Source organism: Ignavibacteria bacterium (assembly GCA_013177855.1).
GTDB lineage: Bacteria > Bacteroidota > Ignavibacteria > Ch128b > Ch128b > Ch128b.
In genome coordinates, this window is sequence record JABLYA010000001.1 from 173,014 (window position 1) to 403,699 (window position 230,686).

Genomic DNA, 230,686 nt, shown 5'->3' on the forward strand with positions numbered 1-230,686 from the left:
AGTAATATCTTAATAAGTCAAAATTTTGACAATCTCCTAATTAACGACTTAATACTTGATAATGAAAAAATTTTTGTTGTAGGAAAAAATTACGACAACTCTCTTCAAGTTGTTAGAACTCAAATAAACGATACAAGTCAACAAACGATTTTTAAAAAAAGTTATCTTTTCCCTGATACAGTTGTTGTTGTAGCAACTAAACCTCTATTATTGGGTGATACTTTAATAGTCCCTTATATACTTAATACAAACACACAAGAAAATTTTATATTGCATTTACATAAAGATGGTACCGTTATCAAAAATAACCGAATGCCATTTCCAATTATGTTGTTTAAATACTTGAATAAACCAATTTTAATCACCTATAATACCGCCTTGAAAATATATAGTTATCCCGAATTAACTCTTTTAAAAAGCCCTGATATAAATGTAGATATAACTACCCTAGATCCTGCTTCTGACATTGAAAAAATAGTAATATACGACGATGGTAAAATAAATTCAAGAATTATTGTGATAAATAATCTTAATGATTCTTTAAAAATTTTTAAATTTAGCAACAAAGATTTTAGATTAAGAGGCTATTATGAAAATGGAAAAATATTTGTAGCTTCTTCAATACTTGGAAATGATGCTGTTTATGTAAATTTATATCTAATTGATTCTACTTTTTCCATATTGAAAAAGAAAGAAAAAATTATGATAGGATTTGTTAGAGCTGTATTAAAGATTAATAATTTATATTACGTTTTAGTAGATGATCCTGTTGTGACTAATTTTAGTTATATTTTAACTCTTAATGAAAATCTCGAAGAAGTAAATAACAGGATTAAAATCGCGGGGGCTGGATATACAATGATTAATGATAATTCATATATTTTTGTTGCGGTGAACGTACCACCAAGTCATTCATTTATTCAAAAAATTCCTTTTTTTACCAATGTAGAAGAAAAAATTGAAAAGATAACTTTCCAACTTTATCAAAATTATCCTAATCCTTTTAACTTATCGACAAGGATTAAATTCACCCTGCCAGAAATGACAAAAGTTACCTTAAAAGTTTATAATATTCTTGGTCAGGAAGTAGCGACAATACTTGAAAATAAAGAATTGCCGGCAGGATATTATGATTATGAATTTAATGCTGGTAATTTGACAAGTGGAACCTATATTTATCGATTAGTTGCTGGCAATTTTGTTCAGACTAAGAAGATGATTTTGATGAAGTAAAGTGATTTGATGAACAACGAAAAAGCCCTCTGATTTTCAGTGGGCTTTTTTGTTTTAAATGGTAATGCAAAATAAACTTGAAGAAGTATTAATTGAATAACAATGAATTCCATTTGAAAAAAGAAAAAGAAAAAAAGAAACCTGTAATGGCTCAATGTGATTAATATACAATTACATTGGGGTAAGGGTAAATTTTTAACAATCCTAAAAATGTCTGAAACGAATAACCAATGAACTCACCAATGGATGTGAATAATAAATTAAAAAATAAAAACCCCGCAGGGGTTTAATGTGAATAGCCCCCAATCGCATTGGGGGTAAATGAGAACCGCAAAACAAAGAACCCCAAAGGGGTTCAATTATAAAAGAAATTGTTTTAAACGATTAAAAATATTCCATTATATCATTCATCAAAAAATAAATTCTCACATTCAACCCCTTCAGGGTTGAAAATTTCTTTTGATAATATTCCTTGAGTGCAACTCGGGGTTAATCATATTCAACTCCTTCGGAGTTGTTGAAAAACATCCGACACAAAACATTGATTTAATTTGCGCTAATTGAAAATTAAATCCAGAATGGATTATATTATTATAGAAAAAACAATCTCTCAAAAAAAACAAAAATCCTGCAGGGATAACATTATCATAAAAACATAAAAATTCATAAAATCTTTGAACTGGGAATACTAAAACCATAGAGTATCAATCCAAATATACAATTAAGTATTGTCAGATTGACAATTAGTCGACATTCTGACATATTTATTTATTGAATTTATGATACCCCACACCTATACAGGTGGGGGTACCCACCTATATAGGTACCCCCTCCCACCTCAAAGTTGAACTAATTCAAGTTAAAGTTGAACTAATTCACCTATGAATTGAACTAATTCAGGTCAAAGATGAACTAATTCAGGTCAGAGATGAACTAATTTAGGTTAAAGGTGAACTTGTTTACCTTAAAGATGAACTAATATACTTCAAAGGTGAACTAATTCAGGTCAAAGTTGAACTTGTTAAGATCAAAGGTGAACTTGTTCATATCAGAGGTGAATTAATTTATGTAAGAGGAGGGACTATTCTTATATTTTATATTTAGGTAAAAATTTTTAATAGATCGCCTCTGTGGAGCTTTGATATTTTTTATTTCTTGTCTTTTCTACAAATAGATTGCTTCTAACGAATCTTTTTCGAGTTAAAAAAAACTAAAAATTACCTACAGACACTTTAAATGAAATCGCATAGCGAAAACCTGTTCGAAGCACAAAATAATTAATTATAAAAATGTGAAGTTGCTTAGCAACGAACTATTTGTAAATGGAAAGTTGAACGGATAAAAATTGAAGTCGCGTAGCGACAACTATTTGTAGAATTTAAAAACCCCAGAGTTCAAGTAGCATAGCCATGACTTATTTGTAAAATCTATAAATCAAAACATTCGTTCAAAATTTTGTTAAGAGAGATTAATCTTATTAAATTTGCATCGGAATTTTGAAATTTTGTTTTGACGGGCGCTTAGCTCAGTTGGTCCAGAGCGCCGCCCTTACAAGGCGGAGGTCAAAGGTTCGAGTCCTTTAGCGCCCACAATTCAATTTAGAGAAGACATAAAAATTGCCGCACAAAATCCATTCATTTAGGCAAAGGAGCCCATTAAATGACCCAACCATCTCAATCCAATCGCTTAATCTCACTTGATGTTTTTCGTGGTCTCACTATCGCAGGAATGATATTAGTTAATAACCCAGGAACTTGGTCTTCAATTTATCCTGCATTAAAACATGCAGAGTGGCATGGATGGACACCAACTGATTTTATTTTTCCATTTTTTCTTTTCATAGTTGGTGTTGCAATGACTTTATCTTTTAGAAAAAGATTAGAAAGAGGCGATGATAAGAATAAGCTTTTCCTTCATGTTTTAAAAAGATCTGCAATAATTTTCGTACTCGGTTTATTTCTTCATCTTTTTCCATACTTTAACTTTTCTACTGTTAGAATTCCTGGAGTATTGCAGAGAATTGCAATTGTCTATTTAATTGCAGGCATAATTTACCTTTACACAGGATTTAGGTTACAAGTTATAATTTCTATTGCTATTTTAATTTTCTACTGGCTTGCGATGACTTTAATTCCAGTTCCAGGTTATGGTGCTGGTAATCTCTCTCCCGAAGGTAATCTTGCTGCTTATATTGATAATGCATTGCTAAAAGGCCATATGTGGAGACCTAATTGGGATCCAGAAGGAATTCTCTCAACATTTCCGGCAGTTGTGACAACTATGATTGGAATTTTTACAGGTATGTGGCTACAGAAATCAAAAGATAAATTTGAAACGACTTCAGGAATGTTTGTCTCAGGTTATGTATTAATTGTTCTTGGAGTTATCTGGGATATGTGGTTTCCGATCAATAAATATATCTGGACGAGTTCCTATGTTCTTTTTATGGGTGGAATGGCTCTTACATTTCTTGCATTTTGTTATTATGTAATTGAGATTAAAAATATTCGATGGTGGACCCAACCATTTTTAGTTTTTGGGATGAATGCAATTGCTTCGTTCTTTTTGTCATCGCTTGTTGCAAAAACAATGAACATTATAAAAGTTACAACTGATACTGGTGAAGCAATTCCATTAAAAGCTTATATATTCAATAATTATTTTGCACCTCTTTTTTCCCAAACTATAAACGCTTCACTTGCATTTGCAATTTGTTATGTGATTTTCTGGTATTTGATAATGCTTATACTTTATAAGAAAAGAATTTTTATCAAGGTTTGATTTAGAATTAATTTCAAATTTGTTTTAAGATTTTTGATAATTAATCCATTGAATTATTCATAAATTTGTCAAAAAGGAAAGTCAGAAGATGCGTTGGTTTCTAAGATCAAAAATTCATAAAGCAAGAGTAACAGAAGCAAATGTTGATTACATTGGAAGCATCACCATAGACGAAGAACTAATTGAGAAAGCAGGATTACTTCCCGGCGAGAAGGTTTTAGTGGTAAGCAACACAAGCGGAGAAAGATTAGAAACTTATGTAATTCCCGGTGAAAGAGGCTCGGGAATGATCTGTATGAATGGCGCAGCTGCTCATGTGATTAAAAAGGGTGAAGAAATTATCATTATGGGTTTTGAACTTTCTGATAAACCCATTGAAGCAAAAAACATTTTAGTCGATGAACAAAATAAATTTGTTCGTTACTTATAAAAATTATGCTAGATAAAATTCATCATTTATTTTTTGATACAAAGAGAGAGATCTTTCCCGACTTTTTACGTGGTTTAGCAGTTCTTTTTATGATACAGATTCATATTATAGAAAATTTATTAATCCAAGATCCAACTTATTATATTTTTGAGAAATGGTCCTATTTTCTTGGTGGAATTCCAGCGGCTCCTATTTTTATGCTGTTAATGGGTTATTATCAGGCAAAATCAAAATCGAGTTTAGTAAATGAAATTAAGCGGGGGATTAATCTTTTTCTTCTGGGTTTAATATTAAACATCCTTCTAAATTTTTCTCTGATTTATAAATATCTGAATAATCAAATCGATGTGGATATTTACTCTTATATTTTGGGCGTTGATATTTTATTTTTAGCTGGATTAAGTTTTATTGCTATTGCGTTTATTAAACGCCTCATTTTAAAAGATTATCAAATATTAATTATAGTTTTGATTGTTCATTTGCTTAATTATTTCTTTTTAGAGATAAATATCGAATCCATTTATTTGAAATATTTCCTATCTTTCTTTATCCGTGTTTCCGATTGGTCCTACTTCCCTTTAATCAGCTGGATTTCCTTCCCTTTATTTGGAGTTTATTTGAGTAGAACGGATTTGCTCGAAAAAATCTTAAATAAAAAATTTTCCAATCTTTTCTGGTTACTATACTTGATAATATTTTTTGCATCACTTGATTACGGCATAAAGAATTCATATGATCTCAATGTTTATTACTCGATGAGATTAGAATTTTTCATTTATTCATTGTTCATCATCTTTGGGTGGATTAAAATTTTGAAAGTGATTTATGATAAATTTAATGATGGTTTAATTACTGGTTATCTTGCATGGATAGGGAGAAACGTAACAATTGTATATTTCTTACAATGGGTTATAATTGGTAATGTTACTACTTATCTTTATAAGTCAGTTTCACTTAACTCTTGTTTAATAATTTTTGGAATAGTGCTCTTTTCGGTTTCAATTTGTACTTATTTATATAACCTCAGTCGGTCTTAGATTTTGCTGCCTGTCTTTTATCTTCTTTTACTTTCCATTCAATTCTTTTGCTGAGATATTTTTTCATTGGATAGTTTTGATTGTAATTTATCAATTGCAAAAAATACTCTATAACTTTTTCATAATTATCTAAATAAAGAGCGCTAGTAGCAAATGTGTAAAAGAATTCTGATAAATCTACTTGATTGATTAATTCTGGATTATTTTTCAAAATGTTTTCGACTTTAAAACAATAATCAATCGCTTTTTGCGGATTACTATTTTTTAAGAAAACCGATGCAAGACTACTATAAAATTTTACATCAGACAGCTTATCACTTTTGTGATTTACCAAAAACATCTTTTCGATTTCAGTTAAATCGCTTATCATCAAAAAATTACTCGAATTTAGTTTTTCAGTAAGAAGCTGATTAGCAAGCATATTTGAAAGTTTAGATGAAGAATTATTTTTTGATGATAATTGTAATAGATCGTTAGTGTTGTATTTTATAATCCTCAATTTTTCCTCTGCTTGAAATTTAAGTTCGGCAATATCAGAATTAGAATTACCTCTGCTTAAAAGATAATTAGCTAAACCATAAGCCAATCTGTAGTTCAAAGATTTATTATAATGATATTGAATTGCATTAATAATATCTTTTTCAGTTATTTTATTTTGAGAGGTAAATTTTTTTACGAGCAGCTCTGATGTTAATGTATCAAACTTTTCATCGTTTTGATAAACAACAATAGATGTGCTTCCTTTAAAGAAAGCAACCGGAGCAAGAAATTCTAAAATTGGTTTTCGTTCATAATTAATATGATTATCATTGGTTAAGATGAAAGTACCTTCAGGAGAAAGTATCTGGGTGCTTAAGAAGGTTAATGTATTATCAATTCCAATTGGGTTAAGATTATTTTTTATTTCAGATTTTTCCATTCTTCTTAAAATTTCTGAAAAGTCTGGTTTGATTTTGTTTTCAGATCCGATCAAAATCAAATCACCGTATGTTCCGCCCCAGATTTGAACGTAAGGGAATACAGAATTGAAGGTTGAAAGAACAAGACTTAACACATCATCATCCATTTCGTAAATATGAAACCACTGGCACATAATTCCATCTTGATTGAGTTTTGATTTACATCTTTCGAAATATTCCTTGGAGAATAAATTTCCAATTCCAGCAATCCAGGGATTTGATGGTTCAGATACAATTACATCAAATTTTTTGTTTATGAGTTTCAAATAAGATTGAGCGTCTTCGTTAATGATTTTTAATCTTTTATCATTAAGACAATTCTCATTTACATCTGAAAAGTTTTTTGAAGCTTCTATAACTTCTTTTGATATTTCTGAGCAAATCACTTCATCTGGATTATGTTTAAGAATTGCATTAACGGTTGAACCACTTCCAAATCCAATAACAAAAACATTCTTCGGATTTTTGTGTAATAGCATTGGTATATGCCCGAGCAAAAGTTGAGTCGGCATATCTGTGAAGGTACTAGCATCTGGCTTACTATTAATCAATAAGATTCTTTGAGGAATTGAATCCTTCGTTTGAACGACAGCAACATTACCACTCAATCCATCTTTATAATAGATAATTTCTCTGGTTTCAAAAATCTTTTTGAAATCTCTGTATGATGGTGGCGGAGGTGTATCAAGTCTTCTGAAAACGCTTGTCAACATTAAATTCTGATTCCAGTCAGGTAAGATGATCATTCCAATTATAATTGCCGAGATTACCGCAGCTGAAGGTAAAATTTTTCTTAAAGTGAATCTGAATTTGTTTGTGATAATCAGTAACAATGAGGAAAGAAGATTAATAGCGATTCCAAGCAAGAAAGAATTTTTAATTCCAATCAGCGGGATGAAAATTAGACCTGCCGAAAATGAGCCTAAAACATTTCCAAATGTATTGATAGAAAATACTTTTCCTACCGAATAGCCAACAAGCTTCAGATGTTTACCAACAATTTCAACAATTAAAGGAAGAGTCATTCCCATAAAAATTGTCGGGATAAACATCAGGAGAAAACAAATAAAAAATTCTATGCTTAAGAAAATTGGGAATGTTGTTTCAGAACGATTAAAGAGGGAAGTGATTTTCCAGAATTGGTAAGGCAAATACGGCAACAGGTAGAGTGACAATAATATAGTTAATGCAATCATTATTTGAGAGATGATTACAAGATTAATTCTATCGTATTTAGAAATGAAGTTTGAAGAGACAATAAAACTTCCAATAGTTATTCCGCTTATGAAAGCGAGTAACATTATTGAGAAAGAGTAAGTTGACGATCCAAAAATGGTAATTAAGACTCTTGTCCATAATACTTCATACATCAATGATGCAAATCCACTTGAGCCAGCAATTAAGGTGATAATTAGTATTAAAGTTTTTGACAGCTGTAAATTCTCTTCAATTTGAGTTGAAATAGGTAAATTATTGTTCCCATTTTTTTCAGAAGCTAAATCTGAATTTAAATTCTTATTTTCTTTATTGATTGAAGCTAAGAAAATACTGATTGAACCAATTAAGATATTAATAAAACCACCAATTCGAATTGTTACATCAAGACCGAAAATTTTGATAAGAACAAAACCGGCAAAGAAAACACCAACAACTGCACCGAAAGAATTTAAGAAATAAAGACTTGCATTTTCTTTTCTGATATTTTCAATTTTTTCGGTAAAGTATTTTGTCAGGATCGGAAGTGTTCCACCCATCAGAATAGTTGGAATAAGTAGAGATAAAATTGAAATCACAAATTTGATCGAAATATAAAAGGCTGGTGAATTATCTAATGTTGTTTCATCAACTAAAAATAGAAATATTTTTTCGTAAAAGTTCGAAAGCAATGGGAAGAAGAGACAATAAATACCTATTAAAAGCTCTATTAGACCATAAATAATTAAATGATTAATAAGCTTCTCTGATTTTTTACCAAAAAGATAATTACCAATTGCAAGTCCACCCAAAAAAGTTGAGAGTACGATCACTTGTGCATAAGTAGTATTTCCGAGAAAGAGAGAAAGATATTTGAACCAGGTAATTTGAAAAATTAATCCCGTCATACCTGAAAGAACGAAGAAAAGATAAATTGTACTTTTCAGATTTTCCTTTTTCATATTGTCTACCAGAATTGGTTATGAAATTCAAAGATAATTTTTATAAATTAATAAAGGAGTCATCCAAAAATAAAAATTGAAAGGCTAATATATGGAAAAAACAAATTACGATATCTTAGTCCGTAAGGATGGAGAAAACAAATATGCTGCATTTTGTCCTCAATTAAATATATTAGTTAGGGGCACTTCTCACGAAGAGGTCGAAATGGAAGTAAGAAAAAAAATCAAAGAATATTTAGACCGGAAAGAAAAAGAGCAAGCAGTCACGGATGGAAATAATAATTTTAGAGCTTAATTGATTTTCTCCTTAGCTTGATTCTTTCAGAGAAAAATCTTAAATAACAATAGAAAAAAATTCGATTCGGTGAGAGAGAATTTGAGTTTATCAGGGCATCGTTAAGATTAGACTTCTAAGTTATAACAAAACAAATAGAATTAGGAGTCACAAAAAAACAAAGGAGAGCTCGTTATGAAAAAAATTTTCAATTTTAAACTCACCAATTTTCTAACAACATTCCTTTTACTAATCCTGGCAACGGCAATGGTTAATGCCCAGGTCACAACTCTTTGGGAAAAATCCAAAGCAAGTGGAAATCTGCCAGGTTACATTAATCCTACAGGGAACAGTGAAAGAGGTTTTGCTTATGGTTATGTGGGAGGTAATCATAGATTATATGTTGTTAAAAATAGTCCAGTGACTGTAATTGTTTTAAATGCATTAACAGGCGATTCAGTGGGGACATTAAATGTCTCTGGAATTTCTGGTGGTACATTCGCCTTAAATGATATTGAAGTCTCCAATGATGGAATTATTTTTGGTTGCAATTTGACTACCAGTGCAACATCTACAGCATTTAAAGTTTATAGATGGGATAATGAAAGTTCGACCCCTGTTCAAGTCATTAATTACACTGGTGCTGCATACCGTTTGGGGGATTTATTTACAGTCGTTGGTTCAGCTTCAGATAATTCGTTAACTATTTATGCTGCTCAATCAGGTGGAGCAAATATTGTCAAATTTACCACAACTGATGGTGGAAATACTTTTACACCAAGTGTAATTACTGTTAGTGGATTTACAAGTTTAGGAACATTACCAAAAGTTTATCCATCAGCCAGTGGTTTTTGGACAAATGGAAATGGTCAAAATTTAAGACAATTAGATAATACTGGTGCTTTGGTTGGTGCGGTTGATCTAAATATTGTCCCTTCTAACAGTAACTCAGTTGCCTACTTTTCTACAGGTTCTAAAGAATATGTTATACAATATCTTTATGGACCAGCTACTTCGGCAACTTCAACCAGTGCTTTCTTCGAAAGAGCTTTCATTCTGGATGTAACTGGAGGATATAATCAAGTTTTAAATGTTGGATATACTTCATTCCTTGGGGATAATTCAAATACAAACGGTACTGGCGATGTTGCTTTTAGAAACAATGGTGATGGAACATTCACAGTTTATGTTTTATCAACAAATAATGGAATAGGTGCTTATACAGTAAATCCATCAGGATTAACTGGAATACTAACACCGCCATCACTCGAAACATTTGCATCTTTCTGGCCTCCCGCAAACTGGATGAGATATTCAGGATTTTTGAATAATTCACCAGTTTTAACTACCACAACCTCAGGCTGGACTCCTGATGACTTTGGTAATGTTACAACACCAGTAAATCGTTCAGCGAAATTAAACATCTATGGTACAACAATTCAAAGATGGTTGGTTTCACCTACAATTGATCTTGGCTCAGGAACCACTTCTTATCAACTGGAATATGACTTAGCTTTAACTAAATTTGGGGCAACGACACAGGATACTTTAGGTGTTGACGACACATTAGCAGTTGTCATTTCAACTGATAATGGTGTGACCTGGTCAACAAGTAATATTTTAAGAGTTTATACATATCAGAATTTTATCCCACCAAATGGAATGCACGAAATAATCAGCTTACAAGGGTATACAGGACAAGTTAAAATTGCTTTCTATGGTTCTTCAACCGTATCAAACAAAGACAATGATGTTTTCATTGATAATTTTGCAATTAATCAATTAGTTACACAACCACAACTTACTGTTAATCCTTCAAACAAGGATTTTGGCGAGGTACAAATAAACACAACATCAGCACCACAAACATTTACTCTGCTTAATTCGGGTGCTGGTACTTTAATTATCAATTCTGTTTCCTTAACTGGAGTCGATGCATCACAATTTGTTTTAACTGATAATAATACATACCCTGTTTCCTTAAATCAGGGTCAATCGATTACAGTTCAAGTTGCTTTTGCACCTACATCAGTATCTACGAAGAATGCTAATTTAACAATTACACATAATGCCGCTGGTTCACCAACGGATGTACCATTAACAGGAACAGGTGTAGATTTTACTATCACATCTTTCCCATATGTTCAGGATTGGGAAGCTACAACATTTCCTCCCGGTGGTTGGTTGAATGTTCAGGTTTTTGGAAGTGGTTTATTTGATCGGGTGACTTCAGGAACAAATCCAACAGTCACACCGAAATCGGGCAGTGCAATGGTCAGATATAATAGTTATAATATTTCATCTGGAAATTCAGCAGCTTTAATATCACCCCCAATTAATTTCCCGCATGCTAATTTTAGACTCAAATTCTGGATGTATAGAGATAATGGCTATTCTTCGAATGCTGATCGAATCTTGATTTACTTTAACGACCAGCCAAATTTAACAAACGCAGTTCTAATCGACTCAATTAATCGTTCTCGTTCATTGTATCCACAGGTAACTTCTGATGGCTGGTATCAGTACTCATTTATGATACCAGAAAATGGAGCTGGAAACGGTAAGTATATTATTTTGAGAGCTATTTCAGCTTATGGTAATAACATGTTCTTAGATAGTCTGGCAATTGAGGCTCTACCAGATATTGGTTGGTGCAACTTGCAATGGCCTCCAAACGCTACAATTACTATAGGTGATTCTACCTGGGTATTTGGTCAAGTCTGGATTGATGGCGTTACCCAAGATAGTGGTGCAACACCTGGTCTGCAAGCCTGGGTTGGTATAAGTAATCAAAATACAAATCCTGCAACATGGACAAATTGGATCCCGGCGTATTTCAATGTTCAAGCTGGAAATAATGATGAGTTTATGGCATATATTGGACAAGGTTTAGCTCCTGGTACTTATTATTATGCATTTAGATATAAATATCTGCAGGGAGAATATAAATATGGTGGTTATAGTTCAGGTGGTGGTGGTTTCTGGGATGGAACTAACTATGTTTCAGGAGTACTAACTGTTAATCCAGCAACTGGTCCACTTTCAGGTGATTACTACATTCCACAAGGTTCACATCTGAAAGGGTTCCCGACTTTAGTAGATGCATTCAAAGCCTTAGATACTTTGGGTGCTTCTGGTAATGTTCGTTTCTTAATCGATGCTGATTTATCTGAAGTTGGTGCTAATCTGGTTCTAAATCGTTCTGACTTAACTCAAAGCACAAGTCTGACTATTAAACCTGCACCTGGCAAAACACCAACCATTACTATTTCTGGTTGTGCAACGGCATCAGGCGCAAATCAATATACCGGACTTACATTAAATAATGCCAGCTATGTAACTATTGATGGTTCGAATACTGAAAATGGAACCACAAGAGATTTAACAATTGCAATGAACGACAGCTTAAACGGTCGAATTGCAATTCAGCTATTTGGAAATACAGATTATGTAACGATTAAAAATACCGTTATTAAATATTTAACCATGAATCCTGCACTTACAACCACAAGAGGTATTTATATAAATGGTCAAGCAAGTGGTGTTGCTTCATTTTTTAGCGTAGATAATTGTAAAATAGGAGATGATATTTATCAACCAGCCTATGCAGTTTCGGTCACGGGTTATAGTACCGGTAACGCATATGCAGATAATATTTACATAAGCAATAATGAGTTATATGGACATATGAGAACAGTTTACTTCTTCTATGGCGGTGGCTTCGTTGAGATTATGAATAATGAGATTAAAGGTACCATTCCTCCACCAAGTGGAAATGTTAGATGGGGAATTTTATTTAATAACTATAATGGAATTATTGAAATTCTCAATAATAAGATTCAAACTCTAAGAATGGCTTCGGCGTCTACAAATGGAATTTATGGAATTGGAACTTTAACCGGCCAACCAGGAACACAGATGATAATCGCAAATAATTTCCTTGGTGGTGATTATACTCATACTGGTACTGGTGTCCCTGCAAGCGTTGATGTAATATCGTTCCAGGATAACATCCCATTAGCTAAAGTTTATCATAATACCATTGTATTGAATGACATTGGTAAGCTCGCTTCCGGTAGAATGACAGCAATCCGTTACGGCGGGACTGCATCAGTTGAAATCAAAAACAATATAATTGTCAATTTAATTAATGCAAGTGTTGCTTATGGAATTTATCATTCAGGTGGAACTGTAACATCAAATAATAATGCTTTCTATATACCGGGTACTAATGCAAACTTTGCATATTATAATGGTAACATTGCATCACTTCAAGTCTGGCAAGATTCAACTGGACAGGATGGAAATTCATTTGTTGAAGCTCCACCATTCGTTGGTGGTTTAGATTTCCACATTGTTCCAGGTTCTATTACTAATCTCGAATCTGGTGGAGTTCCGGTTGGTGTCGGTGCTGATATTGATGGTCAACCAAGAAATCCATCAACACCTGATATTGGTGCAGATGAATTCGAAGGAATTAAACCAGGTGCAGTCCCCGATACAGTAAATGTAGCTTTCAGAAAATACTGGAACATTGTTTCTGTTCCTCTTGAAGCAGCTGATATGACAAAAGGTGGCCTATTCCCAATGGCAACATCCAATGCGTTCTGGTTCGATGGTCAAGAATATGTCGTTAAAGATACCTTAGAAGTAGGTAAAGGATACTGGCTGAAATTTGCAGCTGATAGTTCAATAACTGTAATTGGTCCAAAACGAGACTCACTTGTAATTCCAGTTGTCAATGGATGGAATTTAATCGGAACTCTCAGCGTTGATATACCTACTACGAATGTCTATACTGATCCAGCTGGAATTCTTGCTTCGAATTTCTTCGGATTTATGAATAGATATTATCCAACTAATACACTCAAGAAAGGTGAAGGCTACTGGATCAAAACAAATGCTTCAGGTAGTCTCATATTAAAGAAATCAGCTCTTGCCAAAGGTGGTGATGAAGAATTGTATGTTGAAAATATTGAATCGGTGTGGAGAAGGATTGTTATCACAGATGCCCAAGGAATTTCACAAGAATTGTATCTTGCTGATAAATTTGATGAGGCTAAATACTCATTACCGCCACTTCCACCTTCTTCAATTTTTGATGTAAGATTTAAGACTGATAGATATGTTGAACTTGATAACTATCCACATCAAATTGAATTGCAAGGTGTGAAATATCCAGTAACTCTTACAATAACGAATGCTGAAAAAGGTTACTACAGAGTGAAAGACGGTATCAATGGAACATTGTTGAATGTTGTTTTGAAAAATGGTCAACCGATTACAATTTCTGATCCGAGCATAAATTCAATTATCATTGAAGGTGCAACCATTCCAACAGCATTCGAATTGATGCAGAACTATCCTAACCCATTCAATCCGTCTACAACAATTCGTTATGCTATTGCAGAACCGGTGAGAGTGAAACTTGTTGTTTACAATGCTGTTGGTCAAAAAGTAAAAGAGCTTGTGAATGCTGATCAAGAAGCTGGTTATTATGCAGTAGACTTCAATGCTTCTAACCTTGCAAGTGGTATGTATCTGATTAGACTTGAAACTCCAAAATATACAAAGACAATTAAAGCTCTCTTGATCAAATAAGATTATGATAATGACAAAAGAAAAGGCTGTCATTTGACAGCCTTTTCTTTTTTAAATATTATCAAATTAACAGATGATTTTCCTGATCAATTCTTGAATCGATTAGAAATTATCCTATCAATTTTAGAAAATTCTTGAATTACTTCTTTCCTCATTTTTTCGGAGTGAGGATTAAATTTATTCATATCAATGAAAAGTTGAAATGTATCGTTGTTTGTCCTCTTAACGATATCAAGTAAATCGAAATAACCCTTTGTTCCGATTGATTTATCCGGTAATTTTATGTTTCCGAGAGCCCTTCCAATAAATTGTGTTAAGCAAAGAGTATAAGCCATTAATTTATCATGTTCGTTTGAGGTCATTTGAATTAATTTAAGACCTTTGTTTGTGAGTATATTGATTAGATAGGACAATTTTTCAGATTTGATTGAGTTATCAACAATAATAATCTGATGACCATTCAATGAATTTTTAACTGAATCAGGTCCAAACAACGGATGAATTCCAACTATTTTATTTTGGGGAAAATATCTTCTTAAAATTTTTTGTGGATAAATTTTAACTGAGCACATTTCAACAATTAAAGTATTTCGATTAATGGAATGTTTAATTTCTTTTGAAATTTCTTGAATAGATGAAATTGGAACAGCTAAAAATACGATATCGCTTTCACTTAAATTATATGGACGAATTGTTTTTAATCTAGTTAATTTTCTCAGCTCAGTTTCGCTAATATTTTTATCGTATATGGAAAATTCGAAATCATCTTTAAAAAATTTGTAGAACAATTTTCCAAATCTACCGAAACCAAAAAGAGATGCTTTCATTCAATTATTTCCTTTTGAATTCTTCGGGATTCACTGATTATTAACTCTAAGATTGATTTTACAAATTCTTCACTGAGTCCTAAGATTTTGGATGAACCAATCCAGTCATTGATCAGCTGCTTTTCTCTAAACTCGTCATAAACAGGAATTCCATTTTCTTTTTTTAATTGAGCTACTTTTTTGACAAAATCATTTCTTGCGCTTAATAAGAGGAGTATTTGCTGGTCTACCAAATCAATTCTCTTTCTCAATTCATCCAACTTATTTTCAGTATTTTGAATTTGTTCTTGCATTAAAATATGGTCAATCAAAACGAGAGCAGTCATTGACTCGGCCACTGGTACAATACGAGGACAGATACAGGGATCGTGTCTTCCTTCAATTTGAAATTCGACCTCCTGTCCATTGTAGGTTACACTTCTCTGCTTTTTTGAAATTGATGAAGTGGGTTTAACAGCTATCCTCATTATAATTTCCGCACCGTTGGAAATTCCAGCTTGCACTCCACCGCTGTGATTTGTAATTGTTTCAACTTCGCCTGTTTCTTGATTTATTCTAAACTGATCATTGCATTCACTCCCTTTCATTTCAGCTGATTTGAATCCACTTCCAATCTCAAAACCACGAACTGCACCAATTGACATTAAAGCTTTTGCAAAATCAGCTTCAAGTTTATCGAAAACAGGTTCACCATATCCAGCAGGAAGTCCTTGAACTTTTATTTCTATTACTCCGCCAACTGAATCACCCTCTCTTTTTACTTTTTCAATTAAGTCAATCATTTTTAATGCTGCGTTTTTGTCGGGACAACGAACAGGATTTTTCTCAATTTCATTTTCATCGAAACTTTGAATTGAAATATCTCCTATTTGTTTTGTGTATGCTAAAATTTTGATACCTCTTTTTTTGAGTAATTGCTTTGCGACTGCACCAGCAGCAACTCTTGCTGCTGTTTCTCTACCGGATGTTCTGCCGCCACCACGATAATCATAGATTCCATATTTTTTAAGGAATGTGTAGCCACCATGACCAGGTCTAAATATATTTTTTATATTTTCATAGTCAGAAGTTCTGTAATCTTCGTTTTTAATTATCATACAAATTGGAGTGCCGGTCGTTTTCCCTTCAAAGATTCCAGAAACAACTTGGACTGTATCTGATTCTTTTCTTTGTGTTGTAACAGAACTTTGACCTGGTCTTCTTCGGTCCAATTCTCTTTGAATTTCGGAGATATCAATTTCGAGATTAGGTTTTAATCCATCAATTACCACACCAATCATTTTACCATGACTTTCGCCGAAAGTCATTATCCTAAAAAAGTTACCAAATGAATTTCCAGCCATAATTAACTCCACGCTTTCATTAGTTGTTCAAGCGATTTAATTTTTTTCATTAGCTCTTCAAACTGTTTAGGTGAGATAGTTTGGTCAGCATCCGAAATTGATTTGTTTGGATCTGGGTGCATTTCAACGATAATTCCATCGGCACCGGCCGCAATTGCAGCAAGTGAAAGGGGAATTACATAATCCCTTTTCCCAGTTCCATGACTTGGATCAACAACAATCGGCAGGTGAGATAATTTTTTGACAGCAGGTATTATGTTTAAGTCAAGAGTATTTCGAGTGTAATCGACGAATGTTCTGATTCCTCTTTCGCATAAAATTACATTATAATTTCCCTCAGATAAAATGTATTCAGCACTCATTAAAAATTCTTGCAAAGTTGCAGACATTCCTCTTTTAAGCAGAACCGGTTTATTAATTTTTCCAACAGCTTTTAGTAGACGATAGTTTTGCATATTTCTTGTTCCAATTTGCAAAACATCAGCATACTCGGCAACAATTTCCACTTCACTAACTTCCATTACTTCTGTCACAATTGGAAGTCCGGTAACTTCTTTTGCTTTCTGTAATAGTTTTAATCCTTCAATCCCAAGTCCTTGAAAAGAATAGGGACTGGTTCTCGGTTTGTAAGCACCACCGCGAAGTAAATTAGCTCCGCATTTTTTTGCAATTGTTGCACTTTGAATGATTTGTTCTTCACTTTCAACAGAGCAAGGTCCGGCAATTACAACACGATGACCATTGCCAATTAGTACATTATCAACTTTTACAATTGTGGATTCTTTTTTGAATTCGCGGCTTACCAATTTATAAGGTTTTAGAATTGGAATTACATTTTCAACGCCAGGCAGAGATTTAAAGATTGCATCGGAAATTTGCCTCTCATCTCCAATTACGCCTATTATAGTTTTCTCTTCTCCATATGATATGTGAGGTCTAAACCCATGTTTTTTTATAGTTTCAAGAACATTTTCGATTTGTTCATGGGTTGAATTCGATTCCATAATTATAATCATTTATTCCTCCGAATTTTATTGAACTATTTAAACTAAAAAACCCCTTGCCAGTAGTTACCAGCAAGGGGTGTAAAATACTGATAACTACTGGCTACGAGTAGCTGTCAAAGTAAAAATAAAAGTAAAAGCTAAAACTTCTGTTGAATGTTGAGTTGATGTTCATATTTTAATTATATTTCATTTGTTAAATTTCATATTTAATTTAATGATGAAAAAAAACTTAATCAAGCAATGAGCAAAATAAATTTTTATTTTCAAGGTGAAAGAGGTGCTTTCTCAGAAGAAGCTGGATTCAAATTCTTTGGTAATAACTCTTCCGGGATACCCTGTGAGAATTTTGAAGATGTTGTTAAAAGTGTTTTAAAAAAGAAAAATTCTTATGGAATTCTTCCAATTGAAAATTCAAGTATTGGGAGTATACATTCAAATTATGATTTGTTATTGAAATATCCAGTATACATTATCGGGGAAATAAATTTGGTTGTAAGACAACATTTGATTGGACTAAGAAACGCAAGTCTTGGTGGATTCAAAAAAATTATTTCTCATCCAGCTGCGCTTCAGCAATGTCAAAAATTTTTGAATTCATTAAAAAACATAAAAGTTGATTTGAGTTACGATACAGCTGGAAGTGTAAAATTGATTAAAGAAAACAATTTGTTAGATACGGCAGCAATATCTTCCGAAATTTCAGCTAAAATTTATGGTATGAAAATCTTTAAAAGAAATATTCAAGATAATGATAGAAACATAACTCGATTTATAGTTATTTCATCTAAACTTAAATGTCCACGCAAAAATCCTAAGACTTCAGTTGTGTTCACATTAAAAAATGTTCCAGGCGCTTTGTTTAGAGCTTTGAGCGTGTTTGCACTTCGAGATATTGATCTTACAAAAATCGAATCACGACCAATTCCAGAAAAGCCTTTTGAGTATTATTTCTACTTAGATTTTAGAGGTTCAATCAATCAAACAGTTTCAAAAAATGCATTAAATAATTTAAAAGAGATTTCTTCTTTTCTAAAAATTCTTGGTTCTTATGAAGAATCGGTGATAAAGAAAGAATAAATGGAGGTATAAGTGAAGAAAGTAATTTTACTTTTTCTTGCACTTACAACTATGAGTTATTCTCAAAATTTGTTTATTAATGAATTTATGGCTCTTAATAATTCAACCATAAAAGATAATTTTGATAGATATGAAGATTGGATTGAAATTTATAATGCCGGCAATCTTCCAGTAGATTTAAATGGGTTTGGCTTAACTGATGACAAAGCGCAACCTTACAAATGGGTTTTTAATGGCAATGTTGAAATTCCGGCGAAAGGTTATCTTTTAATTTGGGCATCGAACAGAGATACAATAATTGGTGATTTTATTCATACAAATTTTGCCTTAAGCGGCTCAGGTGAATTTATTGGATTGAGTTCACCCACACAGATTTTTATTGATTCAATCACATTTGGTCCTCAAACTGCTGATAGAAGTTTTGGCAGAAAACCGGATGGAAGTACAAACTGGATGATTTTTGTATCACCAACTCCGGGAATTTCAAATGACAGTCTCTCAGTTCTTCCACTTTCAACACCGACATTTTCTCATTCTTCTGGAATTTATTCTTCACCGTTTACATTAACTTTATCTCACCCAGTGACAAATGCCCAAATTTTTTATACAATAGATGGATCTCATCCAACGACAAGTTCCAATCTTTATACATCTCCAATTTTAATAGATTCAAATAGAGTCATAAGAGCTATAGCTTATTTACCCGGAAGACCGCAAAGTAAAATTGCAACAAGATCATTTTTTATTTCACCTGAAGGAAATCTTCCAATTTTATCTATAGTAACAGATCCACAAAATTTATTTAATCCCGATTCTGGAATTTATATTCATTACGATTCAACAGGAGACAATTGGGAGCGATATTCTACCCTTGAATTTTTTGAGCGAGATGGTGTAAATAAGTTTTCAATTGATTGTGGTTTAAGAATTCATGGAGGTTTTACACGAGCAAAAGAAAAAAAATCATTTCGGGTAAATTTCAGAAAAATTTACGGCAATTCGGTTCTAAACTATAAGCTATTTAAAGATTTAAATGCAGATATTTTTGATGAAGTTGTGATTAAAGCTGGCTCAAATGATATGGTTAGATTGTCTTCAAGATGGACGCTAATACGGGATCAATTAATTTCAAATCTCTGGATGCGGTATAAGGGTTTGGTATCTTCGGGTTTTTATGCACGAGTATATTTAAATGGTCAACCTTTTGGAATTTACAATATCCGCGAACACATTGATTCGTTGTATTTAAAGTATCATCTTGGGATAAAATATCCTGAACTTCGAGAAAACTGGACACAAAAACTTGGAAGTTCTGCTCATTGGGATTCTATCTGGAGTTTTATTTACAACAAACCTCAACTCGATTCTATTCAATTTAAGTTTGTTGAAGACAGAGTTGATATAAAAAATTACATTGATTATTTCGCATTTCAAGTTTATGCGGGAAATTTTGATTGGCCCCATAACAATTTATTCTTTGGTAGAGATGCTCTTGGAGGCAAGTGGAATTGGATAATGTGGGATGCTGACCAAACTTTCGCTGTTTACAATTTTGGACCTTATAATACTTTAGAGTGGGCATTAAGGGATACAGTTAGAACGGATTTACTTTATTATGATTTCCCTGATCTTGTTGAAGGTACAAGATTTCCAAGGAGACTCTTTTCAAATACAAAATTTAAAGAAAAATTTATTTCACGATTTACAGATTTACTAAATACAGCATTTCAACCTCAAAATGTTTTACCAATTGTAGATTCATTAAAAAACCATTTAATTAATGATATATCTTTCGAAATTCAAAAATGGGGTAGCTCTTATACTACATGGAGTAGAAACATTGATAGTCTTAGAACATTTATACAATATCGTGTTGATAGCTTAAGACAATATACAATACAAAAGTTTGGATTTGGTGGATTGAATAATATTTCAGTGAATATTGATCCAACAAAGGGGAAATTGTTTATCAACGAACTTGAAATAAACTCTTCGTCCTTTACAGGTAAATATTTCTCTGGTATGAAAATATTTGTCTCCGCTGAGCCAGCTATTGGTTTTAGATTTTCTCACTGGAGTGATTCAACTCTACCGCAGACAAAAACTTTTACAACTACAGTAGACAGGGATTTTGTCTTTGAGCCAGTCTTTGTTCCCGACATATCGCCAGTGAACATTGCAGCGAATGATGTAATAATAAACGAGTATTGGTTAAATGATAATGGAACGAGATATCCATCGTTAAATTACAGACCAATTTATGGTGATTGGATAGAATTGTTAGTTACCAAAGACAATGGAGTGGATTTAAGGAATTGGAGGTTAACTAATAATTCAACCAAAACAAAACTGGATTCGCTTGATTTGAACGAAGGCTCGATTTTCTTTAAGAATATTCCACAGCTTAGTTCAGTTCCAAAAGGGACGCACATTCTCTTAATTACTAAAAAACATCCTTCAAATGATTACTATTTTTCAACCGATGACCTTGATTACAGCGACAGCACAATGATTTTTTACATCGGGAATAGAAATTTAGATGGAAGTTTTGATCCGGGATTTGGCGTAAGAACATCAAATGATCGATTAGTCTTATTACACCCAAATAAACTTTTAAATTATACAGATGACATTGGAGTTGATTTTATTTCTGAAGGAAGTGATGTGACTCCTCAATCATTTGGTGTTTCTAATGATGGAGTAAATTTTATAAATCCATTTGTGGGAATAGGTGATGATGACGGAGCAATTTTTGCATTTTCGACTTTAAATAATTTCAACAACGACAATGGAATTGACGAAACTCCCGGCGATGATAAACCAGGCAGCGGTGGCTGGATTGTTGATCCATCAAAAGAATTTACGGGTGACGATCCGACAAACCCCGGTCAAAGAAATATTTTAACACCTGGAAAGAAAAATTACTCAGGTACAACAGATGTTGTTGATCTAACAATTCCAGATAAATATATTCTTTATCAGAATTATCCGAATCCTTTTAACTCACAAACTAAATTGAAATTTGCATTACCGAAAAGAGAGAAAGTCTCTATAAAAGTTTATGATATCTTAGGAAGACAAATATCTGAATTAATTAATGATGAGAAGATGGCTGGATTCTACGAATTAACATTTGACGCTTCAAAGTATAATCTCGCATCCGGTGTATATTTTGTAAGATTTGAGACAAAAGATTTTTCTCAAGCTATTAAACTTGTTTATATTAAATAAGAGCTATGAGAATTTCTTATGTAATTTGATTCAAATTTTGCATCTTTAATCAAACCCATTTTAATTTCTTATTAGAGTTACAAAAGTTTTAGTGGAGGAATAATGAATTACATATTTTTATCACCGCATTTCCCAGTCAACTACTATAATTTCATTCCAAGATTAAGGGAATTTGGAGTAAATGTTTTTGGAATCGCTGATGAGAATTTTGAAAACCTCCGGTACGAGTTAAAATATAGCTTAAATGAATATTACAAAGTAAATGATCTTCATAACTATGATGAACTTCTAAGGGCAGTTGCTTTCTTTACATTTAAATATGGTAAGATAGATCGGCTTGAATCTTTTAATGAATATTGGCTTGAAACAGATGCAAGGCTTAGAACTGATTTTAATATTCCGGGAATTAAGCTGGACCAAATTGAATTTTATAAAAATAAATCTCGAATGAAGGAATTATTTCAGAAAGCAAGAATAAATGTCGCAAAGGGTAAAGTTGTAAAAGAAAAGACTGAAGCTGAAATTTTTATTAAAGAAGTTGGTTATCCAATTGTTGCAAAACCCGACAAAGGTGTTGGTGCTGCACAAACTTATAAAATTGAAAATGATGATGAGTTAAATTCTTTTTTCAATTCAAAACCGCCAATAGATTACATCCTTGAGGAATTTATTGAAGGAGATATTTATTCATTTGATGGGTTGACAGATCAGAATGGTGAAATTGTGTTTTTCACATCTCATAAGTATCAAAGAGGAATTATGGAAACTGTTAATAATGATCTACACATTTATTATCATTCTTTGATTGATGTTCCTCAGGATCTATATGAAGCTGGAAAACGAATAGTTGAAACTTTTGAAGTCAAAGAAAGATTTTTTCACTTTGAATTTTTTCGAAGGTATAGAGATGGAAAATTATATGCACTTGAGGTAAATATGCGTCCGCCCGGTGGATTTACATTGGATATGTTTAATTATGCCTGTGATTTTGATGTCTATCGTGAATATGCAAGTATTGTAGTTACAAACAAATTAACAGCAGAATATGAAAGAAAATATCATGTTTGTTACATCGGAAGAAAATTCAATAAAAATTATGTCCACACTCACGAAGAAATTTTAAAAAAGTTTAATGAGATTTTAGTGATGTACTCTCCAATAAGCCCGGTTTTAAGCGATGCTCTTGGAAATTATTGTTATATAGTTCGATCAAAAGATTTTTCTCAAATTGAAGAAGCAATTGAATTCATTCACAAAATGTGGGATTAAAAATGAATGTTGAATATCACAAATGGTACAGTCCAAATTTAGAAAAGGAAATGGAATTAAAAGTTTATGGTCACTTTGGTAAACCATTGGTCATTTTTCCCTGTCAGGATGGAAGATTTTATGATGCGGAAAATTTTGGAATGATAGACTCAATTGCACATTTAATCGAAAGTGGAAAGATTAAAGTTTTTACCGTTGACGGAATTGATTGGGAATCGTGGACAAATCAAAATATTCACCCATCACAAAGAGGATATAGATATGAGCAGTATAATAAATACATTGTAAATGAGGTTGGTTCCTTTATACGAAATCACTGCAAAGATCAAACAATAAAATGCATTTCGACTGGTGCGAGTATGGGTGCATATCACGCGGCTAATTTCTTTTTCAAACATCCTTATTTGTTTGATGGAGTTATCGCTCTAAGTGGAATTTACCATTTGCGAATGTTTATCGGTGATTATTATGACAATTATGTTTATTTCAATTCGCCATTGCACTTTTTACCAAATCTTAATGATCCTTGGATTCTTGAACTTTACAAACAGAGTAAAATCGTAATTTGCTGCGGTCAAGGCGCTTGGGAAGAAGAAATGCTGCAAGATACTTTAGCTCTTAAAAGAATTCTTGAAGTGAAAAAGATACCCGCATGGATTGACATCTGGGGTTATGATGTGAATCATGATTGGCCCTGGTGGAATAATCAATTACCTTACTTCCTTGAAAAAATTTTGGCTGAATGAATTTGAAAATTAAATGAGATTTAATCTCTAACTAATCTTTTCGCGCTGTGTATTTTATCACTTCAGCTTTTTCAATTGTTACGAGACCACCACATTCAGCTTTTTCAAAGATTTCGTCAAGAATTGGAAGAAATTGATCAATTTTTTCCTTCTCATCAACAATTTCAATTACCATTGGAAGGTCTTCGGATAATCTGAGAATCTTTGCTGTATGAAGTCTGCTTGTTTGGCCAAATCCCATAAAACCTTTAAAGACCGTCGCTCCAGCCAGTCCAACTTTTTTAGCCTTTAAAACAATTTGTTCGTAAACTGGGATTCCTGAAATTTTGTCAGAGTCACCGACAAATATTCTTAAAAGTTTTGCGTCGCTTTTGATTTCCATTTAAAAACCTCTTAAAATTTTATGAGATATTATAAATGCAAGCAGAATACCTGTGAATGAAAAAAGAAGGTTTAAAACAATATTAAGAATTGTAAAAAGATATTCTGAGTTTTGAATTAAGCTGAATGTTTCATAACTGAAAGTTGAAAATGTAGTTAATCCGCCACAGAAGCCAACGGTAAGAAATATTCTCATTTCTGAACTTATTAATTCATTTGCATCAAGATAAAAAAGAAATATGCCTATTAAAAAACTTCCTAAGGCGTTAACAACCAAAGTTCCATAGGGGAATACGGGGCTTAAAAATTTGTAAACAAAATTCGAGAGAAAAAATCTTACCATCCCACCAATTGCGGAACCAATTCCAACTATTATATAATTTTTCATTTAGAACCTCTAATTCATTATTATCTATGTTTCAAAACAGAACTAAAATTTTCTTAATTTAACAATGTTTGATTAAAAAAATAATGAGGAACAAAATGAAGAGACTGATTTCTTTCTTCTTAATACTTACAGTTTCATTCTCATTTGCTCAAAAACGAGCTTTTGAAATTGAAGACCTTTACAGGCTTAAATCTATCGCTGACCCTCAACTATCTCCAGATCAAAACTACATTGCATATTCTTTGACTTCATATAAGCTAAAAGAAGGAAAATCAAATTCTGATGTTTATCTCTTTGATGTGAAGACTAAACAATCAAAACAATTAACATACTTTGAAGGTGCAGATTTTCAACCGAGATTTTCTGCTGATGGGAAAAATTTGTTTTTTATTTCAACCCGAACAAAAGAAACACAAATTTTCAAACTTCCACTTGATGGCGGTGAACCTGTTAAGCTAACAAATATCTCGACAGGTATAAGTGATCTTGTTGTTTCAACTGATGGAAGATACATAGCTTTTACCACAAAGGTTTTTCCAGAATGTGGAGATAATGATGAATGCAATAAAAGAATCAACGACAAAATGGAAAATGGACCAATTCAAGCACATCTTGCTGATGAACTCTTATTCCGTCATTGGGATGAATATTCAGATGGCAGAAGATCCCATATTTTTATTCTTGATTTACAAACTAATAAAGTGAAAGATGTAACTCCCGGTGATTTCGAAAGCCCAATCTTCTCTCTTGGTGGTCCAATTAATTATGATTTTTCTCCAGATGGTAAAGAATTATGCTTTGCCTCAAATCGAGATAAATCGACAACTGTTTCACAAGCAACTACGACAAATTCAGATTTATGGATTGTCAATCTTGAGACTGGCGAGACTGTTAACATCACTCAAAATAATTTAGCCTGGGATGGTTCACCAAAATATTCACCCGATGGAAAATACATCGCTTACAGAAGACAATCCAAACCAGGGTATGAGTCTGACCTCTTTCAATTATCTCTTTACAACCGATCAACAAAAACTTCTGAAATAATCTCAGGGACATTTGATAACTGGATTAATGAATTTGAATGGAGTTCAGATTCAAAAACTATTTATTTTACTGCTGAGGAAAAAGGCGGAACTCCCATTTATAAGATTGATATTGCAACAAAAAAAATCTCAAAGGTTTTAGAAGCAAATGCCATTGATGCTTTTGTTGTTTCAAAAGATCAAAAGAAAATTTATTTAATTCGCCGTTCGACTGGTGAACCATCGGCACTATATGAATATGATGTTTCAAATAAAAAATTAACTCGTCTCACTTTTGATAACAAACAAATTGAAGATGAAGTCGATATTCGTCCTGCCGAAAGTTACTGGGCGACTTCAAAAGATGGGACAAAGATTCATTATTTCATGGTCAAGCCGCATAATTTCGATCCAAATAAAAAATATCCTGTAATTCTTAATGTTCACGGCGGACCGCAATCTCAATGGATGGATGCATTTCGCGGTGATTGGCAGGTGTATCCTGGTAAAGGTTACATTGTTGTATTTCCAAATCCAAGAGGTTCAACAGGCTATGGACAGAAATTCACAGAAGAAATTTCAAAAGATTGGGGTGGAAAAGTATTCGAAGATTTAATGGCAGTTGTTGATGAAGTTGAAAAATTCCCTTTCGTTGATAAAGATCGAATTGGTGCAATGGGCTGGTCTTATGGCGGTTATATGATGAATTGGTTTCAAGCAAAAACTGATCGTTTCAAGTGCCTTGTTTCGATGATGGGAGTCTACGATCTAAGATCAATGTACAGCACAACTGAAGAACTCTGGTTCCCCGAATGGGATTTAGGTGGTGCTCCGTGGGAATCCAAAGATATTTATGAAAAGTTTTCTCCTTCCAACTATGTTGAAAACTTTAAAACTCCAACCTTGATCATAACAGGTGAAAAAGATTATCGTGTCTCTTATAATCAGAGTTTGATGTATTTTACAGATTTACAAAAGAGGGGAATTCCATCACGACTAATCATATTTAAGAATGATGGACATTGGCCTAACTCTGTTCGCTCTATGCCTTTGTATTATAATGCTCATCTCGAATGGTTTCATAAATATTTAGGTGGTGAGCCTGCACCCTGGGATTCAAAGAAAATGGTTAGAAATCTTCATTACGAAGAATAAATTGAAAAATTAACGGAGCAATGAGTTTATGAAAATTTATTCAAAAGCTGAATTAAACGAGTTCTTTTATTCATTAACCTACGATGATATTTCTCTTGTCCCCACATCAATTTCCGAAATTCGCTCTCGAAGTTTAATCGAATTGCGAGATGATTTTCTAGGACTTGATTTGACTATTCCAATTATTTCAAGTCCTATGGATACTGTTACTGGACTTGAAATGTGCCGTGAGCTCAACAATCTTGGCGCACTCGGAATCTTAAACCGTTTTGATTCATCATTGGAAAAAGTATTAAATAATGGAAATGAACTCGAAGGATTAAAAGCAGTTTCCATTGGACTTGATACTCCTGAAGATGTGATAGAAAAACTTGCTGAGAAAAATTTTATTATTTGTATTGATACTGCAAATGCGAATAATGTTTTTGTACTTAAAAAGACTGAGGAAATTAAGAAAAAATATAATCTTAAAATCATCATAGGAAATACGGCGACAGGTGCAACTCTCGAAACACTCGAAAATGCTGGTGCTGATGCAGTTCGTGTTGGCATTGGTGGTGGAAGTGTTTGCACGACTTCAATTCAAACCGGAATTGGAATTGGACAGGTTTCTGCTATACTTGATACTGTTATGACAAAGAAAGAGAAGAAATTAAAAATTGAAATTATCGCGGATGGAGGAATTAAACACGCAGGAGATATTGCAAAAGCTATTGCACTTGGTGCAGATGCAGTGATGCTGGGAAGAATGCTTGCAGGAACGAAAGAAACACCAGGCGAAGTAATTAAATACAATGGAATGCTCTGGAAAAAATATCGTGGAAGTGCAAGTTTCGGTGTGAAAATGAAAAATGTTTTTGTTGAGGGTGAAGAAACTATGGTTCCATACAAAGGAACAGTCAAGAATGTTATCGATTCGATTATGGATGGATTGAGGAGCTGTATGAGTTATATGAATTGTAAATCACTTGATGAACTAAGGCAGTGTGAATCGTTCTCAGTTTTAAGCAATAGTTCCTATCTCGAAAGATTGCCAAAGGTTTAGTTAAGAATGAGTTAAAATCGAATTACGTCTTTAAGAAGATATAAAACACGATTTATAAAAAATTAAAAAATCTGTTTTCATAAGTCAGTCTGAATTATTAAAAGACTGACTTATTTTTTTCCGAATGTTTAATTCGATGATTTAAAATTTCTTATCTAAAGGCCCTCAAATTATAAGTAAAAGTCAGGATAAAAAATCTCTCTAACAACTGCGTGTATCGATCTTCAAAGTAATCTTCACGAATCATTCGAATTAATTGCTTCCTTTGATTTAAGACATCAATAACTTCGAGTTTTATTTCGGCTCTTCTATCACTTAAGAATCTATAACCAGTTCCAATATTCCAGAAAATACTCGACTTCTGATCGCTGCTTGCAGCTCGTGGATTGTAGAAATAGTTTAGTTGAGTTGAGAGGAATAATTCATCGTAGAGATTACCTCTGAAATTAAGTCCAATTCTGTGTGTCAGATATTTCGAAATATTTTTATTTAATGAATTATAGGAATACGTAAATCCAGGTGAGTAATTAACTCTGTAATCGAACTTACTTTGATTACTGCTTAACGAAATGTTCTCAGCAGCAAAAAATTGCTGAGTAATGTTTTCTTTTCCATTGATTAAGTTTGGTGTTCGTGAATAAGTCAAATCTGTTGAGATTGCAAAGTTCGACGAAAGCGTTTCAATCTTAAAACTGTAAAGAAAACCTGTATTTATTGAAAAAGCATTCCCAACATTTACAGGATAACTAAACTGCGTTCCACGATTAACTAAAACATTACCCTGCAAAATTGTATCTCGAGTTATTACGATCACATTATTGCCAATATTATCAATCGAATAATTAAGATTTATTGTGTAAGCATTAAATGATCCTTTTTGTGGATCGGTTATAAAATACCTTGCTCTGAGTTCGTTAACTAGAACTTTATTTAGATTTGGATTTCCGGTTTTTAGAAATTGTGGATTTGAAAAATCAATTGTGTTCTGAAGTTGTGAAATTGAAGGTATTTGAGCTCGTGTAGAAAAATCAACCCTCAATTGTTTTTCATCTGAAAATCTGTAATTGATTTCAAAGGAAGGTAAAATTGCATTAAATCTATTAATGCTTTCAAAACTTACGGGGAATTTTTGAATTCCCTTCCTTATGTGGTGTTGAAACATTAGATCAAATTCTAATCTTAAATTTTCGTCAAAGTATCTATATGAAAAAGATCCTCTCCAGGAAAGATTTTGATTTTGAAATGAATTAGAGATTAAACTATCATATTCTAAAGTCTTGTTTGCAAAATCAGAAATTTCATAGTTGTCCCTTGATCTTTGTTCATTAAAATAAAATGGATTAAATCGAATTCTTATATAACTATTCGTTCCAACTGGTTCTGTATAAGATATATTTACAGATCCATTGAATCTTTTGTTAATGTAATTTGAAATTTGGTTAAGTGAGTCAGATGTCAGGATCAAACTGTCAAGCTTTTCGGTGATAGAGAATAAATCATAATCAGAATTTTGTTGGATAATAGAAGTACTTAATCCAAAAGAAATCGTTCTTCCTTGAAGTGCAAATCTGTGGCTGTAAGTTAAATCATTGGATAAATTAAAGTTTTTGATATCATTCGCTCTTTCGTATGAATTTGAATTTAAGAATACATTATTAATCAAATAATTTTCCGAGAACGATGATGTTTTAACAGAGTTGGTCGTAATTTGTAAATCCGGACGAAGCCTTATAATATTTAATGTATCAAGCCGGTAATCAATAAACAGACTAAATCTATGATCATAATTATTGCCCGTTGAAGAAATAATTTCACTCATATTATCAAGCCCTGAAAGATCACTTGTATATTGCCTTAATGTCCGGGAATTATTCAGGTTCTTAACTTGATTAAAGAAATAACTTCCAGAAAGTTCAAGTTTATTTTGAAAAACATTTGAATAATTAATTCCTGCAGCATAAATATCGTTATTACCGGATCCAGTATTTATTGGCATATTTAAGAGTGGATTTGATTGCTGTCCTCCACGACCTCGAAAACCTCTTCCTCTTTGCGGGCCACTAAATTGTTCTGATGAAGTTAAATCAAAAACAGAAAAACTGCTTAAGTTTATATTGTTTGCCATTCCAAGAAATGAAATCTTTTCTTCGTTGTTAAATGAATTCAGATTTACACCTGAATTAAATCTATCATTAGTCCCATATCCGCCGAATAATCTTCCAAAATATCCTTTTCGTTTATCCACTCGTGTAATTACATTAAAAGCTTTCTCTGTTTGATCGTCTTGAAAACCAGTCAATTCAGCTTGCTCGCTTTTTTTATCAAATAACTGAACCTGATCGACAATCTCTGCTGGTAAATTTTTGAGAGCGATGTTTGGGTCATCACCAAAAAATCTTCTACCATCAACAAGTACCCGTTTGACTTCTTCGCCTTGAACTTTGATTACATTTTCATCTTTTTCTACACCGGGAAATTTTAATACAAGATCTTCAAGTGTAGAATTAGGAGCAGTTTTAAAAGCTGATGCGTTAAAAACTAGTGTATCTCCTTTCTGTTCAACTTGAGGAACCCGTTCACTGACAACAATTTCTTTCAGGCTAACGAATGATTGCTTTAAATAAATCGTATCTAAATTTTTTCCGCCCCAATTAACCTGAATTGTATCAACATATTTTTCGAAACCAAGGAAGGTGATTTCTAAAATATATTTGCCGGGATTAATTCTTCTGAATTCAAAATATCCTTTATCGTTGGTTGTTGTATAAAATGGAAAATCATTAAGCGGAATTGGTGTTAGAGTTACATGGGCGTATGCTAAAGGTGACTTTGAAGTTGAGTCATACACAAAACCGCGTATACCTCGCCCTTGCGGATATAGTGAGGTTACTAGATAAAATGTAATTAAAACGGCATATACAAACTTTTTCATAGCAGATTTAATTTTCTTAGTCAATTTTAAGACAATTCTTATTTAATTTAAGTTTAATCCTAAAATGATAAAATTTTCTGAAATTAATTTGATAATTAGCACTTAAATAAAAGAAAATCTCTTTAATAAATTCACAGCCTTTATTAATTTTCTTTTGGAAAGAGGAGGAAACATAAATGTTAGTCAGCGGGGCTTACGAAAAGGCAAAACTCTACATCGAAACTCACTCCAGAGAAAAGGAAGAACTTCAGAAGAAAAAAATAAAAATTGAGGCGGGACCATGTATAACAATCTCGCGGCAAACTGGTGCAGCTGCCGGTGAAATCTCAGAGCTACTGATTGATTTGTTAAAACCGCATTCAAAAAATCCCCAACTTGAATGGGCAGTATTTGATAAAAACTTAATCGAAAAAGTGATTGAAGATCATAAACTTCCAGAGAAACTTTCTGAATATCTTACTGAAGAAAAACACTCATTCTTAAATTCAATGATGAACGAACTCTTTGGAATTCATCCTTCGCCATTAAGACTAGTTTACAAAACAACAAAAACAATTTTACAACTCGCCCAGATGGGAAATTGCATCATTGTTGGAAGGGCAGCAAACATTATTACAAGGAATTTAGAAAATACATATCATATCAGAATCATTGCACCTTTGAAAAAAAGAATTGAACAGGTGCAATTATATTTTAATTATTCAGAAGATGAAGCAAAAAAATTTATAGAGAAGGAAGAAGAAAAAAGACGGGACTATGTGAAACACTATTTCCATAAAGATATCGATGACCCGTCTTTGTATGATTTAATAATCAACACTGAAAGACATTCACTTGACGAAGTAGCTCAGATAATTGCCTGTGCCGTAATGAAAAAACTTAAAAAATATTTCAAATAATTAGTAAGGATAGAAAATATAAAACAACACGGAAAAGATAAATAAAATCCACATACCAGATTTTATTTCTCTGACCTTTCCATCAAAAATTTTCAATAACGGATAAATTACAAAACCTGCAGTCATTCCAATTCCAATATTAAAAGAAAAACTCATCAAGAAAATCACGGTCATTGCAGGAATGAATTCGCTCGCATCGTCAAAGTTTATTCTGCCAACGGGAGACATCATTAAGATTCCAACTACTATCAAAGCAGGTCCATAAGCATAAGGCGGTACAATTTCAATTAGAGGAACAAGAAAAATTGATAAGAGAAATAAAAGAGCTACAATAACAGCAGTAAATCCAGATCTGCCTCCAGCTTGAATTCCAGCTGCTGACTCAATGTAAATACCTGCAGTAGTAGTTCCAAGCAGTGCAGCAATACATGTTGAAATTGCATCACATAACATTGGCTTTTCTATTTCAGGGAAATCACCTTCTTTGTCAATTAAATCAGCTTTGTAACCAAGTCCAATTAATGTTCCCAAAGTATCTAAAAAGTCTAAAATGAAAATTGTCAAAATCACTGAGAAAAATCCCCAGCTCAATGCACCGACAATATCGAGCTTGAATAATGTAGGTTCAAGTGACGGTGGTAAAGTGAAAATTTTTTCTGGGATCTGAATCAGTCCTGAGATAACCGAGATAAATGTAACAACGATTATTCCAATTAAAATTGACCCATTGATTTTTTTCATCATCAAAATTGTGATTAGTAAAAATCCCAAAATTGAAAGAATGACTTCAAAACTTCTCACATTACCGATTCTGACAGGTGCACCTGGAGTTCCGAGCTGAATAATACCGCTTTCATTCAAACCGATAAAAATTAAAAACAATCCAATCCCAACAGCAAAACTAATTTTTAAACTTTCTGGAATAGCTTTAGCGAGCCATACTCTAACTTTTGTTAAAGTTAAGATGATAAATAAAATTCCCGAAATAAAAATTGCTCCAAGAGCGGTTTGCCAGCTGTAGCCTAAAATTTTCACCACGGTGTAAGCGATAAATGCATTTTCGCCCATATAAGGAGCAATAGCAAATGGCCTTTTTGCATAAATTCCGATTAATAGTGTTCCAATGGCTGCGGTTAATGCAGTTGCAACAAGAGAAGGACCAAAAGGAATTCCAGCGGCTTCTAATATTTTAGGATTGACCACAATGATATAAGCCATTGTGATAAAGGTTGTAATGCCAGCAATAATTTCTTGTTTATAATTTGTATTTAATTCATCGAAGTGAAAAAATTTTTTCATCGAAGCCTCCTTAAATTGAAAGAGTTTTAATCAAAAACATTGCTGAGAATCACCAAAGCAAAATAAAAAATCCCCGATAAAGTTTTGTAGCTTTACCGGGGATTAAAAAAGTTCTTAAACTTCAATTAAAAAGTGAATCTCAATCCAATTGTATATGAATCATAAGTGAGAGGGGAGACGGTCTTGAAGGGCCAATTCATTCTTTCTTTTTTCAATTCATAGAAAAGATATGAAAGGCTCGAACGCAGAATAAAATTAATCACTGGTCCAGTTGCAGGTCTCATTGAAAAAACTTTTTCAAGATATTCATCTAACAGGCTTCGTACAGCTTCTTCAATAACAAAACTGCCAAGATGTTTCCAGAACATATGTCTGGGGAAAATTATTCCATTTTTGTAATTAAAATTAAGACCGACAAAGTCAAAAAATTGTAATGTAACATTTGATTGATAAGCTTCACCAAATCTAATTGCATCTCGGTAGTGATTGAGTATGAGAGTGTCTGGACTTATTTGCATCCAGTCAAAAGTTGTTTCAGTTTTTGTCCAGTTGAAATCTCTCCCTGTTCCAAAAGAAAATTTTGACACGCCAGCTTTATAACCAAAACTTTCACTTTCTCCAATTGAGATTTGATAACCTGAAAGTTTAATTGGATTTGGTACAGCTGGTTCATAATAGTTTTTATTATTCAAAGAAACTGAAACGAAGCGATCTTTAATACCAATTAAATAGCTTCGATTTTTTGTAAATGTTCGAGTGTAGCCCAACTGAAAATCTATTGTTCCAATATCTTGAAAATTTTGAACTGCCTGTTTATGTGCGAAACGAGTGAAACCATAATTTATTCTTAGGTAAGGATGCGATTCTTTCCTGAAACGAAAACGAAATTCTTTGAAATCAAAAAGATCTTCGTCAGATGAGTCCTGTAACTCTTCATCAATATTAATTTCGTAATCGTGATCGATATAAATTGTTGTATCTTTTTTGGTCTCATCCTGAGCTAAAAGAAATGATGGAAAGGTTATAAACAGGTTTAATACTAAAAAAGTAGTTAGAATTCTCATCTTACTCTCCATTTTTTTGAAATTTATTCGAACAACATTGTTTAATGTTTCATTTGATAAAATTCTGATCTCAGAATCGCCATTAAATGAAAATCACAATAACGATTATGATGATACATCGCTTCTCTTAAAGTTCCTTCGATTTTAAAACCACATTTCTCATAAGCTCGGATTGCATTTTTATTTTCAACTGCTACATGAAGTTGAATTCGATTCAAGTTTAAGATATCAAAACCATATTCGACCATAAGTTTTGTTGCCTCAGTTCCAAAACCTTTTGACCAATGTGCAGGATTCCAGATCGCAAGGAAGAAAGTTGCCATTCTGCTTACATAATCAATTCTAACGAATGAAGTTAATCCAACAGGTTCGTCTTTTTCTTTTTCAACAATTGTAAAAAGTAAATTTTCTCTTGTACTTGTTTGTGAATTAATTTCAGCTCTAACCTGTTCGTAAGTCATTGGATAGAATAAGAAAAGAGTTTCTCTCACTTGAGGATTATTTTTGCCAAAGTAGAAAAGCTGTAAATCGTTCTCTTCCACTGGACGGAGATAAACTTTTTCGCCTTCAATGAATTTGACTTTAAGGTTCATTTTAATCCTCATTTAATTCTTCTGAGACTGGCAATTTAGGTTTAACCATTATGACTTTTTCTCTTTGTAATTGAACAGTTCCTGGCGGCATTCCTTTTCTTTTTATAACATATTTTTTCTCCGTGTAAGCGACCGGTACAAGCTTAGAATGTTTTGCTTTACTATAGTAAGCCGCAATTGAGGCAGCTTGCTGAATTATATTTTTTGGAATCTCTTCGTTTTTATTTTGCCTTCTAATTATCACATGAGAACCACTTGCTCCTCGAGCATGAAACCATAAATCATCACTTCGAGCAAATTGAGTCGTAAGTAGATCATTTGATTTGCTATCCTTGCCAGCATAAACATCGTATTTATTTTCGAGCTTGAAATGTCTGAAATGTTTTTCTATCGAGTCTTTTGCTGATTGATTTTTTTGTTCATCCATAAATTTTTTTAATTCCTTTATATCCGTTGAATTTTCAATTTCATCAATTTGATCTTTTATCCTTGTGAGTTCTTTTTCTGTTTTGTTGATTAATTTTTGAAGTGCTTCCAGACGCGATTTTTCTTCCCGAGCTTTCTGAAAATATTGTTCAGCATTTTCAAAGACAGATAAAGTCGGATCAAGTTTGATTGTGTATCTTTTCCCTTCAAATTCTACTTGAAATAATTTTGAACCCTTTTTGATTTCACCTGCATAACTCAGAAGCAAATTGCCTTTTTGTCTGAACTCTTCGGAATGATCAATAAAATTCTCTGGAATTTTTAATTCCTGTAATTTTTTGAAATAGTGCTCGTAATCAGCTTTAAGTTTCTTAAGTAATTTTTCTTTGATCGAATTTAAATTTTCATCCTTCTGAATTGAGAAATAGGAACGAGAAAGTTCGGTAAAAATATTTTCTGATTTTCGAAAAGATTGGCCTTTAGATTTTAATTCACAGAAAGAACAGGTTCCATCTTCATAAATAAGCAGGGGAGAATTATAAATTTCAGAAAGCAATTCATTAAAGATCTGAAAGTAGCTTTTATCACTTTGATTTTTTCTAAACTTTAATTCTTCAACCAGAACATTTCCGAGTATTCTCAGATACTTTTTGTTATCTGAATTACTTTCTACAAAAAGTGAGTTGAAGCTTTCTTCACTCTTAAAATAAGAAATATCAAGTTCTGACCTGGGATAAACATCTTCAAACTTTAGATTAATTAATTCTTCTCTCCTCTTGAAACTATCTAAAATCAAATTAGAGTTCGCATCGACTAATACTGTATTTGAATGGTGACCGCGAAAAAGAAATATGAGATTCAAATTTTCGAAATCGAACCTTATGTTCCTTTCAAATTCGTCAATTGTAACTTCCTTCAGTATTTTATCTTGAAGTGGCTTAAAAAAATCAACGAAATTTTTTTTAGCGAATTGAAAATTATTTCGCAGATAAATAAAAGGCGGTAGTTTTTGAAATGTAAAAACTAAAAATTGTTCTTCATTTTCAGAAAAAAAGCCAGTCACAAGTTCATTCTTTGACTGGCTTACTGATCTAAAGAATTCAAAACCTTTTAAGCTATTTTCTAATTCTTTTGCAATTCTTCGCAGAAAAAAATAATTATCAAACATTTTTTAATGATCTTTTAACCCACAAATGATATAAATACATCAAAGCAGTTGCAATCATTCCAATTCCGAATAAAATCAAAAAGAGCGTTGAATGTGTTTCATCAACTTTTCCAAAAGTTTTATAAAGCCAACCTCCAAAAGTGCCTCCGACTAACCAGCCAATTGAAATCGGCAGAAATGCGAATCCCTGAAAAAGTGCTTCCTGACCTTTGGGAGCGAGATCGGCAATGTATTCATAATATCTTGGAGCCTGCGTCATCTCACCAATTGAGAACACAACAATTCCTGCGATGAATGTGGGAATTGAAGGATAAATTAACATCACAATCCACGAGAAACTTGAAAAGAAAAATCCTGAAATTATTGCTTGAATGGTTGGAATATTTTTAGTTAAACGATTGACAATCAATTGCAAGAAAATAATTGACCAGGCACCCATTGATTCAATTATCTCAAACGGTGCATTTTTATCTATATGATCAACAATGAAATAAGGAACAATAACAAAAATCTGCCAGAACATTATCCAGAAAAGTGAGAAGATCAGAAGGAAAATCATAAATCTCAAATTCCTTAAAACAAGCAAAAGATTTTTAATTATCTGAACCAAGCTCGGTGCTTTTTCGGCTAATTTTTTTTCAGGTTCACGATAAAAGATTTGAGTTGAAATGAACATTAGAAGACAACTTGCCGCAGATACAACATAAACAAACTCAATTCCAAATTTATCTCTAACTAAAAAAGCAATAGCTGGTCCCAGAGCGGCACCAATATTTACAAGCCAGTAATAAATTGCATAACCAAGCGATTTCGTTTCTTCTGACGAAGTTAAAGCAATTGTTCCGAGAACACTCGGTTTAATAAATGAACCACCAATAGCAGTGAAAATTAAAATCAACATCAATAACCAGAATTTATCAACATCGGAATAAATTGAATTAAATGCCGTCATTCCAGTTGAGCCAATCAAAAAATAACCAATAGCTAAGACAGAAAAAGCAATTGAGAATGATTTTCTGAAACCAAATTTATCTGCAAGCGCTCCAGCAAAAATTGGAAGGAAGTAAATCAATCCTCCAAAGGTTGAAGAAAGCGTTCCTGCAGTTACTTCATCAAATTTCATATGATCACGAAGAAAAACACTTAAAATGGTTGCCTGACCGTAATAAGCAACTCTTTCAAAAAGTTCCATTATATTGGCAACCCAGAAAGAATGCTGGAAGCCGTTTATAGTTTTCAGAATTTTTTGTTTTAGTTCCACTGTTTACCTCAAATTTATTTCAGATGAGAACTAAATCTGTTTGAATTTCACCAGTTACTTCTGCGGTATAATTTTTATGAATGAAGACATTGACTTCTGTTCTTACAGCCATCTCACCTGGCAAATAAATTCCTGGTTCAATCGAAAACAGACATCCCGGCATCAATTCTCTTTCATCTTTCGTTTCGAGATTGTCAATGTTTGGTCCATTCCCGTGAGTTTCTTCTCCAATTGAGTGTCCTGTTCTGTGGATAAAATATTTTCCTAAACCTGCTTTTTTAATAACATTTCGACAAACATCATCAACCTGCCAGCCATAAATTTTTTTCTTTTTACTCAGACTTTCCTGAATAAATTTAATTGCAGCATCCCGTGCATTCTTTGCAACTTCAAAAATTCTTACATACTTTTCTGGTGGATTTTGTCCCACATATCCAACCCAGGTTATGTCATAATAAATTCCACCTTCTACATTTTTCTTTGCCCAGAGATCTATTAAAACTGTATCACCCTCTTTGAAGTAATATCCATCAGGCTTTGGTTCAAAGTGAGGATCAGCTGGATGATCATTTATTCCTACGATAGGTTCCGCATTAGTATAAAGATTTTTTTCTCTAAATTTTTCCATAATGAATTGTTGAAGTTCATATTCAGTAAGTTTCTGCCCTGAGTTGATTGCTTCTCTAATTTTCTGAAAAGCAAGTTTTCTGATTTCATCAATATCTCGTTGAGCTTCTTTGTGAAGCCTGTAACCATTATCATCAATTAAAGCTTCGAATATTGAAATCAGATCAGCAGAAGAAACTACTTTAATTCCAAAACTTTTTATCAATTCAATTGTGCCTGCATCAACAAGTGAAACATAGGGGATATTATTTTTAGGAGAATATTGCATTGCAATTTTTTTTGATGAACCTAAAATTTTCTTCAGAAGCTTATGTTGTTCTTCATAAGGTAGGTAGACAAACTTTTTGCCGGGTAATGAATCAAGTTTTGTTGATTCGACAGCAGAAACTAATTTTTTTGGTTCACCTTTGGCAGGAATAAAATAGAACCACCTGCGAGTGGTGTGTTTATTTTCAAGTCCTAAGATTTTATAAGCAAGCGGGTCACGATTATGGAAATCATAAAATAACCAACCATCAAGATTTGCCTTTCTGAGCTCCTGTTGAATTGCTTTGAGGTTCATCATTTTCTCCTTCATTTTACTCTTGTTAATTTTTTCAAAGTTAGTCAAATGAGCGAAATTGAGAAATAGAATTAGATCGTTTTTACTAAAGTTTAATGGCTACTTTTTATAAAATTCAGAAAGAATTCATAGAACGAAAGTAAATTCGAAATGCAATAAAAATTTTTCTTAATATCCTCCTGTAACTAAATTTTTTGAAACTTATTCAATCAACAGCCTATAATAAAGCAGGATTTGAAATATATCAAGTGACGATCAATTTGCTTTATTGAAATCTTCAAAGCACCTTGTTTTATGTTAGATTTGAATAAAGAAATATTTAAAAGGTATATTGCTAACTCATTAGATTATAGATTTTTATTGTCATAAAAATATTTGCATCTACTTCTAACATTTCAATAATTAATTTACCTTCTTTATTTTTGTGTGAATTTTATTAACAAAGAGATGAATATCAAAAAACTGATTATTTATTTTCTACTTTTTCTTGGAATAATTCTTCTGTTCGATAAAGTAATTATGCCCTTCTATGTTAAGGGTGATGAGGTGTCAGTTCCAAATGTTGTTGGATTGACATTCGAAGCTGCGCAAGAAATTTTAAAAAATGCCGGTCTTGAACCAGTCAATGGCGGAGAAAGATTTGATACAAAATTTCCAAAGGGAACAGTAATCCTGCAAAGACCAACCGCTAAAAAAACAGTTAAATTGGGCAGAAGAATTTATTTAATTGTAAGCGGTGGAAATATTAAGGTCACAGTCCCTGATGTAAGACACAAAGGAGTAGAAGAAGCTACTATTCTCTTAAATAGAGCAGGATTAACAATCGGTGAAATTCTTGAAGATACTTTGACAGAAATTCCAAAAGGTCTGATTTCGGCTCAATCAATTCCGCCAAACGAAGAAGTTGAAAAAGGGACAGCGATTGACCTATGGGTCAGTAGCGTCAGCAGCATTGGAGATATCGAAGTTCCACTTTTAGTAGGTAGAAGTCTGACTGAAGCAAAGCAGATCATTGAATCTAAAAATTTGAAAGTCGGCAAGATTGTTTATCAACCTTCATTAGATTATCTGCCGAATACAGTAATTTATCAATATCCATCAAGCGGTTCTTTTGTAGAGGCAGGTACTCAAATTGATTTAATAGTTGTTCGAGAGAAATTGACAGGAAAGGAGATTATTGAATAAATGGCTTTACTTTCTCCTTCTATTCTTTCAAGTGATTTTACAGATTTGAAATCTACTATTCGTGTTCTTGAAATGGGTAAAGCTGATTGGGTTCATCTCGACATAATGGATGGTAATTTTGTTCCAAACTTGACATTTGGGCCGATTATTACAGAAGCAATTAATAGATTAACCTCTTTGCCGCTCGATACACATTTGATGATTTACAATCCAGACAATTATATTGAAAAATTTGTAGAAGCTGGCTCGGACATTCTGACTGTTCATCAGGAAGCAGTTGTGCATTTACATAGAACAATTATGAAAATTAAAAGCACTGGAATTAAAGCAGGGGTTTCAATTAATCCAGCTACACCAGTTCAATCAATTGAGAATGTATTAGATGAGGTTGAGCTGGTTCTTGTAATGTCTGTTAATCCCGGTTTTGGTGGACAAACTTTTATAAAAAATTCATTAAAAAAGATTAATGCTTTACGTGAAATCAAAGAGAAAAATAATTTTAATTTTTTAATTGAAGTTGACGGTGGAATTGATATTGATAATGTTGAGCAAGTCCTTGATGCTGGTGCAGATGTGATAGTTGCTGGGGCAGCAATTTTTAAAGATCCTGATCCTATTCAAAAAACATTAAAACTTAAACATCTTATCGCAAAAAATTAATGGAAAAGGAGTTTGAAATGAAAATAGCTTTTGCTGGAGCAAAAGTAGTCACACCATTTAGATGTATTGAACCTGCATCGATTGTTATTGAAGGAAAAAAAATTTATGAGCTGGGCAAATCGGAAGATGTCGATATTCCGGCAGGAACCAAACTAATAGATGCTTCTGAATTAATAATTACACCAGGATTTGTCGATCTACTCTGTCACGGCGGAGCTGGAAAAGGTTTTGCCGACGAAGATGAAGAGGCAATTGAAGTGATAAGTAATTTTCATTTTCAGCATGGAACTACAACTTTACTTGCTGGATTATACAGCAAGCCCTTTAATCAATTAATTAACGATATGAGACGAATTGCTCATTATATCGAGAATAATGATGAAACAAACATCTTCGGCATTCATATGGAAGGACCTTACATCAATCCGAAATTAAAGGGCGCAATGAATGAGGAATATCTCTGGAAACCTGAACTTAATAGTTGGTTTAGTTTAAGAGATGCTGCTCGTGGTTACATTAAAATTATGACCATCGCACCCGAGCTTCCAGGTGCAATTGAAATTATGCGTCACGCCGCTCAGGATAGAATTGTTCTATCGATAGGTCATTCTGAAGCTGATTATGATGTAATTGAAGTCGCTATTGATAATGGTGCTTCGCACGTAACTCATATCTTTAATGCAATGAAACCATTACATCATCGTGAACCTGGAGTTGTAACAGGAGCTTTTCTAAGAGATGAATTAAAAATTGAATTGATCGCAGATGGTATTCATGTGCATCCAGTGGTAATGAAATTAATTTATAAATTAAAAGGTGCACGCGGAATTATTTTGATTACAGATGCAATACGTGCTGCTGGTATGCCCGATGGTGAATATGAATTTGCTGATCAAAAAGTCTATATGAAAGATAAAAAAGCTTATCTTGAAGATGGTACTTTAGCCGGAAGTACTTTGACAATGGAAGAAGCTGTTAAAGTAATGTATGAAAAAGTTCAAATTCCATTAACAGATGCGGTAAGAATGGCTTCTCTAAATGGTGCAAAAGTTCTTGGTATTCAGAGACAAAAAGGAATTCTTGCTGCAGGAATGGATGCTGATATTGTTGTAATGGATAAAAATTTCAATGTATTGGTAACAATCAAAGAAGGAAAGATAAAATATTCGAAATTAAGCGAACTTGAAGTTGATTAATTATGGAAGTTAGAATAAGGTATTTTATTAATTATAACTCATTTAAGAGAATTTTCGGCGAGAATAAACTCGCCGAAAATTTTTTGTATCCAATTTTTGCTCTGACATTTATTAAAAAAGAGAATCAGAAACTCTTCGACAAAGTCCATTATTTCTTCAAAAATACTTTATTCGAAAAAGTTTCTATCATTTTAAATGATAAGCTGATCCTTCTTGGCGATCTGAATTTTATTAAAACTTTCGCAGATGAATTAAAAATTGTTGAAGAACCAGTTGCTAATTACGTCTTAAAGCTTTTAAGTAATTATCAAAACACTGAGCGGTTTGAATATAGAATTGGAGAAAGAGTTTTTAATTCTAAGAACAAATATGTAATGGGTATCTTAAATGTAACCGAAGACTCATTTTTTGATGGCGGAAAATATTTTTCACTTTCACATATCAAAGAAAGAATTGATCAGCTTTGTGATTTGCAGGTGGATATCATTGATATTGGCGGGGAGTCAACTCGTCCTGGTTCCGAGCCAATAGATGTTAATGAAGAATTAAAAAGGGTATTACCCGCAGTTGAATATGCTCTTTCAAAAGGAATGATTGTGTCAGTCGATACATATAAAAGTTTAGTTGCTGAAGAATGTTTGAAAGCCGGAGTTCAAATAATAAATGATATCAGCGGTTTTAAGTTTGACGAACATCTTCCCGATGTTTGTGCAAAATACAATTCATCTGTTGTTTTAATGCATATTCGTGGGACGCCAAAAACGATGCAGGAAAATCCTTTTTATTACGATACAACTGCCGAAATTTTTGATGAATTAAGTCAATCAATTAAGAAAGCAGAAGCATCAGGCATCAAAAAGATTTTTATTGATCCCGGCATTGGCTTTGGTAAAAGATTGTATGATAATTATGAAATTCTTAATCGGCTTGAAGAATTTAAATTTTTAGGTTATCCAATTCTGGTTGGTTTAAGCAGAAAATCTTTTATTGGCAAATACTTAAATCAAAAACCTGAAGAGCGTTTAACAGGAACAATTGCATCCAATTCAGTTTCTTTAATAAAAGCTGCAAACATCATACGAGTTCACGATGTCAAAGAAGCAATCGAAACAAAAAAAATAATTGAAGCAATCATTAGTCCTGAAGTTACATTACAATGATAGATATATTAAAACTTGATTTTATCCATTTAACTTTGTTCGACTTATTGGATATTCTTTTAGTAGCCTATATTTTCTACATCATATATAAGAATATGAGAGGCACAATTGCTTCTCAGATTTTTCTTGGTCTTGTGATTTTGCTTTTACTCTCATTTACAGCTAAAGCTCTCAATCTAAAATTAATGAGTTACTTACTAAAATTAGTAACAGATATTTGGGTAATAATTTTTGTTATTTTATTTCAGCCTGAGTTAAGAAGGTTACTTTTACTCTTAAGCCGTTATAAAATATTTGGTTACTTCTTCCAGAAAGAAACTGATCAAATAATTAAAGAGATTGTTGATACATTATATGAATTATCAGATAAACAATGGGGAGCTTTAATTGTGATCAGTAGAACAACTGGTTTAAGAGGTGTAATTGAAACAGGAATTCCCATTGGTGCAAAACTTTCTAAACCTCTTTTAATCTCAATCTTTAATCCAAGATCTCCTTTACACGATGGTGCTGTGATAGTTAGAAATAATATAATTGAGGCAGCTCGATGTACATTGCCACTTAGTTCACAAAATATTATTGATGGATTTCAACTGGGTATGAGACATAAAGCTGGAATTGGTATTACTGAACAAGCCGATGTGATTAGTTTAATTGTTTCCGAAGAAAGTGGTTCTGTTTCGCTCGCAGAAGATGGAAAATTATTTCGTTCTCTTTCTAAATCTGAATTGACAGATAAATTAATTAAAGAATTCACCAAGAAGGCAAATAAATATCAGCTCTTTAAATTGAAAACTCTTGACAGGGAATAAGAAAGGTTTATAAAATTCTAAATCAAATTCTATATTTGTAAAAAAAACGAGGGAGGAGATTATGCCTAAACTAACTTACTTTGGACATTCAGCTTTTTTAATTGAGCACAAAAACAATAAAATTTTAATCGATCCATTTATTACTGGAAATCCTCTCGCACCAGTTAAAGCTGAAGATTTATCAGCAGATTTCATTGTTCTTTCGCATGCACACGGAGACCATTTCGGCGATACACTTGAAATTGCGAAAAGATGTAATTCAGTTGTGATTGCAGTAAATGAATTAGCTAATTATGTTGCTTCAAAAGGTGTAAAGGCTCATAATATGCACATTGGTGGTTCGTATGAATTCCCATTTGGTAGAGTAAAATTTACAATTGCTCATCATGGTTCATCTTCAAACGAAGGTGAGTATATGGGAGAGCCTGCAGGAATACTTCTATTCCTCGATGATAAAGTTTTATATCATGCTGGTGATACTGGACTATTCTCAGATATGAAATTAATCGGCGATCTTCATAAAATAAGTATTGCACTTTTACCTATTGGTGATAATTTTACAATGGGAATGAGTGATGCCGTTAAAGCTGTTGAATTATTAAATCCTGAATTAACTATCCCAATGCACTATAATACATTCCCAGTAATTCAAGCTGATCCTGATAAATTTGTAGATATGGTTAAAAGTCTCGGTAAAAGCGCAAAGAAATTACAATTTGGAGAGACATTTGAATTTTAGGAGATAAAACAAATAATGGGTAAAATAATCGCTATAGCAAATCAGAAAGGTGGAGTTGGTAAAACGACTACAGCTATCAATCTGGCTGCAAGTCTTGCTGTAAACGAGAAAAAAGTTTTGCTTATTGATCTTGATCCACAAGCCAACTCCACTTCTGGTTTAGGTTTTGAAAAAAATAATCGAGGAGTATACGATTTACTAATCAATAATTCTTTGCCAGAAGATTTAATATTAAAAACTCAAATTGATTATCTCGATTTGATCCCATCGAACATTGATCTTGTGGGAGCAGAAGTCGAGTTAGTTAATGTTCAAAACAGAGAAAAAATTCTTGCTCTGAATATTAGAAATTTAAAACCCAGATATGATTTCATCATTATCGATTGTCCTCCATCGTTAGGATTATTGACTTTGAATGGATTAACAGCTGCAGATTCAGTTATTATTCCTGTTCAATGTGAGTATTTTGCTTTAGAAGGATTAGGACAACTACTTAATACAATTAACATTGTAAAGAAACACTTCAATCCGCATCTCGAAATTGAAGGAGTTTTATTGACAATGTTTGATACACGATTAAGATTGTCACATCAGGTAGCTGAAGAAGTTAGAAAATACTTTGGCGATCGAGTATATAAAACAGTTATAACAAGAAATGTCAAATTATCTGAAGCACCAAGTCATGGTAGGCCCGTTATTTTATACGATGCTCAAGCGCTTGGTTCACAAAATTACTTGCAGCTTGCGTCTGAAATTTTGAATAAAAATAATAACAAGGAAGAAAAAGAATGAAATCAAGGCAGGTATTAGGCAAAGGACTTGGAGCATTAATACCAGGTGCAGTTGAAGAAGACAAATCAAAAGTAAAAAGTGATGAAGTATTAAAAGATGGTGTAATATCTAAAATCCCTGTTGATAAGATTGATCCAAATCCATATCAACCGAGACTTGAATTTGATATTCAAGCATTAGAAGAACTTGCTCAGTCAATCAAACAAAATGGAGTTATTCAGCCCATTACGGTTCATCGTAAAAATGGTGAACGATTTGAATTAATATCTGGTGAAAGAAGATTAAGAGCCTCAATTTTAGCCGGTCTCGATTTAATTCCAGCTTATATTATTGAAATCAATACTAAAGAAGAACTTATTGAATTTTCTCTAATAGAGAATATACAACGTGAAACATTAAATCCGATAGAGATTGCACTCGGATTTAAGAGATTAATGGAGGAATGTAACTTAACACTTGAGGATATTTCTAAGAAAACTGGTAAAGATAAATCTACAATCTCAAACTTTATCAGACTTTTAAAATTACCAGAAGAGATTCAACGAAGTCTTATAAAGAATGAAATTACACCTGGTCATGCAAGAGCTTTAATAAACATTGACGATAGAGAAGAGCAGCTTAACCTCTGGAAAAAAATAATTGCAGAAAAGTTTTCAGTCAGGGAAGTTGAAAAAATTGCGAAACAGAAAAAAAAGAAAAATAATAATCAACCAACAATTACCCATAATCTTCAAAGAGATCCAAATCTTGAAGCAATTTTATCAAATCTCCGAATTAAATTTGGAACTAATGTTAAAATACAAATTAAAGCCGATGGAAGTGGTGAATTCCAAATCCAATTTTACTCAAGAGATGAAATGGAAAGAATTCTGGAAATTTTGAATAATGTTCAAGAAAATTCTCCTAATTAACTTATTCATAATTACTTCATCAATTTTCCCTCAAGAAGTTGATACACTAAATTTAAAATCGAAATCACCATGGGGCGCTGTTGCTCGCTCAGCAATTTTACCAGGTTTGGGTCAATTCTATAATGAAGCTTATTGGAAAGTACCTGTTATCTGGGGACTATTGGGCTGGTTTGGATATAACTGGTGGCAGAATAATAAAAATTATAATGAATATAAAACACTTTATTACGAGAGTGTCGTAAATGGAAATGAAAATTATCTCTACAAACGAATTCGTGAATTTTATCGTGATCAAAGAGACTTATTTGCAGTTTATCTTGGACTAACATACTTCCTTAACCTTGTTGATGCTTATGTTGATGCTCAACTATTTAATTTTGAGATTTTAACAAAAAATAATGATGTCAAATTTTCTATTAAGATTAGACTTTAATATGTCTAATTTAAAATCTTTAATCTTAATATTTATAATCTTCTCTAAACAGATAATTCTTGCCCAATCCGAACTTGGAATTCTTGAAACTGGTGAATTCAGTGTACACAAATATTTCTATGATTTATATAAATCTTACAGATACGATGATGCAATCGAAGATGAAAAAACATTTTTAAATGATACCCGAGTTATTGATAAAGAACAATTGAGATATAAAGTATTTGGGTATTTACCTTATTGGTTTTTAAGCAGATGGAATACAATTAGTTACGATTTATTATATCTCATCGCCTTTCATAGTGCTGAAATAGATTCACTTGGAAATATTGTAAATGATCATGGATGGTTAACAAATCAAAATGTAACAAATTTCATTAATGCTGCTAAATCTAAAAATGTAAAAATCCTTTTGTCAGCAACCTTATTTTCAGGCTCAGCAATTACTTATTTACTAAACAACAATCAATCAAGAATTAATTTTATTCGAAACATTATTCAACTTGTAAAAGCAAGAAATGTTAATGGTGTCGATATAAATTTTGAAGGTATTCAATCAGGGCAGAGAGATAATCTTACTTCATTTATGCGTCAATTAAAAGATTCGCTGAAAGCAAATGATTCAACTTACATTTTAACTTGTGCACCAACTGATTTTGATTTTCGTCAGGGAGATTGGGACTTAGCTCAAATTACTCAAATTTGTGATTTAACATTTCTTCAATGTTACGGTTATGCTTATTCAACAGGAAGTCAAGCAGGTCCAGTTGGAAGATTACAAGGCTGGTCATCAACTAACGCATCAAGTTATGTGAATAGTGCTTTAGCAAGTGGTGCAATAGCTTCAAAAACGATTTATGGTATGCCGCACTATGGATATGATTGGCCCACAAGTAGTCCGAATAAAAAAGCTTCAACAATTGGAGCAGGATCAGTTATTTACTATCCTGATGCAAAACAAAATGTTATTGAATATTCCAGACTCTGGGATACAGAGTCACTTAATGCATGGTACAGATATCAAACCGTCGAAGGTACCTGGCATCAAGCATGGTATGAAGATCCTGAAAGTGCTTTTTATAAATATCAATTCATAAAATCGAAAAATCTTGCTGGAGTAGGCATCTGGGCTCTTGGAATGGACAATACGAATAAAGATATCTGGAATGTTCTGGAAGAATTTGTTAAAGATACAAATCTTGTTTTTACACCTGATCCACCAATTATTCAATTTGTAAAAGGAAGAAAAAATAATTTTAATGGCGAACTCGAAATTAGATGGTCCCATTTATTCCCAAACGAAATAACTGGTTTCAGATTGTATCTATCGAAAGACTCGATTAATTTCTCGAACCAGCCTTTTCTTAATGAAATATATCTCACAAAAGATTCGTTATCGATTACAATAAGTAACTTAGAAGTTGATAAGATTTATTTTATTAAACTTACAGCAATTAACTCAGTCGGAATGGAATCAATTTCAAGTGATGTTTATTCCGCGTCAACAGGAAATGGAAAAAGATATCTTGTAGTAGATGGATTTGATAGAACCAGTGGGAGTTATTCACAACCTTACCATATTTTTAATGAATTTTATGCTTCGGGTATTTTTAATTTTAATCGTGATGTAGATGCAGCAGCTAACGAAGCAGTGATTTCAAATCTTATCAATTTAAATGATTACGATGGGGTTTTCTGGTTTCTTGGTGATGAATCAACTGCCAATAAAACATTCAATGGAAGTGAACAACTTATTGTTATGAATTACTTAAAGAACGGGGGCAAATTATTTGTAACAGGTTCAGAGGTCGCTTATGAACTTTCTACAAGTTCCCCAAGCTTTCTAAATAATTTTCTAAAGGCAAAATTCATTGCAGATAATTCAGGTTCTCTTCAAGTTTTTTCAAATGCATCAATAATTAGAAGTTTACCATCAGATATAAATTTAGGGGCAGTATATCCCGAGGATTGGCCCGATGCAATTGAACCAATCAATGGTTCTCAAACATGCCTTTTTTATCGCAATCAAAAAATAGCTGGGGTTTATTTTAATGGAAATTTCCCGAATGGAACTCTGGCAGGTAAACTTATTTATCTTTCTTTTGCTCTCGAAACGACTAATAACAAAATTTCAAAAAATATTTTAATTGAAGATGCAATCAGATTTTTTGAAGGAACAACGGATGTACCATTCAATTTAATTTCAGATATTTCTTTTTATGTAAGCGATCCGTTTCCTAATCCATTTAATTCCACAACAAAGATTATAATTAATCTTCCGGAAAATCATTTTATTAAAATGCAGGTATTTAATATTTTAGGTGAAAAAGTAATGGACCTGAGTAATTTTCTAAATAAAGGTTTCAATGAGATCGAACTTAACTTTGAAAATTTGAATTCTGGAGTTTATTTACTTAAAATAGATTACGGAAGTAACTTTAAAACCTTAAAATTAAATTTAATTAAATAGGAGATACAATAATGGCTCAATCACTCAATAAGATTATGCTTATAGGATATGTAGGACGAGATGCCGAGGTAAAATATACTAATTCCGGTTTAGCTGTAATGAGATTCAGTCTGGCGACTGATCAGAATCAGAAAGACCAAAATGGAAATTGGCAGCGTGCAACTACCTGGCATGATATTATTTGCTTCGACAAATTAGCTGAGAATATGAAAGAATTTGTCAAAAAGGGCAGAAGAGTTTATGTGGAAGGTAGATTATCTAAAAGAGATTATGTGGATAAACAAAATATCAAAAGGTATGTAGTTGAAGTAATTGCTGAAAATTTGATACTTCTCGATAGACCTGGTGCATCTTTTGATGATAGTTCTTCTGTTGAATCCGAAACAGATTCTCAGATTTCTGAACCTCCAGCTGAAGATATAAATAGCGACAGCAATTCAGAAGAAGATTTACCTTTTTAAATGATCAAGAACTAATTAGGAGAAGTTAGATTTGGATACTGACTCGTTTGTGCAATTATTGATTGTGTTTGGTTTATTCATTGTTTCAGCTTTTTTTTCGGCTTCTGAAGTCGCTCTTTTTTCTATTGATGAGAAGAAACTTAATTTCATTTCAAAAGCAAAACCGTTAGCTGCACGATATATTCATAGACTACTTGAGTTTCCACGAAAAACTTTAATAACTATTTTAATCGGTAATAATATTGCTAATGTGGGAATTTCAATTTTACTTGCATTTCTTACTGTAAAACTTGCAAATCAACTAAATGTTAATCGTGACTGGTTAATAACAATTGAAATCATTCTTCTTACTGTTGTCCTTCTGCTGATTGGTGAGATCATACCAAAGATAATAGCTAATCGTTTCCCGGTTGAATATGCAGTCCTGGTTTGTTATCCAATACACTGGCTTTATACTTTATTCGCACCAATTACATTTTTATTCAACCAGGTTTCAAAAATTTTTCAGAGAAATTTTTTTATTGATAAATCGAAAACTGCCATAAAAGTAGAAGAGATCAAAACTTTAGCAGATTTGAGTGAAGAATATGGAGCAATTGAGAAAGATGAACAAAGTTTAATCCACGGAATAATTGAATTTGGTGAGACGACCGTAAAAGAAGTAATGACAAATCGAACCGAAATGGTTGCTGCTGAAATTAATGAGAGCTTTGATTCGCTATTAAATAAATTTTTAACCTCAAAACATTCACGATTGCCCATTTATAAGGGGAATATAGATAACATTGAAGGGTTCGTTTACATCAAAGATTTATTGCCGATTTATATTCAAAGGCAGAAATCGGATGTTCAAAATCTCGAAGAGTTTAACATATCAAAAATTTTGAGACCAGCGATCTTTGTTCCTGAAAGTAAAAAAATTGATGAGATGTTTAGAGAATTTCAAACGAAAAATATACACATTGCAATTGTTGTTGATGAATTCGGTGGAACTGCCGGTTTAATTACAATGGAAGATATATTAGCTGAAGTAATGAGCAGATTCTCGTATTCTGAAGACACTCAAGACTTTTATAAACAAATTGATCAAGATACATATCTGGTTGACGCTAAAATTCCAATTGATTTCTTAGAAAAACTTCTTGATAAACAATTAAAATCAGATGAAGATGATTATGATACTCTTGGTGGATTTCTTTTAAGCAAATTTGAAGATTTACCAGAACCCGATACTTCGATTGATTATGAAGATTATAAATTCATAATCAAAGAAGCCTCTGAGAAGAGAATCGAAAAGGTCTTAATTAAAAAAATTAAAAATGAAAAAGTATAAGTTTTATATTATTCTTCTTATCTCAACAATAACAATTGGACTAATCTTTTTTCATTTTTCTGATTATTCACGAAGGATTAAGACTATCTATTCTTTAATGAAAGAAAAAGACAAAGAAAAGATTATCAATGGGTTGGTTGAAAAGGTTGAGGCAGATACTTTAAAAGATAAATTCAAATCAGTTTTGATCGTTTTTGGTAATAGAATTGAAAATGATGAGTATTCTGATGAACATCTGAAGGAATTATTAGATAAATTTGAAAAAATTGTAGATAAGGATAAGATATCTTCGAATGAAATTGAAGAATTCGCAAAAAAAGTAAATCAGGATTTTTGAGATGAAGGAAAATAGAAAGACAAATATTAAAGTCGGAATTACTGTATTAATTGGAATATTTATTTTTCTTTTCATTTTAGGTTGGGCAAAAAGAATTACAATCGCAGGTGACTACAATGTGCTTAAAATGAGATTTAATAGTGTCTCTGGACTTGAGTTGGGTGATCACATTACGATTAATGGCGTCAAAATGGGAAAAGTTCACAATATCATAATTGACGGTAACTCAGTAATCGTCGAAGGTTACATTCCCAAAAATGTAATTCTTAAACAGGATGCAAAAGCTACGGTTGAAATGATGGATTTAATGGGCGGAAAAAAAATTGAAATAAAACCCGGCGAAAGCAATGTACCATTTGATTTTAATAACATTCTTGAAGGAAAACTTTCGACGGATATTCCAGGTGCACTTGCAATGGTTGGAAATGTAGAACAAGATTTGAAATTAATAATATTAGACACGAAGATTCTGCTTGAAAAAATCAATGACCATCTTTCAGATGAAAATACAATGAACTCATTAAAAACTTCAGTCAAAAATTTAGAAGAAATAACTACTAACCTTAATAATTTTTTAGTTAAAAATAATTCGAAAATTGAGAAGACCATTGAAAATATATCCAATCTCACAGAAAAGTCTGACAGGTTCTTATCCGAAAATGCCGATACATTGATTGAAACATTTAAAGAAACAAGAGAATTAATTGCAAATCTCAACAATGTTGTAAATTCTTTAGAGGTTATCATGAAGCAAACTCAATCCAGGGAAAACAACATTGGTAAAATTTTATACGACGAAGAGCTGTATGATAAATTAAAACAAAGTATTATTAAACTGGATACAATTAGTAATCTACTTTTAGAACAACTTGAAGCTAAAGGAATTAAAGTGGACGCAAAAATTAGATTATTCAAATGAAGATATTATTAAAAATACTTCTGGTCTTTATCTTATTTAATTCAATCTTATTTGCTCAGCTTGCAAGATCAAGAAATGGAATGGTATCATCTGCAAGTGACCTTGCAACAAAGGTTGGTGTAGAAATTTTGCAAAAAGGCGGTAATGCTGTAGATGCTGCAGTGGCTGTTGGATTTGCATTAGCAGTTACTTATCCGGCAGCTGGAAATTTAGGCGGCGGTGGTTTTATTGTTTATTACAGAAATGATGGATTTACAACTACTATTGATTTTCGTGAAAAAGCCCCATCCAATGCGCATCGTGATATGTATCTTGATTCATTGGGCAACCCATTGACAATTCTTTCTCAACAAGGAGCAACTTCAGTTGGTGTACCCGGAAGCGTGGATGGATTAATTTACGCACATCAGAAATATGGTAAATTAAAATTTAGCGAAGTAATTGATCCTGCTATCAAACTTGCAAAGAATGGTTTTCGCTTAAGTTATGATCTGGCAAGATCAATTAACTCAAATTATCATAATTTCATTAAATATGAATCATCAAAGAAAATCTTTACAAAGAATGGAGAAAAATTTCAGGAAGGAGATTTGTTTGTTCAAAAAGATTTAGCTAAAACCTTAGAGTTGATAAAAAAATATGGAAGAAAAGGTTTTTATGAGGGCAAAACAGCTGAATTGATTGTAAAACAAATTCAAGAACTTGGTGGTTTTATAACGCTTGAAGACTTAAAAAATTACCGATGCATTGAAAGACAACCCGTAAGAGGCACATATCGAGGTTATGAAGTGATTTCGATGGGACCACCAAGCTCAGGCGGCGTAGCTGTTATTGAAGCATTAAACATCTTAGAAAATTTAAACCTGGATAAAGACGATTATAATTCATCCAGATATATTCATTATTTAATCGAAACTCTGAAAAGAATTTATTTTGACAGAGCGGAATATCTTGGTGACTCCGATTTTGTATATGTCCCTGTTCAAAAATTAATTTCTAAAGAATATGCAAAAAGATTATTTGGACAGATCAATCGCGATAAAGCCACTGAATTGGAAGATGTGAACACTAAAAACGCATTTGATTATGAGTCACCCGAAACAACACATTATTCAGTTATTGATAAGGATGGTAATGCTGTTAGTGTAACCACAACAATTAATTCCTCTTACGGTTCAAGTATAGTTGTTGATGGTGCAGGATTTTTGCTCAACAATGAAATGGATGATTTCTCCATTAAACCTGGAATACAAAATCAATTTGGACTGATTGGAAAAGAAGCGAATGCAATTGCACCTAATAAAAGAATGTTAAGCTCAATGACTCCGACAATTATTTTAAAGGATAAAAAACCATTTTTGATTGTAGGTTCTCCCGGTGGTTCGATGATAATTACATCCGTTTTACAGGTAATCTTAAATATAATTGATTTTAAGATGGATTTATTCCGTGCTGTTTCATTTCCAAGAATTCATCACCAGATGATACCAGATGAAGTATACTATGAAGATTATGCTCTAAGCGAAGATGTAATTAAAAAACTTGAAAGTTACGGTCATAAATTTAAGAAGCGAAATTACATCGGTTGGATAAACGCTATTCTTGTCGATGATGAACATAAATTTTATTACGGAATGACTGATCCAAGAGGTTTTGGTTTAGCAATGGGGTTTTAAATGAAATCAATTGGTGTTGATATAATCGAAATCGATAGAGTTGAAAAAATTATTTCTGAGTTTGGAGATAATTTTCTTAAAAAAGTCTATACGGACGAAGAAATTAAATACTGTAAATCTAAAGCAAAACCCTCACAACATTTTGCTGCTAGATTCGCTGCAAAAGAAGCTGTCGCAAAAGCAATGGGAACAGGTTTTGGAAAAGATTTAATGTTAAAAGATGTTGAGGTAAGAAATGATATTAACGGCAAACCAATTGTATATTATAAAGGCATTAGAAACGATAAAGTATTAATTTCAATTTCACATTGTGATCATTATGTAGTTGCATTTGCAGCACTAAAAGATTAATCATTTCGCTTCGTTTTCCAGACCCTTTTAAGTTCTTCTAAAAGTTCATTGTTTCTAATATCTTTGTCCGAATTCTGATCTCTGTTGAGCACAATTCCTTTTTCGTAATTGTATTCATCAAATTTTCTTCCGTCCGTTTCTCCCCATTCACTTTTCCAAACATAAAAAGCAAAATGAAAACCAAACTTTAAAAATATTTCATGAAGATCCTTTAGATAATTTAAAATTCCTTTTTTATAACGAATCCCACCATATTCATTTACAAAGATTGGAACATTATAGTTATTCTTAAAATCAATTACTGGTTTAAGAAATTTTTCAAGATAAATTGAGTCAACAAAAACTAATGTATCTCTATCAAAATAAAAACCTGGATAAGATGAATCGTTTTTTTCATTTGTAAAAGAGTGGGGGAAATACATATCAAAACTATACACTATCTTTTCATCATCAAACTTTTTAAGCGAAGTAAATTTATCAGGATATGCCCATCCCTGAGGCTGAACAATGATCGGAATTCGACAATTTACCTTGCGAATCTCTCTAATCAACTTCTCAACAAAATTGAAATAGATTGAATCTTTTATTGGTTCAAGATTTACAGGATCATCTCCGTGCGGTTCAAGGAGAAAATTAATTCCAACTAGGTGTTTTTTCTTGCTGTACCTTTCTGAAATAAACCTGCACATTTCAATATATTTTTCTTGAGCGAGTGAATCATAAAATAAAAATTCATCTTCACGATATTGATCAAAAAAAGAATAGAGAGATCTGCCAGGTCCGCTCCTTAACGAAATAACAAGAAATAAATTCAATTTTTCTGTTAGATTAACGATGTTATCAAGGTTTGCTAAACTTAGTGAATCGATCTGGTAAGGCGGAAAATAAGTAAAAACCCCAGGATAATTTGCTACAACTAAATTCGCACCGAGTTTTTTTAATTCTATCAGGTCTTTCTCTGTGATCGGATTTCGCATTGAGAACGGAGAGAAATGCATGTAGGGATGAATATTTGCACCTCTGAAGAACGAATCAATTTTCCAAAGATTAATAATATCAGCTTCAGAGTTCTTCTGTGAAAAAATGTTTAATTTTTCACAAAGATTTGATAATGTTTGAATTAGAGAAATCGTTGTATCGGTATCTTTATTAAAAGAAAGCGAAAATGTTGTATTTTTTGTAATCGAAAGAAAAACTATTATTGCTAAAAATAATTTCATAAATAATTCAGGTTAAAGTTATGAGAAAATTTATTTTAGTTTATTTAACAATAATATCGATAGGTTTTAATTCCTGTCAAGCTCAAGAAAAAATTTACGTTGCTTTCTGGAATTTAGAAAATCTTTTTGATACAATTGATGATCCATCAAATCCTGGGGATGATGAGTATTTACCAACCTCAAAGTCACAATGGGACGAAGTCAAATTTGATAAGAAATTAAGTAATCTTTCAAAAATCATTCGAAGTATGAATGATGGAAATGGCCCAGATATTTTAGGAGTTTGTGAAGTTGAAAATAGATATGTACTCGAAGAACTATCAAAAAGATTTCTTAAAGATATGAACTTTGAAATTGTTCATTTTGATTCTAAGGATCCGAGAGGTATTGATGTAGGATTACTTTTTAAGAAAAATAAATTTCAAGTTATTCACTCAGAAAAGATTCAAGTTCCACTTCAAGGTAATACAAGAGATATACTTTACACTACCTTAAAATTTAAAGACGACACATTAAATATTTTTGTCAATCACTGGCCATCAAGAAGAGGAGGTGAATTGGAATCTGAGCCACGAAGAATAAAAGCCGCAACTGCATTAAGAAATAAGGTCGATTCACTTTTAGGCAAAAATATATCCGCTAATATTGTTATTATGGGTGATTTCAATGATATGCCTGATAATAAATCTATCCTGATGACATTGCAAGCTATTCCATTCGATTGTGATAACTTGGCTCCGGAATACACCTATAATCTTTATAACACAGCATACAAGAAATATTCTCAGGGATTGGGTTCTTATTTTCATCAGGGTAATTTCAATATGCTTGATCAAATTATTATATCAAAAGCTTTGTTAGATAAAAAGAAATTAGATTATGAGTGTGACTCATTTTCAATAATTAGTAATGAATTAAATACCACACGTTCTGGCAGATATAAAGGGGCACCTTATCCAACTTTTGGTTCTGGAAGATATTTAAGTGGTTATAGCGATCATTTCCCTGTCGGTGCAAGCTTTATTTATATAGGTAAAAAATGAAACACCTATTAATTACTGGTGCATCAGGCAATCTTGGGAGAGAACTTATAAAGTATCTTAATTTTGATAAATATGAAAAGATATATCTGGTCGTAAATTTAGAAAAACTAAATCAAATTGATATAGAAAAAAGTAAATTCAAAATTTTTTCTGATTTTGACCTTGCATCCGAAGATTCAGTAAAACAGATTTTTAATCAAATTAATGTTCTAGAACACGATGAACTTTTTGTTATTCACTTAGTCGGTGGTTACACTGGTGGGAAATTATTCTGGGAATTTGATGCAGCGGATTTGAAATTAATGATCAATAAAAATTTGATTTCATCATTCTTGATTTCAAAATACACAGCAAAAAAGCTGCTTAATGGCTCAGGTGGGAGTATCTTTTTTATATCAGCAAGACTATCAATTCATTATGAACCAAAAAGATCAGTTTACGCCATTTCTAAATCGGCCTTAAATTTTCTTTTAAAAGTCATTGAAATTGAAGGTAATGATTTAAATCTAACTGTAAATGCAGCTGCACCGAAGGTAATTTTAACTGAAGAAAATAAGAAGTGGATAGCCGAAAATGAATACCACAAACATATTTCACCGCAGCAGTTAGCTAAACAAATTGAGTTTGTATTTCAAGATTATCAAAGATACAATGGAAATATTTTTTTGGTTAATGATTAATTGACTTTAGATTAACAAAATCTTAAAATTGTATCGATTTTTATATAAATTGAAATAACTAATAAAAAATCAAAAAACTTCGGAGGTAATATAAAAATGGAATTATCCGCAATCTTAGGAATAATAAATGCATTAATTGCTCAAGCACAGGATGCAGGAATTTTAAATTTTCTCCAAGAAAAATATAATGCAGGTGGGTTCTTTATGCACCCAATCCTTGCAAGCTTAATAATTGGTTTAGCTTTCTCAATTGAAAGATTTTACACTTTAACAAGAGCAAACATCAATACAAAAAAATTCCTTGTTGAAGTTAAAAAAGCTCTTGAAGAAGGCGGAGTAGAAAAAGCAAAAGAACTTTGCGCCAATACTCGTGGACCAGTTGCAAGTGTTTTCCATGCTGGATTGTTAAGAGTTGATGAAGGAATTGAAGCTGCTGAAAAAGCAATTATTGCTTACGGCGCCATTGAAATGTCATTCTTAGAAAGAGGATTAATCTGGATTTCAACCTTCATAACTCTTGCCCCAATGTTAGGATTTACCGGAACAGTGCAAGGTATGATCCAGGCATTCGACGCTATTAAAGAAGCAAACCAAATTTCACCAAGTATCGTTGCAGGTGGTATCGCCGTTGCATTGTTGACCACATTGTTCGGTCTTGTAGTTGCTATGATTTTGCAAGTTTTCTACAATTACTTTGTCTCTAGAATTGATAAAATCGTTGTTGATATGGAAGAAAGCTCTGTTGAATTAATTGATGCATTATTCACATTAAAGAAAAATCAGAAATAATTTCAAGAGAGGACTTTAAGAAATGCCTCAGATCAGAAAGAAAAAAATTAGAGAAGCAGAAATACCAACGGCATCTCAGGCAGACTTAGCATTTCTCCTCTTGTTGTTCTTTCTTGTTTCAACAACGATTGATGTTGATACAGGTATTGGATTAACATTGCCTGAGTATGTTCCACCAGAAGAACAAGTAAAAGTTGAGGTCTCTAAAGAAAGAATTGCTAATTTGTTGATAAATGAAGCTGGTGAAATCCTGCTTGATAATCAAATTGTTTCAGTTAATCAAATACTTCCACGAATTAAACCAAGAATAGTTGAAAAGATTGAGCTTCCTGCTAATAAAAAGTTAATTGTATCAGTTAAAACTGATGCGAACACAAGTTATAATCTTTATATTCAAGCACTTGATCAGGTAAAGGAAGCTTATTTTGAAGTAAGAGATGAATATGCATTGAAAAAATGGGGGAAGAAAGTTATTGATCTAAATGAAGAACAAATGAACGAAGTTAAAGATAAAATCCCCATCATCATCTCAATTGCAGAACCTGAAGTTGTCAAAAAATAGATTATAAGGTTTAATGATATGAAATTTCAGAAAAAATTAGCTAAAGCACAACAGGGTATTCCAACCACATCAATGCCAGATATTGTTTTTATGTTGCTTCTGTTCTTTATGGTTACGACAACCTTGCGTGAACATGATGTTAAAGTGGTTTTCAATTTGCCAGAAGCAAAAGCAATTGAAAAAATTGAGAATAAGAGAGTAGTTTCTTATATCTGGGTTGGTAAAGATGGAAGGATACAAATTGATGATAACATTGTTAAAGTTGACCAGATTCAGAAAATCATGTATGCTAAAAGACAGGAATTACCGAGTATCATAGTTTCGTTGCGAATTGATAAAAATACTCGTATGGGACTTGTTACTGATATTCAGCAAGAATTAAGGAAAGCTTACTGTTTAAGAATTAACTATTCATCTCTGTATAAGTCCTCCTGAAGTTTTTAGTTTTAATTACTAGAGGCAGGATAATTTCCTGCCTTTTTTGTTTCAAAGAAAGGAGTTGCATATGCTTAAAGAAAAAATCAATGAATTAATGAAAGAGGCAATGAAATCAGGTGATAAGGTAAAACTTGAAACACTTAGATCTATCAGAGCAGCATTTATTGAATTTGATAAAAGTGGTTCTGGGAAGGAATTAACAGAAGAAGAAGAAATAAAAATTATAAATTCACTGGTAAAGAAGAGAAAGGAGTCAATTGAGATTTTTGAAAAAGCAAATAGGACTGATCTCGCCGAAAAGGAAAAGCAAGAACTTGAAATTTTGATGTCATTTCTTCCAGCGCAATTAAGCGAAGAAGAAATTTCTAAAAAATTAGATGAAATAATTCAACAACTTGGTGCCAAAGATCCTAAAGATTTTGGAAAAGTTATGGGCGTCGCAATGAAAGAATTTAAAGGTAGAGCCGATGGTAAATTAGTTCAATCATTACTTAAGGCAAAATTAGAAAGTAATGCCTGAAATTTTAGATTATATCATTCTTGGTTTTGTAATTTTAGGTTTCATTCTGGGCTTTAAAGATGGTTTCATAAAAAAGATTTTCTCTTTAGCTGGTTTTGTTCTGGCAATTATAGCTGCATTAACTTTTTCTCCAAGAGCTCGAGCTTTTTTAGTCAATTCCTTTGATCTCAATCCTTCTACTGCTGTTGTAATTAGTTTCTTGCTTGTTTTTCTTATTGTCATCTTCATCTCGAAAATTATTATAAAATTAATCCGCCCGAAAAAATCAGTGCTTGGTTTTATAGATAGAATACTTGGCGGATTAACTGGAATGTTTCAAATGGGACTTTTCTTGAGTGGATTATTAATAATTTTATCCTTTTTTAACTTTCCTCCGAAAGAGCAAAAATCCAATTTGAAATATTATAATTTCACTTATAATTTATTACCGAATACATTTAGTTTTGTCAAAAATATTTATCCCGAATCTGAGGTAGTTTTTGATTTAATTAAAGATCTTAAAGTAAAAATGCAAAAGAAAAATGGATGAGATTTTTGATAAACTCGATTTAAAAAAAATAATCGAGAGAACTGCCAACTACTCAATTACAGAAGCTGGAAGAAATAAGTTATTATCAGAAAAACCTACTGACGATATTTTTGAAGCTAATTACTTTCTTTCAATAACAAGTGAATTGAAAAATTTAATTGAAGAATATGGCGATTTAAATTATTTATATTTCCCCGACCTAAAAGAAGTTATTTATAAATCTAGAATTGAAAATTTTATTCTCAATCCTAAAGACATTATTCAAGTTGGGAAGCTGCTTTATAATTCAAGGATCATAAAAAATTCAATTTCCAGACATAAGAACAGATTTGAAACATTGTGGAAACTGGTAGAAAAACTTGTAGAGAATATATTTTTAGAAAAAAAGATTAACGAAATTTTTGATGATTATGGTGAGATAAGAGACACAGCGAGTGAAGATTTAAGAAAAATAAGGGAAGAAATAAAATCTCTTCAATTTCAAATTCAAAAGATTAATGAAAAAATTCTAAAAAGTTTAAGTAAAGATGGGATAGTTCAGGATGAATTAATTACTCTCCGTGATGGAAGAATGGTCATACCTGTTCGATCTGAGTTTAAAAGAAAAGTTCGAGGTTTTATTCATTCGGAGTCGGCAACAGGACAAACCACTTACATTGAACCTGCTGAAACGCTTGAATTAAATAATGAATTGCTATCTTTATTTTTTGAAGAGAAAAGAGAAATACAACGAATTTTAAGTTTGCTCACAAAAGATATTGCCAAATTCTCTGAAGAATTACTTAGTAATCTCAATATTATTTCAAGATTTGACGCTCATTATGCAAAAGCTAAATATGCAATTGAGATCCGTGCTAATAAAATTCAATTTTCAGAAGATAAAAGCTTTGATTTATTGGATTGTCGACATCCTTTGTTAATTCAATCTCTCGGTTTTAACAAAACAGTTCCTTTCAATTTAAAATTGGATAATTCAATTAAAGGATTAGTTATTTCTGGTCCAAATGCAGGTGGAAAAACTGTCTTAATGAAAGCAATCGGGACATTTGCAATTCTTTTGAGAATGGGTTACTTAATTAGTGCAAGTCCAGATTCTAAGTTTCCATTCATTAAAAAAGTTTTCATCGATATTGGTGATGAACAGTCAATTGATAATGACATAAGTACCTTTGGTTCGCACATTAAAAATCTTCGACATATTTATGAAAATGCGGATGAGGATACATTGATTTTACTAGATGAATTGGGCACAGGAACAGATCCAGTTCAAGGCGCTGCTCTTGCTGCATCGTACATCGATGAATTAATTAAAAAGAATTCTTTCCTGATTGTAACTACTCACCATTCACTCTTAAAATTCTTTGCAGCAAATCATCCTGAATTAATCAACGCTTCAATGGAATTCAATTCAGAAACTCTTGAACCAACCTACCGTTTTATCCAAGGTGTGCCCGGCTCAAGTTATACATTTGAAATTGCAAGACGAATGAGACTGGATAGTAAGATCATTTCAGGCGCAAAAAAATATTTAAAAAGAAGTGACCTTGAAATTGAGAACTACATTTCTCAATTACAGCAAAAAGTTCAATATTATTATAAACTTGTAAATGAATTAAGAAAAGAAAGAGAAGAAATTCAGAAACTTAAAACCGAATTACAATCGAAATTAAACAACATTAAAAAAGAAACTAAAGAAATAAAAAAGAAAGCCTTACTTGAAGCTGAACAAATTGTGAACACTGCTAATAAAATAATTGAAAATACAATCCGTGAAATAAGGGAACAAAAAGCGAATACACAATCAATTAAGTTGGCCAAAGAGAAGCTTGCACTCGAAAAATCAACTTTAAAACAATTAATTAAAAATCATCTTAATGAAACAATTGTGCAGGATGAGGAAATTAAAATTGGTGATCTTGTCAAATTCAAAGATCAGGACACGGTAGGTAGAGTCATAGCGATTGATCCGAAAAAGAATCAAGCTCAGGTTCAAGTGGATCAATTTAAGGTATCAATTTCATTAGATAAGATTCAAAAGTATCAGCAAACCAAAAAAACACAAGAAGATCTTTCAGAGGAAAAACCTCAAATTCAAGTAGAAACTAAATCAATTCCTTTCCGGCTTGACATTAGAGGTAAGAGAGCTTCAGAAGCTGAAGAACTAATTTATAAATATTTGGATGATGCAGTAATGTATGGTTTATTTAATGTTGAAATCTTGCATGGGAAAGGCGATGGTGTCTTAAAATCCATTACTCATAAAGTTCTTCAAAGTCATCCATTTGTTGAATCTTTTCATTTTGCACCTGTCGACCAAGGTGGAGAGGGCATCACAATAGTAAAATTGAAAGATTGATATGTTTAGAAAAATTTTAATCGCCAATCGAGGTGAAATTGCTGTTCGGATTATTCGAGCCTGTCGAGAACTTGGAATTAAAACAGTTGCTGTCTATCCAGATATAGACGAAAAAGCACTTCATACTCGGTTTGCAGATGAAGCAATACCATTAAAAGGTAATACAGCAAAAGAAACCTATCTCGATTTTGAAAAAATCTTAGATGCTGCCAAAGAGACAAAGTCAGAAGCAATTCATCCAGGTTATGGTTTTCTTTCAGAAAATCCGGATTTCATAAAATTCGTTAATGATTCAGGATTGAAATTCATTGGACCATCCGACAAATCTGTTAGGCTAATGGGGAATAAAGTAGCAGCTCGTGAGTTGATGAAAAAACACAATATCCCGATCGTTGAAGGAACCCTTGAACCAATAGATGATGAGAAAAAATTAATAGAAGTTGCAGAGAAAATTGGTTTCCCTGTATTGATAAAAGCTGCGGCTGGTGGTGGCGGAAAGGGGATGAGAATTGTCAATTCAAAAGATGAATTGATTAAAAGTTTTGAATTAGCTCAAAGTGAAGCTGAAAAATCTTTTAAAGATAAATCAGTGTTTATCGAAAAATACATCTTAAACCCAAAACACATAGAAGTACAGATAATTGCTGATGAATTTGGAAATTATCGTCATCTATTTGAAAGAGAATGTTCACTTCAAAGACGTTATCAGAAAATAATCGAAGAGGCCCCATCAATTTCGATAACAGAAGAACAAAGAGAAAAATTGCTTGACGCAGCATTAAATGCTGCAAAAGCCTGTGGTTATTACAATGCAGGTACAATTGAATTTCTTTTTGACGGACAAAATTTTTATTTCCTTGAAATGAATACTCGGGTTCAGGTGGAGCATCCTGTTACAGAAATGATTACGGGAGTTGATATTATTAAAGAACAAATTAAAATTGCTTCAGGTGAAAAAATTTCTTTCACTCAGGATCAAATTAAAATTAATGGACATGCAATTGAAGCTCGAATTTATGCGGAAAATCCGTTTGAAAACTTTATGCCTTCGTTCGGAAAAATAAGAGAATTTCGTCAACCATCAGGTTTCGGAATTCGATTTGACTCAGGAGTTGATCAATATTCAGAAGTACCAATTTATTATGATCCAATTTTAGCTAAGTTAATTGCATGGGGAAGAAACAGAGAAGAAGCAAGGATTCGTTTAGTTAACGCATTAAAGGAAACAATCTTAGCTGGAATTATAACAAATATTCCTTTCAATCTTTGGTTATTGGAAAATGAAGACTTTATAAAAAATAAATTTGATACTCAATATATCAATCGATTAAATCTTGAAAGCAATGGCTCAAATTGGCTTAATTATTCTGAAAAAGAATTATTAGAGCTAAGTAAAATTATCCCGAACTTAAAGTTTTCAACAGTTGAAAAAACAACGAAATCTAATAATCAATCTACAAAAAGCTTATGGATTAGACGAAGGTTAATTGAATGATTACAAAAGTTGAAATTCAAAATTTTCTGAAAGAATTTCTTTTAAGAAAGGAAGAGCTGAAAGATTTTGCCAGTTCCTTATATATTCAGCAATTATCAAAAAATTATTTTATATGTAAAAAAGATAATAAAGTGTTCGAATTTGTTTTAGATAAAGATGAGACAGGTAATATCATTCTTTATTATAAAGGTCAAATTTTTTTAATGAATATTACAACTCTTCTTTCTGAAAATAACTCACAGTTTAAACGAGAAATACAAAAGGAGGTATTGATCAAATCACCGATGCCTGGTTTAATTTCAAAAATAAATGTAGAAGTTGGTACATCAATTAAGAAGGGCACTGGTTTGTTAAAAATTGAAGCTATGAAGATGGAGAATGAAATTAAGTCGCCAGTAGATGGAATTGTTGAAGCCCTTAATGTTCAACCCGGCGTAGTTGTAGAAAAGAATACTGTACTTTTAATTATAAAATCTCATTAACAATATGAATAAGCTAAGTTGTCCTATCTGCAACTCAGAGAATTTCATTCTAAATTTAAGATGCTTTAATTGTGGTAGTTTGATTCGAGAGAATTTTAGAACGATTAATTTGGGCGAAGTATTAAAGGATTTAGTTTTTAATTTAAATTTCGGAATTAAGCGAATTCTCTATTCTGAAAGGAAAAATTATGTTTCTCTTTTATTAGTGTTGTTGAGTATAAAACTGACTTTGTTTACTTTTTACAGTAGTTCAATTCTTGATCAATCTTTAGAAATATCAATTAATAATCTACTTTTAATTGTTATTTCGTTTTGGATTGCAGTAATTCTTTTTATCAGCTTGGTCTTCAAAATAATAATTGGAAAAATTATTGGACAAAAATTTTCATACAAAAATTTCATATCAATTATTGCTTACTCATTCTTATATTATTCTATCTTTGGATTCTTTCTATTTCTCCTTGAGATAATGTTATTTGGATCATATTTTTTTTCGAACAATCCTTCAATTTTTCAGATCAATTTTTATAAAGCGCTCGCTGTAATTAGTTTGGAGCTGATTTTAATTTTATACTCAATTTATCTGCTTATTAATTTTTTGATTTTTATATTGCAGTCAAAAATTTTATCGATTCTTTTTACTGCCGCATTTTTATTCTTAATTTATTTTGGCAACAAAACATTACTAAAAATTATAGGGATTTAATTAAAAATGGTTGCAAAAATTAAAGTTATAGTTGCAGGTTTAGGGGAAATAGGTCTTCAAACCTGCGAGTTAATTTTACAAAAAAAATCACTTGAACTTCTTGCTGCCGTAGACATCGATCCCGTAAAATCCAACAAAGATTTGGGTAAAATTTTGAAGAAAAAAAATATTAACATTAAAGTGTACAATGATTTAAAAACGGCAGTATCGGAATTAAAACCAGAAGTAACGATTCTAACATCCAAAAGTCAATTAAATGAAATCGCTAACGATATTTTTATATGCATTGAACATCATTCAAGTGTCATATCGAGCTGTGAGGAGTTATTGTTTCCTTTTGAAAAACATAAAAAACTAAGCGAAGAGATTGATATTAAAGCAAAAGAAAACTTTGTCCATGTTTTAGGAACAGGCGTTAACCCAGGTTTTGTAATGGATACTCTACCGGTATTTTTAACAAGTGTATGTAAAGACATTCAATCCATAAAAATCACAAGGGTGGTTGATTTAAACAAAAGAAGAAAAAATCTTCAGACAAAAGTCGGATTGGGATTAACTAAAAGTGAATTCAATAAATTAGTTAGACTTCAAAAACTTGGTCATATCGGATTAATGGAGTCAGCTCAATTTTTGAACTACTTTTTAAAGTTAGGAGCCAAAAAATTTACCGAAAAAGTTGAGCCTATTTTAGCGGACCGCAAAATCAAAACAAAATATTTTGAAATAAATAAAGGTGACGTTGTTGGTTTGAACCATTCAATTATCGGGAAATCAGCGACAAAGAAATTAATCGAATTACAATTAATTTTTAGAGCTGATACTAAAGAAGATTTTGACGAAATTTTAATTGATGGAACTCCGCCCATTAATCTAAAAATTGAAAATGGCATTTCAGGGGATTTAGCTACTGTCGCAATGATGGTCAATTCAATCCCGAATTTATTGCATGCCAGATATGGCTTAATTACGATGAAGGATATTATCATTCCATCAATCTTGAATGTTTAATTATTAGCGAGTTTAATCATGTTAAAAGTTATTTCGGAAAGTTATTCCAGATTCAAAAGTTCATTACATTCATTAAAAGAATGGGTAGAAAGCTTTGCTCATAAACCTTCTGCTGGAATTGCTTTATTTATTTTTGCGTTTATTGAATCATCATTCTTCCCAATTCCACCTGATGCGTTGTTAATAATCCTTGCTATAAGCTATCCTAAAAAAAGTTTTAAGTATGCGTTAATTTGTACATTAGGTTCTGTTTTAGGTGCGTACTTAGGTTATTTAATAGGATATGTTTTTTATGATACTATTGGCATTAAAATTATAAAATTTTATGGAGTTGAACATCAAATAAATTATGTTCTTCAGAAATATCAAGAAAATGGATTTATTGCTATTGTAACGGCAGGATTTACTCCAATACCTTACAAAGTTTTTACAATTCTTGCAGGATTTAACAAAACAATCGATTTATTCACTTTGACTATAGCTTCTTTAATTGGACGTGCCGGGAGATTCTTCTTAGTGGGAGGTTTAATTTACTTCATCGGACCTGGTGTAAAAACATTTATAGATAAATATCTTGATAAATTGACAATTGCTTTTATGTTCTTACTTGTTATTAGTTTTTTTGTCTTAAAATATCTTGTTTGATCGATGAGAATTAAAACAGATGTTCTTGTCATAGGAAGCGGAATCGCAGGTTTAAGATTTGCAATTGAAGTTTCCAAGTTTGCAGAAGTTTATATCGTTACAAAAAAAGATAAAGCAGAATCAAATACTAATTATGCTCAAGGTGGAATTGCCTCTGTATTCTCTCCCGACGATTCATTTGAGCTGCATATTCAAGATACACTTAAAACAGGCGATGGCCTCTGTAATCGTGAAGCTGTAGAACTCATCGTTAGAGAAGGTCCCGTTGAAATACAAAAACTTATAGAATTAGGAACCAAGTTTTCTACAAGAGATAATGGTTCACTTGATCTTGCAAGAGAGGGTGGACATTCTAAAAATAGAATAGTACATGCTAAAGATCTGACTGGTCGAGAAATTGAAAAAGCTTTATTAAACCGAATTAGTCAAATAGAAAATATTCACTTACTCGAAAATCACTTTGCGATTGATTTAATTACTGAACATCATTTGCCAAATAAAAAAACTCACGATAAAATTCATTGCTGGGGTGCCTATGTCTATGATGTGCAAAAAGAAGAAGTTCATACTTTTTTAGCTAAGGTTACTTTACTAGCTACAGGTGGTTTAGGTCAAGCATATTTGCATACCACCAATCCATCAATTGCAACTGGTGATGGTTTTGCAATGGCTTACAGAGCTGGTGCATTAATGGCGAATATGGAATTTATTCAATTTCATCCCACTGCACTTTATGAAGGAAATTTGCTTGAACGCTCGGCTAGTCCTGCTTTTCTGATAAGTGAAGCGGTTAGGGGTTTTGGAGCAAAACTTCGTTTGAAAAACGGTGAAGAATTTATGCATAAATATGATCCACGCGGCGAACTTGCTCCGCGTGATATTGTCGCAAGAGCCATTGACAACGAACTTAAAAAACGAGGGGAAGATTTTGTCTACTTAGATCTTACTCACAAAAATCCAGATGAGATAAAAGAAAGATTTCCAAATATCTATCAAAAGTGTCTTGAAAAGAAAATAGATATTACAAAAGATTTCATTCCCGTAATTCCTGCTGCTCATTATGCTTGTGGTGGTGTTGTTACAGATCTTAATGGTCAAACGTCCATCATTAATTTATTTGCAACTGGTGAAGTTGCAATGACTGGTGTTCATGGAGCTAATAGACTTGCCAGTAATTCATTACTGGAAGCCCTTGTATTTTCAAAATATGCAGCTTTAAGTTGCAAAAAAATTTTAAGGGAAAATGTAATTTCTTTACCCGAAGAAATACCGGATTGGATCGATACAAGTCAATTGTCGCAGGAAGAAAAAATTTTAATTGCTCAAACAAGACATGAAATTCGAGAAATATTATGGGATTATGTTGGAATTGTAAGATCAAATGAAAGATTATCCCGAGCATTAAAAAGATGTAATTTAATTAATGAAGAAGTTAAAATGATGTATAATGTTTCAAAAATATCTGAAGAAATTCTGGAATTAAGAAATCTTTCGATTGTAGCTTTTCTAATTACATATTCTGCAAGTCTTAGAAAAGAATCGAGAGGATTACATTATAATATTGATCACCCAAACAAAGATGATATTAATTTTCTTAAACCAACATTTGTCCAGAATCCATCTCCATAATTCATTTCTTCCAAAATAATCATTCCATATCTAATTCCACGAGTAGATACATAGAGTCCCTTTATACTAAATTTATCCATGATAAATTTTAGTAAAATAGTTCCAGGTAAAATTACATCTTCTCTGCCTTTAACTACAGAAGGAAATTTGCTTGATATTTGATCAGGAGATAATTGATAGAATTCATTAATTAAATGATTTAGATAGGTTGACATTAAATAAGTTTTATCAACTGCTTTTTCTTCAAAGACTTTTTGTTTAAGAAAAATTGATGCAATGGTTGTTGGTGTTCCTGCAACTGAAATCGTAACAGAATTTTTAGTTCTTAATTCATCCGTGAAAATGTAATCAAGATAATTATAAATTTCCTCAATCTTAGTTTGGTATCGATACGAATTAAAAAATCGATCTTTTAAGGTAACTGCTCCAATATTATAGCTCTTAAGAAATTCTATCGTATTCAAATTACCTTTGGTGATTTCCGTACTTCCTCCACCAATATCAATAACTATAAAATCTTTATCATAATATTCGTTGAAGTTACTAATTCCTCCAAGGAATGTTAAAACTGCTTCTTGTTCCGAACTTAAAACATTAATCAAAATTCCAGTTTCTTTTAGTACTTTTTTTATAACCTCATTAGAGTTTTTCGCCTTTCTAAATACCGCCGTCCCTCCACAAATTATTTTTTCTACGTTATAAATTTGAGCAATTTGTTTATACTCATTTAAAATTTGTATTAATTGCAGCTGTGAATCTTCTTCAATCATTTGAGTGGACGATATTGATTTTCCTAGTCTTGGTATTCTAAATTCTTCTCTTAAGGGAATTATTTGATCATCTTTAATCTCGCCGACTAATAGCAAAATGGTATTAGTACCTATATCTATTGAGGCAATACGCATTCTTATTTCCTTTCTTGATTAGTAAACTTACTCATATTAATTTGCACTTCAAATGGAAATGAATAAAATATCAACTAAATTATATCTTTTTATTCTGATACTAGCAGTCATTTTTTGGATCGGTGGTTCTATTTATAGAGCTATAGTTGCATATACTTTATTTGAGCCGTTTTCTTTAATCGTAAAAAGCGAAATTACTTATGATATCTTACGACAGACTTTAAAATTAATTGGAAATATTAATGTATATCTTTTAATTAGTTATCCTATTGTTTTAATCTTTTTTATTCTATTTCTGAAAAGCTCAAAAGCAAAATTAAGAAAACAAGGCTGGTTATTTATGACTGCTGCAATTTTGTTTTTATTCTTTCCGATCGAAGTTTATTTAAGTTATCTCGATATTAATTATACCTTCTTAGTTCTGTTTACAAATTTTGATACTAATATCGCATTAAGCCTATTAATTCAAAGAATTGCAGCATTAGGTGGACTTCCAGCAATTGGGTTTCTTAGTTATATAACATCAATATGGTTAGCTATATTTCAACCACTAAAAAAATCGAGCGTAAATGAAAACCAGTGAAAAAGAGTATCAACAACTTTTAGATGAATTAAAAGAAATTGCTTTGCAGAAAGGGATTAAGGTCAGATTTGAAAAAGGTGATTTTAATGGTGGATATTGTATCTTAAAATCTGAAAAAGTAATTGTGATAAATAAACTTGCACAGACACAACGAAAGTTATCGATCCTTGTAGAAGCTCTCAAAGAAATTGGAGTTGAAGATATTTATATCAACCCCAAAATTAGAAATATAATAGAGAACACTTTGTTATGATTAAAGCAATTGTTTTCGACCTAGATAATACACTTGTTGATTTTATGCTTATGAAACGGCGGGCAATCGAAGCCGCTATTCCAGCAATGATCGATGCTGGATTGAAATTACCTCCTCAGGACATAAAAGCATTAATCGATGAAATCTATCAAGAAAAAGGAATTGAATATCAGAAAGTTTTTGATGAACTCTTAAAAAAGGCTATCGGCAAAGTTGATCATAAAATCTTGTCGGCTGCTATTGTAGCATATAGAAAAGCAAGAGAAGCTTCACTTGTTCCTTATCCAAATGTTTATCCAACTTTAATACAATTAATTAAACTTGGCTTAAAACTTGGAATAGTTTCAGATGCACCAGCTCTTGAAGCCTGGCTTCGACTTTCAAGTTTAAATTTTCAATATCTTTTTGATGCAATCATAACTTTTGATGATACACAAGCACGAAAACCCAGTCCAATACCATTTATCAAAATTCTTGAAGCTTTGGATGTAAAACCTCAAGACGCAATTATGGTCGGTGATTGGGCAGAGCGAGATATAGTAGGTGCAGCTCAGGTTGGAATGAAAACAGCTTTTGCCAGATATGGCGATACATTTAATACTCAATTCCCAAATGCTGATTATGAATTAAATGATATTTCTGAATTGATTGATATCGTTAAAAAAGAAAATAACTTAGTTTGATATCTTAATAGTTTACTTTAGATGTCTTTATTATATCCTTCATATTTTTTATATTTGAATAGAAGTTGATTAAAACAAGATGAAAGATCTTTCAATTAAAAAACTATATTATTCGATTAGTGAAGTCAGTAAAATTACTGGTCTGGAGCAATATGTTTTAAGATACTGGGAAAATGAATTTGAACAGTTAAAACCGCAGAAGAATCGAGCAGGAAATCGTATTTATACGAATAAAGATATCCAGCTAATTTTATTCCTTAAAAAGTTATTGCGCGAAGAAAAATATACAATTGACGGAGCTAAGAAAGTTCTTCAAAATTATAACCCCAATGAGGAACTTAATTTAGAGAACTTAACAAAGGAAGAAGTATCTACTAATAAAAAAGAAGAGAGTGAAACAAAACCGAAGATTGATAATCAGACCTTATTAAAAGATTTGCATGATATTAAAGAACTTCTTCAAGACATTTACATTAAACTTTGAAAATGTTCGGAACGTGGCGCAGCCCGGCTAGCGCACCACTTTGGGGTAGTGGGGGTCGCGGGTTCAAATCCCGCCGTTCCGACAAATTTTTTAACTCACTTTTACCTCAATGAACAATCCAAATATCGATAAACCCGAAAGTAATTGCGGAATTTTTGGAATAGCAGGAACTCCTTCAGCTTCGCTTTTAACTTACTACGGATTAATTGCACAACAGCACCGCGGTCAAGAGGCTGCAGGAATAGTCAGCAATTCTCGTTCGAATGGGAAAACAATCTTTAAGCTAAAGAAAGGTAAAGGACTAGTTTCTGAAATTTTCAATGATGAAAAAATTTTTAATGAAGAACTCTGCGGAATTGCTGCAATTGGTCATAATAGATATTCGACATCAGGTTCCAATAGCTTAATTAATGTTCAGCCATTTATTGTAAAATATCGACAGGGTAATCTTGCAATTTCACATAATGGAAACTTAACGAATGCTCACATCCTGCGAAAACAATTGATCGATGAAGGAGCAATCTTTCAAACTACAAGTGATACTGAAATCATTCTTCATTTAATTTCAAGAAGCAGACGGGAAGAGCAAATTGATCAGATAATTGAAGCGTTGCAAAAAGTTTCAGGAGCTTTTTCTTTAGTGATTTTAACTGATGAGTTTCTGTATGCTTGCAGGGATACTTATGGTGTTAGACCGCTTAATCTTGGTATTGTTGGTAATTCTTTTGTCGTGGCTTCGGAAACTTGTGCGTTTGATTTAATTGATGCTAAATATATTCGTGAAATTGAAAGGGGAGAGGTACTTGCAATTAAAATCTACGATGATCATTCAGAAATTTTTGAAAGAAAATTTTTAGATAATATTCCAGAATACCCAAAGAAATGTATTTTTGAATTTATTTACTTTGCAAGACCTGACAGTGTAATTTTTAATGAAAATGTAGATAAAATTCGTCGAAACCTTGGTAAAAAATTAGCCGAAGAAAGTCCGGTCTTATCAACCAATGATAAAAAATTAGCGGTTTTAAGTGTACCAGATTCATCTAATACAATTGCAATTGGTTATAATAATCAACTTAGAAAGATGAATATTGAAAGCAAATTCGAAATAGGCTTAATTCGAAGCCATTATATTGGCAGAACATTTATCCAACCAGAAATTGATAAAAGAAAATTAGCTGCAAAGATGAAGTTTAATACTGTTAAGGGTGTTTTGCAAAATCGAAATATTGTTGTGGTGGATGACTCAATTGTAAGAGGTACAACCTCAAAGCAATTAATAAACTTGATAAAAGAAGCAAATCCTGCTCAAGTTCATTTTAGAGTTGCTTCACCGCCTATTACTCATCCATGTTTTTATGGAATGGATTTTCCAACAAAAGAAGAGTTAATTGCAAATCGGATGAATAACGATATCACCCAAATACAAAATGAACTGGGAGTTGATTCTTTGAAGTATCTTTCTTATGAAGGTTTAATTAATTGCACTCCTGAAAAAGACGATAGATTTTATTGCACTGCTTGTTTTACAGGTAGTTATCCAATACCGGTTGACCAGAATTTATCTAAAGAAATATATGAAGTGTGATGGAAAAAATTAATATCGAAGATTGGAAAAAATTACCAAACTTAATTAGTCTTTTCAGAATTATATTTATACCAATTATTATTATATTTTTCGAAAATTACACTGCATATCGATGGTACATTGTTTTCTGTCTAATCTTTTTTTCATTACTTGATAATCTTGACGGTTTTGTTGCCCGGAAATTAAATCAGATAACAGAATTAGGTAAAGTAATTGATCCGTTAGTTGACAAACTTTTTATGATTATCATAGCTTTAATGATGTTTAAAGTAAAATTGGTGCCGGATTGGTTTTTAATTTTAGTAATAGCTAGAGATTTAATCATAATGATTGCTGGTCTATTTTTCATAAAAAATTTAAGAAAAGTTCCACCATCAGATTTTATGGGAAAACTTACAGCAGGTGCAATTGGCTTTGTATTCCTAATAAGTTTATTAAATTTTCAAAAATTAAAACTTGTTTATGAAAGTATTCTTGGTATTAGTATTTTATTAATTATTTTAAGTTTAACTAACTACGGTATTAAACAATTCAAAAGAGCACAATGAAAAAATTATTTGAATCATTTGAAAAACTAAAACAGGGACTTGTCAAAACTAAAAACAATATTTTAAACAAATTCAATGATTTAATCGCAAGTAATAAACCACTCAACGAGGAAACACTTGAAAACTTACGTGAAATACTACTTTTATCTGATGTCGGATATGATGTGACGGAAATGTTAATAAATAATTTAAAAGAAAAAACAAAACGAAATCAAATACAAAATACATCCGAAATTTTTGAAATTGTCAAATCAAATTTAATAGATATTTTTAATAAAGCTAAAAATAGACAGAATTCCATTAACTATGAAGAATTTCTGCTTGAAGATCAAATTAGGCCTAAAACAATCATTGTAGTTGGCGTAAACGGAACAGGTAAGACAACCTCAATTGGTAAGATTGCCTATAACTTTAGACAAAATAATTATAAAGTTTTGATAGCTGCTGCCGATACATTTCGAGCAGCTGCAAATGAACAACTTTCTATCTGGGCAAATCGTGCATCGGTCGAGATAATTGAAAATAAAAACACACGAGATCCTGGTGCAATCGTTTATGAAGCATTAGATAAAGCATTAAAAAACAATATAGATCTTTTACTTATTGATACTGCTGGAAGATTACATACTAAAACGGATTTAATGAATGAACTGAATAAAATAATTCGTGTAATTCAAAAAAAATTAAATCGAGATGTTGATGAGGTTTTACTTGTTATTGACGCAACAATGGGTCAAAATGTAGTAGCTCAAATCGAGAACTTTTTGAAATATGTTCCAGTTACTGGATTAATCTTAACTAAATTGGATGGAACTGCAAAAGGGGGAGTTATATTTCAAATTGTAAATAAATTCAAAATACCAGTAAAATTTGTTGGTGTTGGTGAGGGTATAGAAGATCTGCAACCTTTCAACAGCACTAATTTTGTTAACGCAATTTTCGAAAATTAATCAGGAACTAAATAATGAAATATTTATTTGTTGCTAATCCAATGGCCGGAAAAGGTAGAACAAGAAAATTGATTGAAAAAATTAAAAGATTTCTGATCTCTAAAAATATTGATTTTGAACTACTTGAAACTACAGGTCCAAATTCTATCAACGAAATTATAAAAAACACTACCCAAAACTTTGATCGTGTGATCGTTATTGGTGGTGACGGTACAATTCACGAATTAGTTAATTCAGAACAAATATTTAATAAAGTTCTTGGCGTGCTCCCAACTGGATCGGGAAATGATTTTGCTTTAACTCTAGGTTTAAGAAAAAACCTTTATCGAAATCTTGAAATAATTCTTGATGAAAAAACGTTAGAAATAGATATCGGTTACGCTGAGATTACTGAATTCTCCGGTAATAAATTTTCTTTCCTTTTTGCAAATAGCCTTGGGATTGGTTTTGATGCTGAAGTAGCTGCTCGTGCCAAAGAAATTAAATTTGTTAGAGGACTTATTTTATACTTGATAAGTGTTTTTATAACTTTAGTTAAATATAAATTTAGAAATTTAATAGTTCAATCCAATTCACTTAAATTATCTGAACCAATTTTTATGATTTCGATTGGAAATGGAAAAACTGCAGGTGGTGGATTTAAGTTAACTCCATCAGCTAGTCCTGTTGATGGTGAGTTAGATATTTGTGTTGTAAAAAAAATAAGCAAGCTAAAAGTTTTAAGAATTCTTCCATTAGCGATTTTTGGTAAACATATTACAAATCCTTCTGTTTACTATTTTAGGTCAAAAGAAATTTCTATAACTTCTGATTTACCCATTTATGTTCATGCAGATGGTGAAATTCGATCTAATGATATGAAGTCAATAAAAATAGTGTTGTTAAATAGACAAGCTAAATTTTTAAGAGATGGAATAAGTTATGTTAATGAAACGACCTGAACATAAGCGTTTTGACTACATTCCAAGATATTATGAGCCCGAAAAAGATAAATCTCAAAAATTAAAAGATCGTATTGAGATAGCAAGAAAGTCTTATCTTTATAAAAAGAAGAATAATCGTCTAATTATTTATTTTTTAATAATAATTCTAATTATTTATCTAGCAATTAAGTTTGGTTTGTTATAAAAAAAGAGTAAAATTAGTTTACATAATAGATATTATTTGACATTTATATTTTCAAATTATTAAATAAAAATGTCCTTTGTAATCTCTTGTTCGTGAGTACTAAGAAATACAAGTAAGTTTTCTACTTTTATTATTCCCAATAATTTATTACCTGTCAAACTGACAACCGGCAATTCATCCAATTTGTTTTCAATCATTAAAATGAACGCATCATAAAGAGTTTTATCAACCGTAATCTTAAACTTCACTTCTTTAAAGATATCTTTAGCTAATAAAATATTACTTAATAATTTATCCTCTCTGATTGCTATACGAATATCTTTCTCATTAATTTTGCCTTTCAAGCTATTATGATCAGAAACAACATAAATTTGATCAGCATCAGTCTCTAAAAATTTTTCAATTACCTTATTTATTTTTTCAGTCTCAACTATTGTAATTGGATCTTCCAGCTTAATATTGCTTAAAGTGTAATTCATTAAAATATTTAAAGATTTAGATTTATCAATTTTAATTCCTTGTGATTTTAAATGGTAAATATTAATCGAAGTTTTATAATAAATCTGCACCAAAATATTACTTGTTATAACTGCTAGCATCAAGGGTAAAATCATTGTATAATCACGAGAAATTTCAAAAATCAAAAGCATTGCTGTAATTGGTATAGAATGTATTCCTGCAAGAAAAGCCCCCATAGATGACAGTACAACCGCTGAATATGCAGACTGAATTTCAAGTATTGGATTAATTATATGAAAAATAAAAGAACCCATAAAAGCCCCTAAAAATAAAGCTGGCGCAAATAGACCACCAAATGCTCCAGAATTATAAATAATTCCTATGAAAATGAATTTTAATAAAAATACAATAATTAAGTAAATAGCTGTAAATTGAGAAATAAACAATTTATTGATCGAATTATATCCAATTCCAAAAATCTCTGGAAAATACAGTGAAGTAAATCCAAAAATTAATCCAATTATTCCCATTATTAAATACTTTTGATTTGAGAATCTTAGGAATAATCTGTTGAAAAGCACTTTCAAAACTTCTTGGTATTTTAAAAAAACAATTGAGAATAATCCACTTATAATTCCAATTAATATAAAAATATATAAAGAAGCATAATTTGCAAATTTTATAGCGGGAATTATTAATATCGGAAGATCTCCAAGAAAAGCTCTCGTTATTGCAGTTGAACTCACCGATGCAACAATGATCACAGACAAATATGTTGTATAAATGTCATTTAGTAAAATCAATTCAATACTGAAAAAGACACCTGCTAAAGGTGCATTGAATATTGAAGAAATCGCAGCCGATGCTCCAGCAACTGTAAAAATTTTTACTTTTTCATCGTGTATTTTTATTAATCTAGCTAAATTACTGGAAATGCCACTTCCAATTTGTGCTGCAGGTCCTTCCGGTCCTAAGGTCAATCCAGTAGATAAACTTAGACCAGAACCTAAAAAATTTATTAAAGTATCTTTGAGTTTTATATTCCCCTTTTGATATAATATAGAAACAATAATATCCGTTACACTTCGACGTTTAAAATCTTTAGGGAAAAATTTATATAATAATCCCTGAAGAAGCATTCCTAAAAACGGAACAAAAACTATTAACGGTAGAAATGAGAAAAAAGAACTAATGCTAAAAATTAAAGTATTTAATCGCTCAATGAAATAATGAAAAGAAATCGATACAAAACCAACTACAATTCCAATTACAGCTGCACTGACCAATAAAAACGAATAATTAGTCAATGCAGCTGATCTAAATTTAGCTAATTTATCTTTAATATTTTGTCGAATACTTTCAATACTTGAAGAATCCTTCACCAGTTTTTCGACCTAGTTTATTTGCTGCAACCATCTTCTTTAATAATGGACAAGGTCTATACTTAGGATCATTAAATCCTTCATACAAAACTTCCATAATGGCTAAGCAAACATCAAGACCAATAAAATCAGCCAGAGTAAGAGGTCCCATTGGATGATTCATCCCTAATTTCATTACTGTATCTATATTCTCTGGTGTAGCTACACCTTCATAAACACAATATATAGCTTCATTTATCATTGGCATTAAAACTCGATTTGAAACAAATCCAGGATAATCATTTACTTCTGCCGGTACCTTTTCAATCTTCAAGGTAAGATCTTTAATAGTTTCAAAAGTTTCATTTGAAGTCAGATACCCTCGAATAATTTCAACTAATTTCATAACAGGCACTGGATTCATAAAGTGCATACCGATAAATTTACCAGGTCTATTTGTTAGATTTGCCAATTTTGTTATTGGAATAGATGAAGTGTTTGATGCTAATATTGTATGTTCACTTAATTTAGATTCTATTGCTTGAAACACCTTCTTTTTAATTTCAAAATTTTCATTTACAGCTTCTACAACTAAATCAATCTGATGATTAAGATTCTCAACTCCAATAATTGGTTGGATATTGTTTAAAGTCAATTGTTTTGCATCCTCTGTGATGGTTCCTTTCTTAATCATACGATCAAGATTATTCGCAATTGTTGAAAGGGCTTTATCTAAAAGTTCTTTTGAGATATCAATTAAAAAAACTTTAAAGCCATATTGAGCAAAAACATGAGCAATACCATTGCCCATTGTTCCAGAACCAATAACTGCAATATTTTTAATTTCCATTTTGACTTCCTCCTTTTAATTGATATTTTCAACAATAAGGGAAACAGCTTCACCTCCACCAATACACAAAGAAACTAAACCATATCTGGAATTTCTTCGCTTCATTTCATAGATCAAGGTTGTTAATAATCTGGCACCTGATGCACCGATGGGATGTCCAAGCGCTACTGCTCCACCATTAACATTTACTTTCTCATGTGGAATACCTAATTCTTTCATAACTGCTATTGTAACCATAGAAAACGCTTCGTTAATTTCAAACAAATCAATATCTGTTATGGTTAACTTTGCTTTTTCCAAAGATTTTTTTATAGCTCCGATGGGGGCTAAAGCAAATTTTTGTGGATTCATTGCAAAAGCTGCTTGTGAAATTATTTTTACCAATGGTTTAAGATTATATCTTTTTATTGTGTCTTCGTCAGCAACTAATGTAATTGCTGCTCCATCATTCAGTTTTGAAGCATTAGCAGCTGTTATTGTTCCATCCTTCTCAAATACAGGTTTCAATGAAGGAATCTTTTCAAATTTTACTTTTTTCGGTTCTTCATCTTCAGAAACTATTTTATCTTTTACTGAGATGGGTAAAATTTCATCATTAAATAATCCTTTTTCTTGAGCTGCAAGAGCGCGCTTATAACTTTCGATTGCAAAACTATCCTGTTCCTCTCTTGTGATATTCTTTTCTTTTGCAACTTGCTCGGAACAATTACCCATATGAAGATTACTATAAACATCAATTAATCCATCGTAAAGCATTGAATCATACAAACTTTGGTTACCAAATTTAATTCCCTCTCTAATTCCTTTTAGAAGAAACGGTGCATTAGACATGCTTTCCATTCCACCAGCAAGAATTAACGATGCATCACCACATTTAATTGCTTGCTCAGCAAGCATTACAGCTTTTAATCCAGAACCACATACTTTATTAATAGTCATACACTCTACAGATTCTGGTAATTCACCAAATAAAGCTGCCTGACGCGCTGGAGCTTGTCCAATACCAGCACTCAAAACATTTCCTATGATTACTTCATTAATTTCCTCTCCTTTTAATCCATTTCTTTCAACTACTTTTTTAATTAACTCAGCTGCTAATTTGGGAGCTGGAATTGATGATAGAGTACCGAGAAAAGAACCTATTGGTGTTCTCAAGGCATCACAAATAAATACTTCCTTCATTTTTGACCTCTTATTTTTTTTGAAATGAGTTTTTTATGAGAAGAATTAATCTGATAAAAATTAAAGTGGAATTAATATAATTCTCTAAATAATTCTGAGCCAATGTCAAGAACTCAATAACTTTCTTGAAGTTACTGTCATCTATTACATTAGCTAATTTGATGAGGTTTTGATCTCTATTTTCTTCAGAAATCTTTGTTTTAAGAACCAGATAACAGAAACGCAATAATTTCTGTGTAAATTGAATACTTTCTTTTCGATCTGAAATTATATTAAATTCATCAAGGTAATTTAGTGCTTTATAGTAATTTGATAGGTATATCATTCTAAAGAAATCAATAAAACTAAATTGTTTATCTTCAGAGAAATTCTCTGATATTTCGTTGAAATCTGAAGTACTTAATTCAGATAATTCCTCAATAATTTCTGCTAAATTCTCGCCATCAAATTTAGAAATAGCATAGTCTATAATTTTTTCAGAAAGTTTGTCTCCAAACTTTTTCACCAAATAATCATTAACATCGTTATCCTGTAGAGGAACAAAATTAACTATCCAGCATCGAGATTTTATAGTTGGAAGAATGGGTTCAAGAGTATGAGTTTCAAGAATAAATAAAATATCCTGGCGTGGTTCTTCGAGGAGTTTTAATAAAGCATTTTGTGATTCTATATTTAATTTTTCTGCTTCTGAAATTATTACAACTCTCTTATTTATCTCAGGTGTGGAAATGGCAAGAGCTTCCTTTAAATCCCGAATTTGATCAATAGTAATTTCGTTAGCTTTTGGAAATCTTAATTTTAGGTAAGGATTAACTTTTTTTTTTCTAAGAATGAGTTGACTTTATTTAAGGCTTTACTTTTTTCAGTCTGAGAAGTTGGCAAAGAAAAAATCAAATAGACATCAGGAGATAAAAAATTGTAAATACTTTTGCATCTCTCACATTCGCCACAAGGGTCAAATTTATTTTTTTTACAATTTATTGATTGTGCGAAAGCAAAAGCATGAGCTTCTTTACCAATGCCTTTTTGACCAAAAAAAATTATGGCTGGAGGGTAATGTTTACGTGAAAATATTTTTTGAAGTGCCTGTCTGGCCCTCTCCTGAATAATTAAATTTTCCCATAAATTATAAGACATTTTTAATATTCTTCTTCTTCTTCATCTGAGTAGAAGAAATCTTCATTTGTTGGGAAGTCGGGCCAGATATCCTCTATCCCTTCGTACATCTCATCTGAATCTTCAAGTTCTTCTAAATTTTCTATAACTTCTCTTGGAGCTCCGATACGATTAGCATAGTCAATAAGTTCAGCTTTAGTTGCTGGCCATGGAGCGTCCAACAGATAAGATGCTAATTCGAGTGTCCAAATCATATTACTTAACCCCCATCTTTATTTGACTTATTTCAAGAAATAGTAAACAGGATTCTGTTTTTCTCCATTAAAAGAAACTTCGTAATGTAAATGAGGACCTGTTGATAAACCCGTACTTCCACATTCTCCAATTTTTTGAAATCTTACAACTTTTTGACCTTCTCGAACATTTGCTTTTGATAAATGTCCATAAGTAGTCTCATATCCAAATCCGTGGTCTATTACTACGCACAAACCTAATCCTCCGTTCCAGCCTACGAATTTAACCACACCTGCGCCTGTTGCATAAACCGGGGTTCCGTATAATCCATTAATATCAAGTCCTTCATGCATTTTCCATCTTTTTAAAATTGGATGTATTCGCATTCCAAATCCATGATCGGAAAAAACTCCATCCATAGGTACAATAGCAGGAATACGTTTAGCTAAATCTTCCTTTTCACTAAATGTTTGAACAAGTTTTTCAAATTTTTCCTGCTGGAATTTAATCTTTTGAAGAAGCTGGTCTGTTTCAAATTTTAATGTGCCTAAATTATTTAAATTTCCATTAATACGATTTTTAAGATCATTGTTTTCTGAGCCACCAATTCCGTATTCAAAATCTAAATCTAACCCTGATGCAAGTAAAAGCTTTCTTTCAGTTTCATTAATTTTAGCTAAAGTGCCTTGAATCTCATTTAATTTAGCTGTTAATTCCGTAATGGTATTTTTTAATTTTCTATTTTCATTGATTATGGAAGATGAAGAATTATGAATTAAAAGACTTAAAATGGTTGCAATTAACCCTACGACTAATATAATTAGCCCCGCAATAAAAGTAGTAACCTGAGCTTTATTAAACTCTCTTATTTTTGAGGATTTATTAAAATGAATTATAATTCTCATTTGTGCCGCAAAAATAAAGAAACACTTTCAGATTGTCAATTATTCAAAGTCATGTTCGAAATAATCGATTATTCTCTCAGATTTATTTTTAATTCCTTGCTCTAATCTATTTTTCATATCTACAGCAGCGTCATAACCATAATGTTTCAATAAATAGTTTAATGCAATTATCTCTGCAATTACTGTTACATTTTTTCCAGGGAAAATTGGAAGTATAACAGTTGGTATATTGACACCAAGAATATTTGTTGTTATTTGATCTAAACCTGTACGTGTATATTCCTTTGAAGAATCCCATTCTTCCAGGACCACTAAAACTTCAATTCGTTTTTGATATCTAATTGCTCTGACACCGAAAATCTTTTCAACATTGATTAAACCAAGCCCCCGAATCTCCATAAAATGTTTCATTAATTTTGAGCCTGTACCCATTAATACTCCTTCACCTTTCCGGGTTGCAAAAACAACGTCGTCGGCTACAAGTCGGTGACCTCTTTCAACAAGATCTAGAGCAATTTCGCTCTTTCCAATTCCAGATCTTCCTACGAAAAGAAGTCCTATCCCATAGACATCTACAAATGATCCGTGAATTGTGACTTGGGGCGCAAATTGATCATCCAAAAAATCACTTAAGAAATAGACAACTTTAGTCGTTGGTAAATTTGAATTGAAAACAGAAATTTTTTTCTCTTTAGCAAGATTTAGAAATAATTCATCTGGTACATGGTTATTTGAAAAAACAATGCAAGGTATATCATATTCAAAAAATTTTCTTAATGCTTCTTCTCTTTTTTTATCACTAAGAGAATGCAGAAATCTAATTTCAGTGTTTCCAAAAATCTGAACACGCGTGTAACTGAATAATTCAAGAAACCCAGCTAAAGCTAATCCAGGTCGATGAATGCTTCTATCCCTTATTTTTTTAGAGAAGCCATCGTTTTCGGCAATTAAATTTAAGCCGAATAAACGATGGCAGTTCTCATAGAAAAAACCTACATCAATGGATTCTTTTTGATACTCGACTAAATTTTTTAGATAGTTCATTTCTTCGATCTTACTGCCCTCTTCTTTTCTATGACTTTGGTTTTGAGTTTGGTAAGCTGACGTTCAAGTTTATTTACAGCAAGATCAATTGATTTTTTAAAATCATCAGTTGATTCTTTGGCTAGGATACTATTGCCATTTAAATGAAGAACAACCTCCGCTGTTTTTACACTATCATGAGCTCGTTGATAACTTAAGATTACATCTGCTTTATGGATATTGTCGTTAAACTTTTCAAGTCTTTTTACCTCTTTAATGGCATAATCTTTAAGTGATTCATGAGCTTTAAATCTTCTTGCTGTAACTTGAACGTTCATGGTTTCCTCCATAATTAAGATTTTGGATGTGTTTTTTTATAAATGTTTTTGAGATGTTCAATGCTAACATGAGCATAGATGGAAGTCGTTTCAAGGCTTTCATGTCCCAGCAACTCTTTGATTGTTCTAATATCCGCTCCCCTGTTAAGGAGGTGAGTTGCAAAAGTATGACGAATTAGATGTGGATAAACTTTCCCATCTTCTGAAATTTCAGAAAGATATTTTTTTACCACTCTTTCAATGTATTTCGGATATAATTTTCCTCCCTTTTTTGTTTGAAATAAATAATCTTTATTATCTCGGTTGAGTCCAATTTCATAAAAGATGTTTTTCAAATTTTCTGTAAGTGGAATTAATCTGACTTTATTTCCTTTGCCTTTTACTTTTATAAAATTGTTTTCAAAATCAATGTCTGACTTTTTGAGATTACAAATTTCGCTAACACGCATTCCGGTTGAATAAAGTGTCTCAATTATTACATAATCCTGGAAAACTTCTTCATTGTTTTGTAGAACATTTAATGTAAAGTTCAGGTTATCTTCATCAAGATATTTAACAGTATATTTTCCAAATTTTGGATTTTGGATACCTTCCATTGGATTAAAATCAACTAAATCATTGAATAAGAGGAAATTATAAAATGATCTCACAGCGCTAAGGTGTCGGCTTACTGAACGAGGGCTCAAATTCTTTTCAGAGAGATAAATCATAAATCTTTGTATTGTTCTCTTTGATATATTGTTGATTTCGAAGATCTTATTTTCAAACAAAAATGAAAGAAAATTATTTAAGTCTTTCTGATATGAAACTAATGTATTTTCTGAAAATTTTCTATAGCTTCTAGAATATTCGATAAATTTTTTTATGTATTTTTCTACTTCGTTCAATTTGAATTCTCTAATTCTTCGGTATAATCACAAGAATTACATTTTAATTTTTCTTTTTTACCAGTTTTTACAATTACAAGTAAATCATTATTGCAGTTCGGACAAATTTTATCTGTTGGCTTATTCCAGCTTACATAATCGCAATCAGGATATCTTGAGCAACCGTAAAATATTCTTCGTTTTTTGGTGAATCGTGGAGTGATTTCACCTTCTTTACATTTAGGGCACTTGATACCGAGTGTTATTGGTCTTGTATAATCACAATCTGGATATTTTGAACAACCAATGAATTTACCATACCTTGAGTTTCTATAAACGAGAGGATTTCCACATTTCGGACATTTTTCATCAAGATGTTCCAGAGTTTCAGATTTATCGTCTTTAGAAAAATCCTTTAATGATTTAACATTTTTACAGGTAGGATAATTAGTGCAAGCAAGAAATCTTCCAAAACGTCCAACTTTAATTTCCATATCTGCACCGCACAAGTCACACTTTGGCTTTTCAATCTTTTTTTCTACTTCGTCGAGTATATTCTTGAATGGAACATAGAAATCAGTCAGAACATTTTCGTATTTGTTAGTTCCCTCTGCAATTTCATCGAGTTCTTCTTCCATTTGAGCAGTGAAGTTTACATTAAAAATATGGTCAAAGTTTTGTACCAAAAGTTGATTAACTTTTTTACCTAATTCAGTTGGTATCAATTTTCTGTCTTCTTGCACTACATATTCTCTATCATACAGAGTACTAATTATACTTGCGTAAGTACTTGGTCTTCCAATTCCGAGGTTATCAAGTTCTTTGACAAGTGAGCTTTCAGTATATCTTGCAGGCGGTTTTGTAAAATGTTGATTTTTCTTTAATTCAATTACATTCATTAATTGACCTTCAGCTAAACCCTGAGGAATTCGATTTTCATTCTCATTAATATCTTCATCAATTTGATTCTCTTCTCCATTTTCGTCATAAACAGCAAGGTAACCTTTGAATAACATTGTTGACCCCGTAGAACGAAATACGAAATCACCGCCTGTGATATCTAAAGAGACTTGCTCGAATTGAGCTGGTTTCATCTGAGACGCAATAAATCTATTCCAGATTAGTTCATAAAGTTTGTACAACTCTTTTGGTAAATATTTCTTCACATATTCAGGAGTATACTTCAAATTCGTTGGTCGGATTGCTTCGTGTGCATCCTGAACATTTTGTTTCTTACTTTGATAAATTCTTGGTGATTCTGGCAAGTAATCATTTCCATAAGTTTTGGCGATAAATTCTCGAGCAGAGGCAATTGCTTCCTCACTCACTCTGACGGAGTCAGTTCTCATATAAGTAATTAATCCAACAATTTCATCTTTCCCTAATTCAACGCCTTCATAAAGTTTCTGAGCATATTGCATTGTTTGTCTTGGTCTGAAATATAATTTTCTTGATGCCTCTTGCTGTAATGTACTGGTTGTGAATGGTGGAGCTGGATTTCTGTTAACAATTTTCTTTTCAATTCTCGTGATCTTGAAATTTTCGTTTTTACATCTTTCAATTAACTCCGAAGCTGACTGTTCATTTGGTATATAAAAGTATTTTTCGAAAAATTCCTTTTTCGCTTCTTCATCCTGGAATTTTTCTTCTGGTATTTTATAAGTTTTGCCTTCAAAAGAAAATAATTTGCTCTGTAATTTTGCCCCACTTTCAGTCTGGAAGATACCTACAATAGACCAGTATTCAAGAGGGACAAAATTTTGTATCTCTTCTTCTCTTTCACAGATCAATCTGAGTGCGACAGATTGTACTCTTCCTGCTGAAAGTGCACTGTCTCCTGAAGACTCAATTAAGTGAAGTGTATTCCATAGAATGGGGCTGATTTTGTAACCAATAATTCTATCCATCACTCTTCTTGCTCTTTGAGAGGCAACAAGATTATAATCAATCGATCTTGGATTTTGCATTCCTTCTTTCACACCTTTTTCGGTGATTTCGTGAAAGAGAACACGGTAAACTTCTTTATCACCATTCTTAATCGACTCATAAATATCTTGAGCTATTGCCTCCCCTTCACGATCGGGATCAGTTGCGATGAAAATCTTTTCAGATTCTTTTGCGAGCGATTTTATTTTTTTGAGAATGTCTGTTTTACCTTTGATGCTTATAATTTTTGGTTTGAAACCATTTTCAATATCTACACCTAAAGAGGATTTTGGTAAATCTTTAATGTGACCAACTGTTGCTTCTACAATGTAGTCTTTTCCAAGATACTTTTTTATTGTCTTTGCTTTAGAAGGAGACTCAACAAGCACTACATATTTTGCCATTTATCATTCACCTTAAATTTTTTTATAAACTGCAGCTTTTCGATAGAATTTAAAATATGATTTTCTGCTTTCCTCATTTTAATTTTTTCTGATCTGGAATAATCATTCAATCCAATTGAATGTAAAATTCCGTGAGAAATCAGCCTTAAAATTTCATCTTCAAAAGTTGAATTATATTTTTTCGAATTTTCAAAAGCTCGTTCAAATGAAATATAAATTTCCGTTGAAATTGGATCGTCAGAAAATTTAAAGGTTAAAATGTCAGTATAATAATTATGATTTAGATGTCTTTTGTTCATCTCGAGTAATTGTTCATCATTTACAAAATTGATAGCTACTTGCTCAAATTTATTACTAACGAGATTCAAAACTTGATTAATCACTTTCTTTAAATTTTTTTTATCGATTAAAAAATTTTTATCAGAAAAAATTTCAATCTTTGGTTTTCTCATTCTGATTTTCTTTTAAGATATCTTCCGCAAGTGATAAAGCAATACTTGAAAGCATTACTTCAGGACCGAGCTTAGTGAAATCTCCAGATAAAATGCTTCGATCGACATTTGCATATAATGAGCATCCGCCTTCTTTTTCAATTGTCAATCCCGAAACTTTTCCATCAAATTCAGAAATGAATGTAACTTCTTCGAGCAAATCGCTAATCACATAACCTGTGCAAAAATGCAATTGAAGATGTGTAATTGGTCCATAGACAGAAATCAATGAACCTTTATTCTTGCCCATTTCGAGTTCAGGATAAATTTCAACAAATAAAGAAAGTTTTCTCTCTTCGTTCTTTACTTCAAGCCTGAAGTGATTTTGATATTCTTTGAATTCAGCACCGAGTGCTTTAGAAATTTTTTCAATCTCTTGTTTAGTGAATTTAAATGAGTTCATAATGTTTCTTTGCTCAATGAATTTTTCATCTGATTAGCATACTCAACATAATTTAAAGCTGACTGATGTATTTGAGAGATCTCATTATCAGTAAGCTGTCGAATAATCTTAGCTGGAACTCCTGCCACCAAAGAGCCAGACGGAATTTTTGAGTTTGGAGTTACAACTGCACCAGCGGCAACAATACAATTCTCAGAAATCTCCGCACCGTCAAGAACAACCGAATTCATTCCAATTAATACATTATCTTTAATCGTACAGGCATGAATAACAGCATTATGACCGATTGTTACATAATTTCCAATTATTGCAGGAAGCTCTTTTGTTACATGAACAAGACATAAATCCTGAATGTTGGTATATTCACCTACTTCGATAAAATTTATATCTCCTCGTAAAACTGAATTGAACCAAACATTGGAATAAGCTTTCAATCTTACATCGCCAATCAATTTAACTCCTGGAGCTACAAAAACATTTTCACCCAATTTTGGTAATTTCCCATTAAAATTGTAATGGATTAAATTCTCAAGATCTTTTTGGAGGTTTCCAGCCATCTCTTTTCCAACTTTTTAGTTCAACATTAATATTCCCAATTATGACTTTTAGAGATGCTTTTACAGGTATACAAGCATCATCATTTGTGAAATAACCTTCATAATTTCCAGTTAATCCAAAAATTCCTGTGTAACCTAAAACACCATCGAGCCTTACACAATCGATTTCATAATCTACCGCATCAATTTTGACTGGATAAGTTTCTTTGTAAAAATTAATTCTGGTTGTAGTAAGATTTTCTCTGAAAAAAGTCAAAATATTATACGAACCTTGTTGACGCGCAAATCCACGAGCGTAATAATAAATTGACAGACCATCTTGAGTAGGACCAGGAATTTTAATTGTATCATGAAAATGTACCTGCCATCCTTCACGAAAACCTCTTTGAGCGACAACATAACCTTTCCTATAATCGAAGTCATATTTTGTAAACGTCCAGCCGTATGAATGTTTATCAAGGGCAAAGAAAAATTCAGAATAAAATTTATCAGTTACATGGCTCGTATAAACACTATGTAAATCTACAAAAGGAAGTCCTTCATAAGAATCAATATTAGCTCGTGTTTCGTAAATTGTTCTTCCATCTTTATTATACTTCCTCAAAATTTTCAGTTTTATCTCACCAATTGGGATAAAAGTGTATCTTACAACATAAGTCAATTCTTCTCCAACTTGAAGAGCTGAAGGATTAATTGGATCAGTATTTTTAACTTTATCACCTATTTGTGCAAAGATATAGATTGAAGTAAAAACAAAGATTAAAACTAAAAGTTTCTTCATGTAAATCACTTTGCTTTTGCAAATTTTTCTGCTTCTGGAAATAGCGTAATTGCTTTTTTGAATTGTGGATCCACTTCTAACAATACAGGATACCAGCCTTCATTTCTCCAATAATTTCTTGCAATCTGAGCTTTCAAACGAGCTTTGATGTAATCTTTATCTTTATCAAAATCTTCTTTATTAAATTCAACTCCCTGACTTTTTGCATAATTTATAAATCCATTTAGCAGATTATCATCAATCTGGTATTCGTTCTTAAATGATTTGAATGACTTAAACTTAGATTGAATTGCTTTGCCATTCTTATCAAGATAAGAGAGAATGTATTGATAGAATAAATTTTTTCTTAAAAGCGATGAAGTATATTTTGTCAAAGGAGGAGATTTAACAATATAATCTGGTGTAATTCCACCACCTCCGTATACTTTTCGACCTTTTGGTGTAATGTAAACTGGTTTAGATGTATCCTGTTCTAATGTATGTTCAATATTTTCACCTTCAGTTGTATCTGTATCAATCGATTCACGGTAATAATCGATCTTATCTTTCTTTGTATAATCTCTTTGAATCAATCTGCCTACTGGAGTATAGTATCTGGAAATAGTCAATCTTAAAGCTGAATTATCATTCAATGTGAATTGTCTTTGAACGAGTCCTTTTCCGAATGTTCTTTCACCTACAATTAAACCGCGATCCCAATCTTGAATTGCACCCGAGACAATTTCACTTGCAGAAGCTGAACCATTGTTGACGAGAATTATAACTGGTAATTTTTCATACTTAAACGGTCTAACTGCTCGATACTCTTCAACAAACTCAGGAATTCTTGATTTTGTATAAACAATCATTTTTCCTTGATCAAGGAATAAATCAGAGATTTTCACTGCTTCGCTCATATATCCGCCTGAATTATTTCTTAAATCCAGAATCAGGCGCCTCATTCCTTTTTTATCGAGACTGTCCATTGCTGCTTTTACTTCATCGAAAGTCGTCTGTGCAAATCTGGAGAGACTGATGTAACCAGTTTCATCATCAACCATAAAGTAAGCATCAACAGAATACAAAGGTATTTTATCCCTGACAATTGTGAAATCAAGGAATTCACGTATAGATGGACGATAAATTGTTACATCGACTTTTGTTCCTTTTGGTCCACGAAGTTTTTTGCGAACATCTTCGTTTGTAATTTTCTTATAAGGCTCACCATTAATCTTTACAATTCGATCTCCTGCAGTAATTCCAAGAGCTTCACTTGGTCCACCGGGAATTGCCGAAACAACAACAATAGTATCATTAATTATCTGAAATTCAATTCCAATTCCCTCAAAGTTTCCCCTAAATTCTTCTTCTACTTGTTCAAGTTGTTTTGGCGGAATGTAAACAGAGTGAGGATCTAATTCGCCGAGCATTCCATTAATTGCTGCCTCAACAAGTTTTTGAGAATCCACATCATCTACATAATATTTTCTTGTAAGGCTCAAAACATCACTAAATTTCCTTAATTGCTCTTGAAAATTATCTGTCGAAATTGCTTTTTGAATTTGTATTCCAGTAAGTATTCCAAAAATCAATATTGTCAAACCAAAGAAATAAACAAATCTATTTTTCATTTTTAACCCTTTTAATTGTTATTCTACAAAAAAGATATTAAACCGATTGATAAAATCAAAGATGATGATTGAGAACTCAATTTTGCGTAATTAAACATTGCTGAAAGTTTTATGTTTCTTACAATTTCATAATAAGTCAAAATTTTGAAACTGTTGACAGTTTCGATTTTACCATCTAGGAATGAAACATAGTCGGAGTCTTCAGTTCTTTTTCCTACTTGAATATCCCCACCGACATTTATCAAATCATTATTAACAAAATAATTTTTTCCCCATTTTGTAAAAGAATAAATCGCAATGAGGTCTAATTTGGGATCTGGAGTTATATTAATTCCATAATCAATCTTATAAGAATTTGGCGGTTGTTCTGTTGAAAGTGAATAACCATAATTTGTATAATTTCTTTCGGGAAGGTAGTGTGTAAAAGTATAAGGTTCGATACGAGAATATTCGAACAAAAAATGTAATGGAAAATCTGGAATTACTTTGTAAAAGTTTGCTCCGATATTAAAAGCTGTCTTATTCCCATACCATCTTGTTCCGATTTTTGAAAAATCAATATCATCGATTAAAAAAGTTGAATATAATCTTAAATTTTTGATGGGAATTGCTTCAACATCGAAAAACATTAAAGCATTGTCCTTATCACCGAGCTGATGTTCGATTGATTTATAAAAATTCAAAGGATTGAGATAATCAAGCTGCGGTGATGTTCTTAAATAAATCACAGATTCTCCAATACCAAACCTTAGATTTTTTACGGGTGAAAAAGAAATTCTATGTAATGCTAAATATTTTTTTTCGTAAGGAGCGGGTGAAGTTGGTTGTTGTTGTAATTGAGGATTTTCTGAAGCAAACTTCAACCATCCATGTAAATATTCAAATGAAAAACTTTTGTAATGTATATTGAAATTAATCGCCTCAAAGTCTGGCGGATAATCTGATAAGATTAATTTATTATAACCATAACCGATTAATTTTCTATCTCTTCCGATTTTGAAATCAATGTAAGGTGTCTCAATTGAGATATAACCATATGCTCGATCGAAGAATTTTGATTCAGGCTTTTCGTTCAATTTAAAGTTATAAGATAGGTCATGAATTTTTAATGCACTTGCTTTCTGTCCAATTATTATTCCATTTTTAGCATCTAATTCAAATCCAAGAAATTTTGAAATGCTTCCATAAAATCTTCCACCACCTTCAAGAAAGTTCGATGGCAAATCATTTTTGGAAAGATAAGTGCCTAAGTTTAAATGTGCTTTTACAAATAATGATAAGTTAGAAGGCTCATAGTAAGCATATATAAATTTTTCTCTACTGCTAAAAGGATTATAACTTTTATCACTTAGAAGAATATCATATTTATCCAAACTTCCTGATATATCCGAATAAAATTCCTCTAAATAATAATTCAAGAAATTTTTTTCTGTGGAATTGAGCTGAAATCGTTTATTAAAAATTTCTAAAAGATAATTTACAATAACCGATCTAAGCAGCGGTTTAGTTTCGTTCTGATAATTTTCGATAATTCCTGCAGCTTCCATTCTCTCTAAAAAACTATAAACAGAATGATCTGCTGGAATATATAATCCCTGACTTCTAAGTGATAAAGAAAATAAAAAGTAGACAATTATTAAAAACTTTATCTGACTTCTTTCCATTCTTCAACCTGAGTTTTAATAATTTTAAAAACTCTTAATGAATTTCTGAACCACATCAGAAGAATTCTTAAATATCCAAATTTCCGATATCTTCTTGGGGATTCAAAAATTTTAATTTTAAAGTTCACATCAATCTTTCCAAGCTTTCTTATTCGAGTGTATAAATCATAATCTTCACCAGCAGTTAGTTCCTCGTTATAACCGCCGATTAATTCAAAAATTTCTCTTTTAATGACCTGACATTCTCCCCTACCCATCCCATTACCAAAGAAGTTAAGCAGCTTTACTAACCAATTAAAAAATGTATGAAATAAAAAATCACTCCAAATTTTTTCTTCAGGAAAAACATCGAACCAGAATGTTGCTGCAAGATATTTTGATTTTTCGAAATTTAATATGTAATCAAAAAACATCTCTGGGTTTTCTATTCTGCAATCAGCACAAATAAAAACAAGCGGATCGCCTGACGAAATTTTGTAACCTGCATTCTTTCCTTCAGAAATCTTTTGTCGTCTTGTCGCTTTATGAACTACAATTTTATCCGTATAATTTTTTGCAATTTCAAGCGTCCGATCTTTGCTTCCACCATCCGAGATAATAATCTCATAATTATATTTTGCCTTCAGTTTCTGATCATTTAATTGATCGAGAAGTTTTGGTAAAAGTTTTTCTTCATTCAGAGTGGGTATAATTATGCTAATCAATTTAGTATGTAATTGTTAGATAGATTTTTTTCTTTGAAAATTTTATTCCTGGTGCAGGAAAATGAATCAGATTAAATGTATTTTTTAGAAACTGCCAGAATTGTCCATATAATGGAATTTGCTCGAAATCATAGTCAAGTGTTAAGTAATAATTTTGATCTGCAACAGCGTAGCCATTCCAGTTTCTCATCTGATAACCAATTGCAAGACACAAAAAATCGGGCCAATATTTTTCTAAATTTTCTGGAAGCATATTATTGATCTTAAAACTCAAATAAAAACTTTGTCCTTCGTAATCATCTATCACAAATTTATTTCTATAAAGTTCATCATTTGGATCTTTCTTCAATAATCTTTTAGATGGATAATAACTCAATTTAAGATTAACATTTTTTAGTGGTGGAATATAATATTGAAGCAGTGGATAAAAAGCACCACCAAAATCAAACATTGCATCACCTGGACTAAATCCCCAGTCTTTAGCATAACCATCATAAGTTTCAACATATAATTGGTAAGTCAAAGCTAATATTGAACCAAGCCACATCGATGTTTCATCAGAAAAATTCGACCAACTTAAGGATGAAGAAAACAAATGCTGAATAGCTGTTGCACCCCACCAGTGACCTAATTTATCAATCCATAGAGCGTACTCCCAGTCGTTTTGGAAATGAAATTTTGTTCTTGTCCCCTGCCACCAAGCTTTAGATTGATGGTGATGAACAACAGCAACCGATGCCGAAGTGAGAGCAGTTACAAGTAATAAACGATCGAAGTAAATTTTTGTTTTTAAATTGTAATTGACAGGTTGAATTGATTGAAGTTCTTTATACTTGAAAATGTAATACACATCGTTTGATTTAATTGTATCGTTTGGTTGATGCAGAACAAAGTCTTGCGCCATTCCAAATTCATTAACAGGCGTCACCCTGAGCCTGTCGAAGGATGACTTTTCACTTTCTGCCAAAACTAATTCGTCAGGATTCGGCAAACTCAGCCTGACATCACGAATTGAAAAAACATTGTCAGGCTTCGATAAACTCAGCCTGACATTTGAGTTTTTAATTGAAGTCTTTTTATGCTCATCAAGTGATGTCACCCTGAGCTTGTCGAAGGGCGTCACCCTGAGCCTGTCGAAGGGTGACTTTTCACTTTCCGTCAAAACTAATCCGTCAGGATTCGTCAAGCTCAGCCTGACATTTGAGTTTTTAATTGAAGTCATTTTATGATCATCAAGCGATGTCACCCTGAGCTTGCCGAAGGGCGTCACCCTGAGCTTGTCGAAGGGTGACTTTTCACTTTCTGCCAAAACTAATTGGTCAGGATTCGTCAAGCTCCGCCTGACATTTGGGGAGACTTTATTGATTTTTGAAAAAGAAAAAACGTTTGAATTAATAAATAAAACTCCAATCAGACTAACCCAAACAATGAATGTTTTCATTTTATTTTTCAGGTCTCATTGTTGGGAAAAGAATCACATCACGGATTGAATGTTGATTTGTCAAAAGCATAACAAGTCTATCGATACCAATTCCAAGTCCAGCTGTTGGAGGCATTCCATATTCAAGAGCACGAACGAAGTCTTCATCAAACATATGTGCTTCTTCGTCGCCTGCTTTTCTCATTTTCATTTGTTCTTCAAATCTTAATCTTTGATCAATTGGATCATTCAATTCACTAAAAGCATTGCATAGTTCTCTACCCATTACAAATCCCTCAAATCTTTCAACCACATCTGGTCGAGATCGGTGTCTCTTTGCAAGCGGTGAAAGTTCAAGTGGATAATCATAAATAAATGTAGGTTGAATTAAATCAGGCTGAACGAGTTCACTAAAAATTTCATCAATCAATTTTCCACGAGTGATATTTTTATCAACATCAAGTTCTCTTGATTTTGCAAAAGAGAAGAGAGAGTCATAATCATCGTTAAGTATATCTATACCCAGTTTTTCTTTTGTAAGTTCAGCCATCGAATATCTTTTCCAGGGAGGAGTAAAATCAATTTCATTACCTTCAATTAAAATTTTTTGAGTTCCGTGTAACTTTTGCACGATGTGAGAAATTAGTTTTTCAACAAATTCCATCATCCAGAAATAGTCTTTATAAGCAACATAAAGCTCGAGCATCGTAAATTCAGGATTATGCTCTCTATCCATTCCTTCATTCCTAAAATCCTTGGCGATTTCATAAACACCTTCAAAGCCTCCGACAATCAATCTCTTTAGATAAAGTTCGTCAGCAATTCTTAAGTACAAATCCATATCAAGAGCATTGTGATGAGTGATAAATGGTCTTGCTGCGGCACCTCCATAAATCGGTTGGAGAACAGGTGTTTCAACTTCAAAATAACCACAAGAATCAAGATACTCTCTTAAGTAACGAATTATTTTTGTTCGTTTGACAAAAACATCAAGCACTTCTCGGTTTACGATTAAATCAACATATCGCTGACGATAGCGTAATTCTTTATCTGCGAATTGATCGTAAATAATTTTATTTCCATTTTCATCAATAACTTCTTTTGCAATTGGTATGGGTCTGATTGATTTGCATAAAACAGTTAATTCTTTTACGTGGATAGTGGTCTCACCTGTTTTTGTTTTAAATACAAACCCTTTTACGCCAATTATATCTCCTATGTCAAGCAGTTTAAAAATATCGTAAGCATCACCGAGATCATCTTTTTTAAGATAGATTTGAATCTTACCTTCAAAATCCATTATGTGAGCAAATGATGCTTTGCCCATTCTTCTGAGAGACATTATCCTCCCTGCAACTGAAACATCCTTCCCTTCAAGCTCTGAATAATTTTCTAAAATTTCTTTTGAACGATGAGTTACATCGTAATTGTAAGGATAAGGATTGATTCCCCTTTTCTTAAGTTCCTCTAATTCTTCAAGTCTTCTTTTAATTAAAACATTTATATCTTCAAAATGTAAATTTTGATGTTCGTTGTTCATTTTAAATTCCCTCTTGAAAAGTTTGACAATAAAATACAAACTAAATCCTGAATGTTTTCTGCGAGTTTTAATGGTACAAGAAAGTTGTTCGCAATCATAACAAATGTGAGCATCTCGCCATCAGTTGTTGTAACATAGCCTGAAAGAGATCGAACTGCATTTATATATCCAGTTTTGGCTCGTACATTATTCATCGCTCTTGTGTTTTTCATTCGATTAGCAATTGTACCATCCACTCCTGCAATTGGCAGAGATTCATAAAACTCATTGAAATATTTTGAACGATACATAAATCTCAGCACTGAATTTAGTTGGGCAGGAGTAATTAAATTTAATCTCGATAATCCTGAACCATCAACAATCTGGATATTCTCAGGATCAATTCCCATTTGTTTTAAGAGATTTTCTGATGCCTTTAATCCATTTTCAAAAGATCCAAATTTCAATTTTTCATAACCAATAGTTTTCATTAATTGTTCAGCATAAAGATTATGACTTACTTTATTTACAACTTTTACAATTTCTTTCAATGGTGGAGAAATTTGAGTGAATAATGGTGTGAGTTTCTGATAATCTCTAACAATTCCTAGTTCATCATTATCAAGTGCCTGTCCTTTAACTTTAATGCCTTTACTTTCGATAACTTCTTTTAAGACTTGAGCTGTGAACTTTGTTGGATTATTGATTGAAACTGATTCTTTTATCTCTATCTCTGATTTTCTGATTGTTCCAAAAACTTGAATAATGTTTGTGTTTCTCTCTCTATAGAAATCAATGTTGGTAATTGAATCATCCGAAACTGTTACAACATCGTTCAAGATGGTTACATATTTAGTTTTAGGATAAATATCAATAATAGCTTTACGCCCGACTTTTTCTCCAGGAATTATTTTTATATCAATACAATTATCATTAAAACAAACTCCGCCTGGTATTGCTGAATAATAATAAGTTTCATCATCCCAGGACCAGCCGTTACCAAGCGCCTCTTCTTCAAATGCATCATCATCGGCAATGATATTTCCAGTTATAACTTCAATGCCCATATTCAAAAGACTATCTGCCCAGGCATTAAAAACAGTCAATGCATCTCCATTGTAAAATCTGGAAGTAATTGTTGGATCTCCAACTCCTCTCAGAATCAAATCACCTTTAATTTCTTCATTTCTAATTTTTCCATTGAGAAAGAGAGAAGTTTTATAAGTGTAATCAGGTCCCAGCTGCAAGAGCGCAAGAGCTGTGGTGAAAAGCTTCATATTTGAAGCAGGCATAAAATTTTTATGTTCATTCCGACGATAAAAATATTCCCCAGTTGAAAGAGATTGAATTACAACTCCCCAATGAGCATTTGAAAATGCAGGATCATTAAAAATATCATCTAAAACTTTTGAGAATTCTTTGAGGTCAGAATACTTAACTTTTGGTAATGTATCTTGTTCTGGTTTCTGCAAAACCTGTGAAAATGAGACATTAATTAAGATAACAATGCAAAAAAGAATTGATTTAATTTTCATCATATTTGGTATAAATCCTCTTTATTTCCGAAGGTGAGATTTTAATTAATTTACCTACAGGAACCTTATCCACACGAAAACCTGCATAACTTGATCGATGCAAAGCTTTCACTGAATATCCAAATTTCCCAAATATTCTTTTCACTACACGATTTCTTCCTTCTCTTAATATAAGTTTAAGTTTTCTTCTTGTTGAATCAATAAATTCAACAGAGTCGACATTGACAATACCATCTTCAAGATGAACTTTTTTCAATTTAGTCAGAGGCTCCTCAAAAGGTTTATCAAGAGTGGCGATGTATTCTCTGGGAATTTTATTCTTCGGATGCATTAAAAAATTTGCGAAGTCACCATCATTAGTTAAAATCAATACACCAGTTGTGTCTCTATCCAATCTTCCGACAGGGAAAACTCTTTCTTTAACTTTAATAATGTCAAAAATTGTTTTGCGACCTTTCTCGTCTTTCAAAGATGTTATGTATCCAGCTGGTTTATGAAAAAGATAATAAACAAAATTTTTCAACTTGACAGGTTCACCATCAAAAGTTACCTCATCGTTCTCTGGATCTATTTTCAATCCAAGTTGAGTTACAACTTTTCCATTAACTTCAATTCTGCCTTCAAGGATTAGCTCGTCAGCTTTTCTTCTTGAAGCAACTCCCGCTTCCGATAAAAATTTATTCAATCTCATCTTTTCCATTATTGCCTCCTTGATCACCATTATTATTCTCACCCTCACCAAAATCTAACTCTGGTTGATCTTCTTCAATTAAATTCATTAGAAGTCTTTTTTTCTGTTCAAGAAAAGCCTCATCACTTAGAATTTCTTCAATCTCTCTTGGCTTTGGTAAATCGCTTATATCGCTTATACCAAAATATTTCAGAAATTCATCAGTCGTTCCATACAAAAGCGGTCTTCCAACAGTTTCAGCTCTTCCTTTAATACATATTAAATTTTTTTCTAAAAGAGTTGAGAGAATATAATCAGCATTCACGCCACGGATTCTTTCAATTTCTGGTTTTGTGATTGGCTGCTTATAAGCGATTATAGCTAAAGTCTCGAGCGCTGCTTGAGAGAGTCGTTTCTGCCTTCTCTCTGTATTCATAAATCCAACGTATCGAGAAAACTCAGGTCTTGTTGCGAACTGATAACCTTTCGCAATTTTAATTATTCTAAATGCAACTCCGTTTTGTTCGTAGAATTGATTTAATTCTTCAATTGCATTTTCGACAAGTGAATAAAGCTCGAGTTCTTCTTCTTTATCAACCGATTTAATGATGTTTACAATTGTTTGTGTATCAATTGGTTCATCGGATGCAAAAATTAAAGCTTCGACAATATGTTTTAATTCTCTTTTCATAGTTTCTTGATTACAAAATTATTAAAATCTTCCCCACCGATAATCGTTATCACTCGATTTTTTATTAATTCGAGAATTACAATAAATGTAACTATGATCCTCAGCTTCTCAGTCATGCCTGAAACAAGTTCTTTAAAATCAACTTCACCTTTTTCCTCAAGTTTATTGATTACATATTCAAGTTGTTCTTCTGTACTGACTGGAGGTTTAACGATTGTATGTTCAGTTACTTTTGGTAATGATTCAATTACTCTTTTGAATGCTTTTGCAAGATCATAAAGAGTAATATTTTTAAGAAGGACATCAAAATCGTGTGGTGGCGTTGCTTCATCGTGTTTGAAATATTTTCGAAATGTAATTTTTCTTCTCTGTGCTTCAAGTTCAGATAATTGAGTTGTCATTTCTTTGTAACGCATATACTCTACAAGTCTATTAACCAATTCCTCTCTCGGATCAATCTCCTCACCTTTTTCATTTACTTCTCTTGGTAAGAGCATTCTTGCTTTGATATGCATTAGAGTACTTGCCATCATAATGAATTCACCTGCGACTTCAAGATCAAGTTCTTCAATAAAGTGCAAGTACTCCATAAATTCTTTTAAAATCTTAGAGATCGGAATGTCGTAAATATCAAGTTCATCTCTTTTAATAAAAAACAAAAGAAGGTCGAGCGGACCTTCGAAATCTTTTAATGAAACTTTGTAAGTTGTATTAGGCATCAACCAAACTTCATTTTTTCGTGAACTTCATTCATTGTGGCTTGAGCAACCTTACGTGCCTTAGATTCACATTCGATTAAAATTTCTTTAATTCTTTCAGGTTTAGTCTCCAATTCTTTTCTTTTGTTTCTGACTGGTTCGAAGAAATTGGCAATTCTTTCAGAGCATTTTAACTTACATTCAACGCATCCGAGCGATCCACTTCGGCAACCTGCTTCAATCTCAGTAACTTCATCAGGATTAAATTTTTTATGATAAGTAAAGACAAGACAAATCTCTGGTCTACCTGGATCATTCTTTCTTATTTTTTGCGGATCTGTAACTGCTTTTCGAAGTTTTTGTTTAATTGTTTCTGGTTCATCGGAAATCAAAATTGCATTATTCAACGATTTACTCATCTTGGCATTTCCATCGAGACCTGGTAATCTTGCAAATTGACTGAGTAACGGTTCGGGCTCAGGAAAAACTTCTCCCCAGGTTTGATTGAATTTTCTTGCAATTTCTCGTGTGATTTCAATATGAGGCACCTGGTCCTCACCAACAGGGACATAATTTCCTTTGTATAAAAGAATATCAGCAGCTTGAAGAACTGGGTAACCGAGATGTCCATAAGTTATGTTTTCAATTTTTAAATCACGAACCTGCTCTTTAACTGTAGGATTTCGTTCCAATCTGGCAGTTGTAATAAGCATTGAAAAAATTAAGTGGAGTTCTGTGTGCTCTTTGATTTGTGATTGTCTGAAGATTGGACTTTTTTCGGGATCAATTCCTGCGGCAATCCAGTCAATTGCCATTTCAATAGAGTCATTTTCAATATTAGATGTATCTAAAGAAGTTGTTAAAACATGATAATCTGCAATTAAATGGTAATTCTGGAAATCGTTTTGAAGTTTAATCCAGTTTTCGAGAGCACCTACAAAATGACCGATATGCAATCGTCCAGTAGGTCTCATTCCGCTCAAAATTATCTTTTTCATTTTGCCTCTTTATGTTAAATAAAGGAATGGTTTCCACCGTTCATCGACCTGCCCGACAAAGTTTTTCAAAAACATAATGTGACTTGGTCTGAACGGTTTTCTGATTAAATGCATATTTGCTTCTTCTAAAGTTCTATCACCTTTCTTATTGTTGCACTTGATACATGCTGTTACAAGATTTTCCCAGGTATCTTGCCCACCTTTAGATTTTGGGATAATATGATCGATTGTTAATGGAAGATCTGATCTTCCACAATATTGACATTTGTGATTATCTCTTCTTAAGATATTTTTCCTTGAGAGCATAACTTTTTTATAATGAACATTAACATAATTAGACAAACGAATTATACTTGGAAACGGCAAACTTATAGATGGGGACCTCAATACAAGTCCATCTTTCTTAGCAATTATCTCGGCTTTATTAGTTAATAATAAAACAACTGCTTTTTTTGTTGAACAAATGGTAAGTGCTTCATAATTCTGGTTAAGAACCAGAACCTTGGCGTTTAGTCTGCCGTTTGTATGTCTTACTTTCGCCGCGAACTTTAAACCTCACTTCTTTTTATTTAATAAATTATAAATTCTATTACCTAAACGCAAAATTAATACAATTGATGCAAAAAAAATTGCCAGGTAAGCGTAATCCATTGGAAATTGATGGGTCCACATCAAAAAAATAATTATTACCATCAAAAACATCGTAATGTAACTTATTGTATCAATTAGTTTTTGATTCCACTTCATTTGTTAAGTCCTTTAATATTATACCGCCAACTAATAAAAATCCTTCATCATTATATAAAACTGCACTTTGACCTGGTGTGACAGCTCTTTTTTCATCTATTAAGTCTACAATAATCAAATCATCATCAACCAAATGAATTTTTGCTTTTCCTGGTTTATCGGAGTAACGAACTTTTACAAAGACTTCATCACCAGGTTTGATTTCAGGAACCGATACATAATTTATTTTATTCATACTGAATCTTTTACAGATCAATTCTACCGCATCCCCCAATTCAATTACATTATCTCCAATAGAAATTGATTTCACATAAACTGGTTTACCTAATGCAACCTCAATACCTCTTCTCTGCCCAATTGTATAAAATGGAATTCCCTTATGCTCTCCGACTTTCTTTCCATGATAAACAAAATCACCTTTCTTTATTTCAATTTTTCTCTCTTCAAATTTTTCCTGTAAGAATCTTCCATAATCATCATCAACAACAAAACATATCTCTTGACTTTCTGGTTTATTTGCAGGTCTTATTTTAAATTCTCTTGCCAGCTCTCTGACTTCCTCTTTTGTCATATCTTCGAGCGGGAAAATCGTTCGAGCCAAAAATTCCTGCGGTAATCCCCACAAAGCATAAGCCTGATCTTTACGATTCATAAAATCTGATTTAAGTTTATATCGATTAGAATTTTTATCGTAAACAAGCTTTGCGTAATGTCCTGTGGCTATATAATAAGCACCAAGTTTTTCGGCTTCCTTAATTAAATCGCCCCATTTAACTTCTCTGTTGCAAACAATACAGGGATTTGGGGTTCTACCATGTAAATATTCATCAATAAAATTTTCAATCACGGCTTCTTTGAAATTTTCAGTAAAATCAACAGTAAAATGCGGGAAATTATATTGCACGGCTACACTTTTTGCATCGAATATTGCATCAAGTGAACAGCATCCGCTCTCATGTTTTGGGGCACCTCCGACTTCCATAAAGCCCCAGGTTTTCATTGTAATTCCAATAACATCAAATCCTGCTAATTTAAGCAATACTGCCGCAACGGATGAATCAACTCCACCCGACATTGCAACTACGACAGGTCTTGATTTGTCATATTTATTAAATTTTTCTAATATTTTCATATCTCAAGTTAAGAATAATGTTAGTGATATTCTAAAACCAATTATTTACCAAACAAAAAAGAATAAAAAAAGTTTCAAGTCATTCCTAAATTGTTCAAAAAAAAATAAAGTCTAAATTCGAATTGACACTGAAATTAATCTTCTGATTAATTTAATAATGAATACACAAAAGTCAATTTGATCAAATTCTCAAAATCTTAAAATAAAAATCTAATTAATTGAGCTTCGTATCATTACAAGCCTTCAAAACCTTAGCTTTTTTTGTTCACTTAAATGACTAAAGCAAAAATTAATCTTTCAATTTGCAAATGATTAAAACTAAGAAATTGAAATTAGAACTAAGATTAAAGAAAAATTTAATGTCTGTCCTAAAAATCAGTTCAATAAAACAAAAAGTTAATTCAATTATCCATTATCAATCAATTTATATGTAATAACCTTTATAAAACAAAAAGTTTTTTTTATTTTAGAGAGAGAAAGTTGATTGAGGCAATTGATCGAATGTTTTGTAACTGTGTTAAGTTTCAAAAAACATTTAAAACTTCAGGGAGGAAAAAATGGAATTTTCAGCATCTGTAATCTTAAGAAATACAATCACAATGATATTAGCAGGGGGACAAGGAGAAAGGCTTTATCCATTAACTGCTGTAAGAAGCAAACCCGCTGTTCCTTTCGGAGGTAAATACAGAATAATTGATTTTACTCTTTCAAATTGTTTAAACTCGGGGCTGCGAAAAATTTATGTATTAACTCAATATAAATCAGACTCTTTGAATCAACATTTGTATGAGGGATGGAATATTTTTCAAGCTGAGCTCGGGGAATTTATTTACTCTATTCCGCCTCAATTGAAGCTTTCTGGTGATTGGTATCTTGGAACTGCAAATGCAATTTATCAGAATAAAAATTTGATTTATCCTGATAAAGCAAAGCGGATCTTGATTTTAAGCGGTGATCATATTTATAAAATGGATTACTTCAAATTAATTCAATATCACATACAAAAAGATGCAGAACTAACTATTGCAACAATTAAGTATGATGTTGATCAAGCAAGAAGGTTTGGTGTATTGGCAACCGATGAAAATCAACAAATCGTGGATTTTCAAGAAAAACCAAGAGTTCCAATTGAAATTCCAAACGAACCTGGTTATTGTTATGTGAATATGGGAATATACGTTTTCAATACCGACGCATTGATCGATGTTCTGGAAACCGACGATAAAAATCCTAACTCAAGCCATGATTTCGGAAAAGATGTAATTCCTGCTATGATTAATCAAAAAAGAAAAATATATGCCTGGCATTTTATAGATGAAAATAAATCACCAAAACCATATTGGAGAGACATTGGGACAATTGATAGTTATTACGCTGCAAGTATGGATCTAATAAGTGTAACTCCTGAATTCAACATCTACGATAAAGAATGGCCCATACGTACTTTTCAAGCTCAATATCCTCCAATGAAAACTATTTCTCATGAAGGCGAAAGAGTTGGGCGAGCACTGAGCTCCTTAGTTTGTGATGGAACAATAATAAGCGGTGGACTTGTAGAAAGGTCAATTTTAGGTCATGGCGTACGTGTGAATAGTTATTCTTATATAACAGACTCAATAATATTTGATAATGTTGTGATCGGGCGCAGAGCAAAAATCCGAAGGGCAATAATCGACAAGAATGTTATTATCCCCGAAGATTATGAAATTGGTTTTGATCCCGAAAAAGATAAACAAAAATTTACAATATCTGAGACAGGTATCGTTGTTATTCCCAAAAATACTGTGCTTAAATAATTACAGTTCAATTTTCTACTTTTCCAAAAATCTATGAACTCAAGTGAATTACAAAAGAAAATTGAAAATCTACCAAAACTTCCGGGCGTCTATTTATTTAAAAACAAAAACGATAAAATAATTTATATCGGTAAAGCTAAGTCTTTATACAATCGAGTTAAAAGCTACTTCGCACCAAATATAAATTCCGTTAAAACAGAAGCTCTTGTCTCTAAAATTTTCGATATAGATGTGATAGTAACTGACAACGAAGTCGAAGCTCTCATCCTTGAAGCTAATCTTATAAAACAATACAAACCTCGCTATAATGTTAACTTAAAAGATGATAAATCATATCCTTATATTGTTATAACAAACGAAGATTTCCCCCAGGTTTATCCAACTCGTCATGTTGTGATGGATGGATCTAAATATTTTGGTCCTTATACAGAAGTAAAAGTAGTGAAACATGCTTTGAAAGTGCTCCGCGATGTTTTTAAAATTAGAAGTTGCAAATACAATCTTACCGAAGAGACTATTCAAAAAGGTAAATATAAGGTTTGTCTGGATTATCACATCAAAAAATGCGATGGTCCATGTGAAGGTCTAATCTCAAAAGAAGAATACAATAAAATGATATCTGAAGTTGAACTTGTATTAAAAGGAAATATCGATGGCCTTATTAATTCATTGACCGAGGAAATGAATAAACTTAGCTCTGAATTGAAATTTGAAAAAGCAGCAGAAATAAGAAATAAACTTGAGTCATTAAAAGTTTATGCAAATACTCAAAGAGTTGTAAGTCAGGAATTAACCGATAGAGATATTATCACCTTTGCAGCTGATGTCCCTGATGGTGTTGCAGCTATCTTTAATATTCGAAAAGGTAAATTAGTTGGAAGAAAAAAGTTTACTTTTAATTATAATCTTGATCTGCCCGATTCAGTTGTTCTTTCAGACCTTATAAGAAATATTTATTCTAACCTTGTTGAAATCCCCGATCAAATTATAGTTTCCGATTTACCAGATGAAAAAGAAATAATTGAAAATTGGTTAAAAGAAAAGTCCGGTAAAAAGGTAAAAATTCTCACACCTAAATCTGATCAGGATTTAAATTCTCTCTTAAATCTTTGCAAGCAAAATGCAGTTTATGATCTAAACGAAATAAAACTACAAAGAATGAAAAAAGAAGGAACTATCCCTTATGTTTTAAAGTCACTCCAGAGAGATTTGTATCTATCCAAACCGCCAATTAGAATTGAATGCTTTGACATCTCAACTCTGCAGGGAGCAGATACTGTTGCTTCACTGGTGGTTTTTGAAAATGGAAAACCTAAGAAAAGTGATTATAGAAAATTTATCATTAAATCAGTTAAAGGACCTGATGATTTTGCAAGTATGTCAGAAGTAATCGAAAGACACTATAAACGTGTACTTGAAGAAAATAAACCACTACCAGATTTAATTATGGTGGATGGAGGCAAAGGCCAGTTGAATGCTGCTTTAAAGGTTTTGAAAAAATTGGGTATATCTAATATTAATATAATAGGCTTAGCGAAAAGACTTGAAGAAATTTTTATGCCTGATAAAAAGGAATCCATCCAGATACCAAAAACTTCTTCCAGCTTAAAATTACTTCAACAAATTAGAGATGAAGCTCATCGTTTTGCAATAACATTTCATCGAGAAAAGAGAGAAAAGCGAATTATTAGAACAGAGCTCGAAAACATCTCGGGAATTGGTCCTAAGACTATTCAAACATTACTAACAAAATTCGGGAGCGTTGAACAAATTAAACAATTAAGTTTGGATAAGCTCACCGAAACAATTGGAAAATCAAAAGCTCAAATAGTTTATAACTATTTTCACAAGTCATTTGATGGTAAGACTACAACCGAGGACAAATGAAAAACTTCTATTTTCCATTACTCTTTTATCTAATATTTTCATTTTCGTTTCTCAATGGGCAGTCTTTAATTAATAGAAATTTAAATTCATATCAGAAATATTTGAATGCGAAAGATACACTCTACACTCTGTCAGATCACATAATTGAAGTCTATTTACCAGAACAAAAAATTTTTTTGCATTTCAGAAATGGAAAAACACTCGAGTTTAAATGTTCCACTGGAGATTCAAGACTTGAAAAAGGTGTTGAGACACCGGAAGGAATTTTTGTTATAAAAAATAAAGCTCGTAAAGTTTACTCTGCTCAATTTGACAGTACTTTGATGCTAAACTGGATGGGATTTAATTTCAATATTGGTTTTCATGCGCTCGAAGGAAAATCATATTATAGACATCTGGGTAAAAGAGATTCGAGTCATGGTTGCATCAGAATCAGCAGAGAAGACAGCGAATATCTATATAGCAACATTGAGATTGGAACGCCAGTTTTTATTCATTCTGGAAAGAGTGCGAGAGTTATATCATTCGCAAATAAAGATGAAAATTATAAATTATACGAAGGCAAAAAATTGAGTTCTTTGCTTCAACAAAATTTAAGGTATTTACGCTCTGGATTATATCTTAAAAAAAGAACACCAATATTCATATCAAACAAAAATCTATCTCATAAAGGAATCGAACTCGGTAATGAAGATTTAATTTCACCTCAATTGCCCCCAATCCAATCACATCTACCTTTTGAAGTACAAAGAAATCTATTTGATGTCGTCCGAAAAAATAAGTGAATTAACAACGAACAAAATTTCCAGCAGACAGATCTTTGATGTAATTTTTAGTTTATCAGACGGATATAAACGATCTTAAAATTCAGTAATAAATTTTAGTTAGAAATAAAAAAGTCAGGAGACACTCACCCAGGAAATTTGCTTACCGTTGCTTCCTTTCGGACCTGGCGGGGTTGGGCAAACTCCTGCCGAGTGTTCCTGACAAGTGGAGCTGAAGGGAGTCGAACCCTCGACCTCTAGAGTGCGATTCTAGCGCTCTCCCAACTGAGCTACAGCCCCATAATTTCAAATAACCAGTGCAAAAATAAGAAATCCATTGAAAATATCTTAACCTTAAAGGTCTTGAGAGATGCTTATTTAATCGAAAAGTAAATCAAATCATTATAGTATTTCATCAAAGAATTTATGCAAATTCATGTAATTAGTCTTTAATCAGAATTTAAATCTTCTTCTTTTTCATTAGTTATGAAATAAATTGCACCCATATATTCTTTGACATTTCTAATTTCAATCTCTGGAAATTTAACCTCGAAATTTTTTATGAATTTATTTTTTCCTAAAGGTGGAAAATTTTCAAAAAGCTTCTGCAGGAAATTTAGAATTGTTTTGTTTTCTGAATAAACCATCACAAATGGCAGAATTATATTAAAGAACATTTCTTTTTTTCTCTGTTCACCTATTCCATCAAAATTCATAATCCTGGTTACAACCTTAGTGAAATCAACTTGCTGGATGACCTTTTGAATATTCTGAATAAAATAATTTACAATTCCATTATCTAAACTATCAACCAACAAATTTATAATTCCCTTTAATCTTTTTTCTGGAAAGTTTGCCGGTCTTATGCCCCGATATTTCCAGACACTCTTATCCAATCTTAAAGATAGATCAAAAAATTCGGGAAGCATTTTTCTATCATCACTAAAACCCGCCCGGTAAAGAAATGCCTTTTCAATAATTTGTTTATCCTTTAATCTTTTAATTTCAGAATATGGTAAAATAAGAGCAAGCTCAAGAAAATTTACCTTATTGATTGGATAACCAAGAGAAACCATTATTTCTCGATAAAGAGCCTCATCAGGATTGGTAATTTTAAGAAGATTTTTCATCCTTTGTTTTTTGCGTTCCAGCCATTTTTCACCAAGGTGATTTAGATCGATTTTGTTCATTGTAAAATTATTCTTTCGAAATATTCTTGAATATTTTTGTAATCCGTCTTTTTTACAGGGTTTTCAAAATCCAGGGACCATTTTAATGGGTTGTTTATTATGTATTTGCGAATTCTGTTTAATTCTTCTTCATTTCGAATAATATGTTCATAATAATTGCGTTGCCATATTTGCAGGGGTGGATTATTATTCACCCCTGCATTTTGCCGACACAATTTTGTTACACCAATTTTATAACCACGAATTATTGATCCAATTGTTCGTGATGGTGATCGGAATGATTTGGTTTGTTGTATTTGTTGTGGGGGCGAATTATCATTCGCCCCTCCATTATCATTAATGATGATAATTCCATGAATATGGTTCGGCATAATCACAAATTCATCCAATGTAACATTTGGAAAATGGTTCGGAATTTCCAACCAACATTGTTTGGCAATTTCGCCCACCTCGTTCAAAAACATTGTTCCATCATTAATTTTTCCAAATAAACATTGGCGATTATGGGTGCATATCGTAACGAAATACGCACCTGCCTGTGAATAATCATAACCTTTTAATCTAATTGATCTGCGATGATGTTTTGAAGGATCATATTTCATTTTTATTTCATACATTCTTAGATCTGGTATCATTTTCCTGAATAATTTTTATCTAATTCCCATTTTAATGGATTGGTGATTATGTATTTGCGAATTCTGTTTAATTCTTCTTCATTTCTAATAATATGTTCATAATAATTGCGTTGCCATAATTTACCATTGAATGGTTTCCAACCCATGTTTTTAACATTAAATATATATTCATTTGTTGTCATTGTTTTAAACCATTGCACCACCCGCGGCAGGGGCGAACCCTTGTGTTCGCCCCTATCAATGTGTTCCCCCGAATGTATGTGTTCATCAATTTTATCGGGGTTGATACGTTGGTCTGAATTATTGGGGTTGACGCGTTGGTCTGAATTATCGGGGCAGACACGATGGTCTGAATTATCGGGGTTGACACGTTGGTCCGAATTACCGGGGCAGACACGATGGTCTGCCCCTACGTTTATAATGATGAAATGGATATGGTTTGGCATAATAATGTATTCGTCGCAACGTATGTCAGGAAATTTATTTGGTAATTTAAAATACCATTTTTCAATCATCTTCCCCGCATCGTTCAATACCATTTTACCATTCTCAATGGTCCCAAATAAACATTCCCTGTTTTTTGTGCATATCGTAACGAAATACGCACCTGCCTGAGAATAATCATAACCTTTTAATCTAATTGATCTGCGATGATGTTTTGAAGGATCATATTTCATTTTATTTACACACTCCTTGCTTTTTCTAATCTTGTTTTGACTAGTTCGGCAACAGCCCAATAGACTTCTTTGCGTTCTTCTTCGGTTAAGCCAAGAGCATTAAAGACAATATCATCAAGGGCTTTTCTGTCGGGTAGTGGATTTGGCTCCTGCTCACGAATAGGCTTTTTCGGGTCAAAACCAAGTTCGGTGAAAATGGAGTCAAACTTTTTGTTAAACACCATCGATGGGTCTTGTGAATGGGAAAAAATTCGAGGTTCTATAATCGGAATCCTTTTTACATTTTCAACTGACAATTCTCCTAATGTATATGCTCCTGTATATTCTTTAGCTTCTATTTCTAGAACCAAGCGTTGGATTGTAGAATTTATTGAGATGAGTAATGCCACTAAATCACATCTTAAATTAAATAATGGATATAATTTTTGATCAGCATAACATTGGTCCTCAGTAAACAAACAAGCAAATCTTTCTCCAAATCTTTTTTGCCAAAAAATATTAGATAAAGGAATTGAAGGAATAAAACTGTACCAGAATTTCCTTCCTTTAAGTGATGAAATTAAAGGTAATGGAATTCCTGCAGCCTGTTTTTGTTTTCCTTTAGATGTCATTTTTTCTCCATATTTAATGTAATCTTTAGCTTTAAAATCAACTTTTTTGTAATTTATTTCAGGAAATATAAGGATTAAACTATCAGGATAACCTGAAATAAACGTCCAATCTTCATACTCAGTTATCACCGGCTTCAAAAACCTTGCTTCAATTTCTCCTTCCCAGCCAGCTCCGTTCTTAACCCTTATCAAGGCATCAGGATTTTTCTCGGCAATTTCTACAACCTCTTTAACTGTCTTACCTACTGGTTTTAAATAGAAAAATTCATTTGCTCCTGTTGTAAATCCACGCCGAACCTCTGCAATATCTCCCAACCTAACTAATTTTCCTTTCCCTTTTTCTAAAATCTTAAAGTAAATCTCTGGAGCTCTTAGATATTTCCCACCCCATTTATTGCCAATATATGGAAGATATTCAGGGTCATGTTCCATCAATCCATCATCTTCTGGAATTTCAACCCCTTCCTGCAGAAGTTCTTTTTTAGTTTTTGGATAAATTCTGAAATTACTATCATCAAAAACTGGCTGGTTTGTGCTTTCAATCTTCTTAATTACATCAATATTCAATACTTCTTCGAAAGGTTTTTTGAATGCAACAAACTTGATTGAATAGTCATCGACTTTTTCTTCTGGTCTCTGGATTAAGACAATAACTGTGTTTACATCAGCTTGCTTGAACGATCGCTTTGCGATATTATCAAAAATGTAAAGCGGCCTCATCTCTTTTAATAAAAATCCTTGAAGTCCTGTACCATATCCCACATCAAGCCAGGAATTAGAGTTAATAAAACAGAAAATTCCACCAGGACGAAGAAGAGATAATCCCTGATAATAGAAATAAACATAAAGATCGCTTTTTTTGTCAATAATTGTATCCTCGTTCCAATTTAATTTGACAGATTGTATCAATTTCTCTTTATAAGCTCTTTTTAGCTCTCTCCATTTTTCATCATCAGTGTAAGCATTCCTATTTTCAAGTGGCGGTGCTATAAGTTCCTGTCGTACATAAGGTGGATTACCAATAACAATATCAAATCCACCCTTCTGTGAAAAAACTTCAATAAAATCAATTTCCCATAAGAAGTAATCTTTTTTTGTTTTATTACCTATTACCTGAAGTATTGATATTAATTTTTCCAGTTTATCTTTTTCTGCTTCTATTTCTTTTTCAATTTTTTTGATTTCTTCCTTTTCGCTCTTTGTCTTTTCAAGATCAAAAATCATTTTTTCCATAACTTTTAATTGAAGACGGTGCTTGTTTACCCCTACCTTAGTATTTATTTTATCAATCTTTTCCTGAATAATTTCTTTGAATATTTTCTGCTCTTGCTCTTCAATTTTTCTCAGCTCATTTAAATCTGCACTAATTAAACCAGTGAAGAATTTTCTTTTACTTTCCACTAATTGCTCTATTCTGCCTAATGTTGTATTGCCAGATTTAGATGGATCACTCTTAAAATTAATTGGAATTCCGGCAATTTCCTGAATAAGAGAATCACCCTGCTTTAATTTAAAAGAAAGATTTGGCAATAGAGGTCTGGTGTAAATGTCCATATATTTTTCATCTGTTTCTATGATTAAGGAAAGCCACAATCTCAATTCACCAACCATTAGAGCCCAATCCTTAACATCTACACCATAAAGATTTTCGAGAATAATTTTTTGTTTTAAGGCAAATAGATTTTCTTCTCTATTCTCAAGGGTTCTCGAAATTTCCTGATGAAGTTCAACAAGTATATTCATCATTCCCACAAGAAACGAAGCAGAGCCAACTGCAGGATCAACAATTTTAACTTCTTCGAGTTTCTTTTTTATTTGCAGCAGATCACTTATTTCAATCTCTTTAACTTTTTGATGTGGATCAAAGATGAACTCAATTATTTTATCTTTTGGTGCTTTCGTTTCACTTGCCAGATAATTGACAAGAGACATCCTGCACATAAAATCAATTTCAATTCTAGGAGTATAGAAAATGCCTGCTTCGCCTCTTTCTTCTTCTGCAATTAAAGATTCGTAAACCTTTCCCAACATTTCCGGATCGACTGCAACTTCAACATCAACCGGCAACGCTTCATCAATTGTAAAATTAAATATCTCAAGAAAGCCTTTCTTTAAGTCTGAAGAATCTGGTTCGAATAGCCATTCAAAAACTTCATCGGAAAAATCAAAATTCAATTCATCTAATTCTGTTTGTGAGAATAAACCTCCGTTTAGAAAAGGCATAATGCTAAAAGATTCCTTAATCTCGTCTGGTAAATTTTCATTGAAAAGATGTGTCTTTTTATTAAACGCACCAAAGAATAAACTCTTCAGCCATTGTGAATAAAAGACATCCTTATTGTTTGTTTGCTCACGCCATTTTTTATACTTTTCCCAAAGATTTTTTACATAGTTTTTATCCTGAACATAATCTTTCCACTTAAACCAGCCTTTTCTTTGAAGGAAATAAAGAAACATTATTCTTGATAAAAGCAGCTGTGCAAAAGAATGTTTTTTCTCGTAAGTTTCATCATATTTTGAGAGAGCTTTAACCAAAACGTCTTTCAATGCAAATCGATAGGCTTCGAAAAATTCCTCAGTTACAACTTCAACAGCAAATATTTCTTCCAAATTTTTAACTGATGCTAACCAATTATCATTAAGAATGGCGGATTTGAAATTTTTTTGTGCTGTATGACTTTTCTCATTTTTACCAACGAGAAATGAATATCTTTTGGCGGGGGTTAATTCGTCTCTAATTCTGTTTTTATTTGCATCAAATTTCCATTCAACTTTTACAAACGAAAATCGCCAATCTTCATTATCATTTGAATAAAAGGCAACGAGCGCAGCATCCTTTAAACTACTGGAACCAAAATTCCCTAACAAATAGTCACGAACAAAATTTCTTTGCCTGCTTCTTGCTCTTTCGACTGACATTCCTCGATTGAGCTCAACAATAAGGACATCAATTCTTTCATGCTCAAATTCATACTTCAAAAATATTTTATATGATTGCACAAAGTCCTGATATTTTTCTGGAATAAGATTTCCGCTAAAATGTTTATTAACTGGTTCATAGTGCTGTTTAAATAGTTCGACGATTAATTTTTTAAAGTTTTCTTCGTTGAATTGATTTTCAAAAGTATTTTTAACTAAGGAGTTGATTTGGTTTTCGTTCATTGTTAATCTGCCTTCAGATATAGTGAAAGGATAATTTCTCTTTTTTGATTTGATTGCAATTTTAATTCTGATAGATGTTCTTTGAGAAATTCATCTGGAATTGATCTTTTGATTGCGTAAAAAACTTCAAGTGGATTAAACCCATTTATGGTCATTTTCTTTATTCCTTTGTTGGCATTTCTAATTATCTGTTTTGGCAGGGCACCAGCTTTAATTCTTTCCATTAAATTTTCAATGTAGTTTTCCTGTTCATCAGTAAATTGTTGAGAAAGTTTTTCTAATGCCTTAAGATTTGCCATCAGTTCTTTTGATGGATCTCTGCCTCCTCTGGAATCTTTAAATTCTTCATCTTCAATTAAAACATTATTAAAAGCTGTTTTATTATTAGTTAAAAATTCGTAGAACTTCTCTAAACTGAATTTTTCTGAGAGAGTATTTTCATCAGTTTCAAAAATTTTTGCTGCAGTTAAAAAATCAAGTTCATAAGTTGAATTATCATCGGATAAATAAAACTTCACCAATTTCCCTTTTCGGAAAAATGTTATAACTGAATCTTTACCATAAGTTTGACTTATTAAATTTTGCATTAATTCGGGCTGTTTTTTTGATGAACGAGCTTTTTTGGGCAGCTTTTTTATTCTGGAGAATAAATCAGGATTATTATCTCTTATGTCTTCAATTATTCTTAAATATTTTAGTTCACTTTCTTCTGATTCGTCATCTTCAATTAGAGATTTCACTGAAATCAATTTGTCGAAAAGTTCATGAGAACTTACAGGTTCATTTTCAGTGAGAATAGCCGAATCACCTCCGAGTAAATTTAAGAATGCTTCGATCTTTGCTCGTGCAATGTTTGTTAAATCTATCTCTTTATCAGCCTGTTTACTTGGAAAGAAATTGTATGTATAGATTTTATCAAATTTAGTATCCACACGGTTAATGCGTCCGACTCTTTGCATTAATCTTGTTGGATTCCAGGGAATATCGTAATTCAAAACAACATTTGAACGGTGGAGATTAACTCCTTCCGAAAGCACCTCAGTGGATATAAGGATATCATAGTCATCTTTTTTCTCTTTTGCGCGGGCATCAAAATTTGCCGTTACTTCTTTTCTTTCTTTTTCAGTCGAACCGCCATGATAGACTAAAGGTTTTCTACTGGTTCTGTTTTTTATCTGCTTTCCGATGTACTCTGCTGTCTCTTTTGATTCAGTGAAGATTATAACTTTGTTTTGTAAGATAGGATCATTTTTTAGTTGTTCAATTAATTTATCGACCTTGGGATCTCGTGTAATTCTTTTCCACTGTGATCGAATGTATTTTAATAATTCATAATCATTTTTCAGATTATGGATTAACTCTTCCTTAAATTCATCGGCACTGTATTCTTCGGCTTTTCCTTCATCAATTAACTTTTGAATTTCTAAATCGTTATCATTTTCAAGATATTCAAAAATTTTTGACATATATCTATCACTTAAATAAACTTTTCCATTTTCATAGGCATAAATAAAATGTCTATGTGATTCAATAAACCTATCAAGAGTTTTTCGGAATGCATCGAAACTGCTTTCCAGTCTTTTCACAAGCAAAACCTTCATAAATCCGCCGAGATTTTCCTGAGACTGCCTTGTTAATTGATCAATTTTAAATTCATCTTTGAAATATAACAGAGGTTTATATCTAGCATAAGTAAATCTTTTTGTTATTAATCTAACAGTCTCCATAAAAATATTATCTTCTTCATCATTCAATTGATAAAATAAAGGTCTGGGCGGTTTAACTTCGGGGAATTTAATATTATTCTTTGCAAGATCGTGAGCAAAATATTTTTCAATTTCTGAACGAGTTCGTCTAACCATAATATATTTAAGGCATTTTTCTCTAATCTCTTTTGAATTTTCTTTTACAATTTTTAGATATTTTTCATAATCATTATTTCTATCTACTCCATTAAACCTTTTTTCAAGTCCTTTAAAAAATCCCTCAAGATTCTTTATTCCAGGAATTGTGCTGGCTCTTTTATTTTGAAAAAGAGAGATTTGAGATAATAAATCTTCAGGTTTATTGTTATATGGAGTGGCTGTGACAAGAATGACTCTTTTGCCTCTACAGATTTGTGCAAGCTTTGTGTAAGAAATTGTCTCAGTATTTCTAAATCGGTGAGCTTCATCAATAATTATATTATCATAATTTCGCCTATTAATCTCATCAAGTGCATCGTCAAGCTTACCAATTGAGATTGGTGTGAGAGATAAATTGAAATCATAAAAAACATTAATCCAGGAACCTGGTGTATTTCTATCGAGAAGTTTTGGTGGAGCAATGACCATTGTTCTCCCGCCCAATTCTCTGATCAATCTTGCAGCAACATAGGTTTTACCTAAACCAACAACATCAGATATAAAACAGCCGCCGTATGCTTCAATTATTTTCTTTGCATTTAAGATTGCTTGAGTTTGATAATCAAATTCGATAAATCCTTCTGGCAGATATTTTTCACTTAAATATTGTTCAGCATTTAAATCATCTACAAAATATTCGTATAGAAATTTCAAATAGAGTTCGTAGGGAGTTATATCTCCTTTGAGCCAGGTTTCTTCATTTATAAATTTTGGAATGGTTGTGGTGATATCAATTCCATCTTTCCACAATTCTTCAAATTTCTCAAGAGCAAATTTGTAATCAGATGGATTTTTTAATTCGACATTAAATTCAAGATTATCAACAAGTCCTGCATAAGTTAAATTGCTCGATCCAGTAATTACTCTTCCAACATCCCGGTCACCTTCTTTAAAAGTTAGAATATAGACTTTAGCGTGTAATTTCCTTTCGGGATAAATTCTTATTTGTAATTTATTTGAATTAATCATCTCTATAAATTTCAAAATCCCTAATTCGACATCTGGTTTATCTTCAGAGTTTTCAAATTCTTCTTTCACATTCTTAAGATACTTCTCTATAATTTTTTTTGAAGATAAAAATCCGAGATCATCTTCAGCTTCATCTTTTTCTGAGAATGCTCTGTAAACATCTTCAGAGATACCAAGCCCAACGAGGATTCTAATCTTATCAACATTTTCAAGAGCATCTTGAATTAAATAAAATCCGCTTAGATAGAAGTATCCAACGAGGCAATCAAATTTTCTTGCATCTCTAATCAGCTGTATAAATCTATCTTTTAATTTTTGATTAGGTTGGTTTGTAATAAAACTGAGATCCAGATTTTCCATTTTTGCCTCAAGTAAATTATTATTATAAAAACATACGAAAAATAAATAAAGAAAAGATTTAATTCTATATAAGGACGCTCAAAGTAGCATTCAAAAAATTGTGTAAGGTTAATAAATAAAAGAGGCATTTACCCCTAAAATTTGAAGAAAAAAATGAGTATAAATGTCAGTGCAAATAAAATAAAAGCGAAAATTAAGCGAAACTAAAAATCATTTAAAAGAAAGATACTTTGACCAATATTTATTTCGTGCGAGAGATGATGATGGTGGAGATGGTTAATAGCTCTTAAGCTCAAAGTTAGATAAATTATTCCAAGTAGAATTAGAATGCTCGTAGCGATTATTCCAACTATAAACGAAAAGGATTCAGATATTTTATAACCAAGAAATCCTACTATTATTCCTATAATATTTGTGCTTAGCGTCTGTGCGAAACCTGCAATTGCTGTGATGCCAAGAGTTAATTTCTCATTCCACCTATCTGCTTTTGAGAGTGCAACTAATGGTATTTAGTGATTAGGCATTGATGCGTGAATTATGCTGAGTAAAAATGAACCTATAAATATTTGTGATAAGCCGTTCATATCTTTTTTATTTCCTTTCTTTTTTCAGACCATAAATAAATTGTCGGTAAAACAAATAAAGTTAAAAGAGTAGAAGTTATTAAACCTCCAATAACAACAGTTGCAAGAGGTTTTTGCACTTCAGCTCCGGCGCCGGTTGATAAAGCCATTGGAATAAATCCAAGGGAAGCAACTAACGCAGTCATTAACACTGGTCTTAGTCTGGTTGTAGCTCCTTCAATTACAGCATTTTCCAAAGACATTCCTTCTTGTCGTAATTTATTTATAAATGAAACCATCACAACCCCGTTCAACACAGCAACACCGAACAGCGCAATGAATCCGACTCCCGCAGAAATACTGAAGTGCATTCCGCGCAGTAGTAATGCAAACACACCACCAACAATTGCAAAAGGAATTCCAGTATAAATTAATAAAGCATTTCTGATTGAACCGAACGAAATGAACAGAAGAATGAAAATAAGGAATAAAGCCAAAGGGACTACGATCATTAATCTCTCACGAGCGTTTTGAAGGTTTTCAAATGTTCCACCCCATTCTAAATAGTAACCGGTTGGTAGTTTAACTTGCGCATAAATTTTCTTTTCAGCTTCTTCGACAAAGCTTCCAATATCCCGCCCTCTGACATTTACTTCAACAACAATTCTTCTTTGGTTGTGTTCTCTGCTTATCTGTGCCGGACCTTCTTCAACAAAAACATCTGCAACTTGACTAAGCGGTATTGTTGAGCCGTTTGGTGATGGAACAAGAATGTTTTTGATTGTTTCTACATCACTTCTTGCTTCTGGTGCAAACCTTACGACTAAATCAAATCGTTTGTCACCTTCAAATACTTTACCTGCTTCTTTACCTCCGATAGCTGTTTCAATTATTTGATTTACATCAGCCACATTAATTCCGTAGCGTGCAATTTTATTTCGGTCAATTTTTATTTGAAGCTGTGGTAATCCAGTTATCTGTTCAGCTTTTACATCTTTAGCTCCTTCAATCTGACTAACAACCTTTACTATTTCATTTGCTTTCTCTTTTAAGATATTTAAATCTTCTCCAAAGAGTTTAATTGCAACATCTGATTTAACACCGGATATCAACTCTGCAACTCTTAATTGAATTGGTTGTGAGAAGCTATAAGCAATTCCCGGTATTTTTTTAAGTTCATTTTCCATAGCTTCAATTAATTCTGTTTTTGTTCTTCCAGTAGTCCAATCTTCTTTAGGTTTAAGATTGATAAGAATATCGCTCATCTCGACTCCCATTGGATCGGTTCCTATTTCTGCTCTTCCAGTTTTGGATACAACGCTTTCAACTTCCGGAAATTTTAGTATTTCCTTCTCAATCATTGTAGATGTTTCAATTGCGGTTGTAAGCGAAGCACTGGGTAATCTAAAAGCTTGAATTGCAATTGCTCCTTCGTCTAATTGCGGTATAAATTCACTTCCTAAAAAAGGAAAAATGATAAAGCTGATTATAACAAGAATTCCCGCAGCGCTTACAACTAAAATTCTTTTATTTAAGACTTTTCTTAGCAGAGGGACATAATATTTCTTTGCATAAGTGATAATTGGACTCTCCCTTTCTTTAATTTTTTTCTTGAACATAATTGCAGACATTACGGGAACATAAGTTAAACTCAATATCAACGAACCAATAAGAGCATAAGCAACTGTAAATGCCATAGGCTTGAACATCTTTCCTTCAAGACCTGTCAAGGTCATTATAGGCAAATAAACAATAATGATTATACCGACGGCAAATACAACTGGTCTACCTACTTCTAAGGCAGATTCAAGTACGGTTTCGCTTATGCTAATACCATTTTTTCTTTCGTGAAGTTTTCTGATTGCATTTTCAACCATTACTACAGCACCGTCAACAATTAATCCAAAGTCAATTGCGCCGAGAGACATCAAGTTGCCTGATACTCCGGTTGCTACCATCATTATGACAGCGAAGAGCATTGATAGAGGAATAACAGAAGCCACAATAAAACCGCCGCGTAGATTGAATAAAAGTAAAACAAGTATTCCTATAACTAATATTCCGCCTTCCAATAAATTTTTTGCAACAGTCCAAATTGTTTTATTCACAAGTTCGGTTCTATCATAAAATGGAACCATTTCAACATCTTGCGGCAAAGTTTTTTTAATACTCTCAACTTTATTTTTTACATTCTCAACGACTGTGCGGCTGTTTGCACCTTTAAGCATCATTACAATACCGGCTGCAACTTCACCTTCTCCGTTCATTGTTACTGCGCCTTGCCGTAATGCTGGTCCCAATTTTACATCAGCAACATTACGGATATAAATTGGCGTTCCATTGTCATCAGTCTTTACAATAATATTTTTTATATCATCAATACTTTGAACCAAACCGCTTCCACGAATTAAGTACTGCTCGTTACTATGTTCAATGTAAGCGCCTCCGGCATTCGAATTATTCTCCGACACTGCCTCGTAAACATCACGCAAGGTAATTCCATAGCTAATAAGTTTCTGGGGATCAACTAAAACCTGATATTGCTTTTCAAATCCACCGAATGAATTTACTTCATTAACTCCTGGCACGGTTAGCAATTGTCTTTTGGCAACCCAATCCTGGAGCGTTCTCATTTCCATCAACTCAGTCGAATCTTGCTTAGTTTTTCCTTTTGGTCTGATGACATATTGATAAATTTCACCTAATCCAGTGCTGGTTGGTCCCAAAACCGGTTTTCCAAGTTCTGCTGGTATTTCGCTGGCAGCATTCTGCAGTCTCTCAAATACTAACTGTCTGGCAAAGTAAATATCAACATTTTCTTTGAAGACAACAGTAACTAATGATAATCCAAATTTAGAGACTGAACGGATCTCCTCAACATCTGGTAAACCATTCATTGCAACTTCAATTGGGAAAGTGATTGTTCGTTCGACCTCAACCGGTGCAAGTGTTGGAGAGGAAGTGAGAATTTGAACTTGTATGTTAGTTACATCCGGCACAGCATCAATGGGCAATTGTTTGAATGCGGCAATACCGGCAGCTATTAGAATTATAACAGCAAAAATTATCAGTAATTTTTGTTTAAGAGAGAAGTGGATTATTTTTTCTATCATATTATTCTTCCTCTCCTAAAGATTCTTTCATCATTTCTGATTTTAGAAAGAACGCACCTTTTGTTACAACTTTATCACCAGGTTTTAATCCTTTAATTACTTCTACCATTTGATTTAACTCAACGCCTATTTGCACAATTTGCTTTCTGAATGTGGAATCGTTTTCAACAACAAAAACATAACTTTCATTATTATCTTTAATTACACTTTCTGATGGTATAACAATTCCTTTTGCTTCAGATGAAATAGGGATTAACATTTCACCAAACATATTGGGTTTAAGTTTGGAGGCGGTATTTTGAATTTCAGCTCTGATTTTAATTGTTCGGGTATGCTCGTCAACAACTTGCCCGATATATATTACTTTTCCTTTGAATGTTTGATTTGGAATTGATGAGGAAAAGAATTCAATAGTTGGTTTGCCAGAAATTTTAAGAATATCTTTTTCATAAATCTGACCATCAGCCCAAACACTGTTAGTGTTAATTATTCTGAAAGCATTTGTATTTGTTTCCACAAACTGCCCAATCACAACATTCCTTTCAACAATAATTCCATCTATTGGTGATTTGATTGTTAGTAATCCAGATGTATGCTCATTCCCATTTATGTTCTCAATATCCTCGTGAGATAAACCAACTGAATGAATTTTTTTATCTTCAGCATTGAATTCTGCTAAAGCTTTTTCGTATTCTGCCTTTGCGGTTAGATAGTTTTTTTGAGAACCAACATTTTGTTCAAACAAAGTTTTTTGTCTTTTATATTCTTGTTCAGCAAAATCAAGATTTGCTTTTGCTTTAAGATAATTACCTTTCAGTTGACCTATTTCAAGCCCTTCAATTTGCATCAACACTTGTCCGGTTTTTACGTAATCACCAACATTTACAAATACTTTGTGAACTCGTCCTTGAATTAAAGATCCGACCAGTGCTTCATTGTTTTGGTTTGTAATTATTACAGCAGGAACTTTTATAAATCCATTTAGTGGTTTTATTTCAGCGGTAACATATTTCAAATTAATTTTTTCAATTGCTTCTTTACTTAAAACTATAGTCCTTTCCTTATATTCATTTTGCTTTTCATTATCTGCTTTGTTTTCATTTTCACTGCAGCCAATAAACAAGGCTGATATAAGTATTATTGCCAGTAAATATCTTTTGAATTCCATCATTTTATCTCCAATTTTATTTTAATAAACTTTGTCCAACAGTTTCTTCAAGAGTAAACAATGATAAGTAATACTTAAGAAGTGCTTTGATATAATTGTTCTTTGAAGTTATCAATGTTTGTTTCGCTTGAAGGTATTCTAGATATGTAATTTCACCGGCATCATAACTCTTTGCTGCAACACGAAAGATTTCCTCTGATTGTGGTAATATATCATTCAAATAAAGTTTTACCTGTTTAAGGTCATTTTCATAGTCATTAAATGCACTTTTTAATCTAAGGTAAACTTCATTCTTTACTAATTGCAGTTCCGATTCAGCAATGTTTACATTTGCCGATGCTTCTTGGATTTGTCCTCGTTGTTGGAACATAAACCACAATGGAACAGAAATTCCAAATGATGCGCCGTAATAGCCCCTGTCGCCATCCCGTGCTTGCTTGAAGTAGGAAAGATTGAAGCTCGGCAGAACTGAAGACCACGCAAGCTTTTTATCAATAGAAGATGAACTTAAATTTAGTTCTGCAATTTTTATTTTTGGATTAGCATAAGAAGATAAGCTGAATAATTCATCTAAAGAAAAGTTATATTCTTTAAAAACTAAACTATCTTTTAGCGTAAAAATTTCTTCTGATTGTCTCCCATATCCTAAGGCAAAATTTAATTCTGCAATTGCAGTTTTAAGCTCATTGCGCACAACTTCTAAATTATTTTTTGCCTCTGTGAATTGAACTTTTGCAGTCAATCTTTCAAGATTAGTTCCTTCACCAACATTGTATCTTATCTCGGCTTTTTTAAAAAAGTCATCTGCAATCGATAGATTTTCTTCTGCAATCTTTAATTGTTCCTCCTTTGCAAGCACATTATAATAAGTAGATTTTATTTGCGATGTGATTATAAGCTCCGTCTGCTTAAATCTATAATAAGCAATCTCTTCCTCGTTACTTAATTTGCTCCCTTTTAAAAAATAGTTCGTCGGAAATTCAAAAGATTGGTTAACCTGTTGAGTTCTCTCGCTAAAACTTTTTAGGCTTTTATCTTTTGGTGTCCATTCATAACTCACAGATATTTCTGGTGATGGAAGGGATATCCCGCTCCAAAATCTTCCTTTAGCTGCCAATATTTTTTCTTGTGCTGACTTTATTTCCGGATTATTTTTTAATCCAATTTCAATAGCCTCTTTCAAGCTAATTTTTTTAACTTCTGTTTGCCCGTAAATGCAATGCGGAAACAATATAGTTACGAATAAAACAAAAATTTTATTTACGAGTAATTGGGTTTTCACAAGATTTAACATTTTTTCTCCAAATATTTCTTAATAGACTAATACGCAGTTAGCGGAAATACAATTATTCCGCAAATGAAATGTTTGTCTATATCCGGCGGTAGAAATGAAAATAGATTAGTTAAATCAGAAAAGTACTGTTAAATAGATAGGTGTGTGTGGAATGACTTAAAATTGTAGGCTGATATGTTTTGTTATAAATAAAACTTTGGACAGATGTTTCTTCAATTTGAAGACAACGAGTGCATAAAATTTTTGTAAGCCCAAGTTTTGGTAATTCATCTTTTATTGTTTTTGTACGGCTGCTAATATTTTTTACAATTTCACAGAAATCATGTGCACCGTGATTATCACCATCAAAATCAAAAAAACCTAACTCTGAGTGTAAAAATGTGAAAGCGATTGTTCCAAGCAAAGCAAGAGCAACCAATTTAACCCCAATTTTATGCGATATTTTTATACTGTATTCCATATTTTAACATTACAATATACATAGATTTAATAAAACATTAAATGAGTTTTTTAAGTAGCGTTTAAAAACTTTGTAAAGGTAAAAAATAAAAGAGGCATTTATCCTCCTTAAATTTGAAGAAAAAATGGAGGATAAATGCCTTGTTAATTAAATGCCAACGAAAGTTGGACGAAATTAAAAACTATTTCAAAGAAAACAAAAGCTTAGTTTCATTAAGTAGCGTTTAAAAAATCGTATAAAGGTAAAAAATAAAAGAGGCATTTACCCTCCTTAAATTTGAAGAAAAAATGGAGGATAAATGCCTTGTTAATCTAATGCCAACGAATGTTGGACGAAATTAAAAACTATTTCAAAGAAAACAAAAGCTTAGGTTCATTACTAAAGCCAATGGTTAAAGATTTTGTTAAACACTTAATTGAAACAATTCTTGAGACAAAGATTGAGTATGAAAGGAGTAAAGCGGCGATCAAAAAGAATTGGTATCGGAATGGTTATTATCAAAGACATTTGCTTACAACCTTTGGATTAATTGAGAACCTAAAAGTACCAAGACTTAGAAATAGGGTCTATGAAAATGGGATTCCCCAAAAATGGCAATGAAGACTTGATGATTTTGATTGATTTATGATCAAAATATTCACACAAGAAGTTTAGTATGTAAGTATTTTGATGTAAATGTAGAAGCAGTAGCTATATTTTTAGATGATGGATTGATTAAAACAAAATCCTCAATCGAATTAAGATTTCATCACTTGTTCAACACAACAAATCTAATTGAAAGATTTATCAGAGAAATTAGAAGAAGAACTAATGCAATAGGACATTTTGAAAATCTTAGTAGTGCTGATAAAAATTTGTTCTTAGTAGTTAGTCATATTAACATAGATTTAATGTGTAATGCCTCTTCAAGTAATTTTAACATTTACACAATTTTTGGGACTTAATCATTATAAACAACATCAACGAGATTGAAATTTTCTTTTTGATTGTCCTCCCCCTTTTTATAAAAATTTGCTTTTTAAGATAAAAGGTAAATTGCACTCACGGACAAATTTGACATAAACTAATTTTTTTAGACTTTGAGCAATGGTTTGTCAGCATCGTTACTTTATTACTTGTCTGGTGATGTTCTATTCATATCTTCTTCACCTCCTCCCCATTAATATTACTGCTTCTGATGCTAATGAAATCTGATTACCTCCAACAGCAACAACCAAATTATCCTTTATAGCTACTTTAGTATATGCCCCATTATATAAATATGGTTCTTGATATTGCTTCCAACTTAATCCGTTGAAATGTAGAAAATCACCAAAAGCACCTACGCCTATTACATCGTTTATGTCATTACCCCTGATTGATGTGGTGGCAAAAGTTGTTAATCCTTCTGCTATGTCTTTCCATTCTATCTTATCTTTGAACCAATGTTTATAGTATATCCCTTGTCCTGCGAGATAATATGATTTATCTGATTTAAACCAAACTGATACTAAAGGCCAGACTCTGGGCTCTAATTCTATTTTTCTTACCACCAAATTTTCTATCTTTAGAAGTTCCCTATCATTTAAAGACTGGCGGTTAGAGGCTACAGCCAAAATTTCCCACTCATTAGTTTTAGGGTTATAATCGCCCCAAATATCGTTTATGTTTAAGGTTGTGTGGCTCTCTATTCTGCGCCAGCTAGTCCCATTATAGAAAATAATACTACCAACATTTCCAATTCCATATATTGATTTATTTGAATTTCCCCATAACTTTTCAATGGTAGCATTTGGGTCGGGTAAATTTAACCGGGAATAAACAAGTTTAACTGAGGATGAAACACCATCCCAACGAAATACACTTCCCGCTGCTAGATAAATTTCATTTGGACTTAACACAAGAATACCTCTAATCGGTGCTACAATTAAATTATTATTATAAAAGAGTTTTTTTAGTGTCCAGTTTTTTCCATCCCATTTTACAATACTGTAAGGTTGAAAATCAGGATTGCCAAGCGAATCTTTCATAAAAATGCTTCCAACAGCAATAATATTGTTTTCGTTAATAATGACAACATCATAAAGAACACTGCCTCCTATCTCTCCGCCAAATGTAAACATCTCAAATGTAAACTCGTGACTTGTTGTGTCCATTGTCTCAAAGTTTATTTTTGTGCTCGTGTATTCCTTACCATCTGAACCTTTTACTTTTACATATACTTCATACTTCTGCTTTGGAAGTAAATTCTCTATGTAAAACAAAGTATCATTTGTGGTGAATATTGTAAAAGATTTAGTAAGATAACTTTCTCTATAAACATCAACTCTTACAGGTTTGGGGAGATTATTTAATTTCAAATTAAACCAAGCTTCAGTGCAGCTTGCATCTTCAAAATCTAACCATAACATTTCAAATTCATTTGGCTCAACAGGTGATCTCTTGCAGGTGAGGGTTGTAAAGAAAAAGAAGAATAAAAGTAAGAGAAAAAATATTTGTCTTATAATCTTAGGCATAAGAAACCCTCTTTACTAAGTTTCTGTAGTTTTTTAATAAACTCATTATTTGTTTGCTTGTAGAGATGGAAAGTGAAAAGAAGGATATAAAAATTATTTAATTCAATTAGACGCATTTGAATGTCCACATTTCCATATGAACTTTAAGAAATAAAAAATAAATTGTCAATATGTTTTGTCTTTAGTTAATAAGAACTCAAAAGCAATTGAATTAAATCAAACAAAAATCAATATCGAAAAAAGTATGAAGAGAATACACAATTATGAAAAACTTAAACTTTTGGAAAATGCTTTAATTGGATATGTTAAAGGAACTAAAACTATGGTAGCTTAAACATAAGAGGAACTCTTCGACTTCAACTAAATTTGCATAATTAACTTTAGAGATCTTAAAATCTTTTAATTGCTGATTAAAATTTGTTCTTTATACTAAGTGACATTGACATAAACTTATTAGGTAATAACTATTAAGTTATTTTTATTTAACACAATTTTAAAACTAAATCAAATTAATCCCCTAAACTCTATAAATAACAATTTATTTCATCTGGTATTATGATTTTTTTCAATTTAGTATTCAAATAACTTAATCTACTTTTTGAATTACTATCACAATCGTTCAAAAAATTAACTAATGTTTACAATCAATGCTTCACTTTATGAGAATAACTAAAAATTGGGTTCAAATATGATCAACATCTATTTTAGATACGCTTCAGATACGCTCCAGATACGCTTTAAATACGCTATAAATCCACTTAAATTACTCTCAAAATTTACTTATATTTGGTAAAAATTAATTAACTATGGCTGATGTAAATAAGAAAATAATTGGGACATTGAAAGGCAAACTTGGCGATGTTGTATTTCGTGAAAGAAATGGCAAACTCATCGCTTATTCAAAACCAAAAAAATACAAGAAAACAAAATCAGTTAAGCTCAAAAAAGAAAGAAGTAAATTCGCAACAGTAGTTCAACTGGCTAATATTATCAAAAGTATCCCAGATTTATATCTTATTTGGAAAAATTCTGATTTACCTGGTTCAAATGCGTATCAACGAATTATTAAAAATAACTTAAAATTAACTAACGGAGTTGATCTATCAACTAATAATCTTTTGTTACCCCCCGGTCTGGATTTAAACATTAATATTGCTGATATTCTAAAATCAAGGAATAGAATTAATGAAATTAATATTGAAATAAATTTTGATAATCATTCCAATGAAATATTTAAAGAATCAACATTGTTGGCACTTTTTTATAAAACTAATAGTTTGCAAGACATTAATATTCAAGAAAAATTTTTTACCTCTCAAACTGAGATTCAAATAGATTTTAACTTTAATAAAATAAATTTAACACTCCCTGTTAATCTTAAATTTGCTAATGGTGATTCAGTAATAGTTTTATTTGGCTTAATCTCCCAAAATAAAAGTGATGATATTTTTTGGACTTCATCTAAAGGATTTAAACTAATTTAATTCATCTTTTTTTAATTTGACTAATTATCGTTGTTTAGAAACTCAGTTACTAGTTTAATATCATTGATAAACCAAATTTATTCAAGAAGTTTTAATTATATTTATCCTTTAACCATTCTTTCATCTTTACCATCAAAAAAATAAAATTCTCAGCTTCTGAGATAAAACCAGTTACTTGATTTAAATCTCTCTATTTATTATTTTAGCACTCGCTATTGGAGAGTGCTAATACAAGGTTTAAACAATCAAAAACAAAATAAGGAGAAAAAATATGGCAGGATTTAGCTTAAAACCATTAGCAGATAGAGTTATTATCAAACCAGCCCCTGCAGAAGAAGTCACAAAGGGCGGAATTTATTTGCCAGATACAGCTCAAGAAAAACCACAAAGAGGTGAAGTTGTTGCCGTTGGTCCAGGCAAAATTTCCGAAGAAACTGGCAAACATATTCCTATGACCGTTAAAGTCGGTGATAAAGTTCTTTATGGTAAATACTCTGGCACCGAAGTTAAGATTGACGGTGAAGAGTATTTAATTATGCGTGAATCAGACATTTTTGCAATTATTCAATAAGTCGAACAAATGAAAGGAGACTGAATTATGTCAGCAAAATTAATTGAATTCAATCTTGAGGCTCGAAGCAAACTTAAAAAAGGTGTCGACCAATTAGCCGATGCTGTTAAAGTCACACTTGGTCCAAAAGGACGTAATGTAGTGATTGACAAAAAATTTGGCGCACCTACAGTTACTAAAGACGGTGTAACTGTTGCAAAAGAAATCGAGCTTGAAGATCCAATTGAAAATATGGGAGCTCAAATGGTTCGTGAAGTTGCTTCCAAAACCAGTGATGTTGCTGGTGATGGAACAACTACAGCGACAGTATTAGCCCAAGCAATCTTTGCAGAAGGATTGAAGAATGTTACTGCTGGTGCTAACCCAATGGATCTTAAGAGAGGAATTGATTTAGCCGTTGAAGCAGTTGTTCAAAATTTAAAAAAGTTAAGCAAACCCGTAGAAACCTCTCAAGAGATTGAGCAAGTTGGTGCAATTTCAGCAAATAACGACCATTCAATCGGAAAGATAATTGCAGAAGCAATGGATAAAGTAGGAAAAGATGGTGTAATCACTGTCGAGGAAGCAAAAGGTACTGAAACTACCTTAGAAGTAGTAGAAGGAATGCAATTCGACCGTGGTTATCTTTCACCTTATTTCGTCACAAATGCCGATACGATGGAAGCTGTTCTTGAGGATCCATACATTTTAATTCACGATAAGAAAATTTCTGCAATGAAAGATCTTTTACCAATTCTTGAGAAAGTAGCTCAAAGTGGTCGCGCTCTTTTGATCATTGCCGAAGAAGTTGAAGGTGAAGCTTTAGCTACTTTGGTTGTAAACAAATTAAGAGGAACATTAAGAGTCTGTGCAGTAAAAGCTCCTGGCTTTGGTGATAGAAGAAAAGCAATGCTTGAAGATATTGCAATTCTAACTGGTGGTACCGTAATCTCTGAAGAAAAAGGATTTAAACTCGAAAACGCACAGCTCTCCTACTTGGGTCAAGCTGCTCGTGTTGTGGTTGATAAAGATAATACAACAATTGTTGAAGGTAAAGGTAAGAAAGAAGAAATCAAAAAGAGAATTAATGAAATTAAAGTTCAAATTGAAAAGACCACCAGTGACTACGATAGAGAAAAATTACAAGAGAGAATGGCAAAACTTTCTGGCGGTGTCGCTGTTCTGAAAGTTGGAGCTGCTACCGAAGTCGAGATGAAAGAGAAGAAAGCTCGTGTTGAAGATGCGTTACACGCTACCAGAGCAGCAGTTGAGGAAGGTATAGTTCCAGGTGGTGGTGTTGCTTACCTAAGAGCAATGGAAAATCTTGAAGTAAAAGTTGAAAACGAGGATCAGAGAACTGGTGTTGAAATTGTAAAGAAAGCACTTGAAGCTCCAATTCGACATATTGTAGAGAACGCTGGATGGGAAGGTTCAGTTGTTGTTCAGAAAGTAAAAGAAGGTAAAGATGATTTTGGGTTCAATGCTAATACAGAGAAATTCGAAAATTTAATGAAGAGCGGTGTTATTGATCCAACTAAAGTTGCAAGAATCGCATTACAAAATGCTGCATCAGTTGCTTCGATGTTAATCACAACTGAGGCTGTAATTGTAGAGAAACCTAAGAAAGAACAACCAATGCCACCAATGCCTCCAGGTGGTGGATATGATTATTAATAGATAAAGCCCTCCTATTGTAATGTCTCATAAGTCCTCCTGGTGAGCCCGTCCATCTCGGACGGGCTTATTATTTTTAGATTAACAGAACATATCATTTTTACTCTTACAAAATCTTTAGATAGTCTTTCAATAGATGTATTTCGAAGAGCAAACAACTTAATAAATTACTTTCTAATAATCCCTTGGGAATGTTAATTGACTTAATCCAATAGAGCTATATTTCAATTATTTTCGGCAAAAATTCAACTAAAAATTTTAACCCATTCATAAAATTTCTATACTTTCAGCTTAAAAGATTTATCTGTATAAAAAATCAGCTTTGTGATTAAAACAAAAATAACTTTTAAAATAAAAAAGGCGGTCAGTTGACCGCCCTTTGCCTTAAACCCCCTTAGCGATTAATTAATTGAGATCACCTTTGGCTTAATGCTCTCGTGCTTTGGTAAGACAATGCTTAATAATCCGTTCTCAAGTTTAGCTTCAATTCTTGTCGTATCAATTTTATCAGACAGATTTAGTTGTCTGAAGTAATGACCATAACTCTTTTCTCTTAAGAGAAATCTTTCATCCTCAACATGATTTAAGTCAACTTTACCAAATATAGTGAGAACATTGTCTTCAAGTTTTAGAAAGATATTTTCTTTACTTACACCAGGCATATAAACCTTTACAATGAAGTCATCATCGTTTTCAATGATATCAATCACTGGTTTTACCAATGGTTCAGTTTCAATTAATCTTTCCCAGTCTTGTTGATTTTTGATGTTTTCAACAGTATTCATAAAATTCCTCCTTTGTTTAAATTTTATTTTTTATCATCATCAATTATTTCATAAGAAGCGTCTTCTACATCTTTATCTTTCTTCTCACCAGATGTAGAACCCGTTGAGCTACTTTGAGCACCTGAAGAACTTCCAGCGCTTTGATACATCTGAGTTGCAGCTTCATTCCATACACTATTCAATGCATCCATTTTGGCTTTGATCTCGGATATTACACCTGATTTATGGGCATCTTTTAATTGATCAAGAGCAGCCTGAATTTTAGCTTTCATATCGGGTGATAATTTATCACCATATTCTTTTAATTGTTTCTCAGTTGTGAAGATTAGATTATCAGCCTGATTTTTCAATTCAGCTTCTTCACGTTTTCGTTTATCTTCAGCTGCATGTTCTTGAGCATCTCGTTTCATCCGCTCAATTTCTTCTTTAGTTAAACCACTGGATGCTGTAATTCTGATACTTTGTTCTTTACCAGTTGCTTTATCTTTAGCCGAGACATGCAGGATACCATTAGCATCAATATCGAATGTAACTTCAATTTGTGGAACACCTCTCGGTGCAGGTGGAATTCCATCGAGTATGAAACGACCAAGTGTTCTATTATCTATTGCCATCGGTCGTTCACCCTGCAAGACATGAATCTCAACTGAAGTCTGATTATCAGCCGCCGTTGAGAATATTTCACTTTTTCGAGTTGGAATTGTTGTATTTGCAGGGATCAAAACTGTCATTACTCCACCGAGAGTTTCAATACCGAGTGACAGAGGCGTGACATCTAACAAGAGAACATCTTTTATTTCGCCACTAAGAACAGCACCTTGAATAGCAGCACCAACTGCAACAACTTCATCTGGGTTTACACCTTTATGAGGTTCTTTGCCAAATAATTCACGAACAACCTGCTGAACTTTTGGAATTCTTGTTGAACCACCAACAAGAATTACTTCATCAATCTGATTTGGAGTTAAGCCAGCGGCTTCGAGTGCTTTCTTGCATGGTTCAATAGTTCTTTGGATTAAATCATCAACGAGTTGTTCGAATTTTGCTCGTGTAATTGTCATTTGTAAATGTTTTGGACCATCAGCGGTTGCAGTAATGTATGGCAAATTGACTTCCGTCTGTAATTGCCCAGAAAGTTCAATCTTAGCTTTCTCAGCTGCTTCTTTCAATCTTTGCAATGCCATCGGATCTTTGCGTAAATCAATCCCCTCCTGTTTCATAAATTCATCAGCAATGTAATCAATTAATCGTTGATCAAAATCATCACCGCCTAAGTGACCATCACCATTTGTAGCTTTAACTTCAAAAACACCATCACCTAATTCAAGAATTGAAATATCAAAAGTACCACCACCCAAATCATAAACGGCAACTTTCAAATCTTTATTTTTCTTATCGAGACCGTAAGCCAATGCAGCAGCAGTTGGTTCGTTTATAATTCTTCTAACATTTAGACCAGCAATTTCACCCGCATCCTTTGTAGCCTGTCTTTGAGCATCGTTAAAGTAAGCTGGAACAGTTATTACTGCATCAGTGACTGGTTCGCCAAGATAATCTTCCGCAGTCTTTTTCATCTTTTGCAAAATCATCGCAGAAATTTCTTGAGGTGAATATACTCGATCCCCAATTCTTACTCTTGCCAGACCTCCTTCATTTACTACTTCATACGGAACGAGTTTAATTTCGTGTTGAACTTCGTCATACCTCCTACCCATAAATCTTTTAATTGAAAAGATTGTATTCTTCGGATTAGTAATAGCTTGACGTTTTGCAGCAGCACCAACAATTCTTTCCCCTGTTTTAGTAAATGCAACAACAGATGGGGTTGTTCTACCGCCCTCTGAATTAGGAATAACAACAGGTTCGTTATTAATCATTACAGCAACGCAAGAGTTCGTTGTTCCTAAATCAATACCAATAATTTTTCCCATAGTTTTATCTCCTTTCTTTCAAAATTTTTTATAAAAAAAAAATTTAAGGTGAGCCTCAAGCTCACCTTTACGAAATCATTATTTAATTTCAATTAATTTCTTATTAGCTGGAGTTGGTTCTTTCTTCGCAGCTTCAATCATTAACATACCATTCTCGAATTTAGCCTTGACCTTATCAGGATCTACCTCAGCAGGTAAGGCGAAGCTGCGGCAGAAGGAACCATAAGTTCTTTCAATTCTGTAATAGTTCTTTTTCTCGTCTTTAACTTCAGATTTTTTCTCGCCCTCAATTGTGAGGACATTGTCCTGCAAAGTAACTTTTACATCTTTTTTATCAACACCTGGCAACTCAGCAGTTACATAAACATTGTTCTCATCCTCCGAGATATCTACTCTCGGATAGAATGTTGAGGTGAAATCCCAATTGAATGCTGTTGGTAAATCATCAAACAAACTTCTCATTCTTTCGCTCAAGGTTTCAAGTTCTTTGAATGGATTGAATTTTACTAATGTCATATTCATTCACCTCCTTTCTTTTTTGTTTTTTATTTATTTCGCTTAAGTAATCTCAATCACTGTGCCAGATAAATTCCTGTATTTTTTTTCAAAAAATTGATGTTTTTTAGTATTATCCTTTTGACAATTTGGCACTATTTTGCAAAGCTCATGACAAAAATTCTATTTCTTGACAAACTGATGACAGCTAAAATTATTAAAAATTCAAAAATTGAAAATACCTTGTTAATAAACGAAGCCTTTTATAATATTGAAGTATGAGATTTAATATTGATTTAATGAAATCCCAGCTCACTTCAAACCTTACTAACCTGGAAATCGAATATTTTGAAGAAATTGATTCCACTAATACTTACTTACTTAAAAGAAAAAATTTCTCCAATAAAATTCTAGTTATCGCTGATTATCAAACTGCAGGAAGGGGTAGGTTTAATCGTAAGTGGTTATCTGATCCATCGAAAAATTTAATGTTTTCGATTGGATTAAAAAATGTAGATCATTCAGACTTACAAAAATTTAGCTTTTTTACTCCCCTCTCAATACAGGAAGCTGTTGAAGATTTTATGAATTTTAAGTTGAAAATTAAATGGCCAAATGACCTAATATTTGAAAACAAAAAAGTTTGCGGAATTTTAATAGAGTCACAGATTGAAAATAACGAAAAAGCAAAAGTTGTAGTTGGAATTGGAATTAATGTAAATCAGACAGAATTCACACCAGAACTGGAAGATAAAGCGAGTTCCCTGAAAATTATTAAAGGCGAAGAAATTAATCGTGAAATTTTATTAGCCAGAATATTGACAAAATTTTTCTATTACCTTGAGAATTTAAAAAATAATTTTGATGAAGTTTATCAAAGCTACAGAGAAAAATGTGTTGGAATAGGTCAGAATATTACTGTTCTCTTTGATCGAGAAATTTACTCAGGTATATTGCTCGACATAAATAGAAATGGCGAACTTGAACTATTAGTTGAAGACAAAAAATTTTCATTTAAATCCGGTGAAATAACTTTACTTAAGGAGTGAATATGCTTTTAGCAATTGATACAGGAAATACTCATACAACTTTTGGAATATATCAAGATGATCAATTAAAGTTTACTTTTAGATTGTCAACCAAAGCTGTGCATGATAAAGAAGTATTTTCAGATTTTTTAAAGTGCACTTTGCAATCGCTCAATGTTTCATTGCTGGATATTACTGATTGCGGCATTTCTTCCGTTGTTCCATCAGTTGATAAAAATTTAGAATTAGTTGTTCAAAATTTATTTAAGATCGAACCTTTCTTTATCACACCTTCAATTCAACTCCCCTTCAATTTACTGGTCGATAATCCCACTGAAGTTGGTTCAGATAGAATTTGTAATGTTGCTGGTGGTTTTACGAAATACGGAGGTCCACTCGCAATAGTAAGCTTTGGTACAGCAACTGTGTATGATATTGTATCAAAGAATGGTGATTTTTTAGGTGGAATTATTGCACCAGGAATTCAAACTTCAGCAAGAGCTTTATATCAAGCTGCTGAGAAACTTCCAGAAGTAGAATTAATTTTCCCCGAAAAAGTAATTGGTACCAATACTATAACAAATATGCAGTCAGGCATTATGTTCGGCGCACTTGATGCTTTTGAGGGAATGATTAATCGGATAAAGGAAGAATTGAATTCAGATGTTAAGATTGTTATAACTGGAGGTTTCTCAAAATTGATTTATGGGAAAACAAAATTAAAAGTAAATCTCGAATTTGATTTGGTTCTTGAAGGTATCAAAATCTTAATTGAAAGACAGAAAAAAAATGACTAAATATCGAGATGTTTATTTAGATTACGCTGCTACTACGCCGCTCCATCCTGAAGTTCTTGATGCTATGCTTCCATACCTCAAAGATAAATTTGGCAACCCATCATCGATACATAAATTTGGACAGGAAACTCGTGCAGCAATTGAAATTGCACGAGATGATCTTGCAAAACTACTCAATGCCAAACAAAGCGAAATATATTTCACAAGCGGCGGAACAGAAGCAATTAATTTTGCTTTAATTGGAACTGCAAAAGCATTAAAAAAAGATTATGGAAAAGATGAAATAATCACATCACTAATTGAACATCACGCTGTATTAGAAACCTGCAAATTCCTCGAAACTGAAGGATTTAAGGTTACTTACTTAAAACCTGATAAAATGGGAAGAATTAACCACAAACAAATTGAACAATCAATTACTGATAAAACAGGATTGGTCTCATTAATTCATATAAACAATGAAATTGGTTCAATAAATGATATCTATTCAATTTCTGAGATAACTAGCAAGAATAAAATTATTTTTCATATCGATGCAGTCCAGAGTTTTGGAAAATTCAAATTTGATTTAGCGAAATTAAAAGTTGACTTATTATCAGCTTCAGCTCATAAAATAAACGGACCAAAAGGAGCAGGCTTCTTATATATTAGAACTGGAACCCCTATCTCACCAATCATTTTTGGGGGTGCGCAGGAGAGAAATCGGAGAGGTGGAACTGAAAATGTAGCAGGTATTATTGGCTTAGCCACCGCAGCCAAAATTTCACATTCAAAATTAGAAGAGAATCACTCTATAGTTCTTCAAATAAAAAATTATATGATTGAAAAGCTTCGTGAATTTAATGATAAAATTCTCTTTAATTCCCCACTAGAAAACTGCACACCGTATATCCTAAACATTTCTTTTAATCCAGATTACTATAATATCGATGAGAATACATTAATTATGAATTTTGCCATTAGAGGAGTTGCTGTTTCAAGCGGCTCAGCATGTACAAGCGGTGTATTGGAACCATCACATGTTTTAATTGGACTTGGATATGACAAAAGTAGAGCCTCTAGTGCTGTTAGATTCTCGTTCAGTCCTCAAACAACTATCGAAGAAATTGATTATACTATTCTTGTTATGAAAGAAATTATTGAACTTCTCAAAAAGAGTTAATAAAATGAATGAAGCTATTTCAAAATTTGATAAAATAAGAAGTTTATTAGGATTTATTACTGGTCCTGTTTTATTCATAATTATTCTGATTTTGCCGACTCCACAGAACTTTATTGATTACCTTCAATCAAACTTTTCAAGTTTATCAGCTTCAGAAATTTCACAGCTTTCATACAGTATGAAAATTGTACTGGCTTTGCTACTGATGATGGTGATTTTATGGATAACAGAGGCAATTCCAATCCCAGCAACTGCAATTCTGCCAGCAGTCATTCTTCCATTATTCAAAGTTAGTGGAGTTGCTGGAAAGGAAATCTATTTTTTTAATGGGAAGAATGTGCTTGCTAATTATGCTAATCCAATAATTTATCTTTTTCTAAGTGGATTTTTGATTGCAAGGGCTATGCAAAAATGGAATCTGGATAAGCGTTTAACTTATTCAATATTAAGCGTTAAAGATCTTGCTAATAAACCGAAGTCAATAGTTTTGGCGATGATATTTATTTCAGCTTTACTCTCAATGTGGATTTCAAATACTGCAACGACAGCAATGTTGCTTCCACTCGTCATTGGAATTGTTAGAATTACAAAAACAACTAACAACAATTTTGCAAAAGCCCTGTCTTTATCTATTGCTTATGGTGCATCAATTGGAGGAGTTGCAACCTTGATCGGAACACCTCCAAATGGAATTTGCGTTTCGATTTTACGCACATCTGGTATGGGAGAGATTAACTTTCTTGAGTGGATGAAATTAGGTCTTCCCATAACTTTTATTAGTATTCCAATAGTTTGGATTTTGCTCATAAATGTTTTTTCAATCAATCAAGTTGAAATTCAAAATGGTAAAGATTTTATATATGGCTTAAAAGAAAATTTAGGTTCTATTTCTAAGGGTGAGAAATTAACCCTATTAAGTTTTATTATTCTATTAATCTTATGGATAAGTAATCCATTCTGGGAACATCTGCTTCCTGAGAAAATTCTAAATCAACTCACTTATTTCGATGAAAACATAATTGCTCTATCAGTTGCAATCTTAATGTTCTTTATCCCTGTTGATTGGAAGAACCGAAAATTTGTTCTCGATTGGGAAGACTCAAAATTTATTGATTGGGGGACTTTATTACTTTTTGGCGGTGGTATTGCTTTATCAGATGCAATGTTTAAGACTGGACTCGCTGGCTGGATTGCAAAAAGTTCAATTAACCTGATCGGTAATGCAAATATTTTATTAGTTTTAGTTATAGTGATTATCCTGATGGAATTACTAACAGAAGTAACTTCGAATACAGCTGTGACTTCGATGATGATACCAATTCTCCTTTCAATTTCTAATGGGTTAAATATAGATGGTAAATTACTCGCACTTGCAGCAACATTTGCAGCTTCAATGGCTTTTATGCTGCCAGTTGCAACACCACCCAATGCAATAGTTTATAGTACGGGGCAATTAAAAATTACTGACATGCTCAAGGCTGGAATTTTTCTCGATTTATGTACATGGCTGATAATAATTCTAGTTCTTTACATATTCGGGCATTTAATTTTTAGAATGGTTAACTTTTAATTAGCTTTATGTAATCGAAACATTCTTGCATTTAAGTCGTCAAAGAAAAAAATCTGGAGAATAAAATGAATAAAAAGCTTTATAGATCTCGACAAAATAAAATAATTGGTGGTGTGTGTGGAGGAATTGGAAAATATTTCGATATTGATCCAGTTCTGATCCGTCTTTTATTTGTTTTAATAACTCTCTTAAATGGTGCTGGACTAATATTATATATAATTCTTTTGATTATATTACCTCTAGAGCCCTTTAATCCCGATGAAATTGAAATAAAAGATTTTACAGAAATTCCTGACGAAAAACTCGTTAATACGGCATCTGACTTCACTGATCGGAAGGAAAAAACTAAGAAGATTTTTGGAATAATTTTACTAATAATTGGAACTCTTCTTTTTCTGGAAAATTTCATAGACATACTTGATTTTGAGATTTTTGCTCCTCTAATAATGATATTGATAGGTTTATATCTCATTTATGACAGCATAAAAAAACAGGGAATAAAAAATGAAAACTAATCATTTCTTTTGGGGAATATTTTTAACAGTTCTTGGTTTACTCTTTTTAATTGATAATTTTTTTGCAGTAAACGTGGAACTGGATTTTATTCTAAAACTCTGGCCAGTAATTTTAATTTTGATTGGTTTGCGATTGATACTCAAAAATAAAATCGCATTAAATCTCTTAGTATTTGTTACTGCTGTTCTGTTATCTTTTATTGTTTATGCTTTTATTTTTAATCCATTCCATTGTGGGAATGTTCGTCTTTATCGAGATATGAAGAAAGAGAAATCAGAAACGATAAGTCATTTTTACTCTCCACAAATAAAGAATGCAAAACTGAATGTTGAGTTTAATTACGGAATGATGAAGATTAATTCATCCACTAAAAATTTAATTGATGGTGAAGTTCAATACAAAACTGGTGAATACAAATTTGATGGAGATCTCTCCGACACCTCAGCATTTTTTTTTCTTAATTCAGAAGTTTCAAAAAAAGGATTTGATATTATTCTACCTTCGAAGAAAAATCAAAATCAGTTAGATTTAAGACTTCATCAAAACCCCGAATGGGATATTAAAATTCTTACAAACATATCTGATTTCAATCTTGACTTCACTGAAATCAAAGCAAAGGATATAAAAATTGAGAGTAACTTTTCGTCAGGCAAAATAAAATTAGGTCAACCAGCAGGTCAGTCAACCATTTACGTTGATGTTAATTTTTCAAGTATTGATATAGATTTACCAGATAATGCTGCAATTGAAATTATTACGGACAAAAATTTCTCGAGTGTAGATATAAATGGTTTAGAAAAGATTGAAAAAAATATTTATCGTTCAAGGAATTTTGATAAGTCAAAAGATCATTTTGTGATTGAGCTTTCAAGTAATTTTTCATCAGTAACTTTTCATTAACTTATTTTATCTAAAATTCAAATCTTTTTTACCTACCTTCAAAATCATTTCTCAGATATTCAATCGCTGTTTATATTGCATTAAAAGATTATTTAATTAATTGTTAATGTCTGTGCTTATAGGTATCGAATTTCTAATTTTTATGTTATCCAGAATAAACTGAATTTTTAAAACCAAAAAAAATCAAATTCAAATCTTAGAGGCAGAAAAATGAGAAAAATTTTATTGGCAATGCTTTTAATCATAGTTCTTTTTAAGTCAACAATTGCTCAACATATTTATCCTAAAAGGGAATTTCGTGGTGCATGGGTTGCAACTGTTGCGAATATAGATTGGCCTGGAAATCGTAATGCAACATCAGGGCAGAAAATTTCCGAGCTTGTGCAAATCTTTGACAAATTAAAAGAAGCAAACATGAATGCTGTTTTCTTTCAAGTAAGGACTGAATGTGATGCATTGTATAAATCTAATTTTGAGCCGTGGTCATATTGGTTAACAAATGAACAAGGTAAAGAACCAGAGCCTTATTTTGATCCGCTTGAGTTTGCAATTTCAGAAGCGCACTCACGGGGGATGGAATTGCATGCCTGGTTCAATCCTTATCGAGCTGTGAAAGATACTGGTGATTATCAAATTTTTTATAAACATATTTCACAAACTAATCCTGATTGGATTTTATCGTTTGGTAATTACAAAATGCTTGATCCCGGAAATCCTGAAGTTCAAAACTATATTTTAAATGTCATAGCAGATGTCCTGACCAGATATGATGTCGATGGAATTCACTTTGACGATTATTTTTATCCTTATTCTCCAAAAGTCTCAAAAGAAGATTCAATCACATTTTCGAAATTCAATCGTGGTTTCACAAATATTGATGACTGGCGACGAGATAACATTAATTCATTAATGAAAAGAATATATGAATTAATTAAATCTTACAAACCGTATGTAAAATTTGGTATCAGTCCTTTTGGAATAGTTGAAAATAAATATGCTGGAACAGATGGGTTTAATTCATATTCAATTATTTACTGCGATCCGTTAAGCTGGATTAGAGGGAAATATATCGATTACATAATTCCTCAACTCTATTGGGAGATGGATCATCCAAAGGCACCTTACCGTAAGCTTTTGCCCTGGTGGGCTTCTGTTGTTGAAGATAGGCATTTATATATTGGACATTTTTCAAGTCGATTTCAAGCTAAAAATTACCTTGAAAAAGGTTTTGAAATTGGTGAACAAATTAAAATGAATAGAGACAATAAGAATGTGCTTGGTTCGGTATTTTTTAGTGCGAAATCAATCTACCAAAATCAAGGCGGACTATTAGATAGTCTAAAAAACAAGATTTATAAGTATCCTGCCCTGCTTCCAACAATGAATTGGATTGATTCAATTCCACCGAATAAAATTAGAAACTTAAGTTTTCAAAAAATGAGTGATAAAATAATTCTTGAATGGGACGAACCTGAAATAAATTCTCAGGGTGAAAAAGCCTATGGTTATGTTGTTTATAGATTTGTAAATAAAAATAAAGTTGATTTAGAAAACCCAGAAAACATTTTAAGTATTTTAATTCCCAAAAAAGAAAAATTTGTAGATAAAATTGATGATAAATTACAGGGTGAGATTACTTATATAATTACCGCACTGGATCGTCATCAAAATGAAAGCGAAGGTGAAAGTATAAGAATTGTAATCAAATAAAGATGAGAATAAGCAACTAATATCAAAGCCCTTTGTGGTTTTAATATTCTTGATTACCATTTTACACCCAATACAAATGAAGGATAATCAAGTTAAATCCTTTCAGGATTTGGTTTTTTATGCAGCACATAATTCGTTCTACAAATAGGTCGTCGTTATGCAACTTTAATTTGGCTGGATGTAAAAAAAATCTCTCTACAAATAGGTCGTTGCTACGCAACTTTAATTTTGATGTTGTTCAATATTTTTTCTACAAGTAGGTCATCGCTCTGCGATTTCTATTAAAATGTCTGTAGGTAATTTTTGTTTTTATCGAACTTAAAAAAGCTTCGTAGAAGCGACCTATTTGTAGAAAAGACAAGAAACAAAAAATATCAAAGCTCCATAGGAGCGACCTATTCGTAGAATTAACCACGAAGTGGTGAAATTATCATAGAATGAAATTCAAACAAACACAAAATTAAAACTCAGAAGGAGTGACATTATCAAATCAATCACAAACTTCAGAGTTTTGAATTTTTGGCCTGAAAATTTTTTTATAATGTCATCCTTTCAGGATTTTTTTATTTCTTGTCCCTGTAATTTTATCTATAATAATTTCATCCTTTCGGGATTTGATTTTTTATGCAGCACATAATTCGTTCTACAAATAGGTCGTCGTTATGCAACTTTAATTTGGCTGGATGTAAAAAAAATCTCTCTACAAATAGGTCGTTGCTACGCAACTTTAATTTTGATGTTGTTCAATATTTTTTCTACAAGTAGGTCATCGCTCTGCGATTTCTATTAAAATGTCTGTAGGTAATTTTTGTTTTTATCGAACTTAAAAAAGCTTCGTTAGAAGCGACCTATTTGTAGAAAAGACAAGAAACAAAAAATATTAAAGCTCCATAGGAGCGACCTATTTGTAGTAAAATTAACCACGAAGTGGTGAAATTATTAAAGAATGAAATTCACACAAACACAAAATTAAAACTCCGAAGTAGTGTCATTATTAAATCAATCACAAACTTCAGCGTTTTGAATTTTTGGCCTGAAAATTTTTTTCATAATGTCATTCTTTTAGGATTTTTTGATCTTGTGCCTGCAATTTTATCTATAATAATTTCATCCATTCGGGATTTTTTATGTGAAATTGATTTTTCTATAATAATTTCGTCCAATCTGGATTTAATTTTCAATTTGCTGAATTTAAATCAATCTCTTTTTTGGGAGAATTTTCTCAACTCCTAAGGAGTTGAATTTGATTAGCCCCGAATTGCATTCGGGGAATTTGTTCAAAAGAATAATCCAACCCTGAAAGGGTTGAATGTGATGTTCAAAATTTTTTTGTTTGATCTATAATTGATTTTTTAAGATCGTTTAGAACAATTTCTGTTATAATTGAACCCCTTCAGGGCTCTTTTTTTCTTCCCATTAACCCCCAATGCGATTGGGGGCTATTCACATTAAATCACTGCGGGGTTTTTATATTTTTTGTTTTTTTATGTGTAATTGTTTTTTCTATAAAAATTTCATCCATTCTGGATTTGATTTTTTATGCGGTATATCCTGCGATTATGAAATTCTTTTAATCTATCGAATACTTTATTGGTTATTCCACTAATAGTTGATAAACTCATCATGGGTTCATTAAAGAAATATTTAACTATTCTTTTTATATCTCTGTAACTTTCACCTTGTGTGAAGACTTTTGTTATAAAGTCATTTACATCACTAAGGCGTCTTTCCCATTTATTAAAAATATTATTTTGATATACCATATATCTTAATCTCGGAACTCGAATATTTTCAATTAGTCCGAACTTTGTAATTAGATGTCTTGTGTAATAACCATTACGGTACCAATTCCTTTTTATCAAAGCTTTACTCCTCTCATATTCAACTTTTGCTTCAAGTAAAGTTTCAATTAAATATTTCAGAAATCTTAATACAATTGAATTAATAAAATAAACTAGATTTTTGTTTCCTTTGAAATATTCAATATTTTCGCTTAGGTCTTTATTGAATGTTATTTTCATGGGCATTTATCCTCCATTTTTTTTCAAATTTAGTGAGGGTAAATACCTCTTTCATTTTTATCCTTTTAAACAATTTTTAAACGCTATTCTTTATTTATTAAAATACTCTTATATCTGCCCTAATACAGATGTCCTGTCTTATCATACCTTCGTTTGTAATAGCTCGTATATGTGATATTAAAATGCCTCATGAATTCCCCAAGATTACCCTGAGGTGTCTCAATAAGCAGATGGAAGTGGCTCTTCATCAATATACAGCTGAATACTTTGATATTATAAATTTTCGCTGACTGGCTTAATATCTTACAAAATGTTTTTCTGTCTGTATCATAATCAAATATCCCTTTCCTTTCATTGCCACGACAGGTAAATGAGATAAACTGCTCCAGTATAATGTATCCTTAATGGCCTCGCCATAGGTTTTTATACCATTTTTACTCTCTTTTGTCAATTGTAAAGAATTGACCTCTTTTTCCTATCATATCATCCATTTTCGCAAGAACTGTAGCAATTTGCGAGTTACTGTCAACGGAGCGAACAGGAGCCTCACGATGAAACGAACCAGATCCGCTGCCAGGCTTCCAATCATCGCATCCGCCACTCTTGTTCCAATGAACAGCGCCGTAAAACCTTGCAGAAAAATCAAGGCTAAGAGAGCCATAAATAATAGTCGTCCCCATGAAGGAAGAAAAGGAGCGAGCAGAGTGAACAGGAACATTCCAAAACAGACAGCTGCGTCGTCAGACTCTGCTGCCTAACATATAAAGTAACACAACAAAAAGCCAACCAATCAGAACGGCAAACTCGTATGGTACGATATCCGGGAACTCCATAGCTATCCCTCCATCTCAGATCCGCTATGCTTATTCATTGTTCTGCAAATGTGGATAACAATAGCCGATACATTATCTTGTCCACCTCGTTTCAAGGCTGACACTACCAGCTCTTTTGCAGGGTCCTGTGCAGTATTTAGAATTGCTTCAATTTCATCGTCTGTTATCATATCCGTTAATCCATCACTGCATAAGAGTAACACGTCGCTATCTAATAATTTGAGGTGTGCACAGTCCACGAAAACTGTCTTCCCCCCACCAAAGGAATTTAAAAGCATATGCGATGGAACACCTGTGACTGCCTTTACCGAGTGATCCTGCGATATTTGAACGAGACATCCGTCTCGCAGCCGATATAGCCGGCTATCTCCTGCATTGAAATAGTAAGCAAGTCCGCCATAAAGCAACAGAGCCACCAACGTCGTTCCCATCCCTGCCAAGTCGGGATTACGCTGTGATTCTTCTAAAACCTGTGCATGAACCTTCTGTGCCCATGAGCGAATCTGCTCTAATAATGTGGATTCTGAAAGTCCTGAAGGAACACTATGAACTTCCCGGGCCATCAATTTTAGAACCATCTCTGCTGCTACCTCTCCGGCATTATATCCTCCCATACCATCCGCCAGAGCAATGAGATAGCAGGCATCCCCATCCAGTAGAATCGACAGATCCTTCCGTCCCTCTGCTAGGATTTCCTCCCCAAGCAGAATCCTATCCTCATTCCTTTCCCTCCGGCCGGTATTGGTTAAAGCCGTAATGCGCAGTTCCATGATTTCACACCCGCTCAGTCTTGTCTTGCTTGTGATCTTTTATTTCAATGTAGAACTCAATGTTGCCGATTACAAGAAAGGATTTATCCTTCAACACCTGGGGTTTGTGTGGCTCAAGCACCTGATTATTATATTTGGTTCCGTTTGTTGAACCGAGATCTGTTACCATCCAACCCACCTGAGGGTCGAAGGTGAACTTGCAATGTTGACGGGATATTTTCTTAAAGGGTGAAAACACATCCGCAAAACGCCCTTCCGTTCTCCCGATCACATCGCCTTTTTGGATGACTATGTCAAGGTTAAGATTTCGATTAATGAGATGAAGCCCGACGGTTGGTGAATCCACCTGAAGGATTGGTCCTTTCGCCTGTGTTGTTCGAATGCTTGCCTGCTCAGGGGGAGGTACCGATGCAACAGGAGCGCCGTCCTTAAACAGGTTTGAAGCCTTAACAAGTTCTTTGCTATCAAAAGTACAAAATCGGCCCCGGCCGGGTCTGCGACACTGAGGGCAGAACTGCAACTCCTGTCCGCACTGGTCACAGAACCAGGAGTCGTCATCAATTTTTGACTTACAGTTGGGGCAAATCAGCATGTGGTTTTCCACCCGTTTTACTCAAGGTATCTACGTTTCATGTTTGTAATAATCATAAAACAGTTGGCAAAAGCTTCTTCATATTTCCTTGCGCTGATAAGTTCAACCGTCTTTAATACCAGTTGCTTGTAGAGTTGTGCGTAAATCTCGTGCGCGTTTGCTTCTCCCTCAATGGCTTTCACAATACGAGGCGCGATAGAGTAATATTCCAGGATGAGAGCGTCCCCATCAGAGAGGTTTCGCACATAAGTATCCCGGAAAGCCCGTAACACTTTCAGTTCAATGCAATCATCAGGCAGGTGCATTGCTTTAGCGCATGCAGTTGCGATGAGACAGGGGCCATCTTTTACAACCCTTCCAGACTCTTTTTCAACACGGACGCCCGTGTCATGGTCGGTGAACCAGCCCATTTTCTTTATCTTCCCAGTTTCCTTGTCAATCCGGTATCCTGTATACGACTCGGTAAACCAGCCCACTTTCTTTATCTCCCCAGTATCCTTGTCAATCCGGTATCCTGTATACGATTCGGTGAACCATCCAACTTTCTTTATCTCCCCAGTCACTGGATCGATACGGTAGGAACCATCCGTGTCCTCAATACCCATTTTTCTTAAGAGTTCTTTCAATTCTTTGTCATCCATTTTACTGCCACCTTCCTAGATTATAACTTTCATAACCATTTTATCTTCTTAATTACCTATCTGCTGCCGGCATATACAAGCACGTAACTGGTTCTTGATCAAGATGCGCATAATCTCGTTCATCCGTGTATATTTATTTGGAGAAACCGCCGGCCAAAAAGCCGGGGAAGAAAAGGCAAACCCGCCGACTTCCAAGAAGTCTGCCGTCGCTCCTTCTAAGAACTCTGGTGCTAATCATTTTGCCACCTCCTCTATATCGTCCACAGTGATTGTAATGAGGTCTTCTTGTTGGGTAGTACCTTCGGCCAGCAGACGCTGGATTCTTTCCGCTTGACACACAAGCACCTGCTCAAAGATGTTCCTGACTGTTCTACCGTTGGCGAAATTCTTGTCCCGACGGCGGTAAAGATCCTCCATAAGCGTAAGAACCTTCTCTTCTGCATCAGGTCCCAAGCGCATGGCCTTTGCCGACACCATCGAAATAAATATCGCTTTCAATTCTTCGGGCATATAGTCCTCAAAGTCGACGTAGCGGGTAAAGCGTGAGGCCAGTCCCGGGTTAGTGTCCAAAAACCTCTGCATTTCATTGGGGTAGCCCGCCACAATAACCCCAAACTTGCCCCTATCGTCTTCCATACGCTTGAGAAGCGTATCAATTGCTTCACGGCCAAAAGAGTCGTATGCCAGGGTATAGGCTTCGTCAATAAACAGGATTCCTCCCATAGCCCTGTTGATAACAGCATTTGTCTTGGGTGCCGTCTGCCCCACATACTCTGCTACGAGGTCTTTCCGGTCGACCTCCACGATGTGCCCTCGCCGCAGAAGTCCAAGAGCCTGGAAAATCTCCCCCAGAATACGAGCTACCGTCGTCTTACCGGTGCCCGGATTCCCACGAAATACAAAATGTAAATTCAAAGGCGTCTGCCCAACTCCTGTCGCTGCCCGTACTCGCTCCACCTCCAGGTAAGCCGCCAGTTTCCTTAACTCTTCTTTGATCCGTTGTAAACCAACCAATCCATCGAGCTTTGCCAGAACCTCCTGCAAGGAAAGACGTCTCTCCTCGCCGTGATAAGCTTTTCGGACATCATCAGGCAAAATCAACGACCATTCCTCTGGATCCTCTGGAGGCTCTGCCGTAACTCGCCTGCTTTGGACTTTGATACATTCCTCAACAAAATTTCTGACCTCTCGAGCGTTGGCGAAATTCCTATCGCGTCTCTCCCACATCTCCCATAAAACTCTCTTGGCTTCCTCGTCCGCACATTGTCCCAGTTTGTATCCGTAACCCCTCACCATACCTTCAAAAATCAAGAAAAGCTCCTCTGGCTTATAATCAGGTAGGTGGAAAAACCGTGTGAACCGAGACCGAAGTCCAGGATTTGAGTCCAGAAATCTCTGCATTTCCTGCTGATAACCTGCTGCAATCACAACCAATCTCCCCCGGTCATCCTCCATTCGTTTAAGGAGTGTATCAATTGCTTCCTGCCCAAATGTATCATTATCCCCCTGCTTCATGGTATAGGCTTCATCAATGAAGAGGACACCCCCTAAAGCCTCATCTATCTTCGCGTTTGTCAAGGGTGCCGTTTGTCCCACATACCCAGCTACAAGGTTCTTACGATCAACTTCCACCACATGTCCTCGGTCCAATAAACCTATGGCTGCCAGGACCTCACCTAACTTTCTTGCGATCGTAGTCTTGCCCGTGCCAGGATTCCCGGTAAGCACCATATGAAGATTAGGAAGGAACGGGCGACCTGACAGATCCGCACGCTTCTTCTGGACTTCGAGCATTTTGATCAAATCGCCAATTTCTTTCTTGACCTCATCCATCCCTACAAGCTCGTTCAGTTCACGCATAATCTCCTCAGCCGGCTTCACCTCTGTTACTGGCCCCTTTATATCCTCTGGAAAGATAAGTCCATCGTCCCCCTTGCGGAGTAGATATCTTTTTCTGATGCCGTCTGCCTCGCTCTGGGCCACATGTCCATTCCCATAGGACTCATCTGCGTGTCGGTAGAGCCACAGGAAACGCTTTCTTAGCATTTCACGAGCCTGGTCTGTAAGATACAATCCCCAGGCGTTCAACTTCTTCTCAGCAATGGTCAACAATTGATCATGATTCAGTCTCGTGAGCCTCAGGGTATAAGCGAAAAGCCCCTTAACATTCGGGTTGTTCTTCAAGTACTCCTCAAAGCCCTTGTACAAACCTGCCAGAATTACGATGGGGTCGTCTAACGACTTCTTTATCTCCACAAGCAGTTTGTCGAGGGGATCTACAGTGCTGGAGTAACCTGCGGGTACGAGCTTTTGCACATCATTGATAAAGAGCAAATTACCTTTTGCCTTTTGAAAGTTCTGCGCTAAGTCCTTATTAAATTGCTGATAATCTGCAGCCTCAACGGTCACCGCATCCTTGATAAGACCGCAGCGTATGAAGGTTGCAGTCAAGAAGTCAACAATTGTGTTCTTACCTGTTCCCGCCTCCCCTATGATGATAGTATTGAAGTTAGGCCGCCCCACCGATTGCCCTTGTTGTCTTTCTGCAAGTTGCACAATCTCCAAGAGCTCCGCTTTTACCTGCTCCGAGACGACGAGATCGTCAATAGCTAGACTTGTTGTGAGGTTCGCAAGGCGTTCCCCACAGCGCTTGCAGTACTTTGCGCTATCCCGGTTGTTGGTAGCGCACTTCAAGCACGTGTTGGACATGCCAACAATGCCTCCTTCTACAATATGCTAAAACTCATCCCGGGATGACCTTTTAACTACCAGGCCACAAGGTCTCTCAAGCTTATGCGCTGGCTTGCCGACGAAAGACCAGCATGTTATAAGTATAGGCACTTTCCCGTCGTCCTAGTAATGAACCAAGACAACCGGGTCGTTCCACAATCGTGCACTCGTCTGCACGATAAAATTCCCAACCCTGTTGAGCCATATCATTGATGATCTTCTCCACGTAGCCTGCGGTTATGTCCTCCGGTAACCTAGCTTCGAAAAGCTTTCGCATAATTGTAACATTGCGTGGGAGAGGAATAACCTTGTAAACCCACTGATTAGCCATTTCTTCATTCCTCCTGTTTGGTTTTAGATGTTTTCGTGACAAGAATTGCCGCAACCACTATTTCACCAATTCTCATCCTCCGCATCGCTCGATAGTATTCCTCGATCCTATCGAGAGACAACTGTCTAGCACTTGCCTCTTCCGACGTTAACCCAGCAGCCTCGAGTAATTTATTTCTATAAGTCCTCCAATAGTACACCGTTACACCGGCTCCAATCAAAGATAAAACCGGAGCAGAGTAAATAACTAAATATATAATCAAAACGCTTAATAAAAAACCAAAAATTGCACCTAACCACCCTGCTAATTCTACTGCTAATTCTATTACCTTTGGCATCATTATCAATATCCATGGCAACTCTATCAAAACAACAACAAAAAAAGCCTCCGGATGTTTGTCGAACCCAGACTGCTCAGGCCACCCGTAAATTTTAGCCATGATCGAAACAAAAATAAAATAAATAGTAAAAGCAAAGCTCAACATCGATTTATTTCGCAATTCTTTATTCTGTTTCTTTACTTCTTTACGCTTTTCTTTAATCATCTGATCGTATGCCTTCTCGACCTCCGCTCTTTTCTGCTCCCGTTCTTGATCTATCTGTTGCTCCACTTCAAGAGCCTTAGACCTAATTGCTTTTTCTTCCTCTGCCACCTTCTCCATCCACGGACCACCATTCTCTACCGACCGAACTATGGCGAGAACCCCTTGATAAAGTTCTCCAAATTCTGCAACCCCGTCATTACTTGCGACCAACCGGGCTAAGGGAACGAAGGTCGTCGAAGGGATGGTAGACATCACGCGCTGCCACATCTGACTGTGTTTATCGTAGGTAGCCCTAAGAACCCTCAGAAATTCCCGCAAATAGCCAATGACGGCATCGACGTTTCCGCTTCCTTCAATACGCTTAGCATATTCTGTAAGCATCAACGCCACCTGTTCTGCAAATCCTGCCATGAAGCTCTGATCCTCCCATAATTTCTTTGTGTCTACTATCGTCAGTATGCGCTCCAGAGATGCAAACGGGTCTAATCTAATGTCATCAAAGTTGTGGAGCACACCTGTTGCCAAAGCCAACACGGCTTCACTGTTCGTGCCCTGCCCCTCCGCTACTTCTAACAGCCGCTCATTCAAAGAGGTGTCCGCATAATAGCGGAGCCAGTAATTTAGCTCTTTTACGTCCTGCTGCAAAAGCCTATGGGCGTTTTCACGAAGCAGCTGCTCTAAATCGCCAGCATCCTTGAGGATTAGGTACTCCGCCATAGAAATCCTCCCTTTATAGCATAACGGAATGTGGTGATATCAAAGCGTTTAAGCGAACGCCATTTTTCGATGCTATCCTTTAACTCAGGGAACTGCTGAAGCCACAGTGAGAGCTTAGAATAAGGATCACGAAGGTCGTCCACCAGATGTTGCTTTACTGCCTCATCGACTTCCAAAAGCTCTTCTGGCCTTTGAAAGCGATACGAGCCTATTCTGAGTATATCACCCCCTTCCAGAGAGAGGATCAGAGTATTGAGAGCCAATTTTGTTGAGTCCGGTACAGCAAAGAGCTTCCGGAACTTGTCAGCTTCTTGCTTATACCCTCTCGCTTCTAGGTAAAGGTACAGGGCGGCCGTCGGCTGCTTGAGCTCTTTCTTATAGTGGAGAAAATGTTCCTCTAAGTGGGATGCAATCTCTTCCGGCGTCCCATACTGACCGCCATCTACCCCTCGGAATGGGCGATTCGGGTCCAGGATATAAATAGCTTTGACCAACCCTGCCTCCTGATCACGCGGATACTCCTCCTCTACGATGGTCTCTATAGCGGAATAAAGGAACTGGTTGACGGGTTCGAGCCATTTTGAAATGGCCTTCCTGTAAAGGTGACGTTTCCCAAGCTCGGGATCTCGTTCCATCAAATCAGCCAGGCTTGCGGGATCTATCGCTACAATCTCTTGTCCCCCTTTCATCGAGAAGACGAACGGTGGATACTCTTTATGGACTTCGGAGTAGACCGGAACCTCTTCGCCGCGAAGCCAGCGTTGAACATCATCATATCCCCAGCGGTGCGCCGGATTGACGGTGATGAGTCCTTTGATGAGCGTCTGAAACTCCCGCGGGAGGTCCTCAGGTATCTCCACCCGACCCTCCATTTTCATGCGCATAGTCCCATACTCACCTAACCCCTCAAACGGCTCACGACCCGTCCATAGGTGGATGAGAGTTATGCCAAGGGCATAGTAGTCTACAGATCTGTCAACAACCGTCTTTCCTCGAATACTTTGAAACACCTCTGGTGGCGCATATACAAGGGTACGGGCCTGACCAGTCAGCTTCTTCGAAAAACCCTCCTCCAACACTGAAGAGATCCCGAAATCGCCCACGACGATATCCCGACGTTCACGATCCCTAAAAAAGATGTTTGACGGTTTAATATCCCGATGAATGACACCTCTTTCATGACAGAAATGGAGGGCATTGACGACCTCGCGCACAATTTCCCTCAGCCTCTGAGGATCCCGGATGGGAAGCACCTCAGAAAGAGTTCCACCGGCAGCGTATTCCATGACCTCATAGAACCGGCCCTGATACCATCCACAGTCAATCAGGGCAACGATATCCGGATGCCGAATCCCTTGAATATACTCGGCAATTTCGTGCTTCGGCTGAAATGCTGGATAATAAATCTTCAGGACAAAGCGATCGCCAGCATGTTCTACCAGGAAGGTTTCGGCCTCACCGGATGCAGCGAGCCTATCTATCAGCCTATAGCGCTTTCCCTTGAGTACCACTTCACTTTCCGCTAGCGTAACTCCAGAGGAAATAACACCGCCCGCTTCACGCTCTGTAGCCTCTTGCATCCCCGAAGAAATAATCCCTTCCTCTTCCGAATGGATCGTCTTTTCTTCACTCATATCTGAACCTCCTCAAGAGTAGATATTGTTTCGGTTTCAAAAATCCACTCCCCGCCTGGAGCTGGGTCCGCACAACCTTGCGGACCCTCCGGATGCAAACAATCGTAGGCCTTACAAAGCCACCCAATTGGTTTTCTGGTAATCTTAATCGTCGGCAAAATCACCTTTAAAGCTCCAAAAAAACGTCTGGCCTCCTGGTTGTTCTTAAAGTTGCGTTGCTGAAGCTTCTCCAAAGCATCGGATTGGATCGATGGAGTTTGCTGGCTTTGTATCTCTTTGGCTTGGTCAATGAGCTTATCCGCCCGCCCCTTATGAAAAAGGGGCTCAGCGGACTTCTTCTGCTGCCATTTCTCAACCTTGTTCTGGTATTCTTTCATCTTTATTAACTCTATCCTTTCCTCGGAAGGTCGGGAGAGTGTAGCTGTTTGCTCGGTTGGTACTAAAAGACCTTGCGCTTCGATTGTTCGCTTGAGATCCTCAATGGATTGACGGGCCTGAGGTGTTAGCGGAATTCCACAATGCTTACAGAAATCAAAATAGCTCATGTTACCACATTGGGGACACGGTATGCCATCAGCGGGATTGCCACATTCCGCGCAAAACTTCGCCCCTTCCTCCAGAGGTGCATAGCAGAACTTGCACTGGCCTTCCAGAAGCCATGCCCCGCACGCTTCACAAATATCGGCACCCGGCAGAATTAGAGCATCACACTGCGGACACTTTCGCGCCGGCGAAAGGGCTACACCACAATTAGCGCAAAAGGATGACTCCTCTTCATTCTCCGTCCCACATTCTGAGCAAACAACTCTTGGTTCCTCCATCCGCTCGGAGGAGGTTACCAAATTTCCTTTGGCCTGCTTAGAAGACTTGGACTTTTCCATCAATACACCTCCTCGTATTCTATGTTGTATATGTTGTAATAGTTTAGTTTTTCCAAAAATTCTGGAATATTAAACTGAATCATGCGTGAAAATCTCATATTTTAGCTTCTCTATTTGTTTAAGTGCATACCCTATTTTATCTTTATACCAAAAATTAGCTGGGAATTTTAATAGTGTCTCGTTATCAGTTCTTACCAATTCTCCAGGAACAAAAAGTAATCGTGTTCTTAGTGTCCTGAGCACCATGTTCTGGAACTCCTGTTGAATACAGAGATGCTTGAACCAATTTATAAAATTATAGGCAACCAAAAGAAGATGAAAATATACCTCGTTAGTTGCAAAGTGTTTTGTCGGAATCTTCGCTAATGGATAATCTCCCCTTAGTTCTTTGATGATAAGCTCTATTGCGACCCTTCCATCGTAAAACTTCCAAACATTCAGTGGCTTGAGATTTAGGTTTGTGACTATAACATGATAATTATATTTGCCCATTGTAAAATTAATTAACTGGTCTAAATTCTCCTCTGCAATAGATCGCCTTATAACCACAAAATGATATTGCTTTTTCCATCCATTAAGTTGATACATGAACTCTGAAACCTTTAATCCAGATGTATATCTCCTAACAGACAGGGATGCAAGCCTTGTCTTTAAAGGTTTTATAATCTTTGCAACTATAGCAAATAGATACTTTTTTGATTCCAAATATTCTATAGTTTTGTGGTCGTAAAAACCTTTATCCGCTCTGATGATTTTTACTTTTACAGATGATGTAAGTTTTGCAAAACAGATCTCCAATAGCTCTAAAACTCCTGTAAAGCTATGAGCATCTCCTGGTCTTAATTCAACATACCAAAAATCTTTGGTTATACCATTGAAACAAAGCAGAGGATGATAAGAAGGTCTGCTTTTCTTTATATGATTGTATCCTTTTTTTGCAAACTCCAGTCTACCATAAAGGACAAGAACTGTAAAGTTTAAATCGAAATTAACCCTTATCAGTGAGTAGGGTTTTTGATTCATTATCATAAATATCTTGTCGTGGGGCTTTCTTAATTTGCTGAGTACTAGGGGAACTATACGCAAAAGGAAACGCCTTAATGTTGTAGGATTAGGATAAGCTGGCAATCCTGTGAGGTATTGGAATACCACATTTTGTTTAATGAGATGGAAAGTTTCTATTCTTCCAAGTCCGAGTATTATGGGATAAAGAAGGGCTAATAACTCCTCTGCTATGCTGTAGCGATTGTTCCTTTGAGGAAATCGAAAATAATGAGATAAAAAGAATAGAAGGTTAAGTTTCTGAATTAATTTTCGTAAAAGGTGTAGACCTCCAAAGTGTGATAAGTTCCTACCCGTAAACGATATTTGAAGATTTTTTGGACTGTATTTCATAAGCTCCAGAAACCTAATTAAAAAGTAGGTTTTTAGAATAACCCTTAAATAGTGTTCATTATACCAAAAAACTATATGTTTCGTGGCATTTTTTGGATTTTGGGTTATCATATCCTAAGCAATAACTCAAGTTTCAGGTTTAAAATTTGACAAAATCTCTAATAGTCCAAGATTTTGACAAAAATAAAATTTAAGAATGAATGTTTTAATAACGACGTCAACATAATCTTTGTTTATGTTAATCATTACAAACTTAGGATTTAGTTGTTTAGCTATAAAACCAGTTGTTCCAGTTCCAGCCATAGAGTCGAAATAATATCTCCTTATTTCTTAAAACTTAAAATTACTAATTTTAATAATTCCTCGGCTTTTTGCGTTGAATGTATTTTTTCTCCCATTTCATATATTAATCTTTCTTGTCCTAAACAAAGTGGTATTTGCCAAACATTTATTCCTAATTTACCACCATAAAAACTTCCCGCAATTTCTTTATTAATAGTATATTTTTAACCTTATTTTCTTTTACTGCCCAAAGTAATGTTTTTATAACATTTGTGAACCTAACACCCAGTAATTTAGGCATTGGATTAGTTTTAAACCATATAACATCATTCAAAATCCAAAATCTCAAATCTAATATTATTTTCCCAATTCTATAAATATTATGATAGGCCCATATTATTATCCAAATTGTAGTATTTGGTTTAATTAATTTTTTAATTTCTGTCAAATAATTTTTCGTGAAATTATCTTGATCGTCTAAATACTTAAACATATACCATTGATCATTCATGCCATTCAAAACGCTTCCCGTCCATCTTAACAATTTCTTAGGTGGAAGCTGTAAAAAATACGGGGGGTCAATAAAAGCACGATCAACAAACTCAGACGACAATTTTTTCATTACCTTTAAATAATCACCAATAATTACTTTATCTAAAATTTTATCTAAAAAATAGTTGGTTTTTTGTTCCTCGACTTTTAAAGCAAAAGATGTCTGATTTTCTTTAATCACTGTTTCTTGAATATTTGAATTTAATTTTGTAATTCTATTAGTCATAACCTTATTTTATCAAATTATCAACGCTAATACCCAATGCTTTGGCGATTTTTTTAACTGTCTCAATTCTTGGATTAGGTGTTGCCCCGAATTCAATCTTTGTAATTGTGTGTAAAGTAACGCCAGCAAGTTTTGATAACTTATCTTGTGAAATGCCTTTATTTTCTCTATACTTTTTAATGTTTTTAAAGATTATTGAAATTTTTTTTGACATTGTAGTAAAATTTTACTACTCATTTTAAACAGTAATAAAATTGCATACATTTGTAGGATATAAAATTTTTAATTTAAAGTCAAACAATAAATTAAAATCTTCACATCGATTCTGCCCGCGATGTGGACATTGTGAATAGACAAAAAGAAAAGGGGGTCTGGAGAAAATGAATTTTTACCTGACTGCAGTCCTGCTAATCGTGACTGAAGGAGTAACGCATTTCCGTGATTCGGTCATATAAGAATGACAAAGCAGAAAAATTTTATTTTCTTTAAATGAAAATATTTTTTTGGTGCGCAATTAAATAAATATTTGAAAAATTTTTCTGTTTTACTTAGCGTAATCGAAGCAGGCGCCAAGCTTATACACTGGGCAGATTTGTCACCCAGAGGGCGACAATTATTAAATAAAGGAATTTATAAAAATTGTCGGCTGGAACTTTAATTGTTAATGCAAAAATTCAACTTTCTACTTAAAATAGGTTATCGTGTTATCGCCTATAGCGAGCCAAACTTTTTAATCACCAACCTTGCGGAGAGGGTGGGATTCGAACCCACGGTACCGGTTTTACGGTACACACGCTCTCCAGGCGTGCCAGTTAAGCCACTCCTGCACCTCTCCTAACATTTAAATCAATTCAATTCAAACAACAAATGCGTTGCAAAAATAAAACATCGACTAAGGTTTTACAAGATTTTAAATAAATCTTTAAAAGCTTCTCTCTGAGCATCGAGAGTTTTATTTATATCATCTTCAGTATGAGCTGTTGATACAAAGAAAGCTTCAAACTGTGCCGGAGGTAAATAAACTCCTCGCCTCAACATTTGATGAAAATATTCAGCAAACAATTTCGTGTCAGAACTTACCGCATCATCATAATATTTAACTTCTCGTTCAGTAAAAAACAGTGTCATCATCGAACCAGCACGATTAATAGTAAAATTCTTCCCTATCTCTTGAAGATTTTTTTTCATTCCCTCTTCAAGTTTTTTAGACTTTATTTCAAGATCATCATAAACTTCAGGATGATTTTTAATGTAATTTAATGCAGCAAAACCTGCTGACATCGCAAGAGGATTTCCACTCAATGTTCCTGCTTGATATACTGGACCGGACGGTGCAACCAACGACATTATTTCTTCTTTACCACCATAAGCACCAACTGGCAATCCACCACCAATTATTTTTCCAAATGTTGTCAAATCCGGATTAATATTATACAACTCCTGCGCACCACCTTTCGCAACTCGAAAACCTGTCATCACTTCATCAAAAATCAAAACAATTTTTTCTTCATCACAGATTTGTCTGAGTTCTTCTAAAAAAGTTTTCTCCGCTGGAACTACTCCCATATTACCAACTATTGGTTCAATAATTATTGCAGCAATCTCATTTTTATTTTTTGAGATTAGATTTTTAACTGACTCAATTTTATTAAAATCAGCGACAAGAGTATCTTTTGCATTTCCTTCGGTTACACCTGGACTTGTTGGTACTCCAAAAGTTAATGCACCAGACCCAGCCTTGATAAGAAAGAAATCAGCATGTCCGTGGTAACAGCCTTCGAATTTAATTATCTTAGCTCGCTTTGTGTATCCTCTTGCGACACGAACAGCACTCATTGTCGCTTCACTTCCACTATTTACAAATCGAATCATTTCAATCGAAGGAACAAGTTCTCTAACTAATTCAGCAATTTTTATTTCAAGCTCAGTTGGAATACCAAAGCTTGTTCCTTTTTCAAGAGCATCTTTAATAGCTTCTTTAATAAATGGCGGATTATGTCCAAAAAGATGTGGTCCCCAACTGCCTATGTAATCAATGTACTCATTACCATCAACATCATAAATCTTTGAGCCTTCCCCTCTCTCAATAAAAACGGGTGTTCCACCAACTGATTTAAAAGCACGAACTGGTGAATTAACACCACCCGGCAAAATCTTTTTTGCTCTTTCGAATAACAATTTGCTTCTTTCAATATTCATATCATCCACATTATTGATTTGTTTATCATATTAGTTTGTCTGTTCAATACGCAGTCTATAATTAAAGATTCAGCTGTTTTGTATTTATCCTATCTGCAAAACATTTGAGATCACCACTTTCTCAATTTTTCAATTCATCAAATCCATAAAACAAAATTTATTAATGTCGAATGGTCTTGCTGCGCAAGTTTTCTCATTGATAAGATTGAAAATCTGCAAAGACATCTTGAATAAATTTAAATTCCTCGTCAGTCAAAGGTTTATCCATTGCAGAAAGATTAATCATTACCTGTTTTAAATTTCTGAAACCTGGAATAACAGCTGCCACTGTCGAATGATAAAGAACATATTGAAGCGCAGCTCTTGCAAGAGATTCGAGATCTGAACCAAATTTAGACTTTAACATTTCAATTTTTGGCTCAACCTTTGCTAAATAATCTGGTTTAAATCTTGGAGAATTTGCTCTGTGATCACCAGGCTGAAACTGTGGAGGATTATCTTTACTATATTTTCCGAGTAAAATTCCCTGCCCTAATGGACCAAACGCAATAAACGAAATCTGATTTTCTTTACATAACTTTTGTGTTGGTGTTCCTTCTCTGATAAATCTATCGTCAAGAGCACTTGCAAAACTTTGAATTACATCAGGCTTGACCTTGGGTATTAATTTAACAAAATCTTCATGCTTGTAAGCTGATTGTCCGATCAATCGAATTTTTCCTTCATCTCTTAAACGATACATCATATCAATTGCATCATCTAAATATTCATCATTATCACCAAAATGTCCATGATGGAAATAATAGAGATCAATGTAATCTCTTTTCAAATTAATTAATGATTGTTCACACTGATGTCGAATGTGCTGCGGTTCATAAGCGTGTTCTGCAGTTCCTTTGAACCAACCAACTTTTGTAGCGATAATTACATCTTTATTTCTTGGACCTAAAATTCTTGCTAACATTCTTTCGGCTCTTCCATTACCATAAACATCAGCATTATCAAAATGATTAACACCATGATCGAGTGCATAATAAATTGCTTCTCTAACTTCGTTTTCATCAACATCTGCCCATCCATTTGGTACACCATCAACCCAGTTTAATCCGCCCATTGTCCAGCAGCCTAAACTAATTTCAGAGACTTCAACATTTGTTTTACCTAATTTTCTGTATTTCATAAATCCTCCCTTGTTTTATTTCTTTAAGATTTTAGCTGCTTCTTTTGCAAAATAAGTTAAAATTAAATCAGCGCCTGCTCTTTTAATTGAAGTCAAAGACTCCATCATAACTCTTTCGCCATCAATCCAGTTATTTAATGCTGCTGCTTTAATCATTGAATACTCACCGCTTACCTGATATGCTGCGGTTGGCATTCCAAATTTTTCTTTCACGCGATAAATTACATCTAAATAAGGACCTGCAGGTTTTACCATAACAATATCTGCACCTTCTTGAATATCAAGTTCGACTTCCCATAAAGCTTCAAGGACATTAGCTGGATTCATCTGGTGTGATCGTCGATCACCAAATTTGGGAGTTGATTCTGCTGCTTCACGAAATGGTCCATAAAATCCTGAAGCGTATTTTGCGGCATAAGACATAATTGGAATATTTTGAAAACCATTCTCGTCTAAAATTTTTCGGATGGCTGTAACTCTGCCATCCATCATATCGGATGGAGCGACAATATCAGCTCCAGCTTTTGCATGAGTTAATGCTTCTTTTGCAAGCAATTCGTTTGTCTCATCATTTAAAATTTCATCGCCCCTTAATACACCACAGTGTCCATGTGAAGTATATTCACACATACAAACATCAGTAATTACAACGAGATCTTTCACTTCCTTTTTAATTTGCCGCACTGCTCTTTGAATTATTCCTTCTTCATCATAAGCTTCGCTTCCTACTTCATCTTTGTGCGAAGGAATCCCAAACAAAATCACAGCTGGAATCCCAAGATCAACTACTTCTTTACATTCTTCTACCAAAACATCAATCGACATTTGATAAACTTCAGGCATTGAGCCAACAGGTTTTTTTATTTTTTCGCCAGGGCAAACAAACAACGGATAAATAAAATCCTTCACACTTAATTCAGTTTCTTGAACCATATCTCGAATTAAAGGATTATATCTCAATCTTCTTAATCTTGTTTGAGGAAATTGTCTCATATTAAACCTCTTAGTTAATTTCTCTTTCAAACTCAGTGAATAAATTATTTCTTACAAAGTTAGAAATTCTTTCAAAATGAATTTTTGAATTTTTAATACAATCGCCGACTGAAATTCCACCACGATAATTTCCACCTAAAAATATGCCTTTATATTTTCTTTCGAATTCATTAATTGCATTCTCCTTTTCAATGTATCCGATTGAATATTGTGGAATTGCTCTTTCCCAGAATCGATAAACAAAGCTTTCTGGTTTGCTTTTAATTTTCATTATCTCTTCAAACTCAGAAAGAACTTTTTCTATCACATTTTCAATTCCAATTTCAAAAATTTTATACTGACGAGAACCTCCAATGAAAATAGTAAATGATGCAAATTTTTCATCTCCTCTATTGGGGAAAATGACGCTGTTCCAGATTGCACCAAGAAATGATTTCTTTTCCTTTTCAGGAATTAAAAATCCAAATCCATCAAGCGGTTGCCCTATTTTTGATTTTTCATAAATCACATTTAACACAAGAACTGGCGGGTAATAAATGGTTGAGAGTTGATTGAAAAGATAACCATCAAAATTTTTCAAAAGCTCTGCAGTTGTGTAAGCAGGGATAGTAAATAAAATACTTTTAGTTTGAAATGTTTTTTTCTCACCTTCGTTCTCAACAAAAATTAAATAATCATCTCCATCTTTCTGAATTTCTTTAACAGAATGTTTCAAAAAAATTTCATCCTTCAGGTATTCAGCTAATTTTTGGGGAAGGACTGACATTCCATTTCTGAAAGAAAACATTGCTGCACTTTGTTTAGACTTTTCAGCTCTTTTCTTTCTCTCTTTTGCTCCTTTGATCATACCTTTGAAAAGTCCGCCGTAAACTTCTTCCAATCTGAAAAGTTTTGGAAATGCAGATTTAACACTTAGATTTTCTGGGTCACCAGCAAAGACTCCAGATACAAATGGATTTATCGCATAATCCAGAAATTCCTGACCCAATCTTCTTCTAACAAATTCAGCTAAACTTTGATAGTAACCATCTTTTGATTTCCCAATAAAAGGTTCAAGCATTACTCTCAACTTTGCTTTAGTTGAAAATAATTTTGTACTTAAGAAATCTTTTGGATTCATTGGGAGTGGATGAAGAATATTATTTCGCAAAATGTATCTTTTATTTGCTGATTTGTCTGCGTAAACAAACTGATCTTGTAGATTTAATTCTTGAACAAGCTGCGAAATTAATGGAGTAGTTTCTAATCCTGAATTTGGTCCAGTATCAAAGATAAAATCTCTATGTCTGATTGTTTTGATATTTCCGCCGACTTCATCATTTGCTTCGAGTACTTTTACTTTGAAACCTTCTTTCTTTAACCAGTATGCTGTTGTAAGTCCAGTAATACCTGCACCAATAATTACAATCTCTTCCATATTTCCTCCTTTAGTGCTTCAATAAATAAAGCTGAATCATTTAATCCATTTGAAACAATGTATTTTTCAACTCCATTTTCTTCCGCAACTTTTCTGTATTCAATATCGAGTTCGTAAAGGGTTTCAATATGATCAGAAACGAAGGCAATCGGAATGATTAGTAAATTTTTGTAACCCGATTTGATCAATCTTTCAATTTCTTTTTCTGTTGAAGGCTCAAGCCATTTCATCGGACCAACTTTGCTTTGATAGGCAAGCGAATAAGGTAAATTAAACTCCCCCTGTTTAATTACGAGTTCAACCGTTTCTTCAATTTGCTTTTGATAAGGATCTCCTTTTTTAATATAACTTACTGGAACACCGTGAGCACTGAATAAAAGATAAACTTTCGATTTGTCTTCAAAATTTTCAAGAGCTTGATTGATCCTTTCAATTACAGCATTTAAATAATTTTTATTTGTATGATAATTTTCTATGTAAATCACTTTTCGATCTTTATCATTAAAATGTCTCTTCCACTCGTTGAAAGAAGATCCTGTTGTTGATATTGAATACTGCGGATAAAGGGGAAGAAGAAAAATTTTTTCATAGTTATTTTTTGAAATTCTTTCGGCAACTTCTTTTGTAAAAGGTTTCCAGTATCTCATTGCTACAAACACATCGAAAAGATCTTCTTTCGAGTTTAATTTTTCTTCAAGCATTATTCTCTGAATTTCGGTCCAGTAACCGATAGGAGATTTTCCTCCAATTAATTTATATTCTTCAATAACTTTTGGTGCTCTCTTGCTGGCAATCAACTTTGCAAGTGGTTTCTGTATAAGAGGAATTTTAAAAATATCCGGATCACTGAATAAATTTTGAAGAAAAGGCTGAACTGCATCGAGCGAGTCTGGTCCGCCTAAATTCAATAGTACAACAGCGAATTTTTTGTTCATTAAATAGTCCTCGAGTATTTCATTTTATCCTGCTGTCTTTCGATAAATCCATCGAACTTCATAGCGATGTTTCTGATTAATAGCCTTCCCATCTCGGTAATTTTAATTTCGTTGTTATTCATTATTACAAGACCTTCATCCGACATTTCTTTTAATTGAGAAAGTGATTTTTCAAAATATTCTTTAAAGTTAATCTTAAATTCATTCTCAATCTCATCAAAGTTCAATTCAAAATTGCACATCAAATTCATAATTACTTTTCTTCTGATTTGATCATCTTCCGTCAAACGATAACCTTTGAATACTGGTAATCTTTCATTATCAATAGAGGCAAAGTATTCTTTTTCAGTTTTATAATTCTGCGCATAAACATCTTTTAATTGGCTGATTGATGTAATTCCAAAGGCAAACAAATCACAACCAGCGTGAGTCGAATAACCCTGAAAATTTCTATAGAGTTGTTTACTCTTTAAAGCCTTTGCAAGCTCGTCTTCTGGCTTTGCGAAATGATCCATTCCAATGAAGACATATCCATTGCAAGTTAGTTTTTCAATTGTCATTTTAAGAATGTTTAACTTTTCTTGAGGTGTTGGCAAATCTTCTTCATGAATAAGAGCTTGATGCTTTTTCATCCACGGAACATGAGCATAGTTAAAAACAGCGAGTCTATCCGGTGATAATTCCAGAACTTTGTCGATTGTCTTTTCAAAAGTTTCAATCGTTTGAAATGGCAGACCATACATCAAATCAATATTAATGCTCTGGAATCCAAGCTCTCTAACCCAATTTACAACCTGTCTTGTCATTTCCTCTGGTTGAATTCTATTCACATACTTTTGGACCTTTTCATTAAAGTCCTGCACTCCCATGCTAATTCGATTAAATCCACCTTCTCTTAAAGCAATCAAATGTTCTTTGGTTAAACCTCTCGGATCTATTTCACAGCCAAGCTCTGCATTTTCTGTGAAATCAAATGATTGTCGTATGTAACTTATAAGAGAATTAATTTCGTCAGGATTTAAAGAAGTTGGTGTTCCTCCACCCCAGTGAAGTTGAGCAACTTTTCGATCTGGATTAAGATATTGCCTGAGCAGATCAATTTCATTCTTCAAATATTTAATGTATTCTTTCATTCTGTCATGATTACGAGTTACAATCATATTGCAGCCGCAGAAGTAACAAAGAGTATCGCAATATGGAATATGGAAATAAAGTGAAAGATCGGGGAGATTTTCTCCGTAGTTTGTTTTGATAATTTCTTTCACAAAATCATCGGCAGTAAAGCTTTCATTGAAATGTGGAGCTGGCGGATAACTTGTATATCGCGGTCCAGGAACATCATATTTTTTTAATAAATCAAGATTGACATTCATTTTAAAACCTCTTTTTCACTTCGCTCAAAAGATTTTTCTTTTATGTAGCTGACAAGAAATTTTAATTTCTCTGGATCAATATCCGGATAAATACCATGACCAAGATTAAAGATCAAACCGATATTATCAGAGAAGGCATTTAAAATTTTATCTGCTTCACTGGAAATTAACTGTTGATTGCCATACAGGACTGCGGGATCCATATTGCCCTGAATAGTAACCAGGCTGCCAATTCTTTCCTTTGCAAATTTTATATCAATTGTCCAATCCAAACCGACAACATCACAACCAGAGTAAGCTAATTTCTCAATTGAGTGATTCGCACCTTTAGCAAAAAGAATTATTGGTACATCATATTTCGGTTTAATTTCTTCAACAATCTTTGATAAATAGTAGAATGAAAATTCTTCAAAATGATGTGGAGCTAAAACTCCAGCCCACGAATCAAATATCTGAATCAAATCTGCACCTGCCTTAATTTGAGCGAACAAGTAATCGACCACACAATCTGTTATAAGATTTAGAGCATGATGTGCAAGTTCACGATTGTTGAAAATAAAACTTTTTACCTTGCTGAAATTTTTACTCGTCTTGCCTTCAACCATATAAGTTAAAAGTGTCCAGGGTGCACCACTAAATCCAATCAATGGAACACGATTTTTCAATTCTTTTTTTGTCAGTTTAATTGCATCCAGCACATACTTAAGTTCAACTTCGGGATCAAAGTGTCTTAGTTTATTTATTGAGTCTAAATCTGAAATAGGATCGTGAATAATTGGACCTTTACCTTCATCAATTGAGAGTTTCATACCCATCGCTTCAGGTACAACAAGAATGTCTGAGAAAATTATTGCGGCATCAACGCCAATTATATCAACAGGTTGGATTGTAACTTCGGCAGCAAGTTCAGGTGTTTTACATAATTCAAGAAAAGAAACTTTTTCTCTTACTTTTCTATATTCTGGAAGATATCTTCCAGCCTGACGCATTATCCAGATTGGCACTCTTTCTACTTTCTGTCTCTTTGCTGCTCTCAAAATTAAATCGTTTTGTAAATGATTCATTTTGTCTCAAAATATTTTATGATAGACTTCAATAATTCTTCAAAAGTGGATACTTCAGGTTCAATGTGAACGGTAAGTCCAAATTTTTCAATATGTTTCCTTGTAGTTGGACCAATAACAGCAATTATCTTATTTCTAAAAAATTGTAAAGGTGAATCGATTTTTAAAAGTTTTAATAGATTATCAAATGTTGAGGGACTTGTAAATACAAAGAGATCAACTTCTCTTTTATTCAATAGCTCTATTTGTTCGGAGACATCTTCAAGCTCTGGAATATCAACATTATAAACTGCAACTCTGTCGATAACTATACCGATTTTTTCCAGTTCACTTTTTATGAAATCATTCCCAATTTCTGATTGAGGAAGAAGAACTTTATCTCCAGATTTTAAAACATTCTTTAATTCTTCAACAAGTCCTTCGCTAGAAAATTTTTTTGGTTTAAAGAATACATTCAAGCCATTTTCTAAAAGTTTTTCCTCTGTTTTACTTCCAATTACGATAATTTTTTTGTTATTCAAGCTATTAACTTCATCATGAATTTCCAGTCTTTTCAAAAACCAATCAACAGTATTTTTACTTGTGAAGATAACATAATCGTATTCGTTAATTTTTTTAATTGCATTATCACAATCAATCCAGGAGGTCGGAGGGACAATTTTAAGTGTAGGCAAAAATATAACCTCAGCACCTAGTTCTTTCAATTTGCCTGCGTCTTCATCGGATTGTCCCAGCGACCTTGTAATGAGGATGGTTTTACCATCCAGAGGATTTGATGAGATATTTGCTATGACAGACTCTTTGATAAATTCATAAAGTTTTTCTCTCTCATTAATTACCTGTTCATCATGAATATCTCGATTAAGATTTCTCAGAACCGCCGAATAAATTATTCCCAAAATTAAATCAGCAGTAAAACAAATATCCAGATCCTTAAACACTTTCTTTTCACAGCCTTCTTTTAAAATGTTAGAAAGCATTTCTTTCAGTCTAGCGATATTTGCTTCAAGTGTTCTGGATTTTATAGGTTGTTTTTTTAATCGAGTTCGCTGAAAGATTAAAAAGAAATCTTTGTATTTGAGCAAGAACATAAATAGATGAATTGTAAACCCTTTAAGATCATCAAGAACCGAAATTTGTTCTTTAAATTTTCTCTCAAGCTCGGTAATTAATTTTGTCAGTCTTGATTCATTTATCGCAAAGTAAAGTTCTTCCTTCGATTTGAAATAATTATAAATGGTGCCCTTCGCAATACCAGCTTTTCTTGCAACTAATTCCATATTAACTTCATGAAAACCATACTCACTGAAAAGCTGAGCTGCAGTATCAATTATCAAATCACGCTTCTCAATTTTTAAATTTGAATTGATCGAACTTTTCATCTCTTATAAATTTCACTTATTATTTCGTGGGCACCTGCTTTTAATAGTTTTTTTGCAAGTGTTTCACCGAGTTTCTCTGGATTTTTGATACTTCCAGAAATCTTGTGATGAAAACATAAAGAACCATCAAGACTTAAAATCTTTCCTTCTATCGTCAATAAATCCTTTTGAATTTTTGCAAAACAAGCAATTGGAACCTGACAACCTCCTTCCAAAGTTCTCAGGAATGATCTTTCAGCTCGAGTTTCAATTTCTGTCTTTTGATGATTAATTCTTGACAGCAATCTCAAAATTTCTAGATCATCTTTTCTGCATTCAACTGCAAGAGCTCCCTGGCCAACAGCAGGAAGAATTAAATTCTTTGGTATAATTGACGAGATATAATTCTGAAGTCCGAGTCTTTCAACTCCAGCTCTGGCAAGAATTATAGCATCCCAATCAGAATCAAGAAATTTTTGAATCCTAGTTGGAACATTCCCTCTTAAATCAAAGATCTGAAAATTTGGATTGAGATGAAGAAGCTGAGCTTTTCGTCTTAATGAGCCCGTCCCAATTTTTGCATCAGGTTTTAAATTTTTCAATGAAAGATTTTTATTCTTTGCAATTAGGACATCGTTAACATTATGCCGCTTTGTAACTGCTCCAATCGTCAGTCTTTTATCAATCTCTGTTTCCAAATCTTTAAGACTATGAACAGCAATATCGATTTCACCTTCAATTAATTTAAGTTCAAGTTCCTTGGTGAAAAGGCCCTTATCACCAATTTTGGAAAGTGGTACATCTAAAATTTTGTCGCCTTTGGTTTTTACAATTTTTATCTCAATTTCAAGTTGGGGGAAAAACTTTTGCAACAAATCCCTTACAAAGTTGGTCTGCCAGAGAGCAAGTTCACTTCCCCGAGTTCCAATAATTATTTTATTCATCATTGTTTTTGATTTGATTTTGGATGTTGAACATCTCTTTAATTATTTCAAGCCGCAAGTTTAAGTCACCTTGAGTATCAAGAGTATCAGCAGATTTTCTCAAATAAACTGTGGGATTGTGAAGTAGTTTATTAATAATTCTTTTTGTTAAAAGCTCAAGATTTTGTTGCTGCTCAGGTAAAAATTTGTTCTTGAAAAATTCAAATTCCTGTGATCTAATCTGTTCAAATTGTTCTCGTAAAGCTCGAATGATTGGTGAAATCTGAAGTGAATTGTACCAGGAGAAGAGCTCTATCAACTCTTCCATTATTATTTTTTTAATCTTTGGAATTTGAGATTGTCGTCTTTCAAGATTCTGATTAACAATTACTTGAAGCGCATCAATATCATTGTAAAAAACATTTTCAATATCTTTAACAGCAGGATCAAAATCTCTTGGAATTGCAATATCTAAAATACATAAAGGTTGATTTTTCCTTTTAGACATAACAGAAATTATTTCAGGTTTTGAAACAAGAGGTTCAGGTGAACTTGTTGCCGAAATTATGATGTCAAATTCATGAAGCACATCTTTAAACTCAATAAAAGGAATGACCGCAACATTAAATTCATTAGCCAAACTTTCCGCTCTCGATAATGTTCTATTTGTAATTGTAATATTCTTTACATCTTTCTGCTTCAAATTTTGAATTGTTAATCTGCTCGTTTCCCCTGCACCAATAATCAAAACTTTTTTCTTCTTTAAATCTGAAAAAATTTTCGCAGCAAGTTGAACTGCAGCGGCACTTATAGAAGAAGGACCTTCAAATAAATCAGTTTCAGTTTTGACTCTTTTCCCAACTTTCAAAGCTGATTGAAAAACCTTTTGAAGATAAGTCCCAATTGAATTTTCTTCGGCAGCAATTGTGAAAGCATCTTTAACCTGTCCTAAAATTTGTTGGTCACCAATTACAAGCGAGTCTATTCCCGCTGCAATATGAAAAAGATGATTAACAGCACCGCAGCTAAAATAATTTCTGAAATTTGATGGCGAAATATTTTGAACTGATTTTTTCTGCAATAAGAAATTCTGAATTTCCTTGTAGGTCAGATCTAAAGAATTTGGAATGCAGTAAATTTCAGTTCGATTACAGGTTGAAAGTATACAAATCTCTCTCGTAAGATGAGATTGAAATTCTCTTATGAAATCACGGATTTCATTATTCTGAAGATATAAAGCTTCTCTTAATTCAATTGGTGCAGTATGATGATTTATTGCAACCGCTATTATATTCATTAATTCATCCTAAAAGAATTTATGAAATCCTGTAAACACAAGATTTAAGATTGACATTGAAAATAACGAGATCACAAAACCTGTAATTGATAGATAGACTATTTTTCTTCCTGACCACTTAAAAAACCATTTTCCTGAAATTCCAAATGCATAAAACAACCAAACGATAATCGTCGCAACTAGCTTCGGATCAAAATATGAAGGTTCGGTAAAAGCCTGCGGTAACCAGATGAATCCAATAACAATTGCTATTGTCAACATAACAAAACCAACAAGTGCCGAAACCATACTAAGATATTCAAGCATTTCAAGACTTGGCATTCGATTAAAAATTAAACCAAACTTTTGAGTTTTTATTTGTTTATAGAGCAAAAGATAAAGTAAGCCGTAGATTGCTGAAAAAGTAATTCCTGCATAACCACTCAAAGCTGTAAAAACATGAAAACCAAGATATGGACTTCTTAAGATATCTTTTACCTCAAGTAAATCTTTTATGTTAAATGAAGAGATAGTTTGAAAAATCAGAGGTAAGAAGAGAATAAATGTTCCAGTATTTCTAACATCAGTAACCAACTCGATTATATAGTATGATATCGTAATAGCAAAAGCTAGAAGAGTCATTATTTCAAAAACTGTTGTAATTGGCGTGTGTTTGAATTCGAGTGTTCTTATTAATAAATAAAAGAAATGGAAGAACAAGGTAATAAAAAGCGAAAGCCTTTTCCATAAGGAAAGTCCCCTTTTCTCATAAAAGAAATTTAAGAGATAAAGGAGGAAAGTAATTCCATAAAACAGAGGAAGTAAACTATTTAATGAATGTATTAAGTTTATCATAATTCTGACTGACTGGTCAGTTCAATATTATAAAAATTATCAATAATTAGCAATGTATTTAATGAGTTGAAGTAATATCTAAAATTAATTGAAGCTTTATGAAAGATAAATGAGAATGCGGGTTAGAAGTATAAACACGATGGTCATTAATTTAGATGAAATATTAATTATTATTTTGTTTCTGTAAATGCAGAGAAAGAGAAAAACAAGGGTAAAAATATCAAAGCCCTATCTGAGCGGCCTATTTATAGAAAAGAAATGAAATAAAAAATATGAAAGCTCCATCGTAGCGACCTATTTTTAGAATTAACCACGAAGTGGTGAAATTATTATAGAATGAAATTCACACATACACCAATCATTAAACTCTAAAGGAGTGACATTATCAAATCAATCAAAAAATTCCAGCATGTGAAGTTTTGCCCTCTTCATTTGATATTTACAATGTAATCTCTTAGGGATTTTATTTTTTGGGTGTATTCTCGTTTCCTAAAATATTGTGCACATAAAATTGTAATGAAACCTTCCAGGTTTCTTTTTTAATTTTTGTAAGTTTAAAATTTAATGTTAGTTGTCATCCATTCTGCTCTTTTAATTAGTTTGATTAAAATTATCGATTAGTAAGAGACAACCACGAATTGGTGAAATTATTATAGAATTCAATTTGTGTATACGAAAATCAAAACTCCGAAGGAGTGACATTTTAAGAACAGTAATAAAAAAAAATCAATCAAATATTTGAATCGTTTTTTGTTTTATTACAATGTCATCCCTTCAGGATTTTGTCTTTTGTTGTGCCTTCAATTTTATCTATAATAATTTCATCCCTTCTGGATTTAATTTTCATTTTGCTGAATTTAAATCAATCTCTTTTGGGGGATAATTTTCTTAACTCCGAAGGAGTTGAATTTGATTAGCACCGAGTTGCACTCGAGGAGATAATGTCATCACAAAAATTCAAACCTGAAGGGGTTGAATGTGAGGTTCATAATTTTTTTAATGTATTATCTGTAATTGAATTTTTAAGATCGTTTAGGACAATTTCTGTTATAATTGAACCCATTCAGGGTTCTTTGTTTTTTTGTTTCTCTACCCCCAATCCGATTGGGGGCTATTCACATTAAACCCCTGCGGGGTTTTTATATTTTTTGTGTTTTTATGTGTAATTGTTTTTTCTATAACAATCTCATCCATTCTTGATTTGATTTATTTGTGCGTTATCTAATTCGTTCTACAAATAGGTCGTCGCTACGCGACTTTTATTTTTGGCTCTTCAACGTTTTTTCTACAAATAGGTCGTTGCTATGCAACTTTATTTTTGATGTTGTTCAATATTTTTTCTACAAATAGCTCTTCGCTTTGCGATTTCTTTTGAAATGTCTTTTTTTATTGAACTTTATAAAGCTTCCTTAGAGGCGACCTATTTGTAGAAAAGACAAGAAACAAAAAAACCAAAGCTCCATCGGAGCGACCTATTTTTAGAATTAACCACTAAGCGGTAAAATTATTATAGAATGAAATTCACACAAGCAAAAAAATTAAAACTACGAAGGATTGACATTATCAAATCAATCTCTTTTTGGGAATAATTTTCTCAACTCCGAAGGAGTTAAATTTGATTAGTACCGAGTTGCACTCGGGGACTATCGTCAAAAGAAAATTCCAACCCTGAAGGGGTTGAATGTGGATTTCAAAATTTTTTTAATGTTTGATCTGTAATCGAATTTTTAAAATCGTCTAGAACAATTTATGTTATAATTGAACCCCTTCAGGGTTCTTTGTTTTTTTGTTCTCATTTACCCCCAATGCGATTGGGGGCTATTCACATTAAACCCCTGCGGGGTTTTTATATTTTTTGTGTTTTTATGTGTAATTGTTTTTTCTATAACAATCTCATCCATTCTTGATTTGATTTATTTGTGCGTTATCTAATTCGTTCTACAAATAGGTCGTCGCTACGCGACTTTATTCTTGGGGGTTGTCAAAAATTCTCTCTCCATCTTTGCTTACAATCCCTTCTCGACTATCATCTGTTACTACTAATTCCTCAGGGATTATATCTCCATACATCGCTCTATAATTAATCGGATATGGCAACTGTGATGTATTTATCACAAATGCATACATATCCTCTGGAACTATACCATTTGTAATATGAACATCCACGCCTCTTAAATTACCAAGCCGGTATGTTACCCTTATATCTCTCGAATCCACATATTGTACTGGAAGATTATTCCCCCTCGTCCAGGCAAATGTCCATCTCGTATTACAACGATTTATACTTACACTTTGTACATCATCTCCAAAAGAATAAAATACACCATTAAAAGGTATCATTGTCAATACTGCTTTCGTTTCTTCTGGTGTTAAATTCTCTTCTTCAAATCTTTTTAACCCAACAAATCCAATTAATGCATTATTCTCGCCCATCTCTACTATCGTAGGTTTTGTCGTTAATTCATACCCCATTCCATCGGTAACTACTCTATAATTTTCAAATTCATTCCAATTAACATAATCTCTTATCATCGCTATCCTTATGTAATGTATCTTTGAACTCCTCAAACTATTTCTCTCTTCCCAAACTAAGTGTGTATATACTTTTGAACAATTATCACTCTTAACCAAACTTAATGATGGATTTATCGATCTACCTGTTGTATTCGGTATCTCAATTATATTCGAACGCTCCCAATTACTTCCTGTCCATCTGAACCTGATCAACTTCAATGGTGTATTATTATCACTCTTCCAAACAAATAATATATTTCCATAGTTAGCACCCACTAATGGCATCGCATCTACTGATTGATCATCTAAATTTATTGTACATCTATAACTATCAGGGAAATTACTTACATTCCCATTCTCATCTATCTCATATAGCCTTAAAATTGATGAGTTATCCTCACCACGCAGCTGTGAAATTATGTACAACCTATTACCTACATAATCTACTGAAAAACTGCTTACTCTTACCTCATCACCTAAATCATCTATCTTCCGAGGTGCATAAAATGTTGTCCCATTGTTTACACTCTTTTCATACCACAACCGACCCATACTTATATAAAACAAATGCAAATGTCCATTGGATGTTCTTATTACTTTCCTCTGTGATGTATTTGAAAGAGCATTTGCCTGATTACTCAATAAACTGCCTTTATAATTTGCACTAACCACTACCCCTTCTTGCCTGAATACAACTCCTGTCTCAAGAGCGTTTGCATTTTGAAATTCTGCACTGCCTTGCGGACTTGCACTCCAGTTCTGAAAATAAAATTTATGTGTCCTGCCGTTGTGTTGTAGTTGTATATTCTGAACTGCATCTGCTTTTAAGGAGTAATAGGGTGGTGTCCAAGTATTATTTATAGGATTGTAACCTTGATTTAAGAAGACACCTTTTTCCTGTGCCCCTTCTTTTCCATTAGGTTCATATTCAGATATAAAATTTATCCAGTAATTACCCGGCTGTGAACCATTCGAAAAAACATACCAGGGATCCTTAAATTGACCCACACCTTTATTTGTTATTATATCACCCTCCAGCAAAACTTTTATTTTGCTATACGCTAACTCCTCAAACCATGCCCACTGATTCTGTGTTGTATCTATTGGAACTTGTCGACTCATTAAATAATCACTATTTATCCTATTCCAATTGTTATGCTTATATGTTTTCCCGCTATTCCTATAATTAGAAAATCTCTCATTATTTGTCCTTATTGTATAAGTATCTGGCCTTAATGCTACCCTTGTCCCTGAAGGATATGTGTTCTCATTTACACTCAATGTCCCCCCTGCATTCTCTCCTTTTATTACATTCATTAAATAAACCAAAGGATAGGTTAACTCTTTCCGAAACATCATTAATGTCTCATTCATCCTGTTCTTCTGTCCCTCTGTAAATGTCGTCCTGCATTGCTTTACTTCAGTTATCATCATATTATTCGTCAATGGATTATAATTTGTCTGACCACAACCATCTGCCGGCAATGGCCTAACTGGTGACCAATTACAAAAATTATCAATCGTAGAAAATCTTACTCTTCCTGATGGATCGGCCGGCGTATCACAAAGTAAATCCCCTGCATCCTCACAATTACGACAACTGCCATCACGGGCAATGTTCTCATAAATTAATGAACCCCCAGGTTGTTCTTCCCAGATTTGATAAGTATGAAATAAATCAAAATAATGTCCCATCTCATGTGGCAAAGTTGTCTCAGGTGCTGTGTTCTTTACTATTATCCCCTGCGGCCCCCTGTCAAATCTTGGACTAAAGCTGGATAATCCATAGTAATCCATTAATCTATAAACAAAATATATATTTATACAACCAGGTATATTATTAATCATCCTTAATTGATCTGCTTCCTGTCTATTGTCTATTGTATAATAAATATCACTATCTATTGTATCAATTGAATAAATATAAAATCTGAACAATGCCTGAGAAAAATAATAATTTAATTTCGAAATCTTATAATTTAGCTCATCGCCTGATATCCCATACTGTCCCTGAGAATTTCTTACTATATGAATAGCTAATCTTAAAGGAGGTGTCATTTCATTTCTCTTATATAAGGAAAGATTACCTGACTTTGCCTGTTCTATGGTAACACCCTGAGGAATTTCTGTAAGACATTCAACCTCTTCTTGTGAATAAAGTAAAGAGGTCAATATCAAAGAAAAAATCACTATAATTTTTGCTCTTAATCTCATATTTATCTTCCTCCTTATTTAATAAAATTTTATTTTAAGAGCAGACATAGTATTTTTGTATGTAAGTAAAATTAAATCCTGAGCTGGTCAGGCTGGATTTTTTTATGTTTTACTTACAATACACACTCCAATCTGTGCTGCCCTCACAGATTGGAGTTCTTTATTTTTTTTAACCATCTGTCCCCTCATCTTCTTTTTCCTACAACAAGTAATGCTTTTGAATGTGTAGGATCTACATATATTAATCCCACTCCAACTACTATATCGCCCTTCACATTACCACCATAAAAAGCATGTAGTATTAAATGATTCCCATATATCTTTCTTAAATTATATCCATTATAATGATATATCTCATTTTGATCTGAAAATGTAAAAACATCATTTACATCATTACCCCTCATCGCATATACCCAATCTGGTGCATAGTCCAGTACCTTCTTCGGATATGTCCCCAATCTTACATTCTCTCTAAAAAATCCTTTTGAGCCTACTGTAAACAAATAATCACCAGAGGTAAAAATATTGTGTATCGTTCCCCCATATGGTGGATCGTATGTCATTACATTTGTCTTATACCACTTTACTCTAACGTTCTTATCCTTTATCTCAAGTAATGTGGCTTTATATTCATTGACTGTGTTATAACCACATATAAATATCTTACCATCACTTGTCTGTCCATGTATGTCAATGAAATTTACATCCACTCCGCTCTCTATCTTCGTCCATCTATTACCATCCCAGTGCGCTATGTTGTCATTGTAACCTACTGCATATAAATCAGAACTGCTGCTGCCCCACATTTTATTAACTTGCCAACCATCTCCATTTGGCATTAATGGCCAGCCATTCATATGCACTTTATATTTTGAACCATCCCAATGAATATTTCCTTCAAACCAAATATCATTTGCTGAAAATGCAAAAACTGTATGGCAAGCCCAACCACCTACTCTACCTATTTTCTTCAACTCCCAATTACTTCCATCCCAATGGACCGCGTTGTAAGTTGTGTAACCATTTATACTTGTATCTGCAATTCTTATTTCACCCACAGCCCATATATCATTTTCATCTATTATTGCTACATCATGTAATGCACTAAGTCCTATATCGCCAAATTCAAATACCTGCCAGGTAAAATTTCGGCTTGTTGTGTCAAGTGTTATAAATCTTGATAAATTGCTCCTGTAATAATTTATTCCATCCCCTGTACCTTTTACATATATATCATAACTCCTCTTCGGTTGTAAATTTTCTACTATCAAAATTGTATCTATTGACCTCAACTCACCTATCGAACTAACTAAACTATCATTACAATATACCTCCAACCTTATAGGCAATGCAAGATCTCTCACATTTAACCTTAAATATACTTCAGTGCATAATATACTCTCAAGACTTAAGTTTAACCTTTGTACCTCCTCAGGTTCCACTGGCGTCTTCTTACAAACATTATTTGTAAATATCAAAAACAATATTATACCTAAAAATATAAATTTATACCTCATTGGATATTTACTCCTCCCATATTTACATTTATTTCTACAATATTATTATTAATGAGGGTGATAAAGAAATGATATATTTTTTGTATCTGATTCATTGTTACAGCCAATATTTCTGTGTCAAATTAAATAATTTTTTTTTGTCAACAATTTTTATAAACGTTTGTTTGAATATTTGACAAGCTCTGCCTTAATTGAGCTTTTAGAAATTAATCGTTGTCATACTTCGATGATTTCAGTATAACAAGGAAGGGGATGTCATACTGAACACCGACGAAGATAATGTCAGCCCTTCAGGATTTTGATTTTTCTTGTGTCTTCAATTTTTTCTATAATAATTTCATCCATTTTGTATTAGATTTTTTTTGCGCGGCACATAATTCTTTCTACAAATAGGTCGTCGCTACGCGACTTTTATTTTTGGCTCTTCAACATTTTTTCTACAAATAGGTCGTTGCTATGCAACTTAATTTTTAATGTTGTTCAATATTTTTTTTACAAATAGGTCATCGCTTTGCGATTTCTCTTGAAATGTCTTTTTTTATTGAACTTTATAAAGCTTCGTAGGAGCGACCTATTTGTAGAAAAGACAAAAAACAAAAAAAAACAAAGCTCCATAGATGTGACCTATTTTTAGAATTAACCACGAAGTGGTGAAATTATTATAGAATGAAATTCACACAAGCAAAAAAATTAAAACTCCGAAGGAGTGACATTTTATGATCAATGATAGAAATCAATCATATATTTCAATCGAATTTTAGTTTTGATATAATGTCATCCCTTCGGGATTTTGTCTTTTGTTGTGCCTTCAATTTTATCTATAATAATTTCATCCCTTTGGGATTTTTTCTCTTTGAAATTGATTTTTCTTATAACAATTTCATCCCTTTGGGATTTAATTTTCATTTGCGGAATTAAAATCAATCTCTTTTTTGAAATAATTTTCTCAACTCCGAAGGAGTTGAATTTGATTAGCCCCGAGTTACACTCGGAGAATATTATCAAAAGAAAATTCCAACCCTGAAGGGGTTGAATGTGGATTTCAAAATTTTTTTAATGTTTGATCTGTAATCGAATTTTTAAAATCGTCTAGAACAATTTATGTTATAATTGAACCCATTTAGGGTTCTTTGTTTTTTTGTTTCTCTACCCCCAATCCGATTGGGGGCTATTCACATTAAACCCCTGCGGGGTTTTTATATTTTTTGTTTTTTTATGTGTAATTGTCATTTTCAATAATAATTTCATCCATTTTGTATTAGATTTTTTTTGTGCGGCACATAATTCTTTCTACAAATAGGTCGTCGCTACGCGACTATAATTTTGGGGTTTTTAAAAATTCTCTCTACAAATAGGACGTTGCTACGCAACTTTAATTTTTCTGTGTCTAACAAATCCTTGGTAACTGTTCCCCTGAAATCATATCAACTATTCTGGTGCTGCCGATTAATGTTTTCATTGTGACAAGCGATAAACCTTCTTCAATAACTTTCCCTATTATTCGAGATTCTTTCCCATGAGGATTTTTCTTCATCGCATCAAGGACTTTTTCTGCATCACTCTCATCTACAAAAACTAAGATTTTACCTTCATTGGCAATGTATAGCGGGTCGAGACCCAAAATTTCACAAGCACCCATCACTTCCTCTGATACTGGAATTTCTTTTTCATAAATCTCAATCTTTACATTTGCCGATGAAGCAATTTCATTTAATGCACTTGCCAGCCCGCCACGAGTTGGATCCCGCATTACACTTATCTTATTTGAAACTTTCAGAATATCTTCAACTAATCCATTTAATGGTGCAGTATCACTTTTAATTTTAGTCTCGAATTCAAGACCTTCTCTCTCTGACATAATTGCAATACCATGCTCTGCAATTCTCCCATTTATAATAATGACATCTCCTGATTTCACTTTTTTTGGTGAGATTTCCAATCCTTCGTAAACTAATCCAATTCCGGAAGTATTAATAAAAATTTTATCACCTTTACCTTTTTCTACTACTTTAGTATCACCAGTAACAATCATTACACCTGCTTCGTCTGCTGCTTTCTTCATACTTAAAACTATCTGCCATAATTCTTCAATTTCTAATCCCTCCTCTATAATAAATCCAGCTGAAATAAATAAAGGTTTTGCACCACAAACAGCTAAATCGTTTACAGTTCCATTTATTGCAAGTTCACCAATATTTCCGCCAGGAAAGAAAATCGGATTTACTACATAAGAATCAGTTGTAAAAGCAAACTTGTTTCCACTGATCTCAAAAATTGCTCCATCGTGAAGTTCATTTAAATATTCATTTCCAAATTGATTAAGAAACATCTTTGAAATTAATTGATGCGTTAATGTTCCTCCACCGCCGTGGGCGAGTAAAACTTTTTCATATTCTGATTTTGGAATCGGACAGCTTAATTGAAATTCCATTTTTCAACTCAGTTTATTTTGACTTTCTTATAATGAAAATAAGCAGCACAGGCTCCCTCTGATGAAACCATTGGTGCACCGAGTGGATTTTCTGGTGTACATTCTTTTCCAAAAGCTGGACATTCAATTGGCAGCTTTAATCCCTGCAAAACTTCTCCGGCAATACAAACTTCAGGTTCATCCACTTGTAAATTTTTAATATCAAAAATCTTTTCAGCATCAAAATCTGAAAACTCATCTTTTAATTTTAAACCGCTTTTTGGAATTAATCCTATTCCTCTCCATTTTCTATCAGTTATTTCAAAAACTTTTTTTATAACTTCTTTTGCAGCAAGATTTCCTTCTTTTCTCACAACTCTCGAATATTGATTTTCAACAATATTCTTTCCCTCTTCAAGCAGAGTTACACATTTCAAAATTCCTTGAAGGATATCAATAGGTTCAAATCCAGTTACAACGATTGGTATTTTGTATTTTTCAGCTAATGGTAAATATTCTTCATAACCCATAACTGTGCAGACATGACCAGCTGCGAGAAATCCATTTATACTCGAATTAAATCCGCTCATCAAAGCTTCAATTGCTGGCGGAACCAAAACATGTGAACAAAGAATTGAATAATTTTTTAATCCAAGTTCTTTTGCTCTTAATACAGACATTCCATTTGCCGGTGCAGTAGTTTCAAATCCAACAGCGAAGAAAACAACTTTCTTATCCGGATTCGATTGAGCGATTTTAACAGCATCCAGTGGTGAATAAACCATTCTGACATCACCACCATTTGCTTTAACTGAGAGTAAATCTAATTTAGAACCGGGAACTCTTAACATATCTCCAAATGAAGTAAAAATAACATCTGGTTGTGATGCAATCTCAATAGCTTTGTCAATCATCTCGAGAGATGTCACACAAACCGGGCAGCCAGGACCATGAATTAGTCTAATTTTATCTGGCAGTAATTCATCAATGTTGTATTTTAAAATTGAATGAGTTTGACCTCCGCAAACTTCCATTATTGTCCAGTTTCGTTTCGTCACCTCTTTTATCTTTAAAGCTAAATTTTGAGCTGCTTCGGGATTTCTGAATTCACTTAAGTATTTCATTGCTCGCTCTCATTGGATTGATCCAGTTCATTCAATTCACCCATTTCTTTCAAGATGCGAAGTGTTTCCATTGCCTCTTTTTCATCAATTTTATTAAGAGCAAATCCAACATGCACTAAAACATAATCACCAACCTGTAAATCCGGAATCCAGGCGACGCATACATCTTTTTTGACGCCGCCGAAATTTACTTTTGCCATTTTAATTAAATCTGTCCCTTCATAAATTTCCTCAACTTTCCCAGGAACTGCCAGACACATAATTAACCTCCTTCTTTAATTTTGAAATCTTTTACTAAAAATATTGTTTTTAAGAATTATTTTCTCTGTATTAAAACAACTCTTTTCTTTTTCTCTGCAAAACATTAATCATCATTCTCATCAATCTTTTTTATTTTTAAGATGGTAAGCTGCAATTTGACCAAAAGAAATTCCACCATCATTGGTTGGAATTCTTTGATGCCAGTAAACCTGAAAATTTTCATCTTTCAATCTTTTGATCGTTCTTTCAAGCAAATAAACATTTTGAAAGCAGCCACCGCTTAGAAGAACTTTCTGCATATTGAAATGTTTTGCCACTTGAACAATTATTTCGCATAGTGTATTGTGAAATTTCGCTGAGATCATTCCTTTGCTGATTTCTTTTTCAACATCATTAATTATTCCTTCAATGATTTTTTTCCAATCAATAATTAAAATTTCATTAGATTGAAATTCAAATTCATAGAAATCATCGATTCCATTTTCTATTGCAAATTCAAGTTTCATTGCAGCCTGACCTTCAAAATTTGAATAATCAGTTATTCCAATTAATGAAGATACAGCATCAAAAAGCCTTCCCGCACTTACACACTCGGGGGAATTAATCTTCTTTCCAATTTGATTGACTAATAATTTTAATTCAACTTCACCAAACTTTGATTTTAAAATTGGCATATTGATAATATCACTACCATAAATTTCATAAAGAACTCCTGCAAGAGTTCTTTTCGGTTCACGAATTGCTTTTTCACCTGATGGTAAATGAAATTTTCGAAATTGACCTAAGTGTTGAAAAGTTTCATTATCAATGAAAAAGAATTCGCTGCCCCAGATTTTTCCATCAAAGCCGTAACCTGTTCCATCCCAGGAAACTCCAAGTGCTTCACCTTTGACCTGATTTTCGAGCTTGCATGCAGCAATATGTGCAAGATGATGTTGAATTAACTTGTAATCTTTTTTTTGTTCTCTTAAGAACTTTGTCGATAAATATTCAGGATGCAGATCACCTGCAAATTTTAATCTATCAACTTCATAAAGAGTTTGAAAATCAGTTATCGTCCGCTGAAAAGCATTGAATGATTCAAAAGTCGAAAGATCTCCGATGTGTTGACTTATAAAAACCTGCTCTCTTTTTTTAAGCGAAATCGTATTTTTAAGATGACCTCCAACAGCGATTAAATTTTCTTCAATCATATTTTCAATTAAATAAGGTAAAGGTGCATAACCTCTGGCTCTCCTGATTATAAATTCACGATTATTAATTATCCTTGCAATAGAATCATCACAATGTCGGAGTATAGGTCTATTATGGACAAGGAAATAATCTGCTATTCCATTAAGTCTCTTTAATGCTTCATATTCATCAATACAAATTGGTTCTTCTGACAGGTTCCCACTGGTTGCGACTATTGGTTTTTGTAAAAATTTCATCATAATATGATGCAAAGGAGTATAAGGGAGCATTATACCAAGATAAGGATTTTCAGGAGCAATTAATTCAGATATTTTTATTTCATTAGCAGCCTTTTTCTTTTTAAGTAATACAATGGGAGATTCTGGAGAGAGTAATAATCTTTCCTCAAGCTCATTAACTTCACAAACTTTTTTTACCGAACTAATATCTGGGAACATCAAAGCAAATGGTTTTTCTTCTCTATGTTTTTTGCTTCTTAAATTTCTGACTGCATTATTATCGGCTGCATTTACTATTAAATGAAATCCACCAAGTCCTTTAATAGCAAGAATTTTACCTTGATTAATTAGATCAATACTTTGGTAAATTGCATCTGTTTTTTCTGCGATTTTCTCACCCCTTGAATTCCACAATTCAACTTGAGGACCGCAAACTGGACACGCAATCGGCTGAGCATGAAATCTTCTATCTTCTGGATTACGATATTCTCTTTCACAGTCACTGCACATTTTAAAACTTTTCATCGTGGTTTTCTGTCTGTCATACGGGAGCATCTCTATTATTGTGAATCGGGGACCACAATTTGTGCAATTAATAAATGGATAAAGATATCTTCGATCTGAAGGATCAAAAAGTTCTCTCAAACAGTCTTTGCATACTGCAATATCTGGCAATATTAAAGCTGATATTTCCTCCTCTTTCTCGCTCTTTCTGATTTCGAAATGAGTATAACCGATTGGATCTAAAAAAGAATATTCAAACGACTGTATAATTGAAATAGAAGGTTTTTCTTTTTCAATTCTAATTATAAATTCTTTTAATCTATTAAGTTCACCTTCGGCTTCAATAAAGACTCCTTTTGAAGAGTTATTCACATAACCATTGAGATTTAATTCCTTGGCTAGTCTAAAAATAAATGGTCGAAAACCAACTCCCTGCACAGCACCTCGAATTATGATTTTAACTCTTTCAATCATATGAAGTAAAGTATTTTAAGTTCTTTGAAAAAATATTTTCTCACCACTAATGTCGCTCTGAACTCGTTTCAGGGCTGAACTTGTTTCAACGTCACCCTGAGCTTGTTTCAAAGTCACTCTGAACTTGTTTCAAAGTCACCCTGAACTTGTTTCAGGGTCTTTCTCTGTTAAAAAATACAATTCATTGATTTCATTGTCACCCTGAACTCGTTTCAGGGTCTTTTTCTGTTAAAAAAATACAATTCATCAATTTCAACGTCACCCTGAACTTGTTTCAGGGTCTCTCACTGTCAAAACTTTAGATGCTGAAACAAGTTCAGCATGACAAATAATGGTTTTCAAAAAAATACAATTAGTGAATTTCATTGTCACTCTGAACTTGTTTCAGAGTCTCCTCTGTTAAAAATTAGATGCCGAAACAAGTTCGGCATGAAAAGTAAGGGTTTTCAAAAAAATACAATTCATCAATTTCAATGTCACCCTGAACTTGTTTCAGGGTCTTTCTATAATAAAAAAATAGAGCCGAAACAAATTCGGTTTGACAGTTTTCAGACAGAAGTTGAGATTTTAAAATCAATACTCTGTCATATCAGAAACTATTGCTTTAGATACTGTAAACACTGATCAGTAATGTAAAAATAAATTTTACATAATACTCAAACAACATTACAATTAGCCTCAGCTCAACATTTTTAAATTATTCTGATATTTTAATCTAAAAATTTTGAAGACAAATCTTCCCAATCTTTATTGACTGATTCTATTAAATTTATTTTCCATTCCCTATGCCAGTTCTTCAATTGTTTTTCTCTTCTGATTGCATCATTAATATTATTGAATACCTCAAAATAGACGAGTTTGGTTAGATTATATCTTTTAGTGAAACCATTAATTAGTTTATTCTTATGTTCATAAACTCTTCTTGCTAAATTATTAGTAACACCAATGTATAATACTTTTGAATTGTTTGTCATTATATAGACATAATAATTTTTCAAGATTTAATACCTTAATTTTTTTAACATCATTAAAGATTTTTAATCAACATAATTAAGAAAGTCTTATTATTGTCACTCTGAACTTGTTTCAGAGTTTCTCTCTGTAAAAAAATACAATTCATCAATTCCAATGTCACCCTGAACTTGTTTCAAAGTCACCCCGAACTTGTTTCAGGGTCTCTCTCTGTTAAAAAAATACAATTCATCATTACAATGTCACCCTGAACTTGGTTCAGGGTCTATTTCTATTAAAAAACAAGATGCCAAAAACAAGTTCAGCATGACAGTTAAGGTTTTCAAAGAATACAATTCATCATTTCAACGTCACCCTGAACTTGTTTCAGGGTCTTTCTCTGTTAAAAAAATTAGATGCCGAAACAAGTTCAGCATGACAGTTAAGGTTTTCAAAAAATACAATTCATCATTTCAACGTCACCCTGAACTTGTTTCAGGGTCTCTCTCTGTTAAAAAAATACAATTCATCATTACAATGTCACCCTGAACTTGTTTCAGGGTCTTCTCTGTCAAAAATTTAGATGCCGAAACAAGTTCGGCATGACAAGTAAGGGTTTTCAAAAAAATACAATTCATCAATTTCAAAGTCACCCTGAACTTGATTCAGGGTCTTTTTCTGTTAAAAAAATTAGATGCTGAAACAAGTTCAGCATGACAGCTAAGACTTATCAACATTCTTTTTTATCCAATTTATCCAATCACTTAATCCTTCCCCTGTTTTGCAAGATATTTCAAAGATTTTAAGGTTTGGATTTATAGAAAGTGCATTCTTTTTCATTTCTTCAAGATTACAATTCACATAAGGGACTAAATCAATTTTATTTATAATTAAAACAGATGAATTACGAAACATTGCAGGATACTTGAGAGGTTTATCATCACCTTCTGTAGTGCTTAGAATTACTACTTTAATGTCTTCTCCAAGATCATAATTTGATGGACAGACTAAATTTCCCACATTTTCAATAATTAAAACTTCTATATCTGCATTCTCAATATTTTGATAAGCATCTCGAACAAGGTTAGCCTCAAGATGACATCCGCCATTTGTAACTATTTGAACTACTGGAACATTAAATTTACTTACTCTTTCTGCATCAAGGCTGGTTTGGACATCTCCTTCAATTACACCGATTTTAATTTTCCCTGATGAATGTTCAATTGTCTTTTCGATTATTGAAGTTTTGCCTGAACCAGGTGAACTGACAAAGTTCATTACAAATAAATTTTTTGATTTAAATTTCTCTCTGTTTTTTTGTGCAATTTGATCGTTCTTTTCAAGAACTTTTCGTTCGACTGTAATAATGCTCATATTTCCTCCTTGTGATCTTCAATTTCAATTTCTAAAATTTCTAATTCTCTGCCTTCGAGCAGTTGAACATTAAAAGAATTACACTCAGGACATAAAAATATTGGTTCTGGCAATATGCTCTCTTTAAAACATTCATTGCATCTGATTTTTATCGGGACTTCAATCACTTCCAAATTTACATTTTCAAATTCTGTCTGAGCTGTAATAGCTTCAAAGCTGAACTTTAGTGAGTCAACTAAAACTCCAGAGAGATGTCCAATTTTCACTTTTATTGAAATAACTTTTGCGTCCGGTGATGGAAGACTTGCTTTTGTAATTGATAAAATTTCCTGAGCAATTGAAAGTTCGTGCATATAATTCTGAAATTTTTTACAAAATATTAAATGAAATGTGAATAAAGAAAATTAGAATTTAATTGATGTCTATGGAATTCTTGTCGAATTTGTGATTAAAGAAAACGCAAAAAACATAGACACACAGATCTTAAAACAAATTTATTCTAAAAAAGACAATACTAATTTTTTCAATTTTTCTTTGCGAATACTTTGTGTTTTTTGCGCCTCTGCGATTTAAAGACCGAAAGCAAAAATGCTTAGATATACAGAGCTCAAAACAATTTTATGCTTATAAAGGCAATAATATTTTTTCAATTTTTCTTTGCAATGCCTTTGCGTTATTTGCGCCTCTGCGTTTAAGAAACCAAACTTAAAATCTCAAAGTCAAGAGTTTCCAGGAGGTAAATCTCGAATAAACAATTACTTTTTTACTAAACGATTAATTTTGTAAGAATGATTTTTTTCAATTAATATTTATGACAAGTCTAATTAAATATAGAATTAAAAAAATGCGAAAACTTACACACTCAGAAATTCAATCAAAACGATTAAGTATCGAGACGCTTAATCAAGCAAAAAAATTTCCTCTTTATGTTTTGCTTGATAACATCCGAAGTATGTATAATGTCGGATCCATATTTCGTACTTCCGATTCAATAATGATACAAAAATTATTTCTGACCGGCTACACTCCAACTCCAGAAAAGAAAGAAGTAAAAAAGACCGCTTTAGGTTCAACAGAAAGTGTTGAATGGGAATATCACAAAGATCCAATTGAATTGATCAAAAAATTAAAATCCGATGGGATCAAAATCGTTGCATTGGAAATCACAGACAAAAGTGTTCCTTATACCTCAATTACAAAACAGGACTTTCCTATGTGTCTAATTGTAGGAAATGAAATCACAGGCATTCAAAATCAAATACTAGAATTGTGCGATCTTGCAATAGAATTACCAATGTATGGAATTAAACATTCATTAAATGTCGCCGTCGCCTACGGTGTAGCTGTTTATGAATTAAGAAGAAAATGGGAAGAGTAATTTTTAATAGCGTTTAAAAAATTTTGTAAAACGATCGAAATAAAAGAGGCATTTACCCTCACTAAATTTGAAAAAATGGAGGCTAAATGCCCATCAAAATAACATTCAATAAAGACCTAAGCGAAATTATTGAGTATTTCAAAGAAAACAAAAATCTAGTTTCTTTTATTAACTCAATTGTATCAAGATTTCTGAAATATTTAATTGAGACTTTACTTGAAGCAAAAGTTGAATATGAGAGAATAAAGTTTAAATAAATTGTAACTTAATAAGTCCCAATGGGGATTTGAAATTTATTGAATAAAATATTTAACTACAACCACTATTGTTAAAAAATTAAGCTCAGAAAAAATTCATCTGGTTACTTTGATTGAATATTGAATAACAATGTTTCGTTGATTATGTTTTTTTATTTTGTTTTAATTGTTCATCTGAAAATTCTACATTTCGTTGATCCGTTGGTGCTAATAGTTCTGCATAAAAGAAGTTAGGTCGCAGATGGAATTTGGTTGAGTGTCATAAGAAACAAATCTTTTATGCTTGGTTAATTTCAGTCACCATCTCATTTTTATCTTAAAAGTGCGATTAGTCCAACAATGACGGCTGTTATTGAACTTGCAAGTGTTATTATAATTATTATCTTCAGCTTATTAATTGCATTCAATTGATTATTAAATTCTTCATTCATCTTACTTTCTAATTTTCCAATACTACCCAGAATATTAGGCCCACTTATTTCCTTCAAAATCTTGATAACCTCACAGATATCATTTGCAACCTTCTGTATTGACTCAATTAGATTTAAAAATCGCTGACTAATATTAACAAGTTCTTGCGTTGCATTATTATATGAAGTTGCCGCAGTGTGAAGCTCTTTTAAGGTTTCAACAAGCTTCTCAGCGATTTCTTCAGCCTTCAGAAATTTTTCTGCTTCTTTTTCCATTTTAACCTCCATTTTTTAAAATTAAAGTTCTGCATTCTTTTTCTAACCTTGCCAGAAGGAACCATGCTGGTATATCTGTTAATTCGATAGGCAATTTTTCAATAAGTGTTCTGGCAAGTGAACGATTTGGATACTTTGTAATATGTTCGGAAATCAACTCCTTAGCTATTTTTTTATCCCGTTCTGCAATCTTTGAAACTGCCCAAGCAGCAAAATCAAAAACAATATCATTATTTAGTTTATATTTCTCTAGAGCATTCGATATTGAGGCAGTAAAGTTTTGCTTTACCACTTCAGTGTTTTTATCTTTTGAAAAAATCTCAGATAGAGAACGCAACATAAGTAGAGAAGGTTGGTCGGGATAGCTTTCAAGATAGCGTGACACTTGCCCTCGAAGCTCAGCAGCGTCATTGGGCGAACACACTTTGCTAAAGACATCCCTGCATTTTATTATGCCAGCATTCTCATCATTAATAATTTCTTCTAATACCTCTGAATATTCAGTTGCTTCCAGGTATCGCAAGATTCGTTGCCGTATAGTTTCATCATTAGGAGAGCCGCTGCAGGCAAGCAACATTTCATAAAAAGCACGTCTTCTACCACCTTCAATTACATCATAGATGAAGTGAAGCAAAAGATTAATAATTCCCAAAATGAACTCAGAATAAGAAAGATAAAGTAACTGTGAGGCTTTTTCCATTTCATGTTGTCTTCTACTATAAAGATAACTTGCAACATATTTCCCATAGGCTTCGATAATTTCTTCTTTACTACTGCCTGATAATTTGACAGTAAATTCGTTACGAGAATAATCTATTGTATAATCGGAGACTATCCCAATGAGTAAAAGCCGATAAAGTGCCTTTTCGACAATTTCCCTAGCTTGTCTTGAAATATCTTCTTTCCTCTCTTTATTTAGCCTTTCCTTAATCTTATCTGGTATTGTCAGAATTTTTGTTCCTTTTTTAGATGTGTCACCCAAGTGTTTAAGAACTTCCTCAATATTTTGTTTTTCATGGGTAATTCCACGAAATGCATTAGTATGAAAATAAAGAACCCTTGTTATGTCGTCATTTTCTTCCCAAGGGATATTTTTAATAATTTTATCTATTTCTTCAACTTTTGTGTTGGGATCTAGCAATTTCTTCGACCTTGCAGGGTCATCATTTGAAACGATTATACAGCAATAAGCGGTTTTTTTATCTCTTCCAGCACGGCCAGCTTCTTGATAAAAGGACTCTATAGAAGGTGGAATACCAAAATGAATAGTATATCGAATGTTCGGCTTGTCTATACCCATCCCAAAAGCCTTGGTGCACACCAGAAGTGGTATTTTATTCCGTTTAAATTCTTTTGTTACAAATTGTTTGTAAGACCGGTATTGGTCAGGATGCCAATACTCGGGTTCCTTTCCGCTATAAATTTCAGCAGAAATACCTAAATCATTTCTGATTTCTTCCGCTACTCTTTTTACACCAAATTCACCACCAACGTGAGGACAAAAAATTAAGCCAGAATAAGTATTCTTCCCCTTTGGTTGATAGAATGTAGAGGTTGAAGTATTAAAAAGATTAGGTAACTTCTGTCCAAGATAACCCTTCAATCTAGCAGCTTTTTCCTGGGAATTAGAATAAATAATATCGAACTTTAATTCTTTTCTGTCAAAAGATTTTGGAGTTATAATAGCGTCGAAATCTTCTATTTGTAACTCCCGTTGAATATCTTTTAAAACCGCTCTTGACGCAGTTCCTGTTAAAGCAACCAATGGTGGAACATAGTTATCTGATTTACAATACTCCCGTGATGTTCTCCCAATGTTAAGATATGCAGTCCGAAAATCATGTCCCCATTCGGAAACACAATGAGCCTCATCTACTACAATTAACGAAATTGGCGTATGAACGGTAAGTGTTCGTAGTGATTCTCGAAATTCAATAGTTTGGAGTCGTTCAGGAGCAATAAAAGCAAAAAGATACTCTCCTAGTCCAAATAATTGAATTGCTCGCATTCTATCTTGAGTATCTGCAATTTGGCTTGTAATGGCAACACATCGGTCAATTCCTATCATCGCGAGATTATCAATTTGGTCCTCCATTAACGAGATAATTGGATCAATAACCACTGTTCTACCAGGTAGAAGCAAAGAAGCAAGTTGATATACTAAAGATTTCCCTGCTCCTGTCGGAAGTAGTAGCAGTACGTCTTTACCTTGCAGTGCCCGAGTTATTCCATCGTATTGACCTTCCCAGAAAAACGACTTACGGAACAGATATTGTAGAAAGTATTCTAAATCTTTTTCGTCTGGTTTTTCTAAACCTTCAATTACTGGTGTTGCTGAAAAAGATGAATTTGCTATATGGAATGGAATATAGATGTTTTGAACATAGAATGTTGGTAGATCAGTTGTAATTTTATCTGAAAAAGAGATACAAATTGCATTTGTAGATTCACTTGTGGTGTAATCAGATATAAGATTACAAACAGGTTCTTCAATGTTTAGTTCAAAAGAATAAAGTTTGCTAACTTTCTCTAATAATTCTACAAAGTCCAATACAGATTTCTTTAATATTGAAAGGGCTTCCTTTTTATTAAATATACCAATCTCGTCTAAATCGGCAACAATATGCCATAAAACCTTATCTTCTAAATTAAGAAAACCTGCTTGAATCGCTTGTAGTAGAGCAATCTGGATTTGGTGAACAATCTTAATTGAGTGGATAAACTTAATATTTTCTTCGGCAGGTAAGAATGAACTCTTTTTTAGACCATTCATTTATTGCAGAAAGCACTGACTTCAAAACTAATAATCGTTGACCATTTTCTTTTTGTATTTCGTTAGCTGGAATGCGTATAACCGTGTATCCATGCTTTTGTAAGATTTCATCTCGTTCTTTATCTGAATCAATATGTCGATTGTGTTGTTCGCCATCAATTTCAACTATGATTTTTTCTTTAGATTTAGGATGAAATATAGCAAAATCAACCCGTTGATGTCCTGTATTATCCATATTTAGATTCGGTGGAAGAAGACTTGAAATTTCAACTTGAGGCAGAACAAATTGTTTATAATTTTCCCCCAAAAATTTTGGGAGAAAATCTTCATAGAAAATATTTTCCTCTTTACTATCTAACCATATACTCTTTTGAGTTTTTTTATACCCTCTAATTACTAAAGATTCTATAAGCGTTAAAGAAGATTCGATTTTTGGTGATTTAAACATCTCCTTAAATTCTTTTTCAATTTTAGGAGATGAAAGAGTAATTCGTCCTCTGGTTAAAATCTTTTCCAAGACCGAAATTATCTGGCGTTGCTTTTGAGTTAGTGTAGGTTTAGATTCTCCAGCGGGAAAGTCAATTCTCCACTGAGAAAAAGCCTTTGAAATTTCTTCCTCTATATCCTCAGAATTAATACTTTCCAGCAAATCTTCAGGAACTGCTACAGATTCAAAAAACCGAACTTGGTAATCTTGAAATCTTGTTCTGGCTTTAAGAGTCCGGGGAAAGAAAGTTTCTGTTAAAGACTGTTTTTCTTTCTCAGGTTCTAATAGCTTAGTATCTTCAGGTTCAAATGGAACAGTTTCTTTACAATTGGGATAACGAGAGCACCCATAGAATTTCCCACCAGCATTTGGCCCTCTTTTTGCTGTGCGTAAAACCATTAAAGAACCACATTTTGGACATCTAACTTCTGTCATTATTTAACTCCGTTCTTTTTAGTTGGCAATTGCAATTAAGGTTTCGCGGCTTGTAGCAGTAGGGAGATTTATGACATTGCTGTTCAACTTGGCATAATAGTCTAATATAGAAATACTAAGGCTTAAAACATCTACTTCTGGTCTCTATTGCTACAAACCATTGTAATCAGCTGCCACTAAATGTTTTTAATGTCCAGTAAGCTTTTAAGTATTTATTTAATCGTTTTAAATCTCTATCGTTTAACTCTTTTAGTCTAGTGATGTCCAGATTGTCAAGCAAATCATTTATTTTTACTTTTACTGCAATTGGATTTTGTTTAACTCTCTCTATAAATTTATCATAATCTTCATTTTCTGATTCCTTAGTAAGTAATTTCAGAACTGAAATTACCTCTTCGGAGAATCCTTCATTTCTTAGGTCTTCAAATGTCAAATTACTATCTTCTATAACGTCATGTAATATTCCACAAATTTTTTCTATTTCTGTTTCACCTCTTAACATTACACGAATTGGATGTAAAATGTATTCCATGCCTGCCTTATCTTTCTGTCCTTTATGTGCATTTATGGCTATTTCTAGAGCTTTTTCTAAAGTTGCCATATTTTTTTATCTCCTTTAAAAAGTTTTTAAATATTTCTTTTTGTCTATTCTCTTCCATTAAAAGATACAATTCACATTATATATGGGCCGTCATCAAACATGAAATACATATAAAAATATTCTGGAGGTGATTTTCTAACTTCGTATTGGATTGACGCTTCGATAATTTCTTTACAAAGACTGATTGCTTCTTGAGGCGTATAAAAATCCCCAACTTGATATCTTTCTTTTTCATCCATTTAATGAAAGTTATCATCGACCATTACAAATATATTTTTTTCCCCATAACATTGCTTATAGATAAAATTTAATAATAGCGTTTAAAAAATTGTGTAAAAGGATAAAAATAAAAGAGGCATTTACCCTCACTAAATTTGAAAAAAAATGGAGGATAAATGCCCATGGAAATATCATACAAACAACACCTAAGCGAAATTATTGAATATTTCAAAGAAAACAAAAATCTAGTTTCTTTTATTAACTCAATTGTATCAAGATTTCTGAAATATTTAATTGAGACTTTACTTGAAGCAAAAGTTGAATATGAGAGGACTAAAGCTTTGATAAGAAGGAATTGGTATAATATAAGGATCAGAAAGAAGAACTTGAGATATATAACTTTTGTGTTTTGATTGCTTTGGGACTTAACGGAGAGACCAATAAAAAGGAAATAATTGATTTTCTTTTGGTTGGTAAAGAGACCAAGAGAAATTACAAGAGATTTATAAACTCACTAATTGATCGTGGGCTTAATGTTAATGAATTAGAATTATTTGTTCACGATGGTGATTTTGCCATTGTTAGTGCAATAAATGAGATATTTGGTGATATAGTTAAACAACAGAATTGTATCTTTCATAAACTGAAAAATCTTAGTAATGCAATCAAAAACAAAGATTTGAAAGAAGAAATCTTAGGTGAAGCATCACAAGTCTATAAATCAAAAAGTTATTTTGAATAAATCGAAAAAAAGAAAGAGTTTATTAAGAGATATTCCAAAATTGAACCTGAAGCCGTTGCAATTTTTTCAAGTGACGAGTTGATTAAGACAAAGTATTCAATGGATTTAAGACTTCACCATTTAATTCATACAACCAATCCAATTGAAAGGACAATAAGAGAGATAAGAAGAAGAACAAATGCGATTGGGTGTTTTGAAAATCTATCTAGTGCAGATAAAATTTTGTATTTGTACTTAATCGTTGGTTTTATAAATCGTTAATTGTTTGGTAATGCCTCTTTCAACTATTTTAACCTTTACACAAATTTTGGAACTTAATAAATAGATATTTCAATAAATTATACCTTTCCTAGCCGTGGTAAGCCATAAATACAAAAGTTGATGAAAAGTAGAATGTTCAATTAACAACATCACGCACCATTACGCTGGACGCTTACTGGCAGCTAGCATTTTGTTTTCTTGTTCATTATCACTTAGATTAATGTCTCTAATAATTACAACTCCGTCAGAGCTTAGTGTCATAATTCTACTCTCGTCTTCGGAAAATGCTACGAAGGTCACTTTCTTAGTTTTGTCATATTTGATATTATCACCGTGCCCTGTGAATGAATTAATTATCTTCCCATTAACTGTCTTTGCAATATGAACAACATTAGATTCTTGATGTCCATAACCTCCTAAAGTCAAAGGTTCATAACCTTGTTCAGATAATGCTAAATACTCACCTGTCGGACTGAAACAAAGAAAATTTTTCCCCTTTATTTCATTCCACTTATTATAAGTGTGGTAAATATTTGTTTTTGATTTATAAATATTTTGTCTCAACTTAACTTCTGTCGGTTTGCTGTCAAAAAGTTTATCATCAACAAAAAGGATGTATGTATCTGGTGTGCTATCATAAGTTGCGAAATAACCCGTTTTGGAAAATCCACAAACCCAAGATGCATATGTTGGATATCTACTTAAATATTCATCAAGTATTTCTAATGTACTTTTCTTTTCATCAAAATGAAGTTTTATTAAATGTATACCACCACCAGTTTCCAATCGATAAACTATACCCAAATACCTATTGTCATAACTGAATGATGCATAATTATAAAATTGGGTATCTTTAGGAAAAATAATCTCTTTGACTACACTGGTTCCAGTAATCCCAATTTCGGTATACTTTTTGACACCAACTACAGAATGAGAATTGATTTTAGTATAATCTTCAATTCCTAATGCTTGAAATTGCTCTTTGTAGGAATTAAAGATTTGTAGACGATTTTTATCAACCTTTATTTTTGCTTGTTCTTTCTCTTTTTCTTGTAGATAAAAACTAGGGTCATCTAAATCCTGTCTAAACTTTGAAACTTCTTCTACTTTTAATTCTTTACCATTTAGTTTATGGAAATACCTTACTTTGGATGACACTTGTGCATAAAGTTTTCCATCTGGACTCATAAACCTATAATGGTGGTAGTTAGGGGGAGTAATATCTTGAAATGTTATGGGGTCAATTATTTTCGCTGCTCTTCTGATATTTTGCTCAACAATTAAACTACCGTCATTTCTAAACGCTAAAAAGCTGCTGGAGATGAAGTTTATAGTTTCACCCTTTTCGATGTCATAAAGGAAATATTTATTGCTTTCATCTTGAAGAACTAAAAATTGACCGTTTGGGGAAAGATATGATTCCTTGTATTTGTTGTAATCGATTAATATTTCACGTAACTCATACTTTGCAGTTTGAGGATTAAATTTGGAAAGGTAGATTTCGTTTTTTCGATGTGATACAATTTTGTTTAGTTGCTTAGAGCAAAATTCAATGTTGCCAATAACTGCATCTTTTATCTCAAGAGTTTGGGGGTTAAAAACTATTTGATTAGACGATAAAGCGTATTTCTCAAAAAACTTAAAGTCCAAAGCGTCTTTAAAAAGTGAGTGATGCACTTTTCGCTCATCAAAATGTATTCTTGTGCAATTTTTCAAATCGAAGGCATTCAAAGATTTTGTGTTTGAAATATTTTTTTCTTTATCACGAAACCAGATAATTTGATGTTTTTTGAACAGGTCAGGATTTAGAATTTCTATTTGCTCTAAAATGGCATTATTTGGATTAGTTGAAAGGTAAAGTGAATACCTTTCTTTTGATTTTATTAAAAAATAGGGTATTTCGTTTATGGTGAATAGTTCTACCGAATCTTCATCGTTGAGCGTAACTTTATTCCTTCCTGCTAATAATATTTTTGTGCTTTGAAGACTTACGACAAGAGTATCATTATGATATTTGTTAACTTCCAGGTTAGGAGTTGCATCGATTAAAATATCTGCCTTCCCCGAATTAAAAAATAAAAGAGATTTTTCAGTATTTTCTATTGTGTATGGTTTGTCAGTACAGTTGTTTTGGTACTTTCTGATTATTTTCTTTTGAATAATAAAAACACCATTTTTAGTAGGGTAAATTTCGTGGGTTGTATATGTTTCTATTATTTTTTGAGATTGAGAAAGTTCATGAAAATGATCTGTTTTATCATCTGGAAGTGAAGAAATAACTTCTTCTTTAATTTCTTCAGTTTTTCTATTTAGGTCGGTTAGTTCATTTACACACTTTAGATACTTCCCGATATGAATTAAATTTTCGTTTTTGTTTTCCAAATTAACTTTAAAATTAAGATTGATCGTTTCAGAGTAGGTTGTATGTATATTTGTACAGTTAAGCGTATTGTTTTCAAGTGTGAATACATTACCTAATTTGTCTATTGCGTTATTTTCCTTTTTTGGTATTTCGAAGTACTCATCAAGATTGTACAAACTTGAAACTTTCAATACTTCATTATAAATGATATAAATATTTAAGTTGGCTTCATCTATTAAGTAATAATTAAAATTTTCAAATGATTTTAATTCTGTTAAGTATTTATTAGTATGGTGTACTAATTCGTAACAATGAATTGTTTTGGATTTTATATTATAAAGCCAAGCTTTATTGTTGTCAACAAGTATCTTAATTTCACGGTAATCGTTTAATAATTCTCCTACCAATGAGAAAGTTTCTGTGTTATAAACTCCAAGGTTAGTTATTCCGCTTGCAGTATTTCCTACTTTAGTTACAAATAAAAAATTAGTTTCATTAATCTTGTGAATCTCTGTTGGGCTATAATGGTTTTCAGTTAGCAATATTTGCTTTTTCTCATCATAAAGCAATAGTCTGTCCTTCATCAGAAAGAAGGAATATTCTGTGTCGTCAAAAACAAAAGCCTTTTTAAACTCACTTGACCCAAGTCTAAAGGCTTCTTTTATCTCTAATTCTTGCTGAAAAACGGTATTATTAAAATTGCATTTTGCAATCAATTTGCCTGTTGCATTCAGAGTTGTCAGTATAGTAGGATTTTTTGAATTAGCATTAATAGACGTAATTATTTTATCTTGGGCGTAAATATCAATTTTCAAATTGTCAACCAATGAAACAATTTGAAATTGGCTATTTTTATATCCAATACTCGGAAATATTTTAAATGGTCTTTTAATCTGTGTCATTTGTCTTTATGCTTGCTGCAAAAATTTTTGAGCTTTACGTTCGGGCGGAAGACCTGACGGAGTCATTGTCGTCCGAGAAGAAAACTCTATCTAAAGTAATAAAAAAGTAAATATTAGTCAAAAATAGCATTTAAAAAATTGTGTAAAATGATAAAAATATAAGAGGCATTTACCCTCACTAAATTTGAAAAAAATGGAGGATAAATGCCCATGGAAATAACATTCAAACAACACCTAAGCTAAATTATTAAATATTTCAAAGAAAACAAAAATCTAGTTTCTTTTATTAACTCAATTGTATTAAGATTTCTTAAATATTTAATTGAGACTTTACTTGAAGCAAAAGTTGAATATGAGCGGAATAAAGCTTTGTTAAAAAGGAATTGGTATCGGAATGGTTATTACACAAGACATTTAATTACTAAGATCGGACTAATTGAGAATATTCGAGTTCCGAGCTTAAGATATATAGTATATCAAAATAATATTTTTGATAAATGGGAAATACGCCTTAGTGATGTAGATTACTCAAATTCTCAAAAACTCTTTGGAAATGATATCCGTAAATCGAAAAAGTGATCATAAGTGGAAGCAACTTTGGTTTTCTAAACAACGACCAGAAAAATAATCTCCAGAAATGAATTCGTGCTTTACTCTTAATTCCTATAATTACAATTGATTTCATTAGAGCTGCAAGGTACTCACTGTTTTTCAAATAATTAGAAATACTGAAATTAATTTTGTATTGTGGTTTAAATTCCTTCAAGAATTTTTTAACTCTCTCATAATAATATTTCGGTGAATATATTTCCGACACAACTCTTTTGTAACCATCAATTAATTTATCAAGTCCAAGTTTTGGAATAAGATTTGTCGAGACATCTGTATTATTACCGGAAAAGTTTTTTACGATACGATTTTCATTCACAAGCCGTTCGTATAATTTTGTTCCTTTTGGTGCATTCAAAAGACCAACCATTGCTGTTACAATTCCACTTTGCTGAATAAAATCTACCATTCGATCAAAAATATTTGGTGGATCGTTATCAAATCCAAGTATGAACCCTGCCTGAACTTCCATTCCAGCCTTCTGAATTTTCTTAACATTATGTAAAATTTCTCTTCTTTGATTTTGAGTTTTTTTACATTCTTTTAGACTTTCCTCATTTGTGGTTTCAATCCCCACAAACACAGCATTAAATCCTGCATCAACCATTAGTTGTAATAATTCATCATCGTCAGAAAGATTTATTGAAGCCTGAGTATTGAATGTGAAAGGATATTTCATTGCTTTCTGCCACTCAATTATTTCGGGAAGAACTTCCAGTTTTAATTTTTTCTTGTTGCCGATAAAATTATCATCGACAAAAAATACATTTCCTCTCCAGCCGCGTTTATACAGTGCATTTAATTCCTCAATGATTTTAGATGTACTTTTTGTTCTGAATTTTCTTCCGAAAAGATTGGTCACATCGCAGAAGTCGCAATTATAAGGACAACCTCTTGAAAATTGAACACTCATTGAAGAATAATCTTTTAATCTTATCAAGTTCCATGATGGAATTGGCGTTGAATTGAGATCAGCAAATTCTGCTGTTGAGTAAATATGTTTTGGATTGCCCGTTTCCAGATCGTTTAGAAATTGGGGCAATGTAATTTCAGCTTCATTCAATACCAGATAATCAATTTCATTATGATCAATATAACCAGCTGTGAAAAATGGACCGCCTGCAACAATTCTAATTTTATGTTCTTTACATCTTTTAATTACACTTATCACCGATTTACTTTGAACTGACATCGCACTCAAAAACACAAAATCGATTCCGGCAAAATCAGTATCTCTAAGAGGACGGACATTCAGGTCGATCAATTTTTTATTCCATTCTTCTGGAAGCATTGATGCAATTGTTAATAATCCAAGAGGAGGATGAGTTGCTTTTTTTGATATAAATTTCAAAGCATGCTTGAAACTCCAGAAAGTATCTGGAAATTCAGGATAGACTAATAAAATTTTCATTTTAAATTCCTTTGTTTAGATAATTAAATTCTAAATGAAGTTAAGTAAAGTTTTGATTGGAAAAAACTGGCGGATTAGAATAAAATTTTATCTTTTGTATTCAACTCTCGTTACTGAAAAAAATATACTTAATGAATGGTGAAATGATTAAAATAAAGAAATTCTTTTCTGTAATATTCGATTTTATGGGAAGCAAAATATTTTATTGACTAAATTAATTCGCAAGAGAATTTGCCAATATTTGAAAATCTATGCTTTTTTAAACTCAGGATATTCATTCCATACTTTACCATGGAAAATTCTTCCATTTGCTTTTTTATTTCGTTTGACTTCATCAGCTCCCCAGGTGCCCCATTGCTTGAAGAAGAATGCGACATTCTGCTTTTTGCATTGATAGAATATTTCTTCTACCCATTCTTTTTTCATTGGTCTTGCATTTTTACCTGATTCACCACCAACAATTGCCCAATGAATTTCTGTTAAATCCAAATTACCGACTGCACCAATCAATGGCTCAAATGAAATAAACCTGATTCGAGCATTTATTTTTCTTAGTGTATCAATTCTTTTTTTAAACGCAGCACTTTCAACACTAACACCAAGCCAGACATTTGGTGGGACATCTTTATTTGAAAAATATTTTTCTATTTGATTGCGGTTAAAACCGATTTTTTTCTATTATTTTTTTTCTTTAGCCACGAGTTGAAACTCGTGGCTTTTTTTAACTATCTCTCTCTACTGCTCTTCTAGCTTGCGAATCAGCTCGATTTCTTCTAGAATTAGATTAATATATTTTTGAAAATTTATTATTGCTCCGAGCTCTGGTTTTTTAAATTATTTATTTGCATTGCCACGAGCTTTAGCTCGTGGCATAATTGAATATCAAATAATTTGAGCTCTAGCCAAAATATTTTCCCTCTGAGATCGATTAAAGCCGATTTTTTCTATTATATTTTTTCTCTCTCGCCAAGAGTTGAAACTCGTGGCTGGCTATTTTTTTTTAATTATTTCTCACGGCTGCTCTTCCAGATTCTGAACAATTTCTAGTTATTCAAGAATTAGATTAATATTTTTTGGGAAATTTATTATTAACCCGAGCTTTGATTTTTTATTATTTAACTTATTCGCCTCGAGCTCTAGCCAAAATATTTTTTTCCTCTTTGAATTCGGTTAAAACCGATTTTTTCTGTCAAAAAATTTTTTTTGTTAAAAAAAAATATATATATTTGAGTAATCCAGTTTATCTGGAGGTGGAAGGTCCTAAGAGCCTTTGCCCCGAGCAATCGGGGTTTTTCTTTTTATGGCAATCGTTTTATACCATATCCTTCAATTCCTGTTTTACCTTTATAATATTTATTCTCAATCACTTCAATAATTTTGTCACCGAAAGTATATTCTTTACCCTCATTTATCCCATATTTCTTAAACATAAATCTTCTTGATGGATGAGCAATTAAATCTGCTAATTGTAAGCAGGCAATGTTAAGCATTTTTTGTTTTACTTTTAATTCTTTACTTGTTAATCTTTTTTGCAGTCTATGAGCCTCTATGAATTGAGTCCCATTTGCATAAATTTTTTTATATGATTCTTTTAAACGTATATCTTCGTTACCACCTCGTGATTCAATCATGATATCTCCACAGGAATTTACGCTTTCTAAAAAGAAATAATATCTTTCAACTATGATTTCTAAACAGTAATGGTAAGGATCATATTTCCATGTTTGATATTTTATATTATGTTCCAATTTGTCGATTAAAACTGACACTACTACATAATCAAGTTCATTTAGAAGATTTAGAAAATCTGAATTAAATTGTTCTTCAATCTCTGGATTTTTTAAAGCATTGAATGGATATTTTTTATTTACAAGTTCTTTTCGATGAAGTATTATTGGCTCGTCTGGATGATAAGGAAAATATTTCTGTTTTAATTTTTCTAATGAAGGGGTTACTACTTCCTTTACATAATTTAATTCAAAAATTAAACCCGTTAAGCTCAGATAACGATGATTTGGATTTTCAGAACTTTTAAGATCATTGTTACCCACTTCATCAATGTATACTCTATATTTATTCATTTATCAAGAATATTTATTCCTCGTTAAATTTTTTAAGGCTTCAGCAATTTTCTTAAGGGTTTCGTTAATACTTTTTAGTTGCTTTTCAATATATGTTTCACCATCAGGATTAATACGATAAAAAAATTGATCAATTGTAAGGTTAAATGTTTTTGAAAATTGTTTTACTCCTTCAATATCTGTGTAGCCTAAATCAACTTTATAATTTGAAGGTATTTTATGTTCTTTGTAAAGTGGAGAGGCTATTGTTGTATAACCAACTGTTATAACATATTTAGATCTTGGAGGGATATTAATTCCATTTTTATTTACAGCATTTTTCGAAAAATATTTATTAAATACTGGGTCTCCCAAATCAAGCTCAGGATTTATATTAATTCGAACACTTTTTGCCAAACCACCACCTTCGTTACTTAGAACTAATACGATAGAATAAAAATTAGATCCATTATCAAAATATGCTATTACATTTGGTTCATTCTTTTGTTTTTCTAATTCAAAACTCTTTTTTAATATTTCTAAAGTCTTATCGTTTGATTGTCGCAATTTTCTTGTTTCATAAGAATACCAAATTATAACAGTCAAAGTAATTAGTAATACTAATGCATTGATTGTTTCATAGTTTTGAGTGAAAAATTCCCAGAGAGAATATAAAATATTCGCGTTAACAAAATTCATATCTTAAAACCCTCATAATATTCTAAAATTTTTTCCAACATTTAATCTGTCTCACTCTATTATTTCAATTTCTTCAGGAGTAAAATTAATATTTAGTTGAAAATTTTCTATTTGCCACGAGCTTTAGCTCGAGGCATAATTGAATATCAAATATTTCGAGCTCTAGCCAAAATATTTTCCCTCTGAGATCGATTAAAACCGATTTTTTCAATTTTATTTTTTATCTCTAGCCACGAGTTGAAACTCGTGGCTGGCTATTTTTTTAATTATTTCTCTCGGCTATTAGTTATTTCAAAACTCTCGAAAAATTTTTTGAATTTGTTTCTCTCGCCCGCTTTCAATCCCCTCCTTCTATTATTTCTATTTCTTCCGGAGTTAATTCGTAGAGCTGGTAAACTAAATGGTCTATTTCTTTTTCCCATGCACTTGTATCTGATTGCGGATTTTCTTTTTTCGCAGAAATTATTTTATCTACCAGTGTTTCTATTTTCTCTACAATGGACTGGTTGTTTGAAGTGATGGTTGGAAATGGAAGATCTTCAATAAATGCTTTTTTATACCTATAACCCTCTTCACCTAATCCTCCTCCAGCATACCATTTCTTAAAAAAGAATGTAATTGGATTAGAATTTAGCAATCCACATATGTATTTTAAGTTTTTACCTGTCATTAAAAATGATGTTGCTTCAACATAAAAATTGTCAATGTCAAAATAAAATTGAGGGTTTCTAACAATTTCAGAATAAATCACCTTCTCCTTCTCAAACTCGGGGTAGTAGGCGATTTGGTCTTGTGTTTCAAACCATTTGTTGCCAGTTTTTTTGCGTGCATTAAAGCCTAAATGTGGATATTTCTTACCAGATTGTTCGAGCTGTCGGATATCGAAATTATCCAGAAAGTATTTCTTAAGAGCTGGAAACTTCTCGATATTTAAATGTAATGCTGGAAAAGTTCCAATCACCCATAAACCTGCCCATTCATAATAATATCTTTTAATATCTCGCCCACGAAGGATTGGTTTTATTATAGCTTCGGTTCGTTTCCTCTCTTCTTCGTCCTTACAATTTTTAAGTATTTCATTTCGCTTTTCTGTTGTGATTATAAAAGCTTCATTTAAACCTGTTAATATTCCACGATAAATTTTCACATTCCAATATTTCAGCGGCTTACCAATATTTTCAATCTTTTCTTTAAGTTTTTGTTCAGCACTGTTACCAATAAACCAAGCATTGTAATTTAATCTAGAAATATATACACCTTTTTCGTTCAACGCACTTGAAATATTATTGCGGTCGTTTTTATCTAAGGTTAATGCTTTAAGATTATTACGATTTTTTGCTTTCTGAATAAGTAGAATGCTTGTATCTACAGTTGCATTTTCAAATACGCCAGGTCCAAGATCAATTAGTATGAGAGGATTAAATTTTGAAAAATAATCTCTTAACTTTTTACCATAACCTGCCCTCATCCATTTATTTGATGTAATATAACAGAGATACCCATTTATTTTAAGCAGGTTCATTCCTTTTTCATAAAATAGACAATAAATATCGCCAGTCCGGTCAAATGTTTTATAATCCTGATCTTTATAAAGGTCGGCATATTTTAAATTGCTTTTTTCACTTAAAGATTTTTGCAATTGAATATATGGTGGATTTCCAATCACAATATCAAAACCATCCCTCACACCAAACATCCATTCCGGGTCAAACCATTCTGCGTGAGTATTCTGATCAAATGGATCCCAGTTTGTAATTTTTTCTGCAACATCACTCGAAAACCCATTCTTCTTTAATTCATATTTTAATTTTTCTCTTAATTCTTTTTCTTTTCTTTGTAAATCTAATTTCTCTTTTCTGCTGTTTGTGTAAAATATTTCTTCTCTAATATTAAATAACTGCTTTTCAAGTACTTCAACTTCGGGAGAAATTAACTTTAATTGTTCAGATTGTTCAAATTGTTCAATCTTGGTTAAAGTATTTTCTGCATTAAATTGTTTAGGTCGTTTTAATTCAATTAAAGTATTTGCTGCGACAAATTTAGTTTCGAGATTTGGCAGAGCTCGAATATCACGATTTGGTTTTGTATCATCGATTTCCTGTTCAACAAGAAGCGAAATAAAAAATCTCAATTTGCTTATTTGAATTGCTATTTCCTGTATATCAACACCGTAAATACAATTCTCAATCAATCCTAATTTTCTTATGTAATCAATGGACTTATTTTGTAAAGATTGTTCAGTTTCACTGCGAATTTCAGCCGGCACTCTGTTTAATACTCTTTGTTTCCAAATTTTATTTTCCGGATCAAGTTTATGCAGAGCAAGCACAAGTTTATGCAGAACTCCCATTGGGAAAGCACCGCTACCACAAGCAGGATCCAGAATTTTTATCTTTTCAATTGCATCAATGAGTTTCAAAGTAGTTTCTTCATCGAAAGGATTTTCGTCGGTCGAATAGTCAAAAAGTTTTCTCAAAAGTGTATCTATATCCTCTCGACTTCTTACTCCATCCTCTCGTAGCTCTTCGTTTACTATTTTCCACGAGCAGCATATATCCGGCAATTTTACATTTGCCTTAATCGGATTTGACCTGATATAATTTTTGATAGCCAAAAATGAATTTTCATTTCTAACAATATGGTCATAAGATTCGTGCATCCACACGCTTTCTTTTCTATTGAGTACTTTATTTATTCTATGCGCCGAATAAGATTTAATTGAATGCAAAATATCTGAAAGAGTATAATCATTTCTGGGTCTTATGAGTAAATGAACATGATTTGGCATAATCACCCAATCGTCTAAATCATATCTCTCACCATTAAAATGAAGTAAAGTATCAGCAACAATTCTTGCAATTTTTTCATCTTTCAAAATACAAGAACCGTAACCATTATTTAACCATTCTTCAACTCGTTCTGAAAATAGTTTGTAATATTCCTGTTTCTCCTCTTCTGTTAATTCAGTTTTATCCTTTTTATGAACTTTTAACCATTGTTCACGCTCTTTTTCTAATTGTTCAATTTTTTCTTTCGGTAATGCATCAGCTAATCTGAATGTAACAAAATACCAGACACTTCCCTGATGCATATGTGGTAATTTGCCTCGCTTACCATAGAATAGATGAACTTCTTTATCAGGATTATAAAATGTAGTTGAACCCTCCTGGGTTCTACTAATGTTATTAATATCCAATGTAGTTGAACCCTCCTGGGTTCTGCTAAAGTTATTAATATCCAAAGTAGTTGAACCCTCCTCGGTTCTGCTAATGTTATTAATATCCAATGTAGTTGAACCCTCCTGGGTTCTGCTAATGTTGCTTATATTTTTCGAATCCTGGAGGATTCGATTACTTTGATTTTCCAAATCCGGAACGATTTGATTACTATGATTTTCCGAATTCGGGAGAATTCGATTACTTTGGTTTTCCGAATCCAGGAGGATTCGATTACTACTTTGGTTTTCTGAATCCAGGAGGATTGGATTACTTTGATTTTGCGAATTCTGGAGAGTTTCAATACTTTTCTTTAAATATGCTATCAATGATTCATTAACCATATAATCCACAATTTCTCTTGGAGTATAGTAGCTTCCTGTTGCTTTGCGGGCAGTGGTAGCAGTTTCGGGATTGTAAGATGCCAGAAGATTTTCAAATACTTTACCAAGTAATTCCGGATCAAGAGCAACATCCTGATCAATCGGTGTGTTTTCATCAATGGTGAAATTGTATCGTTTTAGAATTGTGAGAAGTCCGGTTACTTTTTTGTTCTTTCCTTTTTCAAGATATTTTGATAAATCTACCTCTTTTTCTTGTTCAAGGAAAAATAGTTCGTCAGGGACTTTTAATCTTGTTTCGTTTATGGGTTTGTTAGAAAAACAATCAATTCTAATTTCCTTACCATTCACTCTCTTATCAAGACATTCAAATAATCCACCGTTTAAGAAAGGGACATTTTCAAATTGAGCTAAGAATAATTCTTTATCTTTAATAAATCTACTATAACGGTAATATCCTTGCTGCAAATATCCATCATTCAAATATCCTTTGCTTTCGGCTTCTTCGATAAATATTCTGCTTTTTTTATCATCTTTTTTCATTGGTGTGTTCAATGTTGCAAAGAACAAATTTTGAAGAATTGCTTTATAATATGTGCTTCCAGTTTTATCCCGATAGTTTATAATTTTATCAACAAATGATTTTTCAAATAAAGCAGCCGGTACTAAATTTTTTTCTTTCATAAACCATATAAAGATCATTCGTGTAATCAGGCGGATAAGATTTTTCGCATTTCGATTTTCTCTATCTTTTTCTTCATCATCGGGAAACTCTACCTTATCCATTGCCCAGAAATACCAGTTTGCAATTTCCTGATAAAATTGTTTGGTAACCTTTTCAACACTGAATGCTTCAATAATTTTTTCGAGTGATGAAAAATCTGCTTCATCAATTTGTCGAATAAAGGTTTTGTTTGTCTGGCTTTTACTTACAAAGTAGGTGTATCTTCTAAAATTACTCCAATCTAATTTGCCTGAAGAAAGCGGAATATTGTAAATCAAAGAAAATCTGAAATCCCCTTTATCATCATAAAAAATGAAAAAGCCGGCTGAATATTTTGGAAAACTTTTTAAGAATTTTTTACCAATAAGATATTGTGCTTTCTTTCCAGATTTTTCAGATAAAGATTTCTTAACTTTAGTTGTAACTATAGAAATTTGTTCTTGATCTTCAAGTAAAATTTCTCCAATTAATTTAAAATCGTCGAAATTTTCATCATTAAAATTTTCTAACTGACTCCCCTCACTTAGCGGATCAATAACTCTAAAATTTCTGGATTTGCTCCGAAATAGATCAATTAAATATTTATAATTAAATCCATTAGCAAGGTTTTCAAGAATTTGTTTTGTGTCCATTTTCTACTCTATTTTTCTTTTTAAGAAATTATTTAGTTTACATTAAATCCAGTTTACCCGACTCAGGCAGAATATTTCTAACCGCTATAATAATTTCTCTTTCCTGTATTTTTAATCTTTCTTTTTCTTTATCCAAATAATCTTCACCAAGTTCTTTTTTGATCTCAGTTAATTCTTCAATTACATCATTTGGTTCTCCTTTTTCAAATTTTTCAGTTTTAAGATTTGCTATCCTTCGTAATGTATAATCAGGTAAAGTTCCGTAATCAATTATATCTTCCTTTAAAGTTCTTAAAAAGTTTTTAAGTGAATTTATATCATCTTTATCAATCTTTATTAGAAAATTTAATTTGTTTAACGCTGACTGCTCAAGACTCTTATTTTTAGGAGATTCTCTATACTCGGCTTTTGACATTTTTACTTTTTCATACATGTCCCAGAAAGTTTCATCAATTTCAAGTCCTTTAGTATTGTAATCGCATCTTATTTTTTCAAGTACATCTTCAAGGGAAGATTCTTCAATTTGTAATTTGCTGTTTGAATAATATGCTCTTTTTACATAAAGTTTATTTTTCTTATAAAAGACTATCATCTCGTTTTCATTGAATTCTTTGGAGACCTTAATTCGCTTAGGTATATCTTTTAATTTTTCAATTGTTTGAGGATAATTCTCTTTGATTTCATTGAAAAGTGAGTAAACTTTCGTGTAGAAACTTTCTTCATCAATTTTTTCAGGATTGGTCATTAATTTACTATAAAGATTGGCGGGTGATGGTTCTTCGTCTATATCAAAAACCTTTGAATCTTCTCCAAGTGTATTATGAATCATAAACATTTTTGTTTGGGCAATTTCACGGGACTTTATTAAATCAGCTCCTTGTTCAGTCGGGAAAAAATTGACAATGTAGATTTCATCAAAAACTTTTTTACTAATTCTATTAATACGACCAAGCCTTTGAATTACTCTAACGGGATTCCATGGTATGTCATAATTGATAATCATTCCTGCACGATTAAGATTAAATCCTTCACTTAACTTGTCAGTAGTAAGTAGTAAATCATAATCATCTTTTTGCTCTTTATAGGATGCATCAAAATTTTCTAGAATTTCTTTCCACTTTGTATCTGGAAGATTTCCTGATACAACTAGAGTTCTTCTAGAAATTTCTGGATTAATTTTGCTTAACCTATCCTGTAAGTATTTTATTGTATCCGCATATTCTGAAAAAATCACAATTTTTCTGATTGGTTCGTTATGATTTTTTTGATTGAAAACATCTACAATTTTTTCGAAAACGCATTTCGACTTTGGGTCATTTTCAACAAGCTGAAGTTTAGATAGCTTATCAAGAATTTCATCGAATAGCTTAATATCTGACTTAATATCGTTAATAAATTTTTCTTTATATCTAAAGTCTTTAATCTTATATCTTTTATGTTTTTTAGGTAGAACACCCGCATTTATTTTTTGTTCATATTCAATTAATGCTTTTTCAATTTCTTCATCGCCTTTTTCAACAATTCTTTCGAGTAGATCTCTGTCTAAAATATATTCTCCTTCAAATAAATTACCGCCACCGGTTTTTTTAATAAAACTTAATACCTTTTCTGTAACAGATTTAAAGTTGTTCATACTCTGTTGAAAAGCTCCAAATGAACTTTCAAATCTCTTAACAAGCAGCCTTCTCATAATATCGAACAGGTTTCGCTGTTGGATGTATTCACGATTTTCTTCTTCTGTAAGTTCTGTTTTATCTCTTAGAAATCCTTTTTCATATTCAAATGGGCGATAAATTGCCCCAGAAAATCTTCCTCCCATATCAGGATCTTCAAAATAATTTAGAATAACTTCATCATAAAAATTTAATTGTGCAGGAGTGAGTTCATACCACCATTCAATGGGATCCTGAACTTTTGAAAAATCTTTTACTTCATTTTTATAAACTGGATGTTTTAATAAGTCAAGTCTGTTTCTTCTTATGGTTACTGGTTCAATAACTTCCCGAATTTCCTTAGCAAGTCTTCGAGTGCTCGTTTTAACTTTTCTAAGATCAATTGAATTTTCATTAAAAATACTCCTAAATATTTTTAATGCTCTTCTTTTTTTATCATTGTCTTTCGAATCATGATAACGAGAGATGTAAGCCAATCCATCAAACAAATTCCCAAGGATTCGGAAAGTAGTTAGTAAATCATTATCGAGTGTAATTGTTGACTTTTTGGGTGTGATGAATAATTTAAGCAACGATAAAACATCAGATGGTTTATTATTAAAAGGAGTTGCAGTTAAGAGAATTACAATTTTGTTCCTGCAAATATTTTTAAGCAATTCATAACCTTGAGTGTCTTCATTTCTAAAACGGTGAGCTTCATCAATAATAATGACTTCTATATCATCGTGCTTGTTAACATATTCCAGAATATTTTCAAGTTCTCCCAATGACCTTGCTTCCCAATCATATAGTTCAAAATCATCTAAATACTTGACCCATCCACCATTTTTATTTCTGTCTCCAATCAAACCAGGCGGGCATATAACTATGCCTCTTTTCTTCAAACTTTTAGCCACTGCACAAGCTATAATTGATTTGCCAAGTCCGACCACATCAGCAATTAAAACGCCGTTATGATTTTCAATTATTGCAAGTGCCTGTTTAATTGCATCGAGTTGATATTGATAAACTTTGTAATTACTTTTTTCCAGAAGTCTTATAATAACCGAACTGATGTCTTTAGATTCATAAGTTTCGAGGTAACTTTTTAGAATTAAAGCATAAGCCTCAAAAGGAGATATTTCTCTAATATGTGTTTGATTTTTGATTAGATTAATTAATCGTTCTTTATTTTCAAGATCTTCAGTAATAATTAGAGATGAATCCCATAATTGATCAAAATATCTTTCAGCATCTTCAAATCCGTAATCAGATATTTCAACATTAAATTCGTTTTGTATTCGAATGCCGCTCTTTGTAAGATTAGAACTTCCAGTTATAAATATTCTGTTTCTTCCTGTTTCGTTTAAATAAAATAAATAAAGCTTTGAATGATTGGGCTCTCTTGTTTTTCTAATAAATAACTTATCTTCTTCAATCTTCTTAATAAAAAATTTTACCTGTTCGTAAAAATCACGATTATCAAATAGATCTGTGTTAATTGAAGCTTTAAGTGAATTTAAATACTCGACTAATTTTTCATTATCTGTTTTTGATTCATGAAGGTCAGCAAATTCAATTAGACCTTTATTTGTTTTATCGACATTTAATCCCACTAAAACTTTAAGTATTGTTTCAGGATTGTTTTTTAATCCTTCGTAAAGCTCCTTCAAACCCGAAAAGTAAAAAAAACCGACCAGGAATTTCAGTTCATAACTTTTTGAGATCAATTCAATTAATCTCTTGTGCAAATTTTTTGTTTGATTGTTTGTGATGAAGTTACTCATTCTTCGCCCTTTAATCTTTTGGAAAATTTATTGTTAATTTGAAAGTCCTCATTTATTACTAAAATTATAAATTCTAATTCAATAGTAAAGTTATAAACATTCTTTTCCTCTACTTAAGTAGAACTCAGTAGAGTTCTACTACTATAATATTCTCTCAATTTCAATTTTTTGCCATTCCTCATTTTCTCTCAGAGAGAATTCTCGAAGCATCTGGTCTACAAAGTCGTAGCAATCGGTCTTCATCCAGTCTATTTTCGGTCTCCAACCAGTCTACAACCAGTCTACAACCAGTCTCCAATCGGTCTATTTCCAGTCTTCAACCAGTCTACAACCAGTCTCCAATCAGTCTATTTCCAGTCTCTATCCAGTCTATTTCCAGTCTTGAGGAATCTTATAAGTTCCTGAGGAGTTTCTATTTTTTAATGGAAAAATTATAAGACAAATTCAAGTAGTGAATTAAATTATTTTTGAAATATTCACTTTAAATCATCTTTCAATAAAAATTAAGACTTTTCGTTTGACATACATTTAAAACATTAATTATCTTTGCAACAAAATTTTATGGAAATGATAACAGAGTTTGGTAAAATTCTAGTCTTCTTAATTCTCGCGATTCTATTCGTAGCGCTCGCCTTCATAGTCAATCGAATCATCAGACCCGCCAGACCAACAAGAGAAAAATTATTAACGTACGAATGCGGTGAAAATCCAATCGGAACTCCATGGATTAAATTCAATGTACGATTTTATGTTGTCGCTTTGATCTTCCTCCTTTTTGATGTTGAAATAACTTTGCTAATTCCTTGGGCGCTTGTGTATAAAGAATTTGGATGGTATGGTTTTATCGTTGGATTTATTTTCTTATTTATCCTTATGCTCGGTATGTTGTATGAATGGAGAAAAGGAGATCTGGATTGGGTCAAACCCGAAGTCAAACCAAAAGATTTAAAAACTGTTTTAGAAGAATTTGAAAAAGAATACGGGAAAATCTGATGGGAATTTTAGATAAAGAATTTACAGAATCGAATATAGTTATTACCAAGTTTGATGATTTGATGAACTGGGCTCGACTTTCTTCTTTATGGCAAATGACATTTGGACTTGCCTGCTGTGCAATCGAAATGATGGCTACATCAGCATCTCATTATGATTTCGATAGATTCGGAGTAATTCCTCGACCAAGTCCAAGACAGGCTGATATCATTATCATTTCTGGAACCGTGACTCTCAAAATGGCTCTTCGAATAAAAAGACTTTATGAACAAATGCCAGAGCCAAAGTACATAATTTCAATGGGAAGCTGTGCAAATTGTGGAGGCCCTTACTGGAATCATGGTTATCATGTTTTGAAAGGTGTCGATAGAATTATTCCCGTTGATGTTTATGTCCCTGGCTGCCCTCCAAGACCAGAAGCTTTGCTCGAAGGTTTACTTAAACTACAGGAAAAAATCAGGAATCAATCTCTCGTAAAGAAAACGGTTTAATATGACTGCACAAGAAATTTTAGAAATCATAAAAGCAAAATTTCCAGAAGAACAATTCGAATTAAAAGAAAATATCGGCGGTGAAATTCTAATCGTACCAGCCAAGATTTTAAAAGATTTATGTTTCTTCCTTCGTGATGATGAAAGACTTTCTTTTGATGTGCTTATGAATTTATCAGGTTTAGATCTTGCAGATGGCGAAAAGAAAAAACTGGAAGATGGAACAATTGAAATAGTCGGCGGACATTTAGCAACTGTCTATCATCTTCATTCAATGAAATACAATCACAAATTGACTTTAAAAGTTTTACTTCCGAGAGAAAATCCTGTTGTCCCTTCCGTTGAACGCGTATGGCGAGCTGCTGACTGGCATGAAAGAGAAGCTTATGATTTATTTGGAATTATTTTCGAAGGTCACCACGATTTAAGAAGAATCTTATTACCTGAAGATTGGGAAGGTCATCCTCTTCGAAAAGATTACAAAGTCCAAGAATTTTATCAAGGAATGAAGGTTCCATACTAATGGCAGAATTAAAAACTGATCAAATCGTTCTTAATATGGGTCCTCAGCATCCATCAACTCATGGAGTGCTGAGACTTGAAGTCGTTCTCGATGGTGAAGTAGTTGTTGATGTTAAACCACACATTGGTTATCTCCACAGATGTTTTGAAAAACACGCTGAAGCAATGACTTATCCTCAGGTCATTCCTTACACTGATCGAATGGACTATCTCGCATCGATGTATATGAATTTTGGTTATGTTGAGGCTGTCGAAAGATTAATGAATATAGAAGTGCCTGAAAGAGTAAAATATATTCGTGTAATTATGGGTGAGCTTCAGCGAATTGCCTCACATCTCGTTGCTGTTGGAACATTTGGTATTGATATTGGTGCTTTTACACCTTTCCTCTATTGCTTCAGAGATCGTGAAAGAATTTTAGATTTATTTGAGATGACCTGTGGTGCTCGTTTACTTTACAATTATATGTGGATTGGCGGAGTATCGCACGATCTACCTCCTGAATTTATTCCAAAATTAAAATCATTCTTAAAAGACTTTAAGAAAAGCTTAAAAGAATTAAACGATCTTTTGAGCTACAATAAAATTTTCATAGATAGAACAGCAAATATTGGTGTTCTGCCAGCTGATACAGCAATTAATTATGGCTGCAGCGGACCTGTTCTAAGAGGTTCTGGTGTTAACTGGGATTTAAGAAAGAACGATCCTTATTCAATCTATGACAGATTTGATTTTGAAGTTTGTATCGGGAAAGGAGAAATGGGAACTGTTGGAGACTGCTGGGATCGTTATATGGTCCGCGTAAGAGAAATGGAACAATCCTGCCGAATTTTAGAACAGGCAATTGAACAAATTCCTGATGGTGATGTAACTTCAGCAATACCAAAAAGAGTAAAACCTCCAGTTGGTGAAATTTATTTTAGAGTTGAAAGTCCTAAAGGTGAACTTGGATACCATATCGTTAGTGATGGTTCATTAAATCCGTTTAGAGTGAAAGTTAGAGCACCATCCTTTGTTAACTTACAAATTCTTCCAATTATCAGTCGCGGTCATTTGGTGGCTGATATTATCGCTAACTTAGGAAGTTTAGATATAGTCTTAGGGGAGATTGACAGGTGATAAGCGATTACTTAGCAGAACTCATTGGAAATAAATTTCTTGGTTATTTAATCTCTGCAGCTTTACCATTATTCTTATGGATTTTGCCTTACGCACTTTATGCAGTTTACGCTGAAAGAAAAGTTAGTGCATTTATGCAGGATAGAATTGGACCAAATCGAGTTGGTCCAAAAGGATTATTACAGACAATTGCAGATATTTTGAAACTCATACAAAAAGAAGACATTGTACCTTCATCAGCAGATAAACCGCTTTTTGTAACAGCACCATATGTAATCTTTGCTGGAACATTTATGGCATTTGCAGCCCTCCCCTTCTCAAGTGTTTATATTGGTAGTAATATTGATCTCGGTGTCTTTTACATTATGGCAGTTTCTTCATTTTCTGTAATTGGTATCTTGATGGCTGGATGGGCAGGGAATAATAAATACTCACTTTACGGTGCAATGAGATCAGTTGCTCAAATTGTTAGTTACGAAGTTCCAGCTTTACTTGCAATTGTAACAGCTGTAATGGTTATCGGTTCTCTTAATTTGAATGAAATATCTGAAATGCAAACTGCCAGATTCTGGAATTGGTGGATTTTTGGCGGACCTGTTCTGGGCATTCAAAAGTTTCTTCTGATAATTCCAATGGTTGTTGCATTTGTAATTTTCTTCATTGCCTCACTTGCTGAAGTAAACAGAACTCCATTCGATATCCCCGAAGCTGAATCAGAATTGGTTGCAGGTTTCCATACAGAATACACAGGAATGAAGTTCGCAATGTTCTTCTTAGCTGAATATGGAAATATGTTTGTGGTTTCTGCAATCTCTGTCTCAATTTTCTTCGGCGGATGGCAATCTCCTTTTGGTTACTTAGGAAATACACTTGGAATTAACTGGTTAGTACCAATTGAACAGGTTTTCTGGTTTTTATTTAAAGGTACTTTACTTGTTCTGGTTCAAATGTGGCTGCGCTGGACACTTCCAAGATTACGAGTTGATCAATTAATGTCCCTATGCTGGAAGTATTTAACACCGTACGCATTTATTAATCTAGTATTGGTTGGAATAATAACTTTAATTAAATAATATGAAAGAATATCTCAAAAACACCTGGCTTGGAATTTATACAGTTTTGGTTGGAATGAAGGTGACTTTAACTCACCTGTTCAAACCAAAAGTTACTATTCAATATCCAGAAGTAAGATTACAATTACCTGAAAGAGCAAGAAATAGATTATATGTAAACATTGATGATTGTATAGGTTGTGATCAATGCTCTCGTGCCTGCCCTGTTGATTGCATTGAAATTGAAACAGTTAAAGCAGTTCCTGGTGAAGATTTAGGAACCACATCGAACGGAAAAAGGAAAGCTCTTTGGGTTACAAAGTTTGATATCGACATTGCAAAATGTTGTTATTGTGGCTTGTGTGTTTATCCCTGCCCTACTGAATGCATCTGGATGACCGATGTTTATGAATTTTCAGAATATAAAAGAGAAAATTTGATTTATCATTTTTCAAACCTTACTCCTGAAGAAGCGGAACAAAAGAAATTAAATTATCAGAAATTCGAAGAAGAAAAAGCTCGTCAAAAGGCTGCACAAACTGCATCTACAAATCCACAGTCACAGACAAAACAAGATATCGGGAAACAGAACTGATGACTACTTACGATTTTATCTTCTATGTCTTTGCAGCAATTATAGTAGTAAGTGCGTTCATAGTTGTTGCTGCAAGGAATATAATTTATTCAGCATTTTCATTACTCTTCACATTTTTTGGTGTAGCTGGAATTTATGTGCTGCTTAATGCGGATTTTATTGCAGTAGTTCAGGTAATAATTTATGTAGGCGGAATTTTGGTCTTAATAATATTTGGTGTAATGTTAACAAATAAAATTACTGATGTCGAAATTAAAACTGAAAGCATTCATATCGTACCAGCTACAATTATCACAGGATTAATTGGCGGTACTTTAATCGCTGTTTTAACAAAAACAAACTGGAAAATTGCTGAACCTCAAAATGTTAATCAGACTGTAATGGAAATAGGAAGATTCGTTGTTGTTCACTATATGATTTTATTTGAACTCGCTGGTATAATTCTGCTTGTTGCATTAATTGGTTCCGTGATGATTGCTCGTAGAGAAAAAGTTCAAACTGATGAGGTACAAAAATGAGTGTAGGATTGAATCATTTTCTTGTGTTAAGTGTAATTTTGTTTTCACTTGGAATTTATGCAGTCCTTACAAGGAAAAATGCAATTCAGGTTTTGATGGGAATTGAATTAATTCTGAATTCAGCAAACATTAATTTTATTGCTTTTGCGCGTTTTGGAAATTTTGGTTTTACTGGTCAAGTAATTTCTCTATTTGTAATAATTTTAGCAGCTGCCGAAGCAGCAATTGCTCTTGCAATTGTTCTGAATATTTACAAACACTTTAGTACAGTAAATGTAGACGAAATAGATGGATTGAAAGAATAATGAACGATAATTTATTACTCCAGCTTTCAATATTAAATATTGTCTTACCTCTATTTGGATTTACTCTTCTGATCTTTTTTGGAAAAAGGATTCCAAAAAGTCACCTCTTTGAAATAACTACAATTTTTATTGGTCTTGTTATATCTGCTGTTGTTGCATTTTTCAAACTCAGCTATTACGAGACTAATACATTAGTTTTTCAATTTCAGTGGATTGATTTTGGTGATATTCCGTTCTTTGGTAAGCTGGGAATAAATTTAGGTATTCAGCTTGATAATGTTTCTGCTATAATGCAATTGACTGTCTTTATTGTAAGTTTTGTTGTTCATCTCTTCTCAATTAAATACATGGAAGGAGATCCAAGATATTCGAGATACTTTGCATATCTTGGATTATTCACCTTCTCAATGCTTGGTATTGTATTAACCCACAATTTTCTGATGATGTATATATTCTGGGAACTTGTTGGTTTAAGCTCATATCTATTGATTGGTTTCTGGTTTGAAAAGAAATCTGCATCAGATGCTGCCAAGAAAGCTTTTATTGTAAATCGAATTGGTGATGTTGGATTCTTTCTTGGAATATTAATTCTTTATGCTAATTATCATACATTTACCTTTAGTGAAATTTTTGACCAAATTTCTCGTGGCAATCTTCCATTTAATAGTGGTGCCTGGCTAACTGCTGCAGGTATTTTAATCTTTTGCGGTGCAATAGGCAAATCTGCTCAATTCCCGCTTCATGTCTGGCTTCCCGATGCAATGGAAGGCCCAACACCTGTCAGTGCGTTAATTCACGCTGCTACAATGGTTGCTGCCGGTGTCTACCTTGTCGCAAGAATTTTCGTGATGCTTACTGCCGATGCAATGCTTGTTATTGCATCAATTGGTGCAATCACTGCATTTATTTCAGCAACGATCGCAATCACTCAAACAGATATTAAAAGAGTTCTTGCTTATTCGACAGTCAGTCAGCTTGGATATATGATTATGTCACTTGGAGTTGGTGCTTATTTCTTTGCATTTCTTCATTTGATCACACACGCATTCTTCAAAGCTGGATTATTCTTAGGTTCTGGTTCTGTTATTCATGCGATGCATCATGAGCAGGATATTAGATTTATGGGTGGATTAAGGAAGAAATTACCAGTTACTTATTACACATTTTTGATTTACACCCTTGCAATTTCTGGAATTCCATTAACTTCAGGATTTCTCAGCAAAGATGGAATTTTAGGTGGAACATTGGCTTTCGCATCTTTAACTGGATATTGGATTTTCCCAATTATTGGTTTCTTTGTTGCGATGCTGACAGCATTCTATATGTTTAGACTCGTCATATTAACATTTCACGGTGAACCCAGAGATATTCATAAATTTGAACATGCTCACGAATCACCCACAACAATGTTAATTCCATTGATCACTTTAGCTATCCTTTCGATCTTTATTTTCTTCTCACCTAATCCATTTAATATCGAAGCTGGTTGGTTCTACAAATGGGTTCAAACTCCAAAAACAATAGTTCCAGAAGAACTTGCTTTTTCTTTTATGAAGCCTGGAAATGATCAATTAACTCCTGAGGTCGTTCATTCCGAAAAATATATGGAAGCCTTGCATCATGCTCATTCTGATGCAATGATGATTTCTTTAATAATGGCAGGATTAGGAATCTTATTAGCTTTTGTTATTTATCAATGGAGAATTATTAGTGCTGATAATCTTGCTTTACGCTTAAGGCCACTTTATAATTTTTCATATAACAAATGGTATTTTGATGAATTGTATCAAAAGACTGCTGTAGCATTTACTCTTGGACTTTCAAATCTCTTAGCCTGGTTTGATCAAAAAGTGATTGATGGAATTGTAAATGGTACAGCTACAATTACCCGAGAAACTTCTTTCGTAAGCGGCAAATTCGACAATGTTGTTGTTGATGGTCTGGTAAATCTTACTGCTGCTGTGACTGGATTTTTTGGTTTGATATTCAGAAAACTTCAAACTGGAAAAGTTCAAACTTATTTAGTTATGGTTTTAACTGGAATAATAATTTTATTTTTCATTTTTAAGTCTTTATAAGAAATTCGGAGGCTGATAGTTGATGTCTGGAATACCATATCTTACACTGGTTACTTTTCTCCCTGTCTTAGGGATGATTATTGTTTTATTAATTAATTCTGAAAAAACAAAACTTATCAAATACACTGCATTAGTTGTAACCTTTTTGCAAGTAGTCTTAGCAGGATTAATGTGGTCTCAATTTAACTTTTCTGCTGCTGGAATAAATGATCCATCTTCTTTCCAGTTTGTTGAAAAAGCAAGATGGATCGAAATTCGAAATGCGGCAGATTGGATCGGAACAATTAAAATAGATTATTTCTTGGGTGTCGATGGCTTATCAATGCCTATGGTTTTATTGACCGCATTAATCAGTTTCCTTGGTGTACTTGCATCGTGGAATATTCCTAAAGCAATTAAAGGTTATTTTGTTCTTTATCTCCTTCTCGATACAGGAATGATGGGTTCTTTTGTTGCACTGGATTTCTTCCTCTTCTATGTTTTCTGGGAATTGATGCTGCTGCCAATGTATTTCTTAATTGGTATATGGGGTGGTCCACGTAAAGAATATGCTGCCATTAAGTTCTTTATCTATACTTTATTTGGTTCCGTATTTATGCTATTGGTGATGCTCGGTCTTTATTTCAGCACTTTTGAAGTTTTACCAGATGGGACAAAAGTTTATACCTTTAACATGCTTCAAATGATGAATCCCGAAAATTATTCAAAGGAAGGATTGCTTTCTCCATTTAATCCGAATAATTTAAGATTTATCGCTTATATCTTTTTATTTATTGGATTTGCCATCAAAGTCCCAATGTTTCCTTTCCACACATGGTTACCTGATGCACATGTGGAAGCTCCAACTCCTATAAGTGTTATTCTTGCTGGAATTTTGTTGAAGCTTGGAACTTACGGAATGATGAGAATAAGCTTTCCAATCTTTCCTGAAGTAACCAATCAACTTGCTTACTGGATTGCTGTGTTTGGAATGATTAACATTGTTTATGGTGCACTCTGTGCAATGGCTCAAAAAGATTTCAAGAGTTTAATTGCTTACTCAAGTATAAGCCATATGGGTTATGTTTTGCTTGGTATGGCTTCACTTACATCTCAAGGAATGATGGGCGCTTTGTTCCAGATGTTTAATCATGGTACTATTACTGCAATGCTCTTTATGATTGTTGGTGTTATTTACGATAGAGCTCATACAAGAGGTGTTAATGATTTCGGTGGTCTTGCACTTCAAATGCCAGTTTATACTGGAATTACTACGGTTGCATTCTTTGCTTCACTTGGACTTCCAGGATTAAGCGGTTTTATTTCAGAAGCTTTTGTATTTCTTGGTGCATTCAGCAACGAAACAATAAGAATTCTTGCGGTAATCTCAACTCTCGGTATTTTGTTAACAGCAGCATATATGCTCTGGACAATGCAAAGAATTTATTTCGGTAAGTTAAATCCAAAATGGGAAAACTTACCGGATGTCAATAAACTCGAAATTGCTGCTCTCTCGCCTCTTGCTGTAATTGTGATATTCTTTGGAATTTATCCTTCTCCAATGTTGAACTTGATGAAAACATCAGTCAATAAATTAGTCGAAGTTGTAAATAATGGTCAGGCAATCTTCTCAAACTTAAGTTCATTAATTAAATAGCAATGATTATGAACAGCATTGAAAATATACTTGCATCATTAAAATATTTTTATCCTGAACTCGCATTAACCATCACTTTCTTCGTTTTATTGCTTGCAGATTTATTTTCAAAAGGATGGAAATATCTTCTCCCAGCAATTAGTTTAGCTGGTTTTTTAATAACCGGGTTTCTTTTGATCTATACACCTGATTCTCCGGGATTTCTTTTTACAACTGGTATGGCTAATGTAGGACTATATGTAGTTGATCCATTTGCTTTCTTCTTCAAAGTCTTAATTCTGCTTTCGATTGTTTACACAGTCTTATTTTCACTATCATCTAAAGAGATTCTTGAATCAAAAGAAAATCGCGGCGAGTATTATGTCCTCTTAAGTTCCTTCGCACTCGGAACATTCTTACTTACTTCAACCATTGATTTATTGATGATGTATTTAAGTTTCGAATTGGTAAGTTTATCTTCTTATGTGCTTGCTGGATTTACAAGAAAGGTTCCTCGTTCATCTGAAGCTTCTCTTAAATATATTATTTTCGGTGCAATTGCTTCAGGTGCAATGCTTTTCGGTATTTCAATTATTTATGGTTTAACAGGGACAACAAATATTTATCTAATAAATTTCTATTTAACAAACCAGAATGTATCAGGTTTAGCATTAATAATCGCTGGAATTTTACTCATAGGTGGAATTGGCTTTAAAATATCGATGGCGCCATTTCATTTCTGGACACCTGATGTCTATGAAGGCGCTCCAATAACAATCACTGCTGTATTATCAGTTGCAAGTAAAGCCGCCGGATTTGCAGTTCTCATTCGTTTCTTAAAAGTGATGTTCATTGATTTTTCTATGACTAATTTACAATCATCCGTCTGGGCAATACTGCCTCAATTTAAATGGAACGAAATTATAGCGGGTCTGGCAGTTTTAACAATGACACTTGGAAATCTTGTGGCTCTATGGCAATCAAATATGAAAAGAATGTTAGCTTACTCAAGTATTGCTCATGCGGGTTACATGTTATCAGGATTTGTTATCTTAGATAATCAAGGGATTATGGCAATTTTGATTTACTTCTTCATCTATTTATTTATGAATCTCGGTGCTTTCTTTGTGGTTATGTTAATTTCCGATAAACTTGGCTCTGAAGAGATGGACGATTATACTGGTTTAGGATACAAAGCTCCTTTCTTAACAGTCGCACTCACGATATTTCTTGTTTCATTAACTGGTATTCCACCAACGGCAGGATTTATCGCAAAATTGTATTTATTTGGAGCACTTGTTAAAGCTAACTGGATATGGCTGGCAGTTATTGGTGTGTTGAACAGCGTAATTTCTCTTTATTACTACTTAAAAGTTGTGAAAAATATGTTTTTGAGAGAATCACAAGAATTGCAGTTTAATTATAAACTTGATACAGGTAATATTATTCTCTCCTTGACCTTGATTATACCAACATTATTATTTGGTATATATTTCAAACCTATTGTTGAATTTGCCGAACAATCAATTAAAATTTTTGGATTCTAATTAGTCTTCGATATTCAAAAAGAGTCTATCAAACTTTTATTGATAGACTCTTTTTGTATTAAATATCTTTTTAGTTCTTAGTACTGCCTCCACCACCAATCATAAATCTTAGATAAAATCCTGATATTCCAATTTTAGGTCCCCCTGAAATTTCATTTTCAAACAATGTCCAATCCCCTAACTTTAGAAAATAAGTATAACCTGCTGAAAGACCTATCAGAAGTCCTCCGGTATTTTCATTATCATTCAGATTTAATGTAAAACTTCCGTTTACACCTAAATTAAACATCAAACCACCCAAAGATAAAGAAGAACCTCTTTTAGGATTATTCATTACATCAGAAAAATCCAGATTTGATTTCTCATATATCGTCAGATCAATCCCGCCAGCTCCAAATCCAACTATAGGGAATAGTTTTAATCCATTTTGATTATAAATAACATAACCCACATTAAACATTCCATAACCAGCAGATAAGTTTAGTTTATAATTTTGATTGCTCACCTCATTTCCAATTAATCCAAAACCTTCACCGCCAATTACATAGTTATTTACAAAACCATAACCACCGCCTCCGATCGCAGTGTAATACTTATCTAAGGTTGGATAATTATGTACCTGTAAAATGGAATTTAAATCTTTTATATCCATCATTTGAATTCCAACCATAAAATAACCCTCTCCGCCAGAAGTTTTTGTTTGACTAATCAATTGATTGGAAAAGAAACTTAGAAAGATTATTGATAAAAAGATTCGGAAGGTAATTGATTTTTGCATGCTTAACCTCTTTTTCGTAAATATATGATGTTCTCTTAATAATTTCACTTAGCATTTAGCAATATTTTATTTAATACTTGCTGGAACTTTAATTAAAGTTATGCTTGTTTTTGAAGTGAAAATTTTCGTTAGTTCTTTTTAATTTTGTAACGCTCTGTATTGAATTAAATATAAAACAAATTATTAGGGAGATTTAATGTTAAATAAAATTTCACATTATCTAAAAATTTTAATTCATGAAGAAAGGACTGTATTAAACTATCTTAAAGCGAGATACCCGCTGTTTCATAAATCAAATGTTTTCTTTCGAGACATTCAATTTGGAATAAAGCATTATCTTGAAAACAGAGAAATTAAATTAACATACACTGAGAGTGAAATTTTAGCTCAAGAATTTATTAAATATCTTGAATCAAAGGGAATTTTAAGAAGAATAAATGACCAGATCTTTTTATTAAATTATCCTGAGTTCGCAGCTCAGAGCAAATCAACAACAAAAGTATAAGGAGTTAATATGCCAGAGATTACAACTGATATAAGCGAAATCACAATTACCGAAAAAGCATTGAGTGAAATCAAGAAAATATTGGATGACAACAAGTTAGATCCAAATGAATATTTTCTTAGAATTGGTGTTAAAGGTGGTGGTTGCTCAGGGTTTGTTTATTCTCTTGCTTTTGATAATAAATTAAGAGATGAAGATCGAATTATTTATTCAAAAGACTTTAGAGTTGTTGTTGACCCCAAAAGCTTATTTTACCTCCATGGTACTGTGCTCGATTTTTCTGATGGTTTAATGGGACGAGGTTTCGTCTTCAATAATCCTAATGCAACTAAAACTTGCGGTTGTGGTTCTTCATTTGCAGTATAATTATGAAACGAAGAAAATTTATTTATTCAATCTCTTTAATTTCTCTTGTTGGTCTATTAAAACCAATTAAAATTTTTAGTAAATCAAGTAAAATATCAATTAATGAAAGGAGTATTAATCCTATGGCAAAATTTGAGTTACCTCCATTGCCCTATTCGTATGATGCGCTCGAACCATATATAGATGCAATGACAATGGAAATCCATTGGAGTAAACATCACGGTGCTTATGTTAATAATTTAAATAATGCAATTGCAAATACTGAGATGGAAAAATTGTCTCTTGAAGACTTATTAACTAATGTTTCAAAATATCCAGTTGCTGTTAGAAATAATGGCGGTGGACATTATAATCATTCTATGTTCTGGCAGATTATGACTAAAAATGGCGGTGGCGAACCTAAAGGTGAACTTAAAGCAGCAATTGAAAAAACTTTTGGAAATTATGATAATTTCAAAGCTAAACTTTCTGAAGCTGCAATGACAAGATTCGGTTCTGGATGGGCCTGGCTGGTTTACAATAAAGGGAACCTGCTGATTGGCTCAACACCTAATCAAGATAATCCACTTATGGATGTATCCGAACTTAAAGGTTATCCAATCCTGGGTATTGATGTTTGGGAACATGCTTATTATCTTAAATACCAGAATAGAAGAAATGAATATGTTTCCAATTGGTTCAATGTAATCAATTGGGATGCTGTAACCGAAAGATATCTTGAAGCATTGAAAATGTAATTTCATTTTGACCTCCCTATAAGGCTTGTCATATCTAAAACGTTTTAGTGGAGGGTATGGCAAGCCTCTATTTTTTTATTTTTTCCTAAATCCCTTCAATTTATTTAATGAATTCTGATTACTAATTTTTATCTTTGTGAAAAAATTGAGGAAAAATGAACGAAATAAGAACCAGATTTGCCCCGTCACCTACAGGATACTTACATGTTGGAGGTTTAAGAACCGCCCTTTATAATTTTCTATTTGCAAAGAAAAATAATGGTAAATTCATATTACGAATTGAAGATACAGATCGCTCGAGATATGTTGAAGGTGCAGTTGAAAATTTGATCAATACTTTAAAATGGTGTGATCTAAATTACGACGAGGGACCTGATGTTGGTGGACCATTTGGTCCTTATATCCAATCACAGAGACTTGATATTTATAAGAAACATGCTGAAGAATTAGTCAAAAAAGGTCATGCATATTATTGTTTTTGCTCACCTGAAAGGTTAGCTCAGCTTAGAGAAGAACAGTTAAAACAAAAAGTCCCTCAGGTAAAATACGATAAACATTGTTTAAGACTCTCACCATCTGAAATCCAGGAAAAGCTTGAGAAAGGTGTTCCGTTTGTAATTCGCTTAAATGTTCCGGAAAATCAAGTTGTTAAATTTTATGATATTATTCGCGAAGATGTAGAGTTTGAAACGAATAACATTGATGATCAAGTATTAATTAAAAGTGACGGATATCCTACTTACCATCTTGCAAATGTAGTTGATGATCATTTAATGAAAATAAGTCATGTAATTCGCGGTGAAGAATGGCTGCCATCGACACCAAAACATATTCTTCTTTATGATTTCTTCGGCTGGGAAAAACCACAATTCGCTCATCTTCCGCTCTTACTAAATCCAGATCGTTCAAAATTGAGCAAGCGTCAAGGCGATGTAGCAGTTGAAGAATATCGAGCGAAAGGATATTTGAAAGAAGCTTTAATAAACTTTGTCGCACTTTTAGGTTGGAACGCGGGCGATGATCAGGAATTCTATTACTTAAATGAATTGATAGAAAAATTTTCGCTCGAAAGAGTTAACAAATCTGGTGCTGTTTTTGATCTAAATAAACTTTTATGGCTGAATGGTGAGCATATTAGAAAAAAATCAGTTGATGAATTGCTTGATATACTGAAAGAAGAACTTAAGAAATCTAAATATGCAACTAATAATTTTAGTGATGAATATTTAAAACTTGTCATTAAAGCGATGCAGGAAAGAATAGATTTCGTCCATGAAATACTTACTAAAAGTTATTACTTCTTTGAGCGTCCAACATCTTATGAAGAAAAAGCAATTCAAAAAAACTGGAAGCCTGAAACTGTTGAACACTTAAAAATTTTAATTAATGAGTTTGAAAAGATTGAGAGTCCATCTAAAGAAAAATTCGAAGAGGTTCTAAATAACACCGCTGAAAAGTTGGGAATCGGTAAAGGTAAATTAATTCACCCGCTAAGGCTTGCATTATCTGGAACCAGTGCGGGACCTGGTATTTATGATTTAATTTACATTCTTGGCAAAGATGAAGTAAAGGAACGCGTGATGATTGCAATCGAAAAGATTAAAGTTACGACAAGTTAAATGCCGAGTAATTAAAAATCTATGATAATTGTTGAACTTTTTTAGCCCAGGTGTCTTTTAAAGTTACAGTCCGATTAAAGACCAATTTCTCATTCGTTGAGTATTTAGGGTCAACACAAAAATATCCCAGACGTTCAAATTGGAATTTATCAAGTGGTTTTGCCGATCTTAAGTAAGGCTCCAACTTGGCATTCGGAATAATTTCAAGTGAGTTTGGATTTATTGTATCAAGCCAGTTTTCAAGTTCACCAGGATTTTCAACATTAAATAATCTATCATAAAGTCGAACTTCCGCATCAAAACAATGTTTAGCCGAAACCCAATGAATTACACCTTTCACTTTCTTATTGCTCTTTCCTGAACCACTTTTTGTATCTGGATCATAAGTACATCTAAGTTCAACTATTTCACCTTTCTCATTTTTAATTACCTCTTCACATTTAATAATATAAGCATATCTCAATCTTACCTCTCCACCAGGCATTAATCGATGATATCCCTTTGGCGGATTTTCCATAAAGTCAGTTTCTTCAATGTAGATTTCCTTTGAGAAAGGAACTTTTCGTGTGCCGGATTCTGGATCTTCCGGATTATTGATTGCTTCTACTTCTTCTTCGCCCTCATAATTAGTTATTACAACCTTGATGGGTTTTAGAACAGCCATTGCACGCTGTGCAGTTTTATTCAAATCCTCACGGATTGCGTACTCAAGTAAAGCTACATCGGTTAAAGCATCGCGCTTTGCAACTCCAATCATCTCAGTAAATTTCCAGATAGCCTCTGGAGTATAACCTCTTCTTCTTAAACCTGATATGGTCGGCATTCGAGGATCATCCCAACCATCCACTATTCCTCTTTGGACTAATTCAAGTAATTTTCTTTTACTCATTACTGTGTAACTGAGATTCAGACGAGCAAACTCAATTTGCTGTGGATGATAGATTCCAAGTTCATCAAGGAACCAATCATATAATGGTCTGTGATTTTCAAATTCAAGTGTACAGATTGAATGAGTTATTCCCTCAATTGAATCTTCTAATCCATGTGCCCAATCATAAGTTGGATAAATACACCACTTATCTCCCTGGCGGTGATGAGGCATATGGATAATTCTATACATCACAGGATCGCGAAGATTTAAATTTGGAGAAGCCATATCAATTTTAGCTCGCAGTGTCTTAGAACCATTTGGGAATTCTCCCTTACGCATTCTTTCAAATAAATCTAAATTCTCTTCTATAGTTCTATTCCGGTAGGGACTTTCTTTGCCAGGTTCGGTTAAGGTGCCTCGATATTCTCTAATCTCATCAGCGGTTAAATCACAGACATAAGCTTTACCCTTTTTAATCAATTCAACAGCCCACTGATACATTTGCTCAAAATAATCGGAGGCAAAAAAGATACGGTCTTCAAAATCAGCGCCGAGCCATTTTACATCTTCGATTATAGAATCTACATACTCCTGCTCTTCTTTACTTGGATTTGTATCATCAAAACGAAGATTAAATTTTCCATTATATTTTTTAGCTAATCCATAATTCAAACAAATAGCTTTTGCATGTCCGATGTGTAAATAGCCATTAGGTTCAGGAGGGAAACGAGTATGAACTCTTCCACCGTATTTTCCAGTACGAATATCTTCTTCAATAATTTCTTCAATAAAATTTTTTGGTTTTGAGTTTTCTTCAATTTTCATAATTGGATTGATAGTTAGTGAGAGCAATTAAAGGAAAGTTAGTACCGAAGGCCGGAGTCGAACCGGCACGGGGTTTTGAGCCCCACTGGATTTTGAGTCCAGCGCGTCTGCCAATTCCGCCACTTCGGCATCAGGCAAATCAAAATTTAAAGAGCAAAATTGCAATGCAAATTTAGATTAAGTGAACTGAAAATTCAAGGATTCGAAAAAATTTTTTGCGAAAGAATTATGTAATAAGTGAGTTTTTTAATTGAGGTGAATAAATTTTTGGTGGAGGTGGCGGGAGTCGAACCCGCGTCCGGTATTAAGCCCCATTAAACCTCTACATACTTAGTCCGTTTTTTAATTCTCGTCGAAAAGTCTCCAACGGACAGGATCCTTTTCGACCAACCAGCTGATTTATTTAATCCCTCCCCCGCTGGTGAGGTTTGGGACGAGCCTGCTTAAATCGACATTCCATAATTCCCCAGCAGGCAAGGGAAAAATGGAATGTAGCCGCCGTTAATTAGGCAGCTAAAGCGTAGTTATAGTTGTCGTTTCTTTTTTCCCGACTTCTTTAACGTGCACATCGGGAAGCACGGTATGCAGTTTAATGTCGCTTTAATACCGTCGAAACCACATCACCCCCGAAATTCGGGTCAATGCAAAATTTTAAAGAACTCTATTTTTTCCACTCAACTTCATCAAAGCCAGCAAAATGATTTTCATATCTGGCAATGACAAATAGAAAATCAGATAACCTGTTAAAAAACTTAATATAAATTTTATCAGCCTCTTCTTTCAATGCAAATTTAACAATTTTTCTCTCACATCGTCTGCACACAGTTCGAGCAAAATGAAGAAAACCCGCACTTTTAGTTCCACCCGGTAAAATAAAATTTTTTAATTCTGGCAATTTCTCATCATAATAATCAATTCGTTTTTCAATATAAACAACATCTTCATCTGAAATATTTTTTAAATATTGAAGCTTAGTTCTATCCTCAACGGGAGTTGCCAGAAATGCACCAATATTGAATAATTGATTCTGAATTAATTTCAGGTCATTCTTAACATCATTTGAAAGAACGAAACTTAATGCCAAACCGATCAACGAATTTAATTCATCTATTTCGCCGTATGTTTCAACTCTGTCATCATCTTTCAAGACCCTCTTACCGCCAAAAAGTCCAGTTGTTCCGTCATCACCTGTTTTTGTATAAATTTTCATAAATCAATCATTGGTAATTTAATTTTTTCAACTTTTATTAACTCTGAATTCTCTTTCATGAACAGTTGATCCAAATCTTCGGATGACAATTTTTTTAAAAGAATTCCAAGTCCAACCGGAGAATCTAATTTAAGCGAGAAAGTTTTCGAAGTTAACTCACCTGCTGGACTTCCATCTTTCTTATAGATTATCTTATCCTCGAAGTTATAATCTCTTTCAAGTTTAAATCCAGTAAATTCATACTTGACTTTCTCATAAGTATCAAGGCGAGCAATAACTTCCTGCCCGATATAACAGCCTTTAGTAAAACTGACGTATTTAATTAAATTAATTTCATACGGATTGAAAGCATCATTAATCTCATTAGGATATATCGGTTCACCATATTCAATTCTAATCTTTTCGAAAGCTTCGCTGCCGATAAAATGAACATTAAATATATCGAGATTTGAATGAATGTATCTCAAAAGTTTTTCTTGATTAATCTCATCACATAAAACTTCATAACCATAGTGTTGAGGAAGAATTTCATCTTTAATAACCCAACATTGAAAATCCTGCCCAATATATTTATAAATTTTTCTTTCTTCCAAATTTTTCAATTGATCACCGAAAAGTAAAGTAAAGAAGATCTCGTTTTTCCTTCCTATTATTTTTAAGTACAAATAATTTTCAACGGTCTTTTTAACTTTAATATCATCCATCACAGCATATCTTTCAATCCAGCGATAAATTTTTTCTGCGTTATCAGGACTTCCTACTAACAATAAATGATCTGGAAACTTAAATAACTTTAATCTATCGATTAGCCTGCCTTTTTCATTTAGAAATAAAGTTTGAATTGTAGAATAATCTGAAAGATTTAATAAATCATTTGTTGAGATACGATGTAAAAATTCTAATGCATCATTACCAGTTACATAAAAGATGCTTGAATGGGATGCATCAAAGACAGAAGCAGAGTTATAAAATGAATTGTATTCCTCTTCAATCGAGGAATAGTTGAGAATTTTTTGATTATGATTAAAGCTCAGATTTGTGTACAATTCCTTATAAATATCGATTCTATTTTTAATCATAACTATCTGTGTTTAATGATAAGTTAACTTTAAATTTCTCTCGTTTGTTAAAACGGGTGAACTGTGATGATAAAACAATTTTAAACCATCTTCTGTTTCTTTAAATAAATTCGTGGTAGCAACAAAGGTTTGAGAAATAGTGTCCTGCGATGAAACAAAAATTTCTTCAATGCAACTTACAATTCCAATATTATTCAAAATGATCGTGTTAGTATTTCTCAGCGTAAATTTTAAATAGGCATCGTCCATAAAAATTTTTGACCATCCCTCACGAACTTTTTCCCATCCCACTAGTATGTCCCATCCGGGATGAATACAGACAACATCGTCTGTATTCGCCCAGATCTGAGACATTAATTGCAAATCAAAATTTTCGAAAGCCTTGTAATAATTTTTATTTATTTCCAGCAAAATATCCCTTGTGATCATTTAGCACTGCTGAATTCGTTTAAGAAATAGGCTGAACACAAAATTCCTTTTTGATAATTATTCAGATCAAAATGTTCATTCGGAGAATGCAAATTTTCAGTAGACAGACCAAAACCCATTAAAACGACTGGGGCCTTTAAAGTTCTACAAAAATCAACAACAATAGGAATTGAACCACCTTCTCTGATAAATACAGGCTCTTTTCCGAATGCTTTTTTCATTGCCTGAGCAGCAATTTGAATTGCTTTATTATCAATTGGAGTAATAGCAGGCTCTCCGCCATGTAATGTTTCAAGTTTATATGTTACAGATTTTGGAACTGCTTTTTTCAAATAATCCTTCAGTAATTTTTCAACTTTTTGTGGAGTCTGATTTGGAACAAGCCTCATACTAATTTTCGCATAAGCTTTTGAAGGTAAAACAGTCTTTGCTCCTGCACCAGTATAACCACCCCAAATGCCATTAATTTCCAGTGTTGGTCGAGCCCAGGTTCTTTCAAGAGTTGTGTAACCTTTTTCACCAAATAATTCCTTCACACCAAGTTCTTTCATATATGCTTTTTCGTTGAATTTTAATTTTTTAAATCCTTCCCTTTCCTTTTTAGTTAAAGGTAAAACATCATCATAAAAACCTGGGATCGTAATACGGCCATTTTTGTCTTTCATACCAGATAATAAATCGCATAATGCTTGAATTGGATTCATCACAGCACCACCGAAAGTACCGCTGTGTAAATCTCGATTTGGTCCTGTAATTTCAATCTGGAAATACGCTAATCCACGCAATGAGTAAGTAATTGATGGTGTTTTTTCATCATACATTGAAGTATCTGAAATTAAAACTGCATCACACTTGAGCAAATTTTTATTTTCTTTCAAAACTTTAGGTAGTGATGGACTTCCAATTTCTTCTTCACCTTCGATGATAAATTTTACATTAACTGGCAATTCATTCCCCGTTTTAATATATGCTTCAACACTTTTTAAATGAGTATAAAGTTGTCCTTTATCATCAGTAGCTCCTCTTGCCCAAATTTTTCCATCTCTAACTTCAGGTTCAAATGGTGGTGATTTCCATAGATCTATTGGATCAACAGGTTGAACATCATAATGACCATAAATTAAAACTGTTGGTTTCTTCGGATCAACAATCTTTTCAGCATAGACAACAGGATGACCTTCTTCAGGATTTAATATTTTAATATTATCAAAACCCATTTCTGAAAATTTTGTCATTAAAAATTCCGCAGCTCTTTGCATTTCCGATTTTTTTTCGGGATCAGAACTAATGCTTTGAATTCTTAAGAAATCTTTGAGCTCTTCGATGTAATTTTCTCTATTTGAATTAATAAATTGAATTACATTCTCCATATGACACCTCTTAGTTTAGTTTATATTTAAATAACAAGGGAATAAATTTTTTAAAATTCTCTTGATCTTCATCTCTCAATTGACTTAAAACATCACGCGGAGGAACATAAAATTTTTTCCATGGATCATCAACTACATAAACATTACGCTCGTCGTCAACGGTTATACTCTCAATTGCAGCGACATATTTAAATTTTTTATTTCCCGGCACAGGTAACTCAAGTTTGACCAAATCGCATTTTATAACATTATAATCTCTATCAAACACAATTTCAAAAAAGTGTTGTTGATTTCTATCGATTCCATAGAGATGATAATCATCAATTGCATATAATCCGCAAATGGTATGAATACCAAGTTCTTTAGTCGAGATTTCTCTAACTAATTTTTTAGAATTTTTATCAACAACATATAACATAGTAGAATCCAAAAAGATTTGACCAAACTGAAATCCCTCAAATCCAAGAAACAATTTATTTTCAGAAATTCCTAAACCTTCGAAACCAATATTTTGATCTGTATATTTTGAAATTTTTGCCCAATCCGAAAATTCAATTTTGGTAATATCAATTATTTCATCACTAAATACATCATCGTTCTTAAATCTAACTTGATAAATACCTACTTCGTTTTTGTAATTTAGACCATTACCCTCAATTGATATATAAACTCGATTAGTGAATTTATCATAAACAATTTCCTCAAAATCTTTCTTTTCGAATTTGTCTAAAAAATTTTCAACAGATTTTGAGAATTTAATTGTTTCGATATACAGCTTATTATTTTTGAGTTTTATTCTGTGAATTTTTCCAATGTCGTCACAAATCAAAAAGTACTTTGCATTATTTTTAGTCCCAATAAAAGTAATTCCAGAAGTCTGATCCGAATGTTTTTCGTTATCTTTTAACCAGATTGGATAATTTTCATCCAGAATAAGTTTTTCTGGACTTTGTGTAATGATTTGAAATAATAAAAGTATTAAAAAAATTCTCATATCGAAACTAATTTACAAAGAAAGGGTTTTGTATCCAATATAAATTCTAATGTCTTGATCTAAACGTAAATAGGTAAATCAATCATTAAGCATTTTAAGTTTTAAACCTTTCACTCCTTCTAAATTAATTAAAAATATTTCTCCCCCTTTTTTATAATAATGATAATTTGAAGAATAAATTTGAGCCTTAAAGAAACTCTGACAATCCAGTATAATTAAAAGCAAAGCCAAATCCGAGTTAAGAAAACCAAATTTTTAAGAATATATTACTTCCAATTGCTTCTTACATTTTAATTTCAATATAATTGCAGCAATCATTAAAAGAATTCGAGGAATTTAATGGCAACACTTATAAAAAGCATTTCAGGTATTCGTGGAATTGTGGGAGATGGAATTGATCCGCAAAACCTTGTTAGATTTTCAGCGGCATTTGCTAAGTTTTGTAATTTCGGAAAAATCGTTGTCGGGCGAGATTCCAGAATTAGCGGAGAAGCTTTCTCAAGAATTGTTACTGGAACTTTGATGGCTTCTGGTTGCGATGTCATTGATATCGGCATTGTCCCTACTCCAACTGTTCAGATTTATGTCGAAGAATTAAAAGCATCTGGCGGAATTGTTCTATCCGCAAGTCACAATCCAAATGAATGGAATGCATTAAAGTTACTAAACTCTGAAGGGACATTTTTAAATCCTGGTCAAGCAAAAAAATTTCTTGAGATTGAGGAAAGTTACAATCCAGAATTCAAAAAATGGGATAAGTTTGGTAAGTATTACTTCATTGAGAAAGCTTATCAATTACATATCGAGAAGATTTTAAATCTTGATATAATTAATGTTGATTTAATCAGGTCAAAAAAATTTAAAGTGTTAGTCGATTGTGTAAATGGTGCAGGTGTTAAAGTAGTTCCTGAATTGCTTGAACAGCTTGGTTGTGAGGTTACAAAAATTAATTGTGAAGAGACTGGAATTTTTCCGAGAAATCCAGAACCAGTTCCAGAGAATTTAATCGAAACAATTAAAGCAGCTAAAGCAGGGAATTTTGATTTGACAATTATAGTCGATCCCGATGTGGATAGACTTGTTCTGCTTCAAGAAAATGGAGAACCATTTATCGAAGAGTATACGGTCGTACTTGCAACAGATTTTGTTCTAAATAAGAATAAAGGAAATGTTTGCGTAAATCTTTCTACCACAAAGGCAGTCGAGGATGTTGCAAAGAAATATGATTGCAATGTTTATCGAACACCTGTTGGTGAGATTAATGTTGTTGAGGGAATGAAAAAATATAATGCTGTAATAGGTGGTGAAGGCAGTGGTGGAGTAATCTATCCAGCTTTTCATTATGGCCGCGATGCTTTGGTCGGGATTGTTTTTACACTTCAATATCTGGCAGAAAAGAACAAAAAACTTTCTGAAGTAAAAAACGAGCTTCCATCATATTTCATTTTAAAAGATAAATTCCAAACCGAAGGAATTGCATCAGAAAATTTAATTGAAAAATTCAAAGCTCATTTTGCGAAAAATAAAATAAATGAAGCCGATGGATTGAGAATAGATTTTGAAGATCACTGGATTCATTTAAGAAAGTCGAATACCGAACCTATCATTCGTTTAATTGTTGAAGCGAGAAGTCAGAAGCTTGCAAAGGAATTAATGGATAATTATAAAAATTTACTTAGAACATTTATAAATCAATGAAGTCTTTTTCGTTTTTTAAGAAAAGCAAGCAATGCTTTGTCGAAAGGTTCATTTGTAATGATTAGATTATGATCGATTTGATGATTAAGTAGTCTTCTCTTTAATGAATTAATAAATTCTTTAACCAGTTCGTTGTATGAGGCTTTGATCTGGAAAGGTTGAGTAAGAAGTTCTTCTTGAGATTCAAGATCTTTAAAAATTGCATCTCGACTGAAAGCGAAATTGATCTCCTGCTCATCAAGTATTTGAAAAGAGACAACTTCATTTTGCTTAAAGCGAAATTTTTTCATTGCTGATTCAATTTTATTAAGATCATCAAGGAAGTCAGAAATAACTACTATCAAACCTCTTTTTTTAATTTTCTCTGCCACCTGCCCCAAACATCCAGCTGTTTCCGTCTTACCTTCAGTGCTAGCGTTTATAAGAGATTTATAAATTTCGAATAAATTTATTTTAGAAGCGCGTGGTTCAATTATCTTTTGAATTTTATCAGAATAAAGCACAAGACCAACTGCATCTTTCTGGTCAAAGAGTAAATATGAAATTGCTGCAGCAAGTGTAATTGCATATTGAAATTTTGTAATCCCTTTACTTGTGAATTCCATCGATTTACTGCAGTCAACAAGAACATAACATTTTAGATTTGTTTCTTCTTCATATTGTTTGATGAAAAAACGATCTGTTTTACCATAGACTTTCCAATCGATTCTTGAGATTTCATCTCCTGGCAAATAAGGTCTATGCTCTGAAAATTCAACACTAAAACCATGATAAGGACTTCGATGCAACCCGATTAAAAATCCTTCTACAATATATCTGGCTCGTAAATCAAGACTTGAAATTTTTGTAATAATTTTAGGATCAAGTAATTGACGATAGTCAGTTCGATATTTCATTTAGATTTGCCTTTATCTCCTAAATCGACACCTTTTTCTTTCAAAATTTCTTCAGGTGATTTGCCAAGATTATCAAGCTCTACCTTCACTGACGATGCAAGTTCGTGATCGGGATAAGCTTTTAGAAATTTTTTATAGTAATATTCTGCCCTTTTATAATCTTTCAGATTCTCAGCACAAATGAATCCAGCCATAAAAATAGCTTCGGGGGTCTTTTGATTGTTGGGGAATTTTTCAATTAATTCATTGTAATATGCAAGTGCCTGTTCATAATTTTTTATTTTTTGAATTGAGTCACCTTCAAGTGTTTGGTATAGTGAAGCGAGCGTAAAGAAAGCATCGGGCGCAAATTCTGAATAGGGATTTTTTGTA

197 protein-coding genes, 5 tRNA genes, 2 other RNA genes and 1 pseudogene (1 of these 205 cut by a window edge) are annotated in these 230,686 nt (G+C 32.9%); 90 read left to right on the plus strand and 115 right to left on the minus strand.

Features of this window, described 5'->3' with window-relative positions; all coding sequences use genetic code 11:
- Positions 1–702 precede the first annotated feature (702 nt).
- The 5 genes from HPY57_00765 (at position 703) to HPY57_00785 (ending at position 5,481) form a co-directional block, all read left to right on the plus strand.
- On the plus strand, positions 703–1,233 hold the full coding sequence (locus HPY57_00765) for a T9SS type A sorting domain-containing protein (protein ID NPV10311.1): 531 nt from the start codon (positions 703–705) through the stop codon (positions 1,231–1,233).
- Positions 1,234–2,747: 1,514 nt separating this feature from the next.
- Positions 2,748–2,822: transfer RNA gene (locus tag HPY57_00770), tRNA-Val, on the plus strand.
- Positions 2,823–2,892: 70 nt separating this feature from the next.
- Positions 2,893–4,014, plus strand: a complete 1,122-nt coding sequence (locus HPY57_00775) for a DUF5009 domain-containing protein (protein ID NPV10312.1) — start codon at positions 2,893–2,895, stop codon at positions 4,012–4,014.
- Positions 4,015–4,102: 88 nt separating this feature from the next.
- Positions 4,103–4,444: an aspartate 1-decarboxylase gene (locus tag HPY57_00780; GenBank protein ID NPV10313.1), complete on the plus strand. Its 342-nt coding sequence runs from the start codon at positions 4,103–4,105 to the stop codon at positions 4,442–4,444.
- Between the two features lie 89 nt (positions 4,445–4,533).
- Complete coding sequence (locus HPY57_00785; protein NPV10314.1) at positions 4,534–5,481, plus strand: hypothetical protein; 948 nt, start codon at positions 4,534–4,536, stop codon at positions 5,479–5,481.
- On the opposite strand, the gene HPY57_00790 is transcribed toward HPY57_00785, so the two are convergent.
- Positions 5,468–8,596, minus strand: a complete 3,129-nt coding sequence (locus tag HPY57_00790) for a fused MFS/spermidine synthase (GenBank protein NPV10315.1) — start codon at positions 8,594–8,596, stop codon at positions 5,468–5,470. The genes HPY57_00785 and HPY57_00790 overlap by 14 nt on opposite strands.
- 91 nt (positions 8,597–8,687) lie before the next feature.
- Here HPY57_00790 and HPY57_00795 point away from each other — a divergent pair, with 91 nt between their 5' ends.
- Both HPY57_00795 and HPY57_00800 read left to right on the plus strand, forming a co-directional pair.
- A complete protein-coding gene (locus HPY57_00795) occupies positions 8,688–8,891 on the plus strand; it encodes a hypothetical protein (protein ID NPV10316.1) in 204 nt (67 codons plus the stop codon).
- A gap of 174 nt (positions 8,892–9,065) precedes the next feature.
- Positions 9,066–14,471 (plus strand): choice-of-anchor D domain-containing protein, encoded by a 5,406-nt coding sequence (locus HPY57_00800; protein NPV10317.1) that lies wholly within the window; start codon positions 9,066–9,068, stop codon positions 14,469–14,471.
- A gap of 86 nt (positions 14,472–14,557) precedes the next feature.
- On the opposite strand, the gene HPY57_00805 is transcribed toward HPY57_00800, so the two are convergent.
- From HPY57_00805 to aroF, 3 genes are read right to left on the minus strand one after another with little or no spacing between them, the layout of a single operon-like run.
- Positions 14,558–15,298 (minus strand): prephenate dehydrogenase/arogenate dehydrogenase family protein, encoded by a 741-nt coding sequence (locus tag HPY57_00805; GenBank protein ID NPV10318.1) that lies wholly within the window; start codon positions 15,296–15,298, stop codon positions 14,558–14,560.
- Positions 15,295–16,641, minus strand: a complete 1,347-nt coding sequence (gene aroC, locus HPY57_00810; GenBank protein NPV10319.1) for a chorismate synthase — start codon at positions 16,639–16,641, stop codon at positions 15,295–15,297. The genes HPY57_00805 and aroC overlap by 4 nt, the downstream gene beginning before the upstream one ends.
- Before the next feature lie 2 nt (positions 16,642–16,643).
- Complete coding sequence (gene aroF, locus HPY57_00815) at positions 16,644–17,657, minus strand: 3-deoxy-7-phosphoheptulonate synthase (protein ID NPV10320.1); 1,014 nt, start codon at positions 17,655–17,657, stop codon at positions 16,644–16,646.
- Positions 17,658–17,897: 240 nt separating this feature from the next.
- Here aroF and pheA point away from each other — a divergent pair, with 240 nt between their 5' ends.
- The 4 genes from pheA to HPY57_00835 all read left to right on the plus strand — a co-directional run bounded on the left by pheA (position 17,898) and on the right by HPY57_00835 (position 23,971).
- Entirely contained in the window at positions 17,898–18,725 is an 828-nt protein-coding gene (gene pheA, locus HPY57_00820; GenBank protein NPV10321.1) for a prephenate dehydratase, read from the plus strand.
- A gap of 12 nt (positions 18,726–18,737) precedes the next feature.
- Positions 18,738–21,956 carry a T9SS type A sorting domain-containing protein gene (locus HPY57_00825; GenBank protein ID NPV10322.1) on the plus strand — a complete coding sequence of 1,073 codons (3,219 nt, stop codon included), beginning with the start codon at positions 18,738–18,740 and terminating at the stop codon, positions 21,954–21,956.
- 102 nt (positions 21,957–22,058) lie between these two features.
- The gene (locus tag HPY57_00830; protein ID NPV10323.1) at positions 22,059–23,225 is read left to right on the plus strand and encodes an ATP-grasp domain-containing protein; all 1,167 of its coding nucleotides are present in this window, start codon (positions 22,059–22,061) and stop codon (positions 23,223–23,225) included.
- Between the two features lie 2 nt (positions 23,226–23,227).
- Positions 23,228–23,971, plus strand: coding sequence for an esterase family protein (locus tag HPY57_00835; protein NPV10324.1), 744 nt, complete (start codon positions 23,228–23,230; stop codon positions 23,969–23,971).
- Positions 23,972–24,002: 31 nt separating this feature from the next.
- Here the strand turns inward: HPY57_00835 and HPY57_00840 are convergent, their stop codons facing one another.
- Complete coding sequence (locus tag HPY57_00840) at positions 24,003–24,353, minus strand: DUF190 domain-containing protein (GenBank protein ID NPV10325.1); 351 nt, start codon at positions 24,351–24,353, stop codon at positions 24,003–24,005.
- Complete coding sequence (gene crcB, locus HPY57_00845; protein ID NPV10326.1) at positions 24,354–24,740, minus strand: fluoride efflux transporter CrcB; 387 nt, start codon at positions 24,738–24,740, stop codon at positions 24,354–24,356. It abuts the gene before it with no gap.
- Between the two features lie 95 nt (positions 24,741–24,835).
- Between crcB and HPY57_00850 the strand changes: the two genes are divergently transcribed.
- Positions 24,836–26,920 carry a S9 family peptidase gene (locus HPY57_00850; protein NPV10327.1) on the plus strand — a complete coding sequence of 695 codons (2,085 nt, stop codon included), beginning with the start codon at positions 24,836–24,838 and terminating at the stop codon, positions 26,918–26,920.
- Positions 26,921–26,948: 28 nt separating this feature from the next.
- Complete coding sequence (locus HPY57_00855) at positions 26,949–27,965, plus strand: guanosine monophosphate reductase (protein ID NPV10328.1); 1,017 nt, start codon at positions 26,949–26,951, stop codon at positions 27,963–27,965.
- A gap of 151 nt (positions 27,966–28,116) precedes the next feature.
- Here the strand turns inward: HPY57_00855 and HPY57_00860 are convergent, their stop codons facing one another.
- Positions 28,117–30,897, minus strand: a complete 2,781-nt coding sequence (locus HPY57_00860) for a TonB-dependent receptor (protein ID NPV10329.1) — start codon at positions 30,895–30,897, stop codon at positions 28,117–28,119.
- A gap of 176 nt (positions 30,898–31,073) precedes the next feature.
- Between HPY57_00860 and HPY57_00865 the strand changes: the two genes are divergently transcribed.
- Positions 31,074–31,796 carry a cytidylate kinase-like family protein gene (locus HPY57_00865; protein NPV10330.1) on the plus strand — a complete coding sequence of 241 codons (723 nt, stop codon included), beginning with the start codon at positions 31,074–31,076 and terminating at the stop codon, positions 31,794–31,796.
- Here HPY57_00865 and HPY57_00870 read toward each other — a convergent pair whose 3' ends face one another.
- The 6 genes from HPY57_00870 to HPY57_00895 all read right to left on the minus strand — a co-directional run bounded on the left by HPY57_00870 (position 31,797) and on the right by HPY57_00895 (position 38,796).
- On the minus strand, positions 31,797–33,095 hold the full coding sequence (locus tag HPY57_00870) for an NCS2 family permease (protein ID NPV10331.1): 1,299 nt from the start codon (positions 33,093–33,095) through the stop codon (positions 31,797–31,799).
- A 125-nt stretch (positions 33,096–33,220) separates the two neighbouring features.
- A complete protein-coding gene (locus tag HPY57_00875) occupies positions 33,221–34,159 on the minus strand; it encodes a hypothetical protein (GenBank protein ID NPV10332.1) in 939 nt (312 codons plus the stop codon).
- 41 nt (positions 34,160–34,200) lie between these two features.
- Positions 34,201–34,752 carry a GNAT family N-acetyltransferase gene (locus HPY57_00880; GenBank protein NPV10333.1) on the minus strand — a complete coding sequence of 184 codons (552 nt, stop codon included), beginning with the start codon at positions 34,750–34,752 and terminating at the stop codon, positions 34,201–34,203.
- A 1-nt stretch (position 34,753) separates the two neighbouring features.
- On the minus strand, positions 34,754–36,346 hold the full coding sequence (locus HPY57_00885; GenBank protein ID NPV10334.1) for a DUF814 domain-containing protein: 1,593 nt from the start codon (positions 36,344–36,346) through the stop codon (positions 34,754–34,756).
- On the minus strand, positions 36,339–37,538 hold the full coding sequence (locus tag HPY57_00890; protein ID NPV10335.1) for an MFS transporter: 1,200 nt from the start codon (positions 37,536–37,538) through the stop codon (positions 36,339–36,341). The genes HPY57_00885 and HPY57_00890 overlap by 8 nt, the downstream gene beginning before the upstream one ends.
- Before the next feature lie 88 nt (positions 37,539–37,626).
- Positions 37,627–38,796 carry an aminopeptidase P family protein gene (locus HPY57_00895; GenBank protein ID NPV10336.1) on the minus strand — a complete coding sequence of 390 codons (1,170 nt, stop codon included), beginning with the start codon at positions 38,794–38,796 and terminating at the stop codon, positions 37,627–37,629.
- A 447-nt stretch (positions 38,797–39,243) separates the two neighbouring features.
- On the opposite strand from HPY57_00895, the gene HPY57_00900 reads away from it, so the two are divergent.
- From HPY57_00900 to acpS, 16 genes are all read left to right on the plus strand, one after another.
- On the plus strand, positions 39,244–39,981 hold the full coding sequence (locus tag HPY57_00900) for a PASTA domain-containing protein (GenBank protein ID NPV10337.1): 738 nt from the start codon (positions 39,244–39,246) through the stop codon (positions 39,979–39,981).
- The gene (locus tag HPY57_00905; GenBank protein ID NPV10338.1) at positions 39,982–40,641 is read left to right on the plus strand and encodes a ribulose-phosphate 3-epimerase; all 660 of its coding nucleotides are present in this window, start codon (positions 39,982–39,984) and stop codon (positions 40,639–40,641) included.
- 17 nt (positions 40,642–40,658) lie between these two features.
- Positions 40,659–41,837: an N-acetylglucosamine-6-phosphate deacetylase gene (nagA, locus tag HPY57_00910; protein ID NPV10339.1), complete on the plus strand. Its 1,179-nt coding sequence runs from the start codon at positions 40,659–40,661 to the stop codon at positions 41,835–41,837.
- Between the two features lie 374 nt (positions 41,838–42,211).
- Positions 42,212–42,997 (plus strand): dihydropteroate synthase, encoded by a 786-nt coding sequence (gene folP / locus HPY57_00915; protein ID NPV10340.1) that lies wholly within the window; start codon positions 42,212–42,214, stop codon positions 42,995–42,997.
- Positions 42,994–43,809, plus strand: coding sequence for a TIGR00159 family protein (locus tag HPY57_00920; GenBank protein NPV10341.1), 816 nt, complete (start codon positions 42,994–42,996; stop codon positions 43,807–43,809). The genes folP and HPY57_00920 overlap by 4 nt, the downstream gene beginning before the upstream one ends.
- A gap of 61 nt (positions 43,810–43,870) precedes the next feature.
- Complete coding sequence (locus HPY57_00925; GenBank protein NPV10342.1) at positions 43,871–44,548, plus strand: metal-dependent hydrolase; 678 nt, start codon at positions 43,871–43,873, stop codon at positions 44,546–44,548.
- Between the two features lie 15 nt (positions 44,549–44,563).
- The gene (locus HPY57_00930) at positions 44,564–45,340 is read left to right on the plus strand and encodes a ParA family protein (GenBank protein NPV10343.1); all 777 of its coding nucleotides are present in this window, start codon (positions 44,564–44,566) and stop codon (positions 45,338–45,340) included.
- Complete coding sequence (locus HPY57_00935; GenBank protein NPV10344.1) at positions 45,337–46,251, plus strand: ParB/RepB/Spo0J family partition protein; 915 nt, start codon at positions 45,337–45,339, stop codon at positions 46,249–46,251. The genes HPY57_00930 and HPY57_00935 overlap by 4 nt, the downstream gene beginning before the upstream one ends.
- Positions 46,226–46,684, plus strand: coding sequence for a hypothetical protein (locus HPY57_00940; GenBank protein ID NPV10345.1), 459 nt, complete (start codon positions 46,226–46,228; stop codon positions 46,682–46,684). Before HPY57_00935 ends, HPY57_00940 begins: the two co-directional genes overlap by 26 nt.
- A gap of 1 nt (position 46,685) precedes the next feature.
- Positions 46,686–49,154 carry a T9SS type A sorting domain-containing protein gene (locus HPY57_00945; GenBank protein NPV10346.1) on the plus strand — a complete coding sequence of 823 codons (2,469 nt, stop codon included), beginning with the start codon at positions 46,686–46,688 and terminating at the stop codon, positions 49,152–49,154.
- Between the two features lie 11 nt (positions 49,155–49,165).
- Positions 49,166–49,615 carry a single-stranded DNA-binding protein gene (ssb, locus tag HPY57_00950; GenBank protein ID NPV10347.1) on the plus strand — a complete coding sequence of 150 codons (450 nt, stop codon included), beginning with the start codon at positions 49,166–49,168 and terminating at the stop codon, positions 49,613–49,615.
- Between the two features lie 31 nt (positions 49,616–49,646).
- Positions 49,647–50,948, plus strand: coding sequence for an HlyC/CorC family transporter (locus HPY57_00955; protein ID NPV10348.1), 1,302 nt, complete (start codon positions 49,647–49,649; stop codon positions 50,946–50,948).
- Positions 50,935–51,285 carry a hypothetical protein gene (locus HPY57_00960; GenBank protein NPV10349.1) on the plus strand — a complete coding sequence of 117 codons (351 nt, stop codon included), beginning with the start codon at positions 50,935–50,937 and terminating at the stop codon, positions 51,283–51,285. Before HPY57_00955 ends, HPY57_00960 begins: the two co-directional genes overlap by 14 nt.
- Before the next feature lies 1 nt (position 51,286).
- A complete protein-coding gene (locus HPY57_00965) occupies positions 51,287–52,204 on the plus strand; it encodes an MCE family protein (GenBank protein ID NPV10350.1) in 918 nt (305 codons plus the stop codon).
- A complete protein-coding gene (gene ggt, locus HPY57_00970) occupies positions 52,195–53,880 on the plus strand; it encodes a gamma-glutamyltransferase (GenBank protein ID NPV10351.1) in 1,686 nt (561 codons plus the stop codon). Before HPY57_00965 ends, ggt begins: the two co-directional genes overlap by 10 nt.
- Positions 53,881–54,231, plus strand: coding sequence for a holo-ACP synthase (acpS, locus tag HPY57_00975; GenBank protein NPV10352.1), 351 nt, complete (start codon positions 53,881–53,883; stop codon positions 54,229–54,231).
- On the opposite strand, the gene HPY57_00980 is transcribed toward acpS, so the two are convergent.
- Complete coding sequence (locus HPY57_00980; GenBank protein ID NPV10353.1) at positions 54,228–55,451, minus strand: cellulase family glycosylhydrolase; 1,224 nt, start codon at positions 55,449–55,451, stop codon at positions 54,228–54,230. The two genes, acpS and HPY57_00980, sit on opposite strands and share 4 nt — an antisense overlap.
- Positions 55,452–55,471: 20 nt before the next feature.
- Here HPY57_00980 and HPY57_00985 point away from each other — a divergent pair, with 20 nt between their 5' ends.
- The 13 genes from HPY57_00985 to nadB all read left to right on the plus strand — a co-directional run bounded on the left by HPY57_00985 (position 55,472) and on the right by nadB (position 68,333).
- The gene (locus HPY57_00985; protein NPV10354.1) at positions 55,472–56,494 is read left to right on the plus strand and encodes an endonuclease/exonuclease/phosphatase family protein; all 1,023 of its coding nucleotides are present in this window, start codon (positions 55,472–55,474) and stop codon (positions 56,492–56,494) included.
- Positions 56,491–57,174, plus strand: a complete 684-nt coding sequence (locus HPY57_00990; GenBank protein ID NPV10355.1) for an SDR family oxidoreductase — start codon at positions 56,491–56,493, stop codon at positions 57,172–57,174. Before HPY57_00985 ends, HPY57_00990 begins: the two co-directional genes overlap by 4 nt.
- Positions 57,175–57,270: 96 nt before the next feature.
- Entirely contained in the window at positions 57,271–57,963 is a 693-nt protein-coding gene (locus tag HPY57_00995) for a MotA/TolQ/ExbB proton channel family protein (GenBank protein ID NPV10356.1), read from the plus strand.
- A 22-nt stretch (positions 57,964–57,985) separates the two neighbouring features.
- On the plus strand, positions 57,986–58,525 hold the full coding sequence (locus HPY57_01000; GenBank protein NPV10357.1) for a biopolymer transporter ExbD: 540 nt from the start codon (positions 57,986–57,988) through the stop codon (positions 58,523–58,525).
- A gap of 18 nt (positions 58,526–58,543) precedes the next feature.
- The gene (locus HPY57_01005; protein ID NPV10358.1) at positions 58,544–58,960 is read left to right on the plus strand and encodes a biopolymer transporter ExbD; all 417 of its coding nucleotides are present in this window, start codon (positions 58,544–58,546) and stop codon (positions 58,958–58,960) included.
- Between the two features lie 70 nt (positions 58,961–59,030).
- Entirely contained in the window at positions 59,031–59,483 is a 453-nt protein-coding gene (locus HPY57_01010) for a GatB/YqeY domain-containing protein (GenBank protein NPV10359.1), read from the plus strand.
- Complete coding sequence (locus HPY57_01015) at positions 59,476–60,012, plus strand: CvpA family protein (protein NPV10360.1); 537 nt, start codon at positions 59,476–59,478, stop codon at positions 60,010–60,012. The genes HPY57_01010 and HPY57_01015 overlap by 8 nt, the downstream gene beginning before the upstream one ends.
- Positions 60,005–62,368, plus strand: a complete 2,364-nt coding sequence (locus HPY57_01020; protein NPV10361.1) for an endonuclease MutS2 — start codon at positions 60,005–60,007, stop codon at positions 62,366–62,368. Before HPY57_01015 ends, HPY57_01020 begins: the two co-directional genes overlap by 8 nt.
- Position 62,369: 1 nt before the next feature.
- Positions 62,370–63,863: an acetyl-CoA carboxylase biotin carboxylase subunit gene (locus HPY57_01025; protein NPV10362.1), complete on the plus strand. Its 1,494-nt coding sequence runs from the start codon at positions 62,370–62,372 to the stop codon at positions 63,861–63,863.
- Positions 63,860–64,345, plus strand: coding sequence for an acetyl-CoA carboxylase biotin carboxyl carrier protein subunit (locus tag HPY57_01030; protein ID NPV10363.1), 486 nt, complete (start codon positions 63,860–63,862; stop codon positions 64,343–64,345). The genes HPY57_01025 and HPY57_01030 overlap by 4 nt, the downstream gene beginning before the upstream one ends.
- Before the next feature lie 712 nt (positions 64,346–65,057).
- The gene (locus tag HPY57_01035; protein NPV10364.1) at positions 65,058–66,059 is read left to right on the plus strand and encodes a hypothetical protein; all 1,002 of its coding nucleotides are present in this window, start codon (positions 65,058–65,060) and stop codon (positions 66,057–66,059) included.
- Between the two features lie 18 nt (positions 66,060–66,077).
- Positions 66,078–66,704: a DedA family protein gene (locus tag HPY57_01040; protein ID NPV10365.1), complete on the plus strand. Its 627-nt coding sequence runs from the start codon at positions 66,078–66,080 to the stop codon at positions 66,702–66,704.
- A gap of 3 nt (positions 66,705–66,707) precedes the next feature.
- Entirely contained in the window at positions 66,708–68,333 is a 1,626-nt protein-coding gene (gene nadB, locus HPY57_01045; GenBank protein NPV10366.1) for an L-aspartate oxidase, read from the plus strand.
- Here the strand turns inward: nadB and HPY57_01050 are convergent.
- Positions 68,270–69,238 (minus strand): hypothetical protein, encoded by a 969-nt coding sequence (locus HPY57_01050; GenBank protein ID NPV10367.1) that lies wholly within the window; start codon positions 69,236–69,238, stop codon positions 68,270–68,272. The genes nadB and HPY57_01050 overlap by 64 nt on opposite strands.
- Positions 69,239–69,296: 58 nt before the next feature.
- On the opposite strand from HPY57_01050, the gene HPY57_01055 reads away from it, so the two are divergent.
- The 10 genes from HPY57_01055 (at position 69,297) to HPY57_01100 (ending at position 75,455) form a co-directional block, all read left to right on the plus strand.
- Positions 69,297–69,821 carry a hypothetical protein gene (locus HPY57_01055; GenBank protein NPV10368.1) on the plus strand — a complete coding sequence of 175 codons (525 nt, stop codon included), beginning with the start codon at positions 69,297–69,299 and terminating at the stop codon, positions 69,819–69,821.
- A complete protein-coding gene (locus tag HPY57_01060) occupies positions 69,808–70,074 on the plus strand; it encodes a hypothetical protein (protein NPV10369.1) in 267 nt (88 codons plus the stop codon). The genes HPY57_01055 and HPY57_01060 overlap by 14 nt, the downstream gene beginning before the upstream one ends.
- Positions 70,071–70,757, plus strand: coding sequence for a TIGR02253 family HAD-type hydrolase (locus HPY57_01065; GenBank protein NPV10370.1), 687 nt, complete (start codon positions 70,071–70,073; stop codon positions 70,755–70,757). The genes HPY57_01060 and HPY57_01065 overlap by 4 nt, the downstream gene beginning before the upstream one ends.
- A 79-nt stretch (positions 70,758–70,836) precedes the next feature.
- Positions 70,837–71,241, plus strand: coding sequence for a MerR family transcriptional regulator (locus tag HPY57_01070; protein NPV10371.1), 405 nt, complete (start codon positions 70,837–70,839; stop codon positions 71,239–71,241).
- A 7-nt stretch (positions 71,242–71,248) separates the two neighbouring features.
- Positions 71,249–71,323 (plus strand) — tRNA-Pro (locus tag HPY57_01075).
- Between the two features lie 27 nt (positions 71,324–71,350).
- Complete coding sequence (locus tag HPY57_01080; protein ID NPV10372.1) at positions 71,351–72,829, plus strand: amidophosphoribosyltransferase; 1,479 nt, start codon at positions 71,351–71,353, stop codon at positions 72,827–72,829.
- Positions 72,829–73,377, plus strand: a complete 549-nt coding sequence (locus HPY57_01085; GenBank protein NPV10373.1) for a CDP-alcohol phosphatidyltransferase family protein — start codon at positions 72,829–72,831, stop codon at positions 73,375–73,377. The genes HPY57_01080 and HPY57_01085 overlap by 1 nt, the downstream gene beginning before the upstream one ends.
- Positions 73,374–74,327, plus strand: a complete 954-nt coding sequence (gene ftsY, locus HPY57_01090) for a signal recognition particle-docking protein FtsY (GenBank protein ID NPV10374.1) — start codon at positions 73,374–73,376, stop codon at positions 74,325–74,327. Before HPY57_01085 ends, ftsY begins: the two co-directional genes overlap by 4 nt.
- A gap of 14 nt (positions 74,328–74,341) precedes the next feature.
- Positions 74,342–75,268, plus strand: coding sequence for a diacylglycerol kinase family lipid kinase (locus HPY57_01095; protein ID NPV10375.1), 927 nt, complete (start codon positions 74,342–74,344; stop codon positions 75,266–75,268).
- A complete protein-coding gene (locus HPY57_01100; GenBank protein NPV10376.1) occupies positions 75,249–75,455 on the plus strand; it encodes a hypothetical protein in 207 nt (68 codons plus the stop codon). The genes HPY57_01095 and HPY57_01100 overlap by 20 nt, the downstream gene beginning before the upstream one ends.
- 59 nt (positions 75,456–75,514) lie before the next feature.
- Here the strand turns inward: HPY57_01100 and HPY57_01105 are convergent, their stop codons facing one another.
- The 27 genes from HPY57_01105 to mnmA form a co-directional block, all read right to left on the minus strand.
- Positions 75,515–77,296, minus strand: coding sequence for a chloride channel protein (locus HPY57_01105; GenBank protein ID NPV10377.1), 1,782 nt, complete (start codon positions 77,294–77,296; stop codon positions 75,515–75,517).
- Entirely contained in the window at positions 77,274–78,119 is an 846-nt protein-coding gene (locus tag HPY57_01110; protein ID NPV10378.1) for a 3-hydroxybutyryl-CoA dehydrogenase, read from the minus strand. The genes HPY57_01105 and HPY57_01110 overlap by 23 nt, the downstream gene beginning before the upstream one ends.
- A 21-nt stretch (positions 78,120–78,140) precedes the next feature.
- The gene (locus tag HPY57_01115) at positions 78,141–79,307 is read right to left on the minus strand and encodes a thiolase family protein (protein NPV10379.1); all 1,167 of its coding nucleotides are present in this window, start codon (positions 79,305–79,307) and stop codon (positions 78,141–78,143) included.
- A gap of 10 nt (positions 79,308–79,317) precedes the next feature.
- Entirely contained in the window at positions 79,318–80,139 is an 822-nt protein-coding gene (locus tag HPY57_01120) for a hypothetical protein (GenBank protein NPV10380.1), read from the minus strand.
- Complete coding sequence (locus HPY57_01125; GenBank protein NPV10381.1) at positions 80,106–80,444, minus strand: hypothetical protein; 339 nt, start codon at positions 80,442–80,444, stop codon at positions 80,106–80,108. Before HPY57_01125 ends, HPY57_01120 begins: the two co-directional genes overlap by 34 nt.
- A gap of 2 nt (positions 80,445–80,446) precedes the next feature.
- Positions 80,447–80,677, minus strand: a complete 231-nt coding sequence (locus tag HPY57_01130) for a DUF2795 domain-containing protein (protein ID NPV10382.1) — start codon at positions 80,675–80,677, stop codon at positions 80,447–80,449.
- Positions 80,678–80,704: 27 nt separating this feature from the next.
- Positions 80,705–81,562, minus strand: a complete 858-nt coding sequence (locus HPY57_01135; GenBank protein NPV10383.1) for a peptidoglycan DD-metalloendopeptidase family protein — start codon at positions 81,560–81,562, stop codon at positions 80,705–80,707.
- Positions 81,563–81,601: 39 nt separating this feature from the next.
- Entirely contained in the window at positions 81,602–82,606 is a 1,005-nt protein-coding gene (locus HPY57_01140; protein ID NPV10384.1) for an HPr kinase/phosphorylase, read from the minus strand.
- Positions 82,603–82,923 (minus strand): ribosome-associated translation inhibitor RaiA, encoded by a 321-nt coding sequence (gene raiA / locus HPY57_01145; protein ID NPV10385.1) that lies wholly within the window; start codon positions 82,921–82,923, stop codon positions 82,603–82,605. The genes HPY57_01140 and raiA overlap by 4 nt, the downstream gene beginning before the upstream one ends.
- Before the next feature lie 14 nt (positions 82,924–82,937).
- Entirely contained in the window at positions 82,938–83,810 is an 873-nt protein-coding gene (locus tag HPY57_01150; GenBank protein ID NPV10386.1) for a tyrosine-type recombinase/integrase, read from the minus strand.
- Positions 83,807–86,119 carry a type I DNA topoisomerase gene (topA, locus tag HPY57_01155; GenBank protein ID NPV10387.1) on the minus strand — a complete coding sequence of 771 codons (2,313 nt, stop codon included), beginning with the start codon at positions 86,117–86,119 and terminating at the stop codon, positions 83,807–83,809. The genes HPY57_01150 and topA overlap by 4 nt, the downstream gene beginning before the upstream one ends.
- The gene (gene ybeY, locus HPY57_01160) at positions 86,104–86,571 is read right to left on the minus strand and encodes an rRNA maturation RNase YbeY (protein NPV10388.1); all 468 of its coding nucleotides are present in this window, start codon (positions 86,569–86,571) and stop codon (positions 86,104–86,106) included. The genes topA and ybeY overlap by 16 nt, the downstream gene beginning before the upstream one ends.
- Positions 86,552–87,013: a hypothetical protein gene (locus HPY57_01165; GenBank protein ID NPV10389.1), complete on the minus strand. Its 462-nt coding sequence runs from the start codon at positions 87,011–87,013 to the stop codon at positions 86,552–86,554. The genes ybeY and HPY57_01165 overlap by 20 nt, the downstream gene beginning before the upstream one ends.
- Positions 87,010–87,570 (minus strand): gamma carbonic anhydrase family protein, encoded by a 561-nt coding sequence (locus HPY57_01170; protein NPV10390.1) that lies wholly within the window; start codon positions 87,568–87,570, stop codon positions 87,010–87,012. The genes HPY57_01165 and HPY57_01170 overlap by 4 nt, the downstream gene beginning before the upstream one ends.
- Entirely contained in the window at positions 87,542–88,351 is an 810-nt protein-coding gene (locus HPY57_01175) for a DUF3108 domain-containing protein (GenBank protein ID NPV10391.1), read from the minus strand. Before HPY57_01175 ends, HPY57_01170 begins: the two co-directional genes overlap by 29 nt.
- A gap of 5 nt (positions 88,352–88,356) precedes the next feature.
- Positions 88,357–89,961 carry a S41 family peptidase gene (locus HPY57_01180; GenBank protein NPV10392.1) on the minus strand — a complete coding sequence of 535 codons (1,605 nt, stop codon included), beginning with the start codon at positions 89,959–89,961 and terminating at the stop codon, positions 88,357–88,359.
- Between the two features lie 23 nt (positions 89,962–89,984).
- A complete protein-coding gene (locus tag HPY57_01185) occupies positions 89,985–91,625 on the minus strand; it encodes a hypothetical protein (protein NPV10393.1) in 1,641 nt (546 codons plus the stop codon).
- Positions 91,607–92,329: a glycosyltransferase gene (locus HPY57_01190; GenBank protein ID NPV10394.1), complete on the minus strand. Its 723-nt coding sequence runs from the start codon at positions 92,327–92,329 to the stop codon at positions 91,607–91,609. The genes HPY57_01185 and HPY57_01190 overlap by 19 nt, the downstream gene beginning before the upstream one ends.
- Before the next feature lies 1 nt (position 92,330).
- Positions 92,331–93,770, minus strand: a complete 1,440-nt coding sequence (locus HPY57_01195) for a DUF2279 domain-containing protein (GenBank protein ID NPV10395.1) — start codon at positions 93,768–93,770, stop codon at positions 92,331–92,333.
- A gap of 1 nt (position 93,771) precedes the next feature.
- Positions 93,772–95,289, minus strand: coding sequence for a lysine--tRNA ligase (gene lysS, locus HPY57_01200; GenBank protein NPV10396.1), 1,518 nt, complete (start codon positions 95,287–95,289; stop codon positions 93,772–93,774).
- Positions 95,286–96,806, minus strand: a complete 1,521-nt coding sequence (gene dacB / locus HPY57_01205; protein NPV10397.1) for a D-alanyl-D-alanine carboxypeptidase/D-alanyl-D-alanine-endopeptidase — start codon at positions 96,804–96,806, stop codon at positions 95,286–95,288. Before dacB ends, lysS begins: the two co-directional genes overlap by 4 nt.
- On the minus strand, positions 96,793–97,494 hold the full coding sequence (locus tag HPY57_01210; GenBank protein NPV10398.1) for an rRNA pseudouridine synthase: 702 nt from the start codon (positions 97,492–97,494) through the stop codon (positions 96,793–96,795). Before HPY57_01210 ends, dacB begins: the two co-directional genes overlap by 14 nt.
- Positions 97,481–98,164, minus strand: coding sequence for an SMC-Scp complex subunit ScpB (scpB, locus tag HPY57_01215; GenBank protein NPV10399.1), 684 nt, complete (start codon positions 98,162–98,164; stop codon positions 97,481–97,483). Before scpB ends, HPY57_01210 begins: the two co-directional genes overlap by 14 nt.
- Positions 98,161–98,883 (minus strand): segregation/condensation protein A, encoded by a 723-nt coding sequence (locus HPY57_01220; GenBank protein ID NPV10400.1) that lies wholly within the window; start codon positions 98,881–98,883, stop codon positions 98,161–98,163. The genes scpB and HPY57_01220 overlap by 4 nt, the downstream gene beginning before the upstream one ends.
- Positions 98,883–99,860, minus strand: a complete 978-nt coding sequence (gene trpS, locus HPY57_01225; protein ID NPV10401.1) for a tryptophan--tRNA ligase — start codon at positions 99,858–99,860, stop codon at positions 98,883–98,885. The genes HPY57_01220 and trpS overlap by 1 nt, the downstream gene beginning before the upstream one ends.
- Before the next feature lie 9 nt (positions 99,861–99,869).
- Positions 99,870–100,358, minus strand: coding sequence for an HNH endonuclease (locus tag HPY57_01230; protein ID NPV10402.1), 489 nt, complete (start codon positions 100,356–100,358; stop codon positions 99,870–99,872).
- A gap of 223 nt (positions 100,359–100,581) precedes the next feature.
- Positions 100,582–101,739: a tRNA 2-thiouridine(34) synthase MnmA gene (gene mnmA, locus HPY57_01235; GenBank protein NPV10403.1), complete on the minus strand. Its 1,158-nt coding sequence runs from the start codon at positions 101,737–101,739 to the stop codon at positions 100,582–100,584.
- A gap of 557 nt (positions 101,740–102,296) precedes the next feature.
- Between mnmA and glgC the strand changes: the two genes are divergently transcribed.
- From glgC to HPY57_01250, 3 genes are read left to right on the plus strand one after another with little or no spacing between them, the layout of a single operon-like run.
- A complete protein-coding gene (gene glgC / locus HPY57_01240; protein NPV10404.1) occupies positions 102,297–103,535 on the plus strand; it encodes a glucose-1-phosphate adenylyltransferase in 1,239 nt (412 codons plus the stop codon).
- A 33-nt stretch (positions 103,536–103,568) separates the two neighbouring features.
- Positions 103,569–105,422 (plus strand): excinuclease ABC subunit C, encoded by a 1,854-nt coding sequence (locus tag HPY57_01245; GenBank protein NPV10405.1) that lies wholly within the window; start codon positions 103,569–103,571, stop codon positions 105,420–105,422.
- On the plus strand, positions 105,419–106,207 hold the full coding sequence (locus tag HPY57_01250) for a L,D-transpeptidase (GenBank protein ID NPV10406.1): 789 nt from the start codon (positions 105,419–105,421) through the stop codon (positions 106,205–106,207). Before HPY57_01245 ends, HPY57_01250 begins: the two co-directional genes overlap by 4 nt.
- A 109-nt stretch (positions 106,208–106,316) precedes the next feature.
- Here the strand turns inward: HPY57_01250 and ffs are convergent.
- The 11 genes from ffs to HPY57_01305 form a co-directional block, all read right to left on the minus strand.
- An RNA gene (gene ffs / locus HPY57_01255) (signal recognition particle sRNA small type) lies at positions 106,317–106,411 on the minus strand.
- Positions 106,412–106,413: 2 nt separating this feature from the next.
- Positions 106,414–106,486, minus strand: a tRNA-Ala gene (locus tag HPY57_01260).
- A 149-nt stretch (positions 106,487–106,635) separates the two neighbouring features.
- Positions 106,636–107,376 carry a DUF2851 family protein gene (locus HPY57_01265; protein NPV10407.1) on the minus strand — a complete coding sequence of 247 codons (741 nt, stop codon included), beginning with the start codon at positions 107,374–107,376 and terminating at the stop codon, positions 106,636–106,638.
- Positions 107,373–107,978, minus strand: coding sequence for a transposase (locus tag HPY57_01270; GenBank protein NPV10408.1), 606 nt, complete (start codon positions 107,976–107,978; stop codon positions 107,373–107,375). Before HPY57_01270 ends, HPY57_01265 begins: the two co-directional genes overlap by 4 nt.
- A gap of 29 nt (positions 107,979–108,007) precedes the next feature.
- Positions 108,008–108,688, minus strand: coding sequence for a hypothetical protein (locus tag HPY57_01275; GenBank protein ID NPV10409.1), 681 nt, complete (start codon positions 108,686–108,688; stop codon positions 108,008–108,010).
- A 5-nt stretch (positions 108,689–108,693) separates the two neighbouring features.
- Positions 108,694–112,461: a hypothetical protein gene (locus tag HPY57_01280; protein ID NPV10410.1), complete on the minus strand. Its 3,768-nt coding sequence runs from the start codon at positions 112,459–112,461 to the stop codon at positions 108,694–108,696.
- Between the two features lie 2 nt (positions 112,462–112,463).
- On the minus strand, positions 112,464–115,694 hold the full coding sequence (locus HPY57_01285) for a helicase (protein NPV10411.1): 3,231 nt from the start codon (positions 115,692–115,694) through the stop codon (positions 112,464–112,466).
- 580 nt (positions 115,695–116,274) lie between these two features.
- Positions 116,275–119,370, minus strand: coding sequence for an efflux RND transporter permease subunit (locus HPY57_01290; protein NPV10412.1), 3,096 nt, complete (start codon positions 119,368–119,370; stop codon positions 116,275–116,277).
- 1 nt (position 119,371) lies between these two features.
- Positions 119,372–120,541 (minus strand): efflux RND transporter periplasmic adaptor subunit, encoded by a 1,170-nt coding sequence (locus HPY57_01295; protein NPV10413.1) that lies wholly within the window; start codon positions 120,539–120,541, stop codon positions 119,372–119,374.
- Between the two features lie 13 nt (positions 120,542–120,554).
- On the minus strand, positions 120,555–121,832 hold the full coding sequence (locus HPY57_01300; protein ID NPV10414.1) for a TolC family protein: 1,278 nt from the start codon (positions 121,830–121,832) through the stop codon (positions 120,555–120,557).
- Positions 121,833–121,941: 109 nt separating this feature from the next.
- Complete coding sequence (locus tag HPY57_01305; GenBank protein NPV10415.1) at positions 121,942–122,292, minus strand: hypothetical protein; 351 nt, start codon at positions 122,290–122,292, stop codon at positions 121,942–121,944.
- Between the two features lie 327 nt (positions 122,293–122,619).
- Between HPY57_01305 and HPY57_01310 the strand changes: the two genes are divergently transcribed.
- Entirely contained in the window at positions 122,620–122,892 is a 273-nt protein-coding gene (locus tag HPY57_01310; GenBank protein ID NPV10416.1) for a hypothetical protein, read from the plus strand.
- A 17-nt stretch (positions 122,893–122,909) separates the two neighbouring features.
- Positions 122,910–123,236, plus strand: a complete 327-nt coding sequence (locus HPY57_01315) for a hypothetical protein (protein ID NPV10417.1) — start codon at positions 122,910–122,912, stop codon at positions 123,234–123,236.
- A gap of 201 nt (positions 123,237–123,437) precedes the next feature.
- Here the strand turns inward: HPY57_01315 and HPY57_01320 are convergent, their stop codons facing one another.
- Positions 123,438–124,787, minus strand: a complete 1,350-nt coding sequence (locus HPY57_01320; GenBank protein ID NPV10418.1) for a glucosyl transferase — start codon at positions 124,785–124,787, stop codon at positions 123,438–123,440.
- A gap of 806 nt (positions 124,788–125,593) precedes the next feature.
- Here HPY57_01320 and HPY57_01325 point away from each other — a divergent pair.
- The 3 genes from HPY57_01325 to groL all read left to right on the plus strand — a co-directional run bounded on the left by HPY57_01325 (position 125,594) and on the right by groL (position 128,495).
- Positions 125,594–126,271 carry a hypothetical protein gene (locus HPY57_01325; protein NPV10419.1) on the plus strand — a complete coding sequence of 226 codons (678 nt, stop codon included), beginning with the start codon at positions 125,594–125,596 and terminating at the stop codon, positions 126,269–126,271.
- A gap of 271 nt (positions 126,272–126,542) precedes the next feature.
- A complete protein-coding gene (groES, locus tag HPY57_01330; protein ID NPV10420.1) occupies positions 126,543–126,842 on the plus strand; it encodes a co-chaperone GroES in 300 nt (99 codons plus the stop codon).
- A 27-nt stretch (positions 126,843–126,869) separates the two neighbouring features.
- Entirely contained in the window at positions 126,870–128,495 is a 1,626-nt protein-coding gene (gene groL, locus HPY57_01335) for a chaperonin GroEL (GenBank protein NPV10421.1), read from the plus strand.
- A 401-nt stretch (positions 128,496–128,896) separates the two neighbouring features.
- On the opposite strand, the gene HPY57_01340 is transcribed toward groL, so the two are convergent.
- The 3 genes from HPY57_01340 to HPY57_01350 all read right to left on the minus strand — a co-directional run bounded on the left by HPY57_01340 (position 128,897) and on the right by HPY57_01350 (position 131,727).
- A complete protein-coding gene (locus tag HPY57_01340; GenBank protein ID NPV10422.1) occupies positions 128,897–129,280 on the minus strand; it encodes an Hsp20/alpha crystallin family protein in 384 nt (127 codons plus the stop codon).
- Between the two features lie 23 nt (positions 129,281–129,303).
- Entirely contained in the window at positions 129,304–131,211 is a 1,908-nt protein-coding gene (gene dnaK / locus HPY57_01345; GenBank protein NPV10423.1) for a molecular chaperone DnaK, read from the minus strand.
- A 78-nt stretch (positions 131,212–131,289) separates the two neighbouring features.
- The gene (locus HPY57_01350) at positions 131,290–131,727 is read right to left on the minus strand and encodes an Hsp20/alpha crystallin family protein (protein NPV10424.1); all 438 of its coding nucleotides are present in this window, start codon (positions 131,725–131,727) and stop codon (positions 131,290–131,292) included.
- 257 nt (positions 131,728–131,984) lie between these two features.
- On the opposite strand from HPY57_01350, the gene HPY57_01355 reads away from it, so the two are divergent.
- The 7 genes from HPY57_01355 to HPY57_01385 all read left to right on the plus strand — a co-directional run bounded on the left by HPY57_01355 (position 131,985) and on the right by HPY57_01385 (position 139,389).
- The gene (locus tag HPY57_01355) at positions 131,985–132,755 is read left to right on the plus strand and encodes a biotin--[acetyl-CoA-carboxylase] ligase (protein ID NPV10425.1); all 771 of its coding nucleotides are present in this window, start codon (positions 131,985–131,987) and stop codon (positions 132,753–132,755) included.
- 2 nt (positions 132,756–132,757) lie between these two features.
- Entirely contained in the window at positions 132,758–133,531 is a 774-nt protein-coding gene (locus HPY57_01360; GenBank protein ID NPV10426.1) for a type III pantothenate kinase, read from the plus strand.
- Entirely contained in the window at positions 133,524–134,693 is a 1,170-nt protein-coding gene (locus HPY57_01365; GenBank protein NPV10427.1) for a cysteine desulfurase, read from the plus strand. The genes HPY57_01360 and HPY57_01365 overlap by 8 nt, the downstream gene beginning before the upstream one ends.
- Before the next feature lie 4 nt (positions 134,694–134,697).
- Complete coding sequence (locus HPY57_01370) at positions 134,698–136,263, plus strand: SLC13/DASS family transporter (protein NPV10428.1); 1,566 nt, start codon at positions 134,698–134,700, stop codon at positions 136,261–136,263.
- Between the two features lie 65 nt (positions 136,264–136,328).
- The gene (locus HPY57_01375) at positions 136,329–136,778 is read left to right on the plus strand and encodes a PspC domain-containing protein (protein ID NPV10429.1); all 450 of its coding nucleotides are present in this window, start codon (positions 136,329–136,331) and stop codon (positions 136,776–136,778) included.
- Complete coding sequence (locus HPY57_01380) at positions 136,768–137,679, plus strand: hypothetical protein (GenBank protein NPV10430.1); 912 nt, start codon at positions 136,768–136,770, stop codon at positions 137,677–137,679. Before HPY57_01375 ends, HPY57_01380 begins: the two co-directional genes overlap by 11 nt.
- A gap of 210 nt (positions 137,680–137,889) precedes the next feature.
- On the plus strand, positions 137,890–139,389 hold the full coding sequence (locus tag HPY57_01385; GenBank protein NPV10431.1) for a family 10 glycosylhydrolase: 1,500 nt from the start codon (positions 137,890–137,892) through the stop codon (positions 139,387–139,389).
- Positions 139,390–140,903: 1,514 nt separating this feature from the next.
- Here the strand turns inward: HPY57_01385 and HPY57_01390 are convergent.
- The 35 genes and pseudogenes from HPY57_01390 to HPY57_01560 form a co-directional block, all read right to left on the minus strand.
- The gene (locus HPY57_01390; GenBank protein NPV10432.1) at positions 140,904–141,416 is read right to left on the minus strand and encodes a hypothetical protein; all 513 of its coding nucleotides are present in this window, start codon (positions 141,414–141,416) and stop codon (positions 140,904–140,906) included.
- A gap of 113 nt (positions 141,417–141,529) precedes the next feature.
- Positions 141,530–141,805 (minus strand): hypothetical protein, encoded by a 276-nt coding sequence (locus HPY57_01395; protein ID NPV10433.1) that lies wholly within the window; start codon positions 141,803–141,805, stop codon positions 141,530–141,532.
- A gap of 39 nt (positions 141,806–141,844) precedes the next feature.
- Positions 141,845–142,090, minus strand: coding sequence for a hypothetical protein (locus HPY57_01400; GenBank protein NPV10434.1), 246 nt, complete (start codon positions 142,088–142,090; stop codon positions 141,845–141,847).
- Positions 142,091–142,245: 155 nt separating this feature from the next.
- Positions 142,246–143,013 (minus strand): serine/threonine-protein phosphatase, encoded by a 768-nt coding sequence (locus HPY57_01405; GenBank protein NPV10435.1) that lies wholly within the window; start codon positions 143,011–143,013, stop codon positions 142,246–142,248.
- A gap of 4 nt (positions 143,014–143,017) precedes the next feature.
- On the minus strand, positions 143,018–143,617 hold the full coding sequence (locus HPY57_01410) for an FHA domain-containing protein (GenBank protein NPV10436.1): 600 nt from the start codon (positions 143,615–143,617) through the stop codon (positions 143,018–143,020).
- A gap of 5 nt (positions 143,618–143,622) precedes the next feature.
- A complete protein-coding gene (locus HPY57_01415) occupies positions 143,623–144,246 on the minus strand; it encodes a hypothetical protein (protein ID NPV10437.1) in 624 nt (207 codons plus the stop codon).
- A gap of 234 nt (positions 144,247–144,480) precedes the next feature.
- Positions 144,481–146,955 carry an AAA family ATPase gene (locus tag HPY57_01420; protein NPV10438.1) on the minus strand — a complete coding sequence of 825 codons (2,475 nt, stop codon included), beginning with the start codon at positions 146,953–146,955 and terminating at the stop codon, positions 144,481–144,483.
- Between the two features lie 82 nt (positions 146,956–147,037).
- Positions 147,038–147,307: a hypothetical protein gene (locus HPY57_01425; GenBank protein NPV10439.1), complete on the minus strand. Its 270-nt coding sequence runs from the start codon at positions 147,305–147,307 to the stop codon at positions 147,038–147,040.
- Positions 147,308–147,311: 4 nt separating this feature from the next.
- A complete protein-coding gene (locus HPY57_01430; protein NPV10440.1) occupies positions 147,312–148,568 on the minus strand; it encodes a hypothetical protein in 1,257 nt (418 codons plus the stop codon).
- Entirely contained in the window at positions 148,553–150,202 is a 1,650-nt protein-coding gene (locus HPY57_01435) for a protein kinase (protein ID NPV10441.1), read from the minus strand. The genes HPY57_01430 and HPY57_01435 overlap by 16 nt, the downstream gene beginning before the upstream one ends.
- Positions 150,199–151,083 carry a zinc-ribbon domain-containing protein gene (locus tag HPY57_01440; GenBank protein NPV10442.1) on the minus strand — a complete coding sequence of 295 codons (885 nt, stop codon included), beginning with the start codon at positions 151,081–151,083 and terminating at the stop codon, positions 150,199–150,201. The genes HPY57_01435 and HPY57_01440 overlap by 4 nt, the downstream gene beginning before the upstream one ends.
- 69 nt (positions 151,084–151,152) lie before the next feature.
- Positions 151,153–152,478, minus strand: coding sequence for an IS1380 family transposase (locus HPY57_01445; protein ID NPV10443.1), 1,326 nt, complete (start codon positions 152,476–152,478; stop codon positions 151,153–151,155).
- A gap of 126 nt (positions 152,479–152,604) precedes the next feature.
- A pseudogene (locus HPY57_01450) lies at positions 152,605–153,538 on the minus strand (site-specific DNA-methyltransferase).
- 4 nt (positions 153,539–153,542) lie between these two features.
- Positions 153,543–153,752 carry a helix-turn-helix transcriptional regulator gene (locus tag HPY57_01455; protein ID NPV10444.1) on the minus strand — a complete coding sequence of 70 codons (210 nt, stop codon included), beginning with the start codon at positions 153,750–153,752 and terminating at the stop codon, positions 153,543–153,545.
- Positions 153,753–154,284: 532 nt separating this feature from the next.
- Positions 154,285–154,373 (minus strand) — tRNA-Ser (locus HPY57_01460).
- Positions 154,374–154,438: 65 nt separating this feature from the next.
- Positions 154,439–155,737 (minus strand): glutamate-1-semialdehyde 2,1-aminomutase, encoded by a 1,299-nt coding sequence (gene hemL, locus HPY57_01465; GenBank protein ID NPV10445.1) that lies wholly within the window; start codon positions 155,735–155,737, stop codon positions 154,439–154,441.
- 193 nt (positions 155,738–155,930) lie between these two features.
- A complete protein-coding gene (locus HPY57_01470; GenBank protein ID NPV10446.1) occupies positions 155,931–156,917 on the minus strand; it encodes a hypothetical protein in 987 nt (328 codons plus the stop codon).
- 15 nt (positions 156,918–156,932) lie between these two features.
- Positions 156,933–157,910 carry a porphobilinogen synthase gene (gene hemB / locus HPY57_01475; protein NPV10447.1) on the minus strand — a complete coding sequence of 326 codons (978 nt, stop codon included), beginning with the start codon at positions 157,908–157,910 and terminating at the stop codon, positions 156,933–156,935.
- A 10-nt stretch (positions 157,911–157,920) separates the two neighbouring features.
- A complete protein-coding gene (gene hemG, locus HPY57_01480) occupies positions 157,921–159,327 on the minus strand; it encodes a protoporphyrinogen oxidase (GenBank protein NPV10448.1) in 1,407 nt (468 codons plus the stop codon).
- Positions 159,312–160,262: a ferrochelatase gene (gene hemH / locus HPY57_01485; GenBank protein ID NPV10449.1), complete on the minus strand. Its 951-nt coding sequence runs from the start codon at positions 160,260–160,262 to the stop codon at positions 159,312–159,314. The genes hemG and hemH overlap by 16 nt, the downstream gene beginning before the upstream one ends.
- Positions 160,262–161,635 (minus strand): oxygen-independent coproporphyrinogen III oxidase, encoded by a 1,374-nt coding sequence (hemN, locus tag HPY57_01490; GenBank protein ID NPV10450.1) that lies wholly within the window; start codon positions 161,633–161,635, stop codon positions 160,262–160,264. Before hemN ends, hemH begins: the two co-directional genes overlap by 1 nt.
- Complete coding sequence (hemE, locus tag HPY57_01495; GenBank protein NPV10451.1) at positions 161,632–162,699, minus strand: uroporphyrinogen decarboxylase; 1,068 nt, start codon at positions 162,697–162,699, stop codon at positions 161,632–161,634. Before hemE ends, hemN begins: the two co-directional genes overlap by 4 nt.
- Positions 162,696–164,081 carry a TetR family transcriptional regulator gene (locus tag HPY57_01500; GenBank protein NPV10452.1) on the minus strand — a complete coding sequence of 462 codons (1,386 nt, stop codon included), beginning with the start codon at positions 164,079–164,081 and terminating at the stop codon, positions 162,696–162,698. The genes hemE and HPY57_01500 overlap by 4 nt, the downstream gene beginning before the upstream one ends.
- Entirely contained in the window at positions 164,078–165,007 is a 930-nt protein-coding gene (gene hemC / locus HPY57_01505; GenBank protein NPV10453.1) for a hydroxymethylbilane synthase, read from the minus strand. The genes HPY57_01500 and hemC overlap by 4 nt, the downstream gene beginning before the upstream one ends.
- Positions 164,997–166,280, minus strand: a complete 1,284-nt coding sequence (locus HPY57_01510; GenBank protein NPV10454.1) for a glutamyl-tRNA reductase — start codon at positions 166,278–166,280, stop codon at positions 164,997–164,999. Before HPY57_01510 ends, hemC begins: the two co-directional genes overlap by 11 nt.
- A gap of 9 nt (positions 166,281–166,289) precedes the next feature.
- Positions 166,290–167,114 (minus strand): cytochrome c biogenesis protein CcsA, encoded by an 825-nt coding sequence (gene ccsA / locus HPY57_01515; GenBank protein ID NPV10455.1) that lies wholly within the window; start codon positions 167,112–167,114, stop codon positions 166,290–166,292.
- A 1,965-nt stretch (positions 167,115–169,079) separates the two neighbouring features.
- The gene (locus HPY57_01520) at positions 169,080–171,842 is read right to left on the minus strand and encodes a hypothetical protein (GenBank protein NPV10456.1); all 2,763 of its coding nucleotides are present in this window, start codon (positions 171,840–171,842) and stop codon (positions 169,080–169,082) included.
- A 185-nt stretch (positions 171,843–172,027) separates the two neighbouring features.
- Positions 172,028–173,191: a glucosyl transferase gene (locus HPY57_01525; protein NPV10457.1), complete on the minus strand. Its 1,164-nt coding sequence runs from the start codon at positions 173,189–173,191 to the stop codon at positions 172,028–172,030.
- Positions 173,192–174,746: 1,555 nt separating this feature from the next.
- Positions 174,747–175,790 (minus strand): hydrogenase expression/formation protein HypE, encoded by a 1,044-nt coding sequence (gene hypE, locus HPY57_01530; GenBank protein ID NPV10458.1) that lies wholly within the window; start codon positions 175,788–175,790, stop codon positions 174,747–174,749.
- 8 nt (positions 175,791–175,798) lie between these two features.
- Complete coding sequence (gene hypD / locus HPY57_01535; protein NPV10459.1) at positions 175,799–176,893, minus strand: hydrogenase formation protein HypD; 1,095 nt, start codon at positions 176,891–176,893, stop codon at positions 175,799–175,801.
- Entirely contained in the window at positions 176,890–177,153 is a 264-nt protein-coding gene (locus HPY57_01540) for a HypC/HybG/HupF family hydrogenase formation chaperone (protein NPV10460.1), read from the minus strand. Before HPY57_01540 ends, hypD begins: the two co-directional genes overlap by 4 nt.
- Positions 177,154–177,273: 120 nt before the next feature.
- On the minus strand, positions 177,274–179,544 hold the full coding sequence (hypF, locus tag HPY57_01545) for a carbamoyltransferase HypF (protein ID NPV10461.1): 2,271 nt from the start codon (positions 179,542–179,544) through the stop codon (positions 177,274–177,276).
- A gap of 710 nt (positions 179,545–180,254) precedes the next feature.
- Positions 180,255–180,518, minus strand: coding sequence for a GIY-YIG nuclease family protein (locus tag HPY57_01550; GenBank protein NPV10462.1), 264 nt, complete (start codon positions 180,516–180,518; stop codon positions 180,255–180,257).
- Between the two features lie 697 nt (positions 180,519–181,215).
- Positions 181,216–181,869 (minus strand): hydrogenase nickel incorporation protein HypB, encoded by a 654-nt coding sequence (hypB, locus tag HPY57_01555; protein NPV10463.1) that lies wholly within the window; start codon positions 181,867–181,869, stop codon positions 181,216–181,218.
- Positions 181,866–182,222: a hydrogenase maturation nickel metallochaperone HypA gene (locus HPY57_01560; protein ID NPV10464.1), complete on the minus strand. Its 357-nt coding sequence runs from the start codon at positions 182,220–182,222 to the stop codon at positions 181,866–181,868. Before HPY57_01560 ends, hypB begins: the two co-directional genes overlap by 4 nt.
- Before the next feature lie 491 nt (positions 182,223–182,713).
- Between HPY57_01560 and HPY57_01565 the strand changes: the two genes are divergently transcribed.
- Positions 182,714–183,247 carry an RNA methyltransferase gene (locus tag HPY57_01565; protein NPV10465.1) on the plus strand — a complete coding sequence of 178 codons (534 nt, stop codon included), beginning with the start codon at positions 182,714–182,716 and terminating at the stop codon, positions 183,245–183,247.
- 86 nt (positions 183,248–183,333) lie between these two features.
- Positions 183,334–183,504: a hypothetical protein gene (locus tag HPY57_01570; GenBank protein ID NPV10466.1), complete on the plus strand. Its 171-nt coding sequence runs from the start codon at positions 183,334–183,336 to the stop codon at positions 183,502–183,504.
- A gap of 311 nt (positions 183,505–183,815) precedes the next feature.
- On the opposite strand, the gene HPY57_01575 is transcribed toward HPY57_01570, so the two are convergent.
- The 5 genes from HPY57_01575 to HPY57_01595 all read right to left on the minus strand — a co-directional run bounded on the left by HPY57_01575 (position 183,816) and on the right by HPY57_01595 (position 188,725).
- On the minus strand, positions 183,816–184,190 hold the full coding sequence (locus tag HPY57_01575; protein NPV10467.1) for a hypothetical protein: 375 nt from the start codon (positions 184,188–184,190) through the stop codon (positions 183,816–183,818).
- Position 184,191: 1 nt separating this feature from the next.
- Positions 184,192–186,963, minus strand: coding sequence for an ATP-dependent DNA helicase RecQ (locus tag HPY57_01580; GenBank protein NPV10468.1), 2,772 nt, complete (start codon positions 186,961–186,963; stop codon positions 184,192–184,194).
- A complete protein-coding gene (locus HPY57_01585) occupies positions 186,914–187,885 on the minus strand; it encodes a DUF559 domain-containing protein (GenBank protein NPV10469.1) in 972 nt (323 codons plus the stop codon). Before HPY57_01585 ends, HPY57_01580 begins: the two co-directional genes overlap by 50 nt.
- Before the next feature lie 166 nt (positions 187,886–188,051).
- Positions 188,052–188,486: a phosphohydrolase gene (locus HPY57_01590; GenBank protein NPV10470.1), complete on the minus strand. Its 435-nt coding sequence runs from the start codon at positions 188,484–188,486 to the stop codon at positions 188,052–188,054.
- Between the two features lie 71 nt (positions 188,487–188,557).
- Positions 188,558–188,725, minus strand: a complete 168-nt coding sequence (locus HPY57_01595) for a hypothetical protein (protein NPV10471.1) — start codon at positions 188,723–188,725, stop codon at positions 188,558–188,560.
- 156 nt (positions 188,726–188,881) lie between these two features.
- On the opposite strand from HPY57_01595, the gene HPY57_01600 reads away from it, so the two are divergent.
- The 3 genes from HPY57_01600 to HPY57_01610 are packed head-to-tail and all read left to right on the plus strand — an operon-like array spanning position 188,882 to position 189,708.
- On the plus strand, positions 188,882–189,118 hold the full coding sequence (locus HPY57_01600) for a hypothetical protein (protein ID NPV10472.1): 237 nt from the start codon (positions 188,882–188,884) through the stop codon (positions 189,116–189,118).
- Positions 189,119–189,123: 5 nt separating this feature from the next.
- Positions 189,124–189,447: a hypothetical protein gene (locus HPY57_01605; protein NPV10473.1), complete on the plus strand. Its 324-nt coding sequence runs from the start codon at positions 189,124–189,126 to the stop codon at positions 189,445–189,447.
- Positions 189,448–189,708: a hypothetical protein gene (locus tag HPY57_01610; GenBank protein ID NPV10474.1), complete on the plus strand. Its 261-nt coding sequence runs from the start codon at positions 189,448–189,450 to the stop codon at positions 189,706–189,708.
- A 159-nt stretch (positions 189,709–189,867) separates the two neighbouring features.
- Here the strand turns inward: HPY57_01610 and HPY57_01615 are convergent, their stop codons facing one another.
- On the minus strand, positions 189,868–192,972 hold the full coding sequence (locus HPY57_01615; GenBank protein NPV10475.1) for a hypothetical protein: 3,105 nt from the start codon (positions 192,970–192,972) through the stop codon (positions 189,868–189,870).
- A 243-nt stretch (positions 192,973–193,215) separates the two neighbouring features.
- Between HPY57_01615 and HPY57_01620 the strand changes: the two genes are divergently transcribed.
- Positions 193,216–193,551 (plus strand): hypothetical protein, encoded by a 336-nt coding sequence (locus HPY57_01620; GenBank protein ID NPV10476.1) that lies wholly within the window; start codon positions 193,216–193,218, stop codon positions 193,549–193,551.
- Here the strand turns inward: HPY57_01620 and HPY57_01625 are convergent.
- The 6 genes from HPY57_01625 to HPY57_01650 all read right to left on the minus strand — a co-directional run bounded on the left by HPY57_01625 (position 193,484) and on the right by HPY57_01650 (position 206,102).
- Positions 193,484–194,992, minus strand: coding sequence for a B12-binding domain-containing radical SAM protein (locus HPY57_01625; protein ID NPV10477.1), 1,509 nt, complete (start codon positions 194,990–194,992; stop codon positions 193,484–193,486). The genes HPY57_01620 and HPY57_01625 overlap by 68 nt on opposite strands.
- Positions 194,993–195,241: 249 nt before the next feature.
- Entirely contained in the window at positions 195,242–195,661 is a 420-nt protein-coding gene (locus HPY57_01630) for a DUF5131 family protein (protein NPV10478.1), read from the minus strand.
- A 629-nt stretch (positions 195,662–196,290) separates the two neighbouring features.
- On the minus strand, positions 196,291–197,073 hold the full coding sequence (locus tag HPY57_01635; protein ID NPV10479.1) for a DUF3800 domain-containing protein: 783 nt from the start codon (positions 197,071–197,073) through the stop codon (positions 196,291–196,293).
- A 3-nt stretch (positions 197,074–197,076) separates the two neighbouring features.
- On the minus strand, positions 197,077–197,751 hold the full coding sequence (locus tag HPY57_01640) for a hypothetical protein (GenBank protein ID NPV10480.1): 675 nt from the start codon (positions 197,749–197,751) through the stop codon (positions 197,077–197,079).
- A gap of 337 nt (positions 197,752–198,088) precedes the next feature.
- Complete coding sequence (locus HPY57_01645) at positions 198,089–202,663, minus strand: N-6 DNA methylase (protein NPV10481.1); 4,575 nt, start codon at positions 202,661–202,663, stop codon at positions 198,089–198,091.
- A 37-nt stretch (positions 202,664–202,700) separates the two neighbouring features.
- On the minus strand, positions 202,701–206,102 hold the full coding sequence (locus HPY57_01650) for a DEAD/DEAH box helicase family protein (GenBank protein NPV10482.1): 3,402 nt from the start codon (positions 206,100–206,102) through the stop codon (positions 202,701–202,703).
- A gap of 567 nt (positions 206,103–206,669) precedes the next feature.
- Between HPY57_01650 and HPY57_01655 the strand changes: the two genes are divergently transcribed.
- The 11 genes from HPY57_01655 to HPY57_01705 are packed head-to-tail and all read left to right on the plus strand — an operon-like array spanning position 206,670 to position 216,937.
- Positions 206,670–207,095 (plus strand): NADH-quinone oxidoreductase subunit A, encoded by a 426-nt coding sequence (locus HPY57_01655; GenBank protein NPV10483.1) that lies wholly within the window; start codon positions 206,670–206,672, stop codon positions 207,093–207,095.
- Complete coding sequence (locus HPY57_01660; protein ID NPV10484.1) at positions 207,095–207,586, plus strand: NADH-quinone oxidoreductase subunit B; 492 nt, start codon at positions 207,095–207,097, stop codon at positions 207,584–207,586. Before HPY57_01655 ends, HPY57_01660 begins: the two co-directional genes overlap by 1 nt.
- 1 nt (position 207,587) lies before the next feature.
- Positions 207,588–208,109: an NADH-quinone oxidoreductase subunit C gene (locus HPY57_01665; protein ID NPV10485.1), complete on the plus strand. Its 522-nt coding sequence runs from the start codon at positions 207,588–207,590 to the stop codon at positions 208,107–208,109.
- Positions 208,109–209,227 carry an NADH-quinone oxidoreductase subunit D gene (locus HPY57_01670; GenBank protein ID NPV10486.1) on the plus strand — a complete coding sequence of 373 codons (1,119 nt, stop codon included), beginning with the start codon at positions 208,109–208,111 and terminating at the stop codon, positions 209,225–209,227. Before HPY57_01665 ends, HPY57_01670 begins: the two co-directional genes overlap by 1 nt.
- Positions 209,224–210,300 carry an NADH-quinone oxidoreductase subunit NuoH gene (gene nuoH / locus HPY57_01675; GenBank protein ID NPV10487.1) on the plus strand — a complete coding sequence of 359 codons (1,077 nt, stop codon included), beginning with the start codon at positions 209,224–209,226 and terminating at the stop codon, positions 210,298–210,300. Before HPY57_01670 ends, nuoH begins: the two co-directional genes overlap by 4 nt.
- 1 nt (position 210,301) lies before the next feature.
- Complete coding sequence (locus HPY57_01680; GenBank protein NPV10488.1) at positions 210,302–210,874, plus strand: NADH-quinone oxidoreductase subunit I; 573 nt, start codon at positions 210,302–210,304, stop codon at positions 210,872–210,874.
- Positions 210,874–211,392: an NADH-quinone oxidoreductase subunit J gene (locus tag HPY57_01685; GenBank protein NPV10489.1), complete on the plus strand. Its 519-nt coding sequence runs from the start codon at positions 210,874–210,876 to the stop codon at positions 211,390–211,392. Before HPY57_01680 ends, HPY57_01685 begins: the two co-directional genes overlap by 1 nt.
- Positions 211,389–211,697 (plus strand): NADH-quinone oxidoreductase subunit NuoK, encoded by a 309-nt coding sequence (nuoK, locus tag HPY57_01690; GenBank protein ID NPV10490.1) that lies wholly within the window; start codon positions 211,389–211,391, stop codon positions 211,695–211,697. The genes HPY57_01685 and nuoK overlap by 4 nt, the downstream gene beginning before the upstream one ends.
- Positions 211,697–213,775 (plus strand): NADH-quinone oxidoreductase subunit L, encoded by a 2,079-nt coding sequence (gene nuoL, locus HPY57_01695; GenBank protein ID NPV10491.1) that lies wholly within the window; start codon positions 211,697–211,699, stop codon positions 213,773–213,775. Before nuoK ends, nuoL begins: the two co-directional genes overlap by 1 nt.
- Positions 213,776–213,797: 22 nt before the next feature.
- Positions 213,798–215,411: an NADH-quinone oxidoreductase subunit M gene (locus tag HPY57_01700; GenBank protein NPV10492.1), complete on the plus strand. Its 1,614-nt coding sequence runs from the start codon at positions 213,798–213,800 to the stop codon at positions 215,409–215,411.
- Positions 215,412–215,419: 8 nt separating this feature from the next.
- Positions 215,420–216,937 (plus strand): NADH-quinone oxidoreductase subunit N, encoded by a 1,518-nt coding sequence (locus tag HPY57_01705; GenBank protein ID NPV10493.1) that lies wholly within the window; start codon positions 215,420–215,422, stop codon positions 216,935–216,937.
- A gap of 70 nt (positions 216,938–217,007) precedes the next feature.
- Here the strand turns inward: HPY57_01705 and HPY57_01710 are convergent, their stop codons facing one another.
- A complete protein-coding gene (locus HPY57_01710; GenBank protein NPV10494.1) occupies positions 217,008–217,715 on the minus strand; it encodes a hypothetical protein in 708 nt (235 codons plus the stop codon).
- A 196-nt stretch (positions 217,716–217,911) separates the two neighbouring features.
- On the opposite strand from HPY57_01710, the gene HPY57_01715 reads away from it, so the two are divergent.
- From HPY57_01715 to HPY57_01730, 4 genes are all read left to right on the plus strand, one after another.
- Complete coding sequence (locus HPY57_01715) at positions 217,912–218,220, plus strand: hypothetical protein (protein ID NPV10495.1); 309 nt, start codon at positions 217,912–217,914, stop codon at positions 218,218–218,220.
- Positions 218,221–218,229: 9 nt separating this feature from the next.
- Positions 218,230–218,586 (plus strand): iron-sulfur cluster assembly accessory protein, encoded by a 357-nt coding sequence (locus HPY57_01720; protein NPV10496.1) that lies wholly within the window; start codon positions 218,230–218,232, stop codon positions 218,584–218,586.
- A 122-nt stretch (positions 218,587–218,708) separates the two neighbouring features.
- Positions 218,709–219,323 (plus strand): superoxide dismutase, encoded by a 615-nt coding sequence (locus HPY57_01725; protein NPV10497.1) that lies wholly within the window; start codon positions 218,709–218,711, stop codon positions 219,321–219,323.
- Positions 219,324–219,478: 155 nt separating this feature from the next.
- Positions 219,479–220,942, plus strand: coding sequence for a glutamate--tRNA ligase (locus HPY57_01730; protein ID NPV10498.1), 1,464 nt, complete (start codon positions 219,479–219,481; stop codon positions 220,940–220,942).
- Positions 220,943–220,961: 19 nt separating this feature from the next.
- Here HPY57_01730 and HPY57_01735 read toward each other — a convergent pair whose 3' ends face one another.
- The 8 genes from HPY57_01735 to HPY57_01770 all read right to left on the minus strand — a co-directional run bounded on the left by HPY57_01735 (position 220,962) and on the right by HPY57_01770 (position 227,720).
- On the minus strand, positions 220,962–222,638 hold the full coding sequence (locus HPY57_01735; protein NPV10499.1) for a glutamine--tRNA ligase/YqeY domain fusion protein: 1,677 nt from the start codon (positions 222,636–222,638) through the stop codon (positions 220,962–220,964).
- A 42-nt stretch (positions 222,639–222,680) separates the two neighbouring features.
- Positions 222,681–222,767: transfer RNA gene (locus HPY57_01740), tRNA-Leu, on the minus strand.
- A 139-nt stretch (positions 222,768–222,906) separates the two neighbouring features.
- Positions 222,907–223,266, minus strand: a transfer-messenger RNA (tmRNA) gene (gene ssrA / locus HPY57_01745).
- Positions 223,267–223,299: 33 nt separating this feature from the next.
- Complete coding sequence (locus tag HPY57_01750; GenBank protein ID NPV10500.1) at positions 223,300–223,848, minus strand: cob(I)yrinic acid a,c-diamide adenosyltransferase; 549 nt, start codon at positions 223,846–223,848, stop codon at positions 223,300–223,302.
- Positions 223,845–224,927 (minus strand): aminomethyl transferase family protein, encoded by a 1,083-nt coding sequence (locus HPY57_01755; protein ID NPV10501.1) that lies wholly within the window; start codon positions 224,925–224,927, stop codon positions 223,845–223,847. The genes HPY57_01750 and HPY57_01755 overlap by 4 nt, the downstream gene beginning before the upstream one ends.
- 12 nt (positions 224,928–224,939) lie before the next feature.
- Positions 224,940–225,356, minus strand: a complete 417-nt coding sequence (locus HPY57_01760; protein ID NPV10502.1) for a nuclear transport factor 2 family protein — start codon at positions 225,354–225,356, stop codon at positions 224,940–224,942.
- Positions 225,353–226,726: a dipeptidase gene (locus HPY57_01765; GenBank protein ID NPV10503.1), complete on the minus strand. Its 1,374-nt coding sequence runs from the start codon at positions 226,724–226,726 to the stop codon at positions 225,353–225,355. The genes HPY57_01760 and HPY57_01765 overlap by 4 nt, the downstream gene beginning before the upstream one ends.
- Positions 226,727–226,736: 10 nt before the next feature.
- Positions 226,737–227,720 carry a hypothetical protein gene (locus tag HPY57_01770; protein ID NPV10504.1) on the minus strand — a complete coding sequence of 328 codons (984 nt, stop codon included), beginning with the start codon at positions 227,718–227,720 and terminating at the stop codon, positions 226,737–226,739.
- Between the two features lie 339 nt (positions 227,721–228,059).
- Between HPY57_01770 and glmM the strand changes: the two genes are divergently transcribed.
- Positions 228,060–229,418 (plus strand): phosphoglucosamine mutase, encoded by a 1,359-nt coding sequence (gene glmM, locus HPY57_01775; protein NPV10505.1) that lies wholly within the window; start codon positions 228,060–228,062, stop codon positions 229,416–229,418.
- Here the strand turns inward: glmM and HPY57_01780 are convergent.
- Both HPY57_01780 and HPY57_01785 read right to left on the minus strand, forming a co-directional pair.
- Complete coding sequence (locus HPY57_01780; GenBank protein ID NPV10506.1) at positions 229,412–230,314, minus strand: DUF58 domain-containing protein; 903 nt, start codon at positions 230,312–230,314, stop codon at positions 229,412–229,414. The genes glmM and HPY57_01780 overlap by 7 nt on opposite strands.
- On the minus strand, positions 230,311–230,686 hold the 3' portion of the coding sequence (locus HPY57_01785) for a tetratricopeptide repeat protein (GenBank protein ID NPV10507.1). It continues 155 nt past the right edge of the window; 376 of the gene's 531 nt are visible here — the last part of the coding sequence; its start codon lies beyond the right edge, outside the window; the stop codon is at positions 230,311–230,313. The genes HPY57_01780 and HPY57_01785 overlap by 4 nt, the downstream gene beginning before the upstream one ends.

Coding starts and splice junctions, on each gene's coding strand:
- HPY57_00765 (NPV10311.1), top strand. CDS start 703: ATGATAGGATTTGTTAGAGCTGTATTAAAGATTAATAATTTATATTAC.
- HPY57_00775 (NPV10312.1), top strand. CDS start 2,893: ATGACCCAACCATCTCAATCCAATCGCTTAATCTCACTTGATGTTTTT.
- HPY57_00780 (NPV10313.1), top strand. CDS start 4,103: ATGCGTTGGTTTCTAAGATCAAAAATTCATAAAGCAAGAGTAACAGAA.
- HPY57_00785 (NPV10314.1), top strand. CDS start 4,534: ATGATACAGATTCATATTATAGAAAATTTATTAATCCAAGATCCAACT.
- HPY57_00790 (NPV10315.1), bottom strand. CDS start 8,596: ATGAAAAAGGAAAATCTGAAAAGTACAATTTATCTTTTCTTCGTTCTT.
- HPY57_00795 (NPV10316.1), top strand. CDS start 8,688: ATGGAAAAAACAAATTACGATATCTTAGTCCGTAAGGATGGAGAAAAC.
- HPY57_00800 (NPV10317.1), top strand. CDS start 9,066: ATGAAAAAAATTTTCAATTTTAAACTCACCAATTTTCTAACAACATTC.
- HPY57_00805 (NPV10318.1), bottom strand. CDS start 15,298: ATGAAAGCATCTCTTTTTGGTTTCGGTAGATTTGGAAAATTGTTCTAC.
- aroC (NPV10319.1), bottom strand. CDS start 16,641: ATGGCTGGAAATTCATTTGGTAACTTTTTTAGGATAATGACTTTCGGC.
- aroF (NPV10320.1), bottom strand. CDS start 17,657: ATGATTATAATTATGGAATCGAATTCAACCCATGAACAAATCGAAAAT.
- HPY57_00830 (NPV10323.1), top strand. CDS start 22,059: ATGAATTACATATTTTTATCACCGCATTTCCCAGTCAACTACTATAAT.
- HPY57_00835 (NPV10324.1), top strand. CDS start 23,228: ATGAATGTTGAATATCACAAATGGTACAGTCCAAATTTAGAAAAGGAA.
- HPY57_00840 (NPV10325.1), bottom strand. CDS start 24,353: ATGGAAATCAAAAGCGACGCAAAACTTTTAAGAATATTTGTCGGTGAC.
- crcB (NPV10326.1), bottom strand. CDS start 24,740: ATGAAAAATTATATAATAGTTGGAATTGGTTCCGCAATTGGTGGGATG.
- HPY57_00850 (NPV10327.1), top strand. CDS start 24,836: ATGAAGAGACTGATTTCTTTCTTCTTAATACTTACAGTTTCATTCTCA.
- HPY57_00855 (NPV10328.1), top strand. CDS start 26,949: ATGAAAATTTATTCAAAAGCTGAATTAAACGAGTTCTTTTATTCATTA.
- HPY57_00860 (NPV10329.1), bottom strand. CDS start 30,897: ATGAAAAAGTTTGTATATGCCGTTTTAATTACATTTTATCTAGTAACC.
- HPY57_00865 (NPV10330.1), top strand. CDS start 31,074: ATGTTAGTCAGCGGGGCTTACGAAAAGGCAAAACTCTACATCGAAACT.
- HPY57_00870 (NPV10331.1), bottom strand. CDS start 33,095: ATGAAAAAATTTTTTCACTTCGATGAATTAAATACAAATTATAAACAA.
- HPY57_00875 (NPV10332.1), bottom strand. CDS start 34,159: ATGAGAATTCTAACTACTTTTTTAGTATTAAACCTGTTTATAACCTTT.
- HPY57_00880 (NPV10333.1), bottom strand. CDS start 34,752: ATGAACCTTAAAGTCAAATTCATTGAAGGCGAAAAAGTTTATCTCCGT.
- HPY57_00885 (NPV10334.1), bottom strand. CDS start 36,346: ATGTTTGATAATTATTTTTTTCTGCGAAGAATTGCAAAAGAATTAGAA.
- HPY57_00890 (NPV10335.1), bottom strand. CDS start 37,538: ATGGAACTTTTTGAAAGAGTTGCTTATTACGGTCAGGCAACCATTTTA.
- HPY57_00895 (NPV10336.1), bottom strand. CDS start 38,796: ATGAACCTCAAAGCAATTCAACAGGAGCTCAGAAAGGCAAATCTTGAT.
- HPY57_00900 (NPV10337.1), top strand. CDS start 39,244: ATGAATATCAAAAAACTGATTATTTATTTTCTACTTTTTCTTGGAATA.
- HPY57_00905 (NPV10338.1), top strand. CDS start 39,982: ATGGCTTTACTTTCTCCTTCTATTCTTTCAAGTGATTTTACAGATTTG.
- nagA (NPV10339.1), top strand. CDS start 40,659: ATGAAAATAGCTTTTGCTGGAGCAAAAGTAGTCACACCATTTAGATGT.
- folP (NPV10340.1), top strand. CDS start 42,212: ATGGGTATCTTAAATGTAACCGAAGACTCATTTTTTGATGGCGGAAAA.
- HPY57_00920 (NPV10341.1), top strand. CDS start 42,994: ATGATAGATATATTAAAACTTGATTTTATCCATTTAACTTTGTTCGAC.
- HPY57_00925 (NPV10342.1), top strand. CDS start 43,871: ATGCCTAAACTAACTTACTTTGGACATTCAGCTTTTTTAATTGAGCAC.
- HPY57_00930 (NPV10343.1), top strand. CDS start 44,564: ATGGGTAAAATAATCGCTATAGCAAATCAGAAAGGTGGAGTTGGTAAA.
- HPY57_00935 (NPV10344.1), top strand. CDS start 45,337: ATGAAATCAAGGCAGGTATTAGGCAAAGGACTTGGAGCATTAATACCA.
- HPY57_00940 (NPV10345.1), top strand. CDS start 46,226: ATGTTCAAGAAAATTCTCCTAATTAACTTATTCATAATTACTTCATCA.
- HPY57_00945 (NPV10346.1), top strand. CDS start 46,686: ATGTCTAATTTAAAATCTTTAATCTTAATATTTATAATCTTCTCTAAA.
- ssb (NPV10347.1), top strand. CDS start 49,166: ATGGCTCAATCACTCAATAAGATTATGCTTATAGGATATGTAGGACGA.
- HPY57_00960 (NPV10349.1), top strand. CDS start 50,935: ATGAAAAAGTATAAGTTTTATATTATTCTTCTTATCTCAACAATAACA.
- HPY57_00965 (NPV10350.1), top strand. CDS start 51,287: ATGAAGGAAAATAGAAAGACAAATATTAAAGTCGGAATTACTGTATTA.
- acpS (NPV10352.1), top strand. CDS start 53,881: ATGAAATCAATTGGTGTTGATATAATCGAAATCGATAGAGTTGAAAAA.
- HPY57_00980 (NPV10353.1), bottom strand. CDS start 55,451: ATGAAATTATTTTTAGCAATAATAGTTTTTCTTTCGATTACAAAAAAT.
- HPY57_00985 (NPV10354.1), top strand. CDS start 55,472: ATGAGAAAATTTATTTTAGTTTATTTAACAATAATATCGATAGGTTTT.
- HPY57_00990 (NPV10355.1), top strand. CDS start 56,491: ATGAAACACCTATTAATTACTGGTGCATCAGGCAATCTTGGGAGAGAA.
- HPY57_00995 (NPV10356.1), top strand. CDS start 57,271: ATGGAATTATCCGCAATCTTAGGAATAATAAATGCATTAATTGCTCAA.
- HPY57_01000 (NPV10357.1), top strand. CDS start 57,986: ATGCCTCAGATCAGAAAGAAAAAAATTAGAGAAGCAGAAATACCAACG.
- HPY57_01005 (NPV10358.1), top strand. CDS start 58,544: ATGAAATTTCAGAAAAAATTAGCTAAAGCACAACAGGGTATTCCAACC.
- HPY57_01010 (NPV10359.1), top strand. CDS start 59,031: ATGCTTAAAGAAAAAATCAATGAATTAATGAAAGAGGCAATGAAATCA.
- HPY57_01015 (NPV10360.1), top strand. CDS start 59,476: ATGCCTGAAATTTTAGATTATATCATTCTTGGTTTTGTAATTTTAGGT.
- HPY57_01020 (NPV10361.1), top strand. CDS start 60,005: ATGGATGAGATTTTTGATAAACTCGATTTAAAAAAAATAATCGAGAGA.
- HPY57_01025 (NPV10362.1), top strand. CDS start 62,370: ATGTTTAGAAAAATTTTAATCGCCAATCGAGGTGAAATTGCTGTTCGG.
- HPY57_01030 (NPV10363.1), top strand. CDS start 63,860: ATGATTACAAAAGTTGAAATTCAAAATTTTCTGAAAGAATTTCTTTTA.
- HPY57_01035 (NPV10364.1), top strand. CDS start 65,058: ATGGTTGCAAAAATTAAAGTTATAGTTGCAGGTTTAGGGGAAATAGGT.
- HPY57_01040 (NPV10365.1), top strand. CDS start 66,078: ATGTTAAAAGTTATTTCGGAAAGTTATTCCAGATTCAAAAGTTCATTA.
- nadB (NPV10366.1), top strand. CDS start 66,708: ATGAGAATTAAAACAGATGTTCTTGTCATAGGAAGCGGAATCGCAGGT.
- HPY57_01050 (NPV10367.1), bottom strand. CDS start 69,238: ATGCGTATTGCCTCAATAGATATAGGTACTAATACCATTTTGCTATTA.
- HPY57_01055 (NPV10368.1), top strand. CDS start 69,297: ATGAATAAAATATCAACTAAATTATATCTTTTTATTCTGATACTAGCA.
- HPY57_01060 (NPV10369.1), top strand. CDS start 69,808: ATGAAAACCAGTGAAAAAGAGTATCAACAACTTTTAGATGAATTAAAA.
- HPY57_01065 (NPV10370.1), top strand. CDS start 70,071: ATGATTAAAGCAATTGTTTTCGACCTAGATAATACACTTGTTGATTTT.
- HPY57_01070 (NPV10371.1), top strand. CDS start 70,837: ATGAAAGATCTTTCAATTAAAAAACTATATTATTCGATTAGTGAAGTC.
- HPY57_01080 (NPV10372.1), top strand. CDS start 71,351: ATGAACAATCCAAATATCGATAAACCCGAAAGTAATTGCGGAATTTTT.
- HPY57_01085 (NPV10373.1), top strand. CDS start 72,829: ATGGAAAAAATTAATATCGAAGATTGGAAAAAATTACCAAACTTAATT.
- ftsY (NPV10374.1), top strand. CDS start 73,374: ATGAAAAAATTATTTGAATCATTTGAAAAACTAAAACAGGGACTTGTC.
- HPY57_01095 (NPV10375.1), top strand. CDS start 74,342: ATGAAATATTTATTTGTTGCTAATCCAATGGCCGGAAAAGGTAGAACA.
- HPY57_01100 (NPV10376.1), top strand. CDS start 75,249: ATGTTAATGAAACGACCTGAACATAAGCGTTTTGACTACATTCCAAGA.
- HPY57_01115 (NPV10379.1), bottom strand. CDS start 79,307: ATGAAGGAAGTATTTATTTGTGATGCCTTGAGAACACCAATAGGTTCT.
- HPY57_01125 (NPV10381.1), bottom strand. CDS start 80,444: ATGTCTTATAATTTATGGGAAAATTTAATTATTCAGGAGAGGGCCAGA.
- HPY57_01130 (NPV10382.1), bottom strand. CDS start 80,677: ATGATTTGGACACTCGAATTAGCATCTTATCTGTTGGACGCTCCATGG.
- HPY57_01135 (NPV10383.1), bottom strand. CDS start 81,562: ATGAGAATTATAATTCATTTTAATAAATCCTCAAAAATAAGAGAGTTT.
- HPY57_01140 (NPV10384.1), bottom strand. CDS start 82,606: ATGAACTATCTAAAAAATTTAGTCGAGTATCAAAAAGAATCCATTGAT.
- raiA (NPV10385.1), bottom strand. CDS start 82,923: ATGAACGTTCAAGTTACAGCAAGAAGATTTAAAGCTCATGAATCACTT.
- topA (NPV10387.1), bottom strand. CDS start 86,119: ATGGCAAAATATGTAGTGCTTGTTGAGTCTCCTTCTAAAGCAAAGACA.
- ybeY (NPV10388.1), bottom strand. CDS start 86,571: ATGAGAAAACCAAAGATTGAAATTTTTTCTGATAAAAATTTTTTAATC.
- HPY57_01165 (NPV10389.1), bottom strand. CDS start 87,013: ATGAACTCATTTAAATTCACTAAACAAGAGATTGAAAAAATTTCTAAA.
- HPY57_01170 (NPV10390.1), bottom strand. CDS start 87,570: ATGGCTGGAAACCTCCAAAAAGATCTTGAGAATTTAATCCATTACAAT.
- HPY57_01175 (NPV10391.1), bottom strand. CDS start 88,351: ATGAAGAAACTTTTAGTTTTAATCTTTGTTTTTACTTCAATCTATATC.
- HPY57_01180 (NPV10392.1), bottom strand. CDS start 89,961: ATGAAAAATAGATTTGTTTATTTCTTTGGTTTGACAATATTGATTTTT.
- HPY57_01185 (NPV10393.1), bottom strand. CDS start 91,625: ATGGAAAGAAGTCAGATAAAGTTTTTAATAATTGTCTACTTTTTATTT.
- HPY57_01195 (NPV10395.1), bottom strand. CDS start 93,770: ATGAAAACATTCATTGTTTGGGTTAGTCTGATTGGAGTTTTATTTATT.
- lysS (NPV10396.1), bottom strand. CDS start 95,289: ATGAACAACGAACATCAAAATTTACATTTTGAAGATATAAATGTTTTA.
- dacB (NPV10397.1), bottom strand. CDS start 96,806: ATGATGAAAATTAAATCAATTCTTTTTTGCATTGTTATCTTAATTAAT.
- HPY57_01210 (NPV10398.1), bottom strand. CDS start 97,494: ATGAGATTGAATAAATTTTTATCGGAAGCGGGAGTTGCTTCAAGAAGA.
- scpB (NPV10399.1), bottom strand. CDS start 98,164: ATGAAAAGAGAATTAAAACATATTGTCGAAGCTTTAATTTTTGCATCC.
- HPY57_01220 (NPV10400.1), bottom strand. CDS start 98,883: ATGCCTAATACAACTTACAAAGTTTCATTAAAAGATTTCGAAGGTCCG.
- trpS (NPV10401.1), bottom strand. CDS start 99,860: ATGAAAAAGATAATTTTGAGCGGAATGAGACCTACTGGACGATTGCAT.
- mnmA (NPV10403.1), bottom strand. CDS start 101,739: ATGAAAATATTAGAAAAATTTAATAAATATGACAAATCAAGACCTGTC.
- glgC (NPV10404.1), top strand. CDS start 102,297: ATGGAATTTTCAGCATCTGTAATCTTAAGAAATACAATCACAATGATA.
- HPY57_01245 (NPV10405.1), top strand. CDS start 103,569: ATGAACTCAAGTGAATTACAAAAGAAAATTGAAAATCTACCAAAACTT.
- HPY57_01250 (NPV10406.1), top strand. CDS start 105,419: ATGAAAAACTTCTATTTTCCATTACTCTTTTATCTAATATTTTCATTT.
- HPY57_01265 (NPV10407.1), bottom strand. CDS start 107,376: ATGAACAAAATCGATCTAAATCACCTTGGTGAAAAATGGCTGGAACGC.
- HPY57_01270 (NPV10408.1), bottom strand. CDS start 107,978: ATGAAATATGATCCTTCAAAACATCATCGCAGATCAATTAGATTAAAA.
- HPY57_01275 (NPV10409.1), bottom strand. CDS start 108,688: ATGAAATATGATCCTTCAAAACATCATCGCAGATCAATTAGATTAAAA.
- HPY57_01280 (NPV10410.1), bottom strand. CDS start 112,461: ATGAACGAAAACCAAATCAACTCCTTAGTTAAAAATACTTTTGAAAAT.
- HPY57_01285 (NPV10411.1), bottom strand. CDS start 115,694: ATGGAAAATCTGGATCTCAGTTTTATTACAAACCAACCTAATCAAAAA.
- HPY57_01290 (NPV10412.1), bottom strand. CDS start 119,370: ATGATAGAAAAAATAATCCACTTCTCTCTTAAACAAAAATTACTGATA.
- HPY57_01295 (NPV10413.1), bottom strand. CDS start 120,541: ATGATGGAATTCAAAAGATATTTACTGGCAATAATACTTATATCAGCC.
- HPY57_01300 (NPV10414.1), bottom strand. CDS start 121,832: ATGTTAAATCTTGTGAAAACCCAATTACTCGTAAATAAAATTTTTGTT.
- HPY57_01305 (NPV10415.1), bottom strand. CDS start 122,292: ATGGAATACAGTATAAAAATATCGCATAAAATTGGGGTTAAATTGGTT.
- HPY57_01320 (NPV10418.1), bottom strand. CDS start 124,787: ATGCCTAAGATTATAAGACAAATATTTTTTCTCTTACTTTTATTCTTC.
- HPY57_01325 (NPV10419.1), top strand. CDS start 125,594: ATGGCTGATGTAAATAAGAAAATAATTGGGACATTGAAAGGCAAACTT.
- groES (NPV10420.1), top strand. CDS start 126,543: ATGGCAGGATTTAGCTTAAAACCATTAGCAGATAGAGTTATTATCAAA.
- groL (NPV10421.1), top strand. CDS start 126,870: ATGTCAGCAAAATTAATTGAATTCAATCTTGAGGCTCGAAGCAAACTT.
- HPY57_01340 (NPV10422.1), bottom strand. CDS start 129,280: ATGAATACTGTTGAAAACATCAAAAATCAACAAGACTGGGAAAGATTA.
- dnaK (NPV10423.1), bottom strand. CDS start 131,211: ATGGGAAAAATTATTGGTATTGATTTAGGAACAACGAACTCTTGCGTT.
- HPY57_01350 (NPV10424.1), bottom strand. CDS start 131,727: ATGACATTAGTAAAATTCAATCCATTCAAAGAACTTGAAACCTTGAGC.
- HPY57_01355 (NPV10425.1), top strand. CDS start 131,985: ATGAGATTTAATATTGATTTAATGAAATCCCAGCTCACTTCAAACCTT.
- HPY57_01360 (NPV10426.1), top strand. CDS start 132,758: ATGCTTTTAGCAATTGATACAGGAAATACTCATACAACTTTTGGAATA.
- HPY57_01365 (NPV10427.1), top strand. CDS start 133,524: ATGACTAAATATCGAGATGTTTATTTAGATTACGCTGCTACTACGCCG.
- HPY57_01370 (NPV10428.1), top strand. CDS start 134,698: ATGAATGAAGCTATTTCAAAATTTGATAAAATAAGAAGTTTATTAGGA.
- HPY57_01375 (NPV10429.1), top strand. CDS start 136,329: ATGAATAAAAAGCTTTATAGATCTCGACAAAATAAAATAATTGGTGGT.
- HPY57_01380 (NPV10430.1), top strand. CDS start 136,768: ATGAAAACTAATCATTTCTTTTGGGGAATATTTTTAACAGTTCTTGGT.
- HPY57_01385 (NPV10431.1), top strand. CDS start 137,890: ATGAGAAAAATTTTATTGGCAATGCTTTTAATCATAGTTCTTTTTAAG.
- HPY57_01390 (NPV10432.1), bottom strand. CDS start 141,416: ATGCCCATGAAAATAACATTCAATAAAGACCTAAGCGAAAATATTGAA.
- HPY57_01400 (NPV10434.1), bottom strand. CDS start 142,090: ATGGGGACGACTATTATTTATGGCTCTCTTAGCCTTGATTTTTCTGCA.
- HPY57_01405 (NPV10435.1), bottom strand. CDS start 143,013: ATGGAACTGCGCATTACGGCTTTAACCAATACCGGCCGGAGGGAAAGG.
- HPY57_01415 (NPV10437.1), bottom strand. CDS start 144,246: ATGGATGACAAAGAATTGAAAGAACTCTTAAGAAAAATGGGTATTGAG.
- HPY57_01420 (NPV10438.1), bottom strand. CDS start 146,955: ATGTCCAACACGTGCTTGAAGTGCGCTACCAACAACCGGGATAGCGCA.
- HPY57_01425 (NPV10439.1), bottom strand. CDS start 147,307: ATGGCTAATCAGTGGGTTTACAAGGTTATTCCTCTCCCACGCAATGTT.
- HPY57_01430 (NPV10440.1), bottom strand. CDS start 148,568: ATGGCGGAGTACCTAATCCTCAAGGATGCTGGCGATTTAGAGCAGCTG.
- HPY57_01435 (NPV10441.1), bottom strand. CDS start 150,202: ATGAGTGAAGAAAAGACGATCCATTCGGAAGAGGAAGGGATTATTTCT.
- HPY57_01440 (NPV10442.1), bottom strand. CDS start 151,083: ATGGAAAAGTCCAAGTCTTCTAAGCAGGCCAAAGGAAATTTGGTAACC.
- HPY57_01445 (NPV10443.1), bottom strand. CDS start 152,478: ATGAAATACAGTCCAAAAAATCTTCAAATATCGTTTACGGGTAGGAAC.
- HPY57_01455 (NPV10444.1), bottom strand. CDS start 153,752: ATGTCAAAAAAAATTTCAATAATCTTTAAAAACATTAAAAAGTATAGA.
- hemL (NPV10445.1), bottom strand. CDS start 155,737: ATGAATATTGAAAGAAGCAAATTGTTATTCGAAAGAGCAAAAAAGATT.
- HPY57_01470 (NPV10446.1), bottom strand. CDS start 156,917: ATGAAATACAGAAAATTAGGTAAAACAAATGTTGAAGTCTCTGAAATT.
- hemB (NPV10447.1), bottom strand. CDS start 157,910: ATGAGACAATTTCCTCAAACAAGATTAAGAAGATTGAGATATAATCCT.
- hemG (NPV10448.1), bottom strand. CDS start 159,327: ATGGAAGAGATTGTAATTATTGGTGCAGGTATTACTGGACTTACAACA.
- hemH (NPV10449.1), bottom strand. CDS start 160,262: ATGAACAAAAAATTCGCTGTTGTACTATTGAATTTAGGCGGACCAGAC.
- hemN (NPV10450.1), bottom strand. CDS start 161,635: ATGAATGTCAATCTTGATTTATTAAAAAAATATGATGTTCCTGGACCG.
- hemE (NPV10451.1), bottom strand. CDS start 162,699: ATGAATCATTTACAAAACGATTTAATTTTGAGAGCAGCAAAGAGACAG.
- HPY57_01500 (NPV10452.1), bottom strand. CDS start 164,081: ATGAAAAGTTCGATCAATTCAAATTTAAAAATTGAGAAGCGTGATTTG.
- hemC (NPV10453.1), bottom strand. CDS start 165,007: ATGATGAATAAAATAATTATTGGAACTCGGGGAAGTGAACTTGCTCTC.
- HPY57_01510 (NPV10454.1), bottom strand. CDS start 166,280: ATGAATATAATAGCGGTTGCAATAAATCATCATACTGCACCAATTGAA.
- ccsA (NPV10455.1), bottom strand. CDS start 167,114: ATGATAAACTTAATACATTCATTAAATAGTTTACTTCCTCTGTTTTAT.
- HPY57_01520 (NPV10456.1), bottom strand. CDS start 171,842: ATGAGATTAAGAGCAAAAATTATAGTGATTTTTTCTTTGATATTGACC.
- hypE (NPV10458.1), bottom strand. CDS start 175,790: ATGGAATTTCAATTAAGCTGTCCGATTCCAAAATCAGAATATGAAAAA.
- hypD (NPV10459.1), bottom strand. CDS start 176,893: ATGAAATACTTAAGTGAATTCAGAAATCCCGAAGCAGCTCAAAATTTA.
- HPY57_01540 (NPV10460.1), bottom strand. CDS start 177,153: ATGTGTCTGGCAGTTCCTGGGAAAGTTGAGGAAATTTATGAAGGGACA.
- hypF (NPV10461.1), bottom strand. CDS start 179,544: ATGATTGAAAGAGTTAAAATCATAATTCGAGGTGCTGTGCAGGGAGTT.
- HPY57_01550 (NPV10462.1), bottom strand. CDS start 180,518: ATGACAAACAATTCAAAAGTATTATACATTGGTGTTACTAATAATTTA.
- hypB (NPV10463.1), bottom strand. CDS start 181,869: ATGAGCATTATTACAGTCGAACGAAAAGTTCTTGAAAAGAACGATCAA.
- HPY57_01560 (NPV10464.1), bottom strand. CDS start 182,222: ATGCACGAACTTTCAATTGCTCAGGAAATTTTATCAATTACAAAAGCA.
- HPY57_01565 (NPV10465.1), top strand. CDS start 182,714: ATGCGAAAACTTACACACTCAGAAATTCAATCAAAACGATTAAGTATC.
- HPY57_01570 (NPV10466.1), top strand. CDS start 183,334: ATGCCCATCAAAATAACATTCAATAAAGACCTAAGCGAAATTATTGAG.
- HPY57_01575 (NPV10467.1), bottom strand. CDS start 184,190: ATGGAAAAAGAAGCAGAAAAATTTCTGAAGGCTGAAGAAATCGCTGAG.
- HPY57_01580 (NPV10468.1), bottom strand. CDS start 186,963: ATGAATGGTCTAAAAAAGAGTTCATTCTTACCTGCCGAAGAAAATATT.
- HPY57_01585 (NPV10469.1), bottom strand. CDS start 187,885: ATGACAGAAGTTAGATGTCCAAAATGTGGTTCTTTAATGGTTTTACGC.
- HPY57_01590 (NPV10470.1), bottom strand. CDS start 188,486: ATGGCAACTTTAGAAAAAGCTCTAGAAATAGCCATAAATGCACATAAA.
- HPY57_01595 (NPV10471.1), bottom strand. CDS start 188,725: ATGGATGAAAAAGAAAGATATCAAGTTGGGGATTTTTATACGCCTCAA.
- HPY57_01600 (NPV10472.1), top strand. CDS start 188,882: ATGCCCATGGAAATATCATACAAACAACACCTAAGCGAAATTATTGAA.
- HPY57_01615 (NPV10475.1), bottom strand. CDS start 192,972: ATGACACAGATTAAAAGACCATTTAAAATATTTCCGAGTATTGGATAT.
- HPY57_01625 (NPV10477.1), bottom strand. CDS start 194,992: ATGAAAATTTTATTAGTCTATCCTGAATTTCCAGATACTTTCTGGAGT.
- HPY57_01635 (NPV10479.1), bottom strand. CDS start 197,073: ATGAATAAATATAGAGTATACATTGATGAAGTGGGTAACAATGATCTT.
- HPY57_01640 (NPV10480.1), bottom strand. CDS start 197,751: ATGAATTTTGTTAACGCGAATATTTTATATTCTCTCTGGGAATTTTTC.
- HPY57_01645 (NPV10481.1), bottom strand. CDS start 202,663: ATGGACACAAAACAAATTCTTGAAAACCTTGCTAATGGATTTAATTAT.
- HPY57_01650 (NPV10482.1), bottom strand. CDS start 206,102: ATGAGTAACTTCATCACAAACAATCAAACAAAAAATTTGCACAAGAGA.
- HPY57_01655 (NPV10483.1), top strand. CDS start 206,670: ATGATAACAGAGTTTGGTAAAATTCTAGTCTTCTTAATTCTCGCGATT.
- HPY57_01660 (NPV10484.1), top strand. CDS start 207,095: ATGGGAATTTTAGATAAAGAATTTACAGAATCGAATATAGTTATTACC.
- HPY57_01665 (NPV10485.1), top strand. CDS start 207,588: ATGACTGCACAAGAAATTTTAGAAATCATAAAAGCAAAATTTCCAGAA.
- HPY57_01670 (NPV10486.1), top strand. CDS start 208,109: ATGGCAGAATTAAAAACTGATCAAATCGTTCTTAATATGGGTCCTCAG.
- HPY57_01680 (NPV10488.1), top strand. CDS start 210,302: ATGAAAGAATATCTCAAAAACACCTGGCTTGGAATTTATACAGTTTTG.
- HPY57_01685 (NPV10489.1), top strand. CDS start 210,874: ATGACTACTTACGATTTTATCTTCTATGTCTTTGCAGCAATTATAGTA.
- nuoK (NPV10490.1), top strand. CDS start 211,389: ATGAGTGTAGGATTGAATCATTTTCTTGTGTTAAGTGTAATTTTGTTT.
- nuoL (NPV10491.1), top strand. CDS start 211,697: ATGAACGATAATTTATTACTCCAGCTTTCAATATTAAATATTGTCTTA.
- HPY57_01700 (NPV10492.1), top strand. CDS start 213,798: ATGTCTGGAATACCATATCTTACACTGGTTACTTTTCTCCCTGTCTTA.
- HPY57_01705 (NPV10493.1), top strand. CDS start 215,420: ATGAACAGCATTGAAAATATACTTGCATCATTAAAATATTTTTATCCT.
- HPY57_01710 (NPV10494.1), bottom strand. CDS start 217,715: ATGCAAAAATCAATTACCTTCCGAATCTTTTTATCAATAATCTTTCTA.
- HPY57_01715 (NPV10495.1), top strand. CDS start 217,912: ATGTTAAATAAAATTTCACATTATCTAAAAATTTTAATTCATGAAGAA.
- HPY57_01720 (NPV10496.1), top strand. CDS start 218,230: ATGCCAGAGATTACAACTGATATAAGCGAAATCACAATTACCGAAAAA.
- HPY57_01725 (NPV10497.1), top strand. CDS start 218,709: ATGGCAAAATTTGAGTTACCTCCATTGCCCTATTCGTATGATGCGCTC.
- HPY57_01730 (NPV10498.1), top strand. CDS start 219,479: ATGAACGAAATAAGAACCAGATTTGCCCCGTCACCTACAGGATACTTA.
- HPY57_01735 (NPV10499.1), bottom strand. CDS start 222,638: ATGAAAATTGAAGAAAACTCAAAACCAAAAAATTTTATTGAAGAAATT.
- HPY57_01750 (NPV10500.1), bottom strand. CDS start 223,848: ATGAAAATTTATACAAAAACAGGTGATGACGGAACAACTGGACTTTTT.
- HPY57_01755 (NPV10501.1), bottom strand. CDS start 224,927: ATGATTAAAAATAGAATCGATATTTATAAGGAATTGTACACAAATCTG.
- HPY57_01760 (NPV10502.1), bottom strand. CDS start 225,356: ATGATCACAAGGGATATTTTGCTGGAAATAAATAAAAATTATTACAAG.
- HPY57_01765 (NPV10503.1), bottom strand. CDS start 226,726: ATGGAGAATGTAATTCAATTTATTAATTCAAATAGAGAAAATTACATC.
- HPY57_01770 (NPV10504.1), bottom strand. CDS start 227,720: ATGAGAATTTTTTTAATACTTTTATTATTTCAAATCATTACACAAAGT.
- glmM (NPV10505.1), top strand. CDS start 228,060: ATGGCAACACTTATAAAAAGCATTTCAGGTATTCGTGGAATTGTGGGA.
- HPY57_01780 (NPV10506.1), bottom strand. CDS start 230,314: ATGAAATATCGAACTGACTATCGTCAATTACTTGATCCTAAAATTATT.